The organism is Kribbella sp. NPDC051586, assembly GCF_044453965.1.
Classification (GTDB): domain Bacteria; phylum Actinomycetota; class Actinomycetes; order Propionibacteriales; family Kribbellaceae; genus Kribbella.
The window spans coordinates 111,637-337,995 of the sequence record NZ_JBITDF010000005.1 but is presented as its reverse complement, the minus strand read 5'-3'; the positions used below and the strand labels follow the sequence as shown (position 1 = coordinate 337,995).

Sequence of the window (226,359 nt, the reverse complement as noted above, 5' to 3'; positions counted from 1 at the left end):
GCTCGCCCGCGTCTCGCCCGGCTGGGCGACCTGCGGACCGACCCGGCGTTCGCTCGCGATCGGCGGGCTCGCGGCGGACACCACCTGGTCGACATAGTTGCCGTTCGCGGTGATCGAGCCGAGGTCCAGCGAACAGATCGACTGGATCTTCGGGTTGGCTGTCTTCGCCGCGGTGGCAGTGGCGGTGCCGAGGCCCGCCATCAGAACAGCCGCCCCCAGGAGGGCGGCCGTGCGTCGCATCGTCCTCATTCGGTGCTCCTTGTTGTTGGTGCGTTGCTTCCGACGTACTCGATGCGGGGCAGGTGCGGAAAGTTATCGCCCGGCTACGTTGACGTTGTCCGGTTTTCGGCTATCGGGCCGGGGCTCGGGGTGCCCCTTCGCGGAATGTCGGTGGGGTCTGTTGAGATGTGTCGGTGGTCAGCAGACAGGGATCCCGGTACCGGTTGGTCCGGGAGCAGCGGCAGAGCGCCGGCGCGCCTGTCCTCGATGCCGACCAGCAAGCCGTGGTGGATCACCCGGGCGGCCCGCTGCTCGTGCTCGCCGGCCCCGGCACCGGGAAGACGACGACGCTGGTGGAGGCCGTCGTCGACCGGGTCGGGCATCGCGGGCTGAGTCCGGACGAGGTGCTCGTGCTGACGTTCGGGCGGAAGGCGGCGACCGAGCTCCGGGATCGCATCACCGGCCGGCTCGGGCGGACGACGCGGGTGATGCCGTCGATGACCTTCCATTCCTTCTGCTACGCGTTGCTTCGCCGGTTCACCCCGGCCGACGCGTTCGACGTGCCGCTGCGGTTGCCGTCCGGGCCGGAGCAGTCGTTGCGGTTGAGTGAGGCGTTGTCCGGGAGTCGCGAGGTCGGTGCGGTGCACTGGCCGGGCAGTCTCCATCCGGCGTTGAAGACACGCGGCTTCACCGACGAGGTGCAGGCGGTGATCGGCAAGGCGCGGCAGCTCGGTCTCGACCCGGAGGACCTGTCCGCGATCGGCCGGTCGGCGGAGCGGGCCGAGTGGGTCGCGGTCGGCGACTTCTTCGAGGAGTACCTGCAGATCCTCGACGCCGAGCAGGTGCTGGACTATTCCGAGCTCATCCACCGTGCGGTGATTCTGGCGCAGCAGCCCTCGGTGCAGGCCAAGCTGCGAGCCGAGTTCAAAGCGGTCTTCGTCGACGAGTACCAGGACACCGATCCAGGTCAGACCAAGCTGTTGCAGGCGATCGCGGGAGACGGGCGCGACCTGGTCGTCGTCGGCGATCCGGACCAGTCGATCTACACGTTCCGCGGGGCCGAGGTGCGTGGCCTGCTCCGCTTCACCGACGAGTTCCGGACCAGGGACGGCGCCGAGGCGGCCCAGATCGCCTTGGGTACGACGCGCCGCTTCGGTACGACGCTGCAGCGGGTGTCGCGCAACGTCGTGAACAGGCTCGGCGTGCCGGGGACGCTCGATCGGGAGACGTTCGAGCGGTTCCGCAACCCGGATGCGTCCTCGTGTGTCTTCGGTCCGGGCAAGGTCGAGGCCAACCTCTACTCGACCAGTGGCGCCGAGCTCGAGCACATCGCGGACCTGCTGCGGCGGGCGCATGTGCAGGACGGCGTCGGGTGGCACGAGATGGCTGTGCTGGTCAGATCCGGCAGCCGTTCGATCCCGCCGCTGCGGCGGGCGCTGGCCGCGGCCGGGATCCCGGTGGATGTCGCGGGCGACGAGCTGCCGCTGTCGCGCGAGCCTGCCGTCCGGCCGATGTTGCTGGCATTGAGGGCGGTGGCTGATCCCGAGACGCTGACCGTCGAGGTCGTGCGGGCGTTGGCCTTGTCGCCATTGGGGGCCATGGATGCGGGGCAGCTGCGGCGGCTGGCGCGAGTACTGCGCCGGCGCGACCGGGATGCCGCGGGCGGTCAGCGATTGCCGCGCTCGTCGGACGAGCTGCTGCGGGAGGCGTTGCTGAATCCGCTGCTGCTCGACGAGGAGGCGTCGCCGGCCGAGGCGCGGTTCGCGGCCCTGGGCGAGAGGTTGCTCAAGGCAAGGAACATCGTGACCGCGGGCGCGGCGCCGGACGAGGTGATGTGGTCGCTGTGGTCGGAGTCGCCGTGGCTGCGACGCCTGCGCGGCCAGGCGAACTCCGGCGGCGAGCCGGCCCGGGCGGCGAACCGGGACCTGGATTCCTTGTGTGCGTTGTTCGACGCGGCCGGCCGGGCCGAGGAGCAGGTCGGGTTCAAGGGCGTCTCGGCGTTCTTGTCGGAGCTGGAGTCGTTGGACATCGCGGCGGACAACCGGTTCGACGCGACGTACCGCGAGGCCGGCGTGCAGCTGATGACGGCGCACCGGTCGAAGGGTCTGCAGTGGCGGCTCGTCGTCGTGGCTTCGGTGCAGGAGGGACAGTGGCCGGACCTGCGCCGGCGTGGGTCGCTGCTGGAGCCGGACCGGTTGGGGACGGACGGTCTGATCGATCCGTTGTCGGCCGGCGCGCTGCTCGCCGAGGAGAGACGGTTGTTCTACGTCGCGATCACCCGGGCCCGGGAGCGGTTGATCGTGACGGCGGTGCAGGCGCCCGAGGCCGATGGCGACCAACCCTCCCGATTTCTTGCCGAGCTGGACATTCCTTTGAAGCTGGTCGCGGGACGGCCGCGGCGGCCGTTGTCGTTGCCCGGCCTGGTCGCGGATCTCAGGTGTGTGCTCGCGGATCCTTCGTCCTCGCCGGCATTGAAGCGGGTGGCGGCGGATCGGCTGGCGCAATTGGCCGATGCTGCCGACGACCGCGAGCATCCGCTGGTGCCGACGGCAGATCCTTCTCGGTGGTGGGGCGTCCGGGAGCGGACGCAGTCGGTGCGGCCGATCGCGGATCCGGAGCTGCCGGTGCCGTTGTCGGGGAGTGCGCTGACGACGATCGTGGACTGTCCGCTGCGCTGGTTCCTGACCCGGCGCGCCGGTGGAGAGACGCCGAGTACGTCGGCGATCGGCTTCGGCATGGTGCTGCACACGTTGGCGGATGCGGTCGCGACCGGGACCCTGCCCCCGTCCATCGACGAGTTGAACGGGTGGCTCGACAAGGTGTGGACGCAGCTCGACTTCGAGTCCGCGTGGATCTCGGACCGCGAGCGCGCCGAGGCGGAGCAGGCGCTGCGCCGGTTCGTCGCGTGGCACCAGGGCCGGCCGGACCGGACGCTGGTCGGGACCGAGGTCGACTTCGACGTACTGCTGCCGGACGAGGACAAGCCCGCGGTCCGGGTGAAGGGCCGGATGGACCGGGTCGAGAAGGATCCCGAGGGGACGGTCCGCGTGGTGGACCTGAAGACCGGCCGCTCGATCCCGACCAAGCCTGCGCTGGCGCGGCATGTCCAGCTCGCGATCTACCAGCGGGCGATCAACTCCCGCCAGCTGAAGAAGCTCGGCGAGGACGCGGTCGCGGGTGGCGCCGAGCTGGTCCAGCTCCGTCACGACGACAACGGCGGCTTCCCGAAGGTGCAGCACCAGGGCCCGTTGGAAGCCGACGAAGACGGTCGCACATGGCTCGACGAAGCCGTCGACGACGCCGAGTCGATGATCCGCACCGAGCAGTTCACCGCCCAGCGCAACGACGGCTGCAACCGCTGTGAAGCCCGTGCCCTCTGCCCGATCCAGCCAGAAGGCCGGGAGATCGTCTGATGCCTGCCGCCCAGCTTCGGACGACCGCAGACCTGTGCGACCTCCTGGGGATCCCGTTCTCCGACCAGCAGTTGGCCGCGATCACGGCACCGCTCGCGCCCGGCGTGATCGTCGCGGGTGCGGGCTCGGGGAAGACGACGGCCATGGCTGCCCGCGTGGTGTGGCTGATCTGCACGGGCCAGGTGAAGCCGGAGGAGGTTCTCGGGCTGACGTTCACGAAGAAGGCTGCCAACGAGCTCGATGTGCGGATCCGCGACGATCTGACGAAGGCCGGCGTACTCGGATCGACGTTGCCGAAGGATCAGCACCCGCTGCTGGCTGCGCACCTGCGGAGCAACGTCCCCAACTGGGAGCCCGAGGAGCCGGGCGAGCCGGTCGTCTCGACGTACCACGCGTTCGCCGGCTCGTTGATCGCGGAGCACGGACTGCGACTCGGGCTCGAGCCGGACTCGCGAGTGCTGGCCGATGCGACGCGCTTCCAGCTCGCCGGACGCGTCGTACGGCGGTCCGCGGGGCCGATCCGGTTCGCGTCGCACCACGTGCCGACCCTGGTGAACAGTCTGCTCGCGCTGGACGGCGAGCTTGCGGATCATCTGCTCCGAGCGGACGACATCCGCGACCACGACGAGGCCGTACGGCTCGAGGTCGCCGCTGCTCGTAAGCAGACGGTGGAAGTTCGCAAGCTGGCCGAGACGGCGTTGAAGCGTGGCGAGATCCTGCAGCTTGTCGAGGAGTACCAGGCTTATAAGGCTGAGCGTGGTGTTGTCGACTTCGCTGATCAGATGGCGTTGGGCGCGCGGCTCGCGGAGGAGTGCCCGGAGGTCGCGGCCGTCGAGCGCGCGCGGTACAAGGTCGTGCTGCTCGACGAGTATCAGGACACGTCGGTCTCGCAGCGGCGGATGTTGACGGCGTTGTTCGCCGGGCCGGATCCGGCTCACGGTCGGGGTCACCCGGTCACTGCCGTCGGCGACCCGTGCCAGGCGATCTACGGGTGGCGCGGTGCGTCGGTCGCGAACCTCGACGAGTTCCCGGTGCACTTCCCTCAGAGCGACGGCACGCCGGCCCAGCGGTATGTCTTGAGCATCAACCGCCGCTGTGGCAGTCGCATTCTCGCGGCCGCCAACCAGCACGCCGCCGAGCTCTACGAGCAGCATCCGGGTGTGATCCCGCTCGAGGCTCCCACGGACGCGCCGGAAGGTGCGATCACGGTCGGCCTGTTCGAGACGCGCTCGCAGGAGATCGAGTGGGTCGCCGACGCGATCGTCGCCGCGCACCGCACGCGGAACCGCCGCTGGAAGGACATCGGCATCCTCATGCGGACGAATGTCGACCTCAGTGCGGTCCACGAGGCGTTGATCGCGCGCAAGGTCCCGGTCGAGGTCGTCGGTCTGGGTGGACTCCTGGCGCTTCCGGAGGTAGTCGACGTCGTCGCGACCCTGCAGGCCGTCAACGACCTCACCGCGAACGCCGCGATGCTCCGGATCCTCACCGGCCCGCGCTACCGGATCGGGCATCGCGATCTCGCGCTGCTCGCCAATCGAGCCCGGGCGCTCGCCGACGCGGGTGAGCGACCGGCCGCCGACGACCTGGTCGCCGCGCTGGACGCGGCAGTAGCGGGGATGGACTCGACCGAGGTCATCTCGCTCGCCGAGGCGGTGGACGATCCCGGCCGGTCGGAGTACGCGCCGGAGGCCCTCGTCCGCTTCAAGGAACTGTCGACCGAGCTCCGCGAACTGCGCGCGCACGCCGCTGAGCCGCTGCTCGATCTGGTCCGGCGAGTGATCAGCACGATCGGCCTGGACGTCGAGCTCACCGCGACCCCCGACCACGTCGACGCCGGCCGCCGCGACCATCTCGCCGCCTTCTTGGATGCCGTCGGCAACTTCGTGTCGACGGAGTCGGACGGTTCACTCGACGGATTGCTCGCGTACCTGGCCGCCGAGGAGGAATACGCCGCCGGCCTCGACCTCGCCGTACCGAGTGAAGCCGACTCGGTGAAGCTGCTGACCACGCACCGGTCGAAGGGGCTCGAGTGGCCGGTCGTGTTCGTGCCGACGCTGGTCTCGAAGGTGTTTCCTTCGGATCGCGGCCGGGACAAGTGGACGACGAACGCGAAGGTGCTGCCGTGGCCGTTGCGCGGGGACGCCGACACGCTGCCGGACATCCACGACCTGTCGAACGCGGGGCTGAAGTCGTTCGCGGACGAATGCAAGGACATGAATGCGTTGGAGGAGCGGCGGCTCGGGTACGTCGCCTTCACGCGGGCGAAGGAGCTGCTCGTCGCGACCGGCCACTGGTGGGGTCCGACGCAGAAGCGCCCGCGCGGTCCGTCGTCGTACCTCTCGGTGCTGAAGAAGCATGCCGGGGAGCGCGTGATCGAGTGGGCCGAGCAGCCGGAGCTGACCGCGGAGAACCCGGAGCTCGCGGAGCAGACGCAAGCGCCGTGGCCGACGGCGTACGACCTGGAGTCGTACCAGCGGCGGCTCGACGCGGCGGCCTTGGTGCAGTTGTCGCGCGCGGAGGGTCCGTCGGTCGAGGCCGAGGATTCGTTGCTGCTCGACGAGCAGGCGACGGTCGCGCGCTGGGACTCCGAGATCGAGCGATTGTTGTCAGAGGCAAGGGAAAGCCGGAGCCGCAAGGCGTACGACGTGGCGCTGCCGGCCGCGCTGTCCGCGACCCAGGTGATGCGGCTGGCGAAGGACCCGGACGGCCTGGCCGCCGAGCTCGCCCGCCCGATGCCGCGCAAACCCAACCGGGCGGCGCGATTCGGCACCCGCTTCCACGCGTGGGTGGAGAGCTACTTCGGCCAGCAACTCCTGCTCGACCCGGACGATCTCCCCGGTGCCGCGGACGAGGACATCGTCGACGACACCGACCTCACCGACCTGATGGACGCGTTCCGCGACGGCCCGTTCGGCGAAACCACGCCGTACGAGATCGAGGCCCCCTTCGCGCTCTCCCTCGACGGCCGCGTCATCCGGGGCCGGATCGACGCCGTCTACCAGGTCGTCCGTGAAGACGGCTCCCGCGGCTACGACGTCATCGACTGGAAGACCCACCGCTCGGAGACCGCCGACCCCCTCCAGTTGGCCATCTACCGAGTCGCCTGGTCCGAGCTCCTCAACATCCCCCTCGCCCAGATCACCGCCGCCTTCTACTACGTCCGCACCGGCGACATCGTCCGCCCCGACAACCTCCCGACAAAGCAGCAACTGGTCGAACTCCTCGACGGCTGAGGCCGGCTGGATCCCGGGTCACGACGCGGCGGCCTCTTCCAGCGCGGCCAGCAGGGCGGCGATCGCGGGCGGGTCGGGTGGTTCGCCGTACGTCGCGGCGTAGACGTGCCGGCGCGAGTCCGGGATCTCGGTGGCGAAGATGCCTTCGGCCTGGTGGCTGCGGAGGGCAAGACCGGGGATGGTCGTCACCCCGAGACCGGAGCCGACCAGTGCCTGCATCACCACCATGTCGTCGGACGTGTAGCCGACCCGCGGTTCGTATCCCTCGGCCGCGCACAAAGAGATCAGGTGGCTGCGGCACCGATCGCAGCCGGCGATCCAGGTCGCGTCGGCGAGCTCGGCGAGCGTGACCGGCCGCTGTTTCGACAGCAGGTACAGCGGGTCGTCCAGCAGGTGGTGCAGTCGTACGCCGGTCGGCTCCGGCTCGGTCTCGTCGTACCGGAAGACGATCGCGACGTCGATCTTGCCGGTGCGCAGGAGCTCCAGTGCCTCGGGCGGATGCAGGTCCGTGAGACTCACCTCGAGCCCCGGATGCTTGCCGGCCAGCGCCGCGACGGCTCCCGGTACGAGCGATCCGATCGCCGACGAGAACCCAGCGAGACGAACCTTGCCCACGCTCAGGCCCACGTGCGCGGCCAGTTCGGCGTCGGCGGCGTCGATCCGGCCGATGATCTCCGCGGCCCGGGTGGCGAGCATGAGGCCGGCCTCCGTCAGGCGGATGCCGCGGCCGGCGCGCTGCACCAACTGCGCGCCGGTCTCGGCCTCCAGGCGGGACAGGTGATGAGTGACCGACGGCTGCGAATAATGCAATTCCCGCGCTGCGGCGGTGACCGATCCGTGGCGCGCGACCGCGTCGATGACGCGCAACTTCGTGACATCGAGCATGTATCAAACCCGTCTATGGGTGAGAACGAAACTTGGCATTAGACGCTATGGGTTGAGGTGGCGCACGCTCAAGACATGACGACGACAACGATCCCCACCAGCCAACTGACCGACCTCGCCGCGGGCGTTCGTACCGCAATCGACCAGCACGCAGACTGGCACGACACCGCACAGCTAGTGGCCGAGCAACTACGCCGGCACCTGCCGACTCCCGACGTACTCACAGCCGAGCAACGCCTCGGATCAGCGGAGAGCTACCAGAGCCACACCCTGCACGTCGAGCCTGACGGCTCGTTCTCGATCATCGCCCTGGTCTGGCGGCCCGGTCAGCTCACCCGCATCCACGACCACGTGACCTGGTGCGTCTTCGGCGTAATCCAGGGCGTCGAACACGAGGACCTCTACGACGCCGACCTCAACTTGGTCGCCCAGAGCGACAACCACGCCGGCGACGTCAGCGGCTTCGCACCCCCCGGCGACATCCACCGAGTCAACAACACCTCCGACACCACCGCCATCTCCATCCACATCTACGGCACCGACGTAACCCGCATAGGCTCCAGCGCCCGCCGCTACTACAACTAACGCCCCGCCATCACCGCACCCGCAACAACTCCGACGGAACAATCCGCACGGGGAACGGCAGCTCCGCCTCGAACACATCCTTGCCGCTGACAACGGCCCGCATCTGGTAGGCACCGTCCGCCAACTCGAGTACGGTCAGCTCTTCCTCAGCCGGGTCGAACATCCAGTACGCGGCACCCCGGCCCGTGCGTAGAACAGCACGCCGCCGACAAGCTCGTACCGCGGGCCCTCGTCCGGGGCCAGCTCTAGGTCGGCCACCGTGAATTCGCCTGGTTCAACCGGTCTCATGCCCCGACTCTGGACCAGACCGGCCCGCAGCCGCAGGGCAGATGAGCATCTGCCCCGGGATGCCCTGGATCAGGTTGAGCGGTTGACTCGACGTGCTAGGTCGGCGGGAACGATCCGCACCGGGAACGGGCGCTCGGCTGCGAACACCTCATCGCCCTTGAACGTGCGCTCGATGTACTCGCCGTCGGCCAACTCGAGGACCGTCACCACGAAGGCGTCAGGGTCGATGATCCAGTACGACGCGATGCCTGCCTTCTGGTACGCGTGGCGCTTCCTGATCAGGTCAGTCGACCGGTTCGACGGCGACAGAACCTCGACGGCGAGGATCAGCGTGCGCCGAGCCTCGTCCCCATCGACATCGTGGTACTGGAAGACCATGAGATCGGGTTGCAGGCTGGTCCGCCCGTTCGGCCGGAAGTCGAAGGGTGCGAAGAAAACCTCCATGTCCTCCGGACATGCCCTCAACAGCGCGGCATAGCACACGCCCGCGGCCCGTTGATGTTCCTCCTTCGGACCTGGCGTCACTAGTAGCCGTCCGTCGAGCAGTTCGTGCCGCATCCCGTCGTCGGGAAGTGCGTCGAACTGCGCGAGCGTGAGCTTCCGCGGCGTGGTGTCCACGAACCCCATCGTGCCTCCTCCGTCGTCATTCGACCAGCATGGCGGCTGTTGACGGGCAGTCGACGCCGTTTAGGCAATCTGCCCCAGGATGCCCCGGGATGCCCCGTCAGTGGGTGAGGGCGGCCGGTGTCAGGTCTACCGGGAACGGGTGGGTTGCGTGGAAGGTTTCTTCGGCTTGGAGGACGGCTTGGCAGGTGTAGCCGGTGGGGGTTAGGGCGAGGATTGTTAGTTCTTGGGTGGTGGGGTCTAGGAGCCAGTAGGACGGGACCTGGTGGGTTTCGTAGAGGGCGCGTTTTAGGACCACGTCTGTTGTGCGGGTGGAGGGGGAGAGGACCTCGACGACCAGGAGCGGCGGTTGGGTGACGGAGGTGTTGCGGGGGCAGACGAGGAGGTCGGGGCGGAGGGTTGTGTGGGGTGTGGGACGGAAGGCGACGGAGCCGACCGACACGAGCAGGTTGGGTGGGCAGGCCTGTTTCAGGAGGATCATCAGAGCGATGACGGCCGCGTGGTGGGCGGGTGGTTGGGCGCCGGTGATGAGTAGGCGGCCGTCGACCACCTCGTACCGCCTGCCGTCCCGTGCGGGTGGAGGGGCGTCAGGCGGCCCGGGAGATGCTTGGAGCGTGGTCACGCCAACAGCTTGACCGATTTCGTCGTGCCGCCGTTGGAGTTATCCACAGGTGAGGGGGTTCTCCAGGGTGCCGACGAACTGGAGGGAACCGGCGACGTCGGTGAGGTCGACCATTTGCTGGTTGTTGCGGAGTTGCAGCCGGTTCAGGCAGGACAGGGCGAACTCCGGTGTGAACATGTCGTACTTCGCGAACGCCTCGGCCAACTCCGGCGTCGCGGCCTGGTAGTCGCGCACCGCCTGCGCCACCACCGACCAGAACTCGTCGGGCGTCAGCAGACCCTCGCGATCCAACAGCGGTGACAGGAAGCGGAAGATGCAGTCGAAGATGTCGGTGAAGATCGACAGCAGCTTCTCGTCGTCGGGCACCTCGGCGCGCACCCGCTCGGCGTCCGGCGGGATCGGCGTCGACGGGCTCAGTACGGCGATCTCCTCCGCGATGTCCTTCATGATGACGCGGATCGGGATCGCGTCCCGCAGCACCAGGATCAGGTTCTCGCCGTGCGGCATGAACACCAGCTCGTACGCGTAGAAGCTGTGCAGCAACGGGATCAGATACGCGTCGACGTACGCGCGCAACCAGTCGGCCGGCGCAAGACCCGACGCCCGTACCAGCGCGGCGGCCAGCGATGCACCGTGTCGATCGACGTGCAGCAACGACGCCATCGTCGCGAGCCGCTCCCCGGACTCGAGCGACGGCAGCGGGCTCTCGCGCCACAGCGCCGACAGCATCTTCCGGTACGGCGACGTCTTGTCCGTCGCGTTCTCGTAGTACCGGTTGTGATAGCCCGCCGCCGCGATCTCGCGCAGCACGCTGAAGCCGTAGCGCTTCAGAACAAGGTCGTTCGAGACGACCGAGTGGACCCAGTCGTTGATCGCCGGCGTCGCGGCCATGTACGACGGCGACAGCCCGCGCATGAAACCCATGTTGAGCACCGACAACGCCGTCTTCACGTAGCACCGGGACGGCTGCGACCGGTTGAAGAACGTCCGGATCGACTGCTGCGGCTGGTAGACATCGTCGGTCGACCCAAGGTAAATGATGTGCCGCTGCGCGATATCCGCCGCGAACGTGATCGACGTCTTGTTCTCCCACTGCCACGGATGCACCGGCAGATAGACATAGTCCGCAGGATCAGCGCCCACAGCAACAATCTCCGCCGCGAACCGCCGCAGAGTCTCAGCCCCCAGCTCGGCGCGAAGCAGCTCGTCATAGGACAGCGTGTTGCTGTGGGCAACCGTAGTACGGTCCCGTCGAGTAGCGATCCAGGTCAGCTGCACCGGCGCACCGGTCTCCGGCGCATACGCCAGATAGTCGCTCACCCCGAACCCGAGCCGCCCGTTGTTCGCGACGAAACACGGATGCCCCTCGGTCATCGCGGCCTCGATCACCTGGAAGTCCGCCGTGACCAGGTCCGCTGCGGTCAGATCCGGCTTCGACAGCTTGTACGCCGCCGACGCCAGCGTGCTGCTGATCTCCTCGAGGTACACCGGCAGCATCTCCGCGCCGATCCCCAACTGCTCACGGAACGAGGTGATGAACTCGAGCGCATCGATCGGCCCGCCGTCGTCCCGGACGATGCTCGGGGCATCGATCTCCCAATGATTCAAGGGGTACAACCGAGCAGTGAACCGATACCCGTCAACCGCGAACCCGTTGTCGACGGCAACAGGTGTGAGGATGCGCTCGTGCGCGAACTCGGCCAGCGCCTTCCGCACCAGAGCGCGGTTGACGACAGCCCAGACGTCCGGGTTCAAGTGCGAGATCATCAGCCTGCCTCGTTCATTCGGTGTGCGTCGGCGTACTGGTCACGGGTGCAGAAGCTCAACCACGCCTGCTTGTCGGCCAGTTGTACGACGCTGTGCTTGCGGAACCCCATCCGCGCGTTCAGCGCCTGGATCTTCACGTTGCGTACGTCGGGCTCGACCACGACCCGGTCGACCAGCGGATCGCTGAACAAGCTGTCCATGATCGTCTCGAACACCGCGGCGGTGAACCCGGCGATCGGCGTGACCGCCGGTCCGACCAGTACGTGCATGCCGATGTCACCCGGCGCGACGTCGTACACCTCACCGACCGCGTCGTACGCCGGCTCGTAGCGCTCCATCAGGAACGCGGCCCGGCCGTCGTGCTCGCCGAGAAAGGCACGGTGATGCGCGCTCTGCGATATCCGGAGGTACTCCGCGTGGACGTCGGCGACCGACGCGTTCAGCAGGCCCCAGTACTGCGCGTAGGGCTGGGTGACCCAACCGTGCAGCGTGGTCACGTCCTCGGTCAGGTCGAACGGCCGGAGGCTGAGGGTGCCGAGGCCGGCGACGAAGCGCCGGTACGTCGGCTCGGGCAGTGCTCTGGTCATGGCGGACTCTCTGCTGTCGAGGTGGGCGGTCCTGTTAGCTAAGGCTTACCTTACTAGATCCTCAATACCTGAGGAACCGGGTCCGTATCCTGACGACCACCTCGTCCGTCCAAACTGGTATGACCATGTCCGATCTGACTGATGCACTCGACCTTCCTGAGCTGAAGGCGACCCGCCAGGCGCGCAGGGAGTTCCTCGACCGCCTGGAGCCCCTGCGCACCGACCTGTACGCGTACTGCCGCCGGCTGACCGGCAACGCGTTCGACGCCGAGGACCTCGTCCAGGAGTCGCTGGCGCGGGCGTTCACGCAGGCGGCGCAGGCGCACAGCCCGATCCTCAACCCGCGGGCCTGGCTGTTTCGGGTCGCAACCAACGCGTACGTCGACAGCTACCGCCGCCAGTCGCCCGTGCTCGTCGACGCGCCGGAGCAGGCCGCACCGGACACAGCCGATCCCGCAGAGGTCCGTGACGCCTGGGCTGAGCTCGTGACTCTCCTCCCGCCGCAGGAGCGCGCCGCACTCGCACTGAAGGACCTCTTCGGCTTCACGCTCATCGAGGTCGCCGACGTACTGCGGACATCGGTCGGAGCCGTCAAAGCCGCACTCCACCGCGGCCGCGGCCGCCTGGCGGACCCGCAGCGCTCTCTGAAGACGCGCGAGGCCCCGGACCGCCGCCTGCTCGATGCGGTCGCCGACGCGTTCACGGCGTACGACGTACCGCGGCTGACCGCTCTCCTGCTAGCCGATGCGGACAGCGAGATCCTCGGGGTGCTGACGGAGTACGGCGCCGACAACATCCGCCAGGGGTCGATCGAGCACACGCTGGACCCGTCCAAGCCCTACCGCTACACAGCGGAGGTCGTGGACCTCTGGGGCGAGCAGGTCATCCTCATCCGCATCGTCCGCTACGGCCAGGGCGCTGTGAACGACCTGATGCGCCTCACCACCGAGGACGGCAAGGTCCGGTCGATCCGCTGGTACTACTTCTCGCCCGACTTCCTCAATGAGGTGGCAACCGCCCTCGACCAACCTGTGGAACTCAACGGCCACCACTACTGAAGGCGGACACTCCAGGTAGCCCGCGCGGCGGATGTGCGGTGGCGGCCGGTCTGCCTACGTTGGTGGCATGTTGATCGCCGAGGACCTGCTACTGCTCCTGTACGACGACCAGACCGGGAAGCCGATCGCCGGCTCACCAGGTTTGGACTACGCGCTGGCCGGCGCCGTGCTGATCGAGCTCACCCTGCAAGGAAAGCTCGACATCACGAGCCAAGGCAGCGGGGAGAAGCCAGGGCGGCTGAAGGTGGTGAACGGTGCGCCGACCGGAGACCCGATTCTGGACGAACGGTTGTCGTACGTGTTCGGCAAGCCAGGAAAGAAGCCGAAAGACCAGATCGGTGCGCTGTCCAAGCGCCTCCGTGACCAGCTGCTCATCAGGCTGGCAGAGCGCGGTGTGCTGGAGCAGGAAGAGGGCCGAGTGCTCGGACTGTTCCCGGTGACACGTTGGCCGGCTAAGGACGCACGGCACGAGGCTGAGGTTCGCGCCCAGCTGCAGAGCGTGTTGACGCAAGGTATGGCGCCGGACCAGCGGACCGGTGCGCTGATCGCCCTGCTGAGCGCGCTGAACGTCGTACCGAAGGTTGTCACCGACGCGGTGGACAAGCGGGCGCTGCAGCAGCGCGCAAAGGAGATCGCCGAGTCGGACTGGGCGGCGGACGCAGTCAAGAGGGCCGTTGCCGAGATGCAGGCCGCTGTGACCACGGCAGTCGTGGTCTCCGCGACAGTGGTTGCGTCATCCGGTAGCTAGGCGGGCCTTGATCTCCGGCTTGACCACCTTGCCGACCTTGGAGCGGGGGAGGTCGTTCCAGACGAGGACTTGCTTCGGGGCCTTTACGCTGCCGATGCGGGTCTTTGCGAAGGCGATCAGCTCCTCCGGCCCGACCAGGCTGCCCGGCTGCAGTTGTACGACGGCAACAACCCGCTCGCCCCACTTCTCGTCCGGCTGTCCGACCACCGCGCAGTCCTGTACGTCGGTGTGCGCCATCAGGGCCTGCTCGACCTCGGTGGAGTACACGTTGAAGCCGCCGCTGATGATCATGTCCTTCGCGCGGTCGACGATATACAGGTAGTTGTCGTCGTCCAGGTAGCCGATGTCACCGGTGTGGTGCCAGCCGTACGCCGACGCGGTCGCGGTCGCGTCCGGATCGCGGTAGTAGCCCCGCATCACCAGCGAGCCGCGGACGACGATCTCACCTCGCTCGCCCGAGGGAAGGAGACCGCCGTCCGGGCCCATGATCGCCACCGTGACCAGCGGTGACGGCCGCCCGGCCGACGACAGCCGGCTCCGCGCAATGTTGCCTGCGGCATCGAAGTGCGCGGCGGGCGGCAGGATCGAGATCATCATCGGGGCCTCGGTCTGCCCGAACAGTTGCGCCATCACCGGACCGATCCGCTGCAGCGCCTCCTCGAGCCGGGCGACCGACATCGGCGCGGCGCCGTACCAGAAGCATCGCAACGACGAGAGGTCCGTGGAGTCCAGCTCCGGCGCCGCCAGCACCATGTAGATCAACGTCGGCGGCAGGAACGTGTGCGTCACCCCGTGTCGCGGTATCAGCTCCAGGAAGGCATGGACGTCGGGAGCCCGCATGATCACGATCTCCCCGCCGGACGCGAGCACGGGGAAGCAGAGCACCCCGGCCGCGTGCGTCAACGGCGCCAGGGCGAGGTAGACCGGCCGCTCGCGGAAGGGATACCCCATCAGGGTCAGCGCGGTCATCGTCTCGAGATTGGCGTTGCCGAGCATCACTCCTTTCGGACGGCCCGTCGTACCGCCGGTCCCGACGATCATCGCCAGGTCGTCCGGATCGGTCAGATCGGGTGCCGGTTGGGACGCGCCCCCGCAGAACGCGCCCCAACCGACGATTCTCCGGCCTTCAGGGTGGGGGTCGTAGCCGGAGTCCGAGGGCTCCCCGTCGAGGCACACAAAGGTGTGCACCTTCGGCAGTGAGTCCCGAATGCGGTCCACCAAGGGTGTGAATGCCGCCTGGTAGATCAGTACTTCACAGTCGAACTGGTCGAGCAGCTCACGGTTCTCCGCGGCCTCGTTGCGCGGGTTGATCGGGCACCAGATCGCACCGGTCCGGCTGATCCCGAACACGCAGCTGAACGCGACCGGGTCGTTCGCGGCCAGGATCGCGACCTTGCTCCCTGGCTTGACGCCCGTCGCCACCAGCGCACCGGCGATGCGGTACGACAGTTGCTGCACCTCGGCGTACGACAGCGTTTCGCCGTCCGTGGTGAGGCAGGCCGCGTCCGGGCCCAGCGAGGCACCCTTGTCCAGGTAGTCGACCAGTCGCACGAGAACTCCTCTAGTGCTGCACAGTGAGCTGCGGCTCGGACACCAGCCCGAAGCTCCGCAGTACGCCGAGCAGCTCGCGGTGACCGAACGCCTGGCAACCACTCGCGAACCCGACCCGCTTCGGAGGTGTCTGCAGCAGCGAGTACGCCGCGTACGCCTGGAGCAGACCGGTCTGCTGGTAGTTGCTGTTGCCGTGGATGACACAGTGCGCCCGGCCGAGCGGCCCGGAGGCGTGCACGGAGTCCAGCGTCTTGTTGACCCGCGGGTTCTCCCGTGGCGGCATCTCGTTCATGACCTGGCGAGCGGTGGCGGTCAGTGCCTCGTCGCGCTCGGCCGGCGCCATGTCCTTCGTCGCCTCGAGCGCTGCGGCAACGATCTGCGGTACGCCGTTCATCAGCGCCGCGTTGAAGACACCGCCCTGCGACTTGCAGTTGGCGACACGAGGATCGCGCTTGAACCACACCGGGTGCGACATGCCGCCCCACGGCAGCGACAGAGCCAGCTCGTGCTGTCCGGGAACGACCAACTGCACCAGCCCCTGCGTGGGGAACTCGGTGTACTGGTTGTTCTCCAGGTAGTGCGCCTTCGACGTCGCAGCGTTCACCAGGATCGTGCGAGTGGAGGCGATCGTCGGACTGCCGCCCCAGAAGACAGCGATGTCCAGCGTGTCCAGCCCCGGCTGCTCGAGGCACAGCTGCGCAGCGATCTCGCTGGTCGTGTACATCTGCGCGATGCCGGGTGCCAGCACCAGGCCGGCCTCGGCGAACTGCGGACCGTACTTCTCGTCGCAGGTCATCAGCCAGTCCTGCTCACCGGTCGTGTCGGTGTAGTGCGCACCTGCGGCCAGTGCTGCTTCTACTGCGGCCGGACCGAGCTCGCTGAACGGCCCGACGGTGTTCAGGACGACAGACGCGCCTTTGAACAGGTCGGTCAGCGCAGCGGTGTCGTGGTCGACCGTGGCGATCTCGAAGTCCGCCGTCTCGATTCCCGGGACATGTGAGTCCATAGAGGCCTTGAGCTTCGCCTCGTCACGCCCGGCGGCCACGAAGGGCACGTGGTACTGCCGGAGGTACTCACAGACCAGACGGCCGGTGTAGCCGGAGGCGCCGTAGACGACGACAGGCTTGTCGCTCATCACATCCCCATTCCGCCGTCGACGGGCAGGCCGATGCCGGTGATGAACCGGGCCTCGTTCGACGCGAGGAAGACGACCGCGTCGGCCATGTCGGCGACCTCGCCGAGCCGGCCGGCCGGGGTCAGCTCGACCACTGCACCCACCGCGGCCTCAGGGGACTCGAACAACCCGAGTTGCGCGCAGTCGTTGGCCAGACCCAACCCCATCGGCGTCGCGACCAGACCGGGGTAGATGCAGTTGACGCGGACGCCGTACCCGAGCTTGCCGGACTCCATCGCGGCGACGCGGGTGAGCCGGTCCACCGCTGCCTTGGTCGCGGAGTACACCGCGATGCCGGGGAAGGCGATGGTCGCGGCGACCGACGCGACGTTGATGATCGCGCCGCCCTGACCGGCCAGGCCGTCCGGCCGCATCGTCCGCAGGCCCCACTTGACCCCGAGCGTGGTGCCGAGGACGTTGACCTCGAGCATCTTGCGGATGTCCTCGGCGGTGACCTCGGTGAGCAGGCTGGTGATCTCCACGCCCGCGTTGTTCACCAGGAGGTCCAGGCCGCCGAGGATGTCGGTGGCCGCGACGACCGCGTTCTCCCACTGGCCGTCGTCGGTGATGTCGTGCGCGACGAAGCCGTTGCCCGCTCCGAACTCGCTGTCCAGCGCGTCGGCGACAGCCTCGCCGGCGTCCTTCTGCAGGTCGCTGATGACGACTTTCGCGCCGGCTGCCGCGAGGGCCTTCGCCATGCCCTCACCCAGCCCCTGCGCGCCGCCGGTGACGAGGGCCTTGCGGCCGGAGAGATCGAGTGAACCCATCTGAAGCTCCTTCTGCTGACCGCTGGGGTGGTTCACACTCTGGCCAGCCTTTTGACAGTCGTCAAGACTTTGTTTGACACTTGTCAAGAAGCCTCCCCGCACCGGGACGCGCCTGGCCCGGTGCGGGGTAGTCTGACGCAACGACCCGATGAGGAGGGGTGGTGGTGCCAGTGACGTCGGCAGGTGCAGCCGAGCAGGAACGGCCCGCCCGGGTCTCCGGGATCGACAAGATCGAGCGACGCCGGGTCGCGCTGGCGGAGTCGGCGCTGAAGACCCTCGGCGAGCTCGGGTACGCGCGGACCAGCCTGCGGGAGATCGCGAACAACTCCGAGTTCACGCACGGCGTCGTGCACTACTACTTCCGCGACAAGATCGACCTGATCAGCTACTGCGTGCGGTACTACAAGACCAAGTGCGCCCGGCGGTACGACGAGGTCGTCGAGACCGCGACGTCCGGCGAGGAGCTCGTCACCGGGTTCCTGGCGAAGATGACGCAGACGCTGGTCGACGAGACCCCGATGCACAAGCTCTGGTACGACCTGCGTGCGCAGAGCATGTTCGAGGAGCAGCTCCGCCCCGACGTCGAGGCGATCGACAAGCTGCTCGAGGAAATGATCTGGCGGATCCTCGGCCGGTACGCCGAGCTCACCGCGACCACGCCGACTGTGGACGCGCCAACGGCGTACGCGCTGATCGACGGCCTGTTCGAGCAGGCCGTGGTGGGCTACGCCGCGAAGCCGGACAAGACCCCGGACCTGCTGACCGATCGGCTCCTGCAGGTGCTGCCGAAGCTGGTCGCGGCGTAGCCTGGCCGGCTACTCGGCTCCGCAGTCGACCTTGCAGAGCTTGTCGGTCAGCGTGAGGATCGCTCCCGGCTGGTCGGAATCCACCTCGGTCGAGAACTCCACGGTCCAGTTGCCGGCGGTCGTCTGTCCGGCCTTGCCCTGCCGCTGCTTCAACCAGTCGGCGATCTGGCCGCGTGGGTTCACGTGCGCCAGCTCCAGCGCCTGCGGAGCGAAGTCGGACAGCTTGGTCGTCGCCTCCGCCGCCACACCGGTCGCCTGCAGCGAGATCACCGGCGGACGCGGCTGGGTGCCGATCAGCACCTGGATCGACGTAGTGCCTTGAGCGCAGGTCTGGTACGCCTCGTCGGTGCTGCACTTGTAGCCCTTGCCGGTGAAGGCGCTGACGACCTGTGCGGCGTTGAGGTCCGGCAGCTTCTCCTCCGGCCCTGACGACGACGCACTGCTGCCGGCGCTCGGCGCGGTGGAGCTGCCAGAGCTACCGGCCCCGTCCGGCTTGTCGTCGGACTTGCTGCCCGAGCAGGCCGTCGTACCTAGAGCTATCACGGCGCAGGCCAGCACGGCCGCGCCGTACCGCGGGGTCAGACCGGCACCTCGATCGCCGCGTCGAGGGCGATGGTGATCATCTCCGAGAAGGTGCTCTGGCGCTCTTCGGCGCTCGTCTCCTCCTTGGTGATCAGGTGGTCCGACACCGTCATGATGCCGAGCGCCCGGCGCCCGAACTTCGCCGCCAGCGTGTAGAGCGCCGCAGCCTCCATCTCGATCCCGAGGACGCCGTACTCCGCGGTCCGCGCGACCAGATCGGCGCGGTCGTTGTAGAACAGGTCGCCGGAGAACACCTGGCCGACGTGCACGTTCAGCCCGGCTGCCTCGGCCGCGTCGACCGACGCGCGGAGCAGCTGGTAGTCCGCCGTCGGCGCGTAGTGGATGCCGTGGAAGCGCAGCTGGTTCATTTGCGAGTCGGTGCTGGCGGACATCGCCACGATCACGTCGCGCACCCGCACGCTCTCGACGAGTGCGCCGCACGTCCCGACCCGGATCAGGGTCTGTACGTCGTACTCCGCGAAGAGCTCGTTCGCGTAGATGGACGCGGACGGCTGGCCCATGCCGGAGCCCTGCACGGAGATCCGCTCACCCTTGTAGGTGCCGGTGAACCCGAACATGTTGCGGATCTCGGTGTAGCAGAACACGTCGTCCAGGTAGGTCTCCGCGATCCACTTGGCCCGCAGCGGGTCCCCGGGGAACAGCACCCGCGGTGCGATCTGCCCCTTCTCGGCGGCGATGTGAATACTCATGCGGGGATGCTCTCATGATGCCGGGGTAGGTTGGCCCACGTGGCCTACTCCATCGCTTCCGGTTCGCTAGCTCTGTCCCGATCGGTCCTGGACCGCGCCGCCGACCGCCGCCGTGACGACGACTGGCTGGAGAAGGCGTGGGCCGCACCCGACACCCAGGTGGTCGCCGTCGCCGGTGACAAGGTGCAGGTGAACGACGACCGTTCCGGACTGCTCTTCCTGCAGCCGTCCGCGGCTCCCGAGGGCATGCGGATCTTCCTGGGCATCGACCGGGAGTCCGGAGCCGGCATGACCGCCGAGGGGCGCGCTGTCTTCGGTGTGCTGGTGGAGGGCGAGGCAGACGAGTCGTACGGCGGCCTGCGGGAGCTGGGCGCCGTACTGGACGACCGTGAGGCCGCCATCGCGGTCCACGCGATCGGACTGTCCAACTGGCACGCCGTGCACACCCACTGCGCGAACTGCGGCGAGCACACCGAGGTGGTGGAGGCCGGCCACGTCCGGCGCTGCCCCGCCTGCGGACTGTCGCACTTCCCGCGCAGCGACCCGGCGATCATCGTGCTCGTCACCGACGACCAGGACCGCGCCCTGCTCGGCCGCAACGAGGCCTGGCCCGCGGGCCGGTACTCCACGCTGGCCGGCTTCGTCGAGCCCGGTGAGTCGCTGGAGGCCGCCGTACGGCGTGAGGTCCTCGAGGAGACCGGGGTGATCGTCGGCGAAGAGATCGAGTACGCCGGCAGCCAGCCGTGGCCGCTGCCGGCGAGCCTGATGCTCGGGTTCTACGCGAAGGCGTCGAGCTTCGACATCGACGTGGACCAGGACGAGATCGCCGAGGCCAAGTGGTTCACCCGGGAGGACCTCCGCGTGCTGGTCGAAGCCGGCACGATGGCCCTCCCGGGTGCGATCTCGATCTCCCGCCGCCTGATCGAAGGCTGGTACGGCGAGAGCCTCACCGGGAGCTGGTGATCACCGGCCCACGTTGGACCGGGCGGCCGCGATGCGGATCAGGACGCCTTCCCAGCGCTCCACCGAGCCGGCCTTCTCGAGCTCACGGAGCTTCCGGTCGACTGCGAGGACGTATGCCGCGTGACTCGGCCAGTCCGCCTTCGCGCTCGGCAGTACGTCGGTCAGCGTGCAGCCGTACGTCATGAACCGGTTCGACACGTGGCTGTCGATGTTCCCCGTCCAGACCGTCGGCCTGACGTCGGACTGCGGACACGGATCGACCGGTGGGGTGTACGACCCCAGGTTGGTCGGGTTGGTGAAGCCGTCCGGGCGCAACAGCGTGTAGTAGGTGCCGTCCGGTGTTTGCGTGAGCCGGTTGAGGCCGTGGTCGCGCAGGACGGTCGTGTGGCCGCTCAGGCTGTCCAGCACGAACAGTCGCCCACCGGTCACGCCGTACAGATAGCCGTCCCGCCAGGACAGTGCGCCGTCCTGTGAACCGGTGACGGCGCTGAAGACCGGCAGCAAGCGGAGCACCTCACCTGTCGACGGGCTGACCACGAAGACGATGCCGTCGGCCAGACCCCAGATGTTGCCGTCCGGTCCGTAGGTCAGCTCGTTGATGCTGGCCGCGCCCGGTACCGGGACCAGATCGGTCAGCACTGCGCCGGTCGCCGGGTCCACCTTGACCAGATGGGCCTCGGTCGCCTTCGGGTCGGTGCCCTGACCGCCTTCGATGCTGGAGCCGGCCCACACGTTCGCACCCGCGGGCAGGATGGAGGCGATCGTCTGGTCGGTCACCAGGTTGCGGTAGACGGTATGGCTGCCCGTCGGTACGTCGTACACGGTCAGCGCGCCGCCGTACTCGCCGTACGCCGGCGTGGTGCCGACGTACACGTGGTTGCCGTCAGGAACGACCGAGACCGGCCTGTTCTGGTGGTCGCTGTCGACCAGGCTGAACAGTTCCTTCGGGTTGGTCGCGCTGTCCGGTAGTGCGGGGTCCCACAGCGACAGGCGACCGTACGGATAAATGCCGACGTACATCTTGCCGGTGCCGTCCCAGGCCCAGCCTTCCACCTGTCCCTGCCGGGTGGTGACGGTGGACTTGCCGGTCGCCGGGTCGTAGATGGCGGTTGAGCCGTTCAGGTAGACGTTGACGAACACCTTGCCCGTGACGGGGTCGGCCAGCTCGTGCATGAGCGGCGACGGCACGTACTGGAACGGTGAGCTCCACTGCGCCAGCGTCCCGTCCGCAGGGTTGTACCGGAATGTGCCACCGGAGTAGTTGCCGGCCAGGCCGTAAAGCACGGGTACGCCGTTCTCGGTCACCCAGCCGTAGCCGATGGATGCGCCACGCGTCAGCGTCCGCGGCGGCGAGACCGGACCGACTGTGTTGGTGTCGAGGTCGTAGTGCGTGAGGGCCAGGGTGTTGTTGGTGAAGTACACGCCGCCTGGACCGGCTGCGGAGACCCCGCGGGCGGCGATCGGGTAGTCCATCACCTGCTGGCCGGTGGTCGCGTCGGTGTACTTGATCTGCTCACCGGTGACCGCGTCGACCACTACCAGCCGGCTGCTGGCGTTCGCGAACACCTTGCCGCCGGCGTAGTCCAGGTCGATGAAGTCCTTGGCCGTCGTACCCGGGGGAGTGATGTCCTCGACCGCCTTGGTGTCCACGTCGATGCGCAGCAGGCGGGCGTTAGGAGTGGAGACTCCGACGAACAGCTTGCGGTGGTCCGGGTCGTAGACCGTGGACCGCGCGTACTGCTGCACGGGGTCGAGTGAGCCGTAGTCGGTGACCTGTCCGTTCGACGGGTCGTACTTGAACGCGTGCGCGGTCGGGTACGTCCCGCCGTACACGTTGCCGTCCGGGTCGGTGGTGAGGCCGTAGATCTGCAGCTCGCCCGGGATGGGCTGGCCCAGGTCGGTGACTTCTCCCGTGACGGGGCTGTAGCGGTACAGATGCCCGTACGGGTAGGTGCCGAGGTAGACGTCCCCGTTGGGGGTCACGACGATGCCCCAGCCGCCGGCCGCTCCCTGGAGGGGCACGCTGCGGATCAGCTCGTGGGTGTGCAGGTCCGCGACGTTGAGACGTGCGTTCTCGCCGGCGGGCACGGCGTACACGACGTCGCGCCCGTCGGGAGTATGGCCGACCGCGCCCTCCATGACGGTGAGCGAGCTGACCGGCGAGCCGAGGTCTTTGACGACGTCGTCGGCCGGCCCGAACGACTTCGTCGGCGGCCCCAGCGGCCAGGTCTCCGACGGGAACGGATCAGGTATCGGTGGCGCCGCTGTGGCGTGCAGCCCGCCCGTGGCGAGCAGACCGACGGCGACGACCAAGGTCGTCAAGGCATGACCGAATTGACGGCGCGAGAACATGGGCGGACTCCCTGCGACGTAGTTCATCGCAAGGTATAACGGTCATGACCGTAATGTCCATAACTCAGGCGATATGACCTGAGTCAGGTTGTTCAGGCGACGAGCTTGTCCGCGACCTGGGCCAGCGACGGGTTCGTCATCGCGGTGCCGTCGGGGAAGACCACCGTCGGAACCGTCTGGTTGCCGTTGTTGATCTTCTCGACCAGCTTGGCCGCGTCCGGGACCTGCTCGATGTCAACCTCGGTGAACTCGATGCCGGCGCGCTTGAGCTGGCCCTTGAGGCGGTGGCAGTAGCCGCACCACGGGGTCGAGTACAGAGTGAAAGCCGCCATTTGGCTGACTCCTCGAGGCTGGGAGGGGTTTTGTCGGGCCGCCCGTCTAGGGTTGCCTTCGACGTATTCGAACCACGCCGTAGGTGGTGCTGTTCCCGCATGTCCCAGCCCGTGAGCGACCTCACACGATCTGCTTCTGCCGATGGCCTCCTCGAGGCGCTCGACCCGGAGCAGCGGGCCGTCGCGTCCGCGTTGCACGGCCCGGTCGTGGTGATGGCGGGCGCCGGGACGGGCAAGACGCGAGCGATCACCCACCGGATCGCGTACGGCGTGCAGACGGGGACCTTCGACCCGGTGCGCGTGCTCGCGGTGACGTTCACCCAGCGGGCGGCGGGGGAGATGCGCGGCCGGCTCGCGGCGCTCGGCGTCCAGGGGGTGCAGGCCCGCACGTTCCACTCCGCCGCGCTCCGGCAGGCCCGCTTCTTCTGGCCGAAGGTGTACGGCGGGGAGCTGCCGCCGATCGCGGACCGGAAGTTCCCGCTGCTGACCGAGGCCGCGTCCCGCTGCCGGATCCGGGTGGACACGCCCGCCCTGCGCGACCTGGCCGGTGAGGTCGAGTGGGCCAAGGTGAGCAACGTCCGGCCGGACGACTACGCCCGCCTGGCGCCCAAGTCGGCGCGGACACTCGCCGCCTTCGACCCGGCGACGATCGCGCGCATCTTCGCGGCGTACGAGGACGTGAAGCTCGAGCGCGGGCGGATCGACCTGGAGGACGTGCTGCTCTGTGCGGTCGCGTTGCTCGCGGAGGACGAGCGGGTGGCCGCGGAGATCCGGCGGCAGTACCGGACGTTCGTCGTGGACGAGTACCAGGACGTCTCGCCGCTCCAGCAGAGTCTGCTCGACCTGTGGCTGGGCGGCCGGGAGGACGTCTGCGTGGTCGGTGATCCGGCGCAGACGATCTACTCGTGGGCCGGCGCCGAGCCGGAGAACCTCGTGCGCTTCGCGTCCCGGCATCCGTCCGCCACGGTGATCAAGCTGGTCCGTGACTACCGGTCGACGCCGCAGATCGTCGACGTGGCGAACAAGATCCTCGACGCGGCCGGTCCGACCGGGCTGCCCGGCCGGGTGACGCTGCGGTCGCAGAAGGAGGCCGGTCCGAGCCCGGTCTACCGCGAGTACTCCGACGAGGTCGCGGAGGCGGACGCGGTGGCGCGGGCGGTGGTGAAGCTGCGGGACGAGGGCGCGGCGCTGCGCGACATCGCCGTACTGTTCCGGACCAACGCGCAGTCGGAGAACTTCGAGCAGGCGCTGGCCGAGCGGAAGATCCCGACCGTGCTCAAGGGCGCCGAGCGGTTCTTCGAGCGGGCCGAGATCCGGCAGGCCGCCGTACTGCTCAGGGGGCAGGCCAAGGCGGGGGACCTGTCCGACGACCTGGTCACCACCGTGACCGGCGTACTGGGCGGAGCCGGGTGGACGCAGGAGCCGCCGACCGGGACCGGAGCGGTCCGGGACCGGTGGGAGTCGCTGAGCGCGCTGGTGACGATGACCTCCGATTTTGCCGCCGCCAACGCTGAGGCCCGGCTGTCGGACCTGATGGCGGAGCTGGACCGGCGAGCGTCGATCCAGCACGCGCCGCTGGCGGAGGGAGTCACGCTGGCGACACTGCACGCCGCCAAGGGGCTGGAGTGGGAGAGCGTCTTCATCGTCGGGGCCCATGAGGGCACGCTGCCGATCAGCTACGCCCAGACGCCGGCGCAGGTGGAGGAGGAGCGGCGGCTCTTCTATGTCGGCGTGACCCGGGCGAAGCAGCAGCTGTTCGTCAGCTGGTCGACGTCCCGCTCACCCGGCGGCCGTGGGACCCGTGGTCCGACCCGCTTCCTCGACCCGATCGGCGTCCGTACGGCGCGGACCGAGTGGACCCCGTCGTCGCCCACCAGCTGGGAGCGTCCGTCCAGCGCCGCCCCGCGCTCCAGCCGGCCGATCCCGAAGTGCCGGGTCTGCGGCCGCGGGCTGCTCGACCCGGGTGCCCGCAAGCTCGGCCGCTGCGAGGACTGCCCGTCCACGATCGACCAGAAGCTGTACGACGCCCTGATCGAGTGGCGCACCGAGCAGGCCGAGTCGGAGCGGATGCCGGCCTTCGTCATCCTCACCGACGCCACGCTGACCGCCATCGCCGAGACCCGCCCGGCCGACGCGCAGGCGCTGCGCCAGATCCCCGGCATCGGCCACACCAAGCTGGCCAAGTACGGCGAGCACATCCTCAACCTCTGCACCCGCTAGCTGCCCTTTCGGGCAGGTGCTCGGAGAATTGTGTTGCCAGGCACGGGTATCGGGGCGCACTCTGGAAGACGTGCCGCGTTCTGCTCCTGGCAGAGGTGGCAGTTAGGTGACAGAGGCAACGATCCCGGAGCGTGCGGATGGCGTCCCGGAGCGTGCCGGAATCCTGTCGTGGCAACCAGATCCGGTCGCCGCAGCGGCAACTTCCGGCCAACTTCGCAAACTGGCGATAAATAGTTTGCGGGCTCCGACGCGGACGGCGTACTGTTCTTTCTGCGGTCGAAGCCTGGCCGAAAACTTCAAACAACCATAGCGATCGAGCTAACCGCCCGCTTCGCCACAACGAGAGGAGGTGCCTTGGAAATGATCACCAACACGGTCACGAAGCCGTTCAGCGACGCTGTAGCGCTCGCGTGTGCCCCGATTCAGGGTGCCTCGCCGCGACCGCACGTCGCGACCGTTGTGCTCATGGCTTCCGGCATCGCCCAGTTCCGGGGCGGAGCTGTCGGCGATGTGAAGTTCGGCGGTTCGGGTTCTCGAGCATGGAGTCCACCGGTCTGACAAGCGTCAGAGCCGGCACCTCCAGGCCGCGGAACCCACAAAGGGTCCCGCGGCCCTTTTGTTTGTCCACAGATTTGGTGATTACCAACCGGTAGTCATCACCGACGACAAGAGACCAGCATCCAAAAGTCACTGGGAGGTGACCGGAATGAGCGTTAGCTTCCTCGATGTCTTCACCGAGGTGGCAACGTCGCAGGACCTGCCCTGTCGGTCCTACGCGCCAGAACTCTTCTTCGCCGAATCGCCGGCGGACGTCGAGTACGCAAAGTCTCTCTGCACGACCTGCCCGTTGCAGGCCGAGTGCCTGGCCGGAGCGCTCGAGCGTTCCGAGCCGTGGGGCGTGTGGGGTGGCCAGCTGTTCGTCCAAGGTGTGGTGGTTCCGCGCAAGCGGCCCCGAGGGCGTCCCCGTAAGAGCGACACCGTTACCGCAGCCTGACGACACCCAACCATCCGAAACGAGTCCGAACGATGACGACCCAGACTTTACCTAGGAGCACCGAAATGCATTTACTTCAAGAAGATCTCGCCCGTGCTCATTGTCGTGCTTCACTGAAGGCCGCAGAGCAGAACCGGCGCTTCCGCCTCGCTCACAAGATCGAGAAGGCGCAGAAGCAGGCCGAGCGGGCAGGCCGGCGAGCTGAGAGGGCCAGCGCACGTGCGCGCCTCGCACTCGCCCGTCTCGTCTGATCCACCCAGCAGCACAGCCTGACCAGCTGAACAAGTGAGGGGCGGCACCCACAGGGGGTGCCGCCCCTTCAGCGTTCCTGGATCAGCAGCTGCTGCAGCCCGACCAGCGTGATCCCGCTGACGATCTCGTGCCGCGCGATCATCCCGGGTACGTCGGCCAGCGGGATCCATTCGATCCGGTCCGACTCGTTCCGCTCCGTCGGCTCGCCGATCCGTACCGCGCTCCGCGCCCGGAAGACGTAGTGCCGCGAGTCCATGATCCCGGCGGCCGGCTCCGACCGGATCAGCGCGGTGAGCCCGTCGGCCCGCCAGCCGGTCTCCTCCTCGAGCTCGCGTGCGGCGGCGGCCTCCGGGCTCTCACCGGCCTCGATGATCCCCATCGGCAGCTCCCAGGCCCACGTATCGGTCAGGAACCGGTGCCGCCACATCAGCAGCACGTGCTCGTCCCGGGTGACGACTGCGGCGGCGATGTCCTTCAGCCGGACCGCGTGATAGTCGAAGCGCTCACCGTCGGGTTGCTCGACGTCCAGCCGCCGTACGCTCAGCCACCGATTGCCCCAGACCTCGGCCTCACCGTGAATCACCCATCGCACCCGGTGCAGACTAGTCGTATGGCGATTGCTACCTGTGCGTTGTGTGGTCAGCAGGCGGAGTCGGAGGATGTGCCGCTGACCTGGATGACCTCGGTCGAGGACGGCCGCAAGCTGGTGTACTGCGACCGGTGTGCCCGGGAGAACGTCCGCAGCATCGAGGGGAAGCTCGACTCGGTCTACTGGTAGTCGTACCGGTCCGGCACGCGCATCGCAGGGCCGCCGACGTTCAGTCCGAGCGGCTCGGCGCGTCCCTTCGGCTCCTCCCACACCTCCTGCCGGCCGAGGACGGTGAGGTCAAGGTACCGGTAGCCGTTGTGGAAGTCCTCGATGCCGCGGCCGAACGTCGAGTAGGTGTGGAACACCTCGTCGTCGACGCGGAGGAACGTGCTGATCCCCGGCAGCTCCTCGCCGTTCATGTCAGCGGTCCACGGCCCGCCTGACCACGGCGTACCCTTCTCGTTCGCCAGCTGCTCCGGCGTGCGGTAGTGCAGCAGCACCGGCGCGACCCGGTCGTCCAGGGTGGCGTGGAAGTCGTAGTTGAAGTCGGTCCCGTACGACGAGTACCAGGGGAACGTCCAGCCCAGCCGCTCCTTGAACGCGGCGAGCTTCGGGTACGGCGCCCGCGACACCGCGACCAGTGACGTGTTGCGCACGTACAGCTGGCGCAGATGGCCGATCTCGTCGGCGGCCGACGAGCAGCTCGGGCACGCCTCGTCCCAGTCGGGGGCGAACATGAAGTGGTGGATGACCAGCTGGTCCCGCCCGTCGAACATGTCCAGCAGCCCGACGTCACCGTCCGGTCCCTCGAAGACGTACGGCTTGTCCATCCGGACCATCGGCAGGCGCCGCCGCTCCGCGTTCAGGCGATCCCTGGCTCGCGTCACCTCCTTCTCGAGCCTCAGCAGCTCCAGACGGGCGGCCAGCCACTCTTCCGCCGGCACGACCTCGGGCAGGTTTCCGAACGTCGTCATCGTTCGAAGATAGTCCCGGCCGGTGTCGATCTCAGAACACTTCGTCCGACGCAGAAGTGAGAACCCTCCTGTGGAAGGACCTGATCATGACCCTCACCGTCGAGGCGGACACCGTGGCGACCGGCCGGCGGCAGTGGATCGCGCTGGGCGTTCTGTGCCTGGCCGCGCTGCTCGTGTCGCTGGACCTGTTCGTGATGCTGCTGGCGGTGCCCGCAGTGACCGAGGCGCTTGGAGCGACCAGCAGCCAGCAGCTGTGGATCCTGGACATCTACGGGTTCATGGTGGCGGGCCTGATGATCACCATGGGCAGCCTCGGCGACCGGCTCGGCCGCCGCCGTCTGCTGCTGGTCGCGGCCTCCGTGTTCGGCGTCGCCTCGATCGTGGCGGCGTACTCGGTCAGCCCGGGCATGCTGATCGGCGCTCGCGCGGTGCTCGGTGTCGCCGGTGCGGCGCTCGCGCCCTGCACGCTGGCGCTGATCTCCACGCTGTTCCCGGACGAGCGGCAGCGGGCCACTGCCTTCGGCATCTGGGGCGGCTGCTTCACGGTCGGCGCGGTGGTCGGGCCGATCGTCGGCGGCGTGCTGCTGAACCACTTCTGGTGGGGCTCCGCGTTCCTGATCGGCGTACCGGCGATGGTTGTGCTGGTGGCGGTCGGGCCGTTCATCCTCCCGGAGTACCGGAACGAGCAGGCCGGGCGGATCGACGTACCGAGCGTCGTGCTGTCGCTGGCCGCGATCCTGCCGGCCATCCACGGCCTGAAGCACCTGGCCGCCCACGGCGCCGGAGTGCAGTCGATCGGAGCCCTGCTGATCGGCGGCGCCTTCGGCTGGATCTTCGTACGGCGGCAGCGGCGGCTGGCAGATCCGCTGGTGGACGTGCGACTCTTCACCCGGCGGACCTTCAGCGTCACGCTCGGCAGCATGACGGCGTACTCGATGCTGTCCGGCGGTGTGATGGTCTTCGTCGCGCAGTACTTCCAGCTGGTGAAGGGGATGACTCCACTGGCCGCCGGGCTGGCGCTGGTCCCGGGCATGGTCACGTCGACGATCGGATTCCAGCTCGCGCCGCGGCTGGCGCAGCGGATCCGCCCCGGCATCCTGATCCCGGCCGGCGTCGCGTTCACGGTGGCCGGGATGGCCGTGGTCAGCCTGACGACGTCGGCCACCGTGCTGGTGATCGCCTTCGCCGTCCAGTGCCTCGGGCCGGGCGCGCTGGTCACCCTGGGGACGAACCTCGTCATCGGGTCGGTGCCGCCGGAGAAGGCCGGCTCCGCCGGTGCGCTGACACAGACCGGCAACGAGTTCGGCTACTCCCTCGGTATCGCCATCCTCGGCAGCGTGGTCACCGCGGTCTACCGCAGCCGGACGGACGGCCGAGGCGGCAACTCGCTCGGCGAGCTGGTCAGCCAGGGCGCGCCGGCCGACGTACTCGACCAGGCCCGCGACGCCTTCACCTCCGGCCTCCACCTGGCCGCCGGGATCACCGCGGTGGCCCTGACGGCGATGGCGATCCTGCTGGCCGTCACGCTGCGCGTGCTGCCCGCGCTCAGCCGTCGGTGAAACCGGGCAGGAGCTCCTCCAGCACGGTGCGGAACGGGGCCTCCGCCTCGAGTTGGGACAGTACGGCGATGCCGCCGATCCAAACGCGGTGGATCAGCAGGTAGGACGGGGGGAGGTTGAGCCGGAGCGCGAGCGACGCGTTGGGCGACCGGAAGTCACTGGTCCGGTTCGCCTGCGCGCGCATCCAGGCCCGGCTGAACTGGAACGTCTCCTCCCGGGCCGGCTCCGCGAACGGGGCCAGGTAGTCCATCAGCTGCTCCGGGTCGATGTCCATCCGCGGCTTGATGAAGCCCTCGGCCTTCAGGCCGTCCCGGACCGCCTCCCCGTCGCCCTTCAGCGAGATCCGCAGCAGCCGGCCGATCGCCGGCGGCAGGCCGTCGGGAAGCCGCGCGCAGAGGCCGAAGTCGACCACGCCGAGCCGGCCGTCGGCCATCACCCGGAAGTTCCCCGGGTGCGGGTCCGAGTGCAGCAGACCGGCGTACTTCGGCCCGCTGAACATGAACCGGACGTACTTCAGCCCGATCGCGTCCCGCTCCTGCTTGGTGCCCTCGGTGATGTACGACGACAGCGGGCGGCCCTCGATCCACTCGGACACGATGACCGTGGGGGAGTGCTTGATGACCCGCGGTACGACGAACTCCGGGTGGTCCTTGAACGCGTCGGCGTACTGCTGCTGGGCCTGCGCCTCGCGGTCGTAGTCGAGCTCCTCGCCGATCCGCTCCTGGAGCTCGGCGACCAGCGGCTTCACCTCGAGACCGGGAACGATCGCCCCGATCGTCCGCGCGAACCGGCCCAGCTGCCGAAGGTCCGAGCGGAGCGCCTCCGCGGCGCCCGGGTACTGCAGTTTGACCGCGACTTCGCGGCCGTCCTTGAGCCGGCCGCGGTGCACCTGCCCGATCGACGCGGCCGCCGCCGGCAGATCGTCGAACTCCTCGAACCGGTCCCGCCAGCGCTTGCCGAGCTCCCGCGACAGGATCGTGTGCACGGTCGAGGCCGGCATCGGCGGGGCGGAGTCCTGCAACTTGGTCAGGGTGGCCCGGTACGGCGCCGCGAGCTCCTCCGGCATCGCGGACTCCATCAGGCTGAGCATCTGCCCGAACTTCATCGCGCCGCCCTTGAGCTCACCCAGGACGGCGAACAGCTGATCTGCGGTCCGGCGCTGGAACTCGGCGAACACGGCCTCGGCGGGCGCACCGCCGATGCGCTTGCCCAGGCCGACCGTGGCCCGCCCGGCGGCACCGAGCGGCAGGCTGGCAAGTTTCGCGGTCCGGCTCAGCGCCTTGCGAGGAAGGTCCGACACGTTTCCATTCTGTCCGGTCACCCAAGCGAGGACGAACCAGGGGCGGTGCCCGGCACAGACATCGTGCCGGACACCGCCCCTACGACGTGGTGCGTCAGGCCTTGCCGAGGATCCGGTTCAGGTTCGTACCGCACTCGGGGCACTTGGCCTTCGCCATGCGCGTGCCCTTGTCGTTGACCTTGACCTCGCCGTCGGCGGTGCGCTTGGCCTTGCACTTGACGCAGTAGAACTCGCCGCTCCAGGTCTCTGCCATGAGGGCCCTCTCCTTGCTTAATTCCAGCCCGGGGCCTCGCCCCGGGCAGTCGTTGGATGCTAACGGCAGACCGTCCTGCCGTAGGCCGTTCGGCCCAGTCGGGATTCACCCTACGGCCTCCTGGCTCAGGCTCAAGCGCACCTCGGGGTCCGCGTGCCGCCGGAATCCCCCGAGGAAAGCCCTTACCGAAACTTTCGCCCGCACGGAACAGGCTCCCGGTGATCCGCCTCCGGAGCTGCTCGGCTTCCCCTCCGAGCGGCCCCGGAGGCGGTCCGGGAGCCTGTTGGAGATGACGCTAGGAGCCGGCGGCCGCGCAGGCAAGCCCGCGTTGTCCACCCCTGTGGATAACTCTGTGCGCAACCTGTGGGACGCGCCGGTCGACGCTGTGGACGGGCGGGGGAACAGGATGTGAACAACGAGGGTCGGTGGGTTCAAAATCTGGCGTCTGACCTGCGGAAACGCCGATGCACAGGATGTGGACCGAAGAAAGTTGTCGGATTCGGGGGGTACATTTTTGAGCCATGGCCGACTCCCCACCGCGCTCGATCCCGCCGTACGTGGATATCCGTCGCAGCAAGCGCCGCAAGCGCACGGTCAGCGCGTACCGCGACGGTGAGCGGGTGGTCGTGCTGATGCCCGACCGGCTGTCCGCCGCCGAGGAGGCGCGCTGGGTCGAGACCATGCTGGCGCGGCTCGAGAAGCAGCGCAGCCGATCGCGCGTGTCGGACGAAAAATTGTTGGCCAGAGCACACGAACTCGCGTGTCGCCACCTCCCGGAAGTGCCCGAACCTGCGTCGGTGAGGTGGGTTTCGAACCAAAACAGACGGTGGGGATCCTGCACGCCGGCGGACAGATCGATCCGTTTGTCGACCAGATTGCAGTCGATGCCCGCCTGGGTCGTCGACTACGTGCTGGTCCACGAGCTGGCCCATCTGATCGAGCCGACCCACAACGCCACCTTCTGGGACCTGGTCCGCCGCTACCCGAAGGCCGAGCGCGCCGAGGGGTATCTGGAGGGCATCTCGGCCGCCTCCTCGCTCGACCTCGACGACTTCTGAGCTCCGGTCACCCTGGCCCGTACGGCGTACGAGAAAGGGAGGGGTAGGGCTGGCACCAGGGTGGGATGGGTGGCTTCCTCCATGGCCGCGACCGGTCGGCTCCAGCCAGGCTTTGACCCGTAGCCAGCGCCACGCCAGGGTCGCTGGGTGGGGTGCCCGAGGGGGCGCAGAGGGGCAGGGAAGCATGGCCAGGGGACAGATCACGGTACGGGCAGCGCGCTGGAGCGCCACCCATCCGTGGCGGGCGATCGCGATGTGGGTTGTCGTCGTGGCCGCCTGTTTCGCGCTCGGCTCGATGACCGGCACGAAGGAGTCGAAGAACGAGGGCGACATCGGTGAGGTGACCCGGGCGGACAACATCGTCAAGTCCGGCAACTTCGACGACCCGGACGTGGAGAGCGTGCTGATCACGGCGCCGTCCGGACAGCTCGACCAAGCCGCGGCGAACAAGGCCGCCGGCGTGGTGATCCAGCGCATGCGCGCCCTCGGTGGGGTCGCGGAAGTGGCGCAGCCGATGCCGTCGCCGAAGAAGGACGCGGTCATCGTCAGGGTCACCCTCAAGGACGCCGCCGAGGGGGCCGACTCCGATGCGCGGGTGCAACCGCTGCTCGACGCCACCGCCCAGGTGCAGAAGCAGTACCCGGATCTCCGGGTCGAAGAGGTCGGTGGACTGTCCATCGACAAGGCGCTCAACGAGACGCTGGGCAAGGACTTCAAACGGGCGGAGATGTTCAGCCTGCCGGTGACGCTGGCGATCCTCCTGATCGCGTTCGGTGCGCTGATCGCCGCTTCGGTGCCGCTGCTGCTCGCGCTGTCCGCCGTAGCCGCCGCGATCGGCTTGGCGGCCGCAGCCTCGCAGCTCGTGCCCGCGGTGGACGCGGTCAACAGCGTCATCCTGCTGATCGGTATGGCGGTCGGCGTCGACTACTCGCTGTTCTACCTCCGCCGCGAGCGTGAGGAGCGCGCCAAGGGCCGCGGTCACGTCGACGCGGTCGAGATCGCCGCGGCCACCTCCGGGCATGCCGTCGTGGTCTCGGGTACGGCGGTCATCATCTCGATGGCGGGGCTGTTCCTGGCCCGCGACGCGGTCTTCTCGTCCTTCGCGGTCGGCTCGATCCTGGTCGTCGCGGTGGCTGTCGTCGGTTCGCTGACGGTGCTCCCCGCGGTACTCGCGAAGCTCGGTCGGTGGGTCGATCGCCCGCGGATCCCGTTCGTGTGGCGGCTGACGGCGTCGAAGGGTCAGCCGCGGTTCTGGCCGACCGTGCTGAAGCCGGCGCTGAAGCACCCGGTCGCCACCCTGCTCGTCGCCGTCACCGCGTTGCTCGCGGTCGCGTCGCCGGCGCTGGGGATGCAGCTGAAGTTCCCGGGCACCGAGGACCTGCCCCGGACCACGTCGGTGATGAAGGCGTACGACCGGCTGACCGCGGCGTTCCCGAGCACCGGAACCAGCCACGAGGTCGCCGTCCGTGCGTCCGCCAACCAGCAGCCCGCGGTCAAGGCCGCGCTGGCCGAGCTGATGCAGCGCACGAAGGACGACAAGCTGTTCGCGTCCGACGGTCTCGAGGAGCCGCGATTCTCCAAGGACGGCACGGTCGCCACGCTCGAGGTGGCCACGCCGTACGAGGGCGGTAGCCAGCAGGCGCGCGACTCGTTGACCGAGCTGCGCAAGGACCTGATGCCGCAGACAGTGGGCAAGGTGCCGGGCGTCGAGTACGCCGTCGGCGGGTTCGTGGCGGCGGACGTCGACTATGCGGCGCACACGCGGGACAAGCTGCCGCTGGTGATCGGGTTCGTGCTGCTGCTGACGATGATCGTGATGATGGTGACGTTCCGCTCGGTGGTCGTCGCGGTCACCGCGATCGGGCTGAACCTGCTGAGCGCGGGAGCGGCGTACGGCGTCGTCACCGCGGTCTTCCAGAACACGTGGGCGGAGGGGTTGCTGCACTTTCGGTCGAACGGCGCGGTGGTGAGTTGGCTGCCACTGTTCCTCTTCGTGGTGCTGTTCGGCCTGTCGATGGACTACCACGTGTTCGTCGTCAGCCGGATCCGCGAGGCGGTACTGCGGGGCGTGCCGACCAAGCAGGCCGTTGCCGAGGGCATCACCGGTTCGGCCGGCGTGGTGACCAGCGCGGCAGCGGTGATGATCGGGGTGTTCGCGGTCTTCGCGACGCTGAGCACGCTGGACATGAAGCAGCTCGGGGTCGGGCTCGCGGTCGCGATCCTGATCGACGCGACGATCATCCGCGCGGTCGTCCTGCCGAGCGTGATGACCCTGCTCGGCGACGCCAACTGGTGGGCCCCGAAGTGGCTGAAGGGCAAGCGTGCCAAGCACGCCTCGCCGCTCCCGCCGGCACCGGAGGAGGAACGCGAGCTGACTCCCGTCGGCTGACGACAGGTCGGCCCCCGCGCGACGCCCCACCCGAAAACCATTCGGGTGGGGCGTCCGCCGTCGTGGAGGATGGGTCCATGCGAGCCGAGGTCCTGGGGGAGTTGGCGTCCGAGGTGCTGGCGGTCAGGCGATCGCATCCCGTCCGGGTGGCGATCGACGGATGCTCGGCGGCCGGCAAGACCACTCTGGCCGACGAGTTGGCCGACGCACTGCGAACTCGTACCGACCGCGAGGTGATCCGGGCCGGCATCGACTACTTCAAGCGAGCGCCGGAGCTGCGAACGGCGTACCCGATCGACTCGCCGGAGAGCTACTACTTCGACATGTGGGACTACGACGCAGTCCGCAACCAGCTCCTACTACCACTCGGGCCGGACGGCGACCGCCGCTACGTCGTCGCGGTCCGCGAGACCTCTGCACGCTCCGCCCTCGACTCACCAGTCCAAACCGCCACACCCGACGCGATCCTCCTCGCCGACGGCGCCTTCCTCCAACGCCCCGAGCTCGACGCGCACTGGGATCTCCGCATCTACATCCACGTCAGCTTCGACACCGTCCTCCACCGAGGCACCGCCCGCGACCAGGCCTGGATGGACTCGCCCGCAGCCGCCGAACACCGCTACCTGACCAGATACATCCCCGGCGAACGCATGTACGTCAACGAAATCCACCCCGCCGCCCGCGCCCAACTGGTGGTCGACAACGAGGACCCGGCGTGCCCGATCATCACGCGCCCCAGCAGTGAATCGGCATAAGGACAGGAGGTGTCGGGTGGCTCTCTAGTGCACCTGAGCGTGAGCATGTCCCGCGCGTACGCCGTCCCGCGGTGCACTACCTGTCGAGCTGCAGATCCCCCTCGTCAGCTCAGCTGCTGGCGGGCGCGGTGGGCGGCGGCTTTGACTCGGCTTTGGCATTGGGGGGAGCAGAAGCGGCGTTGGCCGTTCTTGGAGACGTCGACGAAGACGCGGTCGCAGTGGGGGGCCGCGCAGACGCCGAGGCGGCCGGCTAGGTCGCTACCTACGGCGAGTGCGAGACCGGCGGCGCAGCCGGCTGCCCAGCCGTTGGCCAGTTGTTCGTCGGGGCCGTGGAAGTGGAGGCTCCAGGGGCGGTCGCGGCCGCGGTCCAGTTGGGGGCGGGCGTTGGTGTCGAGGAGGAGGGCGTTGATCTCGGTGGCGGCCGCGTCCAGGTCGTCGGCTGCGGCGGCTTCGAAGACGAGCCGCATCCGGCCGGCCAACAGTCTGAGGCGCCGGGCGTCGTCGACCGGGACCGACTTGGGGGGATGGCCGATCGCGGTCAGAGCCTGCGCGACGGCTTCGGTGATCGCTTCGGGGTTGTCGGCGGGTGCGGCGTACGGGGCGCCGCCGGAGTACCCGGGGGTCAGCCGGTTCACGTACTCGACCGCGGCCGCCAGCACACTGCGGGCGTGACTATCAAAAGACACTTGACCAGTCATGGGCTCTCTCCCTAGGCTCTTGCGTGACCGATCATAACCATTTAGACAGTCATGGAGTCGCCATGAGTGCTGTTGTCACGCTGACCGGACCCTGGCGTGGATTGTCCCGGACTGTCTGGATCCTGGTCGTCGCCCGTGCGGTGAACCGGATCGGGGCGTTCACGCTGCCGTTCCTGGGCGTGGTGCTCACGGTCGAGTTCGGCGCTTCCCTCGCGCAGACCGGCCTGATCCTGGCGGTCTTCGGCGCCGCGACGATCCCGTCCCGGTTGCTCGGCGGCCAGCTCGCCGACCGTCTCGGCCGCCGCTGGACGATCGTCCTCGGGCTGACCGGCTGCGCGATCTCGCAGCTCTGGATCGCGGGGAGCCGCACGTTGTGGTCGGCGGTGCTCGCGACGATCCTGCTCGGTCTCGCGTTCGAGATCTACGAGCCGCCCAGCCAGGCGATGATCGCCGACGTCACCGAGCCGTCCGACCGTCCGGCAGCCTACGGTCTCTACAGCGCCGCGCTGGCCGCGGCCGGAGTCCTGGCCGGCTTGCTCGCGGCCGCGATCAGCCACGTCGACCTCCGCTGGCTGTTCGTCGCCGACGCGATCACCTGCCTGTCCTGCGCGGCACTCGTCGCTGTCGCACTGCCCGCCGGCGAACGCCGGGGAGGACGGCCCCTGCCGGCCCGCTCTGATGCGCGCGCCGAAACGCTGCTGGAAGGGCGCGGCGATCTCGCAGCCGGCGGCTCCGCCTGGCGTGACAGGAGGTTGTTGCTGCTGCTCGCTGGCGGCACGATCTTCGCCACCATCTACATGCAGATCATCATCGGACTGCCGCTGACCTTGCTCGAGCAAGGGCTCCCGAAGTCCGGCATCGGGATCATCCTGGCCATTTCCGCCGTCACCCTGATCGCTGCGCAACGACTGCTCCGCGTGCAGCACCTCGACGACTTCCGATCCATCACCGTCGGCTACGTGCTGCTCGCTGTCGGCCTGGTCGTCTGTGCGGTCGCGGGAAACCTGGCGGTCTTCGTGATCGCCTCGATCCTCTGGAGCCTCGGCGACCTGTTTCTCCTGACCCGCTACCTCACGCAGGCCTCGGGGCTCGCGCCCGACGAGGCCCGCGGCCGGTACCTGGCCGTCTTCGGACTGAGCTGGGGGATCGCGACCACGATCGCCCCACTCGTCGTCACCCAACTCCTCGACAGAACCGGCCCGACCGGTCTGTGGCTCACCAACGCGGCAGTCGCTGTCGCACTCGCCGCACTCCAGCCGTGGTTCAGGAAGAGACTGGCTCCAGCCTGACGGTCAGACCCTTCGCGACCGGCGTGTTGCTGCCCTTCGCGACGTCGTCGGCCGACATCAGCACGTTGGTCTCCGGGTAGTACGCCGCCACGCAGCCGCGCGCGGTCGGATAGGACACCAGCCGGAAGTGCGACGCCCGGCGCTCGACACCGCGGAACTCGCTGACGATGTCGACGTACCCGCCGTCCTCCAGACCGAGCTCGGCCAGGTCGTCCGGGTGCACGAAGACGACCTCGCGGGTCCCGTGGATGCCGCGGTACCGGTCCTCAAGGCCGTAGATCGTCGTGTTGAACTGGTCGTGGCTGCGCAGGGTCTGCAGGAGCAGCCGGCCGGGCTCGGTCGGCAACCAGACCAGGTCGTTCGCGGTGAACTGCGCTCGCGAGTCGGACGTCTTGAACTCACGCTTGTCCCGCGCCGCGTGCGCGAGCAGGAAGCCGCCGCCATTGGCCTGCAGACGATCCTCGAAGTCCTCGTAGCCGTCGGCCACCCGGCCGATCCGCCGCCGGATCAGGCTGTAGTCGTCGGCGAAGTCGGCCCACGGAATCTCCCCGACATCCGCTACGACGGCCTGCGCCAGCCCGCAGATGATGCCGATCTCCGACTTCATCTCCGGACCGGGAGGAATCAGATTCCCGGTCGAGAGGTGTACGGCGCCCTGGGAGTCCTCGACCGTGACGGACTGCGGACCGGCCGGGGTGTGGTCGTGGTCGGTGCGCCCGAGCGTGGGAAGGATCAGCGCCTCGCGGCCGGTGATCGTGTGCGACCGGTTGAGCTTCGTCGACACGTGCACGGTCAGATCGCATTCCCGCAGACCGCGATGCACGACCTCGGTGTCCGGGGTCGCGGACGCGAAGTTCCCGCCCATCGCGACGAACACGCGGACGGCGCCCTCGCGCAGCCGTTTCACCGTCTCCGCCGCGTCGATGCCGTGCTCGCGCGGCGAGGTGAAGGAGAACTCGGAGTCGAGCTTGTCCAGGAACGCGTCCGGCATCTTCTCCCAGATGCCCATGCTGCGGTCGCCCTGCACGTTCGAGTGGCCGCGGACCGGGCACGGACCCGCGCCCGGCTTGCCGATGTTGCCCTGCAGGAGGAGGACGTTGACGATCTCGCTGATCGTCGCGACCGCCTCGCGATGCTGCGTCAGGCCCATCGCCCAGCAGATCACCGTCGCCTTGGACTTGATGAACCGCTGGGTGAGCTCCTCGATCTCGGCCCGGCGGAGCCCGGTCGCCTGCTCGACGGCGGGCCAGTCGAGCTCGGTGTTGTGCTTGGCGTACAGCTCGAACCCGCTGGTGTGCGCGTCGATGAACGACTTGTCCAGCACCGTGCCCGGGGCGGCCGCCTCGGCCTCGAGCAGAAGGTGGCCGATGGCAAGGAACAGCGCCTGGTCGCCGCCGATCCGGATCTGCAGGTGCTGGTCGGCCAGCTTCGTGCCCTTGCCGAGCCAGCCGCGCGGGGCCTGCGGGTTCTTGAAGTTCATCAGGCCGGGCTCGGGCAGCGGGTTGACCGCGACGATGTCGCCGCCGTTGCGCTTGGCGATCTCGAGGTGGCTGAGCATCCGGGGTGCGTTGGTGCCCGGGTTCTGGCCGACGACGACGATCAGCTCCGACTCTTCCAGCATCTCCAGCGTGACCGCGCCCTTGCCGCTGCCGATCACCTTCGACAGCGCGGTACCCGAGGACTCGTGGCACATGTTCGAGCAGTCGGGCAGGTTGTTGGTGCCGTACGCGCGGACGAAGAGCTGGTAGAGGAACGCGGCCTCGTTGCTGGTCCGGCCGGAGGTGTAGAAGACGGCGTCGTCGGGGTCGACGAGGGCCTTGAGGTGGCGCGCGACGACCTGGAACGCCTCGTCCCAGCCGACCGGCTCGTAGTTGGTCGCGCCGGCCCGCAGCAGCATCGGCTCGGTGATCCGGCCGAGCTTGCCGAGGTCGAACTCGGAGATCTCGTTCATCGCGTCGACGGTGTGCTCGGCGAAGAACGCGCGCGGCACCCGTTTGCGGGTCGCCTCCCAGGCGACGGCCTTCGCGCCGTTCTCGCAGAACTCGGCCGCGTGCTTGCGTTTGTGGTCGGGGTCCGGCCAGGCGCAGGACGGGCAGTCGAACCCGCCGTCCTGGTTCATCTTCAGGAAGACCTTGCCGGTCCGAGCGGGGCCCATCTCCCGGAAACCGAACTTGAACGACGAGAGCACCGCCGGGACGCCCGCGGCCTTCTTCTTCGGATGTTCGATATCGACCATGTTTCAACAATAGATCCAGCTATCGGCACCTGCAGGTTTGATAGGCACAGTTGTGGATAAGTGGCGTGTCGGCCCATGCGGTCCGGGTGAGTTGTGTGGTCGCATCCCATAGTGCCCCGGAGTCGGGATTTCTACAGTCATCGGCCATGGAGACCCGTCGAGCCCTCGTCACCGGTGCCGCGTCAGGCATCGGCGCCGCCTGCGCGCAACGCCTGGCGGCGGACGGAGTCCAGGTGGTGGCAGTCGATTTCGACCAGGACGGGCTGGACGCACTGGACGGTGTGGACACGATCGTCAGCGACCTGTCCGACCTGGAGCGGCTGGCCGACCTGCCGACCGACATCGACATCCTGGTGAACAACGCCGGCGTACAGCAGGTCGCTCCGGTCGAGCAGTTCCCGCCGGAGCGGTTCAGCTACATCATCCGGCTGATGCTGGAGGCGCCGTTCCGGCTGATCCGGCAGACGCTCCCACACATGTACGGCGCCGGCTGGGGTCGCGTGGTGAACATCAGCTCGGTGCACGGGCTCCGCGCCAGCCCGTTCAAGGCGGCGTACGTCGCGGCCAAGCACGGGCTGGAGGGGCTCAGCAAGGTCGTCGCGCTGGAAGGCGCCGCGCACGGGGTGACCAGCAACTGCGTCAACCCGGCGTACGTGCGGACGCCGCTGGTCACCGCACAGCTGGCGGATCAGGCCGCGACGCACGGCCTGTCCGAAGCAGAGGTGCTGGACAAGGTCCTGCTCGAGCCGGTCGCGGTGAAGCGGCTGATCGAACCGGCCGAAGTGGCGGAGCTGGTGGCCATGCTGTGCGGCCCGGCATCCGCCTCGATCACGGGGAGCTCGTTCGTACTCGACGGCGGCTGGACCGCCCACTAACACCGCCCACTAACTCAGGAGCCCGCCCAATGACAGCTACAGAACCGGTCCGCACCCGTACGTCGATCGTCCGGGTGGTGGGCGCGAGTCTCGTCGGTACGACGGTCGAGTGGTACGACTTCTTCCTGTACGGCGTCGCCGCATCGGTGGTGTTCGGCGACCTGTTCTTCCCGAAGGGCGAGGAGCTCAGTGGGACGTTGCTGAGCTTCGCCACCTTCGCGGTCGGCTTCCTCGCGCGGCCGATCGGCGGCGTGGTGTTCGGGCACTTCGGTGACCGGCTCGGACGCAAGCAGCTGCTGGTGCTGTCGCTGCTGATGATGGGGCTCGCCACGTTCGCCATCGGCCTGCTGCCGACGTACGCGCAGGTCGGTGCGCTCGCACCGGTCCTGCTGACGGTACTGCGGCTCATCCAGGGCTTCGCGCTCGGTGGTGAGTGGGGTGGCGCCGTACTGATCGTGTCCGAGCACGGTGACCCGGCCCGGCGCGGCTTCTGGGCGTCATGGCCGCAGGCCGGTGCGCCGGCGGGCCAGTTGATCGCGAACGGCGTACTGGCCGGGCTGGCGGCGTTCCAGTCGGACGCGGACTTCAACGCATGGGGCTGGCGCATCCCGTTCCTGCTGTCGGCGGTACTTGTGCTGGTCGGGTTGTGGGTGCGGCTGCGGATCGAGGAGTCACCGGTGTTCCAGGAGGCGCGGGCCCAGCAGGAGCCGGCGGACAAGCTGCCGTTGCTCGAGGTGCTCACGAAGTACCCACGTGAGGTGCTGACGGCGATGGGCGCACGGATGGCGGAGAACGTCAGCTACTACATCTTCACGATCGTCATCGCGACGTACGCGAAGGAACACCTGGGGATGGGCAAGTCCTTCGCGCTGAACGCGGTACTGATCGGTGCTGCCATCCACTTCTTCGCGATCCCGGCATGGGGTGCACTATCGGACCGCGTCGGCCGGAAGCCCGTCTACCTGGTCGGCGCGTTCGGGGTCGGCGTGTGGGGCTTTGTCTTCATCGCCCTCGTAGACACTCGCAACTTCGCACTGGCGACTCTTGCCGTGACTGTCGGGCTGATCTTCCACGGCGCGATGTACGGACCGCAGGCCTCCTTCTTCACCGAGCTGTTCGGGACGCGGGTGCGGTACTCCGGTGTCTCGGTCGGCTACCAGCTCGCGTCGATCATCGCGGGCGGTCTGGCGCCGTTCATCGCGGTGGCGCTGCTCAAGGCGTACGACTCGGGCTACGCGATCGCCATGTACGTCGCAGCGTGTGCGGTGATCTCGATCGTCGCAGTGACGTCGTACTCCGAAACGCACCGTCGAGACCTCACTACTCTGTAGGCCATGGAGGAGCTGCTGCGGCTGCTGGCCGAGGATGCGCCCGGGAGCGAGCTGGCCCGGGCAGCGGGCGAGGACGCGGTGGCACGCGACCTCGCCCTGCGCATCCGGGCGAGCATGGACGCCAGCAAGAAGCGTGAGGCCGAGCTGTCCGCGCTGGTCGACGTGGCCCGGGAGCTAGCGTCGGCCCGCGATCCGGGCGGCGTGCTCGACACCATCGTCCACCGCGCCCGCACTCTGGTCGGCACAGACGTCGCGTACCTGACGCTGTACGACGAGTCCCGCGGCGACACGTACATGCGGGCCACCGACGGCTCCGTGTCGGCCGCCTTCCAGCAACTCCGGCTGCCTCTGGGCGCTGGACTCGGCGGACTGGTCGCGGAGACGTACAAACCGTACTGGACCGCGGACTACCCGTCCGACCGACGCTTCCGCCACACCATGCCGATCGACGACGCGGTCAGCGAGGAGGGGCTCGTAGCGATCTGCGGTACGCCGCTGATCGTCGACGGAGCGTTCGTTGGCGTGCTGTTCGCGTCCAACCGGACACGGCGGCCCTTCAGCCGCGATGAGGTGTCGCTGCTCGGCTCGCTCGCCACACTGGCCGCAGTGACGATCGTCCAAGTCCGTGCGGCTGCGGAGACAGCGGCCGCGCTGGACCAGGTGTCTGCCGCGCACGCCGGTGTCGAGCACGCTGCGGCCGCGCATGACCGTTTCGCGGACATCGTGTTGTCCGGCGGCGATGTGGACGCCATTGCCGCCGCACTGGCCGAGCTGCTCGACGTGTGGGTCGTACTGGTCGATGCTGCTGGCAACGAACTTGCTGTTGCCGGAGCAGTGCCTGAGTCGGTGCCCTGGCAGGAGTCCGAGTCCGGTCGGTTGACTCGAGTGGGGGACTGCTGGGTGGTCGCAGCTACTGCCAAGGGCGAACGCCTCGGTGCGCTCGTGATCGGCGGCGCCGACGACTTGCCCGGCGCAGACCGGCGCATCGTCGAACGCGCAGCCGTCGTCACCGCACTGGTTCTGCTCTTCCGCCGCCAGGCCGCTGAGCAATCGCAACGCGCACAGGCAGACCTGCTGGCCGACGTACTGAGTGGGAGTGCCGATCCGCGCACGCTGACCGATCGACTCCGATTGCTGGCGCCAAACCATCGCCACGACCACCTGGTCGTCGCAGTGTGCCGCGGCGACCACACCGCCGTACGCGCACGGCTGTCCGCACCACTGGAGGACAAGCTGGTCCTATCTGGTCCGTACGGCGGCGATCTCGTGCTGTTGTTCGCTCGTACGACGCCTGGTAGTGCGGCACGCGATCTGGTCGAAGTAGCCAAGCGTGGTGGCGTCACGATCGCTGTCACGGGCCCTGCGACCTGGGGTGAGCCTCTGGTCGACGCCCACCGCCAGGCCGCTCGACTGGTCGCCACCATGCTCCGTCTGGGCCGGACGAGCGAGTCCGCCACACCTGACGACCTGGGTGTTGCTGGACTCGTCGGCGCCTCGGACGTCGACGTTCGCAGCCATGTGCACCACGTGCTCGGTCAGGTCCTCGACTACGACACCCAGCGCGGCACCGACCTCATCGGTACGCTCCACGCCTACTTCGCAGCAGGCCAGAGCCCGACCCGTGCAGCAGCGTCGCTCCACATCCACCCCAACACCGTCCAGCAAAGACTCGACCGCGTCACTGCCCTCCTCGGCGAGGGCTGGCAGTCCCCGGACCACTCACTGGACATCCAGGTAGCGCTCCGCCTCTACTCCGCCCTCGGGTGACCTACGGCACCAGGACGACCCGGCCGCGCACACCTCCTGCGGCAACGCGCTTGTAGGCGATCGCTGCCTCGTCGAGGCCGTAGGTGTCGGCGACCCGCGTGGAGAGGACGCCGGCTTCGACCAGACCTACAAGTTCTTCCAGGTCCGCCCGGTTGGTGTGGATGAACAGCTGCTCCACGGTGATGCCGCGGAGATGGGGTGGTCGCGGGCCAGGTTGCACGTGGATGTGCCGACCGCCATTGCGTACGGCCTCTTGTGCGCCGATTCCGACCACGGCGGCGTCGACCACACCGTCCACGCCGGCCGGCACGATCCGCCGTACCGCTGCAGCCAGGTCCTCGTTGCGATCGACGAAGTGGTCCGCGCCGAGGCGCCGTACCAGCTCTTCATCGCGTGCTCCGGCGCTGGCGATGACTGTCAGACCACGGTGCTTCGCCAGCTCGACGGTGTACCCACCGACGCCGCCGGCGGCTCCGGTGACGAACACAGTCTGTCCCTGCAGTGACCTCACGGCCTGCAGCGCGGTCAGACCGTTGAGTCCGAAGGTCGCCGCCTTGGCGAGGTCCAAGCCTTCCGGTGCGCGTACGACGGCGTCGACGTCCAGCACGACGTACTCCGCGTGCGCCTTGAGACTCCGGCCCAGCAAGTCCGCCACGCCGACCACGGTCTCCGCCGGTGCCTCGGTGTCGGGTCCTACCGCATCCACAGTGCCTGCGACGTCCCAGCCGAGCCCGAACTGCTCGCGAGCGGCAGTCAGCCCGAACTCCACCGCCAGCCCTGCGCTGACGGCGAGGTCCACCGGGTTGACCGCGGCTGCGGCCACCTTGATCCGCAGCTGGCCCGCGGCCGGCTCGGGTACGTCGGTCTCGATCAGCTCGATCGCGTCCGGCCCGTCGAGGCGGCGGGCGACGAGTGCGCGCATATCGTTCACTCCTTGTCATTTGAGGGTCGGCACCACTGTGGGAGAGTTACTCTCTATCGGGAAGTACGCACTTTGGAGTGCCTACCGCACGACGAGGAGAGCCATGCCCACCCGCACCGCGGCGCAGGTCCGCGAAGAAGCAGCCCGCGAGTACGACGCGTTCCTGGCGACCTGTCCGGCGCGGCAGCTCCTCGACCGCATCAGCGACAAGTGGGTGACGCTGATCCTCACCGCACTCGCCGACGGCCCGCTGCGGTACTCCGACCTCTCGCGGCGCATCGCCGGTGTCAGCCAGAAGATGCTGACGCAGACGCTCCGTTCCCTCGAACGCGACGGCCTGCTCACCCGCTCGGTCACGCTGTCCGTCCCGGTGCGCGTCGACTACGAACTCACAGCGCTGGGCGACACGCTGATGCCGCTCATCGCCTCCATCAAGACTTGGGCCGAGGACCACATGCCCGAGGTGAACGCGGCCCGCACCTACTACGACAACGTAAGCACGCACGCATGACCGGCGACCGCCGCGTCGTGGTGGTTGTCGTACCGGCTGTCGGCACCTGGGCGCCGCCCGGACGGGATCCCGACGCATGGCGCTTGGCGCTGGCCGAGGACACGTACGAAGTTCTCGCCGGCCTGGACCGCGTCGAGGTAGCGGTCGCGGTCGCGGGTGCAGACGAGGAGGCGGTCGCCGAGGTCAGTGCGCTGACCTGGCCGGGCACACCGACGTACGCCGTGGATCCCGCTCGCCCCGTCCTGCATGCGGTGGAGCTGGCCGGTCCGGCAGCCGCCGTTGTTGCGGTCTCGCACGATGTGCCCGATCTCCCCGGCCTGCTGATCGGCAAGCTGTTCCGTGCACTCAGCACTGCCGACATCGCTGTCACTCCCGCCGAGGACGGCACCCTCGCGGCGATCGGCGTCAACGTCCCGACCGCTGACTGGGTGTCCGAGACCGCACCTGTCTTCGACACCGCGCTGTCCGAGCTCGAAGCCCGCAAGCCGCGCCGGCACGCTGTCGCGATCGGTCCGGGCTGGCATCGGCTCCGATCGGCCGCTGACATCGCGCGGCTGGATCCCGGCCTGGAGGGCTGGGACGCGACCAGGTCGCTGTTGCGTCGTTCCTGAGGCTTGTCGGCCGAACGGCCGACAGCTGTCGGCCGGGTGGCCAGGGACGTCGGCCGTTCACCCGCTGTGACACCTGGCTCGCAGAGACGAGTCTTTGACGCGGCAGCAGCATCATCCGGGGGGATGTGTGAGGCGGATTCGGCTGGATTTACAGGGGTCGAGCTGAGTCTTCGTTCGCGGCTGCCGCGCCTGGACCCCGTCTCCGTCGCTTGCCGGAGCATCTGTAAAGGAAGCTGTATGAACTACCCGCTTCGGGCCTTCGTCGCCCGAACAGTCCGTCGTGCCCGCAACCGCACCGACCGGACCCGCAGGAGAAACCAGTCCGGATTCACCCTGATCGAGCTGCTCGTCGTGATCGTCATCCTGGGCGTGCTGTCCGGGATCGTCGTGTTCGCCGTCTCGGGCATCCAGGACCGCGGTAACGCGGCCGCCTGCAAGACCGACAAGAAGAGCGTGGAGGTCGCCGTCGAGGCGTACTACGCGAAGAACGGCGCCTACCCACCCGCCGGCGACCCGGGCTGGCTCGAGCTGACCGTCGGCGTCAACCAGCTGCTGCGCAGCCGCCCGGCCGGCGACGGCTACACCATCACCCTCGGCATCAACGGTCTGGTCACCGCGAGCGGCGCCTGCACCTGAGTCACGGCCCGTACGGCGGACCGGCCGGAGGAGGGCCGGTCCGCCGCGGGTACGTCGTGTCCTGGTCAGACGATCATGCCGAAGGGACGTCATGAGAATTCCCGTGCCTGGCAGCCGGGTGGATCTGTTGCTGGAAGAACTCTGGAACGCCGGCGGTACCGACCTTCTCCTCACCGTCGGAATGGCTCCGCAGCTGCGTGTCCACGGCGTCCTGCGCCCGGTCGGGGACCAGACGCCGCTGACCCGGCGGGACACCGACGCGATGCTCGCGGAGATCCTGAACCCGCACCGCTCGAACGTCTGGCAGACGACGTACGAGCACGACTTCTCGTTCTCGTGGCGGGAGAGCGCGCGGATCCGTGCGAACGCCTTCACCCAGCGCGGTGACACCGCCATCGCGCTGCGGGTCATCCCGCGCAGCATTCCGACCATGTCGGAGCTGGGACTGCCGCCGGTGATCGGCGAGTTCGCCCGCTTGCACCAGGGACTCGTCCTGGTTACGGGGCCGACCGGGTCCGGCAAGTCGACCACGCTGGCCTCGGTCATCCACCAGATCAACACCGATCGGGCCTGCCACATCATCACCATCGAGGACCCGATCGAGTACGTCCACGAACATCGCCGGTCGGCGGTGAACCAGCGGGAGGTCGGCAGCGACACCGCGTCGTTCCCGGACGCGTTGCGGGCCGCGCTCCGCGAGGACCCCGACGTACTGCTGGTCGGTGAGATGCGGGACCTGGAGTCCATCCGGTTCGCCCTCACCATCGCCGAGACCGGGCACCTGGTCTTCGCGACCCTGCACACCAACGACACGGCTCAGTCGCTGGCGCGCGTCATCGATGTCTTCCCGCCCGAGCAGCAGTCCCAGGTCAGGGTTCAGCTCGCCGCGGCGCTGAGCGGCGTCGTACATCAGCGACTGATCCCGCGGGTGGGAGGCGGACTGGTCGCGGCGTTCGAGGTGATGGTCGCGAACGCCGGGATCCGCAACCTGATCAAGGAGGGCAAGACGCACCAGCTGCGCAACGCCCTCGTCACCGGCCGGCGCGAAGGCATGATCACGCTCGAGCAGTCGCTCTCGGAGCTGATCCAGGCCGGCGAGATCGCGCCGCAGGACGCCTACTCGCGCAGCTCGCACCCGAAAGAGATCGAGCTGCGGCCGCGGGTCCGATCCGGGGCGGTGCAGGCATGATGAGGCATCGCGGCAAGGACAAGCCGGAAGCAGTGACGCTGCCCGTGCCGCCGCTCGGCCCGTACCAGGCCGCCGATGTTCCGGGCGAACGACGACGGGCCGCGCAGCTGGCCGAGCGGCACGGCATCCCCTTGGTGGACCTGTGGAAGGTCACCCCGGAAGCCGAGGCGACGGCGCTGATCGACGAGCACACGGCCCGCGCGCTGACCGCGCTGCCGCTGGCGGTTCGCGAGGGCGAGGTGATCGTCGTACTCGCGGACCCGACGCTCGGTACCCAGATCCAGGACGCGCTCCGCCGCCCGGTGCGGCTCGCCCTCGCGGCGGCGCCCGACATCGTCCAGGCGATCGACAACAACTTCCGCGCGCTGGCCGGGATCGACGAGTCGGTCAAGCTGTTCCAGGCCCGCGGTACGGCGCTGGAGCCGGACGAACTCGTGGTCAACGAGGACGCACCGGTTGTCCAGGTGGTCCAGCTGGTCATCACCCAGGGCCTGCGCGACCGGGCCTCGGACATCCACATCGAGCCGCACGACGACCGGGTCCGGGTGCGGTTCCGGGTGGACGGCGCGCTGCGCGACCAGCTCGACCTGCCCGGCGCGATCGGGCCCGCCGTGGTCAGCCGGATCAAGGTGCTGGCCGACCTGAACATCGTCGAACGACGCCGCTCCCAGGACGGCCAGATCCGGATGCACGTCGAGGGCCGCGACGTCGACATCCGGGTCTCGACCGCGGCCGTCGTCGGCGGGGAGAAGGTCGTCCTGCGACTCCTCGACAAGAGCCGGCCGTTGTTCCGCCTCGAGCAGCTCGGGATGCCTCCCGAGTTGGCGGAGCGGTACGCCGCGCTGCTGCGAACGCCGTACGGGATGGTCATCTCCGCCGGGCCGACCGGCAGCGGCAAGACCACCACGCTGTACGGGTCGCTCGGCGAGATCGACAGCCCCGAGCGCAACATCATGACGATCGAGGACCCGGTCGAGTACAGCTACGCCTCGATCAACCAGATCCAGATCAACGAGGCGGCCGGGATCACGTTCGCCTCCGGGCTGAAGTCGATCCTGCGGCAGGACCCCGACGTCATCCTGGTCGGCGAGATCAGGGACGCCGAGACCGCGCGGATCGCCGTACAGTCCGCCCTCACCGGGCACCTGGTGCTGTCGTCGGTGCACGCCACCGACACCGCGACGGCCCTGCACCGCCTGCTGGACATGGGAATCGAGACCTTCCTCGTCGCGTCGTCGGTGAGCGCGGTGATCTCGCAGCGGCTGATCCGCAAGGTCTGCGAGAACTGCCGCGAGTACTACGAACCTCCCGCCGCGGAGCAGGCGTTCCTGCGTGCTACGGGTGCCGAGGTCCCGATCGGCGGGCTGGTCCGCGGGGCCGGGTGCAACTTCTGCGCGCACACCGGTTATCTCGAGCGGACCGGTGTGTACGAGCTGCTGCCGGTGACCGATCCGATCCGAGAGCTGGTGGTCGATCGCGCACCGCTGGCCGAGATCCGCAAGGTCGCCTGCTACGAGGGCATGCGGACGCTGCACGAGGAGGGCGCCCGGCTGGCGCAGACAGGAGTGACCACCGTCGCCGAGGTGCTCCGATCGATCTACACAGTGGGAATGCGATGACGAGATACGCGTACGTCGCGGCCCAGCCGGACGGGACTACCAAGCGCGGTACGACGCGGGCCGAGAGCCGTGAGGAGGCCGAGCTGGCCCTGTACGAGCGGGAGCTGCGGAACATCCGGCTGACCGAGAAGCCTGGCCTGCTGCAGATGGAGATCACCGCGCGAAGGGTGAAGCGGGAGGAGGTGATGCACCTGACCCGCCAGCTCGGTGCGTTCGTGGGGGCCGGACTGCCGCTGACGGAGTCTGTGCACAGCCTGGGCCGCGAGGCGGAGAACTCGTCCGTCCGCCGGATGATGCTGGAGGTCGAGGACGGCCTCCGCGACGGTGAGCGGTTGTCGGACTGCTTCGACCGGCATCCGCGGATCTTCCCCGAGTTCTACCGCGGCATCCTCCGGTCGGCCGAACTGAGCGGCCGCCTCGACACCGCGCTCGGCCAGCTCGCCCGTTACCTGGAACGCGATCTGGAGGCCCGCCGGCGGATCAAGCAGGCCACCATCTATCCAGCGGTCGTGGCCGTGATGTCGGTGGTGACGCTCATCGTCCTGGCCGGCTTCGTGCTGCCGCGGTTCCAGACGTTCTTCGCCAGCCTGGGCGCTCGGTTGCCGCTGCCGACCCGGATCCTGCTCGCGATCACGAACTTCCTCACCAGCTGGTGGTGGGCGCTGATGATCGGCACCGGCGTACTGACCCTGGTGATCGTCTACGTGCTGAGTACGACGCCCGGCCGGTATCTGCGCGACCGGCTGGTTCTCGCGGTACCGGTGATCGGGCCGACCATCCAGTTCGCGCTGGTCGAGCGATTCTGCCGGATCCTGTCCTCGATGGTCAGTGCCGGCGTGCAATTGCCGCAGGCGTTGCGGGTCGCGACCGGATCGCTGCCGAACCGCGTCTATCGCCGGTCGCTGGCCGGAGTGATGGAGGCGATGCTGCAAGGCGAGGGACTGGCCCGGCCGCTCGCGGCTACGAAGTTGTTCCCAGCCACTGCGGCCCAGATGCTTCGGGTCGGCGAGGACACCGGGACGATGGACGCCCAGCTCGAGGTCACAGCGCAGTACTACGAGGGTGAGCTGGACTACAAGCTGAAGAAGCTGATCGGCCTGTTCGAGCCGGCCGTGATCGTCCTGATGGGCGGAGTGGTCGGCTTCGTGGCGATCGCGCTGGTGTCGGCCATGTACGGAATCTTCCGGCAGGTGCAGGGCTGATGCGGGAGCGTGGCGAGAGCCTGCTGGAGCTGGTGGTCGCGGTCGCGGTGATGGGTGTGGCCGTCGTCGCGGTGATGGCGGGTCTGACCACGACGGTGCTGATGTCCGACGTGCAGCGCAAGCAGGCGACGGCGGTGGCGACGGTGCGCAACTACGCCGAGGCACTGCAGCAGTACGTTGCCAACGGCCACTATGTCCCGTGTGCCTCGTCGTACGTCGTACCGGGCTTCGCGCCGCCGGCGGGCTTCACGGCTCGAGTGGTCAGTGGGTCGGTCCAGTACTGGACCGGCGTGCTGTGGCTGCCGCTCTGTCTGCCGGACCGCGGGCTGCAGCGGTTGCGGATCTCGGTGGCGAGTACTGACGGGCGTGCCGCCGAGACGCTGGACGTCGTACTGCGCAGGCCCTGCCGGCTCGAGGATCCGCCGTGCGGGTGAGACGTTCCGAGCAAGGCTTCACGCTGGTCGAGCTGCTGATCACCATGACTCTGATGGGCGTCGTTACCGTCGGCCTGGCGGACTTGGTCGTCAACGCGCTGCACCAGATGAGTGCGACCTCGGACCGGCTGGACATGGCACAGGATGCGCAGCTCGGCGCGGCGTACTTCTCCGGCGACGTCGCCGCGGTGGGACTCCGCGACTACGGGGCCGTCGCCTTGGACGGATCGCTTCCGTTCCGGCCGTCGGTCCAGCTCGATGCCGCGGACTCCGCTGGGGGCGTTGTCTGTGGTCCGCTTCCGGCTGCTGCGGTTCGTCTGCTGTCGGATGACTGGGACACGTCGGTCATACCAGCTGTCCGACGTACGGTGGTCGTCGCGTACTACGTGAACGCGGCGGGAGAGTTGCACCGAGCGCGTTGCCTTGGTCCGAGTACGACGCCGTCGTCCGACCTGCGGCTTGCTACGAACGTGAAGCCGGGAAGCCTCACGGTCACCTGCTCGAGTACGTGTGAGTCGGCTGTGGTGCCAGAGGGTGTCAGCCTGCGGCTGTCGATGTCGAGGCCGTCCACCGGCGACTACGACGTCGTACTGAGTGGTCTGCGGAGACAGTCGTGAGGCGGCGCGACGAACGCGGGTCGTCGCTGCTGCTGGTCCTCGTGGTGATCACCGTGATCGGACTGGCGCTCTCGGCTCTGCTGTCGCGGACAGACTCGGCAGAACGGGTGTCGAAGAGCATCCGGGACCAGACGCTGGCGTCGTACGCGGCAGACGGTGCGATGGAGGCGGCGATCAACAACCTGCGCAACAGCAGGTACAACGGGGAGTCGGGGCAGCGATGCTTCGGGCTGTCCGACACGCTGTCGCTGATTCTCTTCAACGGCCTCGACTCCGCTGCCGTGACGTGCAAGCCGGATCCGAAGCAGGTGGTGGTGCACTGCCAGGACTCCAGCGAATGCAACCGGCCGGACGATGCGCTGCTCACACTCGGACAGATACCGGGCGAGGACGGTCTCGCGGTCGACCAGCCGGCGAACTCCACTCTGCAGATCCACGGCAAGGTCATCTCGAACTCGTCCGTCGATGTGGCCGCCGGGAAGCTGAGCGCCGGCACGTTGTCCGCGCGCGGCGGATGCTCCGGGAATCTGCTGGGCGATCCGCTCTGCAACCTTTCGGCGCTGCCAGGCGGCGACGACCCGGCGTACCCGTCGCCGCTCAGCGGTGTGCCCGCGCTACGAGCCTTACCCGCCTGTACGACGCCGAACTCGGTCGTCACCTTCCTGCCTGGGTACTACGACGACGCAGTCGGGCTGAGCGCCATGATGAAAGGCGACAGCGCATGCCACGGGAGCACCTGGTGGTTCAAGCCCGGCATCTACTACTTCGACTTCCACAACGAGTCGAACCCCTTGCTCGACAGCGGTGACAACGTCTGGACGGTCGACGACGGCAACCTCATCGGCGGCACGCGGTCAGGTGGTGCCGTCCCGGGGTCGTGTGCGAGTCCGCTCGACGGCGCCACCGGGGGAGTGCAGTTCGTCTTCGGTGGAGACAGTCGTCTGGTTGTGAAGTCGGGCAAGGCGGAACTCTGTGGAAGCTATTCCTCGGCGGAGCCGCCGATCGCCCTTCGAGGACTCACCAGCGGGGCCGCCTCGACCGTCGGCTTGACCGGGGCGAGCGCGTTGAAGCCGACCGCGGTCTCGCTGGTGAGCAAGTTCGGATTGACTGCGACACCGTCCCGTCTGTCGACGGTGGACGGCGTCGCGGCCACCTGGACGAGCTCGGTGGCCGGTGACACCGCTCCCGTCACGATCAACGGGTTCGCTCCTGCTAGTGCGATCCCGGCCGGCTCGGTGCTCGAGTCCGCCGCGTTGAAGATCACCCATCGGCACAGTGATGTCACGTCCACGGACAAGCTGGACGTATCGCTCGACGTCGGATCCGGTACGCCGTTGACCGCGTCGGTGACCGGCTCCGCGGGCGGGACGGCGTACCGGACCGAGTCTGTGCCGCTCGATTCGAGTCGCACTGGATCGTTGGCGCGGGCCGTCTATGCGGGGACCTTCACCGGGGCGAGTTTGGCGCTTACCGCAGGGCTGGCGGTCAAGGGCGACACCGAGGACGTCGATGCGGTGCGGCTGGAGCTCAGCTACACGCCGCCTGCGTTGCGGGCCGAGGACGGATGTGTGGTCGAGGGGCCGTATCCCAGTAGTACAAGCGCTTGTGCGATGGTCTCGGGCCGGTTGTTCGTTCAGGGAACGGTGTATGCGCCTTCCGGAGTTCTTGATCTCACCGTCGGTCCGGGGGCGCCGGTGATAGGAGCTGGTGCCGTGGTTCGCGCGCTGCGGATCACTGCCACTGCGCCGCTCTCCGGTGTGGCGATCGATCTGCCGAACGATTCGCCCGGGTTCACCTTCGGCGTACAGCTCACGGCGTACATCTGTCCTGGTGGCCTGGTCTGTCCGGCCAGCGGCCGCCCGGCTCTGCAAGCCAGGATCGGACTCGTCGACGCCGACCCGGACGCGCCTGTCGCGGGCCGGCGAGCGGTGACTGTCCTCGGATGGTGGCGGCCGGGCTGATGGGGTTGTGTCTGGTGCGACCAGATCTTCAGGCGGTAGGGGCGACATTCCCTATCGCAACTGCGTCACGCTGCGTAGTTTGGTCCGCGGGGGGAGCCATGAACGATTTCGTCAGGGTCGTCGTCATCGACGATCACACCTTGGTCCGCTACGGCTTGGCGGGCCTGATCGACCGGGAACCGGACCTGGAGCTTGCCGGCGACACCGGCCATCGCGCCGAAGCGATCGGCATCGTGCTGTCGACCCGGGCGAACGTCGCCGTCCTCGACGTCACCCATCCCGACCACGACGGTCTGCGGATCGCCCGCGAGCTCCGCAACCGGTACGCCGAGCTCGGCATCGTCCTGCTGGCGCCGGAGGGGCAGGACAGTGTCTTGTTCGAAGCGCTCGAGTCGGGAGTGTCCGCGTTCGTCGCCAAGAATGCGCCGACGGACGAGATCCTGGCGGCGATCCGGCACGCGGCCGTCGCACCGACCTCGTTCACGGCGACAGGGCTCGGGCCCGCGATGGCCCGGCGCGACCAGTCGCCGGCACAGGCCCTCCTCAGTCCGCGGGAGGCGCAGGTGCTCGAGCTGCTCGGGCAAGGCCTGTCGGTCCGCGCGATCGCGGTAGCGCTGTCGGTCAGCGTGTCCACGGCGAAGACCTACGTCGAGCGGCTGTACGAGAAGCTCGAGGTGTCGAATCGAGCCCAGGCGATCATGACAGCACTCCAGCGTGGCTTCATCGAACCGAAGTCGTGAGCCTTCTTCGAATTTCTTCCTGCCTGACCCGTCACCTTCCTGCCGGACGCTCGTTTCACCAGGCAGCGGGGAACTTCGGGGGAAGTCCAGCTGATCGCCGATGCCGTTCAGGGGCGGCACCCGACATCAGCCCACTGCCGGCCGCACCCGGGGGGATGCGGCCAGCCTCGGCAGGGGGCGCACTACGACGGGGATCGCACGGGGGATGGGTAACACAGCGGGGCGGGGGACACGGGGGACAGCTGTACCAGCGGGGACAACGGGGAACGCAGTACCAAAACGGGGATCACGGGGAATCACGGGGATCACGGGGTGAGGTACCAGGGATAGCAGGGCTGGGGAACGTTGATGCCCTGCTGTGGGGAGGTGGGCCGGCCACTCGGGTCGGCCCACAGTTACGTGGAGTCAGCGGCGTGAGAGCTGGTGAAGCGCCCGGCTCGCGAGCTCTTGGACGGACGTATCCGTGTCCGCCGGGAGCGCATCGAGCGGAAACCAGGCGAGGTCATGGGATTCCTCGCTCACGACGTACTCCATGTCCGCCGTCGCGGTGACCAGGAACTGCACGTCAAGGTGATAAGCCCCCGCGCACCCACCGCCGAGCAGCAGGTGCCGCGAGAGCTGCAATGGCTCAGGACCGATCGTCAGTCCCACCAGCCCGGACTCCTCGGTTGCTTCCCGCAATGCCGCGCCGGCCAACGTCGTGTCGCCGGCCTCGCAATGCCCGCCGAGCTGAAGCCACCGCCCGACCGTCTTGTGCAGCGTGAGCAGGGTGTTCTTCCCGGCAGCATCGACCACCAGCGCGCTGGCCGTCACGTGCTCCGGCCGGCAACTCCGCCACATCCCATCGGCATGCGCCGCCAGATGCTGCAGGTAGTGCTTCCGCAACTCCTCCTGCCCAACATCCTGCCCAACATCAGGCTCAACATCAGGCCCGACATCAGGCCCGACATCGGGCCTAGCATCAGGCGCATGCCATCGCTCTAAGACCTCGACCGCATTCCGATGAAGCACCCCGCAAGTCTCCACGCCGGGCGGGAAGGCCTACTTGGTGGGGTTGTCGCCGTCGTCGTCCGACGTGGGGTCGGACGGGTTCTTCTCTTCTTCGGTGAGGAAGTCGGTGATGTCGATGTTGGAAAGCTCTCCGGCGTGCTGAGCGAAGCCGATGGGGTCGTCGAGGTCGGCGGTGCTCGGCATCAGGTCCGGGTGGGACCAGAGGTTGTCGCGTCCGTCGACCCCGCGGGCGTCGCGGACCGCGGCCCACAGGTTGGCAGCGTCACGAAGGCGGCGAGGACGGAGCTGGAGGCCGACGAGCGTCGCGAACGTCTGCTCGGCCGGACCGCCGGCCGCGCGGCGACGCCGCACGGTCTCGGAGAGCTGGATCGCGGCCGGCATCCGGTCCCTGGTCGCCTCCCGGACGACGTCGTCCACCCAACCCTCGACCAGAGCCAGCGTGGTCTCGAGCCGGACCAGCGCCGCCTTCTGCTGCTCGGAGTCCTCGGGCTCGAACAGGCCGCCCGCGAGCGCCTCCTGCATGGCCTCCGGGTTCTGCGGGTCGATGTCGGCCATCGCGCGCTCGATCTTGCCGGTGTCGACCTCGATCCCGGCCGCGTAGTCGGCGACCGCGGCCAGGAGGTGCTGCCGAAGCCACGGCACACCTGCATACAGCCGCTGGTGCGCCACCTCGCGCAACGCCAGGTACAACCGGACGTCTTCGTCGGTCAGCCCCAGCCCCTCCGCGAACTTCGCGACGTTGTCGGGCAGCAGGATCGCCTGACCGGTCGGTCCGAGCGGCAGCCCGATGTCGGACGAGCTCACGACCTCGCTGGCGAGCTCCCCGAGGCCCTGGCCGACCTGCGCCCCGAAGACCGAACCACCCAGCTGCCGCAGCATCCCGGCCATCGGCCCGGCGAACTGCTGCGCCTCCGCGGGCAGCGCGTTGCCCATCGCGCCCGCGACGTGCTCGGCAACCGGGTCGACGATCGTCTGCCACACGGGCAGCGTGTTCTCGACCCACTCGGCACGGCTCCAGGCCGCGGAGGTGGCAGACACCTCGGGCAGTGTGGTCGCCTCGTCCAGCCAGTGCTCCGCGAGCCGGACCGCGTCCGCTACCCGGTCGCCGTCGGCGGACGTCATCGACCGGTCCCCGGCGGTGGAGACGGTCTTGCGGGCAATGTCCTTGGCCAGATCCCAGTTCACCGGCTTGCCGTCCGTCGAACCGCTCAGCAACTGCTGGACCTGGGCGAAGATCGCGTTCAGGTCCGGGGTGCCGCCCGCGCCGGCCGCACCGGAGAACTGCTGGAACATGGCCTCGAACGGCGTTCCCTTGAACGGGTTGTCCGGGTTGTCCGGTTCGTCGCTCATCGGAGGGCCTTCCTGTGCGGGTGGGGCGTACAACTCCAACGTACTGGTTCCACCCATCAGTTCCTCCACCGGCGAACGCGTCACCGCTCGTGTTCGCCGGTAGGTGAGCAGGGCAACAGTCTCTCGCGGTGCCCGGCAGACCACGCACCGCAGTTCCCGGTGCGCCGGAGCAGCGGTCGTCGAGAGAGCTGTGGAGGGAGGTGATGTGTGCGCCGAAGGCGGCGAGAGGGAGAATCAGAGGACGGGGGATGGGATGGTGTGCGGGTGAACACGGGGATCTGGCCGGAATGAGGAACGGATGAGCGACGCGATCAGGCTGCTGGACATACGGGACAGTCCGTTGTCGAGCGACGAGGTGCTGGCGGCTGTTGCTGATCCGACGGCGGGCGGAACCGCGCTCTTCATCGGCACTGTGCGCAACCACGACCAGGAGAAGCCGGTCGACAAGCTGGCTTATGAGGCGCACCCCGAGGCGCTGGAGCACCTGCGGAAGGTTGCGCAGCGTATCTGTGACGACCCTGCGGTGACCGCGCTGGCCGCAGTGCACCGGACCGGGGACCTGAAGATCGGCGACGCGGCGGTGATCGTCGCGGTGGCGGCTTCGCACCGCGATGTCGCGTTCGCGGCGTGCCGGCGGCTGATCGACGATCTCAAGGCCGAGGTCCCGATTTGGAAACACCAGCACTTCACCGACGGTGGCAGCGAGTGGGTCGGCGCTCACTGATGCGTACCCTGGGCGCATGAAGGTGGCCGGATGAAGGTTTTGGCGTGGCTGGCGTTCCCGCTGATCGCCACGCTGCTGGCGATGTGCTGGGCTGCGTGGCGCGGGTGGCGCAGCCGTGAGCGCCGCCGGGCCGGTGGCGCCTTCGCCTCTGTCGAGGACTTCCGCCGCTTCAATGCCGCGCTCGCCGCGCCCGGCCCGCGGGCCACCCCGGAACGTCGCCGCGGCCTTGGTCGTCGTAATCATCAGAAGGCCTCCACCAAGATCGCAGGGCAGGGTTCGTGACACGTCGTACCGCCACACTGGTTGCTTCGATCGTTGTGCTTCTGGTCTCGCTCGGGCTGGTCACCGCGTTCCCGGTGCCGTTCGTCTCGTTCAGCCCCGGGCCGGTCAAGGACACCCTGGGATCGTCGAAGAACAAGCCCGTCATCGAGATCACCGGGCACGACACGTTCCCGACCTCGGGCCAGCTCGACCTGACCACGGTGTCGGTCACCTCGCCGGACCGCCAGTTGACACTGCCGCAGGCGATGCGTAACTGGCTGGACCCGCACCACGACCTGTTCCCGCGCGACATCATCTATCCGCCGGACCAGAGCGCCGACCAGGTCCAGCAGCAGAACACCGCGGAGATGACCGGCTCGCAGGACAGCGCGGTCGCGGCCGCGCTGCAGGCGGCGAAGGTCCCCTTCCACACCAAGGTGTCGACGGTCGCGGACAACACCCCGGCGCAGGGCAAGCTGAAGCCCGGCGACATCGTGCTGGCTGTCGACGGGCAGACCGTGACACAGGTCCCGCAGGTCGGAGACTTCGTCCGCAAGCACAAGGTCGGCGAGAACGTCTTCTTCCTGATCCGTCGTGGCACTGCCGAGCAGACCGTCGAGCTGAAGACCGCCGCGACTCCCGGTGACACCACCCGCCCGATGGTCGGGATCACGATCGGCGTCGACTCGCAGGTCAAGGTCACCGTCAACCTCGGCCAGGACATCGGCGGCCCGAGCGCGGGCACGGCCTTCGCCCTGGCGATCTACGACAAGCTGACCCCAGGGGCCCTGCTGGCCGGCAAGCACGTCGCCGGCACGGGAACGATCGACGCGCTCGGCCAGGTCGGCGCGATCGGCGGCATCCAGCAGAAGATCGCCGGTGCGAAGAACGACGGCGCCACGGTGTTCCTGGTCCCGGCGCCAAACTGTGAAGCCGCGTTGCACGCCGACGTGAAGAACATCCAGCTGGTGAAGATCAGCACGCTGACCGACGCGATCGGCGCCCTGCAGGCAGTCGCCGGCGGCAAGGGAGTTGTCCCGTCGTGCAGTCAGTGAGCGATCCGTACGTCCTGGTGACCCGAAGGGAAGATCTGCCGGCATGGACTCCGTAGGCACGCTGCCTCCTGACGCGCTCAACCGCGCGGTGATCGAGATCGAGAAGCACGTGAGCAGCGCGGGCTGGGACCAGCCCGCGCAGTTGTTCGCGCTGGTTCCGACCGAGGAGCTGCTCCGCGCCGAACCGCAACTGGCCGCGCAGCTCGGAGCCGATGACGCCTCCCAGCCCTTGACGCCGGTCGCCCAAGGTGAGCTTCCCGGTGGCCTCGAGGACGACAACCTGGCCGATGCGCTGGGCCGGATCGAGTGGCCCGACGGAGTCGCCGGCTGCGCGCTAGCGATCGAGCGAATCGTTCTCCCGGCGTCGGCCGAGGCCGGCCTGTCCAGCGTCGAGTCCGACTCCCAACTGGCCCAACTGGCCGGCAGCGATCCCCGCCGGCACGAGGTCCGCATGGTCGCCGCGGTGCTCCGCGAAGGCAGCCGGTTCGGCGCCGTTCGTCTGCGCGAGCACGACCAGGACAGCGCGGTGCTCACCGGCGTGGACTTGGTCCCCACGCTGTGCGAAGTACTGTCTTTGACATTCGAACCTTCGGTCGGCAGCCGGCCGGGCGACGGTCCTGGGGTCGACGGCATGAGTGACGACGAGGAGAAGCGACGATGAGCGACGGCGTCTACGACATGCCGGAAGAGCAGCCGGCGCGCAGATCGCGGCGAACGGGGGGACGTCCTCGGGCCCTGCTGCCGACGATCGCAACCCTGATCGTCCTGCTGATCCTCTTCAGCGTCTTCACCGACGTCTGGACCCAACGGCTCTGGTACCGCTCGGTCGACCTCGGCTCGGTCTTCAGCACTGTGCTCGGCACGCGGGTCCTGCTGTTCGTGATCGTCGGTCTGCTGATGGCCGGGGCGGTGGTGGCGAACATCATCGTCGCGTTCCGGACCCGCCCCCGCGTCGCGCTGGCACCGTCGCCCAGCCCGGGCTTCGAGCGGTACGGCGACCTGCTGCAGCAGCACGGCAAGATCGCCGTCGGGGTGGTCGCGACCCTGATGCTGGTCTTCGGCGGCTCGGCCGCGTCCGGAGAGTGGAAGGTCTTCCTCGCCTGGAAGAACCGGACCTCCTTCGGCGTCACCGACAAGCACTTCAACAAGGACATCGCGTTCTTCGTCTTCGACTACCCGTGGCTGCGCGTGCTGCTCGGCTTCGGCTACTCGATCGTCCTGCTGTCGCTGGTCGCCGCGATCATCACGCACTACCTGTACGGCGGCTTCCGCCCGTCGGCGAAGGGCCAGAAGGCCTCCGGTGCGGCGCAGGTGCAGTTCTCCGTTCTGCTCGGTCTGCTGGTGCTGCTCAAGGCCTTCAGCTACTGGCTGGACCGCTTCGGCCTGACGACATCGGACAGTCGGCTCTTCACCGGTATCTCCTATACCGGTGACAACGCGATCCTGCCCAGCAAAGAGATCCTGGCCGTCATAGCGGTCCTCTGTGCGGGCCTCTTCTTCGCGAACGTGGTCCGCCGGACCTGGCTGCTGCCGGGTGTCGGCACGGTCGTGCTGATCCTGTCGGCGATCCTCCTCGGCGCTCTTTGGCCGGCTGCCCTCCAGCAGTTGCGGGTGCGGCCGAGTGAGCCGGTGAAGGAAGGGCCGTACATCACCAAGAACATCGAGGCCACCCGGGATGCCTACGGGCTCGCGGGGACCGAGGTCACCGACTACCAGGCCAAAACGACGGCGACGCCGACCGAACTGCTGCAGGACACCGAGGTGCTGCCCGGCATCCGGCTGATCGACCCGAGTGTGGTCGGACCTACCTTCGAGCAGCTCCAGCAGGTGCGTGGCTTCTACTCGTTCCCGACGGATCTGGATGTCGACCGGTACAAGATCGGTGGGAAGACCAACGACACCGTCATCGCCGTCCGTGAGGTGCAGGTCGACCGGTTGCCCGCCGGCCAGCGCAACTGGAACAACGACCACACCGTCTATACCCACGGCTACGGCGTCGTCGCCGCGAACGGCAACCAGCGGGCCCCGGACGGCACGCCGGTCTGGACCGAGAAGGACCTGCCGCCGACCGGTCAGTTGGGTGACTACGAACCACGGATCTACTTCGGCGAGCAGTCCCCGGACTACTCGATCGTCGGAGGCCCGGACGGGGTCCAGCCGGTCGAGCTCGACACCCCGGAAGGCAAGACCGGTGGCGACCCGACGCTGAACACCTACCACGGCAAGGGCGGTGTCTCGATCGGGTCGTTCGGCAACCGGTTGCTCTACGCAACCAAGTTCCGGGACGCGAACATCCTGCTGTCGAGCCGGGTGAACTCGGATTCGAAGATCCTCTACGACCGCACCCCTCGCGAGCGGGTCGAGAAGGCGGCCCCGTGGCTCACGCCGGACGGTGACCCGTACCCGGCGATCGTGGACGGCCAGGTGGTCTGGATCGTCGACGGCTACACCACCTCGGACAACTACCCGTACTCCGAGAAGGTCGCGCTGGACGTCAGCACCCGGGACACCACCACCGGCCGCGGCACGATCGCGCAGCAGCCGAGCGAGAAGATCAACTACATCCGCAACTCGGTCAAGGCAGTGGTCAATGCCTACGACGGCTCGGTCCAGCTGTACGCCTGGGACGAGAACGACCCGGTGCTGAAGACGTGGATGAAGGCGTTCCCGGGCACGGTCAAGCCGCGCGCCGACATCTCGCCGGCTCTGATGTCGCACCTGCGCTACCCGGAGGACATGTTCAAGGTGCAGCGTGACCTGCTGGCGAAGTACCACGTCACCGACGCCGGCACCTGGTACCAGAACAGCGACCTGTGGCGCGTCCCGGACGACCCGACCGCGGTCTCGTCCAGCGGCGACTCCTCGACGCATATCAGCCAGCCTCCCTTCTATCTGTCGTTGCGGATGCCTGATCAGTCCGACCCGAAGTTCTCGCTCACGTCGGTCTATGTGCCGAACGCCGAACGGGAGAATCTCACTGCCTTCATGGCCGTCGATTCCGAGGCGACCTCACCGGACTACGGCAAGTTCCGAATACTGCGACTACCCGGCAACCTGCAGATACCTGGTCCGGGGCAGGTCTACAACAAGTTCCAGACCGACGAAGGCATCAGACAGGCGCTGCTCCCGATCAACCAACCGAGCAGTGGCGCCAGGGCCCAGTACGGCAACCTGCTGACGCTGCCACTCGGCGGTGGTCTGCTCTATGTCCAGCCGGTCTACTCGGTGCGGACCAGCGGACCTGGTAGTTATCCCGTGCTGAGATACGTCCTGGTGTCCTTCGGTGATGGGGTCGCCTACGGATCCACGCTGCAAGACGCCTTGAACAAGGTCTTCAATACCAACGTGGACACGGGTGAGAACCCTCCAGGCACCAAGACGCCACCGGCAAACCAGCAGAACCAGACGGTCAAGCAGGCGCTCGCGGACGCGCAGGCCGCGTACACGGCCGCTCAGGATGCCTTGAAGAAGGGCGACCTCACCGGTTACCAGACGAACGTCAACAAGATGAAGGCAGCAATCGACAAGGCCGTGGCCGCCGGTGCGGTGGTGACACCGACGCCGACGCCGAAGCCCTCGGGGTCGCCGAGCAACACTCCGTCGACACCGGCAACCTCGACGACACCGTCGAGCCCACCGAGCTCTCCGGCAGGCTGAGTCGCAGGGTGCTTCCCGGGGCGGCGACACCGACAACTGTCGGGTCGCCGCCCCGTTCTGTCGCCTAGGGCATCAGGTGTTGGTCTCCGGGTGGAAGCCGGCGGCGGTGTCGAGCACGTCCTCGTCGGTGAACCGCTCGTGGTCGATCGTCACCTCGGCCGCGACGCCCGGCGCGATGAAGTAGAACACCTCGTCGCCCGCGAACAGACCGTCGTACCCACCCACCTTGACCGGGGTCAACTGCCACGCGTCCGGATCCTTCTCCTCGTACTCGACGAGGAAATTCTTCAGGGCCTCGAGATCGGTCAGCTTCTCGCCGCGGACGGTCTTCACGGTCAGGTCGACCTTGTACGCACCCTCCGGATCCGGCCCGGTCTCCCAGACCCGGCTGCGGAACGAGACGTCCTCCCACTCGTACTCGAAGTCGGTCGGCGTCCCGATGCCGTCGGGAAGGTTCTCGATCACGAAGCCGTCCAAGGTGCCAGCCCTCTGCTCGGTCGATGGAGATGCCGCGGAGTACGTCGATGTCGCTGAGGCAGGGACGGTCGTCGAGAGCCCGAGTGAGGCCAGGACGACCGCGGTCCCGATCACGATACGACGGGCGGACGGCACGGCTCGGGAACGAAGCGTTGAACGCGACATGGGCTGCCTCCTGGGGAAGGGGGCGCCTCGCCTGCTGCGAGACGCCTTCATGCCCAAGAAGATGCAGCGATCGGCCCGCGTCCGGACACGCGAATTCGAACCTGTGGACAAACCAGCGGTCAGTGGCCGATCAGCCGGTGCAGCCGATGGAACGTCTGCCGGAACCCGAGCCGCGGCCACGCCCGCGACGACAACAGGTTCGTCACCCGCCAGTCGGTCACCACCGACGTGTACCCGGTGTCGGCCGACCACTGCAGCACGGTCTCGCCCAGTGCGCGTCCGGCGCCCAGCCCTCGCGCCGACGGCAGCACGGCGGCGAACCCGAGGAAGCCGGCGTTGTCCGGCTTGGCCAGCCCGGCGTGCGAACTCGACTTGTCCAGCGAACACCCGATCGCGGAACCGATGACCTGACCGTTGTGCTCAGCAACGAAGGTCGCGTAGTCCTGGTCGTCGATCGACTCCTCCCAGTCCGCCACCGCCTCCTCGAGTGTCGGCATCTCCCCGGACGAGAACACCGGCGACAGGCCCTGGTGCTGGGGCAGCGCGAGATCGAGCTCCGCGAGCACAGGGATGTCCGCGCGGGCAGCACGTCGTACGACGAGATCGGGGGCCGGAGGCAAGGGAGTGTCCGGCACCGGGCGGACCGCGTGCGCGTGCTGCGAGCCGAACGCCAGCCGGAACCAGGCATCGATCAGCTCGGCGTCGTCAGGCACCAGCACGTAGTGCGCGATGTTGCCGTCGTCGACCCACTTCGCGGCGGCAGCGCCGTACAGGTCCCGGATGTGTTCTGGCTCACGGACGGCGTGACCGGCGGCCTCGACCCAGATGTTCGGGCCCCAGACCGGCGACGGCTTGGGCGCAGCGAGGAGATAGCCGGTGACCTCGCCGCCCTCGACCATGACCGCGCCGGACGCGCCCTCGCTCTCCCAGGCCGCGGTCACTTCGACCAGGGCGAGCCGCTCGTCCTCGTACTCCGCCGGCAGCAGAGGGTGACGCTTGCGGTGCGCCCGGTGCCGTTGGGCGAGCAGACTGGCGGCGGCCGCCAGATCCGCCTCCTCGAACGGACGGATGACGTGTCGGGACATACTCGGAAGGTACGCCGATCCACCCGTGGCGAACACGGGTTTCCGCCACTCCGGGAGCCGATTTGGTTGCTCAGCCCGGATCCTCTAAACTAAAGACACAACGGCGCGGGGTGGAGCAGCTCGGTAGCTCGCTGGGCTCATAACCCAGAGGTCGCAGGTTCAAATCCTGCCCCCGCTACCACAGAAGGCCCGGACCAACAGGTCCGGGCCTTCGCCTTGTTTACGAGGTGGCTGTGATGATGACCTTGAGGGCTTCTTGTTCGGCGGCGTTGGTGAAGGTGTCGTAGGCGAGGTCGAACTCGTCGAAGGTGAATCGGTGCGTCACGAACTTCTCCGGGGCGATGGCGCCCTTCTTGATGTCTTTGAGGAGTTCTGGCGCGGTGGTGGCGTTGACCAGGCCGGTGGTGATGGTGAGGTTGTTGATCCAGTGCCGCTCGATCGGGAACTCCACGCTCTCGCCGTGCACTCCGACGTTGGCGACGTGACCGCCGGGACGGACCGACTCGAGGGCGGCGCCGAAGGTTGCGGGGAGGCCGACGGCCTCGATGGCGACGTCGACGCCCAGCCCGTCGGGACTGAGCCTGCGTAGCGCCTCCGCGACGTTCTCGCCGGCGCTCACCTCGAGGGTCTCGGTCGCCCCGAAGTCACGTGACTGATCGAGCCGGAACTTGTTGGTGTCGGCGGCGATGACGGCCGTGGCGCCGGCTGTGCGGGCGGTCATGATCGCGGCGAGCCCGACGGGCCCGGCGCCGATGACGGCGACCACGTCCCCGCTCTTGACGGCGCCGTTGAGGACGCCGATCTCGTAGCCGGTGGGGAGGATGTCGCTCAGCATGGCGCCCGCTTCGGGCGAGACACCCTCGGGAAGCGGGATCAGGCCGTTGTCGGCGTACGGGACGCGCACGTACTCGGCCTGGGTCCCGTCGATGAGGTGCCCGAAGATCCAGCCGATACCGCCCAGCGTCTTGCAGTGCGAGGGCAGGCCGGCCAGGCAGTAGTCACAGGTCCCGCATTTGCTGATGCAGGAGATGATGACCCGGTCGCCGACCTTCACGTTCTTGCAGCCCGAGCCGACCTCGGTGACCACGCCGACTCCCTCGTGGCCGAGGATCCGCCCGTCGGTCACGGCGGCCACATCGCCTTTGAGGATGTGCAGATCGGTGCCGCAGATGGTGGTGGCCTCGACCTTGACGATCGCGTCGGTCGGGTCCTTGATCGCGGGATTCGGAACCTCTTCCCAGGCCTTCTGGCCAGGTCCGTGGTACACGAGAGCCTTCATCGGCAGTCCCCTCTCATCGGCCACGCAGGTGACTCGATCGGCACCAAGGGCGCGCACCGGTACCTAACGGATGGTCACACCGCTGCGTACGGACGGGCATCTCATCTTGAGACGGTGAGCGCGGCCCGGGCTGGGCCTCTCAAATCGAGACAGGCTCCCTGGCCAGGAGGTGGTGAAACTGATCACTGCCGGGGATGCACCCCGAAAGGAGCTCGCCATGACCGCTATCGATGCTGACGCCCACAGTGTCCGAACCGAACCACCTGCCGCCGAGACTGCGGCTCCAGCCGTGACCGGAGACCCGTCCCTGATCGGTCTGCCCAGTTTCATCGTGGGATCGGTCGCGCTGGGTCTCGTACTTGTCGGCTACGTGCCCGCAGCAGCCGTCGGAGCCTCGCTTCCGATCATCGTCGCTGCCACCGGTCTCGGCCTGGCGATCGCTGCCGTGTGGTCGGCAGCTGTCGGCCAGAGCGCGGTGGCCGGGGTGTTCGGCATCTTCGCGGGATTCTGGCTGAGCTACGGAATGCTTGTGCTGGGACTGACGCACAACTGGTTCGGCATCGTCGCGGCGGACGCGCTGCACACGCAGGCCTTGTACCTGATCTCCTGGCTGGTGGTCATCGGGATGCTCACCTTGGCCACGCTTCGGTTGCCGACTGCCTACTCGGTGCTGTTCGCGCTCATCGAGATCGCATTGGTGCTCGTCCTGATCGGCACGCTGCAGCAATCAGCCGGCGTGCTGAAGGTCGCCGGCGTGGTGGTATTCGTCTTCGCCGCTGTGGGTATCTATCTGTTCTTCAACTCGGCATCGCAGGCAACGGGCGGCAAAGCGCTTCCGCTCGGACAGCCGCTGGTTCGTGACTAGCCGTCAGGCGTAGACCGAGGATGAACGCCAGACCGTTGGGGGTCCCAACGCCGGTGACGGTGTCATAGCCCTTGGCGGTGACCTGGTCGGTGTCGGGGCCCTTGGAGTCGAAGACGTCGACTGTCGCGCTGTCTGTGGCGGTGGCCGGCGTGACCGCGGCTCGGTTCTGCTGGGGCATCGCCGCTGTGACCGGAAGGATGTCGTGGAACGCTCGTGTGCCGTGCAGACGGTAGATGAGCGGGTTGATGAATCCGAAGCTCGACCGCCGTCCCTGCTGTGCGTCGGCCACCAGGCCCGCGACCAGCGGGGCGGCGAGGCTCGTCCCGGCATTCACCTGCGTCTGATACTGCCCGTCGGCATCGCTCCACTGGCCCTCGTCAGCCATCGCGGTGTTGTTCGACCAGCCGGTCTCGAACACCCGGTTGCTCGCCGCGCCGAGGCCCAGCGTCGTACCGCCGACTGCCGTCACGAACGGGTCCGAGGCGGTCGTCGTGAGGCCAGGTGTGTCGCCGGAGGAGAAGTACATGCCGACGCCTTCGGCGACAGCCCGGACGGTGATCGCGTGCACGGTCTCCGGAGGCAGGTCGCCGATCGGGATCTGCCAGGAGTTGGAGACGATCGAGGCGCTCGGCCGATGCCCGTCGCCGGTCAGTACGGCGAGGGCCGCGTTGAGGAGCGCCTGGTCTTCGTCGCAGCCGCCGCCGACGACCATCAGCTGGCTGGCGCCGGGCGCCATCGCGTAGACGGCCTCCGAGTCCATCTCCGCTTCGTCGCTGTACTGCGCGGCGATGCGCGTGCTGCAATCACTGCCGCCCGGGAGATGGATCTCACGGAACTGACTGGCCTTCGGCGCCGGAAGGTGGTTTCTCCGCGCGTACTCCCGCAGTGTCTGGAACATCGCCGTCGGAGCTTCGCCCTCGGTCAGGGCGATGGTCTGGCCCTTCCCGGCAAAGGCCCACGTCGCTCCGTAGGCAGCACGCAACTGCCGAGCTGAGTATCCGCAAACCGGCAGGGAACCCTTCGTCAGTCCTCGGTACGCCGGGCTGAAGGCACGCACGTGCTCCGCCCAGTAGCGGGAGCACGTGGGCACCCGCGCGGCTGTTGTCTGCGCCGCAGGCGCTGTGGACGTCCCGAGCCCGGTCACGCCGAGGACGCCCGGCTCAAGCGACTTCGGTACTGCGAGCGCCGACGCCGGCCCTGAAGCGGAGACGTAGTCACGCTCACTGCTGACCCGCACGTCGGACATGCCCGCCGCGGTCAGCCAATCGGCCACTGCCTTCGCCTGCGAGGTGGAGGGACCGAACCGGGCCGTGTACGCGTCCGGACTCAAGTAGCGGTGGAACTGAGGACTGCCGGGCGTGGAGACGGCACTGGCGAACTGCGCAGCCCCAACCAGATCCGGCTCGAGCCACACCTGAATGTGCGAGGAGTCTCGGACTTGTGGCCCCGGCGCCGTGCCGACGAGTGCCACGGCCGCGCAGCCCGCCGCCAGTGCGGCAACAGTCCTGAGCAAGATCTCTCCCCGTGTGAGCGACCGACCCGGTCACCCTACGGGGTCATGAGGTTACTTCACGGCAAGTTCGCCCAGCTCGGACCAGTCGTCCTGGGGGAGTTTGAAGTTGACGATGCGGGGAGTCTCGACCAGGTGCGGGGGAAGGTGTTGCTGGGCGGCCTTGAAGTGGTCCGAGGTGACGTGGTGGGTGGCGGCTTCGTCGTCGGCGAAGGCCTCTACCAGCACGTACTCGTTCGCGTCGTCGAGCGAGCGGGACCAGTCGAACCACAGGCAGCCCGGTTCGGAGCGGGTCGCCGCGGTGAAGTCGGCGGTGATGGACGGCCAGTTGTCGGCGTGCTCAGGCTTCACCCGGAACTTGGCGGTGATGAAGATCATCAGGCTTCCTCCGCTGGATCGATGGGACCGGGACACAGGCTAGCGGGCTCAGCACCGACCGCGGGTCGCAATCTGAGATAACAAAAGCCGCTGTCCGCCCCGACGGTGGGGCAGGCAGCGGCTCGAGCGGCCTGGGACAGGTGGTCAGGCAGCTTGCAGTGTGCGGTTCCTGGCCGCCCAGACGGCTCGGCGCAGTTGCGCCTTGTCCGGGTAGCCGGCTTCTCGGCCGACTGTGTAGACGTCGTGATTGCGCATCTTGACCATGCCGGCGACGTACCAGACCGGGCTGCCCTCGGCCAGCATGGTGACGATCATGTTCCTGGTGTCGGTGGTGATGTTCATCCTGACCCTCTCCCTTTGGTCGCTCTTACTGATACGTCGGACCAGGTCGGCCGGATTCGACACGTCGCCAGAAAAACCTGCAAAACAAAGCGCCCCGATCAGTGATCGGGGCGCTCGTCCGTGTGGGTCCCGGGGGGAGTGGGACCACCACACGTTGGGGGGGACTTTGACGTTAACTCGACCAAGGGGTCACGCTCGGCAGTTTCGGCGCGCATCGTTCGCTGAGCGGTACAAGTCCTGCGCTCAGCGGCTGTTGCGTCTGCGATAGAGCGAAGTGGCCAGCACGATCGAGAACAGGAGCAGACCGGAACACCACGCCAGTGCGAGTCGCGCGATGTTGTTCATCGGCGTCCCGGTCAGCAAACTGCGGATGGTCTCGATCACCGGAGTGATCGGCTGGTGCTCGCTGATCGGTCGCAACCACGAAGGCATCGACTCGGGTGGCACGAACGCACTGCTCAGATACGGCAGGAACAGCATGAAGAAGCTGAGTGTGCTGGCCGACTCGACCGACTTCGCGATCACGCCGAGCCCCGCGGCCAGCCACGACAGTGCGACGACGTACAGCAACAGCAGGCCGATCGCCGCGAGCCAGTCGAGCACTCCGCCGCCAGGCCGGAAGCCCATGGCCACCGAGGCGAGGATGACGATCGCCGTCGACGCTGCGTTGCGCGCCACACTCGCAACCACGTGTCCGGTCAGTACGGCGAAGCTGTGGATCGGCAGCGATCGCAGCCGGTCGATCATCCCGCTGTTCATGTCGTCGGCGACCGCCATCGCCGTCGACGCGGCGCCGTACCCGGTGGTGAGCAGAAGGATCCCCGGCACGACGTAGTTGACGTACTCCGTACCCGTGTTGATCGCACCGCCGAACACGTAGACGAACAGCGCCATCATCAGCAACGGCATCAGGACCGACGCGAACAGCGTGTCGACGTTGCGCCGCGCCAGCCGCACGCTGCGATCGATCATGGTCGCCGCGTCCGACCATGCGGCGACAACTCCCTGGTGTGACATCAGCAAACCCCTCAGGCCGTCAGAGCGAGAAACACGTCGTCGAGCGTCGGTCGGTGCGACGAGACCCGGTCCGGCTCCAGTCCGTTGTCCCGGAGTACGTCGAGCACGTGGTGCAGGTGCGCCGCCGTACCGTCGGACGGAACATTCAGCACCAGTGCGTCGGCGACTCCGGCGCCTGTGTCGAGTACTCCGGTCGCTTTCAGCAGCTGAACTTCGTCGGCGAACCGCAGCTCGATCCGCTCGCCGCCGATCTGGGCCTTGAGCGCATCGGCCGTACCGCTCGCGACGATCCGCCCGTGGTCGAGCAGCAGGATCCGGTCCGCCAGCCGGTCCGCCTCCTCGAGGTACTGCGTGGTGAGCAGGATCGTCGTACCGTCGCGGACCAGGTCGACGATCGCGTCCCACATCGCCGATCGACTCGCCGGATCGAGTCCGGTCGTCGGCTCGTCGAGGAAGATCACCTGCGGCTGTGCGATCAGGCTCATCGCCAGGTCGAGCTTGCGCCGCATGCCCCCGGAGTACGTCTTCACGCGCCGGTCCATCGCGTCGGTGAGACCGAACTGGTCCAGCAGCTCAGCTGTACGACGCCGTGCGCCGCTCCGACCGAGATGCATCAGCCGGCCGACCATGACCAGGTTCTCCCGACCGGTCTGGTTCTCGTCGACCGCGGCGTACTGCCCGGTCAGGCTGATCGCTCCGCGGACGCGGGCCGGCTCGCGGATTACGTCGTACCCGGCGATGGTCGCCGTACCGGCGTCAGGTCTGGTCAGCGTGGTCAGGATGCGCACTGCAGTGGTCTTGCCGGCGCCGTTCGGGCCGAGCAGGGCGAGCACCGACCCCTCCTCGATGCTCAGGTCGACCCCGGCCAGCACGTCGGTCGCGCCGTACGACTTCCGGAGCCCGGTTGCCTCGACGATCATGGTCCCCTCCTTACTGCGTATTGGATACGCTAAATAGCGTAGCAGGTACGCAATGGGATCCGGCAAGCCCTAAACTGACCCGGTGGAGAACGACGAGCTGCCGGCGGACGTCGCGGCGATGTGGCGGTTGCGGGAGACGCCTCGGCGCGGGCCGAAGCCGTCGCTGACGCTCGACGACATCGTCCGGGCCGCGATCGAGATCGCCGATGCCGAGGACCTGGCCGCCGTCTCCATGGCTCGCGTCGCCGAGCGGCTGGGCAATTCGACGATGGCGCTCTACCGGCACGTGAAGAGCAAGGACGAGCTGCTCGTGATCATGTCGGACGCCGCGCTCGAGCGGCCGGATCCGATGCCCGAGGGCGTCGACTGGCGGACCGGGCTGACGTTCTGGGCGGACGGCGTGCTCACGGCGATCCGTCGGCACAGGTGGTACGCGAAGGTTCCGATCTCAGGTCCGCCGGCCGGCCCGAACAACCTGGCCTGGTTCGACTCCGCGCTGGGCGTGCTGAAGGACACCGGTCTGCCGGAGGAGGCGAAGGTCGGCGTGGTGATGGGGCTCATCACCTACGTGCAGGGCGAGATCCGGATGGCGTTCGACCTGGCCGTCGGTTACGCGGACAACCCCGACGCCTTTCGGCGGTTCGGCTCGACGCTGCGGCGGGTGGCCGATCCGCGCGTCTATCCAGCGGTCGCGCGCACGGTCGAGGCCGGCGTGTTCGACGAGGTCGGGAGCTTCGAGGAGGACAACGAGGCCGATTTCGACTTCGGTCTGCAGCTGTACCTGGACGGTGTCGCCGCGTTCATCGATCGGGTGTGCGTCAAGGGTGAATGATCGCGTCGGCCGCCGGTGCGGTGGCGGCGATCAGGTGGGCGTTGCGTTCGTCGGAGCCGTGTGTGCGCTCGTGTGCTTCCTCGGGTGATCTGCCGAAGAGCCGATGCCTGGCCTCGAGTCGTGCGTGCCGGAGTGGTTCGGGTACTTCGACGTACCAGCACTGGTCGAGCAGGGAGCGGACGGTGGTCCAGGGCGGCTCGTCCAGAAGCAGGTAGTTCCCCTCGGTCAGTACCAGCGTGACCTCCGGCGCGACGCCGATACTTGCGGCGATCGAGTCCTCGATGCTGCGGTCGAACCGCGGCGCCCAGATCTGCTCGTCCGGCGATTCCTTCAGCCTTCGGAGCAAGGCGACGAAGCCGTACCCGTCGAAGGTGTGCGGCGCGCCCTTCACGTCCGCGAGGCCGAGGCCATCGAGCACCGACTGCGCGAGGTGGTAGCCGTCCATCGGCACCAGCGCGACCTTGTGGCCGTCCGCGGTCAGCTTGGCGGCGAGCTGCTCGGCGTACGTCGACTTGCCCGCCGCCGGCGCCCCGGTGATCCCCAGGATCTGCCGCCGCCCACGTGTCGCCAACTCGGCGGCACGCTCGTAGGCGGCGGCTGATTCCAGGGTCTGCATCCGAAAATCCTAAGCGAGGTAACCGTCCGGACGGATCAGGATCTCGTCGCCCGGCTGCGCGTGGTAGATCGCGAACGCCTCCGGCGAGGTGATCTCGACGGCGTGCGGGTGGGTCGACGGGGTGGCGGGGGAGAAGCGCAGCAGGGTCTCGTGCGGGCCGCGGAACAGCTCGAACAGGCGGACCTTGTTGCCGGAGGCATCTACCAACGGAGCGTCGGGTGCGCGGTCGCCGGAGACGAGCGGGCGGGTGTCCGACGGGTCGCGGTACGAGACGTCCAGCTGGCGGGTGTTCTCGCCGCGCTCCATCGCCGACTCGTCGCCTTCGACATGCTTCTGCATCAGGTCCTCGCTGATGCCGAGCACCCGCATGGCGTTGGTCCGGCGCTCGGTCTCGTAGGTCGCCAGCACCTCTTCGCGTCCGTCGGCCAACTTCCAGCCGAGGTTGTACGCGTCCTGGACACCGGTGTTCAGGCCCTGTCCGCCGGTCGGCGGGTGCACGTGGGCGGCGTCGCCGGCGATGAAGACCCGGCCCACCCGGAACTTCGCGGCCAGGCGCACGTTCGGCCGCCAGACGGTCGACCAGGTCAGGTCGCGGAGCTTCGCAGTACCCGCGCCGGCGTACTTGTCCACGAGCGCCTGCAGGCCCTCGATCGAGGTGTCGGCGTCGTCCGGGTCGAGCGGTGCACCGAACTGGAACTGGTCGCCACCCGACAGCGGAGTCATCGCGATCCCGGCCATCGGGTTGTCCTTGGCCGCGAACCAGTAGCCGACCTCGTGGTCGAGGCCGTCCGCGGCGACGTCGCCGAGCAGAGTCCGGATCGACTCGTCGGTGGTGCCTTCGAACGCGATCCCGAGCTGTTTGCGGACGAAGCTCTTGCCGCCGTCCGCGCCGACCAGGTAGTCGACCTCGACGGTCTCACCGGTGGAGAGTTCGGCGGTGACCGCGTCGTCGGTCTGGCTGAAGCCGACGATCGCGGTGTCCAGTTCGACGTTCACGCCGTACTCCGCGAGCTTGTCGCGCAGGATCTTCTCGGTCCGCGACTGGCCGAGCATCCGGGCGTTCGGGTACGGAATGTCGGGGGCGGGGTCGACGGGCTCGGCCATCCGGCGCTCGCCGACCAGTTCGCCGTCGAGGTAGATCTTCATCAGCGGGATCGCGATGCTCTGCGCCAGCACCTGGTCCAGTACGCCGAGGTCCTCGAACACCTCCAGGGTCCGCGGCTGCAGGCCGTCGCCGCGCGATCCGTTGAAGAACTCGGTCGCCTTGTCGATCACGCGGACCTCGATGCCGCGCCGGGCCAGCTCGATCCCCAGGGTCAGTCCGGTCGGTCCGGCGCCCGCGATCAGCACGTTCATCATGGTCTCCTTGACTGAACTATGATTCACTGAATTTAGATTCAGTTTGAACCTGGCTAGGGTTCGGTGTCAAGAGGAGGTTGTCGTGACGGACACGGTGAGTCGCCGGCAGCGGGCTGCCGGGACCGAGGTGGCACTGAAGCAGGCCGCGCGCGAAGTCTTCGCCGAGCGCGGCTACCTGAACACGAAGATCACCGACATCACCGCGGCGGCGGGCCGCGCGACGGGGTCGTTCTACAACCACTTCGCGGGCAAGGAAGAGCTGCTCGAGGCGCTGCTCAAGGACATGCTGCTGGAGGCGGACGAGGCGGTCGTCGACGTCGCCGGGCACGACGCCGACTTCAGCAAGCTGTCAGCGATCCGGTGGCACGTGGCTGCGTTCTGGCGGTTCTACCAGGCGCATCTGCCGGAGATGATCGCGGTCAAGCAGGCCGCGATGGTGGATCCGGAGCTCGGGCGGCGACTGCAGCAGATCATGGCGGACGACGACCAGCACATGATCCAGCACTTCTCCCACCTGCCTCATCCGCCCGCTGATCCGCTCGTCGCGATCTCGGCGATGAACGCGTTGATGGAAGGCTTCGCCTACACCTGGCTGGTGGTGAACCCGGCGAACGGCCAGACGATCACCGACGAGGCAGCGATCGATACGTTGACCAACCTCCTGCACCACGGGCTGGTTGGTTAGTCCTCTGGCGGAGCTTCGGCGCCGTCGCGCTCGTCGCGCTCCGCCCACTCCATCAGGGTGGCCAGCGAGTAGACGTTGTCGTCGATGTCCGCGTGCAGGTCGCCGAGCTCGGCGTACCGGGCCGGAACCGTCTCGATCGTGAAGTCCTTCGGGTTCACGTTGTCGATCTCGTCCCAGTGGATCGGCGTCGACACGGTGCCTTCGGGGTTGCCGCGAACGGAGTACGCGCTGGCGATCGTGTGGTCGCGGGCGTTCTGGTTGTAGTCGACGAACAGCTTCTTCGGATCGCGGTCCTTGCGCCACCAGGTCGTCGTCACGTCGTCCGGAGCGCGCCGCTCGACCTCACGGGCGAACGCGAGCGCGGCCCGCCGTACGTCGGAGAAGCCGTACGCCGACTCGACGCGGACGTAGATGTGGATCCCCGAACCGCCGGACGTCTTCGGGTAGCCGACCGCGCCGAGCTCCTCGAGTACTTCGTGGGCGACGTGCGCGACCTGGCGCACCCGGTCGAAGGGGCAGTCGGGCATCGGGTCGAGGTCGATGCGCCACTCGTCGGGCTTCTCGGTGTCGGCGCGACGGGAGTTCCACGGGTGGAACTCGACCGTCGACATCTGCACCGCCCAGGCCACGTGCGCGATCTCGGTGACGCACAGCTCGTCGGCGGTGCGGTTGTACCGCGGGAACTTGACCCGGACCGTCTCCATCCAGGGCGGCGCGCCGTGCGGCAACCGCTTCTGGTGGACCTTCTCGCCCGCGACGCCCTCGGGGAACCGGTGCATCATGCACGGCCGCTCGCGGAGCGCGTTGACGATGCCGTCGCCGACGGACAGGTAGTACTTGACCAGGTCCAGCTTGGTCTCGCCGCGGGCAGGGAAGTACACGCGGTCCGGATTCGAGATCCGGACCGTACGCTCGCCAACCTCCAGCTCGATCGCCGGAGACTTGCCCTTGGACTCGGCCATGACGCCAACCTAACCGGCGCTGGGGACAAACGGCATCAAGCCAGCCGTGTGAGCCAGCCGCGGGTGTCGGGAGTGCGGCCGTACTGGAGGTCGAGCAGCGTGGAGCGGATCTTGGCGGTGACCGGGCCGACGCCGTGGTCGACGGAGTGGTCGCCGATGGTCAGATCGCCGTCGGGCCACGCGAGGCGGCCGATCGGGGTGATGACGGCGGCCGTGCCGGAGGCGAAGACCTCGGTGATCTCGCCTCGCCGTACGCCGTCGCGCCACTCGTCGGCGGAGATGCGGCGCTCCTCGACGGGATGGCCGAGGTCGGCGGCGAGCTCGAGCACCGATGCGCGGGTGACGCCTTCAAGGATCGAGCCGGACAGCTCGGGGGTGGCGATGTGGCCGTCGGCGTACACGAAGAACATGTTCATGCTGCCGATCTCCTCGAGCCACTTGTGCTCGACGGCGTCGACGAACGCGACCTGGTCGCAGCCGTTCGCCACTGCCTCAGCCAGGCCGGCCAGGCTGGACGCGTAGTTGCCGCCGCACTTGGCTGCGCCTGTCCCGCCCGGCGTCGCGCGGATGGTCGAGGTCGTGAGCCAGATGGAGACCGGCTTGGGGCCGGTGTTGAAGTACGGGCCGGCCGGCGATGCGATGACGCCGAACAGCACCTCGTGCGACGGACGCACACTGAGCGCGGCCTCGGTGGCGATCATGTACGGCCGGAGATACAGACTGGTCTCGCCGTCCTTGGCTGACGGCACCCAGGCCTCGTCAACGGTCATCAGCGCTCGCAGTGCCGCGACGAACTCGTCCTCCGGCACTTGCGGCAACGCCAGCCGCTCCGCACTTGCGGTGAAGCGGGCCGCGTTCCGGTCCGGGCGGAAGGCCCACACCGACCCGTCCGGGTGCCGGTAGGCCTTGAGTCCCTCGAAGATCTCCTGCGAGTAGTGGAAGACAGCCGCCGCAGGACTCAGCGACAGCGGTGCGTACCCCGTCACCTTGGCGTCATGCCAGCCGCGATCCACAGTCCAGTCGGCTACCACCATGTGGTCGGTGAACGACTGCCCGAACGCCGGGTCCGCGAGCACGGCCGCCCGAGCCTCTGCGCTGGCCGGGTCACTCCGCAGCTCGACCGCGAAGTCCCACTTGTCTGTAACCACCGTTGTCCGCTGTTCACCTGTCACTCACCGCACGCTACCCCTGCCCTCACCTCCAGCTCGACCCACTGCCCACACTCCGGCCTTGGGGGACAGCAGCCTCCGTAGCTCCACTGCGCCGCGATCGCTCTCCGGCACGACGCGGAGCACTCGATCGGCAGCGTCGTGCACCCAGAGGTCGTGCCACTCGTCCGGCAGCTCGACCAGAACCCTGAGAGCCGTGGCCACGCCGGCCGCGACCTCTCCGGCGACAGCCAGACACTCGGCCAACCCCAGGTCGAGCCTGGCGCGCTCGCCGACCCAACGCTCCGGGCAGAGCTCGCGAGCTCGCTCCAGGAGGACGCAGCCAGGCACGCCGTACCCCAGTCGTGCGCACACCCGTCCCTCGGCCCAGTGCAGCTGGTACGGGATCCAGTCGGTGGGTCGCGCGGCAGTGACGAGGGCCTCGTCGCCGATACCCACAAGCACCTGCAGCGCCTGATGCGTCTCCTCGCTCCGCCCGAGCTCAGCCAGGACCAGCGCCCGCGCCGCGTGGGCCACGGCGCTTGGCGACTGGCGCACCAAGGCTCTGTCGGCCAGCTCCAGCAAAGGTGGCAACGGACGTCGCTCGGCGAGCCCAGTGATCGCCTCCCTCGCGTAGACAAGCGCGGAGAGTGCCGTGTCCCCAGCAGCGGCTGCTTGCGCGGCCCACCACCAACGCCTCGCCGAGTGTCGCTCGCCAAGCCCGGCGAGCGTCTCGGCGATCAGGATGCTCAGCTCGACCGCGTGCACCTCGTCGACGCCGCGGGCCTGCAGCAGCTGCAGCTCGCTCACCAGCTCGGGCAGCAGCGCAGCCGGAGGAATGCTACGAAAGTCGTCGAGCGCAGTGGGCTGCTCGGCAACGCCGGCACCTGCGACCAGCCCTTGCCACGCCAGCTCCAACGGATCGGCGACGCCTGGTGTCTGACCCGGTCGCTCGGTGCGGGAATGCCTTCGCTCGAAGGTGACAGTCAGCTGGTCGCCAGTGCCGAGCTCACGGTCGCAGAGCCGCGCCAAGTCCGCAGAGCCCGGCCGCTGCCCGCGCTCCACCTGCGACAGATAGCTGTGGTCGTACCCGACGCGGGCTGCCAGTTGCCGCAGGCTCAGGCCGGCCGCCTGCCTGGACTGCCGCAAGTGCGTGCCGAAAGTAGATGTCTGGGTAGATGTCTGGGTAGATGTCTCGGTCACAGGATCACCCCGTTCGCGCTTCGAGCTCATGTGGTGCGTACCGGGAAGCTACAAGCCCTCGCCGACAAAAACCGTGGAAAACAAGGACATGTGGGTTGTGGGCTGTTCCCGCAGCCCACAGCCCACACCTGTTGTGCACAGCCCCCTCTGGTGATTCTGAAGAGGTGAACACACTGCAGCGACAGGCTCGCCTCTTCCGCCTGATCCGACACACCAACCCCACCGCGATCCTCGCCGAGGGCGTGGAGTGGTCCGACGGCGCAGCCACTCTCCGCTGGCGCGGCCCACACCCCGGCACGTCCACCTGGGACGCCGGCATCGACGCCCTGCTGACCGCTCACGCCACTGGAGGTCGCACTCGACTCCACTGGGTCCAGGACCTCCAGCCGTTCCGCGTCAGCGGTCCGCCCGTCCGCGATGCCACACCGGAGCCCACCGGCCCCACCAGCCGCGCAGACCGCGCAGACCGCGCAGACCGCGCCGACAGCGGCGACCGCGGTGGGGTGGGGCCCGCCGTCTGGCTGCCGGGTCCTGCCGTCGACGGCAGGTGTTCGCGCTGCGGCAGGCCCTGGCCCTGTCTCGCGTGCGGCCCGTAGCACCCCCGCGCAGCAGCACGGCCCGGGTCTCCGCACGACCGGAGCATGCCCGCTGTGAGATCCGGCTGCCCGGGTTACTTCACGCGGTTTAGTGTGAGGACGTTTGGCGTCGGTGAGGGGTGATGGTGGTGGTCGATCCGCTCGACGAGCTGGATGTGCAGCTGGCGCGGTTGCAGAGTGTGGCCGAGGACCTGCGGGGGCGTCGGGGCACGCCGGTCCTCGAAGGGAACCAGATCGAGCTGATCGAGGACGGACCGACGCTGCTGCGGGCGTACGAGGAGCTGCAGCTCGGGTCCGTTCACGAGGTCCGGGTGCTGGACCGGCCGCCGTACGTGACGCCGCCGTCGACCCAGCAGAAGCTCGAGCTGGACCGTCTGGCCGACGGGATCGGGTACCGGGCGATCTACGGGACCGAGGTCTTCGAGTCCGAGGACATCATGGGCGTGCTCCCGGAGTTGCAGACGGCCGGTGAGGTCAGCCGGGTGCTGGCACAGGTGCCGATGAAGATGGCGGTGGGGGACGACCACACCGCACTGATCGGGCTGACGAAGCGGGCGCCGGCCGAGTCGAACCTGCTGATCCGTTCGTCGGGCCTGCTGGACGGGTTGATCGCGACGTTCGAGATGCTGTGGGCGCTGGCGATCCCGATGCCCGCGTTGCTCGCGAGCGGTGAGGTTCCGGCGCTCAGCGAGCCGGATCGGGACATTCTGTTGCTGCTGGCCGGCGGAGCGACCGACGACATGATCAGCAGGCGGTTGCGGATCAGTCCGCGGACGACCCAGCGCCGGGTCCGCGCGCTGATGGATGCTCTCGGCGCGCAGACCCGGTTCCAGGCGGGCGTTCAGGCCGCCCGCCGCCGCTGGATCTAGTGTCCTGACGCTAGTTGATCGTCACCACCGTCCCGGCCCGGTTCGGAAACTCGACGAACCCGGTGGAGCGCCTGTCCGTCGGAAGCCCGGACCAGGACGCGGTGACCTGGAAGGGCTTGAACGCCGCCGGAGCCGCCGGAGGCGACACCTTGAGCGTGTTCCCCGACGACGCGGTCACGACGTTGGTCTGCATCGTGTACTCCGTCGTGTCCGCACCGGGCGGATTGGACAGGGTGATCGCCAGGACGCCCCAGACGCCGGCCGCGGGTGCAGGCAGGCTGGCTGACGCCTGGTTCGAGCCGTCACCGATGAACGAGAGGAACTGCTTCTGACCGTTCACGACCTTGTAGAGCACCAGCCAGATACTGCCGGCCGGGTCCACGGTCTTGATGTTCCACTGCACCGCCTTGGTCTGTGCGGTCGCCGTCACCGGGTAGTCCGGCAGATCGGCGTCCGCAGCACCTGCGGGCACAGCGCCGGCCACCAGGGGAGCCGAGACCACGCCGTACGAGTGGATCGGTGCGCCGGCCTTGCCGGCCGTGGCAGTGAAGGACGCCGAGCCGGCGGCGCCCGAGCCGGTCACCGCGGTCGGTGCGAGGACCGACGTGGGTACGGCGACGATCGGGCTCCGCACTGTCTTCCCAGCGCCCTGCCAGGTCAGCCAACCGCTGGTGGTCGCACCGGAGTCACCGGTGTCCAGAGTGAGCTTCACCTTGAAGGTCTTGGTCTGGCCGGCCTCCGTGAAGTTCAGGATCGACGGTGTCACCACTGCCTTCATCCCCGGTACCGAGACCGTCGCCCGGTACAGGCCCGGAGCCACTGCGGTCACGCGCCGGGTGATGGTCTGAGTGCCCAGCAACTGGCCGACCGCGATCGACGGAGCGTTGTAGTCGCTCGGGTTGATCGCAGGTACTCCGGTGCCGGTGTTGACGCCACTGCCCTCCAGGTAGCCCAGCCAGTCCGCGTCACCCGAGTCGTAGACCAGACCGGGGTCCAGCATCTTGGACGGCTGCACCTCGCCGGCGCCGGCGTCGAACGGGTTGGTGTCGACAACTCCGGTCGAAGTGAGTACGTTCCCGGCTGTGGTCATCAGGGCCGACTTGACTGCCATCGGTGACCAGTCCGGGTGCTTCGACAGGTAGAGCGCTGCCAGCCCTGCCACGTGCGGCGCGGCCATCGACGTACCGGAGAGGAACGCGTAGCTCTGTCCGTTGTTGGTGGGTGGCGCGACAGCGGCCAGCACGTTCACACCCGGCGCAGCGAGGTCGGGCTTCAGGAGGTTGCCATGGCTCGCCAGCGAAGGACCGCGCGACGAGAAGTCGGCCATCTGGGGGTACGGCGTCTTGGTGCTGGTTGTGTTCCCAGGGACGAGCTCAGCGGTTGCACCGTCCTGCGTGGCGTAGGACTTCACCGACAGCGCGTCCGGTGCGTTGACGTGCACAGTCGGTACGGCGTGGGAGTCGCCGACCACGTCCTGCGGGAACAGGTTGAGCAGCACCATCCCGGCACCACCCGCGCGCTTGACCTCGGTGGACTTGTCCACCCGGGCATTGACGCCCCGTTCACACGCGACGATCTTCCCGGCCGTCTTGCTCGGGTCCAGAGTGTTCGCCATACACAGCAGTGCGTCGGCGTCGCTGGCGCCCGCGCTTTTGACCGCGGCCGGGCTGACCAGCGGCTTGCTGCCGGTCGGCATCGCCACGGTCGTGCTCAGGCCGGCGTACTTCTGGCCGTTGCCCAGCACGACGGTCCCTTCGTACGGCGCGACCGTGCTGGCGCCGACCGTGGTCACCCAGGGGGAGGTGTTGTCCAGCGTGGACGCGTCCGGACCTGAGTTGCCACCGGCCGCGGAGACGAAGACACCGGCCGAAGCGGCGGACAGGAAGGCCAGCTGGATCGGATCGGTGTGCTCGGACTCGAAGATCGAGCCGACCGAGTAGTTGATGACGTCGACGCCGTCCGCGACCGCCTGGTCGATGGCAGCCAGGATGTCGGAGGTGAGGCCGCCGGAGTTCTGTCCGTCCTTGCCGGACCAGAGCGCCTTGTACACAGCGATCTTCGCGGCCGGAGCGACACCTGTGACGGTGCCGAAGCCGACACCGCCGACCGAGACGTCCACGTTGGCCCGGCCGGCCGCAGTGGTCGCGGTGTGGGTCCCGTGTCCCTCACCGTCGCGCGGTGAGACGTAGTCGGCCCGCTGGTCCGGCGGGACCAGGCTGAGCCAGCCGTCGCCGAAGTACTTCGCACTGATCAGCTTGGTGTTGCACTGGTCGGCGGTGAAGTCCTCGCCGGCCTCGCAGCTGCCCGTGAAGGTGCTGCCGTCGGCCTTCTCCATGACGGTCGTCGTGCCAGACAGGTACGGACGGTACGGGTCCGCCGCGGTCGGCGGCTTCGTACCGAGCTTCGGGCCGGACAGGGACGCGCTCTCCGGCCAGATGCCGGTGTCGACGACGCCGACAACGACACCTTGGCCGGCGGTCGCGGTACCGCCGAGTGCGTTCCAGACGCCGGTCTTACCGGACAGCTTGAGGAAGTCGGTCGGCTTGCGGTCGTCCAGAGCGACGTGCAGCTGGTCAGGTACGACGGCGACGACACCAGGCGTCTTGCTGAGCTCGTTGACCTGCTTAGAGGTCAGCGAAGCCGCGAAGCCGTTCAGAGTGGTCGAGTAGTCGTGGTCGACCTTGGCTCCCACGTCTCCAGCGACCTGTGTGTGCTTGCCGGTCAGAAAGGAGCGGTACGCCTTCGCATTGCTGCTGTTGACCTCGACCTTGCGACCAGCCGCCGGCTTGGTGGCCTTGAGCCCGGTCACCCCACCCTGGTACGTCGCCAGCGGTTTGTCGGCCAGCGTCACGACGTACCGGCCGGGCGCGAAGCTCGAGCGTCCGTGTGGGGTGGTGGGAGGTGCTGCTGATCCTGGTGGAGCCACCAAGGCGGTGGTGATCAGCGCAGCGCCCGCCAGCAAAGCGGCGCGCCTGCGCAGGTTGGGATGGTTCACGTGATGCCTCCACGGCATGTTGTCCTGGCCGCGGGCTGTAGCCCCGGCCGCCCGCCCCCGAGCTCGGACGCCGAAGAGCCTGCCAATCGGCCGCTCCGACTACACCGTTTTGGCTTCAACTGGCCGCTGGCGAAAACTCGCCACCTCAACCAGGCCGGATCCCGACAGCGTCGGGTTCCCGCCGTGGGTGATGCATTGACGTAGATTTATGGAGGCTCTCTACTAAATGGATCGTCGAGGAGGCTTCATGCGTGCACGGTGGCTTGCGGTGGTGATTGGGGTGTTGCTGGCCGGTGTCACGGTGCCGGCGCAGGCGGCGAACATTCTGAGCAATCCCGGGTTCGAGAGTGGCTCGTTGAGTGGGTGGAGTTGCTCGGGCGGGTCAGTTGTCAGTAGTCCGGTGCGGAGCGGTGGCTTTGCGTTGAACGGTGGAGTGACGAGCTCCGACTACGCCCAATGCAGTCAGACCGTGTCGGTCCAGCCCAACACGGCGTACACGCTGTCGGGTTGGGTGCGGGGCTCGTACGTGTACCTCGGAGTCACAGGTGGTTCGTCCACCTGGACGCCGTCGGCCGAGAGCTTCACGCAGCTGAGTCTGTCCTTTACTACCGGAGCGAGTCAGACGTCCGCACAGATCTATGTGCACGGCTGGTACGGGCAACCGGCGTACCAGGCGGATGACTTCAGTCTGGACGGTCCTGGCGGTACACCGGGTGCTCCGACCGCTCCTGGTACGCCGACTGTCACCAGCGCGACCAACTCCGCTATCTCGTTGAGCTGGCCGGCTGCGACAGGCACGGTCACCGGCTACCGAGTCTATGAAGGCACCAGCGTCGTCCAGACCGTCGCTGGGACTACCGCCACGATCAGCGGACTCCAGGCGTGCAGCAGCCACAGCTATTCGGTAGCGGCGTACAACAGCGCTGGTGAGTCCGCCAGATCAGCAGCCACTAGTGGTACGACGGGAGGCTGTACGAGTACTGGCCTGGCGAAGCATGCGCTGATCGGGTACCTCCACGCGAGCTTCGCGAACGGATCCGGGTACGTGCGGATGGCAGACGTACCGGACCAGTGGGACATCATCGATCTGGCCTTCGGGGAGCCGACAAGCGTCACGTCGGGGGACATCCGGTTCAACCGGTGCCCAGCGTCCGAGTGTCCGACTGTGGAGAGCGACGCGGAGTTCATCGCAGCGATCCGGGCCAAGCAGGCCGCCGGCAAGAAGGTGCTGATCTCCATCGGCGGTGCGAACGGGCAGGTGCAGTTGACCACCACCGCCGCGCGGGACGCGTTCGTCAGCTCGGTCAGCGCGATCATCGACCGCTACGGGCTGGACGGGCTCGACATCGACTTCGAGGGGCACTCGCTGTACCTCAACGCCGGTGACACCGACTTCCGCAACCCGACCACCCCGGTGATCGTCAACCTCATCTCGGCGCTGAAGACGCTGAAGGCGAAGTACGGATCCGGCTTCGTGCTGACGATGGCGCCGGAGACGTTCTTCGTACAGGTCGGCTACCAGTTCTACGGCGGTGCGGGCGGTGGCGACAACCGCACCGGGTCGTACCTGCCCGTCATCCATGCGCTGCGGGACTCCCTGACCGTCCTGCACGTCCAGGACTACAACTCCGGTCCCGTGATGGGGCTGGACAACCAGTACCACACCATGGGTGGCGCCGACTTCCACATCGCCATGACCGACATGGTCAAGGCGGGCTTCCCGGTGGCGAACACCGGACAGACGTTCCCGGGACTGCGCGACGACCAGATCGGTATCGGGCTCCCGGCAGCAGTCAGCGCGGGCAACGGCTACACCGCCCCGGCAGCCGTGCACGAGGCGCTCGACTGCTTGGTGAAGGGCCAGAACTGCGACGGCTACAGCCTCCGCGGCGGCGCTTCACCGGGCTTCCGCGGGCTGATGACGTGGTCGATCAACTGGGACCACTACTACAACTGGGAGTTCCAGAACAACCACGCGCCGTACCTCGACGCCCTTCCCTAGGCCGCCCCTCTCGCCCGGTTCGCGAATCAGCCCCTCGCGAACCGGGCGAGGGCCTGTGGATGACGGATCCCGATTTGTGGCTTGGCGCTGGTATGAAGGAGGCATGACAGCGTCAACGACCCGCCCGGTGATCCTCACCGTGGACGACGATCCCGGCGTTTCCCGGTCAATCGCCCGTGACCTCCGCCGTCGGTACGGCGAGGAGAACCGCATCGTCCGGGCGGAGAACCCGGTGCAGGCGCTCGACGCGCTGAAGGAGCTGAAGCTGCGCGGCGAGCCCGTCGCCCTGCTGCTGGCCGATTACCGGATGCCCCAGATGTCCGGCATCGAGTTCCTCGAGGCCGCGATGGATCTCTTCCCGCTCGCCCGCCGCGTGCTGCTCACGGCGTACGCCGACACGGACGCGGCGATCCAGGCCATCAACGTGGTCGACCTCGACCACTACCTGCTCAAGCCGTGGAACCCGCCGGAGGAGAAGCTGTACCCGGTGGTCGACGCGATGCTCGACCTGTGGAAGAAGACCCCAGGCCCGTCCGCCGATGAAACCCGGGTGATCGGTCACCGCTGGTCGGCGCCGTCGTTCGCGGCCCGCGACTTCCTCGCCCGCAACGCTGTGCCTTACCGCTGGCTGAGTGTCGACGACGAGGAGGGAAAGCGGCAACTGAAAGCGGCCGGGCTCGACGGCTCGACGCTGCCCGTGGTCATCACGCCAGACGGCACGGTGATGGTCGCACCGTCCGAAGCCGAGCTGGCCAGCAAGGTCGGCCTGTCCACTGCGCCGGCCGAGGACTTCTACGACCTGGTCGTCGTCGGCGGCGGTCCCGCAGGGCTCGGCGCAGCGGTGTACGGCGCCAGCGAGGGCCTGCGGACCGTGCTGGTCGAGCAGTTGGCGACTGGTGGTCAGGCGGGCCAGTCCAGCCGCATCGAGAACTATCTGGGCTTCCCGGACGGGGTGTCCGGTGCCCAGCTCACGGACCGGGCCAGGCGGCAGGCGGTCCGGTTCGGGGCCGAGTTGCTGACGACCCGTCAGGTCGTCGGGCTCGAAAAGCTCGGCAACGCGCGGCAGCTCCGCTTCGCCGACGGCAGCGAGATCTCGGCGCACTCGGTGATCCTGGCTACCGGCGTCTCGTACCGGACGCTGCAGGCGCCGGGTGTCGACGATCTGTTCGGTCGCGGGATCTACTACGGCTCGGCCACGACCGAGGGCCCGGCGTGTGCCGGTGAGGAGGTCTACATCATCGGCGGAGCCAACTCCGCCGGTCAGGCCGCAGTTTATTTCTCCAGGTATTCGAGACGCGTGCATATGCTGGTGAGAGGACCATCGCTCACCGCGACGATGTCGTCGTACCTCATCGATCAGATCGAGGGGATCGACAACATCGAGGTGCATACCTGCACGCAGGTCGTTTCCTGTATGGGCTCGGAGCACCTGGAACATCTCACCCTGCTGAACAGCGAGACCGGGGAGAAACGCGAGGTGGACACGGAGTGGATGTTCGTGTTCATCGGCGCGGCCCCGCGGACGGACTGGCTGCCCGGTGACCTGCTCCGCGACGACCGAGGCTTCGTCCTCACCGGACCGGACCTGCCCGGCAGACCGCCGGGCTGGCCGCTGGAGCGGGAGCCGTACCACCTGGAGACGAGCATGCCCGGCGTGTTCGCCGCGGGTGACGTGCGGGCCGAGTCGGTGAAGCGGGTTGCCTCGGCGGTCGGCGACGGAGCGATGGCCGTGACACTGGTGCACCGATACCTGGAGATGCTCTGATGACTGACCAAGCTGTGGAGCCGCGGCGGCTGACCCCGGATGAGCTGCGCACGCTGTTCCTCTTCGAGAGTCTGTCCGACGAGCAGTTGCAGTGGCTGTCCGAGGCCGGGTACGTCGAGTCCGACCACGACGGCATCGTCTTCAACGAGGGCGACGAGGCGACCTGCTGCTACGTCCTGCTCTCCGGTGAGATCCGGCTGTGCAAGCTGTCGCACGGTGAGCTCATCGAGATCAACCGGACCAGCCAGCGCGGGGTGTACTCGGGCGCGTTCAACGCGTTCTTCGGAGCCAACGACCACAAGTCGTACACGGCGACGATGCAGGTGACGCAGCCGTCGGAGTTCTTCGTCATCGGCGCGGACACGATGGCCACGATGATGAACACCTGGTTCCCGATGGCGGTGCACCTGATCGAGGGCTTCGTGATGGGCATGCGCCGCACCAACGAGACGCTGGGGGAGCGCGAGCGGTTGCTCGCCCTCGGTTCGTTGTCCGCGGGGCTGACCCACGAGCTGAACAACCCGGCCGCGGCAGCGGTCCGGGCCGCTGCCACCCTGCGGCAGCGGGTCTCCGGGATGCGGTCGAAGCTGGCGATGCTCGCGGACGGCACGCTCGACGCGACCAAGCTGCACCAGATCGTCGCGCTCCAGGACGACGCGGTCGAGCGCCTGGACAAGAACAAGGACAAAGACATCCCGCCGATGGAGTTGTCCGACCGTGAGGACGCGCTGACCGACTGGCTGGAGGACCACGACGTCCAGGCCAGTTGGGACATCGCGCCGGTGCTGGCGGCGGCCGGGCTGGATGTGCCGTGGATGGAAGAGGTGGAGACGGCCGTCGGGCCGAAGTACCTCGAGGGCGCGGTCCGGTGGTTGATGTACACGATCGACACCGAGTCCCTGATGAACGAGATCGACGACTCCGTCACCCGGATCTCGACGCTCGTCGGTGCGGCCAAGCAGTACTCACAGATCGACCGCGCGCCGTACCAGACGGTTGACCTGCGGGAGTTGCTGAAGTCGACGCTGGTGATGATGTCGGGGAAGCTGCAGGGCTACGAGGTCGTGAAGGACTTCGACCCCGAGCTGCCGCAGATCCCGGCGTACGCCGCGGAGCTCAACCAGGTGTGGACGAACATCATCGACAACGCGGTCAGCGCGATGGGTGGATCCGGCACGCTGACGATCCGCACCCGCAAGGACGGCGCCTATGCGGTCGTCGAGATCGGCGACACCGGGCCGGGGATCCCGGAGGAGATCCGGCGGCGGATCTTCGAGCCGTTCTTCACCACCAAGCCGATCGGCGAGGGCACCGGCCTGGGCCTCGACATCTCCTGGCGGATCGTGGTGAAGAAGCACCACGGCGACCTCCGGGTCGAGTCCGAGCCCGGCCGGACCGTCTTCAAGATCGTCCTTCCGCTCGATCCCGAGCGGGAGCTGGAGTCCGACCCGGCGCTACTCTCCTGAGGCGGCTCATCTGGTTGCCGTTGGCAACCAGGTGAGGATGGCGGCCAGCGCCTCGGGATCCACGTGTCCCGGGGCCTGATAGTCGGCCATGGTGGACGGGCCGGCGCCGGGGAAGAACACGTGGTTGTCCGCGTCGAGGATCCTGACGGTCGCGTTCGGGAGGCCGTCGCGCCAACCGGGAAGGTCGTCGGCGACCGTCACCTGGTAGTCGCGACCGCCTTGCAGGACAAGGATCGGTAGGTCGAGCTTCGCCGCGGTGGCGACCGCGTCGTACTCACGGAGGTCCAGCCAGAAGGACGCCGGCATGCCGAAGGGCAGGTCTGCGGGCGACGCGGACGACAGGTCGGGGCCGTCGACCACCGCGGCCTGGTGCTTGAACACCTCGATCGCCTCGGGTGGAACCGCTCCTGTTTCGGCGAGATAGGTCATCACCCGGACGGCCGCGTGGTGCATCGGTTGGGTGTCGCCGGCCATGATGACCAGACCGGCGACCAACGGTTCTGCGGCGGCGATCTTCGGTGCGACCTTTCCGCCCATGCTGTGACCGACGAGGAAAACCTGGTCGACGTGTTCGGCGAGTGCGCGTACGGCGCAGATGCCGTGCGGCACGTACTCCGAGGTCATCGTGTAGCCCGGCTCGGTCATGGCCTCCGGGCGGTTCGCGGTGAGCTTGTCGAAGCGCAGTACCGCGATCCCCTGGGTGGCAAGGCCCCAGGCGAGATCCTTCAACGGTTTGTTCGGTCCGCTGGTCTCGTCACGGTCGAAAGGTCCGCCGCCGGCCAGCAGTACGACGCCGATGGACGGTTCGCTCGGGAGCGTCAGAGTGCCGGGGACCGTTCGGCCGGCCGCGTCGAGGACGAGGTCCTGCTCGGTGAACGCAGTCGGGTCGGCGTACGGCGGGGGAGTCCAGGTCATCGGCGTACCTTTCTCAATGTTTGAGAAAGGTAGCATGGCGTGAGATCGTTTCGCCATGGGCCCGTTGGAGCTGCTGGGACATCCGGTCCGATTGCGGATCGTTCATGCGCTGCGGGGCGGCCGGGAGCTGACGACCGGCGAGCTGGGCGAGCGGATCGCGGACGTCTCGAAGGCGACGCTGTACCGGCACGTCGAGCTGCTCGCCGAGGGCGGGATCCTCGAGGTCGCGGAGGAGCGGCGGGTTCGCGGTGCGGTCGAGCGCCGGTTCCGGCTGCGCCAGGAGCGTGCGTCGATCACGCCCGAGCAGCTCGCGCGGTTGACGGTCGAGGATCACCGGCGTGGGTTCTCCGTCGCACTGGCCGCGCTGGTCGCCGAGTTCAACGCGTACCTCGATCGCGAGGGCGCCGATCCGCTCGCAGACGCCGTCGGGTATCGCCAGCACGGGATCTGGCTCACCGACGACGAGCTGCGTCAGCTGATCGAGGGCATGCGGGCAGCAATCCTCCCGGCATTGACGAACCAGCCCGCGCCGGGCCGATCGCGGTACCTGCTCAGCCCGATCCTGTTCCCGGTAGAGACCGACACCTGACCCACACTGCGCTACTTGGCCTTGGCGGGATATCCCCTCGTGATGCTCGTTCTCCCGTCTCGGGAGGACGGGAGAACGAGCGACACGAAGGGATATCCCGTTGGATCTGTTGTGCCAGGGGAGGTTAGGGCTGGTAGAGCTGAGCTTCGAGGAGGGCTGGGTGGTTGCGGGCTTCGATCGACTCGAGGGATTCGGTGCGGCGCCACAGGGCCTGGGCGATCTCGGCGTACGGGCGGACCGCGGTCGGGGTCCAGGTGGCGGGCTTCCAGGTCCGCGATCTGGCGAACGACTTCGGGCAGTGGAAGAACGCCTCTTGCACGTGTACGACGAGCGCCAGCGGCGGGCGATGGGAGCGCACGACCATGTCGTCGAAGAACGGGCCGTCCGTGACGATGCGGGCGCGGCCGTTGACGCGGAGCGTCTCGGGGCGTCCGGGGATGACGAAGAGCAGGCCGGCGTACGGGTTCTCGAGGATGTTGTGGAAGCCGTCCATGCGACGGTTGCCCGAGCGTTCGGGGATCGCGAGCGTGTCCTCGTCCAGCACCTTCACGAATCCCGGCGGGTCGCCCTTCGGTGAAACGTCGCAGTGGCCGTCGAGCGAGGACGTGGCGACGAAGACCAGAGGTGTGCCCCCGATCCACTCCCGATGTACGTCGCTCAGCCGCGGCTCGACCTTGTCGCGAGGGATCGGGTCCGGCGTACCGAACCGCTCCAGCTCGGCCACGCTGCGCACCTCGGGCAGCTCGTCCCACCTGCTCACGTCATGCCTCCTACTCGATCCGGTACGTCGGGACTAAGACGAGCCGGCGCCCTCGGGCGTGACATGCAACTTGGCGGTGAGGAACGCCAGGATCTCGTCGCGGGCTTGCACCGTGGGGTGGCCGGCTTCGTCGATGAAGTGGGCCGTCACCACGCTGTGCGCGCATCCGACGACGTCTCGGAAGAACGGCGGCGGGTCCGGGTTCGCGGCGTCCGCGGGCAGTACGCGTCCCAGAAAGGCGTCGCCCAGGAGCCGCTGGTACGCCGCGAAGCGTTGGCCGGTGCACCACCGGTCGCCCTGGAACCGGTACGCGAGCACCTGCAGGTCTTCGCGCCGGAACCGCTCCGCCAGCGCGTCCGCGTCGGCGGCCGAGAGTTCGAGCTCGCCCGGGGCGTCCAGCGGAAGCGACGGGTGGTTGACGACCGGCGCGATCACCGCCGGCTCGAGTGCCATCGTGAGCGCGAAGTTGCCGGTGAAGCAGAGGCCTATCGCGCCCACACCCGGTCCGCCCACCTCGTCGAGCGCGATCCGGGCCAGGCCGCGCAGCCATCCGCTGACCGGGCTCGTCCCGCCGCCGGCGAACGCGCTGAACTCCGCGCTCACACAGGCTCGCCGGACGATCTTCTGGCCCTCCTCGGCCGTCGGATAAGCGCCGTCCACGCCGAACAACGACGGTACGAACACGGTGAAGCCGGCGTCCCGCACCCACCGCGCGAGCCGGGCCACGTCCGGGCTGATCCCTGGCATCTCCGGCATGACGACAACGGCCGGACCAGAGCCGGTGACGTGCACCGTCTTCGCGACGCCATCGACCTCGACGACCCGATGCTCAAAGTCGTCGAGGGGATCGTCGGCGCTGCGGCGGGCTCGGCTCATGGCCCGAGAATGTCCGGCAGGGAGTAGTAGCCACCACTGGCGAGATCGCCAACTATGTGGTTAATCTCGCCAGATGGTTCCACTCCGCATCTCGGTCCTCGCGTACCCGGGCTGCTTCGCGTCCGAGATCCTCGGAGTCCCCGACCTCCTCACGATGGCAATGCGCGTCGCTCAGGCGCGCGGAGCGCCCGATCCGGCGTACGACGTGCGGATCGTGTCGCCGCGGCGCCGGGTGCTCGCCTCCGGAGACGTCCGGATCGGCGTCGCCCCGCTGCGGGAATCCGACGTACTGGTCGTGCCCGGGTTCGAGGTCGGACCGCCGGTCGAGGTCGATCGCGTCCTGGCCCGCCTCGGCCCGGAGGTCGCGTCGATCCGGACGCACGCGGCCGGCGGCGGAGCGGTCGTTTCCCTGTGCGTAGGTGCGTTCCTGCTCGCCGAGGCCGGTGTGCTGGACCGCCGCAGCGCCACGACTTCCTGGCTGTACGCCGACCAGTTGGCACGCCGGTACCCAGCGGTCGACGTACGTGCCGATCAACTGGTCGTCACCGATCAGGGCGTGACGACGACCGCCGCGTTCAGCGCGATGTACGACTTCGCCCTCACGCTGATCCGCCGCCACAGCGGTGAGTCCATCGCGCGCACCACCGCCCGGATCGCGCTCGTGGACGACGCCCGGACCTCGCAGGCGCCGTACGTCGACGAGTCGATCCTTCCGGCCGGGGGCTCGACCTTCGCCGACGACGTGAAGCGCTGGCTGGACCAGCACCTTGATGCTGCCTTCGACCTGGACCGACTCGCGGGTGAGCTCCATGTCAGCTCGCGGACCCTGCACCGCCGGTTCGGTGAGTCAGTGGGCGTCACGCCGCTCGAGTATCTGCAGGCGGCTCGGGTGCGCCGAGCCAGACGACTGCTGGAGACGACCGGTCGGACCGTGGCCCGCATTGCCGGCGAGGTGGGGTACCAGGACGCCGCCTCGTTCAGCCGCCTGTTCCGGCGGCACACCGGGAAGGCGCCGGGCGAGTACCGCTCCCAGTTCCGGCGTCCCCCGGCGGGCAGCGCGTGACAGTCAGCGGAGAGCGGTGCCCTGGGAGTGGGCCAGGAGGGTCAGGTCTTCACGGGTGGGGAGGGACTCCCAGTCGCCGTACGCCGTGACGCAGAAGGCGCCGGAGGTGGTGGCCCGCTCGAGGCGGGACTCGGGGGAGAGGTCGTCGAGGGTGGCGGAGAGGTAGCCGGACACGAACGCGTCGCCGGCGCCGATGCTGTCCACGACGGTGACGGGCAGGGCCGGGCGGTGGATGGTGCCTTCGCCCGAGTGCGCCCACGCGCCCTTCCCGCCTGCGGTGACGACGACGTGGTCCACCCGGGTGAGCAGGTCGGCGATCGGATCGGCGGCGTCGGTCAGGAGATCCAGCTCGTCGTCCGAGGAGAAGATCGTGTTCACGTGGGGCAGGAGCTCGCGGATCGCGGTGGCTGCGTCGGCGCGGGACCAGAGGCGAGCCCGGTAGTTCACGTCCAGCGAGACCCGGACGCCCGCTGCCGAAGCCGTGCGTACGGCGGCCAGTGTCGCGGCGCGCGCGGTGTCGGAGAGCGCCGGGGTGATGCCGGTGACGTGGAGCAGCGTCGGCCTCGCCGCATCCAGAGCCGCGGTGGCTTCCGAAGCGGTGAGGCTGGATGCGGCCGAGCCGCGGCGGTGGTAGCTGACCCGGGTGATGTCGTGCGACGGCTGGTCGAACGCGATGAAGCCGGTGAACGAGTCGTTCGTGAAGCGCAGGTACGCGGTGTCGACGTTCTCGGCACGGAGCGTCCGCTGGATGAGCCGACCGGGCTCATCGTTGCCCACGGCACTCAACCACGCGGCGCTGTGGCCGAGCCGCGCCAGCCCGATCGCCACGTTGGTCTCGGAGCCGGCGATCGAGAGGTGCGCGTCGCCGCCGAGGCGCATCGGCCGGGCGGTCCGCACCGAGACCATCGTCTCGCCGAGGGTGAGGAGATCAGTCATCGTCAGACGCCGAGCTCGGTCCGGAACGTGCTGGCGCGGATGGCGAGCTCGGCCAGCGAACCTCCGTGGCCCGCGTCGCCCAGCAGCGGAGAACTCACGCCGACGGCGAGCGCTCCCGCGGACAGGTACTTCGGCGCGGACTGGGCGTCGACCCCGCCTACGGCGATGAGCGGCGCGTCGGGAAGCGGGGCGCGGAGTTCGCTGAAGTACCCGGGGCCGTGGAGTTTGGCGGGGAAGATCTTCACCGCAGTCGCGCCGAGGTCGAGAGCAGCGACGATCTCGGTGGGGGTGAGGGCGCCGCAGAGCAGTGGCAGGCCGAGCTGAACCGCGCGGTGGGCGCCGCGAGTGATCGCGGGCGTGACGACGAAACCCGCGCGGGCCGCCGCGACCTCGTCGGCCTGGGCCTTGGTGACGACCGTGCCGGCGCCGATCAGGATGTGCGGGTCGTACTGCGAACGCGCCTTGGCGATCGCCTCGACGCCGCCGGGCGTGGTGAGCGAGATCTCCAGCGCGGTGACGCCGGCCTCGACGAGCGTCTCGACGCAGGCCAGCGCGGTGTCCGCCCCGTCGGCGCGGATGATCGCGAGCAGCTTCCGGGTGCGGAGTTCGGCAAGCAGGTCCATGGTCTCCAACCTAAGTGATCGATTCGGGGATAGGACGTCCTATGACCTCTGTTCTGGACACCCGATCTGTGGCTAAATTACTGAGTGAACAGCCGCCCCGTTGTTTACTTTCAGGAGGCACCCGCCCATGCCCAAGCTCAAAGTCCTGCTCACAACGCTGGCTCTGACCGCCGCGAGCCTGACCATGCCGACCCAAGCGCAGGCCGCCATCACCCAGACCGTGCTGTTCGACAAAGGGGACGCCGGCTACGGCTGCTACCGCATCCCCGCGATCGTGAAGACCAAGGCGGGCACGCTGCTCGCATTCGCCGAGGCCAGGCGTACCTGGTGCGCGGACTCCCAGGAGATCGACCTGGTGCTGCGTCGGTCCGAGGACGACGGCCGGACCTGGTCGGCGACGCAGACCGTACTGTCCGGGACGGACTCCGATCCGACCGCGGTGGCGACGCGCGGAAATCCGGCCCCGATCGTCGACTACGAGACCGGCCGGATCGTGTTGCTCTCGACGATGGACCCCGGTACGACGAGCCGCCCGCGGACGCCGTACGCCCAGTTCAGTGACGACGACGGGAAGACCTGGAGCAAGGCCGAGAACATCGGCGACCAGATCGACGATCCGGCCTGGGGCTGGTACGCGACCGGTCCGGTGCACGGCATCCAGCTCACCCGCGGCGCGCACGCCGGCCGGCTGGTTGCGGGCACGAACTACGACAACGGCGCAGGCAAGAACGCGGGCCAGCTTGTGTACAGCGACGACCACGGCGAGACCTGGCACAAGGGTGCGACCGATCTCCGGTCGGACGCGACGCCGCAGGAGATCAGCGTGGTCGAGAAGGTCGACGGCGGCGTGTACGCCGGCGCCCGCAACAACGCCGGTACGTCGGGCGCGAGCCGGATGTCCGCGGTGAGCAACGATGGCGGGCAGACGTTCGCGGCGCCGTTCGCCACCATCGCGGGGCTGACGACGCCGGTCGTGCAGGGCTCGCTGCAACGACTCCGAGCCGTTGACCAGGGCGACAAGTACAACCGCATCTTGTTCGCGGCGCCGGCGGATCCGGATCGCCGGCGGTACATGACGATCCGGTCGAGCTTCGACGAAGGCAAGACCTGGCAAACCGTTGCCGAGGGCACCCGAATCACCAGCGACTGGTCCGGGTACTCCGATCTGGCGATCCTCGACACCGGCGAGATCGGCCTGCTCTACGAAGGCGGCGCGGTCGACGCGCGGGACCAGATCCGCTTCGCCCGCTTCACCGAGAACGACATCGGCCACCCCGATGCACCGCTCGGCGCCACCACGCCCGACACCAGCGGCCTGCACAACGACAGCTACCTGCGCGGTACCCCGGCCGCGGTTGCGGGGAAGTTCGGGCAGGCCAGAGACTTCGATGGTGTTGACGACGCGCTCCAGCTCCCGTACGCCGAGTCGCTCGCGGTCGGCGCGGGCGACTTCACCGCGATGGCCTGGATCAAGTACGGCGCCAGTACGACGCCGCAGGCGATCTTCTGGGGCTACAACATCAACGAGTTCTCGCAGTTCTGGCTGCGGGCCGAACCGTCGGACAGCCGGATCCGCGGCCTGATCACCACCGGCGGCAACACCGCAGCCGTGCAGACGACCAAGGCCTACAACGACAACGCGTGGCACCACGTCGCCCTGCAACGCAAAGCCGGCACCGTCTCGATCTGGGTCGACGGCGCCCAGGCCGCGAGCGTCGCCGCACCGAGCGGCTCGGTGAGCCCCGGCCGCCCGTTCAAGATGTACGTCGGCCAGCGACTGGACGGGGCGCACCACTTCGACGGGTCGATGGACGAGGTCCGCCTCTACAGGTGCGCTCTCACCGCGACCGAGATCAACAGCATCCGCGCGAGCAACAGCACGGCCGTGTCCGACTCCGTACTCGATCTGCCGCTCGGGTGACATCACACCGGCCTGGCGGACAGCGTCAGCCGCCAGGCCAGCTCGCCACTCGCCGGCACCACGGCGGCGTCGTCGGGTCCGGCCTCGGCGAGGTCGAACACCCGGCCGAGCATCGGCTCCACGCCGAGGCTCCGGTACGGCGCATCCGCCGGGAATCCGCCCTGGTTACGCCAGATCGCGGTCGAGACTGGTTGCCCTGGGCAACTCAGGGTCATCGTGAGTTCAGCGCCGCGATCGCGCACCGAGACCGTCGGGCAATCCACCAGAACGGCGCCGGCCGCCGTCCCGTCCGACTCGCCGTAGACGGTGAGGTCCAGCGGGGTCGGCCATGCTGCGGTGACCCACGGTGCGTCACCTGGCCAAGCCCACGGGAGCTGACCAGCCGCCTCGGGATACATCCTGCACGAAGTCCCGGGCGGAGCGGAGACGACTGCACCCGCGACACAGTCGAGCAAGGCATGTGCAGCCCAGACGAACCGGTAGTCCGGGACTGCTTCGAGGTGGTAGTCGACGGTGACCGTATCGGTGCCGGAGGTGAAGGCGCGGGTCAGCACCGCGCCGTCGTACTCGACCGAACCGTCCCAGCGCTGGTTCCAGAGGCCGCCGTGGTCGGGCGTGCCGCGAACGGTAGGAAAGCATTCGTCCAGGCCGCCCGCGTCGATGAAGGTGGCAAGACCGGTGCGGGGAGCAGTCATCAGGCCGGGCCCGGCCCAGAGCCACTCCCGGTTGGCTAACTGTAGGGATGTCCAACGACCACCATCGGTCGCGTCAACCGTCACCATTCGGCGAACGAGCCGTCTGGGTGGGTCCACACCGGGTTGCGCCACGTGTGACCGGTCTTGTCGGCGGCGCGAACCGCGTCCTCGTCGACGGTGATTCCCAGGCCAGGCAGGGGATTCCACTCCGCGTGGCCGTTGACCCACGTGAACGGCGCCGGATCCACGACGTACGACGTGAGGTCACTCGACGCGTTGTAGTGGATTCCGCGGCTCTGCTCCTGGATCAGGAAGTTCGGCGTCGCGAACGACACCTGCAACGAGGCCGCCAGCGAGATCGGGCCGAGCGGGCAATGCGGGGCAAGCATCGCGCCATGCGCATCCGCGAGTACGGCGATCCGTCGCAACTCGGAGATCCCGCCGGCGTGCGACACGTCCGGCTGTACGACGGCGACGCCTGCGTTCAGCGGAGCCATGAACTCGGCCCGGTGGTAGAGCCGTTCACCGAGTGCGACCGGGATGGTCGAGGCCTCCACCACAGAGGACAGGTGAGCCATCTGCTCCGGCAGCACCGGCTCCTCGACGAACATCGGCTGCAAACCTTCGACCGCGTGCAGGATCCGCCGCGCGCCGGCCACGCCGACGCGCCCGTGCAGGTCGATCGCGACGTCCCGCGTGTCGCCGAGAACCTCGCGGGCCGCGGCCAGCCGGTTGACGATGTCGTTGACCTCGGCAACCGATGGTGAGGTCTGGATCTGCCCGCTGGCGTTCATCTTCACCGCAGTCATACCGGCCGCGACCTGCTCCGCCACCGCGTCGCCGATGGATGACGGTTCGTCCCCGCCGACCCACGCGTACACGCGGACGCGGTCACGGACCCGTCCGCCGAGCAGTGCCGCGACCGGAGCGCCGTACACCTTCCCGGCGATGTCCCAGAGCGCGTGGTCGATCCCGGCGACCGCGCTGCTCAGCACCGGCCCGCCGCGGTAGAACCCGCCCTTCGTCAGCACTTGCCAGTGCCGCTCGATCTGCAACGGGTCCTGGCCGATCAGGTACTCCGCGAGTACGTCGATCGCGGCCCGCACGACTTCCGCGCGGCCCTCGACGACCGGCTCGCCCCAGCCGACGACGCCGTCGCTCGTCTCGACCCGGCAGAACAACCAGCGCGGCGGGACGAGGAACGTCTCGATCTTCTCGATCTTCACCGGCGCCGCCGACGAGTCGATCCGCGTACCTCGGTCAGGTCCTCGGCCGCCTTCGCCAGTAGCTCCCGCATCGCGAGCTCGGCGCCCTCCGGGTCGTGCGCGCGGATCGCGTCCACGACCAGGCGGTGGCTCGGGATCGGATCGTCCGACGGCTTGACCGTGTGCACCAGCCGGTCGCGGTCCGCGAGCCCGGTCTCCATGATCACTTCCATCTTCGTCAGTAGCTCGTTGCCGGTTGCCGCCAGCAACGCCCGGTGGAACGCGAGGTCCGCGGCCGCCGCGGCGAGATTGTCGTCCGCGGACTCCATCCCCGCGAGTGCCTCGTCGAGCGCTTCGACGTCGGAGTCGTCGGATCGCAGTGCGGCCAGCCGGGCCGCGGCCGGCTCGACGATCCCGCGCACCTCGTGCAGTTCCTCGAGCAGCTCGGGCCGGGAGTCGGCGTCCTTGAAGTGCCACCGGATCATGTCCGCGTCGAGCAGGTTCCAGTCCGAACGCGGGCGGACGAACGTGCCGCGCTTCTGCCGCGCGTCCACCAGACCCTTCGCCGTCAGCACCTTCAATGCCTCCCGGACCGCCGTCAGGCTGACGCCGAGGTCGGACTGCAGCTCGGTCACGTTGATGGTCGCGCCCTCTGCGATCTGCCCGGACAGGATGCGCTCAGCCATCACCTCCACGATCTGCCCATGCAGCCCACGCGACACCCCACGCTGAATCCCCGTCACACCGCTCTCCCTCATGCCGAGTCCTTCACCGCGGACCATCCGCCGTCGACCACCAGGCTGGCTGCTGTCACGAACGACGCCTCGGACGACAGTAGGAACGCCACCGCCTGAGCCACCTCGTCCGGCTGACCGAGCCGCCCGAGTGCCGTCGCCTGCGCGCTGCGTTCGCGCCCCTCGGCGTCGACCCGGTCCCACATCGCCGTCACGACGGGACCTGGCAGGACGGTGTTCACCCGGATCGAGCGACCGTACTCGACGGCCAGCTGGCGCCCGAGCGAGATCAGCGCGCCCTTTGTCGCGGCGTACGCCGGATGGCCGGGCAGGCCTGCGATCGCGTGCACCGACGAGACCAGTACGACGGAGCCGGCGTTCGCGACGAGGTCGTCGTACAGCGCCTGGAAACCGAGGAAGGCCGCGGTGAGGTTGACGTCGAGCTGGCGTTGCCAGGACGGCGGCGACAGCTCGTGGGCCGGCTTCACGTCGACGACGACCGCGTTGCTGACCAGGCCGTCGACCGGGCCGAGCTCGTCGCGGCCGCGGGACCGGACCTCGGCCCAGGTGTCCGGCGACGCGACGTCGCCGACCACGCTGATCGCCTTGCCCGGCAGGTCCTTGCACGGGTGGATGTCCACCTGCACGACCTGCGCGCCCTCGGTCAGCGCCCGTTCGACGCACGCCGCGCCGATCCCCGACGCGGCCCCGGTCACCACGATCACCCGCCCAGCCAGCCGCACCCGCGCCTCCTCACGTCACCCCTACCCAAGCATGCAGGCAGGCCCGCTCCAACGATGAACGAGCCATCAGTTGACCGTGACGCCGTCGTCGCGTCAAGCGATTTGCTCGTAATTTACGAATTAATATTGACACCCGGGACGGCTCGCCGCAAGATCGTCGGCAACAAGGACCACGTACTCGACTGGCATGACCGTCGAGCAGATCTCAGGAGTTGGGCATGACGGGTCTGGCAGTACCGGCATCGGATCGGCGGACTTTCCTCAAGGGACTCGGACTGCTCGGGGCCGCGACCCTGGTACCCGGGTGTGCGACCTCGACGAAGAGTCCGGGCAGTGGCAGCGGGACGACCGGCGAGCTGGCGCTGCAGTCCAACCTGTCCAGCGAGCAGGCCAAGGCCGCGATGGAGAATCTCGTTGCCGCGTACAACAAAACCGGCGGGTCGCAGGTCAAGCTGAACACGGTCGCGGCGGAGATCTTCCGGACCCAGCTGCCGACGTACCTGACGTCTGCGAACCCGCCGGACGTCTACACCTGGTACGCCGGATCGGTCGCGGACTCGTACGCGAAGAAGGACTTGCTGCTCGACGTGACGAGCGTCTGGGACGGCATGGGCAACTACTCGAAGGCGATGCAGACGCTATCGACGAGCAGCGCCGGGCAGAAGATCTTCGTGCCGACCAGCTACTACTGGTGGGGCATGTTCTACCGGAAGTCGAACTTCGCCAAGTGGGGCGTGACGCCGCCGAAGACGTGGGCCGAGTTCGTTGCCGTGTGCAAGACCATCCAGAGCAAGGGGATCCCGCCGATCGGCATCGGCCTCGGCGACACCCCGTGGGTCGCGTCGGCGTGGTTCGACTACCTGAACATCCGGATCAACGGCGCGCCGTTCCACCGGCAACTGCTGGCCGGCCAGGGCGACTTCACCGATCCGAAGGTGAAGGCGGTCTTCACCAAGTGGCGCGAGGTGCTGCCGTACTTCGACCCGAAGGGCAAGTCGTTCCCGTTCCAGGAGGCGACGTCGGCGCTGCTCGCGGGCAAGACCGGGATGTTCCTGATCGGGACGTTCTTCGCGGACTCGGCGCCGAAGGACGCGCTCGACGACATCGACTTCTTCCAGTTCCCGATCATCGATCCCGCCGTACCGGTGGCCGAAGAGGCGCCGATGGACGGGTACTTCGCGTCGAAGAAGGTGAAGGATCCGGAGGGTACGAAGAAGTTCCTCGCCTGGCTGGCGACGCCGGAGGCGCAGAACATCTACGTACAAAGCTCTTCCGGTACGGCGATTCCGGCGAACCCGGAGGGCAAGTCGGCCGACACCGCGCTGGTGAAGAAGGGCAAGGCGATGATCGAAGGCGCCGCGGAGATCACCCAGTTCTTCAACCGTGACTCCAGCGACGCCCTCCAGCCCACCGCCGACGCCGCCCTCACCAAGTTCCTCGACAAGCCCGACCAGATCGACAAGATCCTCGCCGACTGGCAGGCAGCAGCACAGAAGGTCTTCAAGGCGTGACCGCAACAGCTGTGGAACCACGGAGCCGGACCGGCAACGGTCCGGCGGCCGGGTCGCGTCGTACCAAGCGGTCGGGTCCGCCGCGGGTGTCTCCTCTCATCCTCGCGTTTGTGCTGGTGCCGTTCGTCATTGAAGCGGTATGGGTGTTCTGGCCCGCGTTGCAGGGATTCTGGTTGGCGTTGACCAGTTGGGACGGGTTGTCGGCGCCGCGGTTCGTTGGGTTCGGCAACTTCTCCGACATGGTGTCGGATCCGATCTTCCGGACCGCGCTGAAGAACACGGCGATCTGGCTGGTGCTGTTCGGCGGGTTGAGTGTGATCGGCGGGTTCGGGATGGCGCTGCTGTTGCAGCGGGAGCGCCGCGGCGTGGGCATCTACCGGGCGGCGCTGTTCACCCCGGTGGTGTTCTCGCTGGTGGTCACGGCGCTCATCTGGCGCGTGTTCTACCAGCCGGATGGACTTGTCGACACTGTGTTCCGGACGGTTGGTCTCGGCAACTTCGTCCGCCCGTGGCTCGCCGATCCGGACACCGCTCTGTACGCCGTGATCGTGCCCGCGCTCTGGCGCCAGATCGGGTACGTGATGGTGCTCTACCTGGCCGGCCTGAAAGCGGTCGACCCCGCACTGTACGAAGCCGCGAAGGTCGACGGCGCATCCGCCTGGCAGCGCACGAGGTACGTCACCATCCCGCAGCTCAAGGGCGTGAACTCCGTCGTCCTGTCCGTGATCGTGATCGACTCGCTGCGCTCCTTCGACATCGTCTGGTCGATGACGAAGGGCGGTCCGTACCACTCGTCCGAGCTGCTCAGCACGTACATGTACTCGACGGCGTTCCAGTCGACCCAGCTCGGCTATGCCTCCGCGCTCGCAGTGGTGATCTTCCTGCTCGCACTGGCCGTCATCCTCGGCTACCTCATCCGCGCCTTCCGGGAGGAATCATGATTCGGAAGGTGAGCTACCACGTCGCGATGAGCGTCGTCTCGTTCCTGTGGATCGCGCCGATCCTCTGGGTGATCGTGATCTCGTTCCGCAGCTTCGACGACGTCGCCGCGAACGGGCTGGGATCGCTGCCGCATTCGTTCACGTTCTCGACGTACAAGTCGGCGTGGGAGGACGCGGACGAGTTCCGGGCGCTGATCAACAGCCTGCTCGTGACGATCCCGGCGGTGCTGCTGAGCCTCGGACTGGCGTCGATCGCGGCGTACGGGCTGGCGCGCTACTCGATCCCGTTCCGGCGGACGATCCTCTTGCTGATGTTGATGGGGAACCTGTTGCCGCCCCAGATCCTGCTGATCCCGATCTCCCGGTTCGTGGAGTTGATCGGGTACTACGACACGCTGATCGCACTGATCGCCGTCCATGTCGGGTTCGGGCTCGGGTTCTACACGTTCGTGCTGCACGGGTTCATGCGGGACCTGCCGCGCGAGATCCAGGAGGCGGCCACGATCGACGGCGCCGGGCCCGGGAAGATCTACTCGGCGGTGATCCTGCCGCTGACCCGGCCGGCGTTGGCGGCGCTGGGAGCGCTGTCGTTCACCTGGATCTTCAACGATCTGCTCTGGTCGATCACGGTCATCCGGTCCGGCGAGAAGATGCCGGTGACGCCGGCGCTGCTCGGTCTGCAAGGGTTGTTCGTGTCCTCGTGGAACGTGATCGCGGCCGGCACGGTGATCGCCGCGGTGCCTACAGTGGCGGTGTTCCTTCGTTTCCAGAAGCACTTCGTGGGCGGATTGGCGATCGGAGCCGTCAAGTGAAGACGTGGACGCTGCGCGGTACGACGACGTCGTACGTGGTCGGCGTACCGGATCACGGGCAGTGGGCCCAGCTGGTTGCCTGGGGCCCGGATGACGGCCTCACACCGGTGGAGATCGTCGGCACGGAACACTTCGTGCCGCGCGCGGATGTGGAGCCGTTGGAGTACGCCGTCCGCGGGGTCCGCTACACCGCCCCTGTGGACCTCGTTGTCTCCGCTCCTGAGGGGACGGACGAGTTCCGCCCGGTCTTCGTGGAAGCTCGTGAGGGCGACGGCCTCGAGCTCGAGTTCGCCGGCGCCATCGGGCTCGTCCTGCACTATCGGATGGTCGGCGACGTGCTGGAGCGCTGGATCTCGGTGCGCAACGACTGGACCGACGAGCTGACGCTGCATCGGCACGACTCCGCCGGGTTCGTGGTGCCTGGTGGGAACACGATCAAGTACTTGTGGGGCGAGTGGAACAGCGAGTTCCAGCAGGCCTCGGTGACCTTGCCGCGCGGCCGGTTCACGATCGGGAGTGCGCAGGGGATCACCGGGCACTCGTACTCGCCGTTCCTCGCGACCGACGGGGACGTTGCGTACGGCGTGCAGCTTGCGTGGTCCGGGTCGTGGGAGATGTCGGCGGACGTCGACACCACCGGGCTGCTGCGGATCCAGGCGGGTCGCGTGTCGTCGAGCCACGGGATCGCGCTCGCGCCGGGGGAGACGTGGGAGTCTCCGAAGGCTGTCGGTGCTTGTAGTGCTGACGGCGCCGACGGACTTGCACGCGCGTTCCATGGCTATGAGCGTGCGCAGTCGCGGAAGCGGACGCCGCACGTGTTGTACAACTCGTGGTTCGCGACCGAGTTCGACATCCGGGCGGAGCATCAGCTCGAGTTGGCGCGGCGGGCGGCGAGTATCGGCGTCGAGACGTTCGTGGTCGACGACGGGTGGTTCGTCGGGCGGTCCGATGACAGGGGTGGGCTGGGCGACTGGGAGGTCGACCCGCAGAAGTTCCCCGACGGGTTGGACGGCTTCATCAGCCGGCTGCGCGGCTTGGGTCTGGATTTCGGTCTGTGGATCGAGCCTGAATCTGTCAGCCCGAAGGCGCAGTTGGCGCAGGACCGTCCTGAATGGATTCTTCGGACGGACCGCTTCGAGCCGGTGCTGGTGCGGAACCAGTTGCTGCTCGATCTGAGTCGGGACGATGTCCGCGAGTTCATCTGGAGCACGCTCGATCGGCTGCTGTCGACGTACGACATCAAGTACCTGAAGTGGGACGCGAACCGGCCTCGGCTGGACAGTGGTGATCAGCGGCGGGATGTCGACGGGCTGGTGGTTTCGAATCTTTACGCGATTCTGGATCGACTGAGGGAGCAGCACCCGTCGGTGTACGTCGAGGGGTGTGCCGGGGGCGGGGCTCGGGTGGATCTGGGGATGGCGTCCCGGGTGGACACGTTGTGGCCGTCGGACAACACTGCTCCGCTGGATCGGCTCAGGATTCAGGAGGGGTTCCGGACCGGGTTCGCGCCGCATCTGATGAGTTCGTGGGTCACCGATGCTCTCGGCACTCACGACGGCCGCGAGCGGTCGCTCGACTTCCGGTTCCACGTCGCGATGGCCGGCGTCCTCGGGATCGGCGCGGACCTGTCCCGCTGGAACGACGAGCAGTTGAAGACGGCAACCCGTCAGATCGAGCAGTACAAGGGCTTTCGAGAGTTGATTGCCGATAGCAATGTCTACGGACTGTCCGCCGGCGTGCAGTACGTCGGCGCGGAGCGGTCCGTGGTGTTCCTGTGGGAGACCGGCGACGGCAACGTGCGCGGCACGCTACCGACCCGCCCGCGGCGGGTGCCGCTGGCCGGGCTCGATCCCACGAAGCACTACCGGGTAGGGGAAGCGACCTACCCGGGCAGCTACCTGCTGCAGGTCGGGATCCCGTTCGACGGATCCGCCGACTCGCACTGCCTGGTCGTCGAGCTCCTCGACTGACCGTCCGCTCACCTGGCAGCAAAGGAAGGCACATGAAGCGACTCCTCGGTGGGGTGATCGCCGCTGCGCTCATGCTCGGCGGCGTCGTATCCACCACAACCCCAGCTGTGGCGGCTCAGGCCACAGCTACAGCACCAGCCGTGCTCAGCCCGACGCCGTACATGGGCTGGAACACGTACTACGGTCTCGGCGGCGACTTCACCGAAGACACGATCAAGTCGGTCGCGGACTCGCTGGTGAGCCGCGGACTGGCAAAGGCCGGCTACGACATCGTCTGGCTGGACGGCGGCTGGCAGGCCGACCAGTCCCGCAGCGCTGCCGGCGACCTCGTGCCGAACCCGGCGAAGTTCCCGAACGGCCTGAAGCCGCTCATCGACTACATCCACAGCAAGGGCCTGAAGGCCGGCATCTACACCGACGCCGGTCCGTACATCCCGGGCAAGTGTGGTCTCGGCAGCGGCGGCTACTACCAGCACGACGCCGACACCTTCGCGGCCTGGGGCTTCGACGCGGTCAAGGTCGACTACCTGTGCGGCATCGCGGCCAACCTGGACCCGAAGACGGTCTACACCGAGTTCGCCCAGGCGCTGCGGAACAACTCCAGCCACCGGCCGATGATCTTCAACCTGTGCAACCCGGTCACGTCGCCGGACTGGGGCAACTACCCCGAGTCCCAGCAGTCGATCAACTCCTGGTCGTACGCACCGGGGATCGCGCAGTCGTGGCGCACGTACACCGATGTCGGCTTCCAGGGCGACATCAAGTTCAAGGACGTACTACGCAACTACGACGCGAACGCGCGGCACCCGGAGGTGGTGAAGCCGGGTGCGTTCGGCGACCCGGACTACCTCGCGCCCGAGCTCGGGATGAGCGACGAGGAGTTCCGGACGCAGCTCACGCTGTGGGCCGTTGCGGCTGCTCCGCTGGTCGTCGGCAGCGACGTACGGAAGCTGTCCGCGACGACCGTCGGGATGCTGACGGATCCCGATGTCATCGCGATCAACCAGGACAAGGCCGCGGTGCAGGCCGTCCGGGTCGGTGCTGCGGGTACGACGGAGACGTGGGTCAAGCGGCTCGCCGACGGCAGCCGGGCCGTCGTACTGCTGAACCGGGGTGACAGCGCGAAGACGCTGACCACGACCGCGTCGGCCGTCGGTCTGCAGGGCTCGCGGTTCACGCTGAAGAACGCGTGGACGAACAAGGTGACCGAGAGCGCCGGCGTGATCAGCGCGGCGGTTCCGGCGCACGGTACGGCGCTGTTCCGGGTCGAGCCGGCCCGTGGCGTGCCGGGGATCCCGCACGTGACCGCTGGGATTCCGCAGGTGACGAAGGTGGGCACGGATCCGCAGCCCGAGGGCGCCGCTCCGGTTGTCGCCGGTGGCGACGAGCTGACGGTCCAGGTCAACGTCCGCAACGACGGCGTCCTGCCGGTGCTGCGGCCGACCGTGACTGTTGCTGGCAGCAACGGATGGACCGTCCAGCCGCTGTCCGAGGACCCCGCGATCCTTGCCAGTGGCAAGCAGGCGAACTTCACTTTCACGGTCAAGCTCCCCGCCGGCGCAACCCCCGGTACCGCGAGCGTCACCGCCCAGGCGGCATACCATACGGTACTGTATGGCGTGCAGAAGCAGACGACCATGCTGTCGCCGATCGTGATTGCGCCGACGCCCCCGAGTGGGACCGTGCCGCTGTCGCACCACGACTGGATCACGGCGACGAGCGGCTGGATGTCGCCGACGATCGACGAGAGTGTCGGCGGCGGTAACCCGATCAAGCTCACCGGTACGACGTACCCGACCGGCATCGGGGTCGCCTCGCCGTCGCTGATCCGGTACTACGTCGGCAAAGCCTGCTCGCGCCTGACCGGCACCGTCGGCATCGACGACGTGGTCAGCAACGTCGGACCGGACGGCGGTACGTCGACGTTCCAGGTGGTCGGCGACGGCAAGGTCCTGTTCGACAGCGGGACCGTCGACCGCTTCACCCCGAAGCAGTTCGACGTGGACCTCACCGGCGTACGCGTCCTCGACCTCGTCGTCGGCGACGGAGGCGACGGCGGCTACAACGACCGCGCCGACTGGGCCGCCCCCACCGCAACCTGCTGACGAAGTGGGTGGACCGGCATCGGTCCACCCACCTCCACAGGTCAGGCGCGGATCGCCAGGCCATCACAATCACCAGATCCCCGGCCGCCCCGCGGCGACCGGTCCCGGACAGGCAATTGCGATGGCCTGGAGATCCGGCCTCCGGGGCGGCCCCGCTCTGGGCCGCGACGCGGGATGGGACGCAGGCCGGACATGAGGCACTCACCAACGAACCCCGAACCCGCCCAACACCGCCTAGGCACGCCCGGCGCCGAGTCGGCGACGGGCCGCCGGGCCGGTTGGTGAGTGGTGCGGGTGCGCGGGAAGCTAGGCCCAGTCGACCTCGACGGACTGGAGCCAGGTCCAGTTGCGGCGGCGCCAGCTCGCGGACTGCCGGCCGAGGCGGCTGGCGTACTCGGGCCAGTCGGTCCCCGGCCGGGCCCAGGCCTTCTCGGCGGCGCCGGGGAGGCGGGGGAGGAGCATGAGCTCGAGGTCTGCGGCGGTGACGATCGACTCGCACCAGATCGCGGCCTCGACGCCGGCCACCTGGTCGGCGGAGTCGACGCCGGGCAGACTGTCGACCGGGTCCCAGGTGACGCCGTGCTCGATCGAGGCGGCGCCGTAGAACTCCATGCCGAGATGCTTGCGCGCCTCCTCCTGGTCAGGATCCGATGACGCGTCGGCGTGCGGGCGGTCGAAGTACAGCCAGGTGACCGGGGAGACGATCAGCTTGGCGCCCTGCTCGAGCGCCTTCGGGGCGTCGTACTTCGCCTTGCGCAGACCCTCGACCAGGATCGGCAGCAGCTCCTCGGGCGGCGTCGGCAGGTCCGGGTTCTGCACCATGGAGTCGACGTCGAGGTCCAGCCAGTACTGCGCGACGTCCTCCGGCTCGAGGTCGGCACGGGCGATCTCCTGCCAGCCGACGACCTTCTTCCCGCGCGCACGGACGAGCGCGGCCGCCCTCTCGACGAACGCCGCGTGGTCCTCGTCGGCCATGCCCCACGTCTCGTCACCGCCGATGTGCACGTACGCGCTCTGCGGGAACTGCGGGATGACGCCATCCAGCACGTCGCCGACGAACGCCCACGTCTCGTCCCGGCCGGGATCGAGCGTGTTGAGCTGGATGCTCTCGCCGTTCCCAAGGTCAACGCTGCGGGCCTCGTCCGGCCCCAGCGGCGGGTACGCCGTGAACACCGCCGATGTGTGCCCCGGCATGTCGATCTCGGGTACGACGGTCACGTACCGCTCAGCGGCGTACGCGACGAGCTCGGCGAGCTCCGCCTGACTGTAGTAACCACCCGGCCGATCGCCGATCGCCCCGGCCGCACCCACCTCGGTCAGCAACGGCCGCGACGGCACTTCGACCCGCCACCCCTGATCGTCCGTCAGATGCAGGTGCAGGACGTTGAGCTTGTACAGCGACAACATGTTGATGATCCGCCGTACTTCGCCCGGCCCGTGAAACGTCCGCACCACATCAAGCGACAACCCACGCCAAGCAAACCGCGGCCCGTCGACAATCCGGACAGCAGGCAGCACGGCAACGCCATCCTGCAGATACGCGGAGATCAGCTGACGCAGGGACGTAAGCCCCCGGTAGACCGCCTCCACCGTCGCGCCCCACACCCGAATCCCGTCGGCGGCAACCTCTAGCCCGTACCGCTCGTCGACAGGATCACCATCGGCACGCAGCCCAGCCGCCGCCGGCAGGTCGTCGACGGGCTCAACCGCCAGCGTGATGCCGGCATTGCCCGTCAGGGCGAGACCGCAGTCAAGCTCTACGTCCGCGGCGAACCGAGCAGCGAGCCTCGCCAACTCGGGTGATTCGACGGCGACTCCTGTCGAGGAGGTGAGAATGAAGGTCTCATCGCTGAGGGTGAAGTGAGCGGGTGCAGGGATCACAGGAAGGCTCATGCGAAGAGTCTGCGGCAAGACATGCGTCCGGCGGTACCACTCTCGATCGGCTAGACGGCTACTTGACGCTGCCGGTGACCTTGAGGGAGATGACGGACAGGTTCGGGACCGTCGTCTCGCCGCCGATCTGGGTGTCGTAGGACAGCGAGCCGAGGATCTGCACGTTGGCCTGGAACAGGTCGTCCTCGACGACGTCGGACACATCGGCGGAGAGGTTCGTCAGCACGGTGTTGGTCGGGTAGTCGACGAAGCCGTACGACACTTTGTGCTTCACACCGTCGACGTCGGCGCGGAACGCGTCCTCACCGGTCGCGGCGTCGAACTGGGTGACGCGTCCGTAGACGACGTACGACTCCCCGATGTGATCGTCGGGGCTCTTGGCGATCTTGGCCCACTGGCGTGCGGTCAGTTTCTTGAAGGTCGTCTTCGAGCTCGTCTTCGGCGCGGCGGTCGGCTTCGGGCTGGAGTCGGCGGTCGGTTTGGCTGCCGGTTTCGGCGGCGGGGCCGTCACGGTGACCGTCGTGGGTGGCGCCGTGACCCCGACCGCCTCACCCGGAACCGTCACGGTCGCCGTCGGCACGGGCAGACCCGCGGCTGTGGATGCCGTCGACTGCCTGCCGGCCCCCGCGTTACCGGCCGCAGCGCCGAGCGCGAACAGAACCAGGCCGGACAACGCCGCCCATCCGATCTTCGCGCTGCGCGACACCGGCTTCTTCCGCGGCGCCGGCGGCTGGGGTGCCGGCGGTGCCTGCTGCGGTGCCTGCTGCGGCGGCGGATACGGCCGGAACGGCTGGTTCGGATTGTGCTGGTACGGCTGATTCGGGTCGTGCGGATACTGCTGAGACATGATTGTTCCTTCCCCCCGGTCCCCGAGCCCCCCTCGGGATCCGCTATCACGGTAACGGTGAGTGATTGTTTTGCCTAGATCAGCACGCATTGTGTTTCCGGATCAGCGGGTCGTCGAGACCTGGGAAGGTGGGGCCCCGACGGGCCGGCCGGTGATCTTCCAGCACGGGACGCCGTCCGGGCGGCTGCAGGCGGCGCTGGGGGATGCGGCCGCACAACGGTGTGGGGTTCGGTTGATTTCGTTCAGTCGGCCCGGGTACGGCGGGTCGACTGTCACCGCTCCGGGTTTGGCGTCGGTTGCCCGGGACACCGTGCGGGTCGCCGATGGGCTCGGGGTCGGCGAGTTCGCCGTACTCGGGGCGTCGGGTGGTGGGCCGTACGCGATCGCCACCGGGGCGGCTGATCCGGAGCGGGTGAAGGCGGTCGGGCTCGCGGGTGGGGTGGGGCCCTGGCGGTTGATCGAGCCACCGGATCCGGCTGATCCGGATCTGCCGCTGCTGGCGTTGGCGGATGCGGGTGATGTCGCCGGCGCGCTGGACGGCTTCCGGCAGCAGGGGGCGCAGGCCTTCGACAGGCTGTTGGGCCTCGACGACGCGGCGATGGTCGACGCGTTCTTCGAGGGGGCGCCGGGGGAGGACCTCGCGTGGCTGGACGCCGAGGCGCGGACGGTGTGGGCGGCCGACGCGCGGGAGGCGCTGGCGTCGTACGACGGGTATGCGCGGGACAACGTGGCCTGGGGAGGTGCGTGGGACATCGATCCCACGCACCTCACCGTCCCGACCTGGCTGTGGTACGGCGAATCCGACCGGATGGTGCCGGCGTCACACGCCCGGTGGTTCGCCGATCGCATCCCTCACGCCGAGCTGACCGTCCGCCCGGGAGAGGGCCACGGCAGCACGATCTTCGGCCACTGGGACGAGATGCTCAGCGCCCTCGGTACTGCGCTGCCAGGTCTTTGAGGTAGTGGGCGCTGGCCTTCGGGGTGCGCTTCTGGGTTTCGTAGTCGACGCGGACGATGCCGAAGCGCTTGACGTAGCCGTAGGCCCATTCGAAGTTGTCCATCAGGGACCAGGCCAGGTAGCCGCGGATGTCGGCGCCCCGGGCGATGGCGTCGGCCACGGCGGTGAGGTGGGACGTGAAGTACGCCGTACGGTCGGTGTCGTTCACGTAACCCTCGGAGTCGGGCACGTCCTGGAAGGCGGAGCCGTTCTCGGTGATGACCATCGGGAGGCCCGGGTAGTCGCGGGCGATGCTCACCAGCAGATCGGTGAAGCCCTCCGGGACGATCTCCCAGTCCATCGCGGTGCGCGACTTGCCGAGCGGTACGTCGCGGCTCACCGGGAGACCGTCGGCGCCGACGGTGCTGCCGTCCTCGGCGTACCCGGTGAACTTCTGGCTGAAGTAGTAGTTCACCCCGAGCACATCGATCGGAGCGGAGATGATCTCCAGGTCGCCGTCGGCAACAGGCAGAGTCACCCCCTCACGCGCCAGATCGGCGACGACATCCTCCGGGTAGCGGCCGTGCACCAGCGGATCGAGGTAGATCCGCCGCCCCATCCCGTCCGCCCGCCGTGCCGCGTCGACGTCCGGCTCCGCATCCGAGGCCGGGTACGCCGTCGCCACGTTCAGCGTGATGCCGATGTCCAACGGGCGCGGCGCCGCCGACCGCATCTGGGACGTCGCGAGCCCGTGCCCCAGCAGCAGATGATGTACGGCGGCGATCGCGGCCGGGTACTCGCGCCGCCCCGGAGCATGCGCGCCGTACGCGTACCCGAGCATCGCCGAGCACCACGGCTCGTTCAGCGTGGTCCAGGTGTCGACCCGGTCCTTCAACGCGTCGAACACCAGCATCGAGTACTCCGCGAACCGGTACGCCGTGTCGCGCACCGGCCAGCCGCCCGCGTCCTCGAGCTCCTGCGGTAGATCCCAGTGGTACAGCGTCACCCACGGGTCGATGCCCTGGGCAAGCAGCTCGTCGACGAGCCGGTCGTAGAAGCCGATCCCGGCCGGGTTGACCGGGCCCTTGCCGCGCGGCTGGACCCGCGGCCACGCCACCGAGAACCGGTACGTGTCCAGCCCGAGGTCCTTGATCAGGGCAACATCGGCGGGCATCCGGTGATAGTGGTCGCAGGCAACGTCGCCGGTGTCGCCGTTGTCGATCGCTCCCGGCACGCGGCAGTAGGTGTCCCAGATCGACGGCGTCCGGCCGTCGGCGGAGATCGCGCCCTCGATCTGGTACGCCGAGGTCGCGACCCCCCAACGGAATCCTTCGGGCAGTCCCGCGACCAGCTCAGAATCCTTGCTCATGTTCGCCTTTCTAAGCCGTGCGGCCGGGAAGCCAGCATGCGACGGAACGGGTGGGGTCGTTGCGTGCCGCCGGGATCTCCAGAACGGGAATGTCCGCGGAGCAGCGGTCGAAGGCCTGCGGGCAGCGCGGATGGAACGAGCAACCGGAGGGCATCCCGCGCAGATCGGGTGGCGACCCAGGTATGCCGGCAAGCTCGCGCCGTTCGCCTCGGAGGGCGGGGAAGGATTTCAGCAGGCCTTCGCTGTAGGGGTGCAGCGAGTCCTTGTACAGATCGGCCGAGCGAGCTTCTTCGACGATGCGGCCGCCGTACATGATCGCGATCCGGTCCGAGAACTCCACCAGCAGCGACAAGTCGTGGGTGATGAACAGCACCGAGAACCCGAGCCGTTCCCGCAGCTCCACCAACTGCGCGAGGATCTGCCGCTGCATCACGACGTCGAGCGCGGTCGTCGGCTCGTCCATGATCACGACCTGCGGTTCGAGTACGAGCGCCATCCCGATCATCACCCGCTGCCGCATCCCTCCGGACAGCTGATGCGGGTACGCGTCCATCCGGTCCGCCGAGATCCCGACCAGCTTCAGCATGTCCTGCGCCCGGGCGATCCGGGCAGCGGCCGAGAGTTGCGGCTCGTGGGCCTTGACCACGTCGATCATCTGGGTGGAGATCTTGTGCACCGGGTTGAGCGAGTTCATCGCGCCCTGGAACACGATCGACGTCTCGGCCCAACGGAAGGCCCGCAACTCCGGGTCGGTCAGCGCCATCACGTCGTACGGGTCACCCGTCGGCGGGTGGTAGATCACCGAGCCGCCGCTGATCACCCCGGGTGGCGGCAGCAGCCGCGTCACGCCGTACGCCAAAGTCGACTTACCGCTACCGCTCTCGCCGGCCAGGCCGAGTACTTCGCCGCGGTGCAGCGTCAGCGTGACGTCGCGGACAGCCTGGACCGCTTCGGAGCCGAGGCCGTAGTCGACGTGGAAGTTCTTGATCTCCAGTACCGGCGTCTTCACGCGGCATTCTCCTTACGCCGTACGACGGGCGTCACCGGCTCGCGCGAGGATGACAGGACCGGCGTGAACCCGACCCGCATCCGGACCGAATGCCCGTCCTTGGTCTTGACCCGGGTGTGGCCGCTCGACCGCAACCGCGGGCTGACGAACTCGTCGATGCCGAAGTTGATCAGCGACAGCGCCGTGCCGAGGACGGCGATCGCCAGACCGGCCGGGACGAACCACCACCAGGCGCCCTGGGCCAGTGCCTGCTGCGATTGCGCCCAGAACAGGATCGTGCCCCAGTTCCACTCGGAGATCGTCGAGATGCCGATGAAGGCCAGCGTGATCTCGGACATCACCGCGAAGATCACCGTGCCGACGAAACCGGACGCGATGATCGCGGTCAGGTTCGGCATGATCTCGAAGGTGATGAGCCGCCAGGTGCTCTCGCCGGTCGCCCGCGCGGCCTCGACGTAGTCCCGCCGTCGCAGCGACAACGTCTGCGCCCGCAGTACCCGGGCTCCCCACGCCCACGAGGTGAAACCGATGACCAAGGCAACCATCAGGTCGCCGGCCGACGGGATGGTCGAGGCGACGATGATGATGAGTGGCAGCGCCGGGATCACCAGGAAGACGTTCGACAACGCGGACAGGCCGTCGTCCGCGGCGCCGCCGAGGAAGCCGGCGCTGACGCCGATCAGGATCGACAACGCGGTCGCGACCAGGCCGGCCAGCAGGCCGACGAACATCACCCCGCGGGTGCCGACGAGCACCTGGCTGATGATGTCCTGGCCGAGGTGCGTCGTGCCGAACCAGTGTTTGCCGGACGGCGGCTGGATCAGGTCGCTGCTGCGGGCCGACGGGTCGAACGGCGCGATCCACGGGCCGATGATCGCGATCAGGCAGAAGAACGCGAGCACGACCAGGCCCGTGGCCGCCTTCGGGTTCGCGACGAACCGCAGCCGGCGGCGCTTGGCCGGGGCCCCTGGGTTGCTAGGAACCTCCGGCCCCTCCGGTGTGACCGCGGTGATGGTGCTGGTGGGTGCGGACACGTCAGCCCTCCTTGCGGGTGCGCGGGTCGAGGAGCAGGTACGCGACGTCGGCCAGCAGGTTGGCCACGAGTACGGACAGCGTGATGACGAGGAAGACGCCCTGCATCAGCGGATAGTCCTTGGCGCCGACGGCCTGGAACAGGTTGTAGCCGATGCCCGGGTAGGAGAAGACGATCTCCACCAGCAGCGTGCCGCCGACGATGAAGCCGAGCGACAGAGCGAAGCCGGAGACGTTGGGCAGCAGGGCGTTGCGGGCCGCGTAGCTGACCATCACCCGGCGCTCGGACAGGCCTTTGGCGTGCGCGACGGTGATGTAGTCCTCCGACGCCACCGTCACCATCATGTTCCGCATCGTCAGGATCCAGCCGCTGACCGACGAGATCAGGATCGTGATCGCCGGCAGCAGGCTGTGCTGGATCGCGCTGCCGATGAACGTCCCGTTCCAGCTCGGTACCAGGCCGGGCTCGTACCCGCCGGACGACGGGAAGAAGCTGCCCGCGCCGGCCAGCAGCGTGATCGCGAGCAGGCCGAGCCAGAAGTACGGGATCGACGACAGGAATGTTGTCACTGGCAACAGCCCGTCCATGATCGAGCCGCGCCGCCAGCCCGCGATCACGCCGAGCGAGGTGCCGATCAGGAAGCTGGCGAGCGTGGTGATGCCGACGAGCGCGATCGTCCACGGCAAGCTCTGCTTGAGGATCTCCGACACCGGGGTCGGGAAGAACGTGAACGACAGCCCGAGATCGCCGTGGAACACCTGGCCCCAGTAGTCGACGTACTGACTCCAGATCGAGGCGTTCTTGTCCAGGCCGAAGAGCACGTACAGCGAGTTGATCGCCTCGGTGCTCATCTGGCCCTGGAACTTGTTGATCAGCGAGGTCACCGGGTCGCCCGGGATCAGGCGCGGGATGAAGAAGTTGATCGTCAGCGCCGCCCACGCGGTGAAGATGTAGAACGCCAGCCGTTGCAGGAGGAACTTCACTTCGCCGCCCCTTCCTCGTACAGCCAGCAGGCTGCCCAGTGGCCGTCAGCGGGTAGCTCGAAGCGGGGCGGCAGCTCGGTCGAGCACTTCGGCATCGCGTGCACGCAGCGCGGATGGAAGCGGCAGCCGGTCGGTGGCGCGATCAGGCTGGGCGGTTCGCCACCGGCCTGGTCCTCGGGCGTGCTGAGCTCGCCGAGCCGGTCGGGATCGGGCGCGCTGTCGATCAGCAGTTGCGTGTACGGGTGCGCGGGGTTCTGCGTGACGGTCTCCGAATCGCCGCCCTCGACCAGGCGACCGGCGTACATCACCAGGGTCTCGTCGGCGAAGTACCGGGCCGAAGCGATGTCGTGGGTGATGTAGAGGATGGCGAGGTTGAGCCGTTCCTTCAGGTCACGCAGGAGGTTCAGTACGCCGAGGCGGATCGACACGTCGAGCATCGACACAGGCTCGTCGGCCAGGAGCGCCTCGGGGTCGGCGCCGAGTGCGCGCGCGATCGAGACGCGCTGCCGCTGGCCGCCGGACAGCTCGTGCGGGAACTTGTCGAGGTACCGCTCCGGCGGCATGAGCTGAACCTTCGCCAGGAGGTCGCGAAGGTTCTGCTCCAGATCGCCGGCCCGGCCGTGGATCTTCAGCGAGCGCGTCAGGTGGTAGCGCACGGTGTGCGTCGGGTTCAGCGACGCGAAGGGGTCCTGGAAGATCATCTGCACGCGGCGTGCGTACGCGCGGAACTTGCGGCCGCCGCGTACCGTCACCGTCTCGCCGTGCAGCCGGATGTCGCCGGCGGTGCGCCCGTACAGCTGGGCCATCAGCCGCGCCACGGTCGACTTGCCCGATCCGGACTCGCCGACCAGTGCGGTGACCCGGCCCCGGCGGAGCGTGAGCTTGATGTCGTCGACCGCGTGCACGACCTTGTGCTCGCGGGACAGCAGGTCGCGGACGCCGCGTCGTACCGGGAAATGCTTGGTGAGGCCCTCGGCCTCCAGAACAACCTCGGTCTCGGTGACCGTCATAAGGCTCCAATCACGGCTCGCTCCGCTCGCCGGATGTGGGGTGATGGCGACCGCGGCGCCGGCCGGAGCCGGCGCCGCGGTCCCTGAGTCACTGGCTGCCGGCGGGCTTCAGGTTGAGGATGATCTGCAGAGCGTTCTGCTGGGTCGGCTGCGCCGGCCCGTACTGGTTCTGCTCGTCGGGCCAGCCGACCCAGTTCTTCGTGCTGTAGAGACCGCCGACGTTGGACGCCGAGGTGGGGATGATCGGCATCTGCTCGACCATGATCTTCTGCAGCGTGTTCAGCGCGGCCGAACGCGTCGCGTCGTCCGCGGCGTTGGCGTACTGGTCCAGCGCCTTGGTCGCCTCCGGGCTGTTGAACCGGCCGTAGTTGCCGCTCACGCCGCCCTTGCCGACCGGCTTCAGGATCTTGCCGTCCATGATGTTCTGGTAGATGTCGAACGGCGTCGCGCCGCCGTTGGTCCAGTGCATCGCGGCGTCGAAGTTGCCCTCGTCGATGTTCTTGAACCAGGCGTCCTGGTTGGCCTTGTCGATGGTCGCCTTGATCCCGATCGTGGACAGGTTGTCCTTGATGATCTCCAGGTCGGTCTGGTAGTCCGACCAGCCGGCCGGGTCGGTCAGCGTGATCGTCACCGGCTTCCCGGTCGGATCCTTCAGCACGTCGCCCTCGAGCTTGAAGCCGGCGTCGCTGAGCTCCTTCTTGGCGCCGTCGAGGTCGACCGCGTGCTTCTTGTCCTTGTACTCCGGCGCGATGAACGAGTCGCCGGCCGGGGTCGGGATCCCGGTGACGGACTCGACCTTCGGGTAGAAGTACCCGGCTTCACCCTGCTGGAAGATGTCGTCGCGGTTGATCACCAGGTTCATCGCGCGCCGCAGGGCCGGGTTGTCGAACGGCTTCTTGGTGGTGTTGATCCACAGACCGTGGATGCCGAGGTTCGCCGGGAACCACAGCTTGTGGTTCTTCGGGTCCTTGTCCTGGTAGACGGCCTTCACGTTCGGGACGAAGACGAAGCTCCACTCCGAGGCGCCGTTGGCCAGCGCGGTGGTCTGCGCGTTGTTGTCGTTGTACGACGTGTACCGCAGTTCCTTGACCTTCGGCAGGTCCTGCCAGTACGAGTCCCGCAGCGTCAGCGTGGTGGTCTGCGGGGTGAACGACTTGACCGTGTACGGGCCGGTGCCGATCGGGTTCTTCAGCGTGTCCTGGCTCGGGTCCTTGATCGTCGACCACTGGTGCTTCGGGACCACGAACACGGTCAGGATCTTGTTCTGGTTGGTGAACTGGGACCGGGTGAAGGTCAGGTCCACCTTGTTGCCGGACGCCGTGATCGTGCCGTACGGGATCGCGTCCTGGTTCAGCCCCTCGTTGTCCTTGCGGAGCTGGAACGAGTACGCGACGTCGTCGGCGGTCATCGGCTGGCCGTCGGAGAACTTCACGCCGTCGCGGATGGTCAGCGAGAGCTTGGTGTAGTTGGCGTCCCACTTCCACTCGGTCGCCAGCCAGGGCTTGCCCGGCTCGGTCGGCTTGATCCCGTTGATCATCACCAGCGGCTCGAAGATCATCCACCGGTAGCCGAGTGAGGCGCCCGAGGAGGAGCCGAGGAACGGGTTGTGGTTCTCGGTCTGCGGCCCGTTCGGCATGCCGATGTTCAGAACGGTCGCCCCGCTGCTCGACCCGCTGTTGGCGGTCTTCCCGTCCCCGTTACTGCAGGCAGCCAGGGTGGCTGCCGCGAGCAAGCCCGTGAGGGCCAGCGCGACGGTACGTCGTGCTCGCATCGGTTCCTCCTGTGTATCTGTTGGCGGATGCTCACGCCTGAGCCGCGTGAGCAGGTGCATCGTGGCGTGAGAACGCTCTCATGGGAAGAGCGGACGCCTTAACGGATAGATATCGGGGGAGTGCGCCGGCGGCGGAACAGGGGCAGCTGCCCCGCCGCCGGAGCCTTAGTGGGACCGGTGTTTCGGGGCGGGTCTGGTCCTTGAAGTTGCCAATGATCGATGCCGCGGGGCGGTTGAACTGCGGACGATCAGCGTCGTCGGCAGCACTTGGGGTTGGTCCGGCAGCGGGGTGCCGCCGAAGTAGCCCATCAGCATCCGGGCGGCGGCCTGGCCCATCTGGCGCATCGGCTGATGCACCGTGGTCAGGGGTGGCTCGGTGTGTTCGGCGTACGGGATGTCGTCGAACCCGACCACCGACACGTCGTTCGGCACGTTCCGCCCGGTCTCCCGGACGGCCTGGATGGCGCCTCCCGCGGACAGGTCGTTGTGGGCGAAGACCGCGTCGAAGTCGAGTCGCTCGTCGAGTGCGTGCTGGACGCCGCGGCGTCCGCTCTCGTGGGTGAAGTCGCCTTCGAACACGAGTCTCGGGTCGAGCTCGATGCCGGCGGCCGCGTAGGTGTCGCGGAAGCCGTCCAGGCGTTCGTGGGTACAGCCGAAGCGCTCGACACCGGTGATCACCAGTGGCCGGCGGCGACCGAGCTCCAGCAGGTGCCGGGCGGCGGACTCGCCGCCGGCGTAGTTCGTGGTGGCGACGGACGGGAACTGCGGGCGCTTGTCGCGGTCGTCGATCAGGACCACCGGCAGACCACGCGCGTGGAGTTGCTCGATGAAGGTGAGCGTGCCTTCGGGCTCGATCACCAGCAGGCCGTCGAACGACTGCGACGAGACCTGGGAGGCGAACTGCTGCATCGATTCCGCACCCCGGTTGAAGGTGAACAGCAGCAGGCCGTACCCCTCGCTCTCGACCACGTCGACCGCGCCCTGCAGCACCTCGCCCATCCAGGGCCAGGTGAGCGACGGGACCAGCATCCCAACGATCCGGGTCCGGCCGCGGGCCAGGCCGACCGCGCGGGCGCTCGGCACGTACCCGAGCTCGTCGATCACCTGCCGGACCCGCTCGGCGGTCCGCAGGTCCAGCTCGCCCTTGCCGTTGAGGACGCGCGACACGGTCGTCTTGCTGACCCCGGCGCGGGCGGCGACATCGGCGATGGTGATGGACACGCTTGACTCTCCCCTCGGGCGGTCGGGGCTGGCGGGACGGAACCGGTTTCGGAAGCGGTTCCGTAGATCAAAGCCGAGAGAGCAAGCGGCCGTCAATCACAGGGTGGTAACGAATCGGGCCTTAGTTCACGACCTGGAAGAAGGGAGGTCTTCCGTCGGGTGGGGCGGCATGATGAACTCGGGGCGAGCGGCCTGCCCGGGGCCGGCCTGCGCAGGTTTCATGGTGAGGGTTCGAGGTATGGAAGTTCGCCGGACCACGGTGCGTGACATGCGCCGGTCCAACCGCTCGGTGATCCTCACCAGCATCTACCGCGAGGGCCCGCTGAGCCGCCAGGAGCTGACCGTCCGGACGTCGCTCAGCGCCGCGAGCGTGAGCAACCTGGTCGCCGAACTGATCGCCGAGGGTGTGGTCGAGGAGGCCGGCTCGGTCGAGTCCGAGGGCGGCCGGCCGCGGGTGCTGCTGCGGGTCGCGGCGACGTTCCGGTACGTCGTGGGCGCCGAGGTCGGCGAGACCCGGGTCCGCGTCGAGCTGTTCGACCTGGCGATGAACGTGCTCGCCCGGGCCGATCAACCGATCAGCACGCCGACCCCGGAGGAGGTCGTGAAGCACGTGCTGGAAGGGCTTTCGAGCGTGATCGCGTCGTCGGGCGTGCAGCCTACGCAGGTCCTCGGGCTGGGCGTGGCGGTCGCCGGCGTGGTCGAGGACAACGCGGTCGTCGACGCGCAGACGCTCGGCTGGGAAGCCGTTCCACTCGCCGAGATGCTTGCCGAGGGCACCGATATTCCGGTGCACGTGGACAACGGCGCGAACATGCTCGGCCAGGCAGAGATGTACTTCGGCGCGGGCCGCGGCGCCACCGACGCGGTCGTCGCGCTGGTCGGCTCCGGTGTCGGCTCCGCCCTGGTAGCTGGTGGATCCAGCTACCGCGGTGCCCGCAGCAGCGCGGGCGAGTGGGGCCACATGACGATCGTGTACGGCGGGCGCCAGTGCCGATGCGGCGCGCTGGGCTGCCTCGAGGCGTACGTCGGCGCGGAAGGCGTGCTGGACCGGTACCGGGAGGCCGGCGGGCTGGTCGACGGTGACGAGGAGACGGCCTTCGTCGAGCTGCTCTCGTCGGCTTCGGAGCCGGCGGCAACCATCATCGCGGACACGATCGGTTACCTCGCGGCCGGCTTCGCGAACCTGGTCAACCTCGTGAACCCTGAGCGGATCGTCCTCGGTGGCTGGGCAGGTCTGCTGCTCGGCGAGAAACATCTGGACGAACTGCGCGTCCAGGTGGGCAAGCATGCCCTCCGGCGGCCGTACGCCCAGGTGTCCATCGTGTTGTGCGAGCTGGGCCGCGACGCCGTAGCTCTCGGCGCCGCGACCCTACCCGTGGTGCGACTGCTGCGCGACGGTGGCGCGCTACCTCGCTAGACGGTCCACTTCTGGTTGGCTCCGCCGGTGCAGGTCCAGACCTGCGTCGGGGTTGCGTTGGCGGAGTTGTTGCCGGTGACATCGAGGCACTTGTTGGCGTGTGGATTCACCAGGTCGTGCCCGCTCGTGTAGGTCCATTGCTGGGCCGCGTTGCCGTTGCAGGTCGCGAGCTGCACTCTGGTGCCGTCGGCAACTCCCGCGTTCGCGACATCGAGGCACTTGCCCAGGGCGCGGATCGTCCCGTCACCAGGACGGCTCCACTGCTGGGCGTTCGTGCCGTTGCAGTCGTAGAGCTGGACCGTCGTACCGTCCGCGGCGTTCGCGCCGGCGACGTCCAGGCACTTGCCGGCCAGGCCGGTGATCTGCGATCCGCTGCCGCCGGTGCTGCCGAGGGTGGAGACGCGGACGTAGTCGACGGTCATGGTCTGCGGCATCACTGTGGAGCCGTCGGGGTTGCCTGGCCAGCCGCCACCCACCGCGACGTTCATGATCATGAAGAACGGGTGGTTGAAGACCCAGGTGTTGCCGTTCAGGTCGGCCGGCGTGCGGCGCTCGTACTGGACGCCGTCGACGTACCAGGTGATCGAGTCCGGCGCCCAGTCCACCGTGAAGGTGTGGAAGTCGTCGGCGAACGACCAGCCGTTCGGATGGTTGTACGCGGCACCGATGCCGCCGGCGCCGGAGTAGCCCGGTCCGTGGATCGTGCCATGTACGGTGGCCGGCTCCTTGCCGATGTTCTCCATGATGTCGATCTCGCCGTCGTTCGGCCAGTTGCCGCCGCCGAGCATCCAGAAGGCCGGCCAGAGCCCTTGGCCGCGGGGAATCTTGATCCGCGCCTCGAACCGGCCGTACGTCTGGGTGAAGGTCTGCGCGGTGAGCAGGCGGGCCGACGTGTACTGGCACGGGCCGTACCAGCACTGGAAACCGCCGCTCTCCTGGCGGGCCGTGATGACCAGATTGCCGTTGCCGTCGAGGGCCGAGTTCCGGGTGCTGTTGGTGTAGTACTCGAGTTCGCTGTTGCCCCAGCCACCGCCGCCGGTGTCGTACCGCCACTTGGCGGGGTCGGGGGCCTGACCGGAGGGGCCGTCGAAGTTGTCCTCCCAGACCGTCGCCGTGGTTGCGGCAGCGGCCTGCTGATGTGCGGTGGCCGACGGCTGGAGGAGGGCGGTGCCGATCAGTGCGGCACCGATCGCGACAAGCGCGAGCATGCGGGGACGCTTCATGATTACCTCATTTCGGGGGCGTCTGAATGAGGGCGTGATTGGGCGGCAGCGTGCCGTGAGAACGCTCCCACGTCAAGCCCGGGACTAAATAAAAGATCTGAAAAAAGTCTCGGTTTCGGCGTTGACAGTGGTTTGCACGGATGGTTACCTCTTGCTGACCACCAGTTGCGGCGCGGGCAGACGCCGGCAACCTCACCGCCCCAAACTCCTTTATACAAAGGGAGAACCGCCCCATGAAACGCTTCCTGCCGCTCGTGGTCGCCGCGCTGTGCGCGGCCGCCGCCGGACTCGGCATCGGCACCGCTCCACCGGCGCAGGCCGCCGGCGAGCAGGTCAACATCTGGCTGACCACCACCAACGACAGCGCCGGCCGCACCGTGACCCGCGGCCTGCAGCAGCAGACGCCGGTCAGCTTCGGTCCGGCCGGTGGCTCGGCGAACCAGACGATCACGGTCAACGAGAACACGACGTACCAGTCGTTCGAAGGCGGCGGAGCGTCGTTCGCCGACAGTTCCGCCTGGCTGCTGAACAGCAGCAACACGATCTCGGCCGCGACCCGCAACCAGGTGATGAAGGATCTCTTCGACCCGGTGAACGGGATCGGCCTGGCCTTCGTCCGCAACCCGATGGGCGCCTCCGACCTGGCCCGGTTCAACTACTCCTACGACGACACGTGCTGCGACCTGAACGACTTCAGCATCCAGCACGACCTGGCGGACGTCGTACCGCTGACCAAGCAGGCCCGGCAGCTCAACCCGGCGGTCAAGGTGATGGGTTCGCCGTGGAGTGCGCCGGCCTGGATGAAGGACAACAACGACTTCGTCCACCGCGGCTGGCTGAAGGCGCAGTACTACCCGATGTACGCGCAGTACTTCGTCAAGTACCTGCAGCAGAACGAGGCCCAGGGCAACCACATCGACTACGTCTCGGTGCAGAACGAACCGACGTGTTGCGGCAACGACAACACCGGCTACGCGTCGATGAACTGGAACGGCTCCGGCCTGCTCGAGTTCACCAAGAACAATCTGATGCCCGCACTGCACGCAGCCGGGCTGACGACCAAGGTCCTGATCCTCGACTACAACTGGGGCAACTACAACGACCTCGGGTCGGTCCCGATCGCGGACGCTGCCCTGCGCAACGATCCGAACTTCGGCGGTATCGCCTGGCACGGGTACGGCGGTGACGTGAGCCTGCAGACCCAGATCCACAACCAGTACCCGTCGGTGAACGCGTACATGACCGAGCACTCCGGCGGCACATGGATCACCAACCAGCAGGACGAGGACATGAACAACCTCGTCGACTACACCCGCAACTGGGACAAGTCCTGGGTGAAGTGGGGCCTGGCGCTGGACCAGGACCACCTGCCGTACGTCGGTGCCGGGTGCAACGTGTGCACCGGACTCGTGACGGTGCAGCGCGGTGGCAGCCGGGCCGGCCAGGTGGACAAGACGATCGAGTACTACACGATGGGCCACCTGACCAAGTTCGTGAAGCCGGGCGCGCTGCGGATCGACTCGACCGCGAACAGCTCGGTGAAGAACGTGGCCTGGAAGAACCCGGACGGTTCGAAGGCGCTGATCGCGTACAACACCACCGGCAGCTCGCAGTCGGTGCGCGTCAACTGGGGCTCGCAGTCCTTCACGTACACGCTGCCGACCAAGACGTCGGCGACCTTCACCTGGTCCGGCACGCAGAGCGGCGGCGGTGGTGGCGGCGGCCAGATCACCGGATTGGCCGGCAAGTGCATGGACATCGCCGGAGCCAACAGCGCCGACGGTACGGCGGTCCAGCTGTACGACTGCAACGGTACGACGGCCCAGCAGTGGTCCCGTCCCGGCGACGGGACGATCCGTGCCCTCGGCAAGTGTCTCGACGTCAACGCCGGCTCCGTCGCCGATGGTGCGCGGGTCCAGCTCTACACCTGCAACGGCAGCGCCGCCCAGCAATGGACCTACACGAGTGGGAGAGATCTGGTGAATCCACAGGCGAACAAGTGCCTTGATGTCACGGGCAACAACTCCGCGAACGCCACGCCGCTGCAGCTGTGGACCTGCACCGGAGCCGCGAACCAGAAGTGGACCGTGTCATGAGGCGCGTTGCGGCAGGTGCCGCGGCTCTCGTGCTCGGTGCTGGTCTGCTGATGACGGCAACTCCCGCACAGGCGGCGACCGGGACGATCACCGGGTTGGCCGGGAAGTGTGCGGACGTCGCGGCCGCGAACAGTGCGGACGGGACGCAGGTCCAGCTGTACGACTGCAACGGATCCGGTGCACAGCAGTGGAGTCGCTCGAGCGACGGAACGTTGCGGGCCCTCGGCAAGTGTCTGGACGTGTCGGGTGGCTCGGTCGCCAACGGCGCTCGCGTGCAGCTGTGGACGTGCAACGGCTCGGCGGCTCAGCAGTGGACGTACACCGCCGGGCGGGATCTGGTGAACCCGCAGGCGAACAAGTGTCTCGATGTCACGGGCAACAATTCCGCGAACAGTACGCCGCTGCAGCTGTGGAGCTGCACGGGGGCGGCGAACCAGAAGTGGAACGTCCCGGCCGGTGACGACGGGCCTCCGCCGGCGGGTGGCGCGCCGATGGCCGCCGCGCCGTACCTGTACGAGGGCTGGGGTGACCCGCCGAACCCGGCGACCGTGATGAACGCGTCCGGGGTCAAGTGGTTCACGATGGCGTTCATCCTGTCCAACGGGTACTGCAACCCGCAGTGGGACGGCGGCCGGCCGCTGACCGGCGGTGTGGACCAGCAGGCGATCAACACGATTCGCTCCAACGGGGGCGACGTGGTGGTGTCGATCGGCGGCTGGTCGGGCAACAAGCTCGGGCAGAGCTGCGGGTCGGCGAGTGAGCTGGCGGCGGCGTACCAGAAGGTGATCAACGCGCTGTCGCTGAAGGCGATCGACATCGACATCGAGGACCAGGAGATGGCTCAGCCGGCGGTCCGGCAGAAGGTCATCGACGCGCTGAAGATCGTCGAGCAGAACAATGCGGGCATCGCGACGTACCTGACCTTCGGCACGACGACGAGCGGGCCGGACGGCGACGGTCAGGACCTGATCCACCGCGGCGCGGCGTCCGGGCTGAACCTGGACGGCTGGGTGATCATGCCGTTCGACTTCGGCGGCGGGTCCACGAACATGGGCACGCTGACGCGGCAGGCGGCCGACGGTCTGAAGAACCAGGTGAAGGCGGCGTACGGGCTGAGCGACGACGCGGCCTACCGCAAGATCGGCATCTCTTCGATGAACGGCACCACCGACAACGCCGGTGAGCGTGTGAACCTGTCGGACTTCGAGTCGATCCTGTCGTACGCGTCCCAGCACCACCTGGCCCGCTTCACCTTCTGGTCGGTCAACCGCGACCGCCCCTGCACCGGCGGCAGCGCCGACAGCTGCTCCGGCATCTCCCAGCAGCCGTGGGACTTCACCAAGGTGATCGGGCGGTACCTGGGGTAGCGGATCGCCAGGCCACCACAATCGGCCCGCGACGGCTCGCGCATGCGTGTGCTCGTCGCGGGCCGACGATTGTGATGGCCTGGACATCCAGGATTGACCCTCCGGTTACCGGAGGGTGGAAGCTTGTCGCATGAGGGCGACGGTGACGGTGGGGGAGTTCTCCCGCCTGACGCATCTGAGTGTGAAGAGCCTGCACCACTACCACGAGATCGGCCTGCTCGCGCCCGTCTCGGTCGACGCCTCGTCCGGCTACCGGCGGTACAGCACCGCCCAGGTCGACACGGCGCAGTTGATCCGGCGGCTGCGCGAGTTGCGGATGCCGTTGGCGGACGTGCAGGCGGTGGTCGACGCCGGTGACGGCGCGGCGCGGGAGGAGCGGCTGCGGGCGCATCTCGAGCGGATGGAGACCGAGCTCGCGCACACCCGCGAGGTGGTGGTTTCGCTGCGCGAGCTGCTGACTCCGGGGCAGCCGGTGCTCGAGGTGGAGTACCGGTTCATCCCGGCGTTCCGTGCCTACGGCGTCCGCGGTCAGGTCGTGCGCGACGAGATCGGGCCGTGGTGCGAGTTCGCGTTCGGTCGGCTCGACGCGGTGGCCGGCGACATCCGCGCGACCTCGGGAGCGACGTACAGCGATGAGTTCTTCACCGACGACGTGGGGGAGGTCGTCACTTTCCTCCCGGTCGCGCCCGACCAGGCACCGGCCGACGGGGTGGAGCTTGTCGACCTGCCCGGCGGGTACTTCGCGATCGCCGTCCACGCCGGCCCGATGACCGACTTCGACCGTACGTACGGCGCGCTCGGCAGCCACGTCGCGGAGTACTGCGAAGTGGCGCCCGGCCCGATCCGTGAGCTGTACCCGATCGGCCCGGGCGACGTGCCCGATCCGGCCGACTACCGAACCGAAGTCTGCTGGCCGATCCAGCAGATCCCTGTACCGAAAGGCTGAAACGTGTCCATTTCTCTCGAGAACATCGCGTTCGACTGCGCCGATGCGGCAACACTGGCGACCTTCTGGGCCGGCGTGCTGTCGACCGAGGTCGATGCTGATGGCAACCAGTTCTTCGCGACCGTGAACCGCGCCGGCGACGGACCGACGCTGATGTTCCTGCAGGTCCCCGAGCCGCGCAACGGCAAGAACCGGCTGCACGTCGACCTGGCCGCCACCGACTGGGCCGCCGAGGTCGACCGACTGGTCGGACTCGGCGCCAAGCGCGTCGACGAGCACAACGAATACGGCACGCACTGGATCACGCTCGCCGACCCAGAAGGCAATGTCTTCGACGTGGCCGAAGCCCACTAGCGGCAGACGTACCGGCTGCCGTCAACGGCCGCCTGGTCCGCACCGACCAGTTCGTCCAGGCGGGCTCGCGCCCGCGCCACCGGCCACCGGAAGGCGCGGGCGAGTTCGCCGGGCGTGGTCGCGAGCATCGTGTCCAGGAACCGCCCGGCCGCGAGCGCATGATCCGCCGATCCGCCGACCTCGAACTGCCGGCAGGTGAGCGCGATGAGCGCGGCCGGCCAGCCGGATGCGGACTCGTGCACACCCGCGGTGGTCACCAGCAGGTTCCGCTGCAGTTCGGTGATCGCCCGTTGATAGCGGCCACGATCGCCGATCAGGGATCGCAGGGTCGCGCTCGGCAACGGTTCGGCGGCGATGGCATCGGCGATCTCATGAGCGGCCGGCGACAGGTCCAGGGTCAGGTGGTCGCTGGGGTCGCCCGCGGCCGGGTACAGCGCGTTCAGGAGCTCCGGCGACAGGAACGTTCCACGGCCGCCGAGATACGCGCCGTACCAGGCAAGCCCCCGGCGGGGCAGCTCGTCCTTCCAGGTCCAGACACGCTGCTCGTTCGTCCCCATGCCGCTGCCGAACGGTTCCTCGTCCTCGCCCGCGACCGCCTCCCACAGCGACGGTACGACGGTCCTCGGTGCCGGAAAAAGCAGCGCGAAACCGACGTCGTCGATGAATCGCGCGGACCGCTCGATCGATGCCACCCGCCGTCCGCGGACCCACCAGCGGCCGGCGCGCGCCCGGCCGAGCTCGGCGTCAGGACTGCCCGGGTTTCCCATCGGGCCAGTCAATCACCGGATCCCTCGCACCAGCCGGGCGGCCGGAGGAATGTGAGAAGTGTCAGGCGGCGCCGTCGCTTATTCCATCTGGTCCAGGTGCGCCTCGAGGGCGTCGAGGCGGTCGTGCCACAGGTCGCGGTACGGCGCCAGCCAGGCGTCGATCTCGGCGAGCGGCGCCGGGCGGAGGCGGTACCAGCGGCGCTGGGCGTCGTGACGGACCTCCACCAGCCCGGCGTCGCGCAGTACCTTCAGGTGTTTCGACACCGCGGGCTGGCTGAGCGTCAGCGCGTCGACAAGCTCGCCGACCGGTCGCTCGCCCGCGCGCAACAGATCGAGGATCTCCCGCCGTCGAGGCTCGGCCAGCACCTCGAACGTAGTTGCCATACCAGGAATATAACCCGATTCATCCCGTCTCACGCCGGGCCGGAAGCGCGAGCGCGGCGACCGACGCGGCGGCCGTGATCCCGATCGCCGTCCAGAAGGCGGCCGGGAACGATGCACGCTGCAGGATCACCGCGAGTACTGCGGTCCCGAGCGATCCACCGATCTGCTGCAGGATCCGGGTCCCGGTGGTCGCGGCGGCGTACTGCGACTTCGGCAGCGTCGCGTACGTCGCTGTGATGGACGGGAGCAACGATGTGGTCAGTCCGGCACCGCGAACGACCAGCGCGATCGCCAGCAGAGTCACCGGCGTTCCCGGCCCGGCGACGGCGAAGGGGATCGTGCCCGCCACCGCGAGCGCGAGACCGATCAGCATGATCGTCCGCGTCGCGCCGGTCCGGTCGAGGATCCGGCCGACGAAGAGCGTTCCGGCGATCGCTCCGAGCCCTTGCGGCGCCAGCAGGAGCCCGGCCTCGAGCGGGCTCGCGCCGCGCAACCGTTGGTAGTACAGCGGCAGCAGCAGCATCGCGCCGAAGAGTGATCCGCCGAAGATGAACACCAGCGTCGCGGACGCGCTGAAGGACCGGTTGCGAAACAGCCGGAGGTCGAACAACGGCGCCGAGCTCCGTAGCGCGTGCACGCCGTACCCGACGAGCAGGACGGCCCCGGCTGCCGCCCCGGCCAGGGCGCCGGCGGGGAGGCGGCTGGATTCGCCGTACGACGTGAGGCCGTAGATGAGGATCGCGAGTCCGGGGGAGAGGAGCAGCAGTCCGCGGACATCGAGGGACGGGCGGGTCGCGGCTGCCTCGCCGTGGACCAGCTTGCGCGAGAGCACGAGCGCCGCGAGCGTGACCGGGACATTGATCAGGAACGCCCAGCGCCAGTCGAGCGTGCCGATGATCAGACCGCCGAGCACCGGCCCGGCGACGGGCGCGAGCTGTGTGGGCACGATGACGAAGGTCATCAGCCGGCCCATAGTGGCCTGATCGGCCTCGTCGGCGAGGGCGATCCGGATCAGCGGCAGCATCATGCCGCCGCCGATGCCTTGCAGCACCCGGAACCCGATCAGCGCACCGGCGGACCAGGCGCCCGCGCACAGCAGCGAACCCAGTCCGAAGCCGATCAGGCAGAACGCCCACATCCGCCGGACGCCGAACCGGGCAACGGCCCAGCCGGTCAGCGGAAGCGTGGCGGTGAGGGCCAGCAGGTACGCCGTGGTGACCCACTGGATCGTCGACAGCGGCGAACCGAATTCGTGCGTGAGCCGGTTGATCGCGACGCTGACGATCGTGGTGTCGAGCTGGGCGGCGACCGCGCCGAGGGACAGCACCAGCGCGAGCCGGATCAGCCGCGGCTCGAGCCTGGTCGTCTCTGCAACGGACATGGATGGTCTCCAAACTAGACTTGACGGTTCAGTCTCGTTTGAAGCTAGATGAGACTGAACCGTCTAGTCAAGTAAGGTGGGGGTCGTGAGCTCCTCAGAGACTGCGGCCGGGCCCGGGCGACCGCCGGTGCGGCACCGGTCGCCGGCGAAGCGCTCGGCGATCCTGGCCGCGGCCTCGAAGCTGTTCCTCGCGCAGGGGTACGAGCGGACCAGCGTCGACGCGATCGCGGCCGAGGCCGGCGTGGGGAAGCAGACCGTCTACGGGCACTTCGGGGACAAGGAGAAGCTCTTCCTGGCGGTGATCGAGGAGACGCGCCGGGAGCAGGATGCCGCGCTCGGCCCGGCGCTGCGGGACACCGGCGATCCGCTGGCCGATCTGACCGCGGCCGTCGAGCTGGTCCTCGACGGTGTGCTGTCGCCGCCGATCGCCGCGTTGCATCGACTGACGATCGCCGAGTTGCCGCATCACCCGGAGTTGCAGCGGCTGTGGCGCGACAAGACCAGCAAGCGTGAACGCGCGGCCGTGATCGCCGACTATCTCGGGGCTTGTGATGCGAGGGGTCTGCTGCGAGTTCCCGACCCCGAGCTCGCTACGCGGCAGCTGACCTATCTGGCCCTCGCCGAAGGACGGGTGGCGACCCTGCAAGGGACCGAGCCGCTGACGAAGGCCGAGCGGCACCGGATCGCGCATGAGGCCGCCGACCTGATAGTGCGCGCCCACCGCCCCTAAGGTGCGTGGCCGAAGGCGGCCGTGAAGGCTTCGCGGAACAGGTCGGGCAGGTCGGGTTTGCCGTCGTCGGCGGCCCAGTGGAGTAAGGCGATGTGGGTGACGGCGAGGCAGGCGCTCGCGGCTGCACGGGCGGCGTACTCGAGGGTCGGATCGTCGGCGCGGATTGCCTTGACGAAGGCGTCCTGGAGGCGGAACTGGCTGTCCAGGTGGCGGGCCTGGAGGGCCGGCGTCGAGATCATCAGCTGGAGCCGGACGAGGAGCAGGTCCGTGCTCGCTCCGTCGAGCGTCGCCAGGATGGCGCGGCCGATGCGGTCGGTGATTGCGCCGGTTGACGGGAGTTCCGCGATCGACGTCGCGGCCTGCTCGTCGAAGTCGTCGTACAGGACGAGGTCTTCCTTGGTGGGGAAGTTCCGGTAGACCGTCATCGCCGAGACGCCCGCAGCGTCGGCGACCTCGTTCACAGTGGTCGCGTCGTACCCCTGCCGGCTGAACAGGCGGAGCGCCTGCCGCTGGATGCGTTGCCGGGTGTCGGCGCGCTGGCGGTCCCTCAAGTTCATGTGGTAGATACTAACAACATGATAGTTTCTAACATGAATGACAGGATCGCGTTGGTGACGGGTGCGTCCCGCGGTATCGGGCGGGCGATCGCAGAGCGGCTGGCCGAGGCGGGGGCGGAGGTGGCGGTGCACTACAACCAGGACAAGGCCGGTGCCGAGGAGACGCTCGAGCGGATCGGCGGTCGCGGATTCGTGATCGGGGCCGAGTTGGGCGTGCCGGGGGACGTCGCTGCGGTGGTCGGGCAACTGGGTGCGGGCTTGGACGGACGGCCGCTCGATGTACTGGTGAACAATGCCGCAGCGCAGCCCGCCGGCCCGATCGGCACGGATACCGAAGCGGCGTTCGATCGGCTGATGGCGGTGAACGTGCGCGCGCCGTACTTCCTGATCCAGCGGCTGCTGCCGGTGCTGGCCGACGGCGGCCGGATCATCTCCGTTTCCTCGGTCGCGACCCGGATGGCGAACCCGGCGCAGACCTCGTTCGCGATGACGAAGGGTGCGGTCGAGACGATGACGCGCACCCTGGCGCAGGAGCTGGGCCGGCGACGGATCACTGTGAACGCCGTCGCGCCCGGCGCCACCAGGATCGAGGCGAACGGCGCGATCTTCGAGACTCCGGGGCTGTCGGAGTTGGTCGTCGGTCACACCGCGCTCGGCCGGCTGGGCAGCGGTGAGGACGTCGCCGAGGTGGTCGCGTTCCTGGCGTCGCCGGCGGCGCGGTGGGTCACCGGCCAGGTGGTCGACGCGTCGGGCGGTCTACACCTCGGAGTCGGCTGATTCGGTGCCGGCTGATTCGGTGTCGAGGAAGAGGTGTACGTCGGGGTGGGTGCGGAGCGCCGTACCGGGACGGGCGGGGCCGATCGGCTGGGTGAGGGTGTCGTGGACGGCCTGGCGTTTGACCGCGCCGGGGACCGAGCCGATCAGGGCCCGGGCGTTGAGGAGGCGGGGGATCGTGACCGTGACGGCGTGCGTGGGTACGTCGTCCATCGTGGCGAAGTTGCCCTCGTCGACCTGCTGGCGGCGGCTGGTTTCGTCCAGAGCGACGATCTTCGCGGCGCGGGGATCGTCGAAGTCGGCGGGCGGATCGTTGAAGGCGAGGTGGCCGTTGACGCCGAGCCCGAACAGCACCAGGTCGAACGGATCGTCGCCCATCAGCGCCGCGTACGACTCCGGGCCCGCCTCCGGGGCGAGCGGGTGGAAGGTTGCCTTCGGCACCTGATCGAGGAAGGTCCGGTGCAGCCAGTTCCGGAAGGACTGCGGGGCGTCCGGCGACAGGTCGACGTACTCGTCCATGTGGAAGCACTCGACCCGGCTCCAGTCGATGTCCGGCTCCACGGCGAGCGCGGCCAGGGTCGCGGTCTGGCTCGGCGCCGCGGCCAGCATGATCCGCGCGCGTCCGCTCGTCGCGATGGCCTTGCGGAGGTGCTCGGCGGCCGCGGTGGCTGCGGCGCGGCCGAGCTCCGCACGCGTCGGGTACGTGCTGATCCGGGGAGCGTGCTCGACTGTCATGAAGACCCTTCCGGTTGGCAGATGTCGTGGCAAAGGTTCGCACAGCCGGGGGTTTTCCCCCGGTCGGTACGGTGGATGGCTCCAGTGTGTTGGGCGTGGCCGCGCAACTAGCGTCGCACCCATGATGCCGACGACGAATCAGGTGATGATGACCGCGCTGCAGGCGACGCAGGAGCCGACCGGTGGAGTGGCCGGGTGGGCGATCGATCTGATGGAGCGGATGGGCCCGGCGGGCGCCGGGCTGGCGGTCGCGCTCGAGAACCTCTTCCCGCCGTTGCCCAGCGAGGTGATCCTGCCGCTGGCCGGGTTCGCGGCGGCCCGTGGTGATCTGGGGCTGGCGAGCGCGATCGTCTTCACCACGCTGGGTTCGGTCGTCGGCGCCCTCGCGCTGTACGGCGTGGGCGCGGTGCTGGGCCGCGATCGGACCAGGACGATCGCCGCGAAGCTGCCGCTGGTGAAGGTGACCGATATCGACAAGGCCGAGGAATGGTTCCTGCGGCACGGCGCCAAGGCGGTGCTGATCGGGCGGCTCGTTCCGGTCGTGCGGAGTCTGATCTCGGTGCCGGCCGGGGTGGAGCGGATGCGGGTCTCGCTGTTCCTGCTGCTGACCGCGATCGGGAGCCTGGGGTGGAATTCGCTGCTCATCCTGGCCGGGTACCAGCTCGGCGAGCGGTGGCATCTGGTCGAGTCGTCGGTCGGCGTGTTCCAGAAGCTGGTGATCGTGGGTGCGGTCGCGGCGGTGGCGTGGTTCGTGGTCGTGAAGCTGCGAGGGCGTTCAGATCCTGAGAAAGTCCAGTAGCCTGCTCGACTTTGACTACGCTCGGGGTATCACTGCCGATGCGTCAGGAGTTGGGTCAGATGCCCTCAGCCGCGTTCGAGTCCCAGCATGTGTCCGTGGTCACCGTGGTCGGCAATCCACGGCCGGGTTCGCGGACGGCGGCCGCGGCGGCGTCGGTCGCGGAGTTGCTCGCCTCCGAGCTCGGTACGCCGTACCGGATCGACGAGCTGATCGACCTGGTGACGCTCGCGCCGGCGATCTTCGAGAGTGCCGCTGATCGTGCGGCGTTGGACCAGGCGATCGACCTGGTGTCGTCGGCCTCGGTGATCGTCCTCGCGACGCCGGTCTACAAAGGCAGTTACACCGGCCTGCTGAAGAGCTTCCTCGACGTACTGCGGCCTGGGGCGCTGGCCGGCGCGGTCGTCGTACCGGTCACCGTGTCCGCGGCCCCGAGTCACAAGTTGCTCGCCGACCACCATCTCCGCCCGGTCCTCGCCGAACTCGGCGCCAGCGTGCCCGTCCCCGGCGTGATCCTCGAGGAGCGCGACCTCGAGGACCTCCAGGTAGTCCTCTCCAGTTGGATCCGCACCAACGCCGCCATCATCCAGGCCACGACGATCGCCCTGCAGCCGGTGGCGGAGCCTACGCCGGCGCGGTAGCCGTGCGAGCTTTCCGGAAGATAGTTGGCGCTGGGTGGCACAAAACTTCCGGAAAGCTACTGCCACGGTCAGTCGGTGTAGGTGGGTTGGGTGGGGGCGTGGCGGAGGGTTGTGGTTGCGGGAAGGAGGGTGGAGGCGAAGGTGAGGATGGTGGCGGCTGCGACGATGACGCCGTAGATCCACAGTGGGCCGGTGGGGATGGCGCTGGTGGAGACCTTGGCGGAGAAGGGGAGCAAGCAGGCCAGGGCTATCGCTGTTCCCAGCGTGACTCCCGCGAGGGTGACCAGCGTGCTTTCGGTCCACAGCATTCGGAGGACCTGGAACCGGGTGGAGCCGGTCAGCCGTTGCAGCGCGAACTCACGACGCCGGCGCAACGTCGACGACACGAGCGTGTTGACGACCGAGACTGCGGTGTACGCGATCAGCATGCCGACGAGCATGTAGTTGACCCACGCCTGCGTCTGCAGATCCTCCGCGTTCGCCGCGACCAACGTACTGCGGTCGGCGACCTGCACACTCGGATGCGCCGCCGCGAGCTTGGCCAGCCCCGGCCGTACGTCGGCACCTGGCGTGGCGCGGACGAGGATCTGCTTGGTCAGGCCGTCCGTCGTGTGCGCGGCCACCAACGAGGCGGGCATGATGATCGTCTCGTACCCGCGTTCCGCCGCGAACGTCGCAACCACCCGCAGCTTCACGGTCGTCCCGTCGCCCAACGTCATCGTGACCTCCGACCCGACACCGCGACCCGTCTTGGTGGCCATGTAGTCGGGGATCGCGACGGTAGACCCGGTCAGTCCGGCGAGCGATCCGCTCGTCAACCGAACCGGCGCCGTACCGTCCGCGCCCTGCGCGTCCACGCCGATCACCGGCGCACCGTCCTCGTCGAACGGCGCGTTCCGCGGCTCATCGACCGCGCCGATGCTCCGGACGAACGCCGACGCACTCGCAACACCAGGTGTGGCGCGGACCTGCTCGAGTACCGTCGACGACAGGCCGGCGTCCGACACCAGTACGGCGTCTGCGCGCAGATCCCGGGTGAACGCTTCGGAGGACGCGTGGACCTGGGTCGTCTGCATGTACAGGTTCGCGGTCGAGATGCCGACGGCAAGCATCACCGGCATCACCGCGGCCGACATTGCGACCGAGCGCGCCGACAGGTTGCGGATCGCGAGGCGACCGTTCACCCGGGTCAGCGCCTGGACCGGCCACCGCCAGAAGGCCAGCACGGCCTTGGTCCAGAAGGGACCGAGCAGCGCGACGCCGATCGCCCAGCAGAGGATCGACGGACCCGCGGTGGAGGCGGCCAGCGGCCCGGTCATCACCGTCGCGGTGACGATCAGCAGCGCGAGTCCGCCGCCGAGGAAGAGCAGCCCGAACAGCAGCCGGATCCAGCCGAACCACTTCCGCTGCAGCGACGCCTCGGCCAGCGCTTCGACCGGGCGGATCTTCGCCGACTTCCGGGCCGCGATGATCCCTGCCCCGACGGCCGCGAGTACGGCGGCGCCGGCGCCGGCCGCGAACGGGATCCAGCCCTGCGAGAACTCGATCACCGGGGACGCGACGCCGTGCGTGCTGAGCTGGTCGAACAGGAAGCGCCCCAGGAACGTGCCCGGAATCACCCCGACGGCTACGGCCGGGAGCGAGACGAGGAGTGCCTCGCCGAGGATCATCCGGCGGACCTGGCCCGGCGTCGTGCCGATGCCGCGGAGCAGGGCGAACTCACGCTCGCGGTGTTGCGCGGCCAGCGCCAGGGTCGACGCGACGACGAACATCATCGTCATGGCCGCGATGCCGCCGAAGGATCCGGCGACCGCGATCAGAGCGGTCTTCTGGGACTCGGCGTCCGGGTGTTCGGCAAGGCCGCGATCGACGCCCTGGCTGACGGTGAGGTTGCCGTCCACCTTCTGCAGACGCTTCTTGACCTCGTCGAGGTTGGTGCCGGAGGCAACTTGTACGCCGACATCGGCGTACCGGCCCGGGTTGCGGACCAGTTCCGCGGCGTCGTCGTCGGAGAAGAAGGCGTGCGTCGACGCTGTCGGGGCGATACCGCTGATGGTGAAGGACTTCGGTTCACCGTTGATCAGGAGGGTCAGGTGCCGGCCAACCTTGCCGGACGCAACTACTACCTCACCGGAACGCGGTGCGTGCCCGGCGCTCAGGTGATAAGGAGCGAGTGCCGCGCTTGACCAGTTGTGGCCCTCGGCAATCGACGAGCCGCCGGTGGCGAAGGCAGGGAAGGTGTAGTCGCCGATGGCGGAGGAAACACCTTGAGTAGAACGGATCTTGGCGAGCAGGTCTACCGGGACGCCGACCCGCTCGGGTAGGGGAGTGGCGTCCTCCTGACCTGGGCGTAGGTGGGACTGCTTGCCGCTGACAACCAGCGACGTCCCGGCCAGGCGTTGCGGGTCGACGTTGGAGCGGATGCCGGTTTCCATCAGGCCCCCGCAGGCCATCACGATCGCCGTACCGAAGACGACCGCGACGAAGGTGGCGATGAACCCGCTCTTGCGGTGGCGCAAGGTGCGGATGGCTTGGCGCATCATCCCGCCACCACCTGCAGGTTGGACCGCGCGCCGAGGTGGGTCATCCGGTCCGCGACCTGTTCGGCCGTCGGAGCGGTCAGGCTGCCGGCCAGTACGCCGTCGGCCAGGAAGACGACCTGGTCGGCGTACGACGCCGCGACCGGATCGTGGGTGACCATGACGACCGTCTGGCCCTGGGTGCGGACCGGCTCGCGCAGCAGCTCGAGGACGTCGGCCGCGGTCTGCGTGTCGAGCGCGCCGGTCGGCTCGTCGGCGAAGATGACCGCCGGACGGGCGACGAGTGCGCGGGCGATCGCGACGCGCTGCTGCTGGCCGCCGGACAGTTCGCCCGGCCGGTGCTTGTACCGGTCGGCCAGACCGACGCGCTCCAGGACGCGGCGGACCGCGGCCTTGTTCACCCGCCGGCCGTCGAGCTCCTGCGGAAGGCAGACGTTCTGCCAGACGGTCAGCGCCGGCAGCAGGTTGAACGACTGGAACACGAACCCGATTCGCTCGCGGCGGAGCTCGGTCAGCTTGCGCTCGCTCAGCCCGGCCAGCGGCAGGCCGTCGATCAGCACGCTGCCCGACGTCGGCCGGTCGAGCCCGGCGGCACAGTGCAGGAACGTGCTCTTGCCCGACCCGGACGGACCCATCACCGCGGTGAAGGTGCCGGGGGCGAATTTCATCGAGATCCCGTTGAGGGCGGTGACGGCGTTCCCGCCACGGCCGTAGACCCGTCGTACGTCCTGCAGGACGACCGAGTATCCGGCCCCGTCGACTGCTTCCTGCTTCCGCTTTCTCATGCCGCTGACGCTACGGAGCCGCGGCGTACCGACCCATGGTGCTGGACCACCGTACGGGGTGGGTGAAACTCCACCTCCGGCTAGCGGAGCAGGGCCCGCAATCCAGCCTTGTAGGTGGCCGGGGTGATGTCGCCGATCAGCAGTCGCTGGAGGACGAAGCCGGGGACCATGCTGAACATGACCTGGGCGACGTACTCGGGATCGACGTCCGGGTCGAGGGTGCCGTCAGCCTGCGCGCGACGGGCGATCACCAGGAAATGGCTGCGGAGCTTGCAGTACTTGCCCTTGGCGACCTGCCGGATCTCCTCGTTGCGCAGCGCCTCGGCCCAGGCCTGTACGGCGATCCGGGTGACGTCTCCGGCCGGCGCCCCGGCGATCTCGACCACCTGCTCGATCGTCGCTTCGAGAGCGGCCAGCGGGGTCAGCGGCTGCTCGGTGGCCAGGAGGTTCTCGAAGAGCTCGTCGACCGTGTCGAGCGCGCTCTCGGCGATCGCCGCGACGATCTCCTCCTTGCTCTTGAAGTAGCCGTACACCGCTCCCGCCGACAGGCCGGACTCGCGGATCACGTCGGCCATCGTCGTCTTGTGGAAGCCCTCCGCGTTCATGCAGACACGGGCCGCCGCGACGATCTGCTCGCGGCGGGCCAGGCGGTGCTCCTCAGTGACCTTCGGCACGCTCGCAACATAAAACGAATGTCCGTTCTTGACAAGTCACCGGACCCTCGCAACGCTATAAAGAACGGACATTCGGTTTTTTGGATGAAGGAGTTTCCGCCATGACCACTGAGGCGCACGCGGCCGAACGTCGCCGGCCGCCCCTGATCGCCGTCATCACCCTGCTGACCGCGGTCCTCACCGTGTTCCTGATCGCCTTCGCCTGGCCGTCCGCACGGTCCGAGCCGCGGGACATCCCGATCGCGGTGTCCGGTCCGACGCCGGCCGTCGAACAGGTCAAGGCCCAGCTCGGGCAGGCGATGCCCGGCGGCTTCGAGATCACCGCGGTACCGGACCGGGCCGCGGCTGTGCAGCGGATCGAGGACCGGGACGCGTACGGCGCGATCGTGCTGGACTCGGCGCAGCCCGAAGTACTGACCGCTTCCGCGGGTGGCCCGGCCGTCGCGCAGATCCTGACCCAGCTGTCCACGCGGATGTCGCCGCAGAGCCCCGCGAAGGTCACGGACATCGTCCCGCTGCCGAAGGACGACCCGCGCGGCGCCGGTCTGGCCGCGGGCGCGCTGCCGCTCGTGCTGGGCGGCATCATCGCCGCGGCCGCGCTGACCCAGTTGGTGCGGCCCGGGGCGAAGCGTGTGGTCGGGGCGATCGCGTTCGCGATCACGGGCGGGCTCGCGCTGGCCGCCGTACTGCAGTACTGGCTCGGCTCGTTCGAGGGAAGCTACCTCGGCAACGCGGGCGTGATCGCGATGTCGATCGGGGCGATCAGCCTGACTCTGCTCGGGCTCGAGTGGCTGATCGGTGCGGCGGGACTCGCGCTCGGCAGCGCGACGATGATGCTGCTCGGCAACCCGCTGTCCGGGATGACGAGCGCGCCGGAGATGCTGCCGAACGGCTGGAGCACCTTGGGGCAGTTCCTGCCGCCGGGCGCAGCCGGTACGGCGCTACGCTCGGTGAGCTTCTTCGACGGCGCGGGAGCCGCCAGACCACTCGTCGTACTGGCCTGCTGGTTGCTCGGCGGGCTGGCGCTGTGTGCGCTCGGAGCGCTCCGCACGCGGGGACGCGCCGTACCCGCTCGACACGAGGCGTCTGCCGTCGCAGCCTGACAAAGTAGCGGTATGACAGCGCGGTGATCGGATCGTTACGTGCCGGTCGCCGCGTTCCTGCCTGGCTACCGCGACAACGTTGTCTCTCAAGCATTGACTTCGGTTGCTCGGGGCTCCTACGGTCACGGAAAAGCCCGCAGGGTTTGGGCCGTGGTACCGGCATGACAACGATTGCCCCGAAGGTGGACCTGATGGTGACTAGGAAACGTTTCATGGCAGCGGCCGCCGCGGGCGCGCTGCTGCTCGGGGTCTCGGCCTGTAGTCAAGGCTCGACGACCAAGCAGCCGGACGCCGGCAGCGCGCAGAGCTCCGGGCCCGCGCACATCAAGATCGCGTATCAGCAGTGGGGCCCTGGCGTGGTGATGAAGAACTTCCTCACCGGCGTCAAGTCGGAGTACGAGGCCGCACATCCGGGCTCCCAGGTCGAGATCGTTCCGGTCGTGGCCAGCGAGAACGACTACTACACCAAGATCCAGTTGATGATGCGCTCGCCGAACACGGCGCCGGACATCGTCTACGAGGACACCTTCCTGATCAACTCCGACATCACCGCGGGTTACCTGAAGCCGCTGGACGACTACATCGGCAAGTGGGACCAGTGGAGCCAGTTCGAGGACACCGCCAAGGGCGCGGCGCGAGGCCAGGACGGCAAGACGTACGGCGTACCGGACGGCACCGACACCCGGGCGCTCTGGTACAACAAGCAGATCTTCGCGAAGGCCGGCCTGCCCGCCGACTGGCAGCCGAAGACGTGGGACGACGTGCTCAGCGCCGCGCGCACCATCAAGCAGAAGGTGCCGGGCGTGATCCCGTTCAACATGTACTCCGGCAAGCCGATGGGTGAGGCCTCGGCCATGCAGGGCTTCGAGATGCTGCTCTACGGCACCAAGGACACCCTGTACAACTACGACCAGAAGAAGTGGGTCGTCGGCAGCCAGGGCTTCAAGGACTCGCTGAACTTCGTCAAGACCGTCTTCTCCGAGGGCCTGGCCCCGTCCCCGAAGGACGCGCTCAGCCCGAACATGGGCAGCAAGGTCGGCACCGAGCTGCTGCCGCAGAGCAAGCTGGCGATCGACCTCGACGGCTCCTGGATCTACGGCAACTGGCTGAAGTCCGGCGCCAAGCCGTGGCCGCAGTGGAGCACCGTGCTCGGCCAGACCGCGATGCCGACGCAGGACGGCAGCGGCAAGGGCAAGGTCAGCCTCTCCGGCGGCTGGACCTGGGCGATCCCGGCCAAGTCGAAGAACCCCGACGCGGCCTGGGACTTCATCAAGACCCTGCAGACCCAGAAGAACGCCGCCAAGTACGCCACCGACGGCGCGCAGATCGCGGTCCGCAAGGACGTCGCCTCCGACGCAGCGTACAAGTCCTCCTCGGCGAGCACCCAGTTCTTCACGGACCTGGTCTCGGTCACGGTGTACCGCCCGGCGCTGCCGGAGTACCCGAAGGTCTCGAACGAGATCATCACCGCGATGGAATCGGTGATGACCGGTCAGTCCCAGCCTGATGCGGCGGCGAAGAACTACGACCAGGCGGTCGAGGGCATCGTCGGCGGCAAGGACAGTACGACGACGAAGAGCACTGGCCAGTAGCTCGGAGGATTCTCCCCTGTGACGACGACTGTCGCTCCCCCCTCCAAGGCCGCCGCTGGTACTCCCAGCCGGCGGCCGCGGGGGGCCAAACTCATCCGGATGCTGCCGCTGTCGCCGGCCATCGGACTGATGCTGGTCTTCCTGGCCGGCCCGATCATCTACTGCGTGTACGCCGCGTTCACGAACATGGCGCTCACCGGTACCGGCGCGGCGAACGTGAAGTTCGTCGGGCTGGACAACTTCCGCAAGGCGTTCGGCAGCGGCGCGTTCACGAACGCGATCTGGCTGACGCTGGTGTTCACGCTGATCTCCGCGATCATCGGGCAGAACACGCTGGGCCTCGGCCTGGCCCTGCTGATGCGCAAGTCGACGAAGTACGTGCGCAACTTCGTCGGTACGGCGGTGATCGGCGCGTGGGTGCTGCCCGAGGTCGTCGCGGCGTACCTGCTGAGCGCGTTCTTCAACGACGACGGCACGCTGAACGTGATGCTGAAGGCCGTCGGGCTGCCCGGTCAGGACTGGTTGTACGGGGCACCGATCATCGCGGTGTCGCTGGCCAACATCTGGCGCGGTACGGCGTTCTCGATGCTGGTGTACTCCGCGGCGCTGAGCGAGATTCCCAAGGAGATCGAGGAATCCGCCGAGATGGACGGCGCCGGCGGCTGGCGGCGACTGCTGTTCGTCACGCTGCCGATGATCACCCGCGCGGTGATGACCAACTTGATGCTGATCACGCTGCAGACGCTGAGCGTGTTCGGTCTCATCTACGCGATGACCCGGGGCGGCCCGGGGACCAAGAGTCAGACGTTGCCGCTGTACATGTACGAGCAGGCGTTCAGCTTCTCCCAGATCGGCTACGGCACGGCGATCGCTCTGGTGATGCTGGCGATCGGCGCGGTCTTCTCGCTGATCTACCTGCGTGGACTGAACTCGGAGGCAGCATGATTGCGCGGGACCGGATGAGCAAGCTCGCGTCGAACCTGGTGCTGCTGGCCATCGGCGTACTGTTCGTCCTGCCGTTGCTGTGGGTGCTGTTCGCGTCGATCAACCGGACGGCGGGGCTGCGGGTCGAGTTCCCGACGCATCCGACGTTGGGGAACTTCAAGGCGGTGCTGAACACCGACACGACGTACCGGCCCGTTCTGAACGGGATCGTGCTGTGTGGCGGGGCGGCGTTGCTGACGATGATCTGCGCGGTGCTGGCGGCTTATCCGTTGTCGCGGTTCCGGACTCGGTTCAACCGGCCGTTCTTGTTGACGGTGCTGTTCTGCACGGGGTTGCCGATCACTGCGGTGATGGTGCCGGTGTACGGGTTGTTCGTGCAGCTGAACCTCGTGGACACGCTCGGCGGGACGATCATGTTCATGGCGACGAGTGCGTTGCCGTTCGCGATCTGGCTGACGAAGACGTTCATGGACGGCGTACCGCTTTCTCTGGAGGAAGCGGCGTGGGTCGACGGCGCCGGGAACATGCGGGCGCTGTGGGCGATCGTGCTGCCGCTGATGTGGCCGGGGATCGCCGTGGTGCTGATCTTCACGTTCATCGGCATGTGGGGGAACTTCTTCGTCCCCTTCATGCTGCTGCTTTCGCCGGAGCGCTTGCCGGCGTCGGTCAGCATCTTCACCTTCTTCGGCCAGTACGGCGAACCGAACTACGGGCAGCTGGCGGCGTACTCCCTCATCTACACGACGCCCGTCCTGCTCCTGTACCTGCTCCTCAGCCGCAAACTAGGCGGCGCCTTCGCCCTCGGCGGCGCCATCAAGGGCTGACGTGGTGGCGCGGAGAGCCGATGGGGTTTGGCCTTGAACAGGTGGTGGGGACTGGCGACAGGGCATGCCTTGTCAACAGTCCCCAGGGGGTCTTCACAGTTGTTCCGAGGCGCGTTGGCGGGTGCGGCCGAGGTGGGTTCCGTGCGGGGCGCGTAAGCGGTGCAGGTCGGGGGGTGGCCGATCAGTTTGTTGCGGCTTCTTTCCAGGAGGCTAGTTTTTGGTCGAAGGTGCAGTCCCACTGGTGGTCGGGGAGGGCGTTCGCGTAGCGGTCCAGCGCGAGGGGGGCCAGGGTGGCTGTTGTCTGGGGAGCGGTGTCGGTGACCACGGCCAGGCGTACGACGAAGGTGACCAGGCGGGTCAGCTTCGAGTGGTCCTTGGTGGTTTCCAGCTCTTTGAGTTGGGAGCGGAGTTGTTTGATCGTGCGGAGGGCCGCGCGGTGCTCGCCCCGGCCGGGGGCGGAGGCGAGGTCGTCGGCGGGGATGCCAAGGAGCTCGGCGAAGGCGTCCAGGTCGGCGTCGTCGGACGACGCGGTGGAGGACTTGCCGAAGCGGCGCGGTTTGTCGGCCTGGAGGCGGTCGGCGAGCTGGTCGAGTAGCTGGTCAAGGCCCTGGACGACCTGCGGGAGTACGCCGTCGGCGGTCCTGCGCCGGTTGGTTGCCAGCGCGGTGACCCGGTCGTGTTCCGCCTCGACGGTCGATCGCAGGGTCTCGGGCCAGTCGTCCAGCCCGGTCAGTTCTTCCTGCGGCGGCGCTGACGCGTTCAGGTCGCCGGCGCTCAACGGCTTCGCGCCGGAACGGGCGGCATCGATCTCTTCGCCGATCTTCTTCTGCGGACCCGGAACGATTGAACTCACACGTCCACCCTACGCAGATTCCAGACCGACGGTACGACCAGCGTGATCACGGTGATCAGGATGAAGAGGGCGGCGCCGTACAGCTCGACGGCTTTCACGCTGACGACGGCGGCGACGTACCCGACGGTGAGTTGGCCGACCGGGCCGGCGATGAACGAGCCGAGCATGTCGTACGACGAGACGCGGGAGAGCTTCTCGATCGGGATGTGCTGGCCGAGGGCGGTCTCCCAGCTGATGCCGAAGATGTCGAAGCCGACGCCGAGGAGGAACGCGGCGATCGCCATCGCCCAGGTGTACGGGAAGAGCGCCAGGCACAGCATGACCGGGACCGTGAGCAGCATGCCGAGCATGCCCGTACGCAGCGGATAGCGGGGTTTGAGGCGGAGCATGATGATGCCGCTGGCAACTAGTCCGGCGCCGAAGCACGCGCTCACGAGGCCCCAGCCGGTTCGCCCGAACGTACGGTCCGCGATCACCGGGCCGAGGGTTTGGTAGCACGCGGTGAAGATCAGGTTCAGCAGGCCGAACGCGAGCACGATCACCCAGACCCACTGCCGGGAGACGAACTCGCTCCAGCCGTCGCGCAGGTCGGTCAGCATGGAGGTGGCCGCGCGTTCGATCCGTGGGATGGTGAGGCTGGACAGCAGTACGGCGGCGATCAGGAACGTTACGGCGTCGACCGCGAGACCGACGCCCGGACCGGTCAGGCCGACGATGACGCCCGCGACCGCGCCGCCGCCGATCATCGCCGCCGACCGGGCGAAGCCCGCGATCGCGTTCGCCTGCGGGAGTTCGGCGCGCTCCACGATCGACGGCAGGATGCCGGTCATCGCGGGCATGACGAACGCGGCCGCGATCCCGTTGACCGCCTCGATCGCGGCGAGCTGCCAGATGGTCGCGTGTCCGGAGAGTACGAGCGTCGCGGCCAGCCCCTGGGTCAGTCCGCTGACCGTGTTGGCGACGACGAGTACGAGGTGGCGGGGGAGCCGGTCGGAGATGACGCCGCCGATCAGCAGGAAGACGATGTTCGGGATGCTGCGGGCCGCGAGTACGATGCCGACCGCGCTCGCCGAGTCCGAGACATCCAGGACTGCGAACACCAGCGCCACGGGGGCGATCGTCGACCCGAGGATCGAGATGAACCGCGCGGAGATGAACACCCGCACGTCCCGATGCCGCAGTACGGCCAGATCCTCCCGGAACCCCACTGCGCCCCCTCCGTCATCCCGAACCCGCCGATCCTACGGGCTGCTGGTCCAGGCCGACCTGCTGTTTTCGCAGAGCGAACTAGTCGGGGTGCGACCTGCATACCGACAGGAGGTGTCCGGCCTCAGGTAGTGCACCTGAGCGTGATCGCTTCCGCGCGTACAGCGTCTCAGTGGTGCACTACCTGTCCAGCTGCCGACCTCCGCCCCGTGGCCGGCCGTCGGCGAGGCGGAGGTTGAGTTCGACCTCCCACTTGGTCTTGCGTGGTGCGGGGATCGGTGCGCAACGCCTTGTACCTGCAGGTTGCGTAGGTAATCCTCGACACCTACATGTCCTTCGTTGTCACTGGGTGTGATGGGGGGAATGCCGCTACCTTGGGGTATTGGTCCTCGATCTGCAGGAGGCTCCGTGAAGATCAACGACGTACTGCGCGGTAAGGGCAACCAGGTCGTCACCATCTCCCCAGAAGCCACTGTCACCGAGCTGCTCGCCCTGCTGGCCGAGAAGAACATCGGCGCGGTGGTGGTCAGTGCGGACGGGTCGACGGTGTCGGGCATCGTGTCGGAGCGTGACGTGGTCCGGCTCTGGAACGGTACGCCGGACGCGGGCGACGTGCGTGTGAGCGCGATCATGACGGCCGAGGTCCGCACCGCGACACCGGACGACCTGATCGACAACCTGATGCGGCTGATGACCGAGCACCGGATCCGGCACGTCCCGGTCGTTGTCGATGGCAACCTCGCCGGCCTGGTCAGCATCGGTGACGTGGTCAAGTCCCGGATCGGCGAACTCGAGTTCGAGAAGGAACAGCTCTCCAACTACATCAGCAGCTGATCAGACGGCGGCGAACACCACGAGCATCGCCACCACGAACAGCCTCCGCTCGGGCGGCCCGAGCGGAGGAACAGGTGGTCCGTCAGCTCAGGTCGATCAGGTCGCCGAGGTCGAGGCCCTCGAGTTGCGGCCGGACGTCCTTCGCTTCCCCTACGACGACGACCAGCAGGCCGTCGGTTCCGACGTACCGGCGGTAGGCGTCGGTCGCCTCGGCCGCGGTGGTCGCCGCGATCTGACTCAGGTAGGTGTCGGCGAAGTCGATCGGTACGCCGTTGGCGATGTTGCTGCCGACCTGCTGGGCGACCGAGTCGGCCTGCTCGTAGCGCAGGGGAGCGGTGCGGATCAGGCTGTCCTTCGCCTCCTGGACCTCCTGCTCGGTGAGACCGTCGCGGGCTTCGCGCAGGATGCGGAGCGCGTCACCGATCGCGGCGCCGGTCACCTCGGTGCGTACGGCGCCGCCGAGGCTGAAGGTCCCGCCCTTGCGCGGCGCCGCGAAGCTGGTCCGCGTGCCGTACGTGTACCCCTTCTCCTCGCGCAGCACGGTGTCCACGCGCGAGGTGATGGTCCCGCCGACGACGTGGTTCGCGACCGCGGCCGAACCCCATCCGGCGTCCCGCCGATCGGGACCGGCACATCCGATCAGCAGCTGGCTCTGCACCGAGCCCGGCCGGTTGACGAGCACGACCCGATTGCCCGGGAGGTAGATCGGCTCGGGCGTCTCGAGCGCTGCGCCGGCCGTCGACGTCCAGCCCGCGAAGGCCTCGTCGATGATCCCGGCCACGTCCACACCGGTCGCGTCGCCGGCGAAGAGGATCTCGGCGCGCTCGGGCCCGATGTTCCGGCGGTAGAAGTCGGCCACCTGGACGTTGGTCAGCGGCCGGATCGTGTCCGGCGTACCCGCGGTGGGCCGGGACCGACGCGTCGACTGGTCGAAGAGATGGGACGCGAACGCCTCGCGCGCCCGGTACCCGGCGTTGGCGCGCTCCTGGTTGATCTCGCCGAGCCGGATCGTCACGTGCCGGCCGACGTCGGCCTGGTTGAACGCGGGTCGCGTGATCGCCTCCGCCAGCAGCGCGACGGCCGGCGCGAGATGCGACACGGGCACGGAGATCTCGACATGCAGCGCATCCGAGCTGACGTCCACGCCGTACGCCGCTCCGTGGCGCTCGAGCGCGGCGGCGAACTCGTTGGCCGAATGCAGTTCGGTGCCCTCGTCGAGCGTCCGCGACATGATCGTCGCGACGCCTTCGAGTTCACGCGGCTCCGCGATCAGCTGCATCGCGATGGTGACCCGGACGGTGGCGACGTACTGCCCCGGGCGGTCGAAGACGTGCACCGGAGTACCGACGCTGGTCCGCGTCGTTACTGCTTCGGGGAACTTCCACGGACGCGGTGCGCCGACGGCCGGTGGGGTGGTCAGAACCTGGTTCATTCCTGCTCTCCTGCCGTCTCTGCCAGCTCTGATGTGGCCTCTTGACGGCGGTAGCTCACCTGGACCCGCCCGGACGCGCGGACCCACTTCGCGGCAGCCGCTTGCACCTGCTCGACGGTCACGGCCTGGATCTGGTCGATGCGGTTGTTGATCCGGTTCGCGTCGCCGAACAGCAGGGCATGGTGCGAGATCTCGTCGGCGCGACCGGCGCAGGTCGCCAACTGCTCCAACCAGTCCCGCTCTGCCTGCGCCTGCACCGTGGCCAGCTCGTCCGCGGTCACGCCGTCGGTGGCCAGCTTCTCGATCTCTTCGAGCAGTGCGTCCTCGACCTTCTGCAGATCGACACCGTCGGACGCGATCCCGGTCAGCGTGCCGAACGAAATCCCGCCGATCAGCGGCAGCGCGCCGCCGGACACCGACTGCGCGATCTGCTCGTCGCGGACCAGCCGCCGGTTCAGTCGCCCGCTCTGACCTGCCGCCAAAATATCCAAAGCGAGCCCGGCCGCGTCGAGCTCCGGCGTACCGTCGACCGGCAGCCGGAACATCATGGTGATCAGGTCGGACGGTACGTCGGACTCCACGTCGTCGCGCTGTACGTCGGTCATCGGACCGATCGTCCCGTCCGGCGCCGGCGGCGGTGTGGCGATCGCGGGCAGGTGGCCGAAGTACCGCTTGGCGGCGTCGAACGCGTCGTCCTCGGACACGTCACCGACGATCGTGAGGACGGCGTTGTTCGGCCCGTAGTACTTGCGGAAGAACGCGTGCACGTCCTCCAGCGAGGCAGCGTCGAGGTCGGCCATCGAGCCGATCGTCATATGCGCGTACGGGTGGCCCTCGGGGAACGCGAGCCGGACCAGCCGCTCGTACGAATCGCCGTACGGCCGGTTGTCGTACGACTGCCGCTTCTCCTCCTTCACCACGTCGCGCTGGTTGTCCAGGTTCTCCTGGTTGACCGCGTCGAGCAGGTAGCCCATCCGGTCCGCCTCGAGCCAGAGCGCGAGGTCGAGGCCGCCGCTGGGCAGCGACTCGAAGTAGTTGGTGCGATCGAAGAACGTGCTCGCGTTCAGGCTGGCGCCGGCGGTCTCCAGCAGGCTGAAGTGCTGACCGGAGGCGACGTTGCGCGACCCCTGGAACATCAGGTGCTCGAAGAGGTGCGCGAACCCGGTCAGGCCCGGTGGTTCATGGCGCGAGCCGACGTCGTACCAGAGGTTGACGGCGACGATCGGCACGGCACGGTCCGAGCTCACGACGACCCGGAGGCCGTTGTCGAGCGTCTGCTCCGCGATGGGGTACGTCAAGGGCATACCGGCCACCATACGTGGTCGCGAAATTCCCGGCAGGCGATGTCGATCCCGGCCCGGGTCGCGCATCGGAGTGGTAGATGCTGTAACCGAGTGTGGACGAGAGAGGTGACCCGCAAGTGGGCAAGTACCTGGTGATGATCTACGACGACGAGGCGAAGTGGGCCGCGGACGACGGGTCGGTGATGGAGCAGAACCACAAGAACCATCAAGCGTTTGCCGAGGCCAACGGATCCGCGATCCGCGGCGGCGGGCAGCTCGACGGGAGTGAGACCGCGACGTCGATCCGTTCCGACGGCAACGGCGGGTACGTCGTCACCGACGGCGTCTTCGCCGAGACCAAGGAAGTGATGGGCGGGTACTACATCATCGAGGCGGCCGACCTGGACGAGGCGCTCGCGATCGCCAAGCAGGTGCCGTCGCCGATGGGTGGTGTCGAAGTCCGCCCGCTGGTCAACGGTGGCTGACCTGGACGCCCAAGAGGTCACGCAGGCGGTCGCGGAGGCGCACTCGACCGAGTGGGCCTCCGTGCTCGCCGCGACCGCTCGCGTCGCTGCGGACCTGGACCTGGCCGAGGACTGCGTGCAGGACGCGTACGCCAAGGCCCTCGTGCACTGGCGGGAACAGGGCGTACCGCGCAAGCCAGGCGCCTGGCTGACGACGGTCGCCACCCGGCGGGCGCTCGAGTTGAGGCGGCGTGCGGACGTGGCCCGGCGGAAGCTGCCGCTGCTCATGCCGGTCGAAGACGTTCAGGACGGGACGTTTCCGGATGATCGGCTGCGGTTGGTGTTCACCTGCTGCCACCCGGCGCTCGCGCAAGAGGCGCAGGTCGCGTTGACGCTGCGGCTGGTGTGCGGGCTGTCGTCGGCGGAGATCGCGAAGGCGTTCCTGGTGAAGGAAGCCACGATGCAGGCCCGCATCACCCGCGCCAAGCAGAAGATCTCCCGCTCGAGCATCCCGTACCGCATCCCCCGTACGCCGGAACTCCCGGAGCGCATCGAGGCCGTGCTCGACGTGGTGCACCTCGTGTACACGGCAGGGCACACAGCAGTGGACGGCGATGAGCTGACCCGGCCGGACCTCGCCCGGCGGGGGATCGACCTGGCGCGGATGATGCGGATGCTGCTGCCGGACAGCGCGGAGACGGCGGGCCTGCTCGCGCTCCTGTTGCTCGCGCAGGCGCGAGAGGCAGCGCGGGTCGAGGGCGGCCGCTTGGTGCTGATGGAGGATCAGGACAGGTCACGATGGGATCAGGGACTGATCGCCGAGGGGCTGGGGCTGGTGCCGGAGGCACTGGCAGGCCGGCCGGAAGCGGGTGCGACCGCCGGGCGGTTCGCGGTGATGGCCGCGATTGCCGCCGTCCATGCTGAGGCGGGGCGGTGGGAGGACACCGACTGGGGCGAGATCCTCGGCCTCTACGACGTCTTGCTGGCTCGTTGGCCGTCGCCGGTCGTCGCGTTGAACCGGGTCGTGGCGCTGAGCTACGTCGAGGGCCCACGGGCGGCGCTGGCCGAGTTGCCGGACGACGCGGCGTTGGCGACGTACCCGTATCTGGCGTCCACCCGCGCCGAGCTCCTCCGGCGCCTAGGCCGCACCCACGAGGCCCGAGCAGCCTACGAGGAAGCCCTCGCCTTCACCACCAACCCCACCGAAGCGGACTTCCTGCAACGACGAATCCACCGTCCCACCTGATCCCTGCGCTGGATATCCCCTCGCCTTGTGGGTTCTTCGTTCGTACACCACCAGAGAACCCTCCACGCCAGGGGATATCCCCTGGTATTACTCGAGGCGTTTGAGTACTTCGTCGTGGAGGCGGCCGTTGGTGGCGACGGCGTTGGGGCCGTTGGGGCCGGGGGCGCCTTCGACCGAGGTGAACTTGCCGCCGGCCTCGTCGACGATGATCGCCAGGGCGGCCATGTCGTAGAGGTTGAGCTCGGGCTCGGCGGCGATGTCGACCGCGCCCTCGGCGACGAGCATGTACGACCAGAAGTCGCCGTACGCGCGGGTGCGCCAGACCGAGTCCATCAGGTCGGCCCACTGGTTCTTCTTGCCGAGCTTCTCCCAGCCCTTGAGCGAGGCGTACGACAGCGAGGCGTCCTCGATCTTGCTGACGTCGCTGACCCGGCACGGCTGCGACGAGTGCAGCGCGCGACCGGTCCAGGCGCCGTCGCCGTACGACGCCCACCAGCGCTTGCCGAGCGCGGGCGCCGAGACGACGCCGACGACGACCTGGTCCTCGATCATCAGGCTGATCAGCGTCGCCCAGACCGGGACGCCGCGGATGTAGTTCTTGGTGCCGTCGATCGGGTCGACGACCCAGCGCCGTACGCCCCAGCCGCTGGTGCCGTCCTCCTCGCCCACGAACGCGTCCCGCGGCCGGGCCCGGGAGAGCGTCTTGCGCATCACATCCTCGACCTTCTTGTCCGATTCGCTCACCGGGGTGAGGTCGGGCTTGGTGGCCACGTGCAGGTCGAGCGCCTTGTAGCGGTCCATCGTGGTCGAGTCCGCGTCGTCGGCCAGGATGTGGGCGAGCCGCAGGTCATCCGTGTGCGAAGGCATGCCGGAAGGCTAACCTGACCCCCGCCCCCGTGGTTCGGCCGTCCGGGAACTGTTGCGGATCGGTTGCGGCGCGAATTGAACCGAACGCGGTCGTTGAACGTGCCATTAGTGTCTGACCACGTCGTTACGACTGCCATGGAGGCTGTCATGTTCGAGCGCTTCGGGGATCTGCCGCTGCACGTGCTCGTGATCCATCTGACGGTCGTGCTGCTGCCGGTGGCCGCGCTGACCCTGATCGTCTTCGCCGTGGTGCCGCAGTGGCGCCGGCTGCTGCGCTGGCCGGCTCTGGTGCTCGGGGTCGGGACGCTGGTGTGCGCGTACGTGGCGAAGAAGAGTGGACAGGCGTTCGTGGAGGCGGTGCCGACGCTCGCGAAGGCGATCCAGCTGCACGAGAAGCGTGCCAATCTGCTGTTCTGGTACTGCGTGATCTTCGCGGTCGTCGCCGTCGCGGCCTTCCTGCTGCTGGCCGGCGTGAAGGGTGACAAGGCAACGAACATCCGCCCGCTGGAGCTCGTGACGCAGGCGGCTGTGGTCGTGATCGCAGTACTGGTCATCTGGCAGACCGTGCGGACCGGTGACGCCGGTGCGCGGGCGGTCTGGGAAGGCCAGCTGCCGCCTAAGTAGGCTCCTCGCTTGCGCGCAGTTCGCGGCCCTCGCGGGACGCGACCAGGCGGCGGAAGGACGCGACCCGATCGGGGTCGGCCTTGCCTGCGGCGACGGCTTCGTCCAGCGCACAGTCGGGCGCGTCGGCGGCGTGGGTGCAGCCGCGCGGGCAGTCCGCGGTGATCTCGGCCAGGTCGGGGAAGGCGTTGATCAGCTTGTCGGGGTCCACATGCGCCAGACCGAACGAGCGGATGCCGGGGGTGTCGATCAGCCAGCCGCCGTCAGGGAGCCGCAGTACGACGGTGTTCGTCGACGTGTGGCGTCCACGGCCGGTGGCCACGTTGACGATGCCGGTCGCACGGTCGGCGCCGGGGATGATCGCGTTGACCAGCGTGGACTTGCCGACGCCCGAGTGACCGACCAGCACGCTGGTCCGGTTGTGCAGCTGATCACGCAGCTCGGTCAGGTCGCCGTCCTGATGGGTGGCGACCGACTCGACGCCGAGTGGGCGGTAGATCGCCAGCAGCGGGTCCGGGTCGGCGAGGTCGGTTTTCGTGAGGCAGAGCAGTGGTCGCATGCCGGCGTCGTACGCCGCGGCCAGGAAGCGGTCGATGAGACCGGTCCGGGGCTCCGGGTTGGCGACCGCGACGACGATCACGAGCTGGTCGGCGTTCGCCACCAGCGGGCGTTCGACGGGGTCGTCGTCATCGGCCGACCGCCGCAGCAGGGTCGAACGCGGGAAGACCTCGACGATCCGCGCCAGCGTCCCGTCGTCACCGGTCGCATCACCGTCGAGCTTGACCCGGTCGCCGACGATCACGCCGGTCCGGCCGAGCTGCCGGGCCTTCATCGCGGTGACCTCGCGGCCTGACCGGCCCGCCGGGAGCTGACCGTCGCCCCGGTCGACCCCGTCGTCGATCCAGCAGGTGTACCGGCCGCGGTCGCGCGTGATCACGAACGCTTCGGCGGCGTCGTCGTACGACGGGCGGTCCTTCGTCCGCGGCCGGGTCCGGCGCTTGGGCCGGTCGTACTTGGCCTCCTCGTCGTACCGCGACATCAGCCGGCGAGCTCCGACCACATGCCGGGGAACTCGGGCAAGGTCTTCGCCGTGGTCCCGATGTTCTCGATCTGCAGGCCGTCGACGAGCAGGCCGAGTACGGCGGCCGCGTGGGCCATCCGGTGGTCGTCGTACGTGTGGAAGAGCCCGCCGTGCAAGGTCTTCGGCCGGATCTCCAACCCGTCCTCGAGCTGGGTGACGTCACCGCCGAGCGCATTGAACTCGGTCTCGAGCGCGGCCAGCCGGTCGGTCTCGTGGTTGCGCAGGTGCGCGATCCCCCGCAGGTACGACGGTCCGTCGGCGAAGGCCGCGACCGCAGCGATCACCGGCGACAACTCGCCCACCTCGCTCAGGTCGAGGTCGACACCGGCGACCCGGCCGGTGCCGCGGACGGTGAGCCCGTCCTCGGTCCGAGTCACCTCGGCACCGAAACGGGTGAAGAGGCCGGGCAGTTGGCCGCCCGGCTGGGTGGTCTGCGCCGGCCAGCCGGTGACGGTCACCGACCCGCCGGTGATGACGGCCGCGGCCAGGAACGGCGCCGCGTTCGACAGGTCCGGCTCGATCGCGGTGTCCAGCGCCCGAATGGGGCCAGGGGCAACGACCCACCGGTTCGGCTCGGCGTCGTCGACCTGGACGCCGCGCTCACGCAGCATCCCGACCGACATGTCCAGGTGCGGCTGGGACGGCACCGGCTTGCCGTCGTGCCGGATGTCGACGCCCTCGTCGTACCGCGCGCCGGCGAGCAGCAGCGCGGACACGAACTGGCTCGAACCGGACGCGTCCAGCGTCACCTTCCCGCCGCGCACCGACCCGGTGCCGGACACCGTGTACGGCATCCGCCCGGTGCCGCCGTCGTCGATCTGTACGCCGAGGGTCCGCAGCGCGCCGAGGATCACGCCCATCGGGCGCTCCCGGGCGTACGGGTCGCCGTCGAAGGCGACCGTCCCGTCGGCCAGCGCGGCCACCGGCGGCACGAACCGCATCACGGTGCCGGCCAGACCGCAGTCGACCTCGGCCGGACCCTTCAGCGAGCCCGGCGTGACGGTGACCGACGTACCGCCTTCGCTGATGCCGACGCCGAGTGAGACCAGGGCGGACCGCATCAGGGCGGTGTCGCGGGCGGCCAGCAGGCCGGTGAGGTGCGACGGCCCGTCGGCGAGTGCGGCGAGGATGAGCGCACGGTTGCTGATCGACTTCGATCCGGGGACCGTGACCGTACCGCTCACAGCACCCTCGGCCCGCGGCGCCGGCCATCCCTGCTCGCTCATCCCACTCCCTCGGCTCAGGTGTCTACAGCCCTGAGCCTAGGGCATGTCGCTCTACGCGGCTCGAGGTTCTCGGGGGCAGAGCCGGTTCGCCCCGGTCCCTTCCACCATTCCGGAGGATGACTACGGATTGTGGCTGGGGATCTGGAGCGGGTCAGCGAGGGCTGTGCCGGGATCGCCCTTCCTGGCTGCGGGTTTCGCGGTACGCCACAACCATGTGGCCAATTCGTTATACCACGAATGTAACGCTCCGTGTTCCGAATCCGATGGGAGGACCGGGTGGCTCACCACCGGTCTAGGCCAGGGGCGGGCTGATCAGCAGTAATTCACGAGGGGGAACTCAGATGTCGCAGCAGTATCCGCAAGGCCCGAACCAGACCCAGAACGCGGGGGGACAGCAGCCGGGCTACCAGCACCCGGAGTACCCGGGTCAGCAGCCTCAGCAGCCGGCCCAGGTCGTCTATGTCGAGCGGAAGAAGACCCACAAGTTCCGCAACTTCGTGGTCCTTCCGCTCGTCGGCCTGATCGCCTTGATCGTCATCATCTCGGCCGCTTCCAGCGGTGGCGGCTCCGACCCGACCGCCGCGAGCAAGTCCGGCTCAGCCCCGGCCCGCAACGAGCCTCGTCCGGTCCAGGTCGGCAAGGCGTTCACCATCGGCAAGCACCAGCTCGACGCCGGGTGGAAGCTGAAGTTCACCGACTACATCGGCACCAGCGTCACAGGCACGGTGACGAACGTCAGCAAGTCCACCAGCACCGCGATCTTCTCCGTCAAGTTCCTCAAGGGGAGTCAGGTCGTCGGGAACATGCAGTGCACCAGCAACGAGCTGGAGGCCGGCCAGCGGGAGGCGGTGGAGTGCCTGAACACCGTTGACGGTGCAGGCAACCTGCTCCGTCCGGGCGCGTACGACAAGGTGACCGCCGAGGCCACCTTCTGAAGCAGAACGGGCGCTGGCAATGGTTGCTAGGAGCAAATGACCGGGTTCGAGTCCCGGCGTCCGACGATCCGGTTCAGGAGGCCGGGCATCCACGGAGGGAAAGAGCAACATGCGAAAGCACATCGGTACCGCCCGTGCGGCAGTCCTGGGGGTCGCAGCAGTCGCCACGGTCGTGGGTCTGAGCGGTGGCGCGTCGGCAGCTCCGACGGCCTACGCACCGCTGCCGCTGCCCGCGAACTCGGTCGGCACGGCGCAGATCCAGACCGGCGCGGTCGACACGTTCAAGATCAAGGACAAGTCGATCGGCGGCTGGGACGTCCTCGACAACACCCTGCCGTGGTCGAAGATGGGCTCGGACTTCCGGGCCAACATCAACAAGACGATCAACACCGCGACCGCCGCCAAGACCACGGCCGACTCGGCGACGACCAAGGCGAACGCCGCCGACTCCAAGGCAACCGAGGCCCTGAACAAGGTCAACGGTCTCCCGCAGTCGCCGTCGTACCTGAAGAACTGGGGTGAGATCTTCCGGAACACGATCGGCAACGCCCGTGCCGAGCTGGGCCAGTCCTCGTCCGGCGAGGGCCTCAACATCAGCGTCCCGACCGGCGCCGACGCCGTCATGTGGGGCAACGAGGCCGACTTCGGCGGGAAGTCGTTCGCTCTCACCAAGGTCGGGTACGAGGTGTTCCAGACCGGCGAGAACAGTGCGATCGCGGCGGGCAACATGCCGTCCATCAAGTTCGAGATCTCGAACCCGACCGACGCGGCGACCTACACCACCCTGGTCTACTCGCCCGACAACTCGGCCTCGAACACCTGGACGAAGATCGACGCGGCAGCCGACACCGGCAAGCACTGGGGCTTCAGCGGCTCCTGGTTCAACGCCGACCCGACGCGTTGCGGCCTCAACGGCGCTCGCTGCACGCTGGACGACGCGCTGGCCGTCCTGGGCTCCAACGCCAAGTTCCTGTCGGCCGGCGTCGGCAAGGGGCGCGACAACGCCTGGCACGGCGCGATCCGCTCCCTGACCGTCAATGCCACCACCTACGAGTTCACCGCCGGTGGCGTGCAGAAGGGCTGACCGCCCAGCAGCGGACCGGGTGGCCCCGGGTAACACTTGGGCCACCCATTCCGCTCGAACGAGAACTTCGCAGGTCTGCCGCGGGCGCTCGGCCTAGGTCAGGAGAATTCAGCCTTGGCGAGCCGGGCGGCCTGCTTGGCCTCGTGGGCCAGCTGCTTCGCCTCGCGCTTGGCGGCCTTCGCGCCGCGCTTGGTCTCGCGCTTGGCGGCCTTCGCGCCGCGCTTGGTCTCGCGCTTGGCTGCCTTCGCGCCGTGCGAGGCCCGCCAGGCGACGCCCGGCTTGCCCTCGGTGTCGACCGCGGCGAGCAGCAGACCGCCCATGATGCCCAGGTTCTTCATGAACTGGAGGCGCTGCTGGCTGCGGACAGTCTTGTCCTTCTCCAGCCAGAACGGGTGACCGGCGAGCGTCGTCGGCACCAGTGAGGCCGCCAGCAGGGACGCTCCGAGGCGCCGGCCCTTGCCGGTGGCCAGGGCGACGCCGCCGAGCACCTGGGCCGCGCCGTTCAGCCGGACGAGGTTGGCTGTCGTGTCAGGGATCCGCTCGCTGACTTGCGGCGGGGCTGCGCGCTTCATCATCGGCACCAGCCGGTCGGTGACGGGCTGCGCCTTCGGTACCAGCGGCTCGGGGTTGCGGATCGCGTTGGCGCCCTGCACGACGAAAATGACGGACAGCAACGGCCTGGCCAGTGCGCGCACGACAGTCATGCCTCCTTCATACACCACGGTTTGTACGACTCCCGGTACCCACCGCTGATGCAGATGATCAGATGGGGCAGCCGTCCGGCCCGCACACCGCGTCACCGTCGGTCGTCGCACCGGGCACGGCGTCGGGTGCCGTGATCAGGGTGACCGGCTTGCGGTCCGCGTTCGCCCGGCGCAGCGCTTCCTGGAAGACCTCCACAGGCTGCGCGCCGCTCACGCCGTACTTCTCGTCGATGACGAAGAACGGTACGCCGTTCGCGCCGTACGCCAGTGCCTGCGTCTGGTCCGCCGCGACGTCATCGGTGTACGTCGTACCCGCCAGCACCTCACGCGCTCTGTCGGCGGGCAGGCCGACCTCGGTGGCCAGCTCGGTCAGAGTGGCGTGGTCGCCGACCGGGAGGCCGTCGGTGAAGTAGGCCTTGAGCAGGCGCTCCTTGAGCCGGCCCTGCGTACCGGCGGGCACCTCACCGGCGTCCTCGAGGTCGCGAGCGAGGTGGAGCAGCCGGTGCGCGTCGACGGTGTTGACCGACTTGGCCTGGTCGAGGTGGTACTCCAGTCCGACCTCCGCGGCGACCTCGGTGACGTGGGCGTTGGCCTGCAGACCCCACTCGCGACCGCGGCCGTACTTCTCACCCAGCCGGGTCGGCAGGTCGCGCGGGTCGTCGTTCGTCGACGACGGGTCGAGCTGGAAGCTGTGCCAGACGACCTGCGCGGTGTCGCCACTGGCGGCGAGGGCCTCTTCGAGCCGGCGCTTGCCGATGTAGCACCACGGGCAGACGACGTCGGACCACACATCAATGCGCATAACCGTCGCAACTGAGCACTTTCCGCACCTATTCCCAACCAGGGACCGGTGTGACGCGTCTGACGCACCATGGACGACGAGCTCGTGCGGACCCTGTTGAAAGAGCAGCACCCGGACCTGGCCGATCTGGAGCTGAAGGAGGTCGTCGGTGGCTGGGGCAACCAGATGTGGCGGCTCGGTGAGGACCTGGCGGTCCGGATGCCCCGCACCCACGGATCGCCCGAGTCGCTCCGCAGGGAGTACCGCTGGATGCCTGAGCTGGCCGCTCGCCTTCCTCTACCCGTCCCCACCCCGATCCACCTCTGTGAACCGTCGGACCGCTTCCCGAACCCGTGGCTGATCACTACCTGGGTCCATGGAGTGCCCGCGGAGCATGCACCGATCACGGATCCGGCCGCTGCCGACGTACTGGCCGACTTCCTGCTCGCACTGCACGCGGAGGCGCCCGCGGACGCACCGGTCAGCGACCGGAGCGGTCTGCCGCAGGGCCTCGGCTTCCCGGAGATCCACGAGTACGTCGGCCGCCGAGACGAGATCCGGGCGGTCTGGGATGACGCAGTGGCGGCCCCGGCATGGGACGGCCCCCGGCTGTGGCTGCACGGCGACCTGCACCCGGCCAACGTGGTGGTTGCCGACGGCACGCTGACCGGGGTCGTCGACTTCGGCGACGTCTGCGCCGGGGACCCGGCAACCGACCTCGCGGCTGCCTGGATCCTGCTGCCGGACGGCGCCGCCGAACGGTTCTTCGAGCGCTACCCGGTGGACGAGGCGACGGTACGGCGAGCGCGCGGATGGGCCCTGACCCGTGCGCTGTTCCTCATCGCGATGGGCATCAACGGCGAGAAGGGCCTGCCCGGCGGAAAGACGCACTGGGGACCGGCTGGGCAGGCCGCGCTCCAACGCCTGCTGTAAGACGGGGATTCCGGCGAAGGGCAGCAGCTCCTCACTCTCGCGCTACTTCTCCGGTCAGGCCGTCCCGCCCTGGGGGACGGTCGTGGCGCTCTGCAAGGCGGCCGGTCGCGATTGGAGATCCACGTGGACCACGCCAGGCTCGCGGTGCAGAGCTGGTACGCCGGTGTGCATACCGCGACCGGCGTACCGGAGGGGACGCTGGTGAGCCATCGCGTCCACCGGGTCCTACCCGACCATCCTGGGTTCGCGCCGGGGATCGCTGAGCTCGGTCCGGAGGCCCGGATGGGCCGTGATCTGGCGCAGGTCCTGGATGTGATCGCCGACCGCCTCGCCTGCTGACAGGCAGGGGCGCAGGGTGTCAGAGCCGGTGTCAGGCCGTGTCAGCACGGCGGCGGCCCGGTGTCAGGGCGGTCGTCCAAGCTTGTCCCAATCGAACAAGTGCAACGGACCAGAACAGAATCAGAAAGGTACGACAATGCCTACTTTCAGCACCCCCGAGCCGATCTCCGCAGTCCTCGACATCCCCGCGGGCCGATCCGGTTCGTCGCCGCAGACCAGGCCGAGACCCTCGTCGAGGTCGTGCCGGCCGACCCGTCCAAGAGCCGCGACGTCAAGGCGGCCGAGGCGGCCGAGGTCGGGTACGACGCCGGCGTCCTGCGGATCACGGTCGCCGCGAAGAACCAGTACTTCGGTCCGTCCGGATCCGTCGCGGTGACCGTCCAGCTGCCGTCGGGCTCCCAGCTCGAGGTCAAGGCGGCCAGCGCCGAACTCCGGGCCGCCGGGCGTCTCGGCGACGTCGCAGTCAACAGCGCGCACGGCTCGATCGAGCTCGAGGACGTCGCGAGCGCCCGGCTCAGCCTGACCGCCGGTGACGTCTCGGTCGGCCGCCTGAACGGGCCCGCGGAGATTCGCACCAGCAAGGGCGACATCCGGATCGCCGAGGCCGTCAGCGGCGCGCTCGAACTGCGCACCGACGTCGGCGAGATCGAGGTCGTCGCCGCCACCGGCGTCTCGGCCTCCCTGGACGCCGGCACCACCACCGGCCGGATCGACAACGCGCTCAAGAACGCCGAAGGCGCCGGGGCGCAGCTCACCATCCGCGCGACCAGCACCGTCGGCGACATCGTCGCCCGCAGTCTCTGACCGCCGTCTCGCCACAATCTCTCACTGGAATCCCCTGAATCGAAGGAGAACACCACGATGCCCACCTCCAACGGCTTCACCGAAGCGGGTCTGCGCCGGCTGCACGACGTACTCGCCCGGCATGTCGACTCCGGGAAGATCCCCGGCGTCGTCGCCCTGGTCAGCCGGGGCGACGGCGAGCCGCACGTCGAAACGCTCGGCACGATGCGCCACGACGGCGGCGCCCCGATGCAGCGGGACACCATCTTCCGGATGGCATCGACGTCCAAGCCGGTCTCGATCTCGGCGGCGATGGTGCTGCTCGACGAGTGCCGGCTGCGGCTCGACGACCTGGTCGAGCCGTGGCTGCCCGAGCTCGCCGACCGGCAGGTGCTGAAGCGGATCGACAGCCCGGTGGACGACACCGTGCCGGCGCGCCGGCCGATCACCGTGCGGGACGTGCTCACGTCGACGTTCGGACTCGGCATGGACATGACGATGATCGGCACGCCGATCATGGCCGCCCTGTTCGAGCAGGGCATCACGCCGAACGGGCCGGTGCCGATGCCGGAACAGGACGAGTGGATGCGCCGGCTCGGCACCCTTCCGCTGATGTACCAGCCGGGCGAGCGCTGGCAGTACCAGATCAGCAGCGACCTGGTCGGCGTTCTCGTCTCCAGGGTCACCGGCCAGTCGTACGACGAGTTCCTGCGCGAGCGGATCTTCGGGCCGCTCGGCATGAAGGACACCGGGTTCTCCGTCCCCGCCGACCAGCTGCACCGGCTCCCACCGCTGTACGCGCCGGACCCGCAGACCGGCGAGTTCCAGGTGTGGGACGAGGCCGAGGGCGGCCGGCACAGCGCTCCGCCGGCGTTCCAGGGCGGTGGCGGCGGGCTGAACTCGACCGCCGACGACTACCACGCGTACTTCCGGATGCTGCTGAACCACGGTGTGCACCAGGGCGAGCAGATCCTGTCCCGTCCGGCCGTGGAGCTGATGACCAGCAACAGACTGACGCCCGAGGTGCTGGCCTCACGCGAGGCTCTGGCCCGGGAGAGCGTCCACATCTCGTTCGGCCAGGGACAGCAGGGTGGCTGGGGATTCGGGATGGCTGTTCGCACCTATCGGGGCGACTACGCGCCGGTCGGTCAGTTCGGCTGGGACGGCGGCGCCGGTACGTCGACGTACGCCGACCCGGTCAACGGCATCGTCGGAGTACTGCTCACACAGGTCGGTATGACCGTGCCGTCGTCGGTCCACCTCATGAACGACTTCTGGACCACGCTCTACCAGGCAATCTGAGCAGAGCCGGCCGGACCGCTGAGGCAGCGGTCCGGCCGACGGCTGTTTCAGCGAGCCGCTTGCTCGATGACCCGCGCGACAGTGCTCGAGTGGGACAGGGCGACCAGATGGGACGCGCCCGGCACCTCGACGGTGGTGGCGTGGGCGCGCTGGGCCATGAAGCGCTCCGCAGCCGGTGCGATCGCGTGGTCGCCGGTGGGGATGACGGCGTACTTCGCCAGCTGAGCAGGTGCCGTTGAGGCGATCTTCTCGTCGAAGGCGGCCGCGGCGATCGGCCGCTGCGAGGCGCCGAGTACTGCGGCCTGTCGAGCCGGCAGGTCGGCGGAGAACACCTGGTGGAATGCCTCCGGCTTCACCAACAGGTCCACACCGCCCGCGTAGGCGATCGTGCTCGTCGTATCCGGGCCGAGCTCACTGCCCGGGTACTTCGCGTTGAGCGCGCCGATGGTCTCGCCGGCCTGCGGGATGAACGCGGCGACGTACACCAGCGACTTCACCCCGCTGGTCGCGGCCAGTTCGCTGACCAGCGCACCGCCGTACGAGTGCCCGACGAGCACCTTCGGACCGGGGATCGTGTTGAGGACGCCCTGCAGGTACGACGTGTCCGAGGCGATCCCACGCAGCGGTACGGCGGGGGCGACGACGGTGTAGCCGTCGCGCTGCAGCCGGCTCGTCACCTCGGACCAGCTCGCCGCGTCGGCGAACGCACCGTGGACCAGAACGATGGTCGGCTTCGGCTTGTGTTCGGTGTGAGCGCTCGCGGTCGTGATGCCGGTAAGCGTGACAACCGCCGCGGCGGCGACTGTGATCAGCTGACGGAGTTTCATTGCGATGTTCCCTTCGTGGTTGCTTGCCAGAAGGAAACCGCTGAACGCCTGTCGGCCGGATCGAGCGAACAGGTGAACCTGTCAGCGCCGGATCGCCTGCTCGGCGCCGGCGGTGCACCCGAATCTCATGCGTTCGGGGGAGGGGCGAACCGCTCCAGCACGAGCCGGGTGAGCTGGACGCGCGACTTCACCCCGAGCTTGCCGAACACCGCGCGCAGATGCGTCCCGACCGTGCTGGCCGACACGACCAGCTCGTCGGCCGCCGACCGGTTGGTGTGCCCCTCGGCCACGAGCAGTGCGACCCGGCGCTCCATCGGAGTGAGCGCCTCCCACCCCTCCTGCGCTCGCGGCGGTACGGCGGCCCATCGTCGTCGGCGTACTCCGGCCGCCTGCAGCACCGCCTGGATCCGCCCGGCCGGAGCGGTCGCGCCGAGGGCAGTCAGGCTGTCCAGCGCTCGCTCCAGAGCAGAGACACCAGTCTGGCGGTCACCGGCCTCCAGCGCGGCTCGGCCCAGGCGCTCTTCGGCCAGGGCGAGCAGCAGGGGTCGGTTCACAGTACGCACCACTTCAACAGCCTCCACCAAGTCAGCGACGTCATTGCCCGCAGCTATCACCGCTCGCGCACCACGGCTTGCCGCGGACGGACTCAACCGTGCCAGCTCGTTCAGGTCGTCCAAGGCATCGGCCTGCAACAGTATGGCGACCCGCTCGGGAAAGTCGTACGGGGCGGTAGCCAGTCGGCTCGTAGCCTTCGCGTCACCGTCCGCGATTGCCAGCAGCGCAGCGATCGTCGGATCGCCGCCGGCCAGCTTCCGAGCCGGGGTGAGGTGGCCACGGGCCAAAGCGACGAGTGCGAGCACCTGATCCGCTGCTGGAGCCAACCTTCGCTGATGCAGCTGGTCCATCCAGCGCAGTCCGGAGTTGGCTGCGCTCTCAGCCTCCTGCAGATTGCCCGCCGCATACTCGAGGCGTGCACGCAACACCGCGAGCTGCGGTGCCCACCAGGACTCACCTGCGGTCATCAGCCCACGCACTCGATCCACAGCCGCTGGCAGCTCGTCAGCCTCGGCCCGGCAGTACAGCTCGCCCACCTCGACCAGCGTGTCCGGCAAGCTCCCCAGACCGGGCTCCGCCTGCCGGGCCTTGGCGTACAGGTCGCGGGCGTCGGCGTACCTGCCCTCTCCGCGCGCCTGCTCGGCAGCAGCGACCTGGAGCAGCGCCTGAGCCAGCGGGTCCGCTGCGCGGCCCAGAGCGTCTCCAGCCAGCGCACGGTACGCCGCGAGCCGTTCGGCGAGCTGGGCGTCGGCACCGGCGACAGTCAGCTCCTGCACGTCGAGACGTCCGCCGGCCCACTGGTACGGCGCCAAGTGGAGCCGGAGCGTCGCGTGCAGCTGAGGAGTGATCGGCCCGTGGTAGAGCGCCGCACCGCTCAGCAGGTCCTCGGCGAACGCTTTGGCGCGGTCGTACTGTCGTGCGGCGAGCAGGATGCTGACGACCTCCACACCGACCTCGGCACGGAGCGGATCGTCCACGCGGGTCAGGTCGAACGCTTCCCGGATGAGCTCCGCGGCTGTGGTCGCCATAGTGGCCAGCAGATCGCGGGCAGCCTCGCGAAGTGTCTCCACGGCAGACGTGTCGCCGGACTGCGCGACCGCCAGCACATGTGGTGCCGCAGCGGCCGCACCGCGTCCTGCCGACATGAGCTGACCGGCGATCGCACCATGCAGCGCTCGTTGGGCAGACGGCGGTACGTCGGCCAGCGCGGCGGCTCGCAGGAGCTCGTGGCGGAAACGCAGTACCGAACCCGCATCGGTGAGCAGACCGGCCTGGATCGTCTCCTCCAGCGGCGCTGCGAGCCGTGCGACCGGCATGGCCATCAGTACGGCGACGTCCTCGAGGCGGAACTCGCTCCCGAAGACGGCGGCGGTGCGGACGAGATCACGGCTGGATTCGGACAGGCCGCTGGTACGACGGCGTACGCCTTCGACGAGGCCGGCGGGCAGCGGACCGGAGTCCTTGGCATCGCTCAGATACAGACCGGCGATCAGTTGCTCGGCCAGGAACGGGATGCCTTGGACACCGGCAAGTTGGACGGCGAGCGCCGGGTCGACCGTGCGGTTCAGCCGGTCCGCGGCGAGGTCCTGGATGGCACCTGCAGTCAGGGGCTCAAGCGGAATGGTGTGGACCGGGACCTGGTCGCTGACTGCTTCGATCAGCTGGTCGGTCATGCCGCCCGGACGGCTGGCCAGCAGCCAGAGCAGCCTGGCGGCGGAGAGGCGAGCGATGGCGACCCGCAGTACGAAGGCGGTCAGTGGGTCCGACCACTGGGCGTCGTCCAGCACAATCAGCGTGCGGCTGCCGTCGAGGCGGCGGCCGATGAGGTCCGCGAGGCGCTCGGCGAGCCAGAGCGGCTGGGTGTTGAGCGCGGCCAGGTCGAGAAACTGCTCCGTGCCGATCAACGGCTCCGCACCGGCACGCAGAGCGGGAGCCAGGGACGCGAGTGGGCTGATGTTGTCGTTCTGGTGCGCGGCCGCGCTCGCGACCAGGAAGCCCTGCCGCTCCGCCTGCTCTACCGCGGCCGCGAGCAGCGCCGACTTGCCGATCCCGGGCTCACCGCTGACGACCGCCAGCGAGGCACGACCGTTGCCGGCCGCACGCAGCGCGTCCAGGAGCCGTCCGAGCTCCTGCGACCGTCCCCGCAGCGGTGCCATGGTGGATTTGTATCAACCGCAACGACGGACTGCGAGAAGGGCATACGTCCGCGCGGCGTGCAGTACGTCGGCGAGCACCACATGCTCGTCCGCCGCATGTGCGTAGCGGACATCACCAGGTCCGTATTGCAGCGTGGGAATGCCCGCCCCGGCGTACAGCCGCAGATCCGAGCCGTAAGGCGCACCACGGACCTCTGGAGCCGGCCTGCCCGTGTCGGTCACAGCCTGCACGGTAGCGGCGAGCAGGGGGTCGCTGTCCGGCAGCACCCCCGAGGCGAACGCACCGCCCGGCCACGTCACCTTGACCGGGTGATCGCACAGCCAGTCGTCCTTGGCACAGGCTGTCGCGATCGCACCCTCGAAGGCCTTGCGCGCTTCGTCGAGCGGCTCCCCGAGGCGTACGCCGTACCTGCCCTCGGCGATCAGCCGGTCGGGCACAGTACTCGCCCAATCGCCCGCCGAGATCGTGCCGACCGAGAGTGGATTGGCGAAGTCGAGATGGGCGAGCAGCGGGTGCGGATCGAGGTTGCGGGCGGCTTCGAGCTCCTGCAACGCGGTCTGGATCAGGGTGAACTTCTCGATCGCGCTCACCCCGCGGCTGCGCGTCGAGCCGTGGGTGGCCAGCCCCGGCACCTCCAGGCGGAACGTCAGCGAGCCGGCGTTGGCCGGGATGACGGCTCCCGCGGTCGGCTCCGCGATCACGCACGCCTCGCCGCGATGACCGCGGCGCAGGGTCGCGAACGCGCCGAGCCCGCCGTCCTCCTCGCCGATCACGGTGTGCACGGCCAGCGGCTTGCGCAGACGGATGCCGGAGGCAACGATCGCTGCCACCGCGCCGAGGATCGCCGCGACTCCGCCCTTCATGTCACACGTCCCGCGGCCCCACATCACCCCGTCCTCGATCGAGGCGTCGAACGCGTCACCCGGCACCACATCCACGTGCCCGTTGAGGATCAGCCCCGGCGTACCATCCCCACCCAGTACGCCGACAACGCCCCACGCATCGCGCCGCTCGACCTCCATCCCCGGGAACTCCGGGTCGGACCGCAACGCCGCAAGGTCCAGCTGCCAGTGATCGACCGAGACGCCGAGCGCCTCCAGCCAGCGAGCACACCACCCCTGTACGTCGACCTCGGCCGAGGTCCCGTCCACACTCGGGATCCGCACCAGCTCCTGCAACTCGGCGATGATCCGTTCGTCGTCGATCGCCGCCAGCACGGCCCGCTCGGCCTCACTCGTCATGCGGACATCATGCATCCAGCAGCTCGAGCACCCGTCGCCCGCCGTACTCGATCAACTCTGGCGAGCCGATCCGGTCGTGGACGAACTCGGCGATACTCGCGTACGCCGCGCCTGCGCACAAGGCGACCACCGCCCGCCCGCCGGCCCGCAGTGCCGCCTCGACGAACAGTTCGTCCACACCGTCCGCGGCGCCGTCCCGCGCCGCCGAAGCAGCCAGCGAGACCAGGTCGTACGCGCGGGAGCCTGCGCCCGCCGCCTCGATGTCGACGATGCCGGCGACCCGGCCGTCGCCGACGATGACGTTGCCGAGGTTGAGGTCGCCGTGGACCAGGTCGTCGTCCGGCAGGTCCACGTCCCGGTACGGCCGGCACACCTCCTCGTACCGTCGCAGCAGCTCGACCGTCTCTCCGTCGTACCGACTGACGCGCTCCCAGACGCCGTCCCAGCCCTCCAGGACCACGCCGCGCGACCAGGCCGACCAACTGATCCCGGGCTCCGGCACCAGGCCACGCTGCAACTCGCATACAGCGATCAGCTCACGCGCGAGCCCTTCGTCGACAACGGAGTAGTCGCGCACCGGCGTACCTGACACGAACTCCTGCAGCTGGTACGGCGAACCCGCTGCGGTCGTGCCGACGGCCAACCAGGCAGGTGTCGGGTAGCCGACCGCCCGGGCCCGGCGGACAAGCTCGTCCGCCCGCCGGACCCGCGCTGCCCAGTCCGGGTCGCCGGACCACTTGAGCACGACGCCGTCGGTCAGCTCGTACGCCCCCGACTGGAAGCCACCGGTCAGTTGCCGCACGACCCGATACTCGGTGCCCAGGGCAACGTTCAGTTCGGCGACAACCGACTCGGTGGTCTCCATCAGGGCGTCAGCCGGTGCAGGTCGCGGGGGAACAGCGTGACCGCACGGACGTTCTCCGCACCGATCAGCCGGGCGACGAAGCGCTCCAGCCCGATCGCGAAGCCGCCGTGCGGAGGCATGCCGTGCTTGAACGCCTGCAGATACGAGCTGTACGCCGGAGCCGCCGCGGACTCACCGCGCGCCGCGAGCGCCGCGACGTAGTCGGAGTACCGGTGCAGACGCTGGCCGCCGGTGACCAACTCGACCCCGCGGAACAGCAGGTCGAACGAGTTCGACCAGCGCGGGTCCGACGGCTGCGGATGGGTGTAGAACGGCCGCTTCACCATCGGATAGCCCTCGACCGCGACGAAGTCGCTGCCGTGCTCCCGCAACGCCCACTCGCCGATCGCGCGCTCGTCGGCCGGCGCCAGGTCCGGCTCGTCCGGGTCCGCGCCGGCGATCTTCAGCGCCTCGCTGAAGTGCACGACCGGTACGTCGACGGGGATCCCGGGCAGCTCGACCTCGAGCCGCTCCAGCGCCCCACCGGCCCGTTCGCCCACTGCGGCAAGCATTCCGGCGACCGTGGACCGCAGTACGGCGAGAACGTCGCGATGGTCGGTGATGAAGCCGAACTCCGCGTCGAGCGACACGTACTCGGCCAGGTGCCGCACGGTGTCGTGCGGCTCGGCCCGGAACACCGGACCGACCTCGAAGACCCGCTCGAACACCCCGACCATCTGCTGCTTGTAGAACTGCGGCGACTGCGCCAGGTACGCCGGTCCGCCGAAGTAGTCCAGCGCGAACACGTTCGCCCCGGACTCGGTCGCCGTACCGACGATCTTCGGCGTCTGGATCTCCGTGAAGTCCTGACTGGTCAAGGCTTCCCGGAACCCGTGCAGAGCCGCCGCGGCGATCTCCCAGCCGGCCCGGACGACCGGATGCCGAAGCGCCACCGGTGCGTTGTCCAGTACGACGGGAAGCCCGGCGCCGACCGTGGGACGCCACAGCTCGATCGGCGGCGTGGCGGCGGGCTCGGTCAACGGCTCGATCACCGGGTCGACGATCTCGGCCCCGCCGGGAGCCTGCGGGTTGGCGGCGACCGTACCGGTCACCCGGACCACGGTCTCCTCACCGAGCTCGTCCAGCTGTGCCTGTGTTTCCGGAGCCTTCACGACGATCTGGCTCAGGCCGGACCGGTCGCGCAGGATCAGGAAACTGACGGCTGCGAGCCGTCGTCTTCGGTGCACCCAGCCGGCCACCGTGACGGACTGGCCTACTGCTGAGGGGATCTCATGGCTGAGAATGCGCATCGCTGTTCTTCACCTCCAGGTTTGTCTCGAACCCCGGAGGTGTGGGCGAAGGGGAATCTCGCGGTGCCACCACACCTTCACCAGACCCGACGGGCCTGGCCTCTTGCACAACATCCGCTCGGGAGTGTCTTCGCGACCGCTCCACGTGCCGCCTTCACAGCTACCGGCGACTCTCTCGAACGTGGTGTACGGCGCTACTTGGTTCCGTCAGCGCGAACAGATCCAGGATAAGCGATCGGGCAACCGCATTTCACCGGCGGGACGACGTCGGCGGGATCTGCGCGGTGTCGGTGTCCTCGCGGCCGCCGACCCTGGCATGGACGCTGAGCGCGTTGTTCGACCCGCTGCCGGGCAGCCACGCGTTCCACTCCGAGTTGAGCGGCTTCTTGTAGTTGCTCGTCCAGCAGGTCGCGCGCCGGATGTCGGTGGTCCGCTCGCACGTCCAGCCGCTGTCCCACGACGGCAGGAACACCAGGTTGCGGCCCCAGGAGATGTCCAGGGTCACCTTCCGCCCGGCGGCGCCGTTGACCTTGAGGAACCGGTTGTAGACGAACGGGTTCGGGTCGGTCTGCGGCGTCGGCGTGAGGATCTGCAGCAGCGACTCGTCCTGCTGGACCGCCGGCAGCACCTCGGTGTCGGTGTCGCTGACCAGGTCGGCCGTCGCGGCCACGGTGAACGTCCGCGCGGCGGTCGACGAGTCGTCGGGTACGTCGAAGTTCGCCGGCAGGGGAGCCGGTTTGTCCGGGTTCGACGCCGTACACGTCCTGGTCCTCGACGAGCAGGTCCAGCCGGCCGGCTTCGCCGCGATCGGCCACTCCAGCGCCGAGCCGTAGCTGAGCTTCAGCGTCACCTTGGTCCGGTCGGTGCGCGGGGCAACGGTGATGATCCGGTGGTGGACGTCCGGGTCGGCCTTGCCGTCGAGGATCTTCAGCAGGTTCTCGTCGGTGCTCGGCGCGGCCTTCACAGTCGCGGAGTCGTCGTCGTACAGCCGGCCGGTCTTGGCCGAGACGGTGAACGTCCGTTCCGCGGCCGAGCCGCCCGTCGGGGCGTCGAAGGTCACCGGCAGCGGTGCCGGTGCGGCCGGGTTGCTCGCCGTACAGGTGCCGGCTGCCGCGGCGCACGTCCAGCCCGGCGGGTTGCCGGTGAGCGGCCAGTCCAGCTCGCCGCCGTACTTGAGCCCGATCACCACCGGATTCGCGTTCGCGGCCGGGGTCTTGATCGTGATGACGAACCTGATCCCGCCGGCAGCAGCGGCGGCGGTCTCGCGGTTGGCCGGGCTCCCGCCGCCGCTCGGCATGCTGATCGTCACCAGGGCCTCGTCGAGCACCGGTGTGGTCGGCGTCGGCTTCGTAGGTGTCGGAGTCGGCGTCGTCGGCGTGGGCGTCGGGACAGGCGTGGTCGCAGACGGTGTGGGAGTCGGGCTCGGTTGCGTCGGCGCGGTCGTGGGGGCCGTGGTCGGCGCCGTCGTCGGGTTGGACGCCGGCGGCTTGGTCGCCGGGGGCTTCGCCGTCGGATTGACCGGTGGCGCGGTCGGCTTCTGCCCGGGTGGCTGGGTCGGCTGCTGCGTCGGCGGCTTGTCGATCGCCGCCTGGGGCTTGTCGTTGCCGGTCAGCGCCATCGCCGCGAGTACTGCGGCGATCGCGACGACCACGACCGCACCAGCGCCGACCGCGGTGCGGGTGCTGTTCTCGGTGACCTTCTTCCAGCCGGTGACGACGAAGCCGACCAGGCCGACCTTCGCGCCGGACGCGGCGGCCAGGTAGCCGAGGCCCGCGGTGCCCAGCAGGGCCGGGGCGAGCAGCGCCGGCAGCGCGCTGTTGACCTCGACGAGCTCGAGGTAGACCGCGGTGCACTTCGCGCAGTCGTCCAGGTGCTCGCGGACGTTCCGGTTCTCGCGCTTGGTGAGGCCGCCGCGGACGTAGGCGCCCAGGCGCTCGGTCGTCCAGCGGCAGCGGTCCCCGGCGACGTCGGCCAGGTGCTGCTGCAGGTACGCCTGACGCAGACCCTCACGGGCCCGGTAGGCGAGCGCGGAGACGCCGTTCGCAGTCAGGCCGAGCAGGGGAGCGATCGCGGCCGGCTTCTCGCCCTCGACCTCGGTGTGCCACAGCACGGCCTGCCAGCGCTCCGGCAGGCTGGCGAACGCCTTGGCCGCCGCGCCGCTCTCGAAGCCGGTGACGGTCGGGTCGTCGAAGGTCTCGGGCTCCCGCTCGTACGACGCGATGTCGTCGGTCGACTGCACCTTCTTGCCGGAGCGGATCCGGTCGACGTGCACCCGGCGGACCGTCGTCAGCAGGTAGGCACGGAAGGAGATGTCCGGCCCGCCGCCGGCCCGGAGCGCGTCCAGGACCTTGGCGAACGCGTCGCTGGCCAGGTCGTCGGCATCGTTGGCCGGGACCAGCTGGCGGGCCATCCGCTCCGCCGCGTGGTGGTGCCGGGCGTAGAGCTCGCCGTACGCCTCCAGGTCGCCGTTGCGGACGCGCGCGATCAGTTCGGCGTCGCCGGCTACCTCCGGCTGGCCTGGCGGCGTCTCCATTGATCTCCCCCGTGGGTCTGACTGTCTGTGCGGCAACGTGACGGTCCGTCACTTTGTTGCCGGAGACAAGGCTCCCACGTGAGACGGGCTGTGCGCACTATTTGGCGCACCCTTCCTGACGCCGAACCGTGCTCCTTGTCTGACGAGATGACCGGCCCGGAAGTTACGCGAAAAAACTTCTGCGAATCCGCGTCATGAACCGCGTCACGGGCTGTCTCTTCGGCGTACGACGCTTCCGGCCGACCGGTCGGGAGACTGACGGGGCTGTTTTTCGAGGAGGGCCATGTCGCTGTTCGCGGATCTCCGCAGACGGTTCGACCTGCGTCCGGCCAAGTCCCTGAACCTGGCGGGGTCGCCCGCCCGGACCCGGCCGGAAGCGTCGTCCACCACAAATTCGGGGGAGCAACCGCGCGGTTGGAGGGAGCCGCACGGCACAGCTGGCATCGACCACAGCGCTTATCTCGCGATCGCGGAAGCGCTGCGGGACGGGGCCGATGTCGTGCCTGCATCGGACGAGGTCGGGCGCCGCTTGGCGACCGACGGAGTCTCGCTGGTGGAGGCACTTGATGGGCTGAGTGCGTTGTACCGCTCGATCGCCGGGGGCGAGCCGGCTTTCGATGCGGTACGCGCACTCAGTTCCAGTTGGGCCGAGGCCTCACTTGTCTACCTGCACTCGCTGTCGTGCGAGGACCCGCTGACCGGGCTGTCCAGCCTGGCGCACCTGCGGTCCCGGCTCGGCGAGCTCTACCGAGAGGCGGAGTTCCGTGGAACTTCCGTACCGCAAACCCATGCACTGGTGGTTGTCGAACCGCTCAATCCCGCGGGTACGTCGCCGTTCGAGCGCGAGCTCCGCCTCGTCGACGTCGCGGAATGCCTGCGGATCGTCTTCTGCGGCGGTGACGTACTGGGTCGCGTCGGCTCACGCCGCGCGGCGGCGCTCGTCGGCCGCGAGCCGAACCTGCCGGAGCAGGTCGCGACGGTACGAGCCCTGATCACCCAGTGGCGGCTGGACACCGACGTACCCCAGCTGGCCCGGATCTGGATCGAAGGACTGCCCGGCACCGACGAGATGGCCGGTCGGCTCCTCGACGAGCTGACCAGACCTTAGGACTTGCGTCCGGCCGCCAACAGGGGGGCGTCCGGGCGCATCACGCCGACGGTGGATCGCCCGACACGGGGTGGGCGATCCACCGTCGCTTGTCCGAGGTCAGTCGGGTACGGCGGCCGTCTGGGGCACCGCCTCCGGCTCCACGTGGATGTAGCGCGGGCCCCGGAAGAGTGAGGCGCCGGCGGCGACGAGGGACATCGCGATGGCGATCGAGAAGACGATGACCAGGCCGTGGTGGAAGGGCTGGGAGATCAGCTGGGGGAAGTACGCCTTGCTGGTCAGTATGTTCACGTCGGCTCCCTTGACGGCCGACGCGGGCAGACTGCTGAGCGCCGTACCGATCGGGTTGTAGCCGAGGAACGCGGCGAACAGGCTGCCGACCGGTGGTTGGTTGCCGATGGCTACTGCCGCGGCCTGCGCGACACCGTGGGACCGCAGGCCGTCGGTCAACGTGCGCGGCAGGGTCTGCGCCAGGCCGATGATCATCAGGGTGAAGAAGACGCCGATCGACAGCGACGTACCGGAGTTGAGGAACGTGCCGATCATTCCCGACGCGGAGCCGCGCCGGCTGGCCGGGACGCTGCTCATGATCGCACTGGTGTTCGGCGCGGAGAACAGCCCCGAGCCCACGCCGTTGAGGACCAGCAGCCCGGCGAAGGCCCAGTAGCTGAAGTCGGTGGGCAGCAGCATGAAGCCGAGGAAACTGAGGGCCACCAGCAACAACCCGCCGGTCGACAGGGCGCGGGCGCCGAGCCGGTCGGAGAAGTAGCCCGACAGCGGTCCGGCGAGCAGGAACGCGACCGTCAGCGGAAGTAGATAGATGCCGGCCCACAGCGGCGTACTGGAGAAGCTGTATCCGTGCAGCGGCAGCCAGATGCCCTGCAGCCAGATGATCAGGATGAACTGCAGGCCGCCGCGGCTGACCGAGGCCAGCAGACCGGCGAGGTTGCCCGCCGAGAACGCCTTGATCCGGAACAGCGCCATGTCGAACATCGGATCGGCCGTGCGCGCCTCGACCACGCAGAACGCCGCCAGCAGCACGACGCCGCCGATGAGTCCGCTCAGCACCCACGGACTGGTCCAGCCCATCGTGTGGCCGCCGTACGGCTGGATCCCGTAGGTGATCGCGATCAGGAGCGCGGTCAGGCCGACCGCGAACAGCGCGTTGCCCCACCAGTCGATCCTCGCCGCCGACCGGGTGCTGGTCTCCCGCAGGCTGTGGTACGACCACAGGGTGCCGAGGATGCCGAACGGGACCGAGACGAAGAACACCAGGCGCCAGTCGACCGGCGCCAGCACGCCGCCGACGATCAGCCCGATGAAGGAGCCGCCGATCGCGGCCACCTGGTTGATGCCCAGCGCGAAGCCGCGGCGGTCGGCGGGGAACGCGTCGGTGAGGATCGCCGTCGAGTTGGCGAACAGCATCGCGGCGCCGACGCCTTGCACGACTCGCCAGAGGATCAGCCAGAGCGCTCCGCCGCTCTCGGTCAGCGGGTCGAAGACCAGCGCCATTGAACCCACCGAGAACACGGCGAACCCGAGGTTGTAGATCTTCACCCGGCCGTAGATGTCGCCGAGCCGGCCGAGCGTCACGACGAGCACCGCGGTCACGACCAGGAAGCCCATCAGCATCCAGAGCAAGTAGCTGACGTTGCCGGGCCGGAGCGGGTCGAGCTTGATGCCGCGGAAGATGTCCGGCAGCGAGATGATCACGATCGAGGAGTTGATGGTCGCCATCAGCACCCCGAGCGTCGTGTTGGACAGCGCCACCCACTTGTAGTGGGGGTGATCCTTCTCGACCGCGAACCTGCTGCCTGCACTCACGAGGCACTTCCCCACGGATAGATTTCGTTAGCAAAACTAACTGTATCTCGCTACCCGGAGGTGACCCTCCGGGTGGTCGTCGATCCGGTTCTGTCGGTGCGGGTCGCTAGGCTGCTGGTGTGTGCGGAAGGTATGCATCCGGTCGGGCCCCGTCCGATCTCGTCGCGGAGTTCGAGATCGAGGCGGGCAACGTGCGCGAGTCGGTCGAGGAGCTCGGTGAGAACTACAACGTCGCTCCGACCAACCAGGTGGTCGCGGTGGTCGAGCGGAAGGACCGCGAGCAGCCCGGTGAGACGATCCGGAAGCTGACCACGGTCAAGTGGGGTCTGGTGCCCTCCTGGGCCAAGGACACCTCGATCGGGAACCGGCTGATCAACGCCCGGATGGAGACCGTCGCGGAGAAGCCGGCCTTCAAGAAGGCGTTCCAGACCCGGCGCTGCATCCTGCCCGCCGACGGGTACTACGAGTGGTACACGGCCGAGGAGAAGGTCAACGGCAAGCCGGCCAAGCAGCCGTACTTCATCCACCCGCCGGACGGGAGCGTCCTGTCGATGGCCGGGCTGTACGAGATCTGGCGGGACAAGTCGGTCGAGGACCCGGACTCCGACGACGCCTGGCTGTGGACCTGCACGGTGCTGACGACGAGCGCCACCGACGATCTCGGCCGGATCCACGACCGGATGCCGCTGCTCGTCGAGCGCGAGCGGTACGACGCGTGGCTCGACCCGCTGTCGTCCGAGACCGACGACCTGCTCGAGCTCCTGGTCCCGGCCGCACCGGGCCGGCTCGAGGCGTACGCCGTGTCGAAGGCGGTCAGCTCCGTGAAGAACAACGGCCGCCATCTGCTCGACCCGCTCCCGCCGGACGGCGTGGATCCGCTGGACCAGCCGCCGGCGCCCGAGGAGACCACGCTGTTCTGAGGCCGGGCTGTTCTGGCCGATTGTTCTGGGGCCGGCTGTTCTGAGTTTCGGGGCCACCGATTCCCGTCCCTGATGACAGGATGGGCGGGTGACCGACGAACGCATTGTGGGGACGCCGCACGGGGAGGCCCGGATCGTCGCGTACCGGGCCCGCCGGCCGGTGGCGACGCTGGCCCTCGGTCACGGCGCCGGGGCCGGGATCGAGTCGGGTGACCTGGCCGCGCTGGCCGGCCGGCTGCCGAAGCAGGACATGAACGTGTTCCTGATCGAGCAGCCGTGGCGCCGCGCCGGTCGCAAGCTCGCGCCCGCGCCGAAGGTGCTCGACGAGGCCTGGATCGCGATCATCGGGCAGCTGCGGGTGCGCACGCCGCTGGTGATCGGCGGCCGGAGCGCGGGTGCCCGGGTGGCCTGCCGGACGGCGAGCAGCTTGGGGGCTTCCGGCGTACTGGCGATGTCGTTCCCGCTGCATGCGCCCGGGAAGCCGGAGAAGTCGCGGGTGGACGAGCTACAGGGCGCAGGGTTGCCGACACTCGTCGTACAGGGGGAGCGGGACCCGTTCGGCACGCCGGAGGAGTTCCCGCCGCTGACCGAGATGGCGGTCGTGCCGGACGCCGACCATGCCTTCAAGGTGCCGAAGCGGGCCGAGCTGGATCAGCAGGAGACCTACGACCTGCTGGTCGAAGCCGTGTTCGAGTGGGTGACCCGCGAGGTGTCCGGATAACGGGCGGCGATCTGCCCGGGAATGGCCCCGCGACCGGGCGTGTTGTGACCAACATGATGGCGACGAGACAGGCTCCGGCGCGGAGTACTGGGAAGACCCCGGTATTCTCGATCACGATGCCGACTCCCACCACGACCGAGACACCCGAGCAGCGCACCGCGCGGTTCGAACGCGAAGCGCTGCCCTTCCTGGACCAGATGTACGCCGCGGCGATGCGGATGACGCGTAATCCGTCCGACGCCGAGGACCTGGTGCAGGACACCTTCGCGAAGGCGTACAGCTCGTTCCATCAGTTCACGCCGGGTACCAACCTGAAGGCGTGGCTGTACCGGATCCTGACCAATACCTTCATCAACGGTTACCGGAAGCGCCAGCGTCAGCCGACGCAGTCGCCGACCGAGGAGATCGAGGACTGGCAGCTCACCGCTGCCGAGTCGCACACTCCCGGTGGGCTGAAGTCGGCCGAGGCGGTCGCTCTCGAGCACCTGCCCGATTCCGACGTCAAGTCGGCCCTGCAGTCGATCCCGGAGGACTTCCGGCTGGCTGTGTACCTGGCCGATGTCGAGGGCTTTGCCTACAAGGAAATCGCCGAGATCATGGGCACGCCGGTCGGCACCGTCATGTCGCGGTTGCACCGCGGCCGGCGCCAGCTGCGTGACCTGCTGGGTGATTACGCACGGGATCGCGGCCTGATCCCGCCCTCGGACGAGAGTACGGACGCGACCGCGGCGAGCACCGACGCGGACGCGGAGAAGGAGGAGTCGTGAGCTGCGGCGAGCACCACGACGTCGACTGCGGAGAGATCCTGCAGCGGGTCTACGTCTTCATCGACAACGAACTCGAGGACGCCAGTTCCGACGAGATCCGGCAGCACCTCGAAGAGTGCGCCCCCTGCCTGGACGAATACGACCTGGAACGCTGCGTCAAGAAACTGGTCCACCGCTCCTGCGGCTCCGACCACGCCCCCGACGCCCTCCGCCAGAAAATCCTCCTCCGCCTGACCCAAATCCAGGTAGAAACCACCATCACGACCACCGACTGAGTTTCGGCTCCGTGGTCAGATGGAAAAGGCCGTGAAGACGTAGTTGTCGATTTCGCCTTTGTGGAGCAGCTCGAGGACCTCTCGCGCGTGTGCCTCGTAAACGACCGACGAATTGTGCAGAAGCCGTATCGCCGTGTCCAGGTGTTCGGCGGCCGATGTCCGGTCACCACGAGCGGCATCGATCTTTGCGAGTTCGGCGTACAGCCGTCCTTCCCGCTCGACATCGTGTGAAGTCCGTGCCAAAGGCAACCCGAACTCGATATGAGCGGTTGCCGCTGCGTAGTCGCCCTGCGCGGCGTAGGCGATCGCGAGCAGGTGATGGCTCTCGCTCTGGAAGGTCGCGTCGCCGGCCTGCTCCACAACGTTCAGGGCTTGCAGCGCGAACGGTACGGCGTCGCGGAAGCGTCCGGCCTGGAGGTGCGCGAAGGCTGTGTTCAGGTACCGCTTGAACAGAGCCCGCGAGTCGTTGGCCTGCTCGGCCATTGCGATGCTCAGGGCAAGTGCTTCGTCTGCGCGCTCGAAGTGCCCGAGGCGGTCGTGCATTCCGCCGACGGCGATCAGTGAGACACCTTCCAGCGTCACGTCCTGGATCCTGCGGCTCAGGGCAAGCGCAGCCTCGCCGTACTCCAGGGCCTCGGTGACGCGACCCAGCAGGCCGAGCAGGTAGCCCAGGGACGAGCAGCAGCGTGCCTGGCCGACGGAATCGCCGATCTCTTCGAACATCGCCAGCGCGACGAGGATCCCTTCGCTCGCGGTGGCAGCGTCACCATTCTCCGCGACGGGGATTGCGCCGTCGTGCTGTAGCCAGGCCGCGGTTTGTTTCCGGCCGTGCCGTTGGGCGAGCGCGACCGCACCGTCGTTCAGCTCGCGCATCTCGCGCCAGCGTCGGCGCGACTCGTGGTATCCGAAGTAGGCGAGGGCCAGCTCCGGGAACAGAGCAGAGCCGGCCAGCGTCGACTGCCTCGCCTGCCGGAAGCGGTCCATGAGGTTCCGCTGCTCTGCGTCCACCCAACGCAAGGCCTGCTCCCGGTCACGGAATGCCGGGACATCGTCGCTGTGGACGGTTGCCAACGGCAGCCGTGGGCTGGTGGGATGCGTCAGCGACTGACTGGCCCAGCCGACAGCGATGTAGAACCGGAGGACCCGGGCCAGGCATTGGTCCCGCTCGGCGGAGGTCAACACCTGATCGGCGATCTCCCGGCCGTACGCGCGAATGAGGTCGTGGAAGCGATAGCGCGCCGGGGCAACGGACTCCAGCAGGTTGAGATCGACGAGGCGTTCGACGATCGCGTCCGCGCGGCGCACGGAAACCCCGAGGACGGCTGCGGCGACAGCCGTCAGTACGTCGGATCCGTCGGGCACCGCCAGCATCGGCAGTGCCCGAGCGGCCTGGCGGTCGACGTCGCGGTCGCTGTCTTCGAGGAAACGCACAGAACTGGCGATGCTCGCGCGAACGCCGGTCTCGTCGGAACCGAGGCTGTCGAGCCGGCGTTCTTCGTCCTCCAACAGGTCGACGAAGTGCTGGATCGGCCAGGTCGGCCGCGCTGCGAGCCGGCCACCGATCAGGCGGATCGCGAGCGGCAGGCGACCGGAGTACGAGGCAACGATCTTCGCGGCGTCCGGTTCGGCGGTCACCCGGTCCTGTCCGATGACCCCGGCCAGAAGATCGACGGACTCGGACTCCGACAACGCGTCGAGGAGGATCTGCCGGGCGCCCGGCAGGTTGACCAGCGAGCCTCGGCTGGTGATGATCACCGCCGATCCTGCGCTGCCGGGGAGCAGGCGCAGGACCTGCGCGACGTCAGCGGCATTGTCAAGCAGGATCAGCACCCGTCGCCCGGCCAGCTGGGATCGCAACAGTGCTGCCGCTTCCTCGACGTCCTCGGGAATCGAGCGAGCGTCCAGGCCGAGCGAGCGCAGCAGATGGCGCTGGGCGTCGGCGGTCGTCATCGGCTGCCCCGGGCCGTAGCCGCGGAGATTCAGGTAGAGATGGCCGTCAGGGTAGCTGGGGGCCAGCTTGTGCGCGGCCTGGACGGCGAGCGTGGTCTTGCCGATGCCGCCCATACCGGTCACTGCGACCAGGCCTACTGCTGTGCTGCTCGTCCCGCTGGTCTCGCGCAGGACCGAGAGAATCGCGTCGATCTGCGCAGCCCTGCCGGTGAAGTCGGCCGCGGCCGGCGGCAGCTGCCACGGTGTCGGGATCGAATCAGCCACTGCGGATGGATTCGCCGACGACGCGCGCGGGAGCTTGCTGCCCTTGCCTCGGGCAACGGTGAGGAACTGGTCGGCCTCGGCGGGGGTGAGATCAAGCGCTTTGGTGAGTCCGCGGATGGTGTCCATCCGGGGGCGGCTGCGGGTGCCGCGCTCGAGCACGCTGATGGCCTGCTCGCTGAGCCCGGCCTTCTCGGCGAGGGCGGCCTGGGTGAGGCCCGCCCGAGTGCGGAACGTACGCAACAGCTCGCTCAGCGTCGGCATCGGCGGCGCGGACGGCACGGACGCCGCAGACGGCACAGACGGCACAGACGGCGTGGACAGCTCACTCACCTCCCTCACTCCTCGGATCCGGGCGGGATACGGTCAGTACCGGAAACCTGCCGAGGCCAACTCTAGGGGGATCCGCCGGCTGCCGTTCGCCGTTATCCACAGCGGCACCGGACCGGAGCCGGGTCAAGGGGATGAATATCCAACGATCGTTTGAATAATCGCATTCAGTATGCGCTCGGAGACTCTCTGAATACAGAACCTCTGGCAAAGGTGGTCTGCTGTAAAGCTGTGACCAAATCGCAAAGACCCCGGATTTCTCCGAGGTCCTCGCTGTCTGTAGCCGCCTGCGTTCAGGCGTTCGGGCGCTTGCCGTGGTTTGCGGCCTTCTTCTTGCGTCCACGGCGCTTCCGACCGGTCTTACCCATTCCTAAGCCTCCTTGAAACAACTGCAAAGAGTCACAGTCTCTCATATGGCGCTCAACCGCTCATGTCATGCGGCGAGTCACGGTCTGGCCTACAGTGTTTCGCGGCCTGCCTGCTTAGGCAAAATGATGAAGAGTCAGCGACGTGCTGTCTGCCCCCCTACGTCCCACCGATACCCGGGACGTAAGACTGCGACCCGCTGAGTGGAGGTGACGTGTCGTGTTTGGTAGTGACGCCTGGGAGTGGTGAAGGTTAGAGTTCACGGGTGAACAGCCGCTGGCCGCTGCGCATGACGGTGGCGTTCAGCGCCGGTATCGCCATCGTGGCTCTTGTTGTCGCGCTGTTTCATACCAGGCCTGACGCCGCCACCATAGCTTTGGGCTTGTTGTTGCTGCTGGGTGCCCTGCTGCGATCCAAGGTTGGACCGGTGCGGGCTTCGCTCGACTATGTAGTAGGCATCGCGCTGTTCTTGCTGTCCGGCCCGGCTGCGGCCGTCGTCGTTTCGGTGTTGTTGCCTCTTACTCAAGACCGTCGCCTTCCCCTGATGCGACGGGTGTTCAACGGCGCGATGGCAGTCCTGTGTGCCAGCGCAGCCGGTCTGGTTTTTCTTCGTACCGGTGGTGTACGTGGAGACGCCGTGTTGGACGCACCTGGACGTGCCCTGGTTGCGGCCACGGCGGCCATCGTTACCTGGCTCGCGGTGAGCGCCTTGCTCATGTGCTTGGTGCTGTGGCTCGATCGCGGTGCGACGTCACCGCTGGACTTCCTCCGCCACGTTGCCGCGCCCACCGTTCTGCCGATGATGGGCTACGGCCTGCTCGGCGTACTGCTCGCCGTGGTCTGGGTCGGCGGCCTCGGCATCTTCGCTGTACTCCTGGTCGTCGTGCCGTTGCTGGTCGCGCGCTGGACGCTGAGCCTGTACGAGGCGGAGCGCAACGCGCAGGCCGCGACGATGCGAGCCTTCATCGAGGTCATCGAGACCAAGGACCTCTACACCCGCGGTCACTCCGAGCGCGTCAGCGAGGGAGTCGGCATGCTCGGCCGGCACCTGCGGCTGACCGACGACCGCCAGCAGGCGCTGGAACACGCCGGTCTGCTCCACGACGTCGGCAAGGTCGGCGTACCGACGAGCATCATCCAGAAGCCCGGCCGCCTCGAGGACTTCGAGATGGACGCGATCCGGCTCCACCCCGCCCGGGGTGTCGAGCTGATCGGCAACATCCCGTTCCTCGAGGAGGTGAAGTCCGCGGTACTGCACCACCACGAGAAGTACGACGGCACGGGGTACCCGGCCGGTCTCGCCGGTGCGAACATTCCGTACTTCGCCCGCATCATCGGCATCGTCGACGCGTTCGACTGTCTGACGTCGACGCGTTCGTACCGTCCGGCCCGGGGCGTGGACGAAACCCTGGAGGTCCTGCTGCAGGACCGGTACACGCATTTCGATCCGCACCTGGTGGACGCCTTCGTCGAGGTGATCCGGAAGGACGGCTGGAAGGCCGCGGCGGCTGAGCAGCCGGCGCCCGACGGCAGCGTGGTGGTCGCGATCGACCACGACGACCTGAGTCTCGGCAGTGGCGGTGGCGCCTCCGGGTCGGCGGCAGGACCGGACGCCTAGATGATCCTGAACGCGCCAGAGGGTACCGAGGTGCGCCGGCTGGGCAGTGGGGTGGTCGTCCTTGCCGCGGGTGCCGTTGTCGGGGTCATCGCGCTCGCCATGACCGTACGTCGTGGCGTCTCCGAGTGGCCGTACGCCGTGACGTTCGGGGTGCTGATCGCCATCGGTGAGATGGTGCAGTTCCGGGTCGACCGAAGCCGCAACCGGGCGCCGATCGCGACCAGTGCGGCGTTGGGCTATGTGCTGCTCCGTCCGCCCGAGGTCGCGATTCCCCCGGATGTCGCGCAGATCATCGCGGTCGCCGGACTGGCCACGCTGGCAGGGGTTATGCCCCGGCTCATCGCCGGCCTGCGGTGGGACATAGTGGTGTCGTCGCGGCGGGTGCTGTCGGTGGCCGCGGCTGCCGCGGTCTTTTCCGCGGTGGTGCCCACCGACCTGTACTGGGACGGCTCCTGGACATCTGCGATCACGCTGACCGGCGCGATGTTGCTCGCGGTGCTGTCCGCCGTCGTGCTGGATGCTCTGGTCGGCGCGGGGCAGTCGACCGAGCGGTTCAACCAGCCCTTCCCGGCGGCGCTGCGGGACGAGGCATTGGTTGCCGCACGCATCGGGATGGCGATGGGCATCAGTGGCATCCTGCTGGCTATCGGGACGTCTTTGCTGGGGCTGTGGGGGCCGCCGCTGGTTGTTGTGCCGCTCTTTCTGACGCAGGTTGCGTTCAGGCGGTTCGCGTCGGCGCAGCGGACCTATCGGACGACGGTGCGCTCGATGGCCCGCAGTACGGAGATTGCGGGCTTCAGCAGCCCGGGGCAGAACGCGCGGACGGCTCAGCTTGCGGTAGCGCTCGGGCACGATCTTGGACTGACGCCGGCTCGGATGGAGGCGTTGGAGTATGCGGCGTTGTTGTCCGGGGTGGGGCAGTTGGCGTTGGCGGATCCTAGTCCGGGTGGGGCTTCGTTGCTGCGGACGCGGGAGGAGCGGCAGCGGGCTGCGGAGATCGGGGCTTCGGTGATCGAGCGGTCGGGGGTGCTGGATCATGTTGCGGAGATCGTCAGGCACTCCAACGATCCGTACCGGCAGGGGCGGGCCAACAACTCGGACATCCCGGTCGAGAGCGGGATCGTGAATGTTGCCCTGGCCTACGAACAGCTGGTGGGCGAGGGCTCGGGACAGTCGCCGGACAAGGCGATGGAGTCGATCGGGCTGGGCATCGGCGCGGAGTACGACCCGGTGGTGGTCGAGTCACTGAGGCGCGTCATCGGCCGCGGCTTCCGCTTCTGAGCAAGCCTCGGGCGACAGCCTGAGCAGCGCCGGAGTGCCCGCGCAGGGCTCCAGTTCGTCCCAGACGGGGGCAGCCGTTGCGGGGACGCGGCCCGACGCGCCCATACCGGCGTACAGCAGCAGGCCGGCGCCGGCGGCGATCAGTACGTCGCCCGGGCTGACGGCCTGACCGAGCCCGGGAAGGGCCACGGGTACGACGTCCCCGAGCCAGGGCAATCGCGTCGCGGCATCGGACAACTCGTGCCGGGGATCGCTCACCACACCGGAACCCACGCCCGCACGCGCCAGCGCCGCGAGCGAAACCGGCATGGCGCCGTTCAGCGCGACGACGAGTGCGTTGCTGAAGAAACCCAACGCCAGCAGGCCGACGCCGGGATGGCGCAGATTGAGCCGCAGGAAGACCGCGATGCAGACCGCCGACCCGATCAGTCCGACCGGGTACACCGTGCCGCCGAAGAGCGATCCGAGCAGTTGCCCGATCGCGGCCGCGGCCAGCCAGTGCACGCCGGTCAACGTGTTGGCGGCCAGCCGTCCGAACCCGCCGCCGGTCGCGAGCGCCGCCCCGGCAGCGATCACCATGACGAGGAGGACCAGCAGCACGTGTGCGATTCTGCCGAACCCGCGGCCCGAAACCGGGCAAGCTGACCCCGCAGCGTGTCGACTTAACTTCAAAAAGTGATGGCGGCGCAAAAAGATGACGGCGGCCCCGAAGGACCGCCGTCACCCGGAACTACGTCAGGACTTGGCCGTTGCGGCTCCGCCGTCGTCGAGGATCTCCGGCAGGTCCTCCACACCCGGGTCGCCGCGGTCGGCGAGGTAGTCCGTCGGGTGCGTGGTGTCCTGCCCGTCCGGCACCTTCAGGGCCCGGAACAGGAACGTCAGCACGATCACGATGAGCAGGTTCAGCACGAACGCTGTCAGCGCGATGTACGCCGGCGTGTTGGTGAACGGGATGTTCGCCAGCGATCCACCGAAGTGCTTCTTGGTCGCCGGGTTCACCACGTTGTACGCCGAGATCGTGCCGAACACCATCGCCACGGCCCAGCCGGCCAGCAACGCGTACCGGTGGAACCACCGGGTGTAGAGGCCGACGACGATCGCCGGGAACGTCTGCAGGATCCAGATGCCGCCCAGGAGCTGCAGGTTCAGCGCGATCGTCTTGTCCATCGCGAGCACGAAGATCAGCGCGCCGACCTTCACCAGCAGCGACGCCAGCTTGGAGACCTTGGCCTCCTCGGCCGGTGACGCCGACGGCTTGATGAACGCGCGGTAGATGTTGCGGGTGAACAGGTTCGCCGCCGCGATCGACATGATCGCCGCCGGCACCAGGGCGCCGACCGCGATGGCCGCGAACGCGATCCCGGCGAACCAGGACGGGAACTCCTGGTCGAACAGCCGCGGGATCGCCAGCTGCGGGTTGGCCAGGCCGTCCAGACCCTTGACGTTCACGTTCGCCTTGATCGCCATGAAGCCGAGCAGGGCGAGCAGGCCCAGCAGCAGCGAGTACGCCGGGAGGATCGCCGCGTTCCGCCGTACGACGTTGCGGGTCTTCGTCGACAGCACCGCGGTCACCGAGTGCGGATACATGAACAGCGCCATGGCCGACCCCAGACCCAGCGTCCAGTAGGACACGTAGCCCGCGTTGCCGGGGATGAACGATCCGGTCGGCTTGCCCGTGACCGGATTCGGTTTGGCCATCTTCTCCTGAGCCGCACCGAAGATCGAGTCCCAGCCGCCGAGCACGTGCGGCAGGTAGAAGATCGCGACCAGGATCACCACGTAGATCAGGAAGTCCTTGACGAACGCGATCATCGCCGGCGCCCGCAGCCCGGAGGAGTATGTGTACGCCGCCAGTACGGCGAACGCGATCAGCAGCGGGAGGTCCTTGGCCAGCGTGTTGTTGCCACCCAGCCCCATCGTCTCGAAGACCGCCTGCATGCCGACCAGCTGCAGCGCGATGTACGGCATCAGGGCGAGGATGCCGGTGACCGCCACCGCGAGCGAGAGCGCCTTGCTGCCGTACCGGCCACTGACGAAGTCGGCCGGCGTGACATAGCCGTGGCGGTGCGAGACCGACCACAGCCGGGCCATGAAGACGAACACGATCGGGTAGGCCACGATCGTGTACGGAACGGCGAAGAAGCCGCTGATCGCACCGGTCGCGTACATGGCGGCCGGCACCGCGATGAAGGTGTACGCCGTGTACAGGTCCCCACCCAGCAGGAACCAGGTGACGAACGTGCCGAAGCTCCGGCCGCCCAGACCCCACTCGTCGAGGTTGTCCAGATGACCGGCACTGCGCCAGCGGGCCGCCATGAAGCCCATCACGGTCACGGCGCCGAAGATGACGACGACGATGATCAGCTGCACCCAGTCGACCTTGGTGTTCACTGCTCACCCTCCTTCGCTGCCGGGCCGGCCGAGCCCGCGGAGCCGGTGGAGCCGTCAGCGGCATCGGGCGCGTCAGGGTCACCGAGGCCCTGGGCCGCCCGCCGCCTGCGCTCCTCGGCGCGGAGCAGCCGGTAGCTGATGCTGACCAGGATCGCGGACAGGAAGACCCACATCAGCTGGTACCAGTAGAAGAACGGGAACCCCCACAGATGGGGATCCGGTTTGGCGTACGTCGGCACGAGCAGCGGTACGACGACCGCCACAACCAGCAGCACACCGGAGATCCAGTACGCGGGTCTGACCGCGGACAATCGAGACACTGCAAACCTCCTCGGGACACAGCAGGCGCACCGGAGCACGCTACCGTTCGTCAGCACAAGCGACTAGACCTTCAGGTTGGTGCATGGATAACGAAAAGGCATGGTTCGTACGGCGAGTCGTGCTTTCCGTGTTGTTCGTGCTCATTGTTGCCGTGCCGCTGTATCCGGAGCTGTTCGGCCTGGACGAGGTGACCCCGTTCGCCCAGCTGGCCGCGTTCCGGCCGCAAGGACTGGTCGTGGCCTTCGTGCTGGCGCTCCTGATGCTGGTACGACGCGGGTGGCGGATCGCCGCCGTACTCGTCGCTTCGCTCGCCCTGGTCGGCGGCGCGCTGGTCGCGCCGCGGCAGTTCTCCGGCGCGCGGCCCGCTCCGCCCGGCGCCCGGGTGCTGACGATCATGGTCGCGAACGTCCTCGGCGGCGGAGCCCGCGCGGCGGACGTGGCCCAGCTCATCCGGGACCGCAAGCCCGATCTGGTTTCGTTGCCGGAGGCACAGGTCGACGTCCGCGAGGAGATCCGGGCACAGCTGCAGGACCAGCAGTACAAGGGCTATACGACCCAGCCGAGCACGGCGGTCGAGAGTGCGACCAGTGTGCTCGTGGCTTCGTCACTCGGAAACGTGTCGTTCGCGTCCGAGCCCGGGACGACCTTCGGGAACATCATCGTGACCGGTGGGAACCTCGGCCCGGTCCGGCTGATCGCGTACCACGGTTTTCCGCCATTGACCGACTCCGTGACCACCTGGAAGAACGACCTCCAGCACGTACGCCACTGGTGCACCGAGAACGCGCCGACGATAGTTGCAGGGGACTTCAACGCGACCGTCGACCACGCGGACTTCCGGAACGCTCTGGGCGGCTATTGCCGCAGCGTTGGACCGACCGTCGGCCGTGGTCTGCAGGGCACGTGGCCGGCCGACCAGCCCGCGCTACTGCGAACGCAGATCGATCACGTCGTGGTGACGCGGCAGTTCGAGCCCGGGCGGTTCACGACGTACCCGATCGAGGGGACGGACCACCGGGCCGTGGTCGCGACCGCCGCGCTCAAGACGGATTAGTGGCCGGGCGGTAGATGTAGGGCTGCGAGGCCTGCACGGCCTCGGTCAGCATCAGCAGCAGGTCGGCGCGGGCCTCGATCGGGCGGCCGAAGAGCTCGTCGTCGCCAGGGATCGGGAAACCCTTCACACCGATCGCCAGCTGGCTGAGCAGGACGTGCAGGACGCCGCGGGCGTTGAACACGGCCGGCATGGGCCACTCCGGCAGCGTCTCGTGCATCAACGGCTGCTGGCCCGCGGTCGCCGCGATCGGCTTCAGCCAGCGCTCCAGTTCGTCGCTGGTCAGCATGTTCCGGTGCAGGATCGTCATCACCGCGTGGGCGACCCGGTCGTGCTCCTCGTGCACCCAGCGGTACGGCGTGTCCTTGACGATCCGGTCCGCGAGTACGTCGAGCAGGGCCCGCAGTACGCCCGCGTCGCAGTGCCGGGAGCGGGCCAGCGCGCCGATCGCGTCGGCGCCGTGGGCAACGGCATGCGCCCAGCCGCAGTCCTTGACGTACCCGCGCAGGTCGCGCTCGCGCAGCAGCCAGGTCGCCAGCCGGTCGCCCCAGCGCATCACGACCTCGTCGTGGACGAGGAACTCGGCGTTGTCGCGGTGGATGACCTCCGCCAGCGTCAGCGCGGTGAACGAGCGGCGGAAGACCGAGTCGGTGCCGTCCTCGCCGAGCCCGTAGTTCAGCCCGGCACAGAGGCCGTCGCCGAACCCGGGCAGCAGGTCGTCGTACACCCCGCGCTCGAGCCAGGTGGCCAGCGTCGGGTAGGCCAGGGCGTCACGGACCTGCGGGTTGGTGCTGGCCAGCCCGCGGACGAGCTCCTCGGTGAGCTCGGTCAGCGTACGGTCGTGCGGTACCGCGTAGTCCGCGGCCATCACGTCCTGCCAGTACGTCGACTCCACCCGAGCATCCTTTCATCCGTGCTGAATCAACTAACACCTGTCTACACCAACTTGTCGAGCGGACCACTCCGAGTGGTGGTATAAGAACGTCGGTAGCATCGAATCGTGCCGTCTCTGACCGACGTGGCCCGAAACCACACCACCCTGGACTCCGCCGACCTCGATCGCCTGCAGCTGCTCGTCTCCGACTGGCAGATGCTGGCCGACCTCTCGTTCGCCGATCTCGTCCTCTGGCTGCCGGACACCGAAGGACTCGGGTTCTGGGCCGGTGCGCAGATGCGGCCGACCACCGGCCCGACCGCGTACCTGGACGACATCGTCGGCAGCTTCATCCCGCGCGGCCGCCGCCACCTGCTCGACCAGGCGTACGACGGCGGCCGGATCTGCCGCGAGGGCGATCCCGAATGGCGCGACGACGTGCCCGTCCGGGTCGAGACGATCCCGGTCCGGCGAGGCAGCCGGGTGATCGCGGTGATCGCGCGGAACACCAACCTGCTCGGCGTCCGGACGCCGTCCCGCCTGGAGATCGCCTACCTGCAGAGCGCGACCGACCTGGCCCGGATGATCACCGACGGCATCTTCCCGTACGGCGGGGAGCGGCTGCTGTCCACGACACCCCGGGTCGGCGACGGCTGCATCCGGGTCGATCGGCACGGCATGGTGACGTTCGCCAGCCCGAACGCGTTGTCGGCGTACCGGCGGATGGGTCTCGTCACGGATCTCGTCGGCTCGCGGCTCAAGGACGTGACCGCGGAGTTGCTGCATTCCGGACACAAGGTCGACGACGTGCTCGCGTCGGTGCTCACCGGGCGGGCGGCGAAGGAGATCGAGATCGAGAACTCCGACGCGACGCTGTTCCTGCGGGCGATCCCACTGCGGGCCGACGGAGCCCACGTCGGGGCGCTGATCCTGCTCCGCGACGTCACGGAGCTGCGGAGCCGGGAGCGGGAGCTGGTCACCAAGGAGGCGACCATCCGGGAGATTCATCATCGCGTCAAGAACAACTTGCAGACGGTCGCCGCGTTACTCCGGATGCAGGGGCGAAGGATCACCGTCCCCGAAGGCCAGGCGGCCCTGGCCGAGGCGGTCCGGCGGGTCGGGTCGATCGCGATCGTCCACGAGACGCTGTCGGAGTCGTTCGACGAGCACGTGGACTTCGACGACGTGGCCGACCGGGTCGGTGCGATGGTCGCCGACGTGTCGACGGTCGCGACCGCGGTGGAGACGCGACGGAGCGGGACGTTCGGCGTACTGGACTCCGAAGTGGCGACCCCGCTGGCGATGGTGCTGACCGAACTGATGCAGAACTCGGTCGAGCATGCCTTCGGCGCGCGGGACGGGGGAGAGGCGACCGGACGGATCGAGCTCACCGCCGAGCGGTCGGTCGGACGCCTGCACGTCAACGTCATCGACGACGGCAAGGGACTGCCGACGAACTTCGACTCCGAACTGTCCGGCAACCTCGGCCTGTCCATCGTCCGCACCCTCGTCATCGGGGAGCTGGACGGGACGCTGGAGTTCGGCAACCGCCACGACGGAAAACCCGGCACCCAGGTCACTCTGGACATCCCGGTGAAGGACTGAAGACGTGGTCCGGGAAACACAAAGGCCCCGCGGTGCTTCCCGCGGGGCCTCGAGAGGACTTACTCAGGCGGTGCGAATGCGCTGGCGGGCATTGCGGCGCTTGAGAGCGCGGCGCTCGTCCTCGCTCAGGCCGCCCCAGACACCGTGGTCCTGGCCGGCTTCCAGCGCCCACGCCAGGCACTGCTCACGCACGTCGCAGCGTCGGCACACCTGCTTGGCCTCTTCGATCTGCATGATCGCAGGGCCGGTGTTGCCGATGGGGAAGAACAGTTCCGGGTCCTCGTCGAGGCATACGGCCCGGTGGCGCCAATCCATGGCGGATCCCATCTCTCTCAGTAGTTGACGTAAGCTGACGGGTAGGTCTGTGCCCAATCAGCGGTGCTGTACTCGTCGGTTCGTCCCGCACCGGGGGGTTTGGTGCGATGCGTTGTGAACGCATTCACGAACGAGACCATGTTCCCAATCTTGGGGGATCGAAACAAGGGTTATGGAGTTGTCGATCCGATCACAACGCTTCCTTAACACTTGGAACTGGCGCAGGGTTGTACTCCCCATCCGGTTATCGGACAGAGCCGTTCTTCCGCAATCGCCCGTTCACTGCAGGTAACCGTTCCAACCATCTTTTGGTTACGCACAACCCTCAAATCCCTGTAGGGCCTTGGGTCCGCGAGGCCGCCGGGAGCATGGCACTAAGCTGGCGAAGTGCCGATCGACTCCCCAGCTGCCGCCGTCCCGAGACCGCTCAAGCTAGCTGCGGCAGTGGTCGCTTTGGAAGGCCTCGCGCTGATCGTTCTGGGAATTGGCGAAGCCTTGACGATTCATGGCGATCGCTTGGTGCTCGGCCTGACCACAGCCGGCTTCTTCCTCGTGTACGGCGTTGCGCTCGGCTTCGTCGCCCGCGGTCTGTGGAAGGCAGTGCGCTGGAGTCGCGGACCGACGGTGTTCACGCAGCTGATCCAGCTCCTGGTGGCCTACAGCTTCTGGGGCGGGTCGACCAAGGCCGTCACGGTCGCGCTCGCCGTCGCGTCCGTCGCAGTACTGATCTGCGTGTTCCAGAAGGCCTCCACCGACGCCCTGGCCGGTGGCGAGGCCAACGATCACCCGGTGCTGTAAGGGGCTATTCCTTCAGCAGACCGGTCCGTAGCTCGGTCAGCGTCCGGGCGAGCAGCCGGGAGACGTGCATCTGCGAGATCCCGATCTCCTCGGCGATCTGGGACTGCGTCATACCGCGGAAGAACCGCAGCGTCAGGATCCGCTTCTCCCGGGTGTCCAGCTGTGCCAGGAGCGGCTTCAGCGACTCTCTGTACTCGACGCTCTCCAGCGCCTCGTCCTCGCCGCCGAGACCGTCCAGGACCGTCGTCGCGTCGGTCTCGTTCTGATCGGGAGCATCCAGGGACAAGGTGTTGTAAGCGTTCGCGGACTCGAGGCCCTCGATCACCAGATCCGGCGAGAGCCCGAGCCGGTCGGACAACTCGGCCACGGTCGGCGCCCGGCCGAGCTCCTGCGTCAGCTCCGCGGTCGCCGCGGTCAGCGACAACCGCAGTTCCTGCAGCCGCCGCGGCACCCGGATCGCCCAGCCCTTGTCCCGGAAGTACCGCTTGATCTCACCCAGGATCGTCGGCGTCGCGTACGTCGAGAACTCGACGCCGCGGTCGGAGTCGAACCGGTCGATCGCCTTGATCAGGCCGATCGTGGCCACCTGGACCAGGTCGTCGTACGGCTCGCCGCGGTTGCGGAACCGGCGGGCCAGATGCTCCACCAGCGGCATGTGCAGCGAAACCAGGCCGTCCCGCGCCGCAGTGTGCGCAGCGTCTCCTGGGCCGGCGGCGGCCATCCGCCGGAAGTAGTCCGCCGTCCGGGTACGCAGATCCATGGATTCCCGGGCCTCACCCGGGACCTGGTCGTCACTCACGCCGCAGCCTCGCCGGCGCTCGGCTCAGGCGCGAGTGATGACACTGCTCTGCTCATCGTTCGCTCGCTGCGCTCACTCACAGGGTCTCCGTCGCGGTGGCGGTCGCCGTCACGGTGATGGTCAGCCGGCCGTCGTTGGTCTCCGCCGCGGCCGACTCGACCAGCGCGGTCAGCACCGTCCAGCCGAACGAGTCGGTGTCCGGCATCCAGCCGCTGCGCACCAGCGCGCTCGCGCGCACGGTCAGCTGCGGCGGCTCGATCTCGAACACGCAGTCCAGCACGCCGTCGGCCGCCTCCGGCAGCAGCAGCGCGCAGGCCTCGTCGACAGCGATCCGCAGGTCGTCGATCGCGTCCACGGTGAAGTCGTTGCGGGCAGCGAGATTGCCGACCACGGCTCGCGGTACGGCGATGTAGGCACCGTCCGCCGGGATACTCAGGCGGACCTCAGCGGCTCGTCCCGTGCTGCTCACATCGTCTCCTGTGCTTTTGGCCGGGCCTTCGGCACCGGCGTGTCATGGGGCCCTTGGCTCCCGGCCTTCCCTCGTCGCTCCGGTCGCTCCGCTCCCTGCGCTCCTCGGTCCAGGCCGGGAGGGCCCCATGACTCTGGGCGGCACCACGTGTGCGACTCGTACTCCGACCGTACCCGAACTCAGGGGTGCTCGTGCTCCGAGCGGAGGCGTGACAGGAAGGTCTGGGTGCGGGAGTGCTGGGGGTTGTTGATGACGTCCTTGGGCGGGCCGGCCTCGACGACGACGCCGCCGTCCATGAAGACGACGGTGTCCGCGACCTCCCGGGCGAACGACATCTCGTGGGTGACCACGATCATCGTCATCCCGTCCAGCGCCAGCTCGCGCATCACCGCGAGCACCTCGCCGACCAGCTCGGGGTCGAGCGCCGACGTCGGCTCGTCGAACAGCATCAGCTTCGGCTGCATCGCCAGCGCCCGCGCGATCGCCACCCGCTGCTGCTGACCGCCGGACAGCTGCGCCGGGTAGGCGTTGCAGCGGTCCGCGAGCCCGACCCGGTCGAGCAGCTTCATCGCCCGCTCGCGCGCGACCTTCTTGGACTCGCGCTTGACCTGCGTGGGCGCCTCGACGATGTTCTCCAGTGCGGTCTTGTGCGGGAACAGGTTGAACCGCTGGAAGACCATCCCGATCTCGCGCCGTTGCGCCGCGATCTCCTTGTTCTTCAGGCGGTACAGCTTCCCGCTGCGGTCGGCGTACCCCATCAGTTCCCCGTCGACCCAGATCCGGCCGCCGTCGATCGTCTCGAGCTGGTTGATGCAGCGCAGGAACGTCGTCTTGCCCGAACCCGACGGCCCGAGCAGGCACACCACCTGCCCGCGGTCGACGTCGAGGTCGATGCCCTTCAGTACCTCGTTGTGGTGGAACGACTTGGTCACGTTGACCGCGTGTACGAGCGTTTCGGTCATCACGCGCCTCCTGCCCCGGCCGGCCGCGCGGCCCGCGGCGCCTTGGTGGTCCCGAAGCCGCGGCCGAAGTGCCGCTCGAGGAAGTACTGACCGACCATCAGCACGCTGGTCGCGGCCAGGTAGTACAGCGTGGCCGCGACCGCGATCGGGAATGTCTTGTAGTACGTGCTTCCGATCGACTGCAGCTGGTAGAACAGCTCGCCGATCACCGGTACCGCGAGCAGCAGCGACGTGTCCTTCAGCATCGCGATCGTCTCGTTGCCGGTCGGCGGCACGATCACTCGCATCGCCTGCGGCAGCACGACCCGGCGCATCACCTTGCCGCTGCTCATCCCCAGCGCCTCGGCCGCTTCGGCCTGGCCCTTGTCGACGCTCATGATGCCCGCGCGCGCGATCTCGGCCATGTACGCCGCCTCGGACAGCCCGAGTCCGATCACACCGGCGACGATGCCGGTGAAGACCTGGTTGGCGTCGAGGGTGCCGAACCGCCAGTCACCGGACATCCCGAGCCAGTCGATGATCTTCCAGTCGAAGGGGATCCCGAACGCGATGCCCTGCGGGAACAGGATCCCCAGCGTGCCCATCGTGAACAGCAGGATGTAGCGCGGGATGCTCCGGAAGAACCAGGTGAACACCCACGACACCCCGGCCAGGATCGGGTTGTCCGAGAGCCGCATCACGGCCAGCAGGACGCCGCCGCCGACGCCGACGATCATCGACAGCACGGTGACCAGCAACGTGCCCTTGATGAAGCCGTTGATCACCGGCTGCTGGTTCATCGCCTGGAAGACGAAGCGCCAGTCGAAGGCCTTGTTCGTCACCAGCAGGTGCACGAGCATTGCGGCCAGGACCACGATCACGGCGATCGCGACCCAGCGGCCGGGATGCCGGACCGGTACGGCGTTGATCGCCCCCGGCCGATCGGGGCTCGCGTCCGTCGGCCGGGTCTCAGCGGTATCCGTGCTCATCGAAGCCTCACGGGTTCACGGCGAAGTCGGTCAGCGCACCCGAGTCGTTGTTCCACTTCTGCAGCGTGCTCTTGTAGGTGCCCTCGGTGTTCAGGGCCTTCAGCGCCTCGGTGATCGACTGCGCGAACGCCGTCTCCGCCTTCGGGATCACATAGCCGTACGGCGCGGCGTCGTAGATGTCACCGAGCTGCTCGAGCTGACCGTTGGTCTGCTTGATCGCGTACAGGACGACGGGGGAGTCGGCCAGCATCGCGTCGGCCTTCCCGGCGACCAGGTCCGCGGTGGCCTGGTCCTGCTTCTCCCGGACGACCAGCTTGATCTCCGGCTTGCCGGCGGCCTTGCACGCGGCCTGCCGCTTCGGCATGTCGTCCTCGAGCTGCGTCGTACCCTTCTGCACCGCGACGGTCTTGCCGCACGCGTCGTCGGCCTTGACGCCCTTCGGGTTGCCCTTCGCGGTCGCCCAGAGCGTGCCGGCGTTGAAGTAGCTGACCATGTTGACCTGCGCCTTGCGCTTGTCGTTGATCGTGAACGACGAGACGCCGACGTCGTACTTGCCGCTCTGGACGCCGGTGATGATCGTGTCGAAGCCGGCCGGCTGCCAGTCGACGGTGACGCCGAACTTCTGCGCCACCGCGTTGAACAGGTCGACGTCCATGCCGACGACGGTCTTGCCGCCCTGCAGGAACTCGTTCGGCGGGTAGCTGGCGTCCACGCCGACGACGATCTTCCCGGCCGACTTGATCTTCGGCGGCAGCGAGCCGCTCAGGTCCGCCCCGCTGCTGGACGGCCCGCTGGACGGAGCGCTGGAGGGGGCGCTCGACGGCGAGGTGGACGAGCCACCCTCGAGAGAGTTCGAACCGCAGCCGGCGGCGGCGAGAACCAGGACGCCGGACAACGCCAGCGCCCTACGCAGGACAGACATCTAGGTCCTCCAAACCCGGGCACCGGTCGGGCCCGGTGCCATGTGTCCGCATCTTGACACAGCGACCTGCGGACAACGCACGGACCAACCCCGAATGGAGACCTATTCGTAGTCTCCTGCCCCCCACACTGCGCCCCGTCGACCACCCGGCCACGCACCGTCACCACCGCCAACCCCCGACTTTGAGAAGCCACCAACCACATACGCAGCGCGAAAATGGTCGGTGGCTTCTCAAAGTCGGGTGGAAAGGAGGGGAGGGACGGGGAGAGAGGGGACGGGGAGGGGACGGGTGGTTACGGGGTGGGGTCGACGTGGGTCGGGTCGAGGACGCGGCGCAGGAACGTCCGGGTGCGCTCCTCCTTCGGGTCGCCGATCACGTCCGCGGGCGGGCCCTGCTCGACGATGACGCCGCCGTCCATGAACACGACCCGGTCGGCCACCTCGCGGGCGAAGGCCATCTCGTGCGTGACGACGAGCATCGTCATACCGTCCAGTGCGAGCTTGCGCATGACCGTGAGCACGTCGCCGACGAGCTCGGGGTCGAGCGCGGACGTCGGCTCGTCGAACAGCATCAGCGCCGGGTCCATCGACAGCGCCCGGGCGATCGCGACCCGCTGCTGCTGGCCGCCCGACAGTTGGGCCGGGTACGCGTCGATCTTGTCGGTCAGCCCGACCCGCTCCAGGTTGGCGCGGGCGATCCGGTCGGCCTCCTCCTGGGTGCGCTTGAGAACGGTGCGCTGGGCAACGGTGCAGTTGGTCAGCGCGGACAGGTGCGGGAACAGGTTGAACTGCTGGAACACCATCCCGATCTGCTGCCGGGCCGCGTCCAGGTGGCAGTCCGGGTCGGTGATGTCCTCGCCGCGGACGATCACCTGCCCCTCCTGCGGTTTCTCCAGCAGGTTCACGCAGCGCAGCAGCGTCGACTTGCCGGACCCGGACGGGCCGATCACGCACACCACCTCGCCCTGCTCGACGGTGAAGTCGATACCGCGCAGGACGTGGTTGCTGCCGAACGACTTGTGCAGGTTCTTGATCTCTACCAGTGCCATTTCAGCGCGTCCTCGCAGTTCGTGCTTCCAGCCGGCGGGCCAGCAGGCCCAGCGGGAGGGTGATCACCAGGTAGCAGAAGCCGCAGACCACGATCGGGGTCAGGTTCGAGTACGTGTTGGCCAGGTCCCGGCCGAAGCCGGTCAGCTCGTAGCCGTCCGCGGCGACGCCGATCATGAACACCAGCGACGAGTCCTTCACCAGCAGGATCAGGTCGTTCGTCAACGGCGGCAGCACGATCCGGAACGCCTGCGGGAGCACGATCTTGCGCATCGCCAGCCCGGCCGGCATACCCAGCGACCGCGCCGCCTCGACCTGTCCCTTCGGCACAGCCTGGATGCCCGCCCGGATGACCTCGGCCATGTACGCCGACGCCACGATCCCGAGCGCCAGCCACACCACGCCGTACGGGTCCCACGGGATCGTCATGCCCGGGAAGGCCAGCGGCAGCAGGCTGAACGCGATGAACACCACGATCGCCGGCAGCCCGCGGAAGAACTCGATGTAGGCGGTCGCGATCCACCGGTACGGACCGACCTGGCTGAGCTTCATCAGCGCCAGCAGCGTGCCGCCGGCCAGACCGATCACGAACGCGCCGGCCGTGTACTCGAGCGTCTTCAGCAGGGCCTTGAGCACGCCGTCGGTGAACGTCGACTTGATGAACTCCGGCTTGAAGAACACGCTGCCGATCTGGTGCCAGTTCGCGACGAACACGGCGACCAGCACCAGCACGACGAGGACGGCGTACTGGATCCAGCGGGAGCGCTGGGCCCGCTGCCGCGGGCTCAGCCCCTTCCGCTCAACGGTTGTCCCGGTCCCAATTTCCGGCGAGGTGCTCACTTCTTCGGCTCAACCCCGAACCACTTCTTGTAGATCTCGTTGTACTTGCCGTCCGACTTCGCCTTGGTCAGCAGGTCGTTGAACTTCGACACGAGCTTCGGGCCGCTGCCGTCCTTGAGCGCGCCGAAGCCGTACTGCTCACCGGTGTTGAACTCGGCGACCACGGCCATGTCCGGGTTGTCCTTGACGAAGTCGTACAGCACGCCGTTGTCGTTGATCGCGGCGGCGACCCGGCCGGACTTCACGTTGTTCTCCTGCAGCGCGAGGTCGTTGAAGGGGATCACCGTGTAGCCGTTCGCGGCGGCGTTCTCGTCGGCGTACTTCTTGCCGGTGGTGTCGGCCTGTGCGCCGAGCTTCTTGCCGCGCAGGTCGGCCAGCGACTTGATGCCGGAGTCCTTCTTGGCCATCAGCACCTGGGTCGCGTCCATGTACGGGTCGGTGATGCTGATCGCGGCCTGACGCTCCTTGGTGATCGTCATCGCGCCCATGCCCATGTCGCACTTCTTCGCCTGGAACGCGGCGCCGGACGTCACCTGCGCCCACTCGATGTTCACCACGTCCTGCTTCAGACCCAGGTCGTCGGCGACCAGGTTGAGCAGGTCCACGTCGAAGCCGACGACGTCGGTGCCGTCCTTGTACTGGAAGGGCTTGTACGGCAGGTGGGTGCAGACGGTCAGCTTGCCGGGCTTGACCAGCGTGATGCCGGCCGCCTTCGCCTTGTCATCGGAACCGCCGCTGCCCGAGTCGTCGCCGCAGGCGGACAGGGACAGTCCGAGTACGGCGGCCAGCGCGACGGTTGCTCGAGTCTTGCGGAGAGTGGGGACGAAGTTCATCGCGGGTTCTCCTCGACAGGGGTTGTGGATCCACGAATCCTGGCACATCGGAGGGGATGTGGGACCCCTCACAGCAGACCAGTCGCCCCTGTGGTTTACTCGGTGCCCCACGGGTGACCCCCTTTGCACCGCGCCGTTCGGACCGAACGCCCACTCACTTTCCGCACGCTTCACCCCGAAGGGTCCCCGCATGGTCGCCCAGCCTTTTTCGCCCGAGATCTCCGATCCGTTCGCCGGTGACGCCGTCTTCGAACTGCACCGCGGCGGCAAGATCGAGGTGACGTCCTCGATCCACGTCAATGACGCCGACGACCTGTCCAAGGCGTACACGCCGGGCGTCGCCCGGGTCTGCACCGCGATCGCCGAGGACCCGACGCTGGTCCGCCGCTACACCTGGAAGTCCAACGTGGTCGCGGTCGTCACCGACGGCACCGCGGTACTCGGTCTCGGCGACATCGGGCCGGCCGCGTCGCTGCCGGTGATGGAGGGCAAGGCGCTGCTGTTCAAGGAGTTCGGCGGCGTCGACTCGGTGCCGATCGCGCTGGACTGCACCGATGTGGACGAGTTCGTCGAGACGGTCGCGCGGATGGCTCCGACGTTCGGCGGGATCAACCTCGAGGACATCTCCGCGCCGCGCTGCTTCGAGATCGAGCGCCGGCTGAAGGAGCGGCTGGACATCCCGGTCTTCCACGACGACCAGCACGGTACGGCGGTCGTCGTGCTCGCCGCGCTCCGCAACGCGCTGCGAGTCACCGGCAAGGCCATCGAGGACATCCGGGTCGTCATCTCCGGCGCGGGCGCGGCCGGGGTGGCGTGTGCGCGGATCCTGCTGCAGGCAGGCGTCGGCGACCTCGCCGTGGTCGACAGCAAGGGCGTGCTGCACGAGGACCGTGCGGACCTGAACCCGGTGAAGCTGTCGCTCGCGCGCGACACCAACGCCGGCGGGATCTCCGGCCGCCTGGTCGACGCGCTCGAGGGCGCGGACCTGTTCCTCGGCGTCTCCGGCGGCACGGTGCCGGAGGAGGCCGTCGCGCGGATGGCGAACGACGCGATGATCTTCGCGCTGGCGAACCCGAACCCCGAGGTCCACCCGGACATCGCGCACCGGCATGCCGCGGTGGTCGCGACCGGCCGCTCCGACTTCCCGAACCAGATCAACAACGTGCTGGCCTTCCCGGGCATCTTCCGCGGGGCCTTCGACGCCAACGCGTCGCGGATCACCGAGGGCATGAAGCTGGCCGCCGCCGACGCCCTCGCCGGCCTGATCCCGGCCGACGACCTCCGCCCCGGCTACATCATCCCGTCGCCGTTCGACGAGCGGGTCGCCCCGGCGGTCGCCGCCGCGGTGGCCGCAGCCGCCACGACCGACGGTGTGGCCCGTCCCGTCTGATCCAAAGTGTTGCTCAGAGCAACTTTTTCTTTGCGTCCGGCAACTGCCGGTCGCGGTTCGCCGAGAGTTCCGGATCGGTACGCCCGCCGTCTGCACGGACGTCGGAAACGGGTCGCCTGGTTGGTTTCCACCAATTGTCAAACGCTTCTTGGAAAGCTATTGACTTAACAAACCTGCCGCAGCCACCATTGGCGTGGTTTTGCCCGCCGGGCATTCCGCACCAGTACCGATGGTTGGAGGCTTCCATGAAGCTCAGGCCCGCATTCGGGGTCGTCGCAGTGGTCGCGGCCGCGGCCCTCACCCTGACCGGGTGTGCGCAGAGCAGCACCGCCGCGAAGGGCGGAGGTGCCGGCGATGTGAAGACGGTCAGGGTCTTCATCAGCGGCGACACGAACATCCAGAAGCTGTGGGTGAGCGACCTAGGGCCGGCGTTCGAGAAGGCCAACCCCGGCTACAAGGTGCAGATCACCCTGGACCTGCACGGTGAGCACGACGCCCAGACGATGGCGAAACTGTCGGCCTCGGTCGCGCAGAAGAAGGATCCCGGCTTCGACCTCGTCGACGGCGGGTTCGTGCCGAAGGCGTCGGCCGCGAACTTCCTCGACCCGGTCGATCCGTCGAAGGTCTCCGCGCTGTCCGACATTCCCGCCGACGTCGTCAAGGCCGGCGGGACGGGCGGAATCCCGTACCGCGGCTCCTCCGTGCTGCTGGCCTACGACACCAAGACCGTGCCGGCCCCGCCGAAGACGCTGGACGACCTGCTCGCCTGGATCAAGGCGAACCCGGGCAAGTTCACCTACAACTCGCCCAAGTCGGGCGGCTCCGGCGGCTCGTTCGTCGCCACGGTGCTGGACAAGTACGTTCCGGCCGACACCCGCCAGAAGATGACGGTCGGCTACGACAAGGGCCTCGAGTCGAACTGGGACCAGGGCTTCGCGACCCTGCACGGCCTCAACCCGTACGTGTACCAGAAGGGCGTCTACCCCAACGGCAACCAGCAGGTGCTGGATCTCCTCGCGAGCGGGCAGATCTCGATGGCGCCGGTGTGGTCCGACATGTTCACGACGGCCGTCGCGAACGGCGCGGTCCCCTCGACGGTGAAGGCCACCCAGATCTCCGACCCGTCGTTCACCGGCGGCGCGGCCTATCTCGGCGTACCGGCCAGCAGCCCGAGCAAGGACGCGGCCGTCAAGCTCGCGAACTTCGTCCTGGAGCCCGCGCAGCAGGCCCTGATCGTCAAGGACATCTCGGGCTACCCGGCGATCTCCCTCGACAAGCTGCCGCAGGAGCTCCAGGGCAAGTTCGCCAACGCCGACACGAACAACCTGCGTAAGGGCTACTTCGACTCGATGACCAAGGATCTCAACAACCTCTGGGACCAGAAGGTTCCCGGCAAGTGACCGCTGAGGTCGAAGCCCGCCCCGCTGTCGTCAGGCCCGTCGCCGCCCGCGCGGCGGCGGGCCGGACGCGGGGTCTGCTGATGGCGCTGCCGCCGATGGCACTGATCGCGATGTTCATCGGCTTCCCGGTGGTGCTCGCCTTCGGCTTCAGCCTCGGCTTCACCGGCGGCCTCAACCGCACCGTCGCGCTCATCGGCCAGAACGTCCACAGCGCCCACGGCATCGTCCCGACGTTCTCGGCGTACGCCGAGATGTTCACCAACGCACGGTTCCTCGGCGACCTGTTCGTCACGGCCGTCGTCACCCTGGTGAGCACCGTCGTCGTCATCCTGCTCGCGGTCGGCATCGGGCTCTATCTCAAGTTCTCCGGCGGGTGGATCGGCAAGGTGCTGTCCACCCTCGCGATCGTCCCGCTCTTCATCCCGGTCGTCATCGCCTCGTGGGCCATCCTCGGCTTCTACTCCGCGAACGGGTTCCTGCGCAGTGTGGCGGCCCAGTTCGGGCTCGGCTTCCCGGTCTGGTCCTACACGTTGGTGACCGTGGTCATCGGCTCGGTGTGGACGTCGCTGCCGTTCGCGACCCTGCTGGTCACCTCCGGGCTGCAAGCCGTCCCGCAGGCGATGATCGACGCCGCTCGCGACGCCGGCGCCTCCTTCTGGCGGGTGGTCGTGAGCGTCGTGGTGCCGATGGCGGGGGTGCCGATCATCATCGCGACGACGTTCACCGCGATCGGGATCCTCGGCTCGTTCACCGTGCCGTACTTCACCGGCCCGAACTCGCCGAACATGCTCGGGGTCGACATGTCGAACTACTTCTCCTCGTTCAACCAGCCGCAGCAGGCCGTGGTGATCGCGTTCATCGTGTTCGCGATCGCGTCCGGGATCGCAGCGGTGTACGTCTGGGCGAACTTCCGCTCCGCCAAGGAAAGCGGGGCGGTGTGATGGGCCGGGCAGCCTCCCGCGCGCTGGTCGTCGTCTTCGCCGCCGTACTGGCGCTGTTCATCATCGGACCGCTCGGCTGGCTGGCCGTACGGGCGTTCGCGGCGACCTGGACCTACCCCCACCTCGCCCCGGACGCGTGGACGTTCAGGTGGTGGAGCGTCGTCTTCAGCGACCAGGCGCTCGGGATGGCGGTGCAGAACTCGCTGTTCTTCGCCCCGATCACCGTGCTCGTCTCCGCGCTGATCTGCCTGCCCGCGGCCTACGCGTTCGCGCGCTTCGAGTTCCCGGGACGGCGGTTCTTCCTGATCGGGGTGTTCGCGGCCAACGCGTTCCCGAAGATGGGGCTGTTCGTCTCGCTGGCGGCGCTGTTCTACGCGCTGAACCTGATGAACACGATCCTCGGCATCCTCGTCGTCCACGTGCTCGGCACGGTGGTGTTCATGACGTGGATCCCGGCCGCCGCGTTCGCCGCCGTACCGCGCAGTCTCGAGGAGGCCGCCCGGGACGCCGGGGCCTCCAAGCTGCGGACCTTCTTCAGCGTCACCCTGCCGATGGCTCTCCCGGGCATCCTGGTGGCCGCGATCATGAGCTTCCTCGCGTCCTTCGACGAGGCCCAGGGCACGTACCTGGTCGGCGCGCCGGACTACATGACGATGCCGACGCAGATGTACAGCCTCGTGCTCAACTACCCGACCCAGGTGGCGGCGGTCTTCTCGATCCTGCTCGCCATCCCGTCCGTCGCGCTGCTGCTGGCCGCGCACAAGCACATCATCGGCGGCCATCTCGCCGAGGGCTTCCAGATCAAGTAAGGGCGCCATGACGACCGACACAACCGAGTCCCAGACCGTTGCCACCGACAGCGCCCCGGGTGCGGGCGGCCTTGACATCCAGGGCCTGCACAAGGTTCTCGGCGGGCGGAGCATCATCGAGAGCCTCGACATGGTGGTCCACCCGGGTGAGCTGGTCTCCCTCCTCGGCCCGTCGGGCTGCGGCAAGACCACCACCCTGCGGATGATCGCCGGCTTCCTGACCCCCGACGCGGGCTCGATCAAGGTCGGCGGCCGCGAGGTCGTACACCTCGGCCCCGAGCGCCGTCCCAGTGCCATGGTGTTCCAGAACTACGCCCTCTGGCCGCACATGACGGTGGCGAAGAACGTCGCCTTCCCGCTGAAGCTGCGCAAGCGGCCCAAGGCGGAGATCGCGGAGCGCGTCGACGCCGCCCTCGCGCTGGTCAACCTGATGCACCACAAGGACTCGCGCCCGGCCCGGATCTCCGGTGGCGAGCAGCAGCGTACGGCGCTCGCGCGGGCGCTCGTCCAGGAGCCGGAACTGCTCCTGCTCGACGAGCCGCTCAGCAACCTCGACGCGAAGTTGCGCGTCAAGGTCCGCGAGGACATCCGGGAGATCCAGCAGCGCCTTGGCATCACCACCGTCATCGTGACGCACGATCAGGAGGAAGCGATGTCGGTCTCGGACCGGATCGCGGTCATGAACGACGGCCGGATCGAGCAGTTCAGCACGCCCGCCGAGCTCTACAGCACTCCGGCCACGGAGTTCGTGGCGACCTTCATCGGCAGCCTCAACCGGCTCGAGGGACGGATCGAGGACGGGCGGGTCCGGTCCGGCCCGCGAGTGGTCGGGATCCGGCCCGAGGATGTCGTCTTCACCTCCGAACAGCGTCCCGGCGGGCTCGCCGCGACCGTCGAACGGGTCGTCCCGCGTGGGCATTTCGCCGAGCTGTACCTGCGCCGCGAGGACGCGGAACTGCGTTCCTACGTGACCGGTGTCCCACCCGCCGTCGGCGCCAAAGGCTCGGCCCGGATCGAGAAGTGGCTCGAGTTCGAGGACGGCCGGCTCGTCGGTCAGGGGAAGTCGGCATGAGCGTTGCCCCCGTCCGCACCTCAGGGCGCGTACCGCAGGCCATCGCACACCGCGGCGACGTCGAACGGCACCGGGAGAACACGATCCCTGCCATCCGCTCCGCCCTCGAATCAGGCGCCGGGTTCGTCGAGGTCGACGTCCGCGTGACGCGGGACGGCCACGTCGTAGTCCTGCACGATGCGACGCTCGAGCGCCTCTGGGGTCTCGATCGGCAGGTCTGCGAGCTCGACTGGGCCGATGTCGCGGCGCTCGGTGACGCGCAGAACCGCATCCCGCTTCTCAGCGAGGTGCTGCCGGTCCTGGCGGGGACGTCGTCGACCCTGGTGATCGACATCGGCTCGCCGGAGATCGCCGAGGCCGCGGCACGGGTGGTGCAGGACTCCGGGGCGCGGGTCGCCTGGTGCGGCGATTTCGACGCGATGGCGGTCGTCCGGGCACCCGACCCGGAGGCGAGCATCTGGCTGCCTTGGGACCGCCGCGACGTACCACCCGCGGACCTCCTCGCGCACCTGCGGCCGGATGTCGTCAACTCGGAGTACCTCCTGCTCAGCCAGGAGATCGTCGACGCCGTCCATCGCGCCGGGCTCCGTGTCGCGTGCTGGACGGTCGACGACGAGGACGCCATGCGCTGGGTTCTCGCTCTGGGCGTGGACGCGATCACGACGAACCGGCTCAGCCTGCTCCGGAAGGTCGTCGCGGAGGGGCCGGCGTCATGGGCACAGGCACCCCGACCCGTCGGGCTCACCGGTGACGAACTGGTGGAGGCGATCGCGGTCGCCCGCGAGCTCGCGGAGTGGGCCAACGAGTTCACCCGGAACGCCGACCTCGGCGACGTCCGGACGAAGGCGAACGCCGCGGACCACGTCACGGCAGTCGACATCGCCGTCGAACAGCAGGTGCGCACCGTCATCGCCGAACGGCTGCCGGGCCATCTCGTGGTCGGCGAGGAAATGGGCGGCGCCGCCAGTCCCAACGTTCCCTGCTGGTACGTCGACCCCGTCGACGGAACGGCGAACCTGGCCAACGGCGTGCCGTGGACGGCCTTCTCCCTCGCTCTGGCGATCGACCGCGAGCCGTACGTCGCCGTCGTCGGGGACGTCTGGCGCGGGCAGGTGTTCGCCGCCGTGGCCGGCCAGGGCGCCGAGCTGGACGGGCGGCGCCTCGAACTCGACCGCGGCGGAGCCGGCACCGGCCTGGAGGGCAAGATGGTCAGCACCGAACTGCTGAACCATTCGTCGTGGCCCGGCATGGACGTCTTCATGGACGGGCTCCGCGACCGGTTCTGCACGCTCCGGGTGATGGGATCCGGCACCCTGACCCTCGCCGGACCCGCGGGCGGCCGCGGCGCCGGAGCCGTGATCGAACGCTTCAACCCGATCGACCACCTCGCCGCCGCACTCGTCGTCCGGGAAGCGGGTGGCGTGCTCCTCGACGACCGCGGCGCCGAGAACGTCTGGCCCGAGTCCGGCGGCATCCTGGCGGCCCGGCCCGAGCACGCGGCGGAGCTCTACGACCTCTGGTCGGCCGCGCGCGGCCCGCGGTGACGGACTCGCTCCGAGCTGACCGTTAGCCGCGCACGATCAGCTGGTCCCACCACTGGCCGGCGCGGTGGAGCACGGCCTGGTCACGACCGCCGGACTCGACGTACCCGGTCATGGCCAGGCGCGAGTAGACCGCCGACATGGTGCCTCGGCCCGACCCGTCGTACCAGCCGCCCCGACGGACCGGGTCGTCGCCGGTGCCGGGAAACGTGGTGCGATCGAGGTCGAGCCAGGGAAAGCCGGCCGGGACCGGCAGCTGGGTCGACTCGATGAAGCGGTGCGTGTAGGCGATCTTCGCGTCCAGTCCGTGCCAGAACTGCCCGGGTGCGAGCACGGTCTGCGGAGGAGTGCCCCGCCAGTACGACGCGAGCCAGGCGGCCGAGCGCGGGACCTTGACCCGGTTGTCGCGGACGGCCTTCAACGCCGTACCCATCTGGGCGATCGCGTTCGGCGACCAGCCGTAGGTGATCAGGTACGGGTGCTCGCCGGTCTCCTCGCCGATCTGGTACGTCGCCCCGTCGAGCGGGAACCCGGCGGGCGCGCCGGCGTAGATCAGCCCCGGATCGATCGTCGTGGTTCCGAGCAGATGCCGCGTTCCGGCCGCGGCCGCGTTGTTGTACGCGGCGGTGTGGAACCGGCCGAAGCCGATGGCCAGGGCGCGGACCGCGGCGTACTGGTCGAGCGACAGCATCGCGGGTGCCCAATGCTCGACGTCCCAGGTGCCCATGTTGCCGTTGTCACCCGCGATGAAGTGCGGGAACGAGCCGACATACCGGTCATTGTGGAAGGAGCCGACGGCTTCCTGGTAGGTGTACTGCAAGGCCGCCAACCGGTCGAGCATCGCGCGGGCCGCGGTGTCGGCGGCCTGGATCCGGGCCGGGTCACCCGATTGCTGCTCGAGGTACTTCGCATAGCCGGTCAGCAACTCGGCGCGGCCGCTCAGCGTGCGGATGTCACCGGTCCGCAACACCTTGTCGGGCTGCGTGGCGTACAGGTCGAGAATCGAGTCCGCGAACGTGTCGAGGTTCGTGCGCAGTTGAGGAATCCCTTGCAGATAAGGGCTGTCCAGCAATTGCAGTCCGATGTCCGTGCTCATGTGGTCCGGTCGCCGCTGCAGGATGTAGCCGAGCAGGTCGTCGGCTTCCTGCTTCTGCGCCGGGTCACCGGTCGCGTCGTAGATCGCCGCGAGCGCCGCGAACGCGTGCGTCGCGCCCTCGAGACCCGGACCGGTGGGAACTCCATCGGCCGTGATCTGCAGATAGGCGCCGGTCACGGGTGGCTCCGGCGCGGCCACAGCCGGCCCGGTCAGCAGAGCGGCGGTGAGACCTGCGATCACGAGCGCACGAAACATCGGTCCTCCTCGGGCGGGATTACGGTCAAGACCGTTAATTCCGGATCAAACCACATCCCGGCTGTCGAGGAAACCCCTGACCAGCCCGATCCACTCCGTCGGTGCCTCCACGAACGGCAGGTGCCCGGACGCCAACTCGGCGTACCTGGCGCCCTCGATGCCGGCGGCAACCTCCCGGTGGTGGTACGGCGTGACCAGGTTGTCGTGGGTGGTGGAGATGACGAGTGTCGGTACGGCGATCGCGGCGAGGTCCGCCCGTATGTCGACGGTGTCGATCAGGTCGAGCTGGTCCGGCGTGCCCGGTGGAACGTGTTCGGCCGCGCCGGCCAGGGAGTCGGCGAGCTCCTGCGGCGTGCGGTGGTCCAGGTACGGCGCGCCGACGCCGACCAGGTGCATGAAGTCCGCGAGGTGGTCGGTGTCGAGGAGCTCGCGCCACAGCTTGACCAGCAGGGTGAACCGCGGAGTCGGCTTGGCGAACGGAGCCGTGAGAACGAGCGCCGCGACCCGGTCCGGGTGCCGGACGGCCGCCCGTACGGCCAGCGCCGTACCGAGAGAGTAGCCGACGATCGCGACGCGGTCGTGTCCGTCGGCGGCCGCGACGAGTTCGTCCGCCAGGAGATCGAGGGCGAGCGGCTCGGGCCGGCGCGGGGCGGCGCCGGAGCCCGGTAGGTCGGGCCCGATGACGGTGCGATCGATCGACAGGTCGTCGATGAGGGCGGCGAAGTTCGCCTGGATGCCGCCGCCCGCACCATGGGCGAGCAGAACTGGGGTCATACACCGGAGGCTAAACTCCGACATTGGTGTCAGAGTCAAGTCGCCGAGGGTGTGATCGCGTGCGGATGCGGGAAATGGTCGGCCGGACCGGCGTGAGCGAGCGGCTGCTGCGCTACTACGAGGACCAGGGACTGCTGCACCCGGAGCGGCTCCCGAGCGGATACCGCGAGTACGCCGACGCCGATGTCGAAGTGGTCGGCCGGATCCGGTCCTTACTGGCGGCGGGGCTCTCGACCGCGACCATCGCCCGGACGCTTCCCTGCGTGACGGATCGCCTGGAGCCGATGTGCCCGGAGCTCCTCGAGCAGCTCAGGCAGGAGCGCGAGCGGATCAGTTCGTCGATTCAGGCGCTCGAGGACTCGCGGCGGCTGCTGGACGGAGTGCTGTCCAGGCCGATGGTGAATTCGGTAACTGACGCACGCTGAGCCGCGGGTCTAGGGTGGAGCGCATGCTTGCCGCTTACGCTGCCAAGTTCGACGCCGACGACCCAGTAGCTGCGCTCGAGGTGGGGGAGCGGCCCGATCCGACGGCGCCCGACGGTTGGGTGACCATCGACGTGCGGGCGACCGCGCTCAACCATCACGATCTGTGGTCGTTGAAGGGGGTCGGGCTGGCCGAGCAGAGCCTGCCGATGATTCTCGGCTGCGATGCGGCCGGGGTGGACGCGGACGGGAACGAGGTCGTCGTGCACGCGGTCGTCTCGGATCCGGCCTGGAAGGGCGACGAGACGCTCGACCCGAAGCGGTCACTGCTGAGCGAGCGGTACCAGGGCACGCTCGCGCAGAAGGTCGCCGTACCCGCGCGGAACGTCGTACCGAAGCCGGCCGGGATGAGCTTCGAGCAGGCGGCGTGCCTGCCGACGGCGTGGCTGACGGCCTACCGGATGCTGTTCACGCAGTCGGGGCTCAAGCCGGGCGACACCGTGCTCGTGCAGGGCGCGGGCGGTGGCGTCGCGACCGCGCTGATCACGCTGGCCCGGGCGGCCGGGATCCGCGTCTGGGCGACCAGCCGGGACGAAGGGAAGCGGTCGAAGGCTCTGGAGATCGGCGCGCACGACGCGTTCGAGTCCGGGGCGCGGTTGCCGGAGCGGGTGGACGCGGTGATGGAGACGGTCGGGCAGGCGACCTGGTCGCACTCGCTCAAGTCGCTCAAGCAGGGCGGCACGCTCGTCATCTCCGGCGCGACCAGCGGCCAGGCGCCGAAGTCGGCCGAGCTGAACCGGATCTTCTTCCTGCAGCTCCGCGTCCAGGGCTCGACGATGGGCACCCGGACCGAGCTCGCGGAGCTGGTCCAGTTCATGACGAACGCCGGGATCTCGCCACACATCGACTCGACCCTGCCGCTCGCCGACGCCCGCGACGGCTTCGCGAAGATGAACGCAGGCGACGTCTTCGGCAAGATCGTCTTTACTGTCTGAGTGCGACAACCCGAGATTCGCCCGGTCACGCTCGACGACTCCGAGGCCGCGGCCTGGTGTCACCTGCTCTGCTGGCGGGAGGCGTACGCCGGGCTCATGCCGGCCGACCTGCTCCTGGAGCGTACGTCGAACATCGAACGCCGGATCGAACGCTGGACCACACCCCTGGGCGAGGGCCGGCGCCGCTGGATCGCGGTGAACCCGGACCCGGAGGCGCCGGTGCAGGACCGTGTGGCCGGTTTCGTCGGCATCGGCCCGGGCCGCGACGAGGACGCGCCGGTGCCGTTCGAGCTGGAGGCGATCTACACCCGGCAGGCGTTCTGGAAGACCGGGCTCGGCACCCGCCTACTGGATGTTGCCGTCGGCAAACAGCCCGCGTTCCTCTGGGTCTTCGAGGCGAACGAGCAGGCGCTCGGCTTCTACCGGCGGCACGGGTTCGCGCCGGACGGCGTCGGCAAGCACGATCCGTACTTCGATCTGCGCGAGATCCGCCTCGTCCGGACCTGACGTTTCACGCCGGAAACACGGGCGTCGCACCGGGGCAACGCGACGGGTTCAGGCTGTTCCTACCGATCCGCCCGATCGATGAGGAGCGATGAGCCCATGAGGCCTACTGTGACGGTGATCGTCGATCCGGCCGACCGCTGGATGACGAAGGCCGCGTGCGTCGGACAGGCGCCGTCGTACGACGAGACCGCGACGCCCTGGGAGCAGCGGAAGGCGCAGGCGCTCTGCCTGACCTCGTGCCCCGTGATCGAGGAGTGCCGGGAGTGGGCCCGCCGGACGAAGTTCACCGGCACCGCCGCCGGCGAGAAGTTCCTCTCCGGCCGCCGCCGCGGCCGACCCGGGCCCCAGGAGCGCCGCAACCGCCCGGCCGTCGTCGAGGAACAGCAGGCCAGCTAGACGTTGATCAGCTCGTCGGCGCGTTCTGCGTCGACGGGCTGTTCCGTCCGGCGGAACGGCGAGGTGAGCGTCCGCAGTACCTGCTCGCGGTTGTGGATCGTCGCGCCGATCGCCAGCACGAGGTAGACCGCGCTGATCACGTACCGCCCGGTCTGTCCCGGCACGGCGAACTGGACGGCGAACAGGCCCAGCAGCGTCCAGGCCGCCCAGCGCGGGAAGCGCAGGTTCAGCAGGATCGCGATGCCCAGCAGCGTCTGGGTGGCGGTGAGGAGGAACTCCTCCACCTGCCGACCGTCGAGGTGCAGCGCGGCACCGCCGCCGCCGATCCCGTACGCGATCGGGAGGCTGCCGATCAGCAGGGTCCACTGGTTCACCTTGGCCGAGATCAGCAGGCCGAGCGCCGCGGCGCCCTTGCCCCGCCAGGCGAACAGGATCGCCACGATGAACTCCGGCGCCTCCGATGCCAGCGGCGCCAGCCACTGGACCAGCAGGAACTGGTCGATCCCCAGCGCCTGCCCACCCTGGACGAGCGAATCCGCGAACGGCTCCGCTGCGGCCAGGATCACAGCGGCCGAAACCAGGAACATCGCAGTCACGGTGATCCGCCGCTGCAGCTTCGGCAACCCGCCGATGGTCGCCGCCGGGCCGATCAGGTCGGGCTCGTCGTCGTGCTCCGACGTGGCCGCCCGGTACAGGTAATAGGCGAAGAAGGCGAGCAGCAGGATGCCGAGCACCAGGTGGATCTCGCCGGTCACCGGGATCACGAACGCGACCACTCCGGCGACCGCGAGGAAGCCCAGCTCCCGGCGGTACCCGGACTCGAGCACCAGCGCCTTCACCGATTGCCCGCTGCGCCGCGAAGCGACGTACAGGCTGATGAGGACGACGGCCGACCAGCCGAGGCCGAGGAGCAGCCGGTTCGACCCGGTCATGTTGGCCGCGGCGAACTGCACGTAGGCCGGATTCGAGCCGGCGGTGTGGGCGAAGTACAGATCCACCGCGTACTCCGGCAGGACCGCGATGACGGCCAGCAGTGCGATCGCCAGACCGCCCGAGATGTCCATCTCCGCCGCCTCGGCCGCCCATGCGAGCACGAACGACGCGGCGACCACGGCGAGGCCGAAGATCAGCATCGAGGCCAGTGCCGGCGGGTGTGTGCCGGTGACCCGGAGAGCGACCGCGGGGATCGCCACCAGGAGCAGCAAGAGCACAGGGCGGAGGGCTCGGAACATGGTTCCAGCCTGCCACCGTTTCGATACTTTCGCAATTGCGAAAGTGTGAGACCGTTGTCACGACGGCCCGGCGAGCTGTCCGCAGACCGGTCTACCGGTCACAATGACTGCGCGATGACCAACCCTGAACCGACGAAGGCTCAGCTCGATTCCGCCGCGGGCACCTTCGCCATGCTCTCCGCGCCCGTCCGGCTGCACCTGGTGTCGCTGGCCGCGCAGGGGGAGTACGACGTCGGCACCCTGGCGGAGCGCGTCGGCGTGAGTATCGCCACCGCGAGCCAGCACCTCGGCAAGCTCCGGCTGGCCGGCATCATCACCGCGCGCCGCGAGGGCCGGCGGCACATCTACACCGTGGACGACCCGCACGTGCTGAACCTGGTCGACCAGATCTTCGAGCACATCGCCCCCGACGGCACCCTCGCGCCAGACCCACCACGCCGCACCCGCCCGCCGCACACCGGCTAGAGCACATGCCGCAGGTACCTCTGCGGTGCTTGCAGGTAGGCCTTCCAGTTCTGCACGAGCTCCAGCTCCTCCCACGTCGTACGCCGGATGCCCCACTCGCCGACCTCGAGGATCGCCGCGCCGGGCAAGGCCGCGATGACGGGGGAGTGCGTCGCGCACAGCACCTGTGAGCCGCTTTCGGCGAGACGGTTGAGCACGCCGATCACGGCGAGGCTGCTGGAGAAGGAGAGCGCGGACTCGGGCTCGTCGAGGCAGTAGAACCCGCGTCGGCTGAACCGGTCGTTGATGAGGTTGAGGAAGCTCTCGCCGTGGCTCATCTCGTGGAAGACGGGCTCGGGCGGTCCGGAGGTCTTCGGGTTGCGTTCGAGGTAGCTGTAGAAGCCGTGCATCGTCTCCGCACGCAGGAAGAAGCCGGCCCGCTTGGCGCCGACGCCGCGGGTCAGCAGGAGATCGTCGGCCAGCGGTGACTCGGTTGCGCGGGTGGTCAGCCGCGCGCCGGTCGAACCGCCTTCGGGGGACAGGCCGAACGCGACGGCGATCGCCTCGACGAGCGTCGACTTGCCGGCGCCGTTCTCGCCGACGAGGAATGTCACGCCCGGTTCGAGGTCCAGGCCGTCGGTCAGGAGCTGGCGTACTGCGGGGATCGTGTGCGGCCAGTGGCCGGACGGACGAATGCCCTCCGCCGCGGCAACCCGGCGTACGGGCTGCGAGGCGAAGGGCATTCGCTCAGGTTACTAGTCGTCCTGCTAGTCGTCCTCGTCGTCCAGCCGAGCCAGCCAGGTGGCGAAGCGCTCGATCGGCGTCTCGAACTCGGGGTTCAGGTCGACGAACTCGCGCAGCCGTTCGGCCACGAAGGCCAGCGTGACATCCTCCTCGCCACGCCGCTTCTCGAGCTCCTCGATCCCGCGGTCGGTGAAGTACACGTCAGCTGAACGCCTGCTTCAGCAGCGTCGTCTGCTCGGTGCCGTGGACACCGTGCGAGCCGACCGCCGGGGCGGCCATGGCCGGCCGGGACACCCGGTAGAACGGCTTGCCGCCCAGGTGCTCGGTCAGGTTCAGCGCCATGAACGGCCACGGACCCTGGTTCGCCGGCTCGTCCTGCACCCAGCGGATCTCGGTCGCGTTCGGGTACTTCGCCAGCTCGGCCGCGATCTCCTCGGCCGGCAGCGGGTACAGCTGCTCGACCCGGAGGATCGCGGTGCTGATCTTGTCCGGCTCGACCTTCTTGCGCTCGGCCAGCAGGTCGTACACGATCCGGCCCGAGGCGAGGACGACCCGCTCGACGGTGGCCGGGTCGGCGTCCGCCTCGGCGTCGTGGATCACCGGCCGGAAGGTGCCGTGGGTCAGCTCCTCCGGCTGCGACACGGCCTCCTTGCGGCGCAGCAGCTGCTTCGGCGTGAACACGACCATCGGGTTGTGCTCCTCGCCGAGCGTGTGCCGGCGCAGCAGGTGGAAGTACGACGCCGGGGTCGACGGCTGCGCGACGGTCATCGCGTTCTCCGCGCACAGCGCCAGGAACCGCTCGATCCGGGCCGAGGTGTGGTCCGGGCCCTGGCCCTCGTAGCCGTGCGGCAGCAGCAGCACGACACCGGACTTCTGGCCCCACTTCGCCTCACCGGACGAGATGTACTCGTCGATGACCGACTGCGCGCCGTTGACGAAGTCGCCGAACTGCGCCTCCCACAGGGTCAGCGCCTCCGGGCGTGCCACGGAGTACCCGTACTCGAAGCCGAGGGCGGCGTACTCGCTCAGCAGCGAGTCGTAGACGTAGAAGTTCGCCTGGTCGTCGTCGAGGTTCTGCAGGGGGACGTAGTCCTGGCCGTTGACCCGGTCGATGACGGCGGCGAACCGCTGCACGAACGTCCCGCGGCGGCTGTCCTGACCAGCCAGCCGGACCGGACGGCCCTCGAGGAGCAGCGAGCCGAAGGCGGTGATCTCCGCGCTGGCCCAATCGATCGGGCCCTCGGTGATCGCGTGCGCCCGGCGCTGCAGCTGCGGCATCACCTTGGGGTGCACGGTGAAGCCGGCCGGCAGCGTGGTGTGCGCGTCGGCGATCTTCTTCAGCACCTCGGGCGTGGTCGCGGTCGCGTCCGGGCCTTCCGGCTTGTCCGGGTACACCGGGGCGGTCACGTACGGCGCCGGGGTGTCCGGCTGGCTCTTCGCCTCGCGGACCTCGGCGAAGACCCGCTCGAGCCGGTGCTGGAAGTCCATCATCGCCTGCTCGGCCTCTTCGATCGTGATGTCGCCACGACCGATCAGGGCCTCGGTGTAGAGCTTGCGGACCGACCGCTTCTGCTCGATCAGGTCGTACATCAGCGGCTGCGTGAAGCTCGGGTCGTCACCCTCGTTGTGACCGCGGCGGCGGTAGCAGACCAGGTCGATGACGACGTCCTTGTTGAACGCCTGCCGGTACTCGAAGGCCAGGTCGGCGACCCGGATGCACGCCTCGGGGTCGTCGCCGTTGACGTGGAAGATCGGCGCCTGCACCATCCGCGCGACGTCGGTGGAGTACATCGACGAGCGGGACGAGGCCGGCGAGGTGGTGAAGCCGACCTGGTTGTTCACGATCACGTGGATCGTGCCGCCGGTGCGGTACCCGCGCAGCTGGGACAGGTTCAGCGTCTCGGCCACGACGCCCTGGCCGGCGAAGGCCGCGTCACCGTGGACGAGCACCGGCAGCACCGGGAAGGCGGCGCCGCGGTCCAGGATGTCCTGCTTGGCCCGGACGATGCCCTCGAGCACCGGGTCGACGGTCTCCAGGTGGGACGGGTTGGCCGCCACCGACACCTTGATCTTGTCGCCGAACTCGGAGACGAACTCGCCCTCCGCGCCCAGGTGGTACTTGACGTCGCCGGAGCCCTGCACGGTCCGCGGGTCGATGTTGCCCTCGAACTCGCGGAAGATCTGGCCGTACGACTTGCCGACGATGTTGGCCAGCACGTTCAGCCGGCCGCGGTGGGCCATACCGATCGCGACCTCTTCCAGGCCGGCGCCGGCCGCCTCCTCGCACAGCTCGTCGAGCAGCGGGATGGTGGTCTCGCCGCCCTCGAGCGAGAACCGCCGCTGACCGACGTACTTGGTCTGCAGGAAGGTCTCGAACGCCTCGGCCTCGTTCAGCTTGGCCAGGATCCGCAGCTGCTCCTCGCGCGGCGGCTTGGTGTGCGGCCGCTCGACCCGCTCCTGCAGCCACTTGCGCTGCTCGGGGTCCTGGATGTGCATGTACTCGATACCGGTGGTCCGGCAGTAGGAGTCGCGCAGGATGCCGAGGATCTCGCGCAGCTTCATGAACCGCCGGTCGCCGCCGAACGAGCCGGTGGCGAACTCGCGGTCCAGGTCCCACAGGGTCAGGCCGTGGGTCGCGACGTCGAGGTCGGGGTGGCTGCGCTGCTTGTACTCCAGCGGGTCGGTGTCGGCCATGATGTGGCCGCGGACCCGGAAGGCGTGGATCAGCTCGAGGATCCGGGCCTGCTTGCTGATGTCCTCCTCGTGGCTGTGCGGGAGGTCGGCGGCCCAGCGGATCGGCTCGTACGGGATCCGCAGCGACTGGAAGATCTCGTCGTAGAAGCCCTCCGCGCCGAGCAGCAGCTGGTGCAGGCGGCGCAGGTACTCACCCGACTGCGCGCCCTGGATGATCCGGTGGTCGTACGTCGAGGTCAGCGTCATCACCTTGCTGACCGCGAGCTTGGCCATCGTCTCGTCGGCCGCACCCTGGTACTCCGGCGGGTACTCCATCGCGCCCACGCCGATGATGCAGCCCTGGCCGGTCATCAGCCGCGGCACCGAGTGCTGCGTGCCGATCGTGCCGGGGTTGGTGAGGCTGATCGTGGTGCCCTGGAAGTCGGGCAGCGCGAGCTTGTTGTCCCGGGCGCGGCGGACGATGTCCTCGTAGGCCATCCAGAAGTCGGCGAACGTCATCGTCTCGGCGGCCTTGATCGACGGCACCAGCAGCTGCCGGGTGCCGTCCGGCTTCTGCATGTCGATGGCCAGGCCGAGGTTGATGTGCGCCGGATTGACGAGGGTCGGCTTGCCGTCGGTCTCGTCGTACGCCGCGTTCATCTCCGGCAGCGTCTTCAGCGCCTTCACCAGCGCCCAGCCGATCAGGTGGGTGAAGGACACCTTGCCGCCGCGGGCGCGCTTGAGGTGGTTGTTGATGACGATGCGGTTGTCGATCAGCAGCTTGACCGGCACCTGCCGCACGCTCGTCGCGGTGGGGACCGTGAGGCTGGTCTCCATGTTCTGCGCCGTGCGGGCCGGGGCCCCGCGCAGGATCTTCCGCTCGGCGTCGTCGCCCGCCGCGGCCGCGGTCTGTGCGGGCTGCGCAGGCTTCGGCTGGGCGCCGGTCGGCTGGTTCGCCGTGCCTCCGGTCGGGGCTGCCTTCTGGGGCGCGGCGGCCTGCGCAGGGGCCGGCTTCGCGGGGGCGGGCTTCGCGGCGGTGGGCTTTGCGGGGGACTGGGTGGCTGGGGACTGCGTCGCCGCCGCGGCGGCGGGAGCGTTCGAGGCGGGCACGGTCGGCGCGGTGCCGCGGCTCGGCGCCTCGGGCGTCTTGTTGTCGGACACCGCGTCGGGCCGGGGAGCGTCCGACCGGGGAGCGTCGGCCGGGGTCGTCGTCACCGGCTTCGCGTCGCCATCGGGGTTGTACGTCTTGAAGAAGTCGAGCCACGCCGGATCCACCGAATTCGGGTCCTGCTGGTACTTCTCGTACAGCTCGTCGACCAGCCATTCGTTCGCACCGAAGGCTGCTAGGGGGTTGGTGTCTGATGGCTCGGTGGCCACTTGGCAGTTCGCCTCTTCCGATTTCGGGTCCGGTAGCACGGTTAATTCAGATGTTATGGGTGGTGTCCCAAGCAAAGGCTAATAGCAGGGGGACCAGTTCCACAGCCCGGGACCACCGGACCAGTGTGTCGAGTGGTCGGGCTCCGGCGGGTCGATCCGCCGGCACCTGAAACACTGCTCACAAAGGTGTTTCAGGCCACACGCCGTCCTCTCACCACCTACTGGTGCGGAGAGCAACGGCAGCGGCTCCCGGACGCCTTGCAGATGTGGCTTTCCGGCCTGGGCTCCGGTGCCGCTTGCGGGGCCCGCTGAGCGTGGCTGCCCACTGTATGCAGTTGTCCACTCGCCCCGGTGATGATCACAACCGCGCAAAGGTGTGGCCAACGTCACGCTCCAAATCAGTCCAGTTGAGTCCGACTGGCCTGACCGGTCCATACCTCTATCCTCGCCGCCATGGCGGTCAAGCGAATGGACAATGTCAGCATCGTGCTCGAGGACCTCGACGCCGCGGTCGCGTTCTTCGTCGAGCTCGGTCTGGAGCAGGAAGGGCGGATGACGGTCGAGGACGAGTGGGCGGACCGGATCATGGGTCTCGACAACCACCGCGTGACCGTCGCGATGATGCGTACTCCGGACGGCCACAGCAGGCTCGAGCTGATGCAGTACGAGCGGCCGACGGCGATCGCGCTCGAGCCGGCCGTCGCACCGGTCAACGCGCTCGGCATCCGCCGGCTGCTGTTCGCCGTCGACGACATCGCGGACGTGCTGACCCGCCTGCAGGCCAAAGGGGCCGAGCTGGTCGGCGAGGTGACGGACATCGGCGACAGCTTCCGGATGTGCTACCTCCGCGGTCCGGAGGGCATCCTCGTCGCGCTGGCCGAGGAGCTGGGCTGACTCAGCGGTTGGTCAGGCGGCGTACCAGCTTGAGGCCCGACCAGGTTGCGTCGATCGCGCAGACCTTCACGTCGACGACACCCAGCGGGAGGGCGAGCTCGCGGATGCCGTTCTCGTCGAGGTCGGTCGCGACGCCGGACGATCGCTTCGGCCAGGCCGCCCAGATCATCCCGGCCGGGACCGTCTTCCCGAGCAGCACGGGCAGCCGCTTCGCGAGCCGGGCACGGTCCGGGCAGAACATCAGCACCACGTCGTACGGCGTCTGTCCGGCTCGGCGCCCAACCGTCGTACCGGCCGGAAGTCCTTCGATCGCGAAGCCGTCCGGCGCGTTGTCGAGCAGCACGAGATGCTCCGCCTTGATCCCGAGCTTGGCAGCCACCGGCTTGCCCGAATACCCCGCCGCCCACCCCATCCCCGGATGCTAACGCCGAGCCCCCTGCTCCGCGCACCTGCTCCGCGCCCCCTGCTCCGCGCCCCCTGCTCCGCGTCACCTGCTCCGGGCCACCTGAGGGGTTGACCCCTGAGCTTGTGGGTTGTGCGTCGGTGTGCGGGGGGCCAACCCACCAACTCGGGGGCCAACCCCTCACATGCCCAGCTCGCCGACCGGCATACTGACGGGATGGCGTTGACGGATGAGGCGATCGTCAAGATCAAAGGGATGATCACCTCGGGGGAACTGGGTCCGGGGGATCGGCTGCCGAAGGAGGCGGATCTCGCCGCCCGGCTGGGGCTGTCGCGGAACTCGCTGCGCGAGGCGGTGAAGGCGCTCACGTTGGTCAACGTGCTGGACGTCCGGCACGGCGACGGCACGTACGTGAGCAGTCTGGATTCGGCGCATCTGCTCGACGCGCTCAACTTCATGGTCGACCTGCATCGCGACGACTCGGTGCTGCAGTTCTTCGAGGTACGACGCTTGCTCGAACCGGGCGTCGCCGCACTGGCCGCCACCCGGATCAGCCCGGACCAGGTGACCGAGCTCCGGCTGCTGACCAGCGACCTCGCGCCGGACGCGAACGTGGAGGAACTGGTCGCGAACGACCTGCGGTTCCACCGCGCCATCGCCGAGGCGACCGGGAACCAGGTGGTCTGCTCGCTGCTCGACGGCATCTCCGGCGCGACCCAGCGGGCCCGGATCTGGCGTGGTGTGACCCAGGCCGGCGCGGTCCAACGCACCCTCGCGGAGCACGCCGCGATCCTCGACGCGATCGAGATCGGCGACGCCGAGGCCGCTCGTGCCTGGATGACCGCCCACATCGCCGGCGTCGAAACCTGGCTACGCAAGGCCCCGTAGTGGGTAAAGGCCCGTAGTGGGTACAAGCCAGGTATGGCGTTCGAACCGCCGCCGCCTCGCAGTGCGCTGACGCTGAGGACCGTGCTGGCGTGCTTCGGTCTGTGCCTGTGGATCGCGGCCGCTGTGCTCGCCGCCGTGTACGACCTGCCGGCCGGGTGGGTGATCGCGTTCGGGGCGCTCGCGGTGGTCGCCCTCGTCGATCTGGTGATCGTTGCCCGGCGCAAGCTTTCGGAAAATGGTTGATGGGCCGTGGGGCGGCCCGTATCCTGGTGCATGTCCCATTCCCGACGTCAGGGGTCCGCGTTGTAGCTCCGAGGTCTTCTCTTCAGCCGATTGATCGCCACCGCTCTGGTGTGCGGTCTCGTCCGAGACCTCGTTGGGAGTCCGACGCTCATGAGCTTTTCCCTGTCCTGTACCGACCTCTTCTTCGCCTGGCCTGATGGCGAGGTGCTGTTCGACGGCCTGACCTTCGTCGCCGGTCCGGTCCGCTCCGGCCTGGTCGGCCGCAACGGCGCCGGCAAGTCGACCCTGCTCAGGCTGATCGCCGGCCGCCTCACCCCGCAACGTGGGGCGATCCGCGTCAGTGGCGAGCTCGGGTACCTGCCGCAGGACCTCACTCTCGACACGTCGCTACGCGTCGACCAGGCGCTCGGGATCGACGCCGTACGACGCGCGATCGTCGCGATCGAGTCCGGTGACGCCTCGGAGGAGAACTTCGCGACCATCGGCGACGACTGGGACGTCGACGAACGCGCCGAGGCGCTGCTCGGCAAGCTCGGTCTCGGCGCGATCGGCCTCGACCGCAGGGTCGGCGAGCTGTCCGGCGGCGAGACGATCCTGCTCGGACTCGCTGCCGAGCTGCTGCGGCGTCCCGACGTACTGCTGCTCGACGAGCCGACGAACAACCTCGACCTGCGGGCGCGACGGCATCTGTACGACGCCGTCGACCAGTTCCGCGGCGCGCTGGTGATCGTCAGCCACGACCGGGAGCTGCTCGACCGGGTCGACCAGATCGGCGACCTTCGCAAGGGCGAGGTCACCTGGTACGGCGGCAACCTGTCGGCGTACGAGGAGGCCGTCGCGGTCGAGCAGGAGGCGGCCGAGCGGATGCTGCGGGCCGCCGAGGCCGACGTACGCAAGCAGAAGCGCGACCTGGTCGAGGCGCGGATGAAGATGGACCAGCGCCAGGCGCGCGGTCAGCGGGCGTTCGAGAAGGGCGGCATCCCGAAGATCGTGGCCGGCAACCTGAAACGCGGTGCGCAGGTGTCGGCGGGCAAGCACATCGGGATGCAGTCCGAGCGGCTCGACTCCGCACAGGAGGCACTGGCCGACGCGGAGGAGAAGGTCCACGACGACGACACGATCCGCGTCGACCTGCCGAAGACCGCCGTACCCGCCGGTCGCATCGTGCTGCGGCTGGAGGACCACGTACTGCGGACCGGCGCGCACGTCGACCTGGAGATCCGCGGCCCGGAGCGGATCGCGTTGACCGGGCCGAACGGCGCCGGCAAGACGACGCTGCTGCAGTCGATCGTGGCGGGGGAGCTGCCGGTCGTCCCGTTCCGGTACCTGCCCCAGCGCCTCGACCTGCTGCGCGACGACCTGTCCGTCGTCGACAACCTGGCCCTACTCGCCCCCAGCACCGAGAACCAGGAACGCCGCTCCCGCCTCGCCCGCTTCCTGTTCCGCGGCCGGGCAGCGGACCAGTTCGTCAGCACCCTCTCCGGCGGCGAACGCTTCCGCGCCACCCTCGCCGCACTACTACTCGCCGAACCCCCACCCCAACTCCTCATGCTCGACGAGCCCACCAACAACCTCGACCTCTCCAGCGTCGCCCAACTAAAAGACGCCCTGGCGTCTTACAACGGAGCCCTGGTAATAGCCAGCCACGACGTCCCCTTCCTCCGCGAAATAGGCATCACCCGCTGGCTAGAACTAACCCCGGCCGAGCTGACCGACATAGAGCCGCTCTAACCCCCTTCCACCGCGCCCGGCTGGCAACCCCAGCCGGGCGTCTCCACTTTCCGGACCTTCGGCGTAGACCCCGCACACACCGCGCCTGTCGTACGCGCGCCTGGGGTACGCGCGCCCGGCGTGCGCGCGCCCGGAGTACGCGCGCCCGGAGTACGCGCGCCCGGAGTACGCCGCGCTCCGTCGCACGGCCGCCCTGCGCCCGTTCGTAGCGCGCCGCACCGCCGCCGCCGCCGGCAAGACCCACCACCACGAACTGCCCGCGGCTCCGCCCCTCTCGGCCCTGGAGCTGAACGCCGACGGGACCGTGAACACCTCCTGGGGACTGTGCATACCCGATGAGGACTGCGCACGGGCAAAGGCCTGTTCACAGTCCCAGGAGGTGACTGTTCACTCTCCCCAGGAGGTGTTCCGACCCGGGGCCGCAAGGTCGTCGGCTGTCGGGTACGCCGTGTAATCGCCCCGCCGCAGTCCCGGGGCCGGCCGCCATCGGCTCGCCGCACGCCGCACGCCGCACGCCGCACGCCGCACGCCGCACGTCGCACGTCGCACGTCGTTTCGTCGTACGTCGGCCTCCGTGGGACGACAGCCCACGCGCCCGTCGTCCTCACGTTGGTCCTCGGCGAGACGGCCATGCCTCGCCTCCACCGCTCGGTGCGAGCTGGCCAACGGCTTCATTCCGTTCGGGCCCTGGACCCGAGCGTTGATGGGACTGTGAACAACCCGTGGGGGTTGGGCACAGGAAAAAGCCTGTTCACAGTCCCGAGGAGGTGTTCATGCCCGGGGCAACTTCGTCGTGGGAGGCCTCGGTCGTCCCGACGTGCGCCGTAGCCACCACCGCAGTCGTCTAAGGCGGCGGCGGCCCGCCGCGTATCGCCGCGTGGCGCCGAGTCGTGGCGCTTGGTTGGTGACCTGCGGCGCGAGTCGTGGATCGGGGTTGTCTCGGGCAGCCGAAATCCACGACTCGCGTACGAGCGCGCCATCACCGAGCAGTCGAGCGTCTGTGCACGCCCGCCGCGGCGGTGGAGCGGCCCGCGGTACGCAGCTCCGGCGTACCGGCGTGCGGCCGATCCGTCGTGCCGGCGCTCCGGTGCGATCGTGCTGGCTGGGTCGTACGCCGGGCTCCGTCTGCTGATCTGCTGTGGGCCGTCCTTCGTAGGCCTTCGCTCGGTGGGGGTCCCCTCGTGCGCTGCGCCACGCGTGGCCGTCACCCGTCACCCGTCGCGCGCCGCCAGCCGCCCATCGCCAACGGTCAGCCGCCCACCGCCAATGGCCCGCCGCCCCGCCGCCCACCGCCAGCGGCCAGCCGACCCGCCGCCCACCGCCAATGGCCCGCCGCCCCGCCGCCCCGCCGCCCACCGCCAGCGGCCAGCCGACCCGCCGCCCACCGCCAGCCGCTGCCCCGGCCCGGCAGCCCCGGCAGCCCCGCCACGCGGCGGGCTGCGCCGCCGCCAGTCGCCCGCCGCCCGGCTGCCCAGCCGCCCAGCCGCCCGCCGCCCTGCCGCCAGCCGCTCACGCCCGGCCGCGCCGCCGCCCGGCCGCCCCGCCGCCCGGCCGCGCCGTCGCCCGGCCGCACGCCGCCGCGCCGTGGGCCGCAGCGCTGGAGGTCGGCTCGGGTCGAGTTGGCGCGTTTGGTTGGGGTGTCTGACTTGAGGTGGGGGTGGGGTTGAAGATTTATACCCCCTGGGGGTATCTTCTCGGGTATGGATGAGCACGGTGGGCATGGGGATCATGCGGCGCAGTTCAAGGATCGGTTCTGGGTTAGTTTCGGGCTGGCTGTGCCGGTGGTGTTCTTCAGTGGGATGTTTGCGGATCTGCTGGGGTACACGCGGCCGGATTTCCCCGGCGCCGGGCTGATTGCGCCGGTGTTGGGGACCGCGATCTTTGTGTACGGCGGGCAGCCGTTCCTCACCGGCGGTTGGAGTGAGCTGAAATCGCGCCGTCCGGGGATGATGCTGCTGATCTCGATGGCGATCGCGGTTGCGTTCGTGGCGTCGTGGGTGACGACGTTGGGGCTTGGCGGGTTCGATCTGGACTTCTGGTGGGAGCTCGCGCTGCTGATCGTGATCATGCTGCTCGGGCATTGGCTGGAGATGCGCGCGCTCGGTGCCGCGTCCGGTGCGCTCGACGCGCTGGCGGCGCTGCTGCCGGACACGGCGGAGAAGGTCACCGATGACGGCGTCGTCGAGGTGTCGTTGCATGAGTTGCAGGCGGGTGACGTCGTGCTCGTGCGATCCGGGGGCCGCGTGCCGGCGGACGGGACCGTCGTCGACGGGCAGGCCGAGGTCGACGAGTCGATGATCACCGGGGAGTCGCGGCCGGTGTCGCGAGCCGTGGGTGACGCAGTTGTCGCCGGGACCGTTGCCACCGACAACGCTCTGAGAGTCGAGATCACCGCGGTCGGCGACGACACCGCGCTGGCTGGGATCCAGCGGTTGGTGGCCGAGGCGCAGGCGTCGTCGTCGCGGGCGCAGGCGTTGGCGGATCGGGCGGCCGCGTTCCTGTTCTACTTCGCGTCGATCGCTGGGCTGATCACGTTCGTGGTGTGGGCCCTGCTCGGGAAGGTCGACGAGGCGGTGACGCGGACGGTGACCGTACTGGTGATCGCCTGCCCCCACGCCCTCGGCCTCGCCATCCCGCTGGTCATCGCGATCTCCACGGAGCGCGCGGCAAAGGCCGGCGTACTGGTGAAGGACCGCCTCGCACTGGAGCGGATGCGGACCATCGGCGCAGTCCTGTTCGACAAGACGGGCACCCTGACGAAGGGCGAGCCGGCCGTCACCGGAGTCGCCGCCGTCGCAAACGTCAACTACGACGACCTGCTGAGCCTGGCCGCCGCGGTCGAGGCCGACAGCGAACACCCGCTGGCGAAGGCGATCGTTCGCGCGCACGCCGACCGGGTTCCGGTTGGTGTACGACGCGTCGCGGCATCGGACTTCCGGTCGCTGACCGGGCGAGGTGTGCAGGCGATCGTCGACGGCGCGGAGGTCGCGGTCGGCGGCCCGGCGTACCTGCGGGAGACCGGGTTGGAGGACCCTCGCGAGTTGGACGCGGAGGTTGCGGAGTGGAAGGAGCGGGGTGCAGCGGTGCTGCATGTCGTGAGGGATGGGCAGGTGCTGGGGGCTATCGCACTCGAGGACGAGGTGCGCGAAGAATCCCGCCAGGCCGTGGACGCGTTGCACGCGCGCGGAGTGAAGGTCGCGATGATCACCGGCGATGCGCACCAGGTCGCCGAGGCGGTCGCGAAGGAGCTCGGGATCGACGAGGTGTTCGCGGAGGTACTGCCGCAGGACAAGGACGCCAAGGTCGCCGAGCTGCAGGGCCGTGGACTGAAGGTCGCCATGGTCGGCGATGGCGTCAACGATGCGCCGGCCCTGGCCCGCGCCGAGCTCGGCATCGCGATCGGCGCGGGTACGGACGTCGCGATCGAGTCCGCCGGCGTCGTACTCGCCGCCGACGACCCGCGCGCCGTCCTGTCGGTGATCGAACTGTCCAAGGCCAGCTACCGCAAGATGTGGCAGAACCTCATCTGGGCCACCGGCTACAACCTCATCACCGTCCCGCTCGCCGCCGGTGTACTCGCCTTCGCCGGCATCGTCGTCTCGCCGGCCGTCGGCGCGCTGCTGATGTCGATCTCCACGATCGTCGTCGCCCTCAACGCCCAGCTGCTCCGCCGCCTCAACCTCTCACCGGCCCGCCTCGCCGCGTAGCCCGGACAGCACGACCGCCACCAGGCGCCGTACCGCCGCTTTCGACGGTACGGCGCCTGCGGCGCCCAGCGCATGCACGCAGTACGCCGCCAACTCCCGAGCCGGTACGTCGTCGCGCACCTCACCCAGCCGCTCCGCGATGAACGAGACCAGATGCTCGTGCGCCCGCGCCACATGCTCGGACCGGTGCAGCGAAGCGGCCGCCTCCGACGACGGGTGTTCGTGGCGGACGAACGCATAAGCCTCGAGTACGTCGTCGATGCTGCGCGTCCGCTCCCAGACGTCGGACAGCCGCAGCAGATGATCGGCGACCTGACGCTGGTGCCACGCGGTCAGGATCGAGTCGACGTCGGCGAAGTACTTGTAGAGCGTGGCCCGCCCGACCCCGGCGCGCTGGGCGACCTCGGCCATCGTCACCCCGGTCAGCCCGCGATCGGCAACCATCGCGGCCGCTGCGTCCAGCACAGCCTCCCGCACAGACTCGCGATGGGTTGCGATGGTGTCGCTCCACAACTTCGGCATGGTGGGATTCTAGCTGGACAGTCTGCCTATGGTCGAGACATAGTGTCTTGAAAAAAGGAGATTGATGTGCCTGCACTCGAAGCCCGCCTCGACACTCCTCGTGCCGATCGGTACCTTGCTCAGCTGACCAGCCACCTGGCTCACGGGCCCGGCGGCCTGAAGATCTTGTCGACGTCCGAGGATGAGCTCGTCGTGGATCTCGGACCGGCAACCTGGTCGATCCGGGCGACGCCCGACCAGTTGATCCTCCGCGTGCAGGCCGACGACGCCGCCGTCCTGGAGCAGCAGGGCGCCCGAGTAGCTCACCGGATCGAGCAGATCGCACACCGGGACGACCTTCGAGTTGACTGGCGAGCCGCCTGAACTGGGCTGGTTGCACAGTCAACACCCGCTGAGTGTGCACACTGGACGGTGAGACCGCCCGCCTGGAGTCGTACGTTCGATGAAATCCCAGGGCTGGAGGTTTTCATGGCCGGTACATCTGTAGGTGCGGACGACTACGCGCTTGCCCGGGTCCCGGAGCACGCGCGGTACTCCTGGTGGTCTGTCGCGACCCAGCGGTTCGGGCAGATCTCGGCACTCAGCCAGTTCCTGCTCGGTGCGACGCTCGGGTTCGGGATGAGTTTCTGGACCGCGTTCTGGGCGCTCACGCTCGGCGCGGTGATCCTCGAACTCGTGGCGATCCTGATCGGCGTGATCGGCGCCCGCGAAGGTCTGCAGACGTCGGTGATCGCGCGCTGGACCGGGTTCGGCCAGGCCGGCTCGTCGCTGATCGGGCTCGCGATCGGCATCAGCCTGATCGGGTGGTTCGGGATCCAGTCCGCGGTGTCCGCCGCCGGTCTCAGCCAGCTGATCGGCGTGCTCCCGACCTGGGGCTGGTCGCTCGTCTTCGGTCTCGCGGTGACGCTGGTCGTACTGCGCGGCTTCCACTCGATGGCCTGGGTCGCGTACGTGACCGTCCCGGCCTTCCTGGTCCTCGTCGGCTGGTCGATCATCAGCGAACTGTCCGACCACAGCCTAGGCTCGCTGGTCAACGCCGCGCCGCCGGGCCCGCACCTCAGCCTGCTCGAGGGTACGACGCTCGTCGCGGGCGGATTCATCGTCGGGGCGGTGATCACGCCGGACATGACCCGCTTCAACCGCAGCGTCGGCGACGTGGTCAAGCAGACCGTCCTCGGCATCACGCTCGGCGAGTACGTGATCGGCCTGGTCGGCGTACTGCTCGCCCACGCGGTCGGCTCGGCGAACGTGATCACGATCGTCACCTCGTCGGTCGGCTGGGTCGGCACGCTGGTGATCATCCTCGGCACGATCAAGATCAACGACTGGAACCTCTACAGCTCCGGCCTCGGCATCGTGAACTTCATCGGCACCGTCTTCGGCCGGCACGTCAACCGGGCCGTGGTCACGCTCGTGGTCGGCATCCTCGGCAGCGTGCTCGCGGCCGTCGGGATCCTGGACAAGTTCACCGAGTTCCTGACCGTGCTCGGCGTCGCGTTCCCGCCGATCGCCGGGATCATGGTCGCGGAGTACTTCGTGGTGAAGCGCTGGCGCCCCGACCTGGAGGCAACCAGAGCGGCGGGCACGCTGCCCGCGACCGCGCCGACCTGGGTGCCGGCGACGATCGTGATCTGGGTCGGCGCCGCGCTGATCGGCAAGTACGTCGCCTGGGGCCTGCCCAGCATCAACTCACTCGTCGTCGGCTTCGCGGCGTACGTCGTGGCGGGCAGGCTCGGCCTGATCCGCGGCGTCGGAATCAGCCGCACCATGGACAGCGAGCCGACCGAGATCAGCACCGTCGTACAACCTGGGAGGATCTGAATGCGTATCGGCATCGATGTCGGCGGCACCAACACCGACGCCGTACTTCTCGACGGGACGAGCGTGCTGGCCGCCAACAAGTCGGCGACCAGTGCGGACGTGACCGCCGGCATCATCGACACGCTGGACCGGCTGCAGGCGGAGCGATCCTTCGACCCGGCGCAGGTCCAGGCCGTGATGATCGGCACCACCCACTTCATCAACGCACTGGTCGAGGCGCGACGGCTCGCCCCGACGGCGGCGCTCCGGCTCGGGCTGCCGGCCACCGCGTCGCTGCCGCCGCTGGTCGACTGGCCGGAGCGGCTGGTCGAGGCGATCAGCGGGCGGAGCTACTTGGCGCACGGCGGTCACGAGTTCGACGGCCGGCACATCGCGGAGCTGGACGAGGACGAGCTGCGCCGGCACGCGGGCGACATGGTGAAGCACGGCGTACGGTCGGTGGCGATCTCGTCGGTGTTCTCCCCGGTGAGCAACGAGTTCGAGCTGCGCGCGGCGGAGATCCTACGCTCCGAGCTCGGCGACGACGTGGCGATCTCGTTGTCGCACGAGATCGGCCGGATCGGCCTGCTGGAGCGGGAGAACGCGACCATCATCAACGCCGCACTCCGCGAGCTGGCCGCGAGCATCGTGGACGGCCTGTCCGGCGCGGTCGCCGGCCACGGCATCTCCGCGCCGCTCTACCTGAGCCAGAACGACGGGACCTTGATGGACGTCGACTTCGCCCGCCGGTACCCGGTCGCCACGTTCGCGTCCGGCCCGACCAACTCGATGCGTGGTGCGGCGCTGCTGTCCGGGCTCGACACCTGCGCGGTCATCGACGTCGGCGGTACGACGAGCGACGTCGGCGTACTCACGCATGGCTTCCCGCGGGAGGCGACGACCGAGGTCGACGTGGCCGGGGTCCGGACGAACTTCCGGATGCCCGACGTGCTCAGCATCGGCATCGGCGGCGGCAGCTTGGTGGCCTCGGGCAACGACTCGGTCACCGTCGGCCCGCGGTCGGTGGGATACCGCCTGACCGAGGAGGCGCTGGTCTTCGGCGGCAAGACGCTGACTGCCACGGACATCGCGGTCGCGGCCGGCCGGGCCGAGGTCGGGGACGCGGCTGCGGTCGCCGATCTGGACCCGACGCTGGTGAAGGCCGCCCTCGCCCGGGTGGCGGCGGACATCGCGGACGCGGTCGAGCGGATGCGTACGTCGCCCGATCCGCTGCCGGTGGTGGCGGTCGGCGGTGGGTCGATCCTGCTGCCGGACGATCTGCCCGGCAGCCTCGCCGTACACCGGCCGGATCACTTCGCGGTCGCGAACGCGATCGGCGCCGCGATCGCCCAGGTCGGCGGCGAGGTCGACCGGGTGTACGCGATCGATCCCGGCCGTCGCGACGCGGTGGTGGACGAGGCGCGGCAGGAGGCGGTCGACCGGGCGATCGCGGCCGGCGCCGACCCCGCGGCCGTGCGGATCGTGGACTTCGACGAGGTGCCGATCCCGTACCTGCCCGGCAACGCGACCCGCATCCGCTGCAAGGCGGTCGGCGACCTGCGCCTCGGGGAGGCGTCGTGAGCACCGACATGCCGCCATACCAAACGGTTTGGTACGGCGGCCACGTCCAGCCATACCAAACGGTTTGGTATGGCGCCGGTGGTCTGGCATCCGAGGTGGAGTGGTTGCGATGAAGCTTCGTGCTGAAGACCTGGGGTCGCTTGCCCGCGGTGCCGCCGTGCTGGGCACCGGGGGCGGCGGGGACCCGCACATCGGGCGGCTGCTGGCCCAGGAGGCCGTGCGCGAGCATGGGCCGGTGGAGATCGTTGCCGTCGGCGACCTTCCGGACGACGCCTGCGTGTTGCCGGTGGCAATGATGGGCGCGCCGACGGTGATGGTGGAGAAGCTGCCGTCGGCCGACCAGATCTCCGTCGCGGTGCAGACTCTCGCGAAGTACGTCGGGAAGACGCCGACCCACCTCGCCTGTATCGAGGCCGGCGGGGTGAACTCGACCGTACCGGTGATCGCCGCCGCGCAGCTCGGCCTGCCGCTGGTGGACGGTGACGGGATGGGGCGCGCGTTCCCCGAGCTGCAGATGGTGCTGCCGACGCTGGCCGGGATCGAGGCGACCCCGATGTCGATCGTCGACGAGAAGGGCAACCGCGGCGTCTTCGACACGATCAGCAACGAGTGGGCCGAACGGCTGGCCCGCTCCGCGACTATCGACATGGGCTGCTCCGCGATCGTCTCGCTGTACGCGATGACCGGTGCCGAGCTCCGCGGAGCGTTCGTCGCCGGGACGCTCAGCAAGTGCGTCACGCTCGGTCGGGCGATCGAGCAGGCCCAGCGTCAGCACACGGATCCGGTCGCAGCCGTGGTCGACGAACTCGGCGGGCGGCTCCTGCACGTCGGCAAGGTCGTCGATGTGCAGCGCCGTACGACGACCGGCTTCGCCCGCGGAGACGCGACCGTCGACGGACTGGACGCGTCCAACGGCCGCGTGATGGTGCTGCGGTTCCAGAACGAGCACCTGGTCGCCGAACTGGAGGGGAGCGCCGTGGCGACCACGCCGGACCTGATCATCGTGCTCGACACCGAGACCGGCGAACCGATCACCACCGAGGCGCTGCGCTACGGCCACCGCGTCAGCGTGCTCGCCGCGCCGGCCGACGAACGCTGGCACTCGCCCGAAGGCATCGAGCTGGTCGGCCCGCGGTACTTCGGCTACGACCTCGACCCGATCCGGGCCCTGGAGACCGTATGAGTGAGCGGAGCGAGCGAATCAGAAAGCACAGCGCGATTCGTGCCTCATGGCCGCGCGGAGCGAAGCGAGGACGGGCATGAGCTGGCAACTGGACATCGAACATCTCCGGGACCTTGCCCGGGGCGCCGCGATCCTCGGGACCGGTGGTGGCGGCGATCCGCTCATCGGACGGCTGCTGGTCGAGCAGGCGATCCGCGAGCACGGGCCGGTGACAGTCCTGGATCCGGACGAGTTGGACGACGACGCGTTCGTCATCCCGACCGCGCAGATGGGCGCGCCGACCGTGATCGTGGAGAAGATCCCGCGCGGCAGCGAACCGGTCGTCGCCCTGCGTGCGCTCGAGAAGCACCTCGGCCGGACCGCCGACGCGACGATGCCGATCGAGTGCGGCGGCATCAACTCGATGATCCCGCTGCTCGTCGCGGCCCGCACCGGTCTGCCGGTCGTCGACGCCGACGGCATGGGACGGGCTTTCCCCGAGCTGCAGATGGAGACGTTCTCGGTGTACGGCGTACCGGGGTCGCCGATGGCGATCGCGGGGGAGCACGACGAGACCGTGGTGATCGACAGCGGCGCCGACAACAAGCAGATGGAGTGGCTGGCGCGCGGGATCACTATCCGGCTCGGCGGGGTCGCGCACATCGCGGAGTACTCGATGACGGGCGCCGAGGTGAAGCGGACCGCTGTACCGCGGACGCTGTCGCTCGGGTTGTCGATCGGGCGCGCGGTCCGGGAGGCGCGGGAGGCGCACCGGGATCCGATCGAGGCTCTGCGGGCCGCGCTGGCGCCGACGCTCTACAACCACCTGCGGGTGCTGTTCCGCGGGAAGGTGGTCGACGTGGAGCGCCGTACCCTCGAGGGCTTCGCGCGGGGACGGGCCCGGTTCACCGGGTACGACGGGACGTCGGAGCTCGCACTGCGCTTCCAGAACGAGAACCTGGTCGCGGAGGTCGACGGTGAAGTGGTGTGCACGGTGCCGGACCTGATCTGCGTACTGGAGGCGGACACGGCCGAGCCGATCACCACAGAGGGTTTGCGATACGGCCAGCGGGTCACTGTGGTCGGTATCTCGACACCTGATCTGATGCGGACACCGGAGGCCCTGGCCGTCTTCGGACCGGCATGCTTCGGACTGGACGTCGAGTTCGACCCGGTCGAACGCCGCGGCGACCTGGTCGCCATCTGACTCTCGGCCCGCCGTGCTGACCCCTCCGCGGCGGGCCGAGATTCCAACCGAACGGCCACCACTCACCAACCTCGCGCCGCACGCGCCCCCACGCTCAGGCTGGGGCTGCGACGGCCGGTTTGGCGCGTTTGATGAGTGGTGCGCGTCCGCAGTGCGAGGATCGCCCCATGACGACTGTCGTCAGGCCGCAGGATCTCGAAGCGCTGGTTGTCGGCGTCACGCTGCTTGGGTCGGGCGGTGGCGGCGATACCGGATCGTTCGGGCGGATGCTGCGTCGGCGGCTGGGTGACGGCGAACTGGTACTGCGGGACGCTGCCGACGTGCCGGATGCGCTGGTGAGTCCGATCGGGGTGGTCGGGGCGACCAGCGTGCTGATGGAGAAGCTGCCGAGCGGTGGTGAGTTCGACACGGCGGTGCAGGCTGTCAGCCGGTGGGCCGGTGCGGACGTCACCGGGCTGATGCCACTCGAAGCAGGTGGGCTGAACGGGCTCACTCCACTGATCGCCGCGCTGGATCTGGGCCTTCCGGTCGTGGACGCCGATCTGATGGGCCGAGCGTTGCCGCGGCTCGACCAGTTCTCCTGGGCGGTGGCGGGTCGTTCGCTGACACCCTGTGCGCTCAGTGAGCCCAGCGGGCAGGTGATCGTCGTGGACAACGTCGACGCGAGCGGTCTGGAGCGCGCAGTGCGCAGCTTCGTGGCACACACCGGCGGGTGGGCAGTCCTGGCGCTGGCGCCTACTCCAGTGGATGCTGCAGCCGCTGATGCGGTCCAGGGGAGTCTGACGCGGGCGTTGGCGCTCGGCCGAGCCCACGCCGCCCTCAAGCCGGGAGCCACGCCGTCTGTGATCGCCGACGGCCTGGGCGGACGCCTGTTGGGGAGCGGCCGAGTCGAGCAGGTCGCCCGCCATCTGATTGCCGACGGCGGTGCGGCGTTCGGGCGCGGCAGCGTCTGCGTGATCGACTCTGCCAGCCGAGCAGTCATCCGGATCGAGACCGAGAACGAATACCTCCTCGCACTGGTCGACGGCACCCCTGCGGTCACCACGCCGGACCTGCTCTGCCTCCTGGATCGCCGCAGTCTCCAACCGATCGCCGTAGACGCCATCCGTACCGGCGACGAGGTCCTGGTGCTCGCACTCCCCGGCCCGG

General features: G+C 68.5%; 208 protein-coding genes and 1 tRNA gene (2 of these 209 cut by a window edge). 106 read left to right on the top strand and 103 right to left on the bottom strand.

Going from position 1 to position 226,359, the window contains the following annotated elements:
• Positions 1-249: the start of a hypothetical protein gene (locus ACIA58_RS35100; RefSeq protein WP_396408152.1), read on the bottom strand. Its footprint begins 663 nt before the window's first position; the window shows 249 of its 912 coding nt (coding positions 1-249); its start codon is at positions 247-249; its stop codon lies beyond the left edge, outside the window.
• A 164-nt stretch (positions 250-413) separates the two neighbouring features.
• Between ACIA58_RS35100 and ACIA58_RS35095 the strand changes: the two genes are divergently transcribed.
• Both ACIA58_RS35095 and ACIA58_RS35090 read left to right on the top strand, forming a co-directional pair.
• On the top strand, positions 414-3,632 hold the full coding sequence (locus ACIA58_RS35095) for an ATP-dependent helicase (RefSeq protein ID WP_396408151.1): 3,219 nt from the start codon (positions 414-416) through the stop codon (positions 3,630-3,632).
• On the top strand, positions 3,632-6,868 hold the full coding sequence (locus tag ACIA58_RS35090) for a UvrD-helicase domain-containing protein (RefSeq protein ID WP_396408150.1): 3,237 nt from the start codon (positions 3,632-3,634) through the stop codon (positions 6,866-6,868). The genes ACIA58_RS35095 and ACIA58_RS35090 overlap by 1 nt, the downstream gene beginning before the upstream one ends.
• Positions 6,869-6,886: 18 nt before the next feature.
• Here the strand turns inward: ACIA58_RS35090 and ACIA58_RS35085 are convergent, their stop codons facing one another.
• Positions 6,887-7,753 (bottom strand): LysR family transcriptional regulator, encoded by an 867-nt coding sequence (locus ACIA58_RS35085; RefSeq protein WP_396408149.1) that lies wholly within the window; start codon positions 7,751-7,753, stop codon positions 6,887-6,889.
• Between the two features lie 75 nt (positions 7,754-7,828).
• Between ACIA58_RS35085 and ACIA58_RS35080 the strand changes: the two genes are divergently transcribed.
• Positions 7,829-8,338, top strand: a complete 510-nt coding sequence (locus ACIA58_RS35080) for a hypothetical protein (protein ID WP_396408148.1) — start codon at positions 7,829-7,831, stop codon at positions 8,336-8,338.
• A gap of 10 nt (positions 8,339-8,348) precedes the next feature.
• Here ACIA58_RS35080 and ACIA58_RS35075 read toward each other — a convergent pair whose 3' ends face one another.
• From ACIA58_RS35075 to ACIA58_RS35055, 5 genes are all read right to left on the bottom strand, one after another.
• On the bottom strand, positions 8,349-8,501 hold the full coding sequence (locus ACIA58_RS35075; RefSeq protein ID WP_396408147.1) for a hypothetical protein: 153 nt from the start codon (positions 8,499-8,501) through the stop codon (positions 8,349-8,351).
• A gap of 194 nt (positions 8,502-8,695) precedes the next feature.
• Complete coding sequence (locus ACIA58_RS35070) at positions 8,696-9,253, bottom strand: Uma2 family endonuclease (protein ID WP_396408146.1); 558 nt, start codon at positions 9,251-9,253, stop codon at positions 8,696-8,698.
• 97 nt (positions 9,254-9,350) lie between these two features.
• The gene (locus ACIA58_RS35065) at positions 9,351-9,872 is read right to left on the bottom strand and encodes a Uma2 family endonuclease (protein WP_396408145.1); all 522 of its coding nucleotides are present in this window, start codon (positions 9,870-9,872) and stop codon (positions 9,351-9,353) included.
• 39 nt (positions 9,873-9,911) lie between these two features.
• Positions 9,912-11,639 (bottom strand): IucA/IucC family protein, encoded by a 1,728-nt coding sequence (locus ACIA58_RS35060; RefSeq protein ID WP_396408144.1) that lies wholly within the window; start codon positions 11,637-11,639, stop codon positions 9,912-9,914.
• On the bottom strand, positions 11,639-12,226 hold the full coding sequence (locus ACIA58_RS35055) for a GNAT family N-acetyltransferase (protein WP_396408143.1): 588 nt from the start codon (positions 12,224-12,226) through the stop codon (positions 11,639-11,641). The genes ACIA58_RS35060 and ACIA58_RS35055 overlap by 1 nt, the downstream gene beginning before the upstream one ends.
• A 125-nt stretch (positions 12,227-12,351) precedes the next feature.
• On the opposite strand from ACIA58_RS35055, the gene ACIA58_RS35050 reads away from it, so the two are divergent.
• Together ACIA58_RS35050 and ACIA58_RS35045 are read left to right on the top strand one after the other, a co-directional pair.
• The gene (locus ACIA58_RS35050) at positions 12,352-13,284 is read left to right on the top strand and encodes a sigma-70 family RNA polymerase sigma factor (protein WP_396408142.1); all 933 of its coding nucleotides are present in this window, start codon (positions 12,352-12,354) and stop codon (positions 13,282-13,284) included.
• Positions 13,285-13,351: 67 nt separating this feature from the next.
• The gene (locus tag ACIA58_RS35045) at positions 13,352-14,032 is read left to right on the top strand and encodes a GPP34 family phosphoprotein (RefSeq protein ID WP_396408141.1); all 681 of its coding nucleotides are present in this window, start codon (positions 13,352-13,354) and stop codon (positions 14,030-14,032) included.
• Here ACIA58_RS35045 and ACIA58_RS35040 read toward each other — a convergent pair.
• From ACIA58_RS35040 to ACIA58_RS35030, 3 genes are read right to left on the bottom strand one after another with little or no spacing between them, the layout of a single operon-like run.
• Positions 14,018-15,583, bottom strand: a complete 1,566-nt coding sequence (locus ACIA58_RS35040) for a long-chain fatty acid--CoA ligase (RefSeq protein ID WP_396408140.1) — start codon at positions 15,581-15,583, stop codon at positions 14,018-14,020. The two genes, ACIA58_RS35045 and ACIA58_RS35040, sit on opposite strands and share 15 nt — an antisense overlap.
• Positions 15,584-15,593: 10 nt before the next feature.
• Positions 15,594-16,718: a DUF5938 domain-containing protein gene (locus ACIA58_RS35035; protein ID WP_396408139.1), complete on the bottom strand. Its 1,125-nt coding sequence runs from the start codon at positions 16,716-16,718 to the stop codon at positions 15,594-15,596.
• Entirely contained in the window at positions 16,718-17,524 is an 807-nt protein-coding gene (locus ACIA58_RS35030; RefSeq protein WP_396408138.1) for an SDR family NAD(P)-dependent oxidoreductase, read from the bottom strand. Before ACIA58_RS35030 ends, ACIA58_RS35035 begins: the two co-directional genes overlap by 1 nt.
• 164 nt (positions 17,525-17,688) lie before the next feature.
• On the opposite strand from ACIA58_RS35030, the gene ACIA58_RS35025 reads away from it, so the two are divergent.
• Positions 17,689-18,330, top strand: coding sequence for a TetR/AcrR family transcriptional regulator (locus ACIA58_RS35025; RefSeq protein WP_396408137.1), 642 nt, complete (start codon positions 17,689-17,691; stop codon positions 18,328-18,330).
• Between the two features lie 9 nt (positions 18,331-18,339).
• On the opposite strand, the gene ACIA58_RS35020 is transcribed toward ACIA58_RS35025, so the two are convergent.
• Both ACIA58_RS35020 and deoD read right to left on the bottom strand, forming a co-directional pair.
• On the bottom strand, positions 18,340-18,888 hold the full coding sequence (locus tag ACIA58_RS35020) for a hypothetical protein (protein ID WP_396408136.1): 549 nt from the start codon (positions 18,886-18,888) through the stop codon (positions 18,340-18,342).
• 20 nt (positions 18,889-18,908) lie between these two features.
• Positions 18,909-19,622 carry a purine-nucleoside phosphorylase gene (gene deoD / locus ACIA58_RS35015; RefSeq protein ID WP_396408135.1) on the bottom strand — a complete coding sequence of 238 codons (714 nt, stop codon included), beginning with the start codon at positions 19,620-19,622 and terminating at the stop codon, positions 18,909-18,911.
• A gap of 39 nt (positions 19,623-19,661) precedes the next feature.
• Between deoD and nudC the strand changes: the two genes are divergently transcribed.
• On the top strand, positions 19,662-20,585 hold the full coding sequence (gene nudC / locus ACIA58_RS35010; protein ID WP_396408134.1) for an NAD(+) diphosphatase: 924 nt from the start codon (positions 19,662-19,664) through the stop codon (positions 20,583-20,585).
• Here the strand turns inward: nudC and ACIA58_RS35005 are convergent, their stop codons facing one another.
• Both ACIA58_RS35005 and ACIA58_RS35000 read right to left on the bottom strand, forming a co-directional pair.
• The gene (locus ACIA58_RS35005) at positions 20,586-22,907 is read right to left on the bottom strand and encodes a hypothetical protein (protein WP_396408133.1); all 2,322 of its coding nucleotides are present in this window, start codon (positions 22,905-22,907) and stop codon (positions 20,586-20,588) included.
• 122 nt (positions 22,908-23,029) lie between these two features.
• Positions 23,030-23,269: a mycoredoxin gene (locus tag ACIA58_RS35000; protein ID WP_396408132.1), complete on the bottom strand. Its 240-nt coding sequence runs from the start codon at positions 23,267-23,269 to the stop codon at positions 23,030-23,032.
• A 99-nt stretch (positions 23,270-23,368) separates the two neighbouring features.
• Here ACIA58_RS35000 and ACIA58_RS34995 point away from each other — a divergent pair, with 99 nt between their 5' ends.
• Together ACIA58_RS34995 and ACIA58_RS34990 are read left to right on the top strand one after the other, a co-directional pair.
• Positions 23,369-25,489: an ATP-dependent DNA helicase UvrD2 gene (locus ACIA58_RS34995; protein WP_396408131.1), complete on the top strand. Its 2,121-nt coding sequence runs from the start codon at positions 23,369-23,371 to the stop codon at positions 25,487-25,489.
• A 706-nt stretch (positions 25,490-26,195) separates the two neighbouring features.
• A complete protein-coding gene (locus tag ACIA58_RS34990) occupies positions 26,196-26,483 on the top strand; it encodes a WhiB family transcriptional regulator (protein ID WP_130383944.1) in 288 nt (95 codons plus the stop codon).
• A 319-nt stretch (positions 26,484-26,802) separates the two neighbouring features.
• Here the strand turns inward: ACIA58_RS34990 and ACIA58_RS34985 are convergent, their stop codons facing one another.
• Positions 26,803-27,327 carry an NUDIX hydrolase gene (locus ACIA58_RS34985; protein ID WP_396408130.1) on the bottom strand — a complete coding sequence of 175 codons (525 nt, stop codon included), beginning with the start codon at positions 27,325-27,327 and terminating at the stop codon, positions 26,803-26,805.
• An 18-nt stretch (positions 27,328-27,345) separates the two neighbouring features.
• Between ACIA58_RS34985 and ACIA58_RS34980 the strand changes: the two genes are divergently transcribed.
• On the top strand, positions 27,346-27,513 hold the full coding sequence (locus ACIA58_RS34980) for a hypothetical protein (RefSeq protein WP_396408129.1): 168 nt from the start codon (positions 27,346-27,348) through the stop codon (positions 27,511-27,513).
• Here the strand turns inward: ACIA58_RS34980 and ACIA58_RS34975 are convergent.
• Positions 27,504-28,298 (bottom strand): DUF899 domain-containing protein, encoded by a 795-nt coding sequence (locus ACIA58_RS34975; RefSeq protein ID WP_396408128.1) that lies wholly within the window; start codon positions 28,296-28,298, stop codon positions 27,504-27,506. The genes ACIA58_RS34980 and ACIA58_RS34975 overlap by 10 nt on opposite strands.
• An 86-nt stretch (positions 28,299-28,384) precedes the next feature.
• On the opposite strand from ACIA58_RS34975, the gene ACIA58_RS34970 reads away from it, so the two are divergent.
• Complete coding sequence (locus tag ACIA58_RS34970; RefSeq protein WP_396408127.1) at positions 28,385-29,857, top strand: MFS transporter; 1,473 nt, start codon at positions 28,385-28,387, stop codon at positions 29,855-29,857.
• On the opposite strand, the gene ACIA58_RS34965 is transcribed toward ACIA58_RS34970, so the two are convergent.
• Positions 29,844-31,157, bottom strand: a complete 1,314-nt coding sequence (locus ACIA58_RS34965) for an ABC1 kinase family protein (protein ID WP_396408126.1) — start codon at positions 31,155-31,157, stop codon at positions 29,844-29,846. The genes ACIA58_RS34970 and ACIA58_RS34965 overlap by 14 nt on opposite strands.
• Positions 31,158-31,251: 94 nt before the next feature.
• Positions 31,252-31,410 (bottom strand): DUF5679 domain-containing protein, encoded by a 159-nt coding sequence (locus ACIA58_RS34960; protein WP_012922897.1) that lies wholly within the window; start codon positions 31,408-31,410, stop codon positions 31,252-31,254.
• A gap of 521 nt (positions 31,411-31,931) precedes the next feature.
• On the opposite strand from ACIA58_RS34960, the gene ACIA58_RS34955 reads away from it, so the two are divergent.
• The 3 genes from ACIA58_RS34955 (at position 31,932) to ACIA58_RS34945 (ending at position 35,612) form a co-directional block, all read left to right on the top strand.
• Positions 31,932-32,468 carry a M48 family metallopeptidase gene (locus ACIA58_RS34955; protein ID WP_396408125.1) on the top strand — a complete coding sequence of 179 codons (537 nt, stop codon included), beginning with the start codon at positions 31,932-31,934 and terminating at the stop codon, positions 32,466-32,468.
• A gap of 184 nt (positions 32,469-32,652) precedes the next feature.
• The gene (locus ACIA58_RS34950) at positions 32,653-34,857 is read left to right on the top strand and encodes an MMPL family transporter (protein WP_396408124.1); all 2,205 of its coding nucleotides are present in this window, start codon (positions 32,653-32,655) and stop codon (positions 34,855-34,857) included.
• 77 nt (positions 34,858-34,934) lie between these two features.
• Complete coding sequence (locus tag ACIA58_RS34945; protein WP_396408123.1) at positions 34,935-35,612, top strand: uridine kinase; 678 nt, start codon at positions 34,935-34,937, stop codon at positions 35,610-35,612.
• A 104-nt stretch (positions 35,613-35,716) separates the two neighbouring features.
• Here ACIA58_RS34945 and ACIA58_RS34940 read toward each other — a convergent pair whose 3' ends face one another.
• The gene (locus tag ACIA58_RS34940) at positions 35,717-36,310 is read right to left on the bottom strand and encodes a CGNR zinc finger domain-containing protein (RefSeq protein WP_396408122.1); all 594 of its coding nucleotides are present in this window, start codon (positions 36,308-36,310) and stop codon (positions 35,717-35,719) included.
• A gap of 62 nt (positions 36,311-36,372) precedes the next feature.
• On the opposite strand from ACIA58_RS34940, the gene ACIA58_RS34935 reads away from it, so the two are divergent.
• Positions 36,373-37,599: an MFS transporter gene (locus tag ACIA58_RS34935; protein ID WP_396408121.1), complete on the top strand. Its 1,227-nt coding sequence runs from the start codon at positions 36,373-36,375 to the stop codon at positions 37,597-37,599.
• On the opposite strand, the gene ACIA58_RS34930 is transcribed toward ACIA58_RS34935, so the two are convergent.
• A complete protein-coding gene (locus tag ACIA58_RS34930; RefSeq protein ID WP_396408120.1) occupies positions 37,574-39,835 on the bottom strand; it encodes an FdhF/YdeP family oxidoreductase in 2,262 nt (753 codons plus the stop codon). The two genes, ACIA58_RS34935 and ACIA58_RS34930, sit on opposite strands and share 26 nt — an antisense overlap.
• 146 nt (positions 39,836-39,981) lie before the next feature.
• On the opposite strand from ACIA58_RS34930, the gene ACIA58_RS34925 reads away from it, so the two are divergent.
• The 3 genes from ACIA58_RS34925 to ACIA58_RS34915 are packed head-to-tail and all read left to right on the top strand — an operon-like array spanning position 39,982 to position 43,808.
• Entirely contained in the window at positions 39,982-40,710 is a 729-nt protein-coding gene (locus ACIA58_RS34925) for a 3-hydroxybutyrate dehydrogenase (protein WP_396408119.1), read from the top strand.
• A gap of 29 nt (positions 40,711-40,739) precedes the next feature.
• Positions 40,740-42,041, top strand: a complete 1,302-nt coding sequence (locus ACIA58_RS34920) for an MFS transporter (RefSeq protein ID WP_396408118.1) — start codon at positions 40,740-40,742, stop codon at positions 42,039-42,041.
• 3 nt (positions 42,042-42,044) lie between these two features.
• Entirely contained in the window at positions 42,045-43,808 is a 1,764-nt protein-coding gene (locus ACIA58_RS34915; RefSeq protein WP_396408117.1) for a helix-turn-helix domain-containing protein, read from the top strand.
• A 1-nt stretch (position 43,809) separates the two neighbouring features.
• Here the strand turns inward: ACIA58_RS34915 and ACIA58_RS34910 are convergent, their stop codons facing one another.
• Complete coding sequence (locus tag ACIA58_RS34910) at positions 43,810-44,730, bottom strand: NADP-dependent oxidoreductase (RefSeq protein WP_396408116.1); 921 nt, start codon at positions 44,728-44,730, stop codon at positions 43,810-43,812.
• 103 nt (positions 44,731-44,833) lie between these two features.
• Here ACIA58_RS34910 and ACIA58_RS34905 point away from each other — a divergent pair, with 103 nt between their 5' ends.
• The 10 genes from ACIA58_RS34905 (at position 44,834) to ACIA58_RS34860 (ending at position 54,250) form a co-directional block, all read left to right on the top strand.
• A complete protein-coding gene (locus ACIA58_RS34905) occupies positions 44,834-45,241 on the top strand; it encodes a winged helix-turn-helix transcriptional regulator (protein ID WP_396408115.1) in 408 nt (135 codons plus the stop codon).
• Positions 45,238-45,852 carry a DUF2064 domain-containing protein gene (locus tag ACIA58_RS34900; RefSeq protein ID WP_396408114.1) on the top strand — a complete coding sequence of 205 codons (615 nt, stop codon included), beginning with the start codon at positions 45,238-45,240 and terminating at the stop codon, positions 45,850-45,852. The genes ACIA58_RS34905 and ACIA58_RS34900 overlap by 4 nt, the downstream gene beginning before the upstream one ends.
• A 237-nt stretch (positions 45,853-46,089) precedes the next feature.
• Positions 46,090-46,488 (top strand): type II secretion system protein, encoded by a 399-nt coding sequence (locus tag ACIA58_RS34895; RefSeq protein WP_396408113.1) that lies wholly within the window; start codon positions 46,090-46,092, stop codon positions 46,486-46,488.
• Between the two features lie 91 nt (positions 46,489-46,579).
• Complete coding sequence (locus ACIA58_RS34890; RefSeq protein ID WP_396408112.1) at positions 46,580-47,677, top strand: type IV pilus twitching motility protein PilT; 1,098 nt, start codon at positions 46,580-46,582, stop codon at positions 47,675-47,677.
• Positions 47,674-49,296 (top strand): GspE/PulE family protein, encoded by a 1,623-nt coding sequence (locus tag ACIA58_RS34885; protein WP_396408111.1) that lies wholly within the window; start codon positions 47,674-47,676, stop codon positions 49,294-49,296. The genes ACIA58_RS34890 and ACIA58_RS34885 overlap by 4 nt, the downstream gene beginning before the upstream one ends.
• Entirely contained in the window at positions 49,293-50,498 is a 1,206-nt protein-coding gene (locus tag ACIA58_RS34880; protein WP_396408110.1) for a type II secretion system F family protein, read from the top strand. The genes ACIA58_RS34885 and ACIA58_RS34880 overlap by 4 nt, the downstream gene beginning before the upstream one ends.
• Positions 50,498-50,932: a type II secretion system protein gene (locus ACIA58_RS34875; RefSeq protein ID WP_396408109.1), complete on the top strand. Its 435-nt coding sequence runs from the start codon at positions 50,498-50,500 to the stop codon at positions 50,930-50,932. Before ACIA58_RS34880 ends, ACIA58_RS34875 begins: the two co-directional genes overlap by 1 nt.
• A complete protein-coding gene (locus ACIA58_RS34870) occupies positions 50,929-51,549 on the top strand; it encodes a type II secretion system protein J (protein WP_396408108.1) in 621 nt (206 codons plus the stop codon). The genes ACIA58_RS34875 and ACIA58_RS34870 overlap by 4 nt, the downstream gene beginning before the upstream one ends.
• A complete protein-coding gene (locus ACIA58_RS34865) occupies positions 51,546-53,510 on the top strand; it encodes a hypothetical protein (RefSeq protein ID WP_396408107.1) in 1,965 nt (654 codons plus the stop codon). The genes ACIA58_RS34870 and ACIA58_RS34865 overlap by 4 nt, the downstream gene beginning before the upstream one ends.
• 98 nt (positions 53,511-53,608) lie before the next feature.
• On the top strand, positions 53,609-54,250 hold the full coding sequence (locus ACIA58_RS34860; protein ID WP_396408106.1) for a LuxR C-terminal-related transcriptional regulator: 642 nt from the start codon (positions 53,609-53,611) through the stop codon (positions 54,248-54,250).
• A 405-nt stretch (positions 54,251-54,655) separates the two neighbouring features.
• On the opposite strand, the gene ACIA58_RS34855 is transcribed toward ACIA58_RS34860, so the two are convergent.
• Positions 54,656-55,135, bottom strand: coding sequence for an NUDIX hydrolase (locus tag ACIA58_RS34855; RefSeq protein ID WP_396408105.1), 480 nt, complete (start codon positions 55,133-55,135; stop codon positions 54,656-54,658).
• Between the two features lie 156 nt (positions 55,136-55,291).
• A complete protein-coding gene (locus ACIA58_RS34850; RefSeq protein WP_396408104.1) occupies positions 55,292-56,611 on the bottom strand; it encodes a zinc-dependent metalloprotease in 1,320 nt (439 codons plus the stop codon).
• Positions 56,612-56,909: 298 nt separating this feature from the next.
• Here ACIA58_RS34850 and ACIA58_RS34845 point away from each other — a divergent pair, with 298 nt between their 5' ends.
• From ACIA58_RS34845 to ACIA58_RS34825, 5 genes are read left to right on the top strand one after another with little or no spacing between them, the layout of a single operon-like run.
• Entirely contained in the window at positions 56,910-57,335 is a 426-nt protein-coding gene (locus ACIA58_RS34845; protein ID WP_396408103.1) for a molybdenum cofactor biosynthesis protein MoaE, read from the top strand.
• Positions 57,336-57,365: 30 nt separating this feature from the next.
• Positions 57,366-57,617 (top strand): hypothetical protein, encoded by a 252-nt coding sequence (locus tag ACIA58_RS34840; RefSeq protein ID WP_396408102.1) that lies wholly within the window; start codon positions 57,366-57,368, stop codon positions 57,615-57,617.
• Positions 57,614-58,651 (top strand): PDZ domain-containing protein, encoded by a 1,038-nt coding sequence (locus tag ACIA58_RS34835; protein ID WP_396408101.1) that lies wholly within the window; start codon positions 57,614-57,616, stop codon positions 58,649-58,651. Before ACIA58_RS34840 ends, ACIA58_RS34835 begins: the two co-directional genes overlap by 4 nt.
• Before the next feature lie 43 nt (positions 58,652-58,694).
• Positions 58,695-59,312 carry a PPA1309 family protein gene (locus ACIA58_RS34830; RefSeq protein ID WP_396408100.1) on the top strand — a complete coding sequence of 206 codons (618 nt, stop codon included), beginning with the start codon at positions 58,695-58,697 and terminating at the stop codon, positions 59,310-59,312.
• A complete protein-coding gene (locus ACIA58_RS34825) occupies positions 59,309-62,308 on the top strand; it encodes a UPF0182 family protein (RefSeq protein WP_396408099.1) in 3,000 nt (999 codons plus the stop codon). The genes ACIA58_RS34830 and ACIA58_RS34825 overlap by 4 nt, the downstream gene beginning before the upstream one ends.
• Before the next feature lie 72 nt (positions 62,309-62,380).
• Here the strand turns inward: ACIA58_RS34825 and ACIA58_RS34820 are convergent, their stop codons facing one another.
• A complete protein-coding gene (locus ACIA58_RS34820) occupies positions 62,381-62,950 on the bottom strand; it encodes a hypothetical protein (RefSeq protein WP_396408098.1) in 570 nt (189 codons plus the stop codon).
• A 119-nt stretch (positions 62,951-63,069) separates the two neighbouring features.
• The gene (locus ACIA58_RS34815; protein ID WP_396408097.1) at positions 63,070-64,035 is read right to left on the bottom strand and encodes a GNAT family N-acetyltransferase; all 966 of its coding nucleotides are present in this window, start codon (positions 64,033-64,035) and stop codon (positions 63,070-63,072) included.
• Between the two features lie 104 nt (positions 64,036-64,139).
• On the opposite strand from ACIA58_RS34815, the gene ACIA58_RS34810 reads away from it, so the two are divergent.
• A tRNA-Met gene (locus ACIA58_RS34810) sits at positions 64,140-64,216 on the top strand.
• A 39-nt stretch (positions 64,217-64,255) separates the two neighbouring features.
• Here the strand turns inward: ACIA58_RS34810 and ACIA58_RS34805 are convergent.
• Complete coding sequence (locus tag ACIA58_RS34805; protein WP_396408096.1) at positions 64,256-65,314, bottom strand: zinc-dependent alcohol dehydrogenase family protein; 1,059 nt, start codon at positions 65,312-65,314, stop codon at positions 64,256-64,258.
• Between the two features lie 217 nt (positions 65,315-65,531).
• Here ACIA58_RS34805 and ACIA58_RS34800 point away from each other — a divergent pair, with 217 nt between their 5' ends.
• Positions 65,532-66,179: a GPR1/FUN34/YaaH family transporter gene (locus ACIA58_RS34800; protein ID WP_396408095.1), complete on the top strand. Its 648-nt coding sequence runs from the start codon at positions 65,532-65,534 to the stop codon at positions 66,177-66,179.
• Here ACIA58_RS34800 and ACIA58_RS34795 read toward each other — a convergent pair.
• From ACIA58_RS34795 to ACIA58_RS34775, 5 genes are all read right to left on the bottom strand, one after another.
• Positions 66,112-67,692 (bottom strand): protease pro-enzyme activation domain-containing protein, encoded by a 1,581-nt coding sequence (locus ACIA58_RS34795; RefSeq protein WP_396408094.1) that lies wholly within the window; start codon positions 67,690-67,692, stop codon positions 66,112-66,114. The two genes, ACIA58_RS34800 and ACIA58_RS34795, sit on opposite strands and share 68 nt — an antisense overlap.
• Before the next feature lie 51 nt (positions 67,693-67,743).
• Entirely contained in the window at positions 67,744-68,067 is a 324-nt protein-coding gene (locus ACIA58_RS34790; protein ID WP_396408093.1) for a putative quinol monooxygenase, read from the bottom strand.
• A 144-nt stretch (positions 68,068-68,211) separates the two neighbouring features.
• Positions 68,212-68,409, bottom strand: coding sequence for a hypothetical protein (locus ACIA58_RS34785; protein WP_396408092.1), 198 nt, complete (start codon positions 68,407-68,409; stop codon positions 68,212-68,214).
• A 243-nt stretch (positions 68,410-68,652) separates the two neighbouring features.
• A complete protein-coding gene (locus tag ACIA58_RS34780) occupies positions 68,653-69,426 on the bottom strand; it encodes an ABC transporter permease (RefSeq protein WP_396408091.1) in 774 nt (257 codons plus the stop codon).
• A gap of 11 nt (positions 69,427-69,437) precedes the next feature.
• Complete coding sequence (locus ACIA58_RS34775; RefSeq protein ID WP_396408090.1) at positions 69,438-70,346, bottom strand: ATP-binding cassette domain-containing protein; 909 nt, start codon at positions 70,344-70,346, stop codon at positions 69,438-69,440.
• An 82-nt stretch (positions 70,347-70,428) separates the two neighbouring features.
• Here ACIA58_RS34775 and ACIA58_RS34770 point away from each other — a divergent pair, with 82 nt between their 5' ends.
• A complete protein-coding gene (locus ACIA58_RS34770; RefSeq protein ID WP_396408089.1) occupies positions 70,429-71,178 on the top strand; it encodes a TetR/AcrR family transcriptional regulator in 750 nt (249 codons plus the stop codon).
• Here the strand turns inward: ACIA58_RS34770 and ACIA58_RS34765 are convergent.
• Both ACIA58_RS34765 and ACIA58_RS34760 read right to left on the bottom strand, forming a co-directional pair.
• Entirely contained in the window at positions 71,165-71,794 is a 630-nt protein-coding gene (locus tag ACIA58_RS34765) for a nucleoside/nucleotide kinase family protein (protein WP_396408088.1), read from the bottom strand. The two genes, ACIA58_RS34770 and ACIA58_RS34765, sit on opposite strands and share 14 nt — an antisense overlap.
• Before the next feature lie 9 nt (positions 71,795-71,803).
• On the bottom strand, positions 71,804-73,150 hold the full coding sequence (locus tag ACIA58_RS34760) for an FAD-dependent monooxygenase (RefSeq protein WP_396408087.1): 1,347 nt from the start codon (positions 73,148-73,150) through the stop codon (positions 71,804-71,806).
• A gap of 85 nt (positions 73,151-73,235) precedes the next feature.
• Between ACIA58_RS34760 and ACIA58_RS34755 the strand changes: the two genes are divergently transcribed.
• Positions 73,236-73,838: a TetR/AcrR family transcriptional regulator gene (locus ACIA58_RS34755; RefSeq protein ID WP_396408086.1), complete on the top strand. Its 603-nt coding sequence runs from the start codon at positions 73,236-73,238 to the stop codon at positions 73,836-73,838.
• On the opposite strand, the gene ligD is transcribed toward ACIA58_RS34755, so the two are convergent.
• From ligD to ACIA58_RS34740, 3 genes are read right to left on the bottom strand one after another with little or no spacing between them, the layout of a single operon-like run.
• A complete protein-coding gene (gene ligD, locus ACIA58_RS34750) occupies positions 73,835-74,800 on the bottom strand; it encodes a non-homologous end-joining DNA ligase (protein ID WP_396408085.1) in 966 nt (321 codons plus the stop codon). The two genes, ACIA58_RS34755 and ligD, sit on opposite strands and share 4 nt — an antisense overlap.
• A 35-nt stretch (positions 74,801-74,835) precedes the next feature.
• A complete protein-coding gene (locus tag ACIA58_RS34745; RefSeq protein ID WP_396408084.1) occupies positions 74,836-75,972 on the bottom strand; it encodes a branched-chain amino acid aminotransferase in 1,137 nt (378 codons plus the stop codon).
• Positions 75,973-77,151: a helix-turn-helix domain-containing protein gene (locus ACIA58_RS34740; RefSeq protein WP_396408083.1), complete on the bottom strand. Its 1,179-nt coding sequence runs from the start codon at positions 77,149-77,151 to the stop codon at positions 75,973-75,975.
• A 164-nt stretch (positions 77,152-77,315) separates the two neighbouring features.
• On the opposite strand from ACIA58_RS34740, the gene ACIA58_RS34735 reads away from it, so the two are divergent.
• Positions 77,316-77,747 carry a hypothetical protein gene (locus tag ACIA58_RS34735; RefSeq protein WP_396408082.1) on the top strand — a complete coding sequence of 144 codons (432 nt, stop codon included), beginning with the start codon at positions 77,316-77,318 and terminating at the stop codon, positions 77,745-77,747.
• Positions 77,748-77,869: 122 nt separating this feature from the next.
• Complete coding sequence (locus ACIA58_RS34730; RefSeq protein ID WP_396408081.1) at positions 77,870-78,616, top strand: hypothetical protein; 747 nt, start codon at positions 77,870-77,872, stop codon at positions 78,614-78,616.
• A 10-nt stretch (positions 78,617-78,626) separates the two neighbouring features.
• On the opposite strand, the gene ACIA58_RS34725 is transcribed toward ACIA58_RS34730, so the two are convergent.
• Complete coding sequence (locus ACIA58_RS34725; protein ID WP_396408080.1) at positions 78,627-81,611, bottom strand: S8 family serine peptidase; 2,985 nt, start codon at positions 81,609-81,611, stop codon at positions 78,627-78,629.
• Between the two features lie 247 nt (positions 81,612-81,858).
• Between ACIA58_RS34725 and ACIA58_RS34720 the strand changes: the two genes are divergently transcribed.
• The 3 genes from ACIA58_RS34720 to ACIA58_RS34710 all read left to right on the top strand — a co-directional run bounded on the left by ACIA58_RS34720 (position 81,859) and on the right by ACIA58_RS34710 (position 86,844).
• A complete protein-coding gene (locus tag ACIA58_RS34720) occupies positions 81,859-83,613 on the top strand; it encodes a chitinase (protein ID WP_396408079.1) in 1,755 nt (584 codons plus the stop codon).
• Between the two features lie 103 nt (positions 83,614-83,716).
• Entirely contained in the window at positions 83,717-85,378 is a 1,662-nt protein-coding gene (locus tag ACIA58_RS34715; RefSeq protein ID WP_396408078.1) for an FAD-dependent oxidoreductase, read from the top strand.
• On the top strand, positions 85,378-86,844 hold the full coding sequence (locus ACIA58_RS34710) for an ATP-binding protein (RefSeq protein ID WP_396408077.1): 1,467 nt from the start codon (positions 85,378-85,380) through the stop codon (positions 86,842-86,844). Before ACIA58_RS34715 ends, ACIA58_RS34710 begins: the two co-directional genes overlap by 1 nt.
• Before the next feature lie 6 nt (positions 86,845-86,850).
• Here the strand turns inward: ACIA58_RS34710 and ACIA58_RS34705 are convergent, their stop codons facing one another.
• Positions 86,851-87,759 carry an alpha/beta hydrolase family protein gene (locus tag ACIA58_RS34705; protein ID WP_396408076.1) on the bottom strand — a complete coding sequence of 303 codons (909 nt, stop codon included), beginning with the start codon at positions 87,757-87,759 and terminating at the stop codon, positions 86,851-86,853.
• Positions 87,760-87,814: 55 nt separating this feature from the next.
• On the opposite strand from ACIA58_RS34705, the gene ACIA58_RS34700 reads away from it, so the two are divergent.
• Positions 87,815-88,348 carry a helix-turn-helix domain-containing protein gene (locus ACIA58_RS34700; protein ID WP_396408075.1) on the top strand — a complete coding sequence of 178 codons (534 nt, stop codon included), beginning with the start codon at positions 87,815-87,817 and terminating at the stop codon, positions 88,346-88,348.
• A 124-nt stretch (positions 88,349-88,472) separates the two neighbouring features.
• Here the strand turns inward: ACIA58_RS34700 and ACIA58_RS34695 are convergent, their stop codons facing one another.
• Both ACIA58_RS34695 and ACIA58_RS34690 read right to left on the bottom strand, forming a co-directional pair.
• On the bottom strand, positions 88,473-89,108 hold the full coding sequence (locus ACIA58_RS34695; protein ID WP_396408074.1) for an MSMEG_1061 family FMN-dependent PPOX-type flavoprotein: 636 nt from the start codon (positions 89,106-89,108) through the stop codon (positions 88,473-88,475).
• A 33-nt stretch (positions 89,109-89,141) separates the two neighbouring features.
• Positions 89,142-89,984, bottom strand: a complete 843-nt coding sequence (locus ACIA58_RS34690; protein WP_396408073.1) for a dienelactone hydrolase family protein — start codon at positions 89,982-89,984, stop codon at positions 89,142-89,144.
• Positions 89,985-90,057: 73 nt separating this feature from the next.
• Here ACIA58_RS34690 and ACIA58_RS34685 point away from each other — a divergent pair, with 73 nt between their 5' ends.
• Positions 90,058-91,047 carry a GlxA family transcriptional regulator gene (locus ACIA58_RS34685; RefSeq protein WP_396408072.1) on the top strand — a complete coding sequence of 330 codons (990 nt, stop codon included), beginning with the start codon at positions 90,058-90,060 and terminating at the stop codon, positions 91,045-91,047.
• A 3-nt stretch (positions 91,048-91,050) separates the two neighbouring features.
• Here ACIA58_RS34685 and ACIA58_RS34680 read toward each other — a convergent pair whose 3' ends face one another.
• Together ACIA58_RS34680 and ACIA58_RS34675 are read right to left on the bottom strand one after the other, a co-directional pair.
• Positions 91,051-91,983 (bottom strand): sugar kinase, encoded by a 933-nt coding sequence (locus ACIA58_RS34680; RefSeq protein WP_396408071.1) that lies wholly within the window; start codon positions 91,981-91,983, stop codon positions 91,051-91,053.
• 2 nt (positions 91,984-91,985) lie between these two features.
• A complete protein-coding gene (locus ACIA58_RS34675; RefSeq protein WP_396408070.1) occupies positions 91,986-92,606 on the bottom strand; it encodes a bifunctional 4-hydroxy-2-oxoglutarate aldolase/2-dehydro-3-deoxy-phosphogluconate aldolase in 621 nt (206 codons plus the stop codon).
• A gap of 127 nt (positions 92,607-92,733) precedes the next feature.
• Between ACIA58_RS34675 and ACIA58_RS34670 the strand changes: the two genes are divergently transcribed.
• Positions 92,734-94,527 carry an exo-alpha-sialidase gene (locus ACIA58_RS34670; protein ID WP_396408069.1) on the top strand — a complete coding sequence of 598 codons (1,794 nt, stop codon included), beginning with the start codon at positions 92,734-92,736 and terminating at the stop codon, positions 94,525-94,527.
• Positions 94,528-94,529: 2 nt separating this feature from the next.
• Here the strand turns inward: ACIA58_RS34670 and ACIA58_RS34665 are convergent, their stop codons facing one another.
• The 4 genes from ACIA58_RS34665 to ACIA58_RS34650 form a co-directional block, all read right to left on the bottom strand.
• Positions 94,530-95,222: a hypothetical protein gene (locus ACIA58_RS34665; RefSeq protein WP_396408068.1), complete on the bottom strand. Its 693-nt coding sequence runs from the start codon at positions 95,220-95,222 to the stop codon at positions 94,530-94,532.
• An 80-nt stretch (positions 95,223-95,302) separates the two neighbouring features.
• Positions 95,303-96,448, bottom strand: coding sequence for a galactonate dehydratase (gene dgoD / locus ACIA58_RS34660; RefSeq protein ID WP_396408067.1), 1,146 nt, complete (start codon positions 96,446-96,448; stop codon positions 95,303-95,305).
• On the bottom strand, positions 96,445-97,170 hold the full coding sequence (locus ACIA58_RS34655; protein ID WP_396408066.1) for a FadR/GntR family transcriptional regulator: 726 nt from the start codon (positions 97,168-97,170) through the stop codon (positions 96,445-96,447). Before ACIA58_RS34655 ends, dgoD begins: the two co-directional genes overlap by 4 nt.
• Before the next feature lie 11 nt (positions 97,171-97,181).
• Positions 97,182-97,904 carry an SDR family NAD(P)-dependent oxidoreductase gene (locus ACIA58_RS34650; RefSeq protein ID WP_396408065.1) on the bottom strand — a complete coding sequence of 241 codons (723 nt, stop codon included), beginning with the start codon at positions 97,902-97,904 and terminating at the stop codon, positions 97,182-97,184.
• 218 nt (positions 97,905-98,122) lie between these two features.
• On the opposite strand from ACIA58_RS34650, the gene ACIA58_RS34645 reads away from it, so the two are divergent.
• Genes ACIA58_RS34645 through ACIA58_RS34625 form a run of 5 tightly spaced genes read left to right on the top strand, consistent with a single transcriptional unit; the run spans position 98,123 to position 105,243 of the window.
• Positions 98,123-99,415, top strand: a complete 1,293-nt coding sequence (locus ACIA58_RS34645) for an ABC transporter substrate-binding protein (RefSeq protein ID WP_396408064.1) — start codon at positions 98,123-98,125, stop codon at positions 99,413-99,415.
• The gene (locus ACIA58_RS34640; RefSeq protein WP_396408063.1) at positions 99,412-100,356 is read left to right on the top strand and encodes a carbohydrate ABC transporter permease; all 945 of its coding nucleotides are present in this window, start codon (positions 99,412-99,414) and stop codon (positions 100,354-100,356) included. The genes ACIA58_RS34645 and ACIA58_RS34640 overlap by 4 nt, the downstream gene beginning before the upstream one ends.
• On the top strand, positions 100,353-101,168 hold the full coding sequence (locus tag ACIA58_RS34635) for a carbohydrate ABC transporter permease (RefSeq protein ID WP_396408062.1): 816 nt from the start codon (positions 100,353-100,355) through the stop codon (positions 101,166-101,168). The genes ACIA58_RS34640 and ACIA58_RS34635 overlap by 4 nt, the downstream gene beginning before the upstream one ends.
• On the top strand, positions 101,165-103,138 hold the full coding sequence (locus tag ACIA58_RS34630; protein WP_396408061.1) for an alpha-galactosidase: 1,974 nt from the start codon (positions 101,165-101,167) through the stop codon (positions 103,136-103,138). Before ACIA58_RS34635 ends, ACIA58_RS34630 begins: the two co-directional genes overlap by 4 nt.
• Positions 103,139-103,170: 32 nt before the next feature.
• Positions 103,171-105,243 (top strand): NPCBM/NEW2 domain-containing protein, encoded by a 2,073-nt coding sequence (locus tag ACIA58_RS34625; RefSeq protein WP_396408060.1) that lies wholly within the window; start codon positions 103,171-103,173, stop codon positions 105,241-105,243.
• A 306-nt stretch (positions 105,244-105,549) separates the two neighbouring features.
• On the opposite strand, the gene ACIA58_RS34620 is transcribed toward ACIA58_RS34625, so the two are convergent.
• Both ACIA58_RS34620 and ACIA58_RS34615 read right to left on the bottom strand, forming a co-directional pair.
• The gene (locus ACIA58_RS34620; protein ID WP_396408059.1) at positions 105,550-107,136 is read right to left on the bottom strand and encodes a beta-N-acetylhexosaminidase; all 1,587 of its coding nucleotides are present in this window, start codon (positions 107,134-107,136) and stop codon (positions 105,550-105,552) included.
• Between the two features lie 58 nt (positions 107,137-107,194).
• A complete protein-coding gene (locus ACIA58_RS34615) occupies positions 107,195-107,983 on the bottom strand; it encodes a hypothetical protein (RefSeq protein WP_396408058.1) in 789 nt (262 codons plus the stop codon).
• A 91-nt stretch (positions 107,984-108,074) separates the two neighbouring features.
• On the opposite strand from ACIA58_RS34615, the gene ACIA58_RS34610 reads away from it, so the two are divergent.
• Positions 108,075-108,941: an alpha/beta fold hydrolase gene (locus tag ACIA58_RS34610; protein WP_396408057.1), complete on the top strand. Its 867-nt coding sequence runs from the start codon at positions 108,075-108,077 to the stop codon at positions 108,939-108,941.
• Here ACIA58_RS34610 and ACIA58_RS34605 read toward each other — a convergent pair.
• From ACIA58_RS34605 to ACIA58_RS34575, 7 genes are all read right to left on the bottom strand, one after another.
• Complete coding sequence (locus ACIA58_RS34605; protein WP_396408056.1) at positions 108,907-110,289, bottom strand: GH1 family beta-glucosidase; 1,383 nt, start codon at positions 110,287-110,289, stop codon at positions 108,907-108,909. The genes ACIA58_RS34610 and ACIA58_RS34605 overlap by 35 nt on opposite strands.
• 10 nt (positions 110,290-110,299) lie before the next feature.
• A complete protein-coding gene (locus ACIA58_RS34600) occupies positions 110,300-111,298 on the bottom strand; it encodes an ABC transporter ATP-binding protein (protein ID WP_396408055.1) in 999 nt (332 codons plus the stop codon).
• The gene (locus ACIA58_RS34595) at positions 111,295-112,332 is read right to left on the bottom strand and encodes an ABC transporter permease (RefSeq protein ID WP_396408054.1); all 1,038 of its coding nucleotides are present in this window, start codon (positions 112,330-112,332) and stop codon (positions 111,295-111,297) included. Before ACIA58_RS34595 ends, ACIA58_RS34600 begins: the two co-directional genes overlap by 4 nt.
• Position 112,333: 1 nt before the next feature.
• Entirely contained in the window at positions 112,334-113,314 is a 981-nt protein-coding gene (locus ACIA58_RS34590) for an ABC transporter permease (RefSeq protein WP_396408053.1), read from the bottom strand.
• Positions 113,311-114,324, bottom strand: a complete 1,014-nt coding sequence (locus ACIA58_RS34585; protein WP_396408052.1) for an ABC transporter ATP-binding protein — start codon at positions 114,322-114,324, stop codon at positions 113,311-113,313. The genes ACIA58_RS34590 and ACIA58_RS34585 overlap by 4 nt, the downstream gene beginning before the upstream one ends.
• An 88-nt stretch (positions 114,325-114,412) precedes the next feature.
• Positions 114,413-116,095, bottom strand: coding sequence for an ABC transporter substrate-binding protein (locus ACIA58_RS34580; RefSeq protein WP_396408051.1), 1,683 nt, complete (start codon positions 116,093-116,095; stop codon positions 114,413-114,415).
• A gap of 165 nt (positions 116,096-116,260) precedes the next feature.
• Complete coding sequence (locus ACIA58_RS34575; RefSeq protein WP_396408050.1) at positions 116,261-117,316, bottom strand: LacI family DNA-binding transcriptional regulator; 1,056 nt, start codon at positions 117,314-117,316, stop codon at positions 116,261-116,263.
• 238 nt (positions 117,317-117,554) lie between these two features.
• Between ACIA58_RS34575 and ACIA58_RS34570 the strand changes: the two genes are divergently transcribed.
• Positions 117,555-118,733 carry an ROK family transcriptional regulator gene (locus ACIA58_RS34570; RefSeq protein ID WP_396408049.1) on the top strand — a complete coding sequence of 393 codons (1,179 nt, stop codon included), beginning with the start codon at positions 117,555-117,557 and terminating at the stop codon, positions 118,731-118,733.
• On the opposite strand, the gene ACIA58_RS34565 is transcribed toward ACIA58_RS34570, so the two are convergent.
• A complete protein-coding gene (locus ACIA58_RS34565) occupies positions 118,730-119,956 on the bottom strand; it encodes a family 16 glycosylhydrolase (protein WP_396408048.1) in 1,227 nt (408 codons plus the stop codon). The genes ACIA58_RS34570 and ACIA58_RS34565 overlap by 4 nt on opposite strands.
• Before the next feature lie 233 nt (positions 119,957-120,189).
• On the opposite strand from ACIA58_RS34565, the gene ACIA58_RS34560 reads away from it, so the two are divergent.
• The 4 genes from ACIA58_RS34560 to ACIA58_RS34545 all read left to right on the top strand — a co-directional run bounded on the left by ACIA58_RS34560 (position 120,190) and on the right by ACIA58_RS34545 (position 124,719).
• Positions 120,190-122,052 carry a ricin-type beta-trefoil lectin domain protein gene (locus ACIA58_RS34560; protein WP_396408047.1) on the top strand — a complete coding sequence of 621 codons (1,863 nt, stop codon included), beginning with the start codon at positions 120,190-120,192 and terminating at the stop codon, positions 122,050-122,052.
• Entirely contained in the window at positions 122,049-123,419 is a 1,371-nt protein-coding gene (locus tag ACIA58_RS34555; RefSeq protein ID WP_396408046.1) for a ricin-type beta-trefoil lectin domain protein, read from the top strand. Before ACIA58_RS34560 ends, ACIA58_RS34555 begins: the two co-directional genes overlap by 4 nt.
• Positions 123,420-123,549: 130 nt before the next feature.
• Positions 123,550-124,365: a MerR family transcriptional regulator gene (locus ACIA58_RS34550; protein ID WP_396408045.1), complete on the top strand. Its 816-nt coding sequence runs from the start codon at positions 123,550-123,552 to the stop codon at positions 124,363-124,365.
• Positions 124,366-124,368: 3 nt separating this feature from the next.
• Positions 124,369-124,719 (top strand): VOC family protein, encoded by a 351-nt coding sequence (locus ACIA58_RS34545; RefSeq protein ID WP_396408044.1) that lies wholly within the window; start codon positions 124,369-124,371, stop codon positions 124,717-124,719.
• On the opposite strand, the gene ACIA58_RS34540 is transcribed toward ACIA58_RS34545, so the two are convergent.
• The 3 genes from ACIA58_RS34540 to ACIA58_RS34530 form a co-directional block, all read right to left on the bottom strand.
• Positions 124,716-125,486, bottom strand: a complete 771-nt coding sequence (locus ACIA58_RS34540) for a hypothetical protein (protein WP_396408043.1) — start codon at positions 125,484-125,486, stop codon at positions 124,716-124,718. The genes ACIA58_RS34545 and ACIA58_RS34540 overlap by 4 nt on opposite strands.
• Before the next feature lie 78 nt (positions 125,487-125,564).
• Positions 125,565-125,870: an ArsR/SmtB family transcription factor gene (locus tag ACIA58_RS34535; RefSeq protein ID WP_396408042.1), complete on the bottom strand. Its 306-nt coding sequence runs from the start codon at positions 125,868-125,870 to the stop codon at positions 125,565-125,567.
• 19 nt (positions 125,871-125,889) lie between these two features.
• Complete coding sequence (locus tag ACIA58_RS34530) at positions 125,890-127,251, bottom strand: DHA2 family efflux MFS transporter permease subunit (protein WP_396408041.1); 1,362 nt, start codon at positions 127,249-127,251, stop codon at positions 125,890-125,892.
• Positions 127,252-127,336: 85 nt separating this feature from the next.
• Here ACIA58_RS34530 and ACIA58_RS34525 point away from each other — a divergent pair, with 85 nt between their 5' ends.
• The gene (locus ACIA58_RS34525) at positions 127,337-127,981 is read left to right on the top strand and encodes a TetR/AcrR family transcriptional regulator (protein WP_396408040.1); all 645 of its coding nucleotides are present in this window, start codon (positions 127,337-127,339) and stop codon (positions 127,979-127,981) included.
• Here ACIA58_RS34525 and ACIA58_RS34520 read toward each other — a convergent pair.
• On the bottom strand, positions 127,978-128,538 hold the full coding sequence (locus ACIA58_RS34520) for a TetR/AcrR family transcriptional regulator (protein ID WP_396408039.1): 561 nt from the start codon (positions 128,536-128,538) through the stop codon (positions 127,978-127,980). The genes ACIA58_RS34525 and ACIA58_RS34520 overlap by 4 nt on opposite strands.
• A 33-nt stretch (positions 128,539-128,571) precedes the next feature.
• Here ACIA58_RS34520 and ACIA58_RS34515 point away from each other — a divergent pair, with 33 nt between their 5' ends.
• On the top strand, positions 128,572-129,315 hold the full coding sequence (locus ACIA58_RS34515; RefSeq protein WP_396408038.1) for an SDR family NAD(P)-dependent oxidoreductase: 744 nt from the start codon (positions 128,572-128,574) through the stop codon (positions 129,313-129,315).
• Here ACIA58_RS34515 and ACIA58_RS34510 read toward each other — a convergent pair.
• On the bottom strand, positions 129,295-130,047 hold the full coding sequence (locus ACIA58_RS34510; RefSeq protein WP_396408037.1) for a 6-phosphogluconolactonase: 753 nt from the start codon (positions 130,045-130,047) through the stop codon (positions 129,295-129,297). The two genes, ACIA58_RS34515 and ACIA58_RS34510, sit on opposite strands and share 21 nt — an antisense overlap.
• 121 nt (positions 130,048-130,168) lie before the next feature.
• Here ACIA58_RS34510 and ACIA58_RS34505 point away from each other — a divergent pair, with 121 nt between their 5' ends.
• Positions 130,169-130,846 carry a DedA family protein gene (locus tag ACIA58_RS34505; protein ID WP_396408036.1) on the top strand — a complete coding sequence of 226 codons (678 nt, stop codon included), beginning with the start codon at positions 130,169-130,171 and terminating at the stop codon, positions 130,844-130,846.
• 59 nt (positions 130,847-130,905) lie between these two features.
• Positions 130,906-131,484, top strand: coding sequence for an NADPH-dependent FMN reductase (locus ACIA58_RS34500; protein WP_396408035.1), 579 nt, complete (start codon positions 130,906-130,908; stop codon positions 131,482-131,484).
• Between the two features lie 68 nt (positions 131,485-131,552).
• Here ACIA58_RS34500 and ACIA58_RS34495 read toward each other — a convergent pair whose 3' ends face one another.
• The 3 genes from ACIA58_RS34495 to ACIA58_RS34485 form a co-directional block, all read right to left on the bottom strand.
• Positions 131,553-134,027, bottom strand: a complete 2,475-nt coding sequence (locus ACIA58_RS34495; RefSeq protein WP_396408034.1) for an ABC transporter permease — start codon at positions 134,025-134,027, stop codon at positions 131,553-131,555.
• Complete coding sequence (locus tag ACIA58_RS34490; RefSeq protein ID WP_396408033.1) at positions 134,024-134,809, bottom strand: ABC transporter ATP-binding protein; 786 nt, start codon at positions 134,807-134,809, stop codon at positions 134,024-134,026. The genes ACIA58_RS34495 and ACIA58_RS34490 overlap by 4 nt, the downstream gene beginning before the upstream one ends.
• 80 nt (positions 134,810-134,889) lie before the next feature.
• Positions 134,890-135,483 carry a TetR/AcrR family transcriptional regulator gene (locus ACIA58_RS34485; protein WP_396408032.1) on the bottom strand — a complete coding sequence of 198 codons (594 nt, stop codon included), beginning with the start codon at positions 135,481-135,483 and terminating at the stop codon, positions 134,890-134,892.
• A 101-nt stretch (positions 135,484-135,584) separates the two neighbouring features.
• Here ACIA58_RS34485 and ACIA58_RS34480 point away from each other — a divergent pair, with 101 nt between their 5' ends.
• The 4 genes from ACIA58_RS34480 (at position 135,585) to ACIA58_RS34465 (ending at position 139,947) form a co-directional block, all read left to right on the top strand.
• Entirely contained in the window at positions 135,585-136,586 is a 1,002-nt protein-coding gene (locus tag ACIA58_RS34480; protein WP_396408031.1) for a hypothetical protein, read from the top strand.
• Positions 136,587-136,777: 191 nt separating this feature from the next.
• Positions 136,778-138,178, top strand: a complete 1,401-nt coding sequence (locus ACIA58_RS34475; protein WP_396408030.1) for an extracellular solute-binding protein — start codon at positions 136,778-136,780, stop codon at positions 138,176-138,178.
• An 18-nt stretch (positions 138,179-138,196) separates the two neighbouring features.
• Entirely contained in the window at positions 138,197-139,123 is a 927-nt protein-coding gene (locus ACIA58_RS34470; protein ID WP_396408029.1) for a carbohydrate ABC transporter permease, read from the top strand.
• Positions 139,120-139,947, top strand: coding sequence for a carbohydrate ABC transporter permease (locus tag ACIA58_RS34465; RefSeq protein WP_396408028.1), 828 nt, complete (start codon positions 139,120-139,122; stop codon positions 139,945-139,947). Before ACIA58_RS34470 ends, ACIA58_RS34465 begins: the two co-directional genes overlap by 4 nt.
• 181 nt (positions 139,948-140,128) lie before the next feature.
• Here ACIA58_RS34465 and ACIA58_RS34460 read toward each other — a convergent pair whose 3' ends face one another.
• Positions 140,129-140,800 (bottom strand): hypothetical protein, encoded by a 672-nt coding sequence (locus ACIA58_RS34460; RefSeq protein WP_396408027.1) that lies wholly within the window; start codon positions 140,798-140,800, stop codon positions 140,129-140,131.
• The gene (locus tag ACIA58_RS34455; RefSeq protein ID WP_396408026.1) at positions 140,797-142,008 is read right to left on the bottom strand and encodes an MFS transporter; all 1,212 of its coding nucleotides are present in this window, start codon (positions 142,006-142,008) and stop codon (positions 140,797-140,799) included. Before ACIA58_RS34455 ends, ACIA58_RS34460 begins: the two co-directional genes overlap by 4 nt.
• 406 nt (positions 142,009-142,414) lie before the next feature.
• Here ACIA58_RS34455 and ACIA58_RS34450 point away from each other — a divergent pair, with 406 nt between their 5' ends.
• Positions 142,415-142,840 carry a CBS domain-containing protein gene (locus tag ACIA58_RS34450; RefSeq protein WP_396408025.1) on the top strand — a complete coding sequence of 142 codons (426 nt, stop codon included), beginning with the start codon at positions 142,415-142,417 and terminating at the stop codon, positions 142,838-142,840.
• Between the two features lie 82 nt (positions 142,841-142,922).
• Here ACIA58_RS34450 and ACIA58_RS34445 read toward each other — a convergent pair whose 3' ends face one another.
• Both ACIA58_RS34445 and ACIA58_RS34440 read right to left on the bottom strand, forming a co-directional pair.
• Positions 142,923-144,272, bottom strand: a complete 1,350-nt coding sequence (locus ACIA58_RS34445; RefSeq protein ID WP_396408024.1) for a M16 family metallopeptidase — start codon at positions 144,270-144,272, stop codon at positions 142,923-142,925.
• Positions 144,269-145,576 carry a M16 family metallopeptidase gene (locus tag ACIA58_RS34440; RefSeq protein WP_396408023.1) on the bottom strand — a complete coding sequence of 436 codons (1,308 nt, stop codon included), beginning with the start codon at positions 145,574-145,576 and terminating at the stop codon, positions 144,269-144,271. The genes ACIA58_RS34445 and ACIA58_RS34440 overlap by 4 nt, the downstream gene beginning before the upstream one ends.
• A 116-nt stretch (positions 145,577-145,692) precedes the next feature.
• Here ACIA58_RS34440 and ACIA58_RS34435 point away from each other — a divergent pair, with 116 nt between their 5' ends.
• Both ACIA58_RS34435 and ACIA58_RS34430 read left to right on the top strand, forming a co-directional pair.
• The gene (locus ACIA58_RS34435) at positions 145,693-146,040 is read left to right on the top strand and encodes a YciI family protein (protein ID WP_396408022.1); all 348 of its coding nucleotides are present in this window, start codon (positions 145,693-145,695) and stop codon (positions 146,038-146,040) included.
• Positions 146,033-147,265 carry an RNA polymerase sigma factor gene (locus tag ACIA58_RS34430; protein WP_396408021.1) on the top strand — a complete coding sequence of 411 codons (1,233 nt, stop codon included), beginning with the start codon at positions 146,033-146,035 and terminating at the stop codon, positions 147,263-147,265. Before ACIA58_RS34435 ends, ACIA58_RS34430 begins: the two co-directional genes overlap by 8 nt.
• Before the next feature lie 87 nt (positions 147,266-147,352).
• Here ACIA58_RS34430 and hisN read toward each other — a convergent pair whose 3' ends face one another.
• Positions 147,353-148,132, bottom strand: coding sequence for a histidinol-phosphatase (hisN, locus tag ACIA58_RS34425; protein ID WP_327636980.1), 780 nt, complete (start codon positions 148,130-148,132; stop codon positions 147,353-147,355).
• Between the two features lie 147 nt (positions 148,133-148,279).
• Here hisN and ACIA58_RS34420 point away from each other — a divergent pair, with 147 nt between their 5' ends.
• Entirely contained in the window at positions 148,280-148,756 is a 477-nt protein-coding gene (locus tag ACIA58_RS34420) for a DUF2231 domain-containing protein (RefSeq protein WP_396408020.1), read from the top strand.
• Here ACIA58_RS34420 and rsgA read toward each other — a convergent pair.
• Positions 148,749-149,792 (bottom strand): ribosome small subunit-dependent GTPase A, encoded by a 1,044-nt coding sequence (gene rsgA / locus ACIA58_RS34415; RefSeq protein ID WP_396408019.1) that lies wholly within the window; start codon positions 149,790-149,792, stop codon positions 148,749-148,751. The two genes, ACIA58_RS34420 and rsgA, sit on opposite strands and share 8 nt — an antisense overlap.
• Positions 149,792-151,060 carry a 3-phosphoshikimate 1-carboxyvinyltransferase gene (gene aroA, locus ACIA58_RS34410; RefSeq protein WP_396408018.1) on the bottom strand — a complete coding sequence of 423 codons (1,269 nt, stop codon included), beginning with the start codon at positions 151,058-151,060 and terminating at the stop codon, positions 149,792-149,794. The genes rsgA and aroA overlap by 1 nt, the downstream gene beginning before the upstream one ends.
• A gap of 341 nt (positions 151,061-151,401) precedes the next feature.
• On the opposite strand from aroA, the gene ACIA58_RS34405 reads away from it, so the two are divergent.
• Both ACIA58_RS34405 and ACIA58_RS34400 read left to right on the top strand, forming a co-directional pair.
• Positions 151,402-151,995, top strand: a complete 594-nt coding sequence (locus tag ACIA58_RS34405; protein ID WP_396408017.1) for a hypothetical protein — start codon at positions 151,402-151,404, stop codon at positions 151,993-151,995.
• Positions 151,996-152,104: 109 nt separating this feature from the next.
• Positions 152,105-153,079: a hypothetical protein gene (locus tag ACIA58_RS34400; protein ID WP_396408016.1), complete on the top strand. Its 975-nt coding sequence runs from the start codon at positions 152,105-152,107 to the stop codon at positions 153,077-153,079.
• Positions 153,080-153,177: 98 nt separating this feature from the next.
• Here the strand turns inward: ACIA58_RS34400 and ACIA58_RS34395 are convergent, their stop codons facing one another.
• Entirely contained in the window at positions 153,178-153,783 is a 606-nt protein-coding gene (locus ACIA58_RS34395; RefSeq protein WP_396408015.1) for a DoxX family membrane protein, read from the bottom strand.
• A 58-nt stretch (positions 153,784-153,841) separates the two neighbouring features.
• Positions 153,842-154,585 carry a DsbA family protein gene (locus tag ACIA58_RS34390; RefSeq protein ID WP_396408014.1) on the bottom strand — a complete coding sequence of 248 codons (744 nt, stop codon included), beginning with the start codon at positions 154,583-154,585 and terminating at the stop codon, positions 153,842-153,844.
• Positions 154,586-154,654: 69 nt separating this feature from the next.
• Between ACIA58_RS34390 and ACIA58_RS34385 the strand changes: the two genes are divergently transcribed.
• From ACIA58_RS34385 to ACIA58_RS34370, 4 genes are all read left to right on the top strand, one after another.
• A complete protein-coding gene (locus ACIA58_RS34385; RefSeq protein WP_396408013.1) occupies positions 154,655-155,497 on the top strand; it encodes an aminoglycoside phosphotransferase family protein in 843 nt (280 codons plus the stop codon).
• A 123-nt stretch (positions 155,498-155,620) separates the two neighbouring features.
• Positions 155,621-155,836 (top strand): hypothetical protein, encoded by a 216-nt coding sequence (locus ACIA58_RS34380; protein ID WP_396408012.1) that lies wholly within the window; start codon positions 155,621-155,623, stop codon positions 155,834-155,836.
• 240 nt (positions 155,837-156,076) lie between these two features.
• Entirely contained in the window at positions 156,077-156,640 is a 564-nt protein-coding gene (locus ACIA58_RS34375) for a DUF4097 family beta strand repeat-containing protein (protein WP_396408011.1), read from the top strand.
• A 57-nt stretch (positions 156,641-156,697) separates the two neighbouring features.
• The gene (locus tag ACIA58_RS34370; RefSeq protein WP_396408010.1) at positions 156,698-157,921 is read left to right on the top strand and encodes a serine hydrolase domain-containing protein; all 1,224 of its coding nucleotides are present in this window, start codon (positions 156,698-156,700) and stop codon (positions 157,919-157,921) included.
• 47 nt (positions 157,922-157,968) lie between these two features.
• Here the strand turns inward: ACIA58_RS34370 and ACIA58_RS34365 are convergent, their stop codons facing one another.
• From ACIA58_RS34365 to ACIA58_RS34340, 6 genes are all read right to left on the bottom strand, one after another.
• A complete protein-coding gene (locus ACIA58_RS34365) occupies positions 157,969-158,748 on the bottom strand; it encodes an alpha/beta fold hydrolase (protein WP_396408009.1) in 780 nt (259 codons plus the stop codon).
• Positions 158,749-158,873: 125 nt separating this feature from the next.
• A complete protein-coding gene (locus ACIA58_RS34360) occupies positions 158,874-161,459 on the bottom strand; it encodes an ATP-binding protein (RefSeq protein WP_396408008.1) in 2,586 nt (861 codons plus the stop codon).
• Between the two features lie 12 nt (positions 161,460-161,471).
• Positions 161,472-162,701, bottom strand: coding sequence for a M20/M25/M40 family metallo-hydrolase (locus ACIA58_RS34355; RefSeq protein ID WP_396408007.1), 1,230 nt, complete (start codon positions 162,699-162,701; stop codon positions 161,472-161,474).
• 7 nt (positions 162,702-162,708) lie between these two features.
• Entirely contained in the window at positions 162,709-163,566 is an 858-nt protein-coding gene (locus ACIA58_RS34350; protein WP_396408006.1) for a phosphotransferase family protein, read from the bottom strand.
• A complete protein-coding gene (gene aspS, locus ACIA58_RS34345) occupies positions 163,566-164,855 on the bottom strand; it encodes an aspartate--tRNA(Asn) ligase (protein WP_396408005.1) in 1,290 nt (429 codons plus the stop codon). Before aspS ends, ACIA58_RS34350 begins: the two co-directional genes overlap by 1 nt.
• Positions 164,856-165,105: 250 nt before the next feature.
• Positions 165,106-167,388 (bottom strand): sigma-70 family RNA polymerase sigma factor, encoded by a 2,283-nt coding sequence (locus ACIA58_RS34340; RefSeq protein ID WP_396408004.1) that lies wholly within the window; start codon positions 167,386-167,388, stop codon positions 165,106-165,108.
• Positions 167,389-167,671: 283 nt separating this feature from the next.
• Between ACIA58_RS34340 and ACIA58_RS34335 the strand changes: the two genes are divergently transcribed.
• Positions 167,672-168,496 carry a hypothetical protein gene (locus ACIA58_RS34335; RefSeq protein ID WP_396408003.1) on the top strand — a complete coding sequence of 275 codons (825 nt, stop codon included), beginning with the start codon at positions 167,672-167,674 and terminating at the stop codon, positions 168,494-168,496.
• A 99-nt stretch (positions 168,497-168,595) separates the two neighbouring features.
• Here the strand turns inward: ACIA58_RS34335 and ACIA58_RS34330 are convergent, their stop codons facing one another.
• On the bottom strand, positions 168,596-170,320 hold the full coding sequence (locus ACIA58_RS34330) for an MFS transporter (protein WP_396408002.1): 1,725 nt from the start codon (positions 170,318-170,320) through the stop codon (positions 168,596-168,598).
• A gap of 119 nt (positions 170,321-170,439) precedes the next feature.
• Between ACIA58_RS34330 and ACIA58_RS34325 the strand changes: the two genes are divergently transcribed.
• The 4 genes from ACIA58_RS34325 (at position 170,440) to rsrA (ending at position 173,003) form a co-directional block, all read left to right on the top strand.
• The gene (locus ACIA58_RS34325; protein WP_396408001.1) at positions 170,440-171,240 is read left to right on the top strand and encodes an SOS response-associated peptidase; all 801 of its coding nucleotides are present in this window, start codon (positions 170,440-170,442) and stop codon (positions 171,238-171,240) included.
• A gap of 88 nt (positions 171,241-171,328) precedes the next feature.
• Positions 171,329-171,961, top strand: a complete 633-nt coding sequence (locus tag ACIA58_RS34320; protein ID WP_396408000.1) for an alpha/beta family hydrolase — start codon at positions 171,329-171,331, stop codon at positions 171,959-171,961.
• A gap of 116 nt (positions 171,962-172,077) precedes the next feature.
• Positions 172,078-172,728: a sigma-70 family RNA polymerase sigma factor gene (locus tag ACIA58_RS34315; RefSeq protein WP_396407999.1), complete on the top strand. Its 651-nt coding sequence runs from the start codon at positions 172,078-172,080 to the stop codon at positions 172,726-172,728.
• Entirely contained in the window at positions 172,725-173,003 is a 279-nt protein-coding gene (gene rsrA, locus ACIA58_RS34310; RefSeq protein ID WP_130439634.1) for a mycothiol system anti-sigma-R factor, read from the top strand. The genes ACIA58_RS34315 and rsrA overlap by 4 nt, the downstream gene beginning before the upstream one ends.
• A 15-nt stretch (positions 173,004-173,018) precedes the next feature.
• Here the strand turns inward: rsrA and ACIA58_RS34305 are convergent, their stop codons facing one another.
• Positions 173,019-175,547 carry an ATP-binding protein gene (locus ACIA58_RS34305; protein ID WP_396407998.1) on the bottom strand — a complete coding sequence of 843 codons (2,529 nt, stop codon included), beginning with the start codon at positions 175,545-175,547 and terminating at the stop codon, positions 173,019-173,021.
• Between the two features lie 290 nt (positions 175,548-175,837).
• Positions 175,838-175,912, bottom strand: coding sequence for a 50S ribosomal protein bL37 (locus ACIA58_RS34300; RefSeq protein ID WP_396408713.1), 75 nt, complete (start codon positions 175,910-175,912; stop codon positions 175,838-175,840).
• A 263-nt stretch (positions 175,913-176,175) separates the two neighbouring features.
• On the opposite strand from ACIA58_RS34300, the gene ACIA58_RS34295 reads away from it, so the two are divergent.
• Together ACIA58_RS34295 and ACIA58_RS34290 are read left to right on the top strand one after the other, a co-directional pair.
• Positions 176,176-177,528: an HD-GYP domain-containing protein gene (locus ACIA58_RS34295; protein WP_396407997.1), complete on the top strand. Its 1,353-nt coding sequence runs from the start codon at positions 176,176-176,178 to the stop codon at positions 177,526-177,528.
• Positions 177,529-178,809 carry an HD-GYP domain-containing protein gene (locus ACIA58_RS34290; protein ID WP_396407996.1) on the top strand — a complete coding sequence of 427 codons (1,281 nt, stop codon included), beginning with the start codon at positions 177,529-177,531 and terminating at the stop codon, positions 178,807-178,809.
• On the opposite strand, the gene ACIA58_RS34285 is transcribed toward ACIA58_RS34290, so the two are convergent.
• From ACIA58_RS34285 to ACIA58_RS34275, 3 genes are all read right to left on the bottom strand, one after another.
• On the bottom strand, positions 178,771-179,409 hold the full coding sequence (locus ACIA58_RS34285) for a DUF5317 domain-containing protein (protein WP_396407995.1): 639 nt from the start codon (positions 179,407-179,409) through the stop codon (positions 178,771-178,773). The genes ACIA58_RS34290 and ACIA58_RS34285 overlap by 39 nt on opposite strands.
• 135 nt (positions 179,410-179,544) lie before the next feature.
• On the bottom strand, positions 179,545-181,134 hold the full coding sequence (gene mctP / locus ACIA58_RS34280) for a monocarboxylate uptake permease MctP (RefSeq protein ID WP_396408712.1): 1,590 nt from the start codon (positions 181,132-181,134) through the stop codon (positions 179,545-179,547).
• Positions 181,135-181,196: 62 nt separating this feature from the next.
• Positions 181,197-181,520, bottom strand: a complete 324-nt coding sequence (locus tag ACIA58_RS34275; protein WP_396407994.1) for a DUF3311 domain-containing protein — start codon at positions 181,518-181,520, stop codon at positions 181,197-181,199.
• Positions 181,521-181,603: 83 nt separating this feature from the next.
• Here ACIA58_RS34275 and ACIA58_RS34270 point away from each other — a divergent pair, with 83 nt between their 5' ends.
• Positions 181,604-182,575, top strand: a complete 972-nt coding sequence (locus ACIA58_RS34270; RefSeq protein WP_396407993.1) for an endonuclease/exonuclease/phosphatase family protein — start codon at positions 181,604-181,606, stop codon at positions 182,573-182,575.
• Here ACIA58_RS34270 and ACIA58_RS34265 read toward each other — a convergent pair.
• Entirely contained in the window at positions 182,562-183,467 is a 906-nt protein-coding gene (locus tag ACIA58_RS34265) for a DUF2785 domain-containing protein (RefSeq protein ID WP_396407992.1), read from the bottom strand. The genes ACIA58_RS34270 and ACIA58_RS34265 overlap by 14 nt on opposite strands.
• 105 nt (positions 183,468-183,572) lie before the next feature.
• On the opposite strand from ACIA58_RS34265, the gene ACIA58_RS34260 reads away from it, so the two are divergent.
• Positions 183,573-185,051 (top strand): sensor histidine kinase, encoded by a 1,479-nt coding sequence (locus tag ACIA58_RS34260; protein WP_396407991.1) that lies wholly within the window; start codon positions 183,573-183,575, stop codon positions 185,049-185,051.
• A 63-nt stretch (positions 185,052-185,114) separates the two neighbouring features.
• Here the strand turns inward: ACIA58_RS34260 and ACIA58_RS34255 are convergent, their stop codons facing one another.
• Positions 185,115-185,366, bottom strand: a complete 252-nt coding sequence (locus tag ACIA58_RS34255) for a WhiB family transcriptional regulator (protein WP_130383822.1) — start codon at positions 185,364-185,366, stop codon at positions 185,115-185,117.
• Between the two features lie 387 nt (positions 185,367-185,753).
• Between ACIA58_RS34255 and ACIA58_RS34250 the strand changes: the two genes are divergently transcribed.
• Entirely contained in the window at positions 185,754-186,164 is a 411-nt protein-coding gene (locus tag ACIA58_RS34250; RefSeq protein WP_396407990.1) for a hypothetical protein, read from the top strand.
• Between the two features lie 4 nt (positions 186,165-186,168).
• Here the strand turns inward: ACIA58_RS34250 and ACIA58_RS34245 are convergent, their stop codons facing one another.
• The 8 genes from ACIA58_RS34245 to ACIA58_RS34210 form a co-directional block, all read right to left on the bottom strand.
• On the bottom strand, positions 186,169-186,924 hold the full coding sequence (locus ACIA58_RS34245; RefSeq protein WP_396408711.1) for an RNA polymerase sigma factor SigF: 756 nt from the start codon (positions 186,922-186,924) through the stop codon (positions 186,169-186,171).
• Between the two features lie 115 nt (positions 186,925-187,039).
• Positions 187,040-187,432 (bottom strand): anti-sigma regulatory factor, encoded by a 393-nt coding sequence (locus tag ACIA58_RS34240; protein ID WP_396407989.1) that lies wholly within the window; start codon positions 187,430-187,432, stop codon positions 187,040-187,042.
• 179 nt (positions 187,433-187,611) lie between these two features.
• Complete coding sequence (locus ACIA58_RS34235) at positions 187,612-188,394, bottom strand: amino acid ABC transporter ATP-binding protein (protein WP_396407988.1); 783 nt, start codon at positions 188,392-188,394, stop codon at positions 187,612-187,614.
• A complete protein-coding gene (locus tag ACIA58_RS34230) occupies positions 188,394-189,362 on the bottom strand; it encodes an amino acid ABC transporter permease (RefSeq protein WP_396407987.1) in 969 nt (322 codons plus the stop codon). Before ACIA58_RS34230 ends, ACIA58_RS34235 begins: the two co-directional genes overlap by 1 nt.
• A gap of 7 nt (positions 189,363-189,369) precedes the next feature.
• Positions 189,370-190,284 (bottom strand): ABC transporter substrate-binding protein, encoded by a 915-nt coding sequence (locus ACIA58_RS34225; protein WP_396407986.1) that lies wholly within the window; start codon positions 190,282-190,284, stop codon positions 189,370-189,372.
• A 293-nt stretch (positions 190,285-190,577) separates the two neighbouring features.
• Positions 190,578-191,333, bottom strand: coding sequence for an amino acid ABC transporter ATP-binding protein (locus ACIA58_RS34220; RefSeq protein ID WP_396407985.1), 756 nt, complete (start codon positions 191,331-191,333; stop codon positions 190,578-190,580).
• Between the two features lies 1 nt (position 191,334).
• Entirely contained in the window at positions 191,335-192,171 is an 837-nt protein-coding gene (locus tag ACIA58_RS34215) for an amino acid ABC transporter permease (protein ID WP_396407984.1), read from the bottom strand.
• Entirely contained in the window at positions 192,168-193,004 is an 837-nt protein-coding gene (locus tag ACIA58_RS34210) for an ABC transporter substrate-binding protein (RefSeq protein WP_396407983.1), read from the bottom strand. The genes ACIA58_RS34215 and ACIA58_RS34210 overlap by 4 nt, the downstream gene beginning before the upstream one ends.
• A gap of 190 nt (positions 193,005-193,194) precedes the next feature.
• On the opposite strand from ACIA58_RS34210, the gene ACIA58_RS34205 reads away from it, so the two are divergent.
• From ACIA58_RS34205 to ACIA58_RS34180, 6 genes are all read left to right on the top strand, one after another.
• Entirely contained in the window at positions 193,195-194,394 is a 1,200-nt protein-coding gene (locus ACIA58_RS34205) for an NADP-dependent malic enzyme (RefSeq protein WP_396407982.1), read from the top strand.
• Positions 194,395-194,639: 245 nt separating this feature from the next.
• Positions 194,640-195,794, top strand: coding sequence for an extracellular solute-binding protein (locus ACIA58_RS34200; RefSeq protein WP_396407981.1), 1,155 nt, complete (start codon positions 194,640-194,642; stop codon positions 195,792-195,794).
• On the top strand, positions 195,791-196,735 hold the full coding sequence (locus ACIA58_RS34195; protein WP_396407980.1) for an ABC transporter permease: 945 nt from the start codon (positions 195,791-195,793) through the stop codon (positions 196,733-196,735). Before ACIA58_RS34200 ends, ACIA58_RS34195 begins: the two co-directional genes overlap by 4 nt.
• On the top strand, positions 196,735-197,544 hold the full coding sequence (locus ACIA58_RS34190; RefSeq protein ID WP_396407979.1) for an ABC transporter permease: 810 nt from the start codon (positions 196,735-196,737) through the stop codon (positions 197,542-197,544). Before ACIA58_RS34195 ends, ACIA58_RS34190 begins: the two co-directional genes overlap by 1 nt.
• A gap of 7 nt (positions 197,545-197,551) precedes the next feature.
• Complete coding sequence (locus ACIA58_RS34185) at positions 197,552-198,616, top strand: ABC transporter ATP-binding protein (protein WP_396407978.1); 1,065 nt, start codon at positions 197,552-197,554, stop codon at positions 198,614-198,616.
• On the top strand, positions 198,613-200,160 hold the full coding sequence (locus ACIA58_RS34180; RefSeq protein ID WP_396407977.1) for an inositol monophosphatase family protein: 1,548 nt from the start codon (positions 198,613-198,615) through the stop codon (positions 200,158-200,160). The genes ACIA58_RS34185 and ACIA58_RS34180 overlap by 4 nt, the downstream gene beginning before the upstream one ends.
• A 22-nt stretch (positions 200,161-200,182) precedes the next feature.
• On the opposite strand, the gene ACIA58_RS34175 is transcribed toward ACIA58_RS34180, so the two are convergent.
• Both ACIA58_RS34175 and ACIA58_RS34170 read right to left on the bottom strand, forming a co-directional pair.
• Positions 200,183-201,508, bottom strand: a complete 1,326-nt coding sequence (locus ACIA58_RS34175; protein ID WP_396407976.1) for a hypothetical protein — start codon at positions 201,506-201,508, stop codon at positions 200,183-200,185.
• 45 nt (positions 201,509-201,553) lie between these two features.
• Positions 201,554-202,282: an alpha/beta fold hydrolase gene (locus tag ACIA58_RS34170; protein WP_396407975.1), complete on the bottom strand. Its 729-nt coding sequence runs from the start codon at positions 202,280-202,282 to the stop codon at positions 201,554-201,556.
• Positions 202,283-202,347: 65 nt separating this feature from the next.
• On the opposite strand from ACIA58_RS34170, the gene ACIA58_RS34165 reads away from it, so the two are divergent.
• The 4 genes from ACIA58_RS34165 (at position 202,348) to ACIA58_RS34150 (ending at position 204,602) form a co-directional block, all read left to right on the top strand.
• Complete coding sequence (locus ACIA58_RS34165) at positions 202,348-202,707, top strand: MerR family transcriptional regulator (RefSeq protein WP_396408710.1); 360 nt, start codon at positions 202,348-202,350, stop codon at positions 202,705-202,707.
• 23 nt (positions 202,708-202,730) lie between these two features.
• A complete protein-coding gene (locus tag ACIA58_RS34160; protein ID WP_396407974.1) occupies positions 202,731-203,699 on the top strand; it encodes a zinc-binding dehydrogenase in 969 nt (322 codons plus the stop codon).
• Complete coding sequence (locus ACIA58_RS34155) at positions 203,700-204,206, top strand: GNAT family N-acetyltransferase (RefSeq protein WP_396407973.1); 507 nt, start codon at positions 203,700-203,702, stop codon at positions 204,204-204,206. It abuts the gene before it with no gap.
• A gap of 96 nt (positions 204,207-204,302) precedes the next feature.
• Entirely contained in the window at positions 204,303-204,602 is a 300-nt protein-coding gene (locus ACIA58_RS34150) for a WhiB family transcriptional regulator (RefSeq protein WP_396407972.1), read from the top strand.
• On the opposite strand, the gene ACIA58_RS34145 is transcribed toward ACIA58_RS34150, so the two are convergent.
• Positions 204,599-205,834: a sodium:proton exchanger gene (locus ACIA58_RS34145; RefSeq protein ID WP_396407971.1), complete on the bottom strand. Its 1,236-nt coding sequence runs from the start codon at positions 205,832-205,834 to the stop codon at positions 204,599-204,601. The two genes, ACIA58_RS34150 and ACIA58_RS34145, sit on opposite strands and share 4 nt — an antisense overlap.
• 114 nt (positions 205,835-205,948) lie before the next feature.
• Between ACIA58_RS34145 and ACIA58_RS34140 the strand changes: the two genes are divergently transcribed.
• On the top strand, positions 205,949-206,299 hold the full coding sequence (locus tag ACIA58_RS34140; protein WP_396407970.1) for an ArsR/SmtB family transcription factor: 351 nt from the start codon (positions 205,949-205,951) through the stop codon (positions 206,297-206,299).
• On the opposite strand, the gene ACIA58_RS34135 is transcribed toward ACIA58_RS34140, so the two are convergent.
• Genes ACIA58_RS34135 through ACIA58_RS34125 form a run of 3 tightly spaced genes read right to left on the bottom strand, consistent with a single transcriptional unit; the run spans position 206,296 to position 211,072 of the window.
• Positions 206,296-207,021, bottom strand: coding sequence for an AAA family ATPase (locus ACIA58_RS34135; RefSeq protein WP_396407969.1), 726 nt, complete (start codon positions 207,019-207,021; stop codon positions 206,296-206,298). The genes ACIA58_RS34140 and ACIA58_RS34135 overlap by 4 nt on opposite strands.
• 24 nt (positions 207,022-207,045) lie before the next feature.
• Positions 207,046-207,222, bottom strand: a complete 177-nt coding sequence (locus ACIA58_RS34130) for a DUF6104 family protein (RefSeq protein ID WP_165546322.1) — start codon at positions 207,220-207,222, stop codon at positions 207,046-207,048.
• A 1-nt stretch (position 207,223) separates the two neighbouring features.
• Positions 207,224-211,072: a multifunctional oxoglutarate decarboxylase/oxoglutarate dehydrogenase thiamine pyrophosphate-binding subunit/dihydrolipoyllysine-residue succinyltransferase subunit gene (locus ACIA58_RS34125; protein WP_396407968.1), complete on the bottom strand. Its 3,849-nt coding sequence runs from the start codon at positions 211,070-211,072 to the stop codon at positions 207,224-207,226.
• A gap of 453 nt (positions 211,073-211,525) precedes the next feature.
• On the opposite strand from ACIA58_RS34125, the gene ACIA58_RS34120 reads away from it, so the two are divergent.
• Entirely contained in the window at positions 211,526-211,966 is a 441-nt protein-coding gene (locus ACIA58_RS34120) for a VOC family protein (RefSeq protein WP_396407967.1), read from the top strand.
• Position 211,967: 1 nt separating this feature from the next.
• On the opposite strand, the gene ACIA58_RS34115 is transcribed toward ACIA58_RS34120, so the two are convergent.
• Complete coding sequence (locus tag ACIA58_RS34115) at positions 211,968-212,378, bottom strand: DUF3052 domain-containing protein (RefSeq protein ID WP_396407966.1); 411 nt, start codon at positions 212,376-212,378, stop codon at positions 211,968-211,970.
• A gap of 207 nt (positions 212,379-212,585) precedes the next feature.
• On the opposite strand from ACIA58_RS34115, the gene ACIA58_RS34110 reads away from it, so the two are divergent.
• The 4 genes from ACIA58_RS34110 (at position 212,586) to ACIA58_RS34095 (ending at position 218,938) form a co-directional block, all read left to right on the top strand.
• Positions 212,586-213,257, top strand: coding sequence for a FadR/GntR family transcriptional regulator (locus ACIA58_RS34110; RefSeq protein ID WP_396407965.1), 672 nt, complete (start codon positions 212,586-212,588; stop codon positions 213,255-213,257).
• Between the two features lie 33 nt (positions 213,258-213,290).
• Positions 213,291-213,500 (top strand): DUF6343 family protein, encoded by a 210-nt coding sequence (locus ACIA58_RS34105; RefSeq protein WP_396407964.1) that lies wholly within the window; start codon positions 213,291-213,293, stop codon positions 213,498-213,500.
• 150 nt (positions 213,501-213,650) lie between these two features.
• Positions 213,651-215,231: an ABC-F family ATP-binding cassette domain-containing protein gene (locus ACIA58_RS34100; RefSeq protein WP_396407963.1), complete on the top strand. Its 1,581-nt coding sequence runs from the start codon at positions 213,651-213,653 to the stop codon at positions 215,229-215,231.
• Between the two features lie 1,700 nt (positions 215,232-216,931).
• Entirely contained in the window at positions 216,932-218,938 is a 2,007-nt protein-coding gene (locus tag ACIA58_RS34095) for a copper-translocating P-type ATPase (RefSeq protein ID WP_396407962.1), read from the top strand.
• Here the strand turns inward: ACIA58_RS34095 and ACIA58_RS34090 are convergent.
• Entirely contained in the window at positions 218,915-219,460 is a 546-nt protein-coding gene (locus tag ACIA58_RS34090) for a TetR/AcrR family transcriptional regulator (RefSeq protein WP_396407961.1), read from the bottom strand. The two genes, ACIA58_RS34095 and ACIA58_RS34090, sit on opposite strands and share 24 nt — an antisense overlap.
• Before the next feature lie 66 nt (positions 219,461-219,526).
• Between ACIA58_RS34090 and ACIA58_RS34085 the strand changes: the two genes are divergently transcribed.
• From ACIA58_RS34085 to ACIA58_RS34060, 6 genes are all read left to right on the top strand, one after another.
• A complete protein-coding gene (locus tag ACIA58_RS34085; protein WP_396407960.1) occupies positions 219,527-219,823 on the top strand; it encodes a DUF2218 domain-containing protein in 297 nt (98 codons plus the stop codon).
• Positions 219,824-219,928: 105 nt separating this feature from the next.
• Positions 219,929-221,281 carry a purine-cytosine permease family protein gene (locus ACIA58_RS34080; protein WP_396407959.1) on the top strand — a complete coding sequence of 451 codons (1,353 nt, stop codon included), beginning with the start codon at positions 219,929-219,931 and terminating at the stop codon, positions 221,279-221,281.
• Entirely contained in the window at positions 221,282-222,841 is a 1,560-nt protein-coding gene (locus tag ACIA58_RS34075) for a hydantoinase/oxoprolinase N-terminal domain-containing protein (protein WP_396407958.1), read from the top strand.
• Positions 222,842-222,950: 109 nt separating this feature from the next.
• Positions 222,951-224,024 (top strand): DUF917 domain-containing protein, encoded by a 1,074-nt coding sequence (locus tag ACIA58_RS34070; RefSeq protein ID WP_396407957.1) that lies wholly within the window; start codon positions 222,951-222,953, stop codon positions 224,022-224,024.
• A gap of 76 nt (positions 224,025-224,100) precedes the next feature.
• A complete protein-coding gene (locus ACIA58_RS34065) occupies positions 224,101-225,210 on the top strand; it encodes a DUF917 domain-containing protein (RefSeq protein ID WP_396407956.1) in 1,110 nt (369 codons plus the stop codon).
• A gap of 167 nt (positions 225,211-225,377) precedes the next feature.
• Positions 225,378-226,359 carry the 5' portion of a DUF917 domain-containing protein gene (locus tag ACIA58_RS34060; RefSeq protein WP_396407955.1) on the top strand. Its footprint extends 89 nt past the window's final position, so the window shows 982 of its 1,071 coding nt (coding positions 1-982); its start codon is at positions 225,378-225,380; the stop codon falls past the right edge of the window.

What these genes read in the sequence shown, in the direction of transcription:
- ACIA58_RS35090 (WP_396408150.1), top strand. Translation starts at nt 3,632, where the DNA reads ATGCCTGCCGCCCAGCTTCGGACGACCGCAGACCTGTGCGACCTCCTG.
- ACIA58_RS35085 (WP_396408149.1), bottom strand. Translation starts at nt 7,753, where the DNA reads ATGCTCGATGTCACGAAGTTGCGCGTCATCGACGCGGTCGCGCGCCAC.
- ACIA58_RS35080 (WP_396408148.1), top strand. Translation starts at nt 7,829, where the DNA reads ATGACGACGACAACGATCCCCACCAGCCAACTGACCGACCTCGCCGCG.
- ACIA58_RS35075 (WP_396408147.1), bottom strand. Translation starts at nt 8,501, where the DNA reads ATGTTCGACCCGGCTGAGGAAGAGCTGACCGTACTCGAGTTGGCGGAC.
- ACIA58_RS35070 (WP_396408146.1), bottom strand. Translation starts at nt 9,253, where the DNA reads ATGGGGTTCGTGGACACCACGCCGCGGAAGCTCACGCTCGCGCAGTTC.
- ACIA58_RS35060 (WP_396408144.1), bottom strand. Translation starts at nt 11,639, where the DNA reads ATGATCTCGCACTTGAACCCGGACGTCTGGGCTGTCGTCAACCGCGCT.
- ACIA58_RS35055 (WP_396408143.1), bottom strand. Translation starts at nt 12,226, where the DNA reads ATGACCAGAGCACTGCCCGAGCCGACGTACCGGCGCTTCGTCGCCGGC.
- ACIA58_RS35050 (WP_396408142.1), top strand. Translation starts at nt 12,352, where the DNA reads ATGTCCGATCTGACTGATGCACTCGACCTTCCTGAGCTGAAGGCGACC.
- ACIA58_RS35045 (WP_396408141.1), top strand. Translation starts at nt 13,352, where the DNA reads ATGTTGATCGCCGAGGACCTGCTACTGCTCCTGTACGACGACCAGACC.
- ACIA58_RS35035 (WP_396408139.1), bottom strand. Translation starts at nt 16,718, where the DNA reads ATGAGCGACAAGCCTGTCGTCGTCTACGGCGCCTCCGGCTACACCGGC.
- ACIA58_RS35030 (WP_396408138.1), bottom strand. Translation starts at nt 17,524, where the DNA reads ATGGGTTCACTCGATCTCTCCGGCCGCAAGGCCCTCGTCACCGGCGGC.
- deoD (WP_396408135.1), bottom strand. Translation starts at nt 19,622, where the DNA reads ATGAGTATTCACATCGCCGCCGAGAAGGGGCAGATCGCACCGCGGGTG.
- ACIA58_RS35000 (WP_396408132.1), bottom strand. Translation starts at nt 23,269, where the DNA reads ATGGCGGCTTTCACTCTGTACTCGACCCCGTGGTGCGGCTACTGCCAC.
- ACIA58_RS34995 (WP_396408131.1), top strand. Translation starts at nt 23,369, where the DNA reads ATGTCCCAGCCCGTGAGCGACCTCACACGATCTGCTTCTGCCGATGGC.
- ACIA58_RS34990 (WP_130383944.1), top strand. Translation starts at nt 26,196, where the DNA reads ATGAGCGTTAGCTTCCTCGATGTCTTCACCGAGGTGGCAACGTCGCAG.
- ACIA58_RS34980 (WP_396408129.1), top strand. Translation starts at nt 27,346, where the DNA reads ATGGCGATTGCTACCTGTGCGTTGTGTGGTCAGCAGGCGGAGTCGGAG.
- ACIA58_RS34975 (WP_396408128.1), bottom strand. Translation starts at nt 28,298, where the DNA reads ATGACGACGTTCGGAAACCTGCCCGAGGTCGTGCCGGCGGAAGAGTGG.
- ACIA58_RS34970 (WP_396408127.1), top strand. Translation starts at nt 28,385, where the DNA reads ATGACCCTCACCGTCGAGGCGGACACCGTGGCGACCGGCCGGCGGCAG.
- ACIA58_RS34960 (WP_012922897.1), bottom strand. Translation starts at nt 31,410, where the DNA reads ATGGCAGAGACCTGGAGCGGCGAGTTCTACTGCGTCAAGTGCAAGGCC.
- ACIA58_RS34955 (WP_396408125.1), top strand. Translation starts at nt 31,932, where the DNA reads ATGGCCGACTCCCCACCGCGCTCGATCCCGCCGTACGTGGATATCCGT.
- ACIA58_RS34950 (WP_396408124.1), top strand. Translation starts at nt 32,653, where the DNA reads ATGGCCAGGGGACAGATCACGGTACGGGCAGCGCGCTGGAGCGCCACC.
- ACIA58_RS34945 (WP_396408123.1), top strand. Translation starts at nt 34,935, where the DNA reads ATGCGAGCCGAGGTCCTGGGGGAGTTGGCGTCCGAGGTGCTGGCGGTC.
- ACIA58_RS34940 (WP_396408122.1), bottom strand. Translation starts at nt 36,310, where the DNA reads ATGACTGGTCAAGTGTCTTTTGATAGTCACGCCCGCAGTGTGCTGGCG.
- ACIA58_RS34935 (WP_396408121.1), top strand. Translation starts at nt 36,373, where the DNA reads ATGAGTGCTGTTGTCACGCTGACCGGACCCTGGCGTGGATTGTCCCGG.
- ACIA58_RS34930 (WP_396408120.1), bottom strand. Translation starts at nt 39,835, where the DNA reads ATGGTCGATATCGAACATCCGAAGAAGAAGGCCGCGGGCGTCCCGGCG.
- ACIA58_RS34925 (WP_396408119.1), top strand. Translation starts at nt 39,982, where the DNA reads ATGGAGACCCGTCGAGCCCTCGTCACCGGTGCCGCGTCAGGCATCGGC.
- ACIA58_RS34920 (WP_396408118.1), top strand. Translation starts at nt 40,740, where the DNA reads ATGACAGCTACAGAACCGGTCCGCACCCGTACGTCGATCGTCCGGGTG.
- ACIA58_RS34915 (WP_396408117.1), top strand. Translation starts at nt 42,045, where the DNA reads ATGGAGGAGCTGCTGCGGCTGCTGGCCGAGGATGCGCCCGGGAGCGAG.
- ACIA58_RS34910 (WP_396408116.1), bottom strand. Translation starts at nt 44,730, where the DNA reads ATGCGCGCACTCGTCGCCCGCCGCCTCGACGGGCCGGACGCGATCGAG.
- ACIA58_RS34905 (WP_396408115.1), top strand. Translation starts at nt 44,834, where the DNA reads ATGCCCACCCGCACCGCGGCGCAGGTCCGCGAAGAAGCAGCCCGCGAG.
- ACIA58_RS34900 (WP_396408114.1), top strand. Translation starts at nt 45,238, where the DNA reads ATGACCGGCGACCGCCGCGTCGTGGTGGTTGTCGTACCGGCTGTCGGC.
- ACIA58_RS34895 (WP_396408113.1), top strand. Translation starts at nt 46,090, where the DNA reads ATGAACTACCCGCTTCGGGCCTTCGTCGCCCGAACAGTCCGTCGTGCC.
- ACIA58_RS34890 (WP_396408112.1), top strand. Translation starts at nt 46,580, where the DNA reads ATGAGAATTCCCGTGCCTGGCAGCCGGGTGGATCTGTTGCTGGAAGAA.
- ACIA58_RS34885 (WP_396408111.1), top strand. Translation starts at nt 47,674, where the DNA reads ATGATGAGGCATCGCGGCAAGGACAAGCCGGAAGCAGTGACGCTGCCC.
- ACIA58_RS34880 (WP_396408110.1), top strand. Translation starts at nt 49,293, where the DNA reads ATGACGAGATACGCGTACGTCGCGGCCCAGCCGGACGGGACTACCAAG.
- ACIA58_RS34875 (WP_396408109.1), top strand. Translation starts at nt 50,498, where the DNA reads ATGCGGGAGCGTGGCGAGAGCCTGCTGGAGCTGGTGGTCGCGGTCGCG.
- ACIA58_RS34860 (WP_396408106.1), top strand. Translation starts at nt 53,609, where the DNA reads ATGAACGATTTCGTCAGGGTCGTCGTCATCGACGATCACACCTTGGTC.
- ACIA58_RS34850 (WP_396408104.1), bottom strand. Translation starts at nt 56,611, where the DNA reads ATGAGCGACGAACCGGACAACCCGGACAACCCGTTCAAGGGAACGCCG.
- ACIA58_RS34845 (WP_396408103.1), top strand. Translation starts at nt 56,910, where the DNA reads ATGAGCGACGCGATCAGGCTGCTGGACATACGGGACAGTCCGTTGTCG.
- ACIA58_RS34840 (WP_396408102.1), top strand. Translation starts at nt 57,366, where the DNA reads ATGAAGGTTTTGGCGTGGCTGGCGTTCCCGCTGATCGCCACGCTGCTG.
- ACIA58_RS34830 (WP_396408100.1), top strand. Translation starts at nt 58,695, where the DNA reads ATGGACTCCGTAGGCACGCTGCCTCCTGACGCGCTCAACCGCGCGGTG.
- ACIA58_RS34825 (WP_396408099.1), top strand. Translation starts at nt 59,309, where the DNA reads ATGAGCGACGGCGTCTACGACATGCCGGAAGAGCAGCCGGCGCGCAGA.
- ACIA58_RS34820 (WP_396408098.1), bottom strand. Translation starts at nt 62,950, where the DNA reads ATGTCGCGTTCAACGCTTCGTTCCCGAGCCGTGCCGTCCGCCCGTCGT.
- ACIA58_RS34815 (WP_396408097.1), bottom strand. Translation starts at nt 64,035, where the DNA reads ATGTCCCGACACGTCATCCGTCCGTTCGAGGAGGCGGATCTGGCGGCC.
- ACIA58_RS34805 (WP_396408096.1), bottom strand. Translation starts at nt 65,314, where the DNA reads ATGAAGGCTCTCGTGTACCACGGACCTGGCCAGAAGGCCTGGGAAGAG.
- ACIA58_RS34800 (WP_396408095.1), top strand. Translation starts at nt 65,532, where the DNA reads ATGACCGCTATCGATGCTGACGCCCACAGTGTCCGAACCGAACCACCT.
- ACIA58_RS34790 (WP_396408093.1), bottom strand. Translation starts at nt 68,067, where the DNA reads ATGATCTTCATCACCGCCAAGTTCCGGGTGAAGCCTGAGCACGCCGAC.
- ACIA58_RS34785 (WP_396408092.1), bottom strand. Translation starts at nt 68,409, where the DNA reads ATGAACATCACCACCGACACCAGGAACATGATCGTCACCATGCTGGCC.
- ACIA58_RS34780 (WP_396408091.1), bottom strand. Translation starts at nt 69,426, where the DNA reads ATGTCACACCAGGGAGTTGTCGCCGCATGGTCGGACGCGGCGACCATG.
- ACIA58_RS34775 (WP_396408090.1), bottom strand. Translation starts at nt 70,346, where the DNA reads ATGATCGTCGAGGCAACCGGGCTCCGGAAGTCGTACGGCGCGACCGAC.
- ACIA58_RS34765 (WP_396408088.1), bottom strand. Translation starts at nt 71,794, where the DNA reads ATGCAGACCCTGGAATCAGCCGCCGCCTACGAGCGTGCCGCCGAGTTG.
- ACIA58_RS34760 (WP_396408087.1), bottom strand. Translation starts at nt 73,150, where the DNA reads ATGAACGTGCTGATCGCGGGCGCCGGACCGACCGGACTGACCCTGGGG.
- ligD (WP_396408085.1), bottom strand. Translation starts at nt 74,800, where the DNA reads ATGGCCGAGTCCAAGGGCAAGTCTCCGGCGATCGAGCTGGAGGTTGGC.
- ACIA58_RS34730 (WP_396408081.1), top strand. Translation starts at nt 77,870, where the DNA reads ATGGTGGTGGTCGATCCGCTCGACGAGCTGGATGTGCAGCTGGCGCGG.
- ACIA58_RS34720 (WP_396408079.1), top strand. Translation starts at nt 81,859, where the DNA reads ATGCGTGCACGGTGGCTTGCGGTGGTGATTGGGGTGTTGCTGGCCGGT.
- ACIA58_RS34715 (WP_396408078.1), top strand. Translation starts at nt 83,717, where the DNA reads ATGACAGCGTCAACGACCCGCCCGGTGATCCTCACCGTGGACGACGAT.
- ACIA58_RS34710 (WP_396408077.1), top strand. Translation starts at nt 85,378, where the DNA reads ATGACTGACCAAGCTGTGGAGCCGCGGCGGCTGACCCCGGATGAGCTG.
- ACIA58_RS34705 (WP_396408076.1), bottom strand. Translation starts at nt 87,759, where the DNA reads ATGACCTGGACTCCCCCGCCGTACGCCGACCCGACTGCGTTCACCGAG.
- ACIA58_RS34700 (WP_396408075.1), top strand. Translation starts at nt 87,815, where the DNA reads ATGGGCCCGTTGGAGCTGCTGGGACATCCGGTCCGATTGCGGATCGTT.
- ACIA58_RS34690 (WP_396408073.1), bottom strand. Translation starts at nt 89,984, where the DNA reads ATGAGCCGAGCCCGCCGCAGCGCCGACGATCCCCTCGACGACTTTGAG.
- ACIA58_RS34685 (WP_396408072.1), top strand. Translation starts at nt 90,058, where the DNA reads ATGGTTCCACTCCGCATCTCGGTCCTCGCGTACCCGGGCTGCTTCGCG.
- ACIA58_RS34680 (WP_396408071.1), bottom strand. Translation starts at nt 91,983, where the DNA reads ATGACTGATCTCCTCACCCTCGGCGAGACGATGGTCTCGGTGCGGACC.
- ACIA58_RS34675 (WP_396408070.1), bottom strand. Translation starts at nt 92,606, where the DNA reads ATGGACCTGCTTGCCGAACTCCGCACCCGGAAGCTGCTCGCGATCATC.
- ACIA58_RS34670 (WP_396408069.1), top strand. Translation starts at nt 92,734, where the DNA reads ATGCCCAAGCTCAAAGTCCTGCTCACAACGCTGGCTCTGACCGCCGCG.
- ACIA58_RS34665 (WP_396408068.1), bottom strand. Translation starts at nt 95,222, where the DNA reads ATGACTGCTCCCCGCACCGGTCTTGCCACCTTCATCGACGCGGGCGGC.
- ACIA58_RS34645 (WP_396408064.1), top strand. Translation starts at nt 98,123, where the DNA reads ATGACGGGTCTGGCAGTACCGGCATCGGATCGGCGGACTTTCCTCAAG.
- ACIA58_RS34635 (WP_396408062.1), top strand. Translation starts at nt 100,353, where the DNA reads ATGATTCGGAAGGTGAGCTACCACGTCGCGATGAGCGTCGTCTCGTTC.
- ACIA58_RS34625 (WP_396408060.1), top strand. Translation starts at nt 103,171, where the DNA reads ATGAAGCGACTCCTCGGTGGGGTGATCGCCGCTGCGCTCATGCTCGGC.
- ACIA58_RS34620 (WP_396408059.1), bottom strand. Translation starts at nt 107,136, where the DNA reads ATGAGCCTTCCTGTGATCCCTGCACCCGCTCACTTCACCCTCAGCGAT.
- ACIA58_RS34615 (WP_396408058.1), bottom strand. Translation starts at nt 107,983, where the DNA reads ATGTCTCAGCAGTATCCGCACGACCCGAATCAGCCGTACCAGCACAAT.
- ACIA58_RS34605 (WP_396408056.1), bottom strand. Translation starts at nt 110,289, where the DNA reads ATGAGCAAGGATTCTGAGCTGGTCGCGGGACTGCCCGAAGGATTCCGT.
- ACIA58_RS34585 (WP_396408052.1), bottom strand. Translation starts at nt 114,324, where the DNA reads ATGACGGTCACCGAGACCGAGGTTGTTCTGGAGGCCGAGGGCCTCACC.
- ACIA58_RS34580 (WP_396408051.1), bottom strand. Translation starts at nt 116,095, where the DNA reads ATGCGAGCACGACGTACCGTCGCGCTGGCCCTCACGGGCTTGCTCGCG.
- ACIA58_RS34570 (WP_396408049.1), top strand. Translation starts at nt 117,555, where the DNA reads ATGGAAGTTCGCCGGACCACGGTGCGTGACATGCGCCGGTCCAACCGC.
- ACIA58_RS34565 (WP_396408048.1), bottom strand. Translation starts at nt 119,956, where the DNA reads ATGAAGCGTCCCCGCATGCTCGCGCTTGTCGCGATCGGTGCCGCACTG.
- ACIA58_RS34560 (WP_396408047.1), top strand. Translation starts at nt 120,190, where the DNA reads ATGAAACGCTTCCTGCCGCTCGTGGTCGCCGCGCTGTGCGCGGCCGCC.
- ACIA58_RS34555 (WP_396408046.1), top strand. Translation starts at nt 122,049, where the DNA reads ATGAGGCGCGTTGCGGCAGGTGCCGCGGCTCTCGTGCTCGGTGCTGGT.
- ACIA58_RS34550 (WP_396408045.1), top strand. Translation starts at nt 123,550, where the DNA reads ATGAGGGCGACGGTGACGGTGGGGGAGTTCTCCCGCCTGACGCATCTG.
- ACIA58_RS34540 (WP_396408043.1), bottom strand. Translation starts at nt 125,486, where the DNA reads ATGGGAAACCCGGGCAGTCCTGACGCCGAGCTCGGCCGGGCGCGCGCC.
- ACIA58_RS34535 (WP_396408042.1), bottom strand. Translation starts at nt 125,870, where the DNA reads ATGGCAACTACGTTCGAGGTGCTGGCCGAGCCTCGACGGCGGGAGATC.
- ACIA58_RS34530 (WP_396408041.1), bottom strand. Translation starts at nt 127,251, where the DNA reads ATGTCCGTTGCAGAGACGACCAGGCTCGAGCCGCGGCTGATCCGGCTC.
- ACIA58_RS34520 (WP_396408039.1), bottom strand. Translation starts at nt 128,538, where the DNA reads ATGAACTTGAGGGACCGCCAGCGCGCCGACACCCGGCAACGCATCCAG.
- ACIA58_RS34515 (WP_396408038.1), top strand. Translation starts at nt 128,572, where the DNA reads ATGAATGACAGGATCGCGTTGGTGACGGGTGCGTCCCGCGGTATCGGG.
- ACIA58_RS34510 (WP_396408037.1), bottom strand. Translation starts at nt 130,047, where the DNA reads ATGACAGTCGAGCACGCTCCCCGGATCAGCACGTACCCGACGCGTGCG.
- ACIA58_RS34505 (WP_396408036.1), top strand. Translation starts at nt 130,169, where the DNA reads ATGATGCCGACGACGAATCAGGTGATGATGACCGCGCTGCAGGCGACG.
- ACIA58_RS34500 (WP_396408035.1), top strand. Translation starts at nt 130,906, where the DNA reads ATGCCCTCAGCCGCGTTCGAGTCCCAGCATGTGTCCGTGGTCACCGTG.
- ACIA58_RS34495 (WP_396408034.1), bottom strand. Translation starts at nt 134,027, where the DNA reads ATGATGCGCCAAGCCATCCGCACCTTGCGCCACCGCAAGAGCGGGTTC.
- ACIA58_RS34490 (WP_396408033.1), bottom strand. Translation starts at nt 134,809, where the DNA reads ATGAGAAAGCGGAAGCAGGAAGCAGTCGACGGGGCCGGATACTCGGTC.
- ACIA58_RS34480 (WP_396408031.1), top strand. Translation starts at nt 135,585, where the DNA reads ATGACCACTGAGGCGCACGCGGCCGAACGTCGCCGGCCGCCCCTGATC.
- ACIA58_RS34475 (WP_396408030.1), top strand. Translation starts at nt 136,778, where the DNA reads ATGGTGACTAGGAAACGTTTCATGGCAGCGGCCGCCGCGGGCGCGCTG.
- ACIA58_RS34465 (WP_396408028.1), top strand. Translation starts at nt 139,120, where the DNA reads ATGATTGCGCGGGACCGGATGAGCAAGCTCGCGTCGAACCTGGTGCTG.
- ACIA58_RS34445 (WP_396408024.1), bottom strand. Translation starts at nt 144,272, where the DNA reads ATGAACCAGGTTCTGACCACCCCACCGGCCGTCGGCGCACCGCGTCCG.
- ACIA58_RS34440 (WP_396408023.1), bottom strand. Translation starts at nt 145,576, where the DNA reads ATGCCCTTGACGTACCCCATCGCGGAGCAGACGCTCGACAACGGCCTC.
- hisN (WP_327636980.1), bottom strand. Translation starts at nt 148,132, where the DNA reads ATGCCTTCGCACACGGATGACCTGCGGCTCGCCCACATCCTGGCCGAC.
- ACIA58_RS34420 (WP_396408020.1), top strand. Translation starts at nt 148,280, where the DNA reads ATGTTCGAGCGCTTCGGGGATCTGCCGCTGCACGTGCTCGTGATCCAT.
- rsgA (WP_396408019.1), bottom strand. Translation starts at nt 149,792, where the DNA reads ATGTCGCGGTACGACGAGGAGGCCAAGTACGACCGGCCCAAGCGCCGG.
- aroA (WP_396408018.1), bottom strand. Translation starts at nt 151,060, where the DNA reads ATGAGCGAGCAGGGATGGCCGGCGCCGCGGGCCGAGGGTGCTGTGAGC.
- ACIA58_RS34405 (WP_396408017.1), top strand. Translation starts at nt 151,402, where the DNA reads ATGTCGCAGCAGTATCCGCAAGGCCCGAACCAGACCCAGAACGCGGGG.
- ACIA58_RS34400 (WP_396408016.1), top strand. Translation starts at nt 152,105, where the DNA reads ATGCGAAAGCACATCGGTACCGCCCGTGCGGCAGTCCTGGGGGTCGCA.
- ACIA58_RS34395 (WP_396408015.1), bottom strand. Translation starts at nt 153,783, where the DNA reads ATGACTGTCGTGCGCGCACTGGCCAGGCCGTTGCTGTCCGTCATTTTC.
- ACIA58_RS34390 (WP_396408014.1), bottom strand. Translation starts at nt 154,585, where the DNA reads ATGCGCATTGATGTGTGGTCCGACGTCGTCTGCCCGTGGTGCTACATC.
- ACIA58_RS34385 (WP_396408013.1), top strand. Translation starts at nt 154,655, where the DNA reads ATGGACGACGAGCTCGTGCGGACCCTGTTGAAAGAGCAGCACCCGGAC.
- ACIA58_RS34370 (WP_396408010.1), top strand. Translation starts at nt 156,698, where the DNA reads ATGCCCACCTCCAACGGCTTCACCGAAGCGGGTCTGCGCCGGCTGCAC.
- ACIA58_RS34365 (WP_396408009.1), bottom strand. Translation starts at nt 158,748, where the DNA reads ATGAAACTCCGTCAGCTGATCACAGTCGCCGCCGCGGCGGTTGTCACG.
- ACIA58_RS34360 (WP_396408008.1), bottom strand. Translation starts at nt 161,459, where the DNA reads ATGGCACCGCTGCGGGGACGGTCGCAGGAGCTCGGACGGCTCCTGGAC.
- ACIA58_RS34355 (WP_396408007.1), bottom strand. Translation starts at nt 162,701, where the DNA reads ATGACGAGTGAGGCCGAGCGGGCCGTGCTGGCGGCGATCGACGACGAA.
- ACIA58_RS34350 (WP_396408006.1), bottom strand. Translation starts at nt 163,566, where the DNA reads ATGGAGACCACCGAGTCGGTTGTCGCCGAACTGAACGTTGCCCTGGGC.
- aspS (WP_396408005.1), bottom strand. Translation starts at nt 164,855, where the DNA reads ATGCGCATTCTCAGCCATGAGATCCCCTCAGCAGTAGGCCAGTCCGTC.
- ACIA58_RS34340 (WP_396408004.1), bottom strand. Translation starts at nt 167,388, where the DNA reads ATGGAGACGCCGCCAGGCCAGCCGGAGGTAGCCGGCGACGCCGAACTG.
- ACIA58_RS34335 (WP_396408003.1), top strand. Translation starts at nt 167,672, where the DNA reads ATGTCGCTGTTCGCGGATCTCCGCAGACGGTTCGACCTGCGTCCGGCC.
- ACIA58_RS34315 (WP_396407999.1), top strand. Translation starts at nt 172,078, where the DNA reads ATGCCGACTCCCACCACGACCGAGACACCCGAGCAGCGCACCGCGCGG.
- ACIA58_RS34290 (WP_396407996.1), top strand. Translation starts at nt 177,529, where the DNA reads ATGATCCTGAACGCGCCAGAGGGTACCGAGGTGCGCCGGCTGGGCAGT.
- mctP (WP_396408712.1), bottom strand. Translation starts at nt 181,134, where the DNA reads ATGGGCTTCATGGCGGCCCGCTGGCGCAGTGCCGGTCATCTGGACAAC.
- ACIA58_RS34270 (WP_396407993.1), top strand. Translation starts at nt 181,604, where the DNA reads ATGGATAACGAAAAGGCATGGTTCGTACGGCGAGTCGTGCTTTCCGTG.
- ACIA58_RS34255 (WP_130383822.1), bottom strand. Translation starts at nt 185,366, where the DNA reads ATGGATTGGCGCCACCGGGCCGTATGCCTCGACGAGGACCCGGAACTG.
- ACIA58_RS34245 (WP_396408711.1), bottom strand. Translation starts at nt 186,924, where the DNA reads ATGGATCTGCGTACCCGGACGGCGGACTACTTCCGGCGGATGGCCGCC.
- ACIA58_RS34235 (WP_396407988.1), bottom strand. Translation starts at nt 188,394, where the DNA reads ATGACCGAAACGCTCGTACACGCGGTCAACGTGACCAAGTCGTTCCAC.
- ACIA58_RS34230 (WP_396407987.1), bottom strand. Translation starts at nt 189,362, where the DNA reads ATGAGCACGGATACCGCTGAGACCCGGCCGACGGACGCGAGCCCCGAT.
- ACIA58_RS34225 (WP_396407986.1), bottom strand. Translation starts at nt 190,284, where the DNA reads ATGTCTGTCCTGCGTAGGGCGCTGGCGTTGTCCGGCGTCCTGGTTCTC.
- ACIA58_RS34220 (WP_396407985.1), bottom strand. Translation starts at nt 191,333, where the DNA reads ATGGCACTGGTAGAGATCAAGAACCTGCACAAGTCGTTCGGCAGCAAC.
- ACIA58_RS34210 (WP_396407983.1), bottom strand. Translation starts at nt 193,004, where the DNA reads ATGAACTTCGTCCCCACTCTCCGCAAGACTCGAGCAACCGTCGCGCTG.
- ACIA58_RS34205 (WP_396407982.1), top strand. Translation starts at nt 193,195, where the DNA reads ATGGTCGCCCAGCCTTTTTCGCCCGAGATCTCCGATCCGTTCGCCGGT.
- ACIA58_RS34200 (WP_396407981.1), top strand. Translation starts at nt 194,640, where the DNA reads ATGAAGCTCAGGCCCGCATTCGGGGTCGTCGCAGTGGTCGCGGCCGCG.
- ACIA58_RS34190 (WP_396407979.1), top strand. Translation starts at nt 196,735, where the DNA reads ATGGGCCGGGCAGCCTCCCGCGCGCTGGTCGTCGTCTTCGCCGCCGTA.
- ACIA58_RS34185 (WP_396407978.1), top strand. Translation starts at nt 197,552, where the DNA reads ATGACGACCGACACAACCGAGTCCCAGACCGTTGCCACCGACAGCGCC.
- ACIA58_RS34180 (WP_396407977.1), top strand. Translation starts at nt 198,613, where the DNA reads ATGAGCGTTGCCCCCGTCCGCACCTCAGGGCGCGTACCGCAGGCCATC.
- ACIA58_RS34175 (WP_396407976.1), bottom strand. Translation starts at nt 201,508, where the DNA reads ATGTTTCGTGCGCTCGTGATCGCAGGTCTCACCGCCGCTCTGCTGACC.
- ACIA58_RS34170 (WP_396407975.1), bottom strand. Translation starts at nt 202,282, where the DNA reads ATGACCCCAGTTCTGCTCGCCCATGGTGCGGGCGGCGGCATCCAGGCG.
- ACIA58_RS34165 (WP_396408710.1), top strand. Translation starts at nt 202,348, where the DNA reads ATGCGGGAAATGGTCGGCCGGACCGGCGTGAGCGAGCGGCTGCTGCGC.
- ACIA58_RS34160 (WP_396407974.1), top strand. Translation starts at nt 202,731, where the DNA reads ATGCTTGCCGCTTACGCTGCCAAGTTCGACGCCGACGACCCAGTAGCT.
- ACIA58_RS34150 (WP_396407972.1), top strand. Translation starts at nt 204,303, where the DNA reads ATGAGGCCTACTGTGACGGTGATCGTCGATCCGGCCGACCGCTGGATG.
- ACIA58_RS34145 (WP_396407971.1), bottom strand. Translation starts at nt 205,834, where the DNA reads ATGTTCCGAGCCCTCCGCCCTGTGCTCTTGCTGCTCCTGGTGGCGATC.
- ACIA58_RS34140 (WP_396407970.1), top strand. Translation starts at nt 205,949, where the DNA reads ATGACCAACCCTGAACCGACGAAGGCTCAGCTCGATTCCGCCGCGGGC.
- ACIA58_RS34135 (WP_396407969.1), bottom strand. Translation starts at nt 207,021, where the DNA reads ATGCCCTTCGCCTCGCAGCCCGTACGCCGGGTTGCCGCGGCGGAGGGC.
- ACIA58_RS34120 (WP_396407967.1), top strand. Translation starts at nt 211,526, where the DNA reads ATGGCGGTCAAGCGAATGGACAATGTCAGCATCGTGCTCGAGGACCTC.
- ACIA58_RS34115 (WP_396407966.1), bottom strand. Translation starts at nt 212,378, where the DNA reads ATGGGGTGGGCGGCGGGGTATTCGGGCAAGCCGGTGGCTGCCAAGCTC.
- ACIA58_RS34110 (WP_396407965.1), top strand. Translation starts at nt 212,586, where the DNA reads ATGGCGTTGACGGATGAGGCGATCGTCAAGATCAAAGGGATGATCACC.
- ACIA58_RS34105 (WP_396407964.1), top strand. Translation starts at nt 213,291, where the DNA reads ATGGCGTTCGAACCGCCGCCGCCTCGCAGTGCGCTGACGCTGAGGACC.
- ACIA58_RS34100 (WP_396407963.1), top strand. Translation starts at nt 213,651, where the DNA reads ATGAGCTTTTCCCTGTCCTGTACCGACCTCTTCTTCGCCTGGCCTGAT.
- ACIA58_RS34095 (WP_396407962.1), top strand. Translation starts at nt 216,932, where the DNA reads ATGGATGAGCACGGTGGGCATGGGGATCATGCGGCGCAGTTCAAGGAT.
- ACIA58_RS34090 (WP_396407961.1), bottom strand. Translation starts at nt 219,460, where the DNA reads ATGCCGAAGTTGTGGAGCGACACCATCGCAACCCATCGCGAGTCTGTG.
- ACIA58_RS34080 (WP_396407959.1), top strand. Translation starts at nt 219,929, where the DNA reads ATGGCCGGTACATCTGTAGGTGCGGACGACTACGCGCTTGCCCGGGTC.
- ACIA58_RS34075 (WP_396407958.1), top strand. Translation starts at nt 221,282, where the DNA reads ATGCGTATCGGCATCGATGTCGGCGGCACCAACACCGACGCCGTACTT.
- ACIA58_RS34070 (WP_396407957.1), top strand. Translation starts at nt 222,951, where the DNA reads ATGAAGCTTCGTGCTGAAGACCTGGGGTCGCTTGCCCGCGGTGCCGCC.
- ACIA58_RS34065 (WP_396407956.1), top strand. Translation starts at nt 224,101, where the DNA reads ATGAGCTGGCAACTGGACATCGAACATCTCCGGGACCTTGCCCGGGGC.